The organism is Promicromonospora thailandica (assembly GCF_024171955.1).
In the GTDB taxonomy this organism is placed as follows: Bacteria; Actinomycetota; Actinomycetes; order Actinomycetales; family Cellulomonadaceae; genus Promicromonospora; species Promicromonospora thailandica.
Genome location: NZ_JAMTCS010000012.1, coordinates 56,219 through 230,172, shown reverse-complemented (window position 1 = coordinate 230,172; position 173,954 = coordinate 56,219). Strand labels below are relative to the sequence as shown.

General features: G+C 73.5%; 176 protein-coding genes, 2 tRNA genes, 1 other RNA gene and 1 riboswitch (1 of these 180 cut by a window edge). Of the genes, 62 read left to right on the top strand and 117 right to left on the bottom strand.

Annotated features, from left to right (window positions below):
• On the top strand, positions 1 to 633 hold a 633-nt coding region (locus APR03_RS19525), incomplete at its 5' end, for an ABC transporter ATP-binding protein (RefSeq protein WP_253838374.1).
• 194 nt (positions 634 to 827) lie between these two features.
• On the top strand, positions 828 to 2,129 hold the full coding sequence (locus APR03_RS19520) for a DUF4032 domain-containing protein (RefSeq protein ID WP_253838373.1): 1,302 nt from the start codon (positions 828 to 830) through the stop codon (positions 2,127 to 2,129).
• On the opposite strand, the gene rlmB is transcribed toward APR03_RS19520, so the two are convergent.
• From rlmB to APR03_RS19500, 4 genes are read right to left on the bottom strand one after another with little or no spacing between them, the layout of a single operon-like run.
• Positions 2,126 to 3,115, bottom strand: a complete 990-nt coding sequence (gene rlmB, locus APR03_RS19515) for a 23S rRNA (guanosine(2251)-2'-O)-methyltransferase RlmB (protein WP_253838371.1) — start codon at positions 3,113 to 3,115, stop codon at positions 2,126 to 2,128. The genes APR03_RS19520 and rlmB overlap by 4 nt on opposite strands.
• 46 nt (positions 3,116 to 3,161) lie before the next feature.
• Positions 3,162 to 4,586 (bottom strand): cysteine--tRNA ligase, encoded by a 1,425-nt coding sequence (gene cysS / locus APR03_RS19510; protein ID WP_253838370.1) that lies wholly within the window; start codon positions 4,584 to 4,586, stop codon positions 3,162 to 3,164.
• Positions 4,587 to 4,605: 19 nt separating this feature from the next.
• Positions 4,606 to 5,862 carry a low temperature requirement protein A gene (locus tag APR03_RS19505; RefSeq protein WP_253838368.1) on the bottom strand — a complete coding sequence of 419 codons (1,257 nt, stop codon included), beginning with the start codon at positions 5,860 to 5,862 and terminating at the stop codon, positions 4,606 to 4,608.
• A gap of 36 nt (positions 5,863 to 5,898) precedes the next feature.
• The gene (locus tag APR03_RS19500; protein ID WP_253838366.1) at positions 5,899 to 7,116 is read right to left on the bottom strand and encodes a type III PLP-dependent enzyme domain-containing protein; all 1,218 of its coding nucleotides are present in this window, start codon (positions 7,114 to 7,116) and stop codon (positions 5,899 to 5,901) included.
• 46 nt (positions 7,117 to 7,162) lie between these two features.
• Between APR03_RS19500 and APR03_RS19495 the strand changes: the two genes are divergently transcribed.
• Positions 7,163 to 8,503, top strand: coding sequence for a D-arabinono-1,4-lactone oxidase (locus APR03_RS19495; RefSeq protein ID WP_253838364.1), 1,341 nt, complete (start codon positions 7,163 to 7,165; stop codon positions 8,501 to 8,503).
• 7 nt (positions 8,504 to 8,510) lie between these two features.
• Here APR03_RS19495 and APR03_RS19490 read toward each other — a convergent pair whose 3' ends face one another.
• From APR03_RS19490 to APR03_RS19475, 4 genes are all read right to left on the bottom strand, one after another.
• On the bottom strand, positions 8,511 to 9,113 hold the full coding sequence (locus APR03_RS19490; protein ID WP_253838361.1) for a TetR/AcrR family transcriptional regulator: 603 nt from the start codon (positions 9,111 to 9,113) through the stop codon (positions 8,511 to 8,513).
• On the bottom strand, positions 9,110 to 9,685 hold the full coding sequence (gene ispF, locus APR03_RS19485; protein ID WP_253838359.1) for a 2-C-methyl-D-erythritol 2,4-cyclodiphosphate synthase: 576 nt from the start codon (positions 9,683 to 9,685) through the stop codon (positions 9,110 to 9,112). Before ispF ends, APR03_RS19490 begins: the two co-directional genes overlap by 4 nt.
• Positions 9,682 to 10,398, bottom strand: coding sequence for a 2-C-methyl-D-erythritol 4-phosphate cytidylyltransferase (ispD, locus tag APR03_RS19480; RefSeq protein ID WP_253838353.1), 717 nt, complete (start codon positions 10,396 to 10,398; stop codon positions 9,682 to 9,684). The genes ispF and ispD overlap by 4 nt, the downstream gene beginning before the upstream one ends.
• 100 nt (positions 10,399 to 10,498) lie before the next feature.
• Positions 10,499 to 10,981, bottom strand: a complete 483-nt coding sequence (locus APR03_RS19475; protein ID WP_020017968.1) for a CarD family transcriptional regulator — start codon at positions 10,979 to 10,981, stop codon at positions 10,499 to 10,501.
• Between the two features lie 338 nt (positions 10,982 to 11,319).
• Between APR03_RS19475 and APR03_RS19470 the strand changes: the two genes are divergently transcribed.
• A complete protein-coding gene (locus APR03_RS19470) occupies positions 11,320 to 11,844 on the top strand; it encodes a hypothetical protein (RefSeq protein WP_253838351.1) in 525 nt (174 codons plus the stop codon).
• A 51-nt stretch (positions 11,845 to 11,895) separates the two neighbouring features.
• On the opposite strand, the gene pstB is transcribed toward APR03_RS19470, so the two are convergent.
• The 6 genes from pstB to APR03_RS19440 all read right to left on the bottom strand — a co-directional run bounded on the left by pstB (position 11,896) and on the right by APR03_RS19440 (position 17,999).
• Entirely contained in the window at positions 11,896 to 12,675 is a 780-nt protein-coding gene (gene pstB, locus APR03_RS19465) for a phosphate ABC transporter ATP-binding protein PstB (protein WP_253838342.1), read from the bottom strand.
• 45 nt (positions 12,676 to 12,720) lie between these two features.
• Complete coding sequence (gene pstA / locus APR03_RS19460; protein ID WP_253838336.1) at positions 12,721 to 13,683, bottom strand: phosphate ABC transporter permease PstA; 963 nt, start codon at positions 13,681 to 13,683, stop codon at positions 12,721 to 12,723.
• The gene (pstC, locus tag APR03_RS19455) at positions 13,683 to 14,690 is read right to left on the bottom strand and encodes a phosphate ABC transporter permease subunit PstC (RefSeq protein ID WP_253838335.1); all 1,008 of its coding nucleotides are present in this window, start codon (positions 14,688 to 14,690) and stop codon (positions 13,683 to 13,685) included. Before pstC ends, pstA begins: the two co-directional genes overlap by 1 nt.
• A 118-nt stretch (positions 14,691 to 14,808) precedes the next feature.
• On the bottom strand, positions 14,809 to 15,927 hold the full coding sequence (pstS, locus tag APR03_RS19450) for a phosphate ABC transporter substrate-binding protein PstS (RefSeq protein ID WP_372494957.1): 1,119 nt from the start codon (positions 15,925 to 15,927) through the stop codon (positions 14,809 to 14,811).
• Between the two features lie 165 nt (positions 15,928 to 16,092).
• A complete protein-coding gene (locus tag APR03_RS19445) occupies positions 16,093 to 16,791 on the bottom strand; it encodes a response regulator transcription factor (RefSeq protein ID WP_253838332.1) in 699 nt (232 codons plus the stop codon).
• Complete coding sequence (locus tag APR03_RS19440; protein WP_253838330.1) at positions 16,788 to 17,999, bottom strand: sensor histidine kinase; 1,212 nt, start codon at positions 17,997 to 17,999, stop codon at positions 16,788 to 16,790. Before APR03_RS19440 ends, APR03_RS19445 begins: the two co-directional genes overlap by 4 nt.
• Before the next feature lie 174 nt (positions 18,000 to 18,173).
• On the opposite strand from APR03_RS19440, the gene phoU reads away from it, so the two are divergent.
• Positions 18,174 to 18,821: a phosphate signaling complex protein PhoU gene (gene phoU, locus APR03_RS19435; RefSeq protein WP_253838328.1), complete on the top strand. Its 648-nt coding sequence runs from the start codon at positions 18,174 to 18,176 to the stop codon at positions 18,819 to 18,821.
• A gap of 128 nt (positions 18,822 to 18,949) precedes the next feature.
• Here the strand turns inward: phoU and APR03_RS19430 are convergent, their stop codons facing one another.
• From APR03_RS19430 to APR03_RS19390, 9 genes are all read right to left on the bottom strand, one after another.
• The gene (locus tag APR03_RS19430) at positions 18,950 to 19,690 is read right to left on the bottom strand and encodes a phosphoglyceromutase (RefSeq protein ID WP_253838327.1); all 741 of its coding nucleotides are present in this window, start codon (positions 19,688 to 19,690) and stop codon (positions 18,950 to 18,952) included.
• Positions 19,691 to 19,744: 54 nt separating this feature from the next.
• Complete coding sequence (gene mshA, locus APR03_RS19425) at positions 19,745 to 21,034, bottom strand: D-inositol-3-phosphate glycosyltransferase (RefSeq protein WP_253838324.1); 1,290 nt, start codon at positions 21,032 to 21,034, stop codon at positions 19,745 to 19,747.
• A complete protein-coding gene (locus tag APR03_RS19420; protein WP_253838323.1) occupies positions 21,034 to 22,092 on the bottom strand; it encodes a lactonase family protein in 1,059 nt (352 codons plus the stop codon). Before APR03_RS19420 ends, mshA begins: the two co-directional genes overlap by 1 nt.
• A gap of 103 nt (positions 22,093 to 22,195) precedes the next feature.
• On the bottom strand, positions 22,196 to 22,528 hold the full coding sequence (locus tag APR03_RS19415; protein WP_253838320.1) for a histone-like nucleoid-structuring protein Lsr2: 333 nt from the start codon (positions 22,526 to 22,528) through the stop codon (positions 22,196 to 22,198).
• 174 nt (positions 22,529 to 22,702) lie between these two features.
• Positions 22,703 to 22,882 (bottom strand): hypothetical protein, encoded by a 180-nt coding sequence (locus tag APR03_RS19410; RefSeq protein WP_253838317.1) that lies wholly within the window; start codon positions 22,880 to 22,882, stop codon positions 22,703 to 22,705.
• Positions 22,883 to 22,919: 37 nt separating this feature from the next.
• Complete coding sequence (lysS, locus tag APR03_RS19405) at positions 22,920 to 24,446, bottom strand: lysine--tRNA ligase (protein WP_253838315.1); 1,527 nt, start codon at positions 24,444 to 24,446, stop codon at positions 22,920 to 22,922.
• Positions 24,447 to 24,466: 20 nt separating this feature from the next.
• Positions 24,467 to 25,408, bottom strand: a complete 942-nt coding sequence (gene nadC / locus APR03_RS19400; RefSeq protein WP_253838307.1) for a carboxylating nicotinate-nucleotide diphosphorylase — start codon at positions 25,406 to 25,408, stop codon at positions 24,467 to 24,469.
• On the bottom strand, positions 25,405 to 26,073 hold the full coding sequence (locus tag APR03_RS19395) for a GntR family transcriptional regulator (RefSeq protein ID WP_253838305.1): 669 nt from the start codon (positions 26,071 to 26,073) through the stop codon (positions 25,405 to 25,407). Before APR03_RS19395 ends, nadC begins: the two co-directional genes overlap by 4 nt.
• Before the next feature lie 83 nt (positions 26,074 to 26,156).
• On the bottom strand, positions 26,157 to 27,698 hold the full coding sequence (locus APR03_RS19390) for a PA0049 C-terminal domain-containing protein (protein ID WP_253838303.1): 1,542 nt from the start codon (positions 27,696 to 27,698) through the stop codon (positions 26,157 to 26,159).
• Positions 27,699 to 27,912: 214 nt separating this feature from the next.
• Here APR03_RS19390 and APR03_RS19385 point away from each other — a divergent pair, with 214 nt between their 5' ends.
• From APR03_RS19385 to APR03_RS19370, 4 genes are read left to right on the top strand one after another with little or no spacing between them, the layout of a single operon-like run.
• The gene (locus APR03_RS19385; RefSeq protein ID WP_253838301.1) at positions 27,913 to 29,190 is read left to right on the top strand and encodes an NRAMP family divalent metal transporter; all 1,278 of its coding nucleotides are present in this window, start codon (positions 27,913 to 27,915) and stop codon (positions 29,188 to 29,190) included.
• 27 nt (positions 29,191 to 29,217) lie between these two features.
• Complete coding sequence (locus APR03_RS19380) at positions 29,218 to 30,000, top strand: LamB/YcsF family protein (RefSeq protein WP_253838299.1); 783 nt, start codon at positions 29,218 to 29,220, stop codon at positions 29,998 to 30,000.
• Positions 30,000 to 31,655: a 5-oxoprolinase subunit B/C family protein gene (locus APR03_RS19375; protein ID WP_253838403.1), complete on the top strand. Its 1,656-nt coding sequence runs from the start codon at positions 30,000 to 30,002 to the stop codon at positions 31,653 to 31,655. Before APR03_RS19380 ends, APR03_RS19375 begins: the two co-directional genes overlap by 1 nt.
• Positions 31,652 to 33,421 (top strand): ATP-binding protein, encoded by a 1,770-nt coding sequence (locus APR03_RS19370; protein WP_253838297.1) that lies wholly within the window; start codon positions 31,652 to 31,654, stop codon positions 33,419 to 33,421. Before APR03_RS19375 ends, APR03_RS19370 begins: the two co-directional genes overlap by 4 nt.
• Before the next feature lie 91 nt (positions 33,422 to 33,512).
• On the opposite strand, the gene APR03_RS19365 is transcribed toward APR03_RS19370, so the two are convergent.
• From APR03_RS19365 to dacB, 15 genes are all read right to left on the bottom strand, one after another.
• Positions 33,513 to 35,186 carry an L-aspartate oxidase gene (locus APR03_RS19365; RefSeq protein WP_253838295.1) on the bottom strand — a complete coding sequence of 558 codons (1,674 nt, stop codon included), beginning with the start codon at positions 35,184 to 35,186 and terminating at the stop codon, positions 33,513 to 33,515.
• Positions 35,183 to 35,689 (bottom strand): aspartate 1-decarboxylase, encoded by a 507-nt coding sequence (panD, locus tag APR03_RS19360; RefSeq protein WP_253838293.1) that lies wholly within the window; start codon positions 35,687 to 35,689, stop codon positions 35,183 to 35,185. The genes APR03_RS19365 and panD overlap by 4 nt, the downstream gene beginning before the upstream one ends.
• 4 nt (positions 35,690 to 35,693) lie before the next feature.
• The gene (gene panC, locus APR03_RS19355; RefSeq protein WP_253838401.1) at positions 35,694 to 36,545 is read right to left on the bottom strand and encodes a pantoate--beta-alanine ligase; all 852 of its coding nucleotides are present in this window, start codon (positions 36,543 to 36,545) and stop codon (positions 35,694 to 35,696) included.
• Between the two features lie 77 nt (positions 36,546 to 36,622).
• Positions 36,623 to 37,594: a Rossmann-like and DUF2520 domain-containing protein gene (locus APR03_RS19350; RefSeq protein WP_253838291.1), complete on the bottom strand. Its 972-nt coding sequence runs from the start codon at positions 37,592 to 37,594 to the stop codon at positions 36,623 to 36,625.
• 3 nt (positions 37,595 to 37,597) lie between these two features.
• The gene (locus APR03_RS19345) at positions 37,598 to 39,148 is read right to left on the bottom strand and encodes a PH domain-containing protein (RefSeq protein WP_253838289.1); all 1,551 of its coding nucleotides are present in this window, start codon (positions 39,146 to 39,148) and stop codon (positions 37,598 to 37,600) included.
• Positions 39,145 to 39,627, bottom strand: coding sequence for a PH domain-containing protein (locus APR03_RS19340; RefSeq protein WP_253838287.1), 483 nt, complete (start codon positions 39,625 to 39,627; stop codon positions 39,145 to 39,147). The genes APR03_RS19345 and APR03_RS19340 overlap by 4 nt, the downstream gene beginning before the upstream one ends.
• 55 nt (positions 39,628 to 39,682) lie before the next feature.
• Positions 39,683 to 40,168 carry a DUF3180 domain-containing protein gene (locus APR03_RS19335; RefSeq protein WP_253838282.1) on the bottom strand — a complete coding sequence of 162 codons (486 nt, stop codon included), beginning with the start codon at positions 40,166 to 40,168 and terminating at the stop codon, positions 39,683 to 39,685.
• A 1-nt stretch (position 40,169) separates the two neighbouring features.
• Entirely contained in the window at positions 40,170 to 42,860 is a 2,691-nt protein-coding gene (folK, locus tag APR03_RS19330; protein ID WP_253838280.1) for a 2-amino-4-hydroxy-6-hydroxymethyldihydropteridine diphosphokinase, read from the bottom strand.
• On the bottom strand, positions 42,857 to 43,816 hold the full coding sequence (gene folP / locus APR03_RS19325) for a dihydropteroate synthase (RefSeq protein ID WP_253838397.1): 960 nt from the start codon (positions 43,814 to 43,816) through the stop codon (positions 42,857 to 42,859). Before folP ends, folK begins: the two co-directional genes overlap by 4 nt.
• Positions 43,817 to 43,902: 86 nt before the next feature.
• Positions 43,903 to 44,526, bottom strand: a complete 624-nt coding sequence (folE, locus tag APR03_RS19320; protein WP_253838279.1) for a GTP cyclohydrolase I FolE — start codon at positions 44,524 to 44,526, stop codon at positions 43,903 to 43,905.
• A 40-nt stretch (positions 44,527 to 44,566) separates the two neighbouring features.
• Entirely contained in the window at positions 44,567 to 46,603 is a 2,037-nt protein-coding gene (gene ftsH / locus APR03_RS19315) for an ATP-dependent zinc metalloprotease FtsH (protein WP_253838277.1), read from the bottom strand.
• Between the two features lie 194 nt (positions 46,604 to 46,797).
• The gene (hpt, locus tag APR03_RS19310; protein WP_253838275.1) at positions 46,798 to 47,352 is read right to left on the bottom strand and encodes a hypoxanthine phosphoribosyltransferase; all 555 of its coding nucleotides are present in this window, start codon (positions 47,350 to 47,352) and stop codon (positions 46,798 to 46,800) included.
• Between the two features lie 3 nt (positions 47,353 to 47,355).
• The gene (locus APR03_RS19305) at positions 47,356 to 48,573 is read right to left on the bottom strand and encodes a tRNA lysidine(34) synthetase (RefSeq protein WP_253838273.1); all 1,218 of its coding nucleotides are present in this window, start codon (positions 48,571 to 48,573) and stop codon (positions 47,356 to 47,358) included.
• 39 nt (positions 48,574 to 48,612) lie between these two features.
• Positions 48,613 to 49,692 carry an Rv3626c family coenzyme F420 biosynthesis-associated protein gene (locus APR03_RS19300; RefSeq protein WP_253838271.1) on the bottom strand — a complete coding sequence of 360 codons (1,080 nt, stop codon included), beginning with the start codon at positions 49,690 to 49,692 and terminating at the stop codon, positions 48,613 to 48,615.
• Between the two features lie 33 nt (positions 49,693 to 49,725).
• Positions 49,726 to 51,189 (bottom strand): D-alanyl-D-alanine carboxypeptidase/D-alanyl-D-alanine endopeptidase, encoded by a 1,464-nt coding sequence (gene dacB, locus APR03_RS19295; RefSeq protein ID WP_253838265.1) that lies wholly within the window; start codon positions 51,187 to 51,189, stop codon positions 49,726 to 49,728.
• Between the two features lie 255 nt (positions 51,190 to 51,444).
• Between dacB and APR03_RS19290 the strand changes: the two genes are divergently transcribed.
• Positions 51,445 to 51,945 carry an inorganic diphosphatase gene (locus tag APR03_RS19290; RefSeq protein ID WP_182619532.1) on the top strand — a complete coding sequence of 167 codons (501 nt, stop codon included), beginning with the start codon at positions 51,445 to 51,447 and terminating at the stop codon, positions 51,943 to 51,945.
• A 69-nt stretch (positions 51,946 to 52,014) separates the two neighbouring features.
• On the opposite strand, the gene APR03_RS19285 is transcribed toward APR03_RS19290, so the two are convergent.
• A complete protein-coding gene (locus APR03_RS19285; protein ID WP_253838258.1) occupies positions 52,015 to 53,487 on the bottom strand; it encodes a C40 family peptidase in 1,473 nt (490 codons plus the stop codon).
• A 457-nt stretch (positions 53,488 to 53,944) separates the two neighbouring features.
• Here APR03_RS19285 and APR03_RS19280 point away from each other — a divergent pair, with 457 nt between their 5' ends.
• The 5 genes from APR03_RS19280 to APR03_RS19260 all read left to right on the top strand — a co-directional run bounded on the left by APR03_RS19280 (position 53,945) and on the right by APR03_RS19260 (position 59,414).
• Positions 53,945 to 55,282 carry a bifunctional o-acetylhomoserine/o-acetylserine sulfhydrylase gene (locus APR03_RS19280; protein ID WP_253838257.1) on the top strand — a complete coding sequence of 446 codons (1,338 nt, stop codon included), beginning with the start codon at positions 53,945 to 53,947 and terminating at the stop codon, positions 55,280 to 55,282.
• A 152-nt stretch (positions 55,283 to 55,434) separates the two neighbouring features.
• Positions 55,435 to 56,655, top strand: coding sequence for a homoserine O-acetyltransferase MetX (gene metX / locus APR03_RS19275; RefSeq protein ID WP_253838254.1), 1,221 nt, complete (start codon positions 55,435 to 55,437; stop codon positions 56,653 to 56,655).
• A gap of 40 nt (positions 56,656 to 56,695) precedes the next feature.
• The gene (locus APR03_RS19270) at positions 56,696 to 57,136 is read left to right on the top strand and encodes a VOC family protein (protein WP_253838252.1); all 441 of its coding nucleotides are present in this window, start codon (positions 56,696 to 56,698) and stop codon (positions 57,134 to 57,136) included.
• Between the two features lie 79 nt (positions 57,137 to 57,215).
• Positions 57,216 to 58,445 (top strand): YncE family protein, encoded by a 1,230-nt coding sequence (locus tag APR03_RS19265; RefSeq protein WP_253838250.1) that lies wholly within the window; start codon positions 57,216 to 57,218, stop codon positions 58,443 to 58,445.
• A gap of 9 nt (positions 58,446 to 58,454) precedes the next feature.
• On the top strand, positions 58,455 to 59,414 hold the full coding sequence (locus tag APR03_RS19260) for a zinc-binding dehydrogenase (protein WP_253838248.1): 960 nt from the start codon (positions 58,455 to 58,457) through the stop codon (positions 59,412 to 59,414).
• Positions 59,415 to 59,424: 10 nt separating this feature from the next.
• Here APR03_RS19260 and APR03_RS19255 read toward each other — a convergent pair whose 3' ends face one another.
• Together APR03_RS19255 and APR03_RS19250 are read right to left on the bottom strand one after the other, a co-directional pair.
• Positions 59,425 to 61,500, bottom strand: coding sequence for a restriction system modified-DNA reader domain-containing protein (locus APR03_RS19255; RefSeq protein ID WP_253838246.1), 2,076 nt, complete (start codon positions 61,498 to 61,500; stop codon positions 59,425 to 59,427).
• Between the two features lie 109 nt (positions 61,501 to 61,609).
• Positions 61,610 to 61,933 carry a thiamine-binding protein gene (locus APR03_RS19250; RefSeq protein WP_253838245.1) on the bottom strand — a complete coding sequence of 108 codons (324 nt, stop codon included), beginning with the start codon at positions 61,931 to 61,933 and terminating at the stop codon, positions 61,610 to 61,612.
• A gap of 83 nt (positions 61,934 to 62,016) precedes the next feature.
• Between APR03_RS19250 and cofD the strand changes: the two genes are divergently transcribed.
• From cofD to APR03_RS19235, 3 genes are read left to right on the top strand one after another with little or no spacing between them, the layout of a single operon-like run.
• Positions 62,017 to 62,952, top strand: a complete 936-nt coding sequence (gene cofD, locus APR03_RS19245; protein WP_253838244.1) for a 2-phospho-L-lactate transferase — start codon at positions 62,017 to 62,019, stop codon at positions 62,950 to 62,952.
• Positions 62,949 to 63,626 carry a 2-phospho-L-lactate guanylyltransferase gene (gene cofC, locus APR03_RS19240; RefSeq protein ID WP_253838242.1) on the top strand — a complete coding sequence of 226 codons (678 nt, stop codon included), beginning with the start codon at positions 62,949 to 62,951 and terminating at the stop codon, positions 63,624 to 63,626. Before cofD ends, cofC begins: the two co-directional genes overlap by 4 nt.
• Before the next feature lie 43 nt (positions 63,627 to 63,669).
• Positions 63,670 to 64,812 carry an FAD-dependent monooxygenase gene (locus APR03_RS19235; RefSeq protein ID WP_253838240.1) on the top strand — a complete coding sequence of 381 codons (1,143 nt, stop codon included), beginning with the start codon at positions 63,670 to 63,672 and terminating at the stop codon, positions 64,810 to 64,812.
• Positions 64,813 to 64,822: 10 nt separating this feature from the next.
• On the opposite strand, the gene pdxR is transcribed toward APR03_RS19235, so the two are convergent.
• Complete coding sequence (pdxR, locus tag APR03_RS19230) at positions 64,823 to 66,286, bottom strand: MocR-like pyridoxine biosynthesis transcription factor PdxR (RefSeq protein WP_275977751.1); 1,464 nt, start codon at positions 66,284 to 66,286, stop codon at positions 64,823 to 64,825.
• Between the two features lie 91 nt (positions 66,287 to 66,377).
• On the opposite strand from pdxR, the gene APR03_RS19225 reads away from it, so the two are divergent.
• Positions 66,378 to 67,361, top strand: coding sequence for an aldo/keto reductase (locus APR03_RS19225; RefSeq protein ID WP_253838238.1), 984 nt, complete (start codon positions 66,378 to 66,380; stop codon positions 67,359 to 67,361).
• Positions 67,362 to 67,365: 4 nt separating this feature from the next.
• On the opposite strand, the gene APR03_RS19220 is transcribed toward APR03_RS19225, so the two are convergent.
• Positions 67,366 to 67,971: a nitroreductase family protein gene (locus tag APR03_RS19220; protein ID WP_253838237.1), complete on the bottom strand. Its 606-nt coding sequence runs from the start codon at positions 67,969 to 67,971 to the stop codon at positions 67,366 to 67,368.
• A 79-nt stretch (positions 67,972 to 68,050) separates the two neighbouring features.
• Between APR03_RS19220 and APR03_RS19215 the strand changes: the two genes are divergently transcribed.
• The gene (locus tag APR03_RS19215; protein WP_253838236.1) at positions 68,051 to 68,251 is read left to right on the top strand and encodes a hypothetical protein; all 201 of its coding nucleotides are present in this window, start codon (positions 68,051 to 68,053) and stop codon (positions 68,249 to 68,251) included.
• 9 nt (positions 68,252 to 68,260) lie between these two features.
• Here APR03_RS19215 and APR03_RS19210 read toward each other — a convergent pair whose 3' ends face one another.
• From APR03_RS19210 to APR03_RS19185, 6 genes are all read right to left on the bottom strand, one after another.
• Positions 68,261 to 69,574 (bottom strand): serine hydrolase domain-containing protein, encoded by a 1,314-nt coding sequence (locus APR03_RS19210; protein WP_253838235.1) that lies wholly within the window; start codon positions 69,572 to 69,574, stop codon positions 68,261 to 68,263.
• 120 nt (positions 69,575 to 69,694) lie between these two features.
• Positions 69,695 to 72,805, bottom strand: coding sequence for an FAD-binding and (Fe-S)-binding domain-containing protein (locus APR03_RS19205; RefSeq protein ID WP_253838395.1), 3,111 nt, complete (start codon positions 72,803 to 72,805; stop codon positions 69,695 to 69,697).
• Between the two features lie 225 nt (positions 72,806 to 73,030).
• The gene (locus APR03_RS19200) at positions 73,031 to 73,474 is read right to left on the bottom strand and encodes an OsmC family peroxiredoxin (protein WP_253838234.1); all 444 of its coding nucleotides are present in this window, start codon (positions 73,472 to 73,474) and stop codon (positions 73,031 to 73,033) included.
• An 88-nt stretch (positions 73,475 to 73,562) separates the two neighbouring features.
• On the bottom strand, positions 73,563 to 74,408 hold the full coding sequence (locus tag APR03_RS19195) for a hypothetical protein (RefSeq protein WP_253838233.1): 846 nt from the start codon (positions 74,406 to 74,408) through the stop codon (positions 73,563 to 73,565).
• 52 nt (positions 74,409 to 74,460) lie between these two features.
• Positions 74,461 to 74,988, bottom strand: coding sequence for an RNA polymerase sigma factor (locus tag APR03_RS19190; RefSeq protein ID WP_253838231.1), 528 nt, complete (start codon positions 74,986 to 74,988; stop codon positions 74,461 to 74,463).
• A gap of 101 nt (positions 74,989 to 75,089) precedes the next feature.
• Positions 75,090 to 76,712: a glycosyl hydrolase family 18 protein gene (locus APR03_RS19185; protein ID WP_253838230.1), complete on the bottom strand. Its 1,623-nt coding sequence runs from the start codon at positions 76,710 to 76,712 to the stop codon at positions 75,090 to 75,092.
• A gap of 509 nt (positions 76,713 to 77,221) precedes the next feature.
• On the opposite strand from APR03_RS19185, the gene APR03_RS25330 reads away from it, so the two are divergent.
• Positions 77,222 to 79,306 carry a helix-turn-helix transcriptional regulator gene (locus APR03_RS25330; RefSeq protein ID WP_253838229.1) on the top strand — a complete coding sequence of 695 codons (2,085 nt, stop codon included), beginning with the start codon at positions 77,222 to 77,224 and terminating at the stop codon, positions 79,304 to 79,306.
• 4 nt (positions 79,307 to 79,310) lie between these two features.
• On the opposite strand, the gene dtd is transcribed toward APR03_RS25330, so the two are convergent.
• From dtd to APR03_RS19140, 8 genes are all read right to left on the bottom strand, one after another.
• Entirely contained in the window at positions 79,311 to 79,736 is a 426-nt protein-coding gene (dtd, locus tag APR03_RS19175; protein ID WP_253838228.1) for a D-aminoacyl-tRNA deacylase, read from the bottom strand.
• Positions 79,733 to 80,818 carry an asparaginase gene (locus tag APR03_RS19170; protein WP_253838227.1) on the bottom strand — a complete coding sequence of 362 codons (1,086 nt, stop codon included), beginning with the start codon at positions 80,816 to 80,818 and terminating at the stop codon, positions 79,733 to 79,735. Before APR03_RS19170 ends, dtd begins: the two co-directional genes overlap by 4 nt.
• Positions 80,812 to 81,147 carry a DUF2516 family protein gene (locus APR03_RS19165; protein ID WP_253838226.1) on the bottom strand — a complete coding sequence of 112 codons (336 nt, stop codon included), beginning with the start codon at positions 81,145 to 81,147 and terminating at the stop codon, positions 80,812 to 80,814. Before APR03_RS19165 ends, APR03_RS19170 begins: the two co-directional genes overlap by 7 nt.
• Before the next feature lie 9 nt (positions 81,148 to 81,156).
• Positions 81,157 to 82,116, bottom strand: a complete 960-nt coding sequence (locus APR03_RS19160; protein WP_253838225.1) for a permease prefix domain 1-containing protein — start codon at positions 82,114 to 82,116, stop codon at positions 81,157 to 81,159.
• Positions 82,113 to 82,490 (bottom strand): PadR family transcriptional regulator, encoded by a 378-nt coding sequence (locus APR03_RS19155; protein ID WP_253838387.1) that lies wholly within the window; start codon positions 82,488 to 82,490, stop codon positions 82,113 to 82,115. Before APR03_RS19155 ends, APR03_RS19160 begins: the two co-directional genes overlap by 4 nt.
• A 344-nt stretch (positions 82,491 to 82,834) precedes the next feature.
• Positions 82,835 to 83,950 carry an FUSC family protein gene (locus tag APR03_RS19150; protein ID WP_308216522.1) on the bottom strand — a complete coding sequence of 372 codons (1,116 nt, stop codon included), beginning with the start codon at positions 83,948 to 83,950 and terminating at the stop codon, positions 82,835 to 82,837.
• 42 nt (positions 83,951 to 83,992) lie between these two features.
• Positions 83,993 to 85,144, bottom strand: coding sequence for a CAF17-like 4Fe-4S cluster assembly/insertion protein YgfZ (gene ygfZ / locus APR03_RS19145; protein WP_253838224.1), 1,152 nt, complete (start codon positions 85,142 to 85,144; stop codon positions 83,993 to 83,995).
• 52 nt (positions 85,145 to 85,196) lie between these two features.
• Positions 85,197 to 85,808 carry a heme-binding beta-barrel domain-containing protein gene (locus tag APR03_RS19140; protein WP_253838223.1) on the bottom strand — a complete coding sequence of 204 codons (612 nt, stop codon included), beginning with the start codon at positions 85,806 to 85,808 and terminating at the stop codon, positions 85,197 to 85,199.
• A 152-nt stretch (positions 85,809 to 85,960) separates the two neighbouring features.
• On the opposite strand from APR03_RS19140, the gene APR03_RS19135 reads away from it, so the two are divergent.
• Positions 85,961 to 86,320 carry a DsrE family protein gene (locus APR03_RS19135; RefSeq protein ID WP_253838221.1) on the top strand — a complete coding sequence of 120 codons (360 nt, stop codon included), beginning with the start codon at positions 85,961 to 85,963 and terminating at the stop codon, positions 86,318 to 86,320.
• 6 nt (positions 86,321 to 86,326) lie between these two features.
• Here APR03_RS19135 and APR03_RS19130 read toward each other — a convergent pair whose 3' ends face one another.
• Both APR03_RS19130 and APR03_RS19125 read right to left on the bottom strand, forming a co-directional pair.
• Positions 86,327 to 86,764, bottom strand: a complete 438-nt coding sequence (locus APR03_RS19130; protein ID WP_253838219.1) for a DUF4395 domain-containing protein — start codon at positions 86,762 to 86,764, stop codon at positions 86,327 to 86,329.
• Positions 86,761 to 87,198, bottom strand: coding sequence for a thioredoxin family protein (locus APR03_RS19125; RefSeq protein ID WP_253838217.1), 438 nt, complete (start codon positions 87,196 to 87,198; stop codon positions 86,761 to 86,763). Before APR03_RS19125 ends, APR03_RS19130 begins: the two co-directional genes overlap by 4 nt.
• Positions 87,199 to 87,441: 243 nt before the next feature.
• Here APR03_RS19125 and APR03_RS19120 point away from each other — a divergent pair, with 243 nt between their 5' ends.
• Positions 87,442 to 88,098: a YceI family protein gene (locus tag APR03_RS19120; RefSeq protein WP_253838215.1), complete on the top strand. Its 657-nt coding sequence runs from the start codon at positions 87,442 to 87,444 to the stop codon at positions 88,096 to 88,098.
• A gap of 16 nt (positions 88,099 to 88,114) precedes the next feature.
• Here the strand turns inward: APR03_RS19120 and APR03_RS19115 are convergent, their stop codons facing one another.
• Positions 88,115 to 88,855, bottom strand: coding sequence for a hypothetical protein (locus APR03_RS19115; RefSeq protein WP_253838213.1), 741 nt, complete (start codon positions 88,853 to 88,855; stop codon positions 88,115 to 88,117).
• A gap of 255 nt (positions 88,856 to 89,110) precedes the next feature.
• On the opposite strand from APR03_RS19115, the gene APR03_RS19110 reads away from it, so the two are divergent.
• Complete coding sequence (locus APR03_RS19110) at positions 89,111 to 89,935, top strand: winged helix-turn-helix transcriptional regulator (protein WP_253838211.1); 825 nt, start codon at positions 89,111 to 89,113, stop codon at positions 89,933 to 89,935.
• 61 nt (positions 89,936 to 89,996) lie between these two features.
• A complete protein-coding gene (locus APR03_RS19105; protein ID WP_253838209.1) occupies positions 89,997 to 90,956 on the top strand; it encodes an alpha/beta fold hydrolase in 960 nt (319 codons plus the stop codon).
• On the opposite strand, the gene nth is transcribed toward APR03_RS19105, so the two are convergent.
• Positions 90,937 to 91,722 (bottom strand): endonuclease III, encoded by a 786-nt coding sequence (nth, locus tag APR03_RS19100; protein ID WP_253838206.1) that lies wholly within the window; start codon positions 91,720 to 91,722, stop codon positions 90,937 to 90,939. The two genes, APR03_RS19105 and nth, sit on opposite strands and share 20 nt — an antisense overlap.
• Positions 91,723 to 91,853: 131 nt before the next feature.
• On the opposite strand from nth, the gene APR03_RS19095 reads away from it, so the two are divergent.
• The 4 genes from APR03_RS19095 (at position 91,854) to APR03_RS19080 (ending at position 96,370) form a co-directional block, all read left to right on the top strand.
• Positions 91,854 to 93,404 carry an MmgE/PrpD family protein gene (locus tag APR03_RS19095; protein WP_253838204.1) on the top strand — a complete coding sequence of 517 codons (1,551 nt, stop codon included), beginning with the start codon at positions 91,854 to 91,856 and terminating at the stop codon, positions 93,402 to 93,404.
• Positions 93,404 to 94,309 carry a methylisocitrate lyase gene (gene prpB, locus APR03_RS19090; RefSeq protein ID WP_253838202.1) on the top strand — a complete coding sequence of 302 codons (906 nt, stop codon included), beginning with the start codon at positions 93,404 to 93,406 and terminating at the stop codon, positions 94,307 to 94,309. Before APR03_RS19095 ends, prpB begins: the two co-directional genes overlap by 1 nt.
• A 26-nt stretch (positions 94,310 to 94,335) precedes the next feature.
• Entirely contained in the window at positions 94,336 to 95,451 is a 1,116-nt protein-coding gene (locus tag APR03_RS19085) for a bifunctional 2-methylcitrate synthase/citrate synthase (RefSeq protein ID WP_253838200.1), read from the top strand.
• Positions 95,452 to 95,692: 241 nt separating this feature from the next.
• The gene (locus APR03_RS19080) at positions 95,693 to 96,370 is read left to right on the top strand and encodes a Crp/Fnr family transcriptional regulator (protein ID WP_116677089.1); all 678 of its coding nucleotides are present in this window, start codon (positions 95,693 to 95,695) and stop codon (positions 96,368 to 96,370) included.
• 418 nt (positions 96,371 to 96,788) lie between these two features.
• Here the strand turns inward: APR03_RS19080 and APR03_RS19075 are convergent, their stop codons facing one another.
• Genes APR03_RS19075 through APR03_RS19065 form a run of 3 tightly spaced genes read right to left on the bottom strand, consistent with a single transcriptional unit; the run spans position 96,789 to position 100,589 of the window.
• Positions 96,789 to 97,295, bottom strand: coding sequence for a hypothetical protein (locus APR03_RS19075; protein WP_253838190.1), 507 nt, complete (start codon positions 97,293 to 97,295; stop codon positions 96,789 to 96,791).
• A 4-nt stretch (positions 97,296 to 97,299) separates the two neighbouring features.
• The gene (locus APR03_RS19070) at positions 97,300 to 98,238 is read right to left on the bottom strand and encodes a metallophosphoesterase (protein ID WP_253838188.1); all 939 of its coding nucleotides are present in this window, start codon (positions 98,236 to 98,238) and stop codon (positions 97,300 to 97,302) included.
• Positions 98,239 to 98,243: 5 nt separating this feature from the next.
• Positions 98,244 to 100,589 carry a transglycosylase domain-containing protein gene (locus APR03_RS19065; protein WP_253838186.1) on the bottom strand — a complete coding sequence of 782 codons (2,346 nt, stop codon included), beginning with the start codon at positions 100,587 to 100,589 and terminating at the stop codon, positions 98,244 to 98,246.
• Positions 100,590 to 100,698: 109 nt separating this feature from the next.
• On the opposite strand from APR03_RS19065, the gene sp36 reads away from it, so the two are divergent.
• The 3 genes from sp36 (at position 100,699) to APR03_RS19050 (ending at position 101,539) form a co-directional block, all read left to right on the top strand.
• Positions 100,699 to 100,866 (top strand): Sp36 family protein, encoded by a 168-nt coding sequence (gene sp36, locus APR03_RS19060; protein ID WP_020017885.1) that lies wholly within the window; start codon positions 100,699 to 100,701, stop codon positions 100,864 to 100,866.
• Positions 100,863 to 101,330 carry a RidA family protein gene (locus tag APR03_RS19055; protein ID WP_253838184.1) on the top strand — a complete coding sequence of 156 codons (468 nt, stop codon included), beginning with the start codon at positions 100,863 to 100,865 and terminating at the stop codon, positions 101,328 to 101,330. The genes sp36 and APR03_RS19055 overlap by 4 nt, the downstream gene beginning before the upstream one ends.
• 132 nt (positions 101,331 to 101,462) lie before the next feature.
• Positions 101,463 to 101,539 (top strand) — tRNA-Pro (locus APR03_RS19050).
• A gap of 99 nt (positions 101,540 to 101,638) precedes the next feature.
• On the opposite strand, the gene APR03_RS19045 is transcribed toward APR03_RS19050, so the two are convergent.
• The 11 genes from APR03_RS19045 to APR03_RS18995 form a co-directional block, all read right to left on the bottom strand.
• The gene (locus APR03_RS19045; RefSeq protein WP_253838182.1) at positions 101,639 to 102,856 is read right to left on the bottom strand and encodes a site-specific integrase; all 1,218 of its coding nucleotides are present in this window, start codon (positions 102,854 to 102,856) and stop codon (positions 101,639 to 101,641) included.
• The gene (locus tag APR03_RS19040; RefSeq protein WP_253838180.1) at positions 102,853 to 103,083 is read right to left on the bottom strand and encodes a helix-turn-helix domain-containing protein; all 231 of its coding nucleotides are present in this window, start codon (positions 103,081 to 103,083) and stop codon (positions 102,853 to 102,855) included. The genes APR03_RS19045 and APR03_RS19040 overlap by 4 nt, the downstream gene beginning before the upstream one ends.
• Before the next feature lie 180 nt (positions 103,084 to 103,263).
• Positions 103,264 to 104,538 carry a hypothetical protein gene (locus tag APR03_RS19035; protein WP_253838178.1) on the bottom strand — a complete coding sequence of 425 codons (1,275 nt, stop codon included), beginning with the start codon at positions 104,536 to 104,538 and terminating at the stop codon, positions 103,264 to 103,266.
• On the bottom strand, positions 104,535 to 104,825 hold the full coding sequence (locus APR03_RS19030) for a hypothetical protein (RefSeq protein ID WP_253838176.1): 291 nt from the start codon (positions 104,823 to 104,825) through the stop codon (positions 104,535 to 104,537). Before APR03_RS19030 ends, APR03_RS19035 begins: the two co-directional genes overlap by 4 nt.
• Positions 104,822 to 105,793 carry a bifunctional DNA primase/polymerase gene (locus APR03_RS19025; protein WP_253838174.1) on the bottom strand — a complete coding sequence of 324 codons (972 nt, stop codon included), beginning with the start codon at positions 105,791 to 105,793 and terminating at the stop codon, positions 104,822 to 104,824. The genes APR03_RS19030 and APR03_RS19025 overlap by 4 nt, the downstream gene beginning before the upstream one ends.
• A gap of 152 nt (positions 105,794 to 105,945) precedes the next feature.
• Positions 105,946 to 106,329, bottom strand: a complete 384-nt coding sequence (locus APR03_RS19020) for a hypothetical protein (protein WP_253838173.1) — start codon at positions 106,327 to 106,329, stop codon at positions 105,946 to 105,948.
• 16 nt (positions 106,330 to 106,345) lie between these two features.
• Positions 106,346 to 107,431 (bottom strand): hypothetical protein, encoded by a 1,086-nt coding sequence (locus tag APR03_RS19015; RefSeq protein WP_253838172.1) that lies wholly within the window; start codon positions 107,429 to 107,431, stop codon positions 106,346 to 106,348.
• Positions 107,432 to 107,433: 2 nt separating this feature from the next.
• Entirely contained in the window at positions 107,434 to 109,662 is a 2,229-nt protein-coding gene (locus tag APR03_RS19010; RefSeq protein ID WP_253838171.1) for an FtsK/SpoIIIE domain-containing protein, read from the bottom strand.
• 2 nt (positions 109,663 to 109,664) lie between these two features.
• Positions 109,665 to 109,871, bottom strand: a complete 207-nt coding sequence (locus tag APR03_RS19005; protein WP_253838170.1) for a hypothetical protein — start codon at positions 109,869 to 109,871, stop codon at positions 109,665 to 109,667.
• A gap of 15 nt (positions 109,872 to 109,886) precedes the next feature.
• Positions 109,887 to 110,204 carry a DUF6284 family protein gene (locus APR03_RS19000; RefSeq protein WP_253838169.1) on the bottom strand — a complete coding sequence of 106 codons (318 nt, stop codon included), beginning with the start codon at positions 110,202 to 110,204 and terminating at the stop codon, positions 109,887 to 109,889.
• Complete coding sequence (locus tag APR03_RS18995) at positions 110,201 to 110,431, bottom strand: hypothetical protein (RefSeq protein ID WP_253838168.1); 231 nt, start codon at positions 110,429 to 110,431, stop codon at positions 110,201 to 110,203. Before APR03_RS18995 ends, APR03_RS19000 begins: the two co-directional genes overlap by 4 nt.
• A gap of 222 nt (positions 110,432 to 110,653) precedes the next feature.
• Between APR03_RS18995 and APR03_RS18990 the strand changes: the two genes are divergently transcribed.
• Genes APR03_RS18990 through APR03_RS18975 form a run of 4 tightly spaced genes read left to right on the top strand, consistent with a single transcriptional unit; the run spans position 110,654 to position 112,598 of the window.
• Positions 110,654 to 111,502, top strand: coding sequence for a GntR family transcriptional regulator (locus tag APR03_RS18990; RefSeq protein ID WP_253838166.1), 849 nt, complete (start codon positions 110,654 to 110,656; stop codon positions 111,500 to 111,502).
• Positions 111,499 to 112,092: a nucleoside/nucleotide kinase family protein gene (locus tag APR03_RS18985; RefSeq protein ID WP_253838164.1), complete on the top strand. Its 594-nt coding sequence runs from the start codon at positions 111,499 to 111,501 to the stop codon at positions 112,090 to 112,092. Before APR03_RS18990 ends, APR03_RS18985 begins: the two co-directional genes overlap by 4 nt.
• A 3-nt stretch (positions 112,093 to 112,095) precedes the next feature.
• Positions 112,096 to 112,332, top strand: a complete 237-nt coding sequence (locus tag APR03_RS18980) for a hypothetical protein (RefSeq protein ID WP_253838162.1) — start codon at positions 112,096 to 112,098, stop codon at positions 112,330 to 112,332.
• Positions 112,333 to 112,337: 5 nt separating this feature from the next.
• Entirely contained in the window at positions 112,338 to 112,598 is a 261-nt protein-coding gene (locus APR03_RS18975; protein ID WP_253838160.1) for a hypothetical protein, read from the top strand.
• Between the two features lie 232 nt (positions 112,599 to 112,830).
• On the opposite strand, the gene APR03_RS18970 is transcribed toward APR03_RS18975, so the two are convergent.
• A complete protein-coding gene (locus APR03_RS18970) occupies positions 112,831 to 114,018 on the bottom strand; it encodes an MFS transporter (RefSeq protein ID WP_253838158.1) in 1,188 nt (395 codons plus the stop codon).
• Between the two features lie 107 nt (positions 114,019 to 114,125).
• Here APR03_RS18970 and APR03_RS18965 point away from each other — a divergent pair, with 107 nt between their 5' ends.
• On the top strand, positions 114,126 to 115,361 hold the full coding sequence (locus APR03_RS18965) for an NAD(P)/FAD-dependent oxidoreductase (RefSeq protein ID WP_253838156.1): 1,236 nt from the start codon (positions 114,126 to 114,128) through the stop codon (positions 115,359 to 115,361).
• Positions 115,362 to 115,391: 30 nt separating this feature from the next.
• Here the strand turns inward: APR03_RS18965 and APR03_RS18960 are convergent, their stop codons facing one another.
• From APR03_RS18960 to APR03_RS18895, 14 genes are all read right to left on the bottom strand, one after another.
• Positions 115,392 to 116,036, bottom strand: coding sequence for a hypothetical protein (locus APR03_RS18960; RefSeq protein WP_253838154.1), 645 nt, complete (start codon positions 116,034 to 116,036; stop codon positions 115,392 to 115,394).
• Positions 116,037 to 116,072: 36 nt separating this feature from the next.
• A complete protein-coding gene (locus APR03_RS18955) occupies positions 116,073 to 117,182 on the bottom strand; it encodes a 3-deoxy-7-phosphoheptulonate synthase (protein ID WP_253838152.1) in 1,110 nt (369 codons plus the stop codon).
• A gap of 291 nt (positions 117,183 to 117,473) precedes the next feature.
• Positions 117,474 to 118,205 (bottom strand): glutamine amidotransferase, encoded by a 732-nt coding sequence (locus tag APR03_RS18950; protein ID WP_253838150.1) that lies wholly within the window; start codon positions 118,203 to 118,205, stop codon positions 117,474 to 117,476.
• A 19-nt stretch (positions 118,206 to 118,224) separates the two neighbouring features.
• Positions 118,225 to 119,172, bottom strand: coding sequence for a bile acid:sodium symporter family protein (locus APR03_RS18945; RefSeq protein WP_308216521.1), 948 nt, complete (start codon positions 119,170 to 119,172; stop codon positions 118,225 to 118,227).
• Positions 119,173 to 119,249: 77 nt separating this feature from the next.
• Positions 119,250 to 120,059, bottom strand: a complete 810-nt coding sequence (locus tag APR03_RS18940; RefSeq protein WP_253838148.1) for an ABC transporter permease — start codon at positions 120,057 to 120,059, stop codon at positions 119,250 to 119,252.
• Positions 120,056 to 121,039 carry an ABC transporter ATP-binding protein gene (locus APR03_RS18935; RefSeq protein ID WP_253838146.1) on the bottom strand — a complete coding sequence of 328 codons (984 nt, stop codon included), beginning with the start codon at positions 121,037 to 121,039 and terminating at the stop codon, positions 120,056 to 120,058. The genes APR03_RS18940 and APR03_RS18935 overlap by 4 nt, the downstream gene beginning before the upstream one ends.
• A gap of 48 nt (positions 121,040 to 121,087) precedes the next feature.
• Positions 121,088 to 121,897 (bottom strand): hypothetical protein, encoded by an 810-nt coding sequence (locus tag APR03_RS18930; protein ID WP_253838144.1) that lies wholly within the window; start codon positions 121,895 to 121,897, stop codon positions 121,088 to 121,090.
• A gap of 10 nt (positions 121,898 to 121,907) precedes the next feature.
• Positions 121,908 to 122,702 (bottom strand): hypothetical protein, encoded by a 795-nt coding sequence (locus APR03_RS18925; RefSeq protein WP_253838142.1) that lies wholly within the window; start codon positions 122,700 to 122,702, stop codon positions 121,908 to 121,910.
• Positions 122,699 to 123,646, bottom strand: coding sequence for an ATP-binding cassette domain-containing protein (locus APR03_RS18920; RefSeq protein WP_253838140.1), 948 nt, complete (start codon positions 123,644 to 123,646; stop codon positions 122,699 to 122,701). The genes APR03_RS18925 and APR03_RS18920 overlap by 4 nt, the downstream gene beginning before the upstream one ends.
• Positions 123,643 to 124,023 (bottom strand): GntR family transcriptional regulator, encoded by a 381-nt coding sequence (locus APR03_RS18915; protein ID WP_253838138.1) that lies wholly within the window; start codon positions 124,021 to 124,023, stop codon positions 123,643 to 123,645. The genes APR03_RS18920 and APR03_RS18915 overlap by 4 nt, the downstream gene beginning before the upstream one ends.
• Positions 124,024 to 124,150: 127 nt before the next feature.
• Positions 124,151 to 125,257, bottom strand: a complete 1,107-nt coding sequence (locus APR03_RS18910) for an aspartate-semialdehyde dehydrogenase (protein WP_253838136.1) — start codon at positions 125,255 to 125,257, stop codon at positions 124,151 to 124,153.
• A gap of 1 nt (position 125,258) precedes the next feature.
• Positions 125,259 to 126,536: an aspartate kinase gene (locus APR03_RS18905; protein ID WP_253838128.1), complete on the bottom strand. Its 1,278-nt coding sequence runs from the start codon at positions 126,534 to 126,536 to the stop codon at positions 125,259 to 125,261.
• Between the two features lie 127 nt (positions 126,537 to 126,663).
• A complete protein-coding gene (locus tag APR03_RS18900) occupies positions 126,664 to 127,437 on the bottom strand; it encodes a TSUP family transporter (protein ID WP_253838126.1) in 774 nt (257 codons plus the stop codon).
• A 66-nt stretch (positions 127,438 to 127,503) separates the two neighbouring features.
• A complete protein-coding gene (locus tag APR03_RS18895) occupies positions 127,504 to 128,250 on the bottom strand; it encodes a YqjF family protein (protein WP_253838124.1) in 747 nt (248 codons plus the stop codon).
• Positions 128,251 to 128,306: 56 nt separating this feature from the next.
• Between APR03_RS18895 and recR the strand changes: the two genes are divergently transcribed.
• Positions 128,307 to 128,912 carry a recombination mediator RecR gene (recR, locus tag APR03_RS18890; protein WP_253838121.1) on the top strand — a complete coding sequence of 202 codons (606 nt, stop codon included), beginning with the start codon at positions 128,307 to 128,309 and terminating at the stop codon, positions 128,910 to 128,912.
• Between the two features lie 12 nt (positions 128,913 to 128,924).
• Positions 128,925 to 129,494, top strand: coding sequence for a DUF5063 domain-containing protein (locus APR03_RS18885; RefSeq protein WP_253838118.1), 570 nt, complete (start codon positions 128,925 to 128,927; stop codon positions 129,492 to 129,494).
• Between the two features lie 2 nt (positions 129,495 to 129,496).
• Here APR03_RS18885 and APR03_RS18880 read toward each other — a convergent pair whose 3' ends face one another.
• The 7 genes from APR03_RS18880 to APR03_RS18850 all read right to left on the bottom strand — a co-directional run bounded on the left by APR03_RS18880 (position 129,497) and on the right by APR03_RS18850 (position 135,513).
• On the bottom strand, positions 129,497 to 130,630 hold the full coding sequence (locus APR03_RS18880) for an ABC transporter permease (protein WP_253838117.1): 1,134 nt from the start codon (positions 130,628 to 130,630) through the stop codon (positions 129,497 to 129,499).
• The gene (locus tag APR03_RS18875) at positions 130,627 to 131,547 is read right to left on the bottom strand and encodes an ABC transporter ATP-binding protein (RefSeq protein ID WP_253838115.1); all 921 of its coding nucleotides are present in this window, start codon (positions 131,545 to 131,547) and stop codon (positions 130,627 to 130,629) included. Before APR03_RS18875 ends, APR03_RS18880 begins: the two co-directional genes overlap by 4 nt.
• Positions 131,548 to 131,630: 83 nt before the next feature.
• Entirely contained in the window at positions 131,631 to 133,061 is a 1,431-nt protein-coding gene (locus APR03_RS18870; RefSeq protein ID WP_253838113.1) for a serine hydrolase domain-containing protein, read from the bottom strand.
• A 95-nt stretch (positions 133,062 to 133,156) separates the two neighbouring features.
• Positions 133,157 to 133,969 carry a nucleotidyltransferase domain-containing protein gene (locus tag APR03_RS18865; RefSeq protein ID WP_253838112.1) on the bottom strand — a complete coding sequence of 271 codons (813 nt, stop codon included), beginning with the start codon at positions 133,967 to 133,969 and terminating at the stop codon, positions 133,157 to 133,159.
• Between the two features lie 38 nt (positions 133,970 to 134,007).
• A complete protein-coding gene (ybiA, locus tag APR03_RS18860) occupies positions 134,008 to 134,598 on the bottom strand; it encodes a riboflavin biosynthesis intermediates N-glycosidase (protein WP_253838111.1) in 591 nt (196 codons plus the stop codon).
• 52 nt (positions 134,599 to 134,650) lie between these two features.
• Positions 134,651 to 135,040 carry a VOC family protein gene (locus APR03_RS18855; RefSeq protein ID WP_253838110.1) on the bottom strand — a complete coding sequence of 130 codons (390 nt, stop codon included), beginning with the start codon at positions 135,038 to 135,040 and terminating at the stop codon, positions 134,651 to 134,653.
• Positions 135,037 to 135,513 (bottom strand): MarR family winged helix-turn-helix transcriptional regulator, encoded by a 477-nt coding sequence (locus tag APR03_RS18850; RefSeq protein ID WP_253838109.1) that lies wholly within the window; start codon positions 135,511 to 135,513, stop codon positions 135,037 to 135,039. The genes APR03_RS18855 and APR03_RS18850 overlap by 4 nt, the downstream gene beginning before the upstream one ends.
• Positions 135,514 to 135,590: 77 nt before the next feature.
• Between APR03_RS18850 and APR03_RS18845 the strand changes: the two genes are divergently transcribed.
• Positions 135,591 to 135,767, top strand: a complete 177-nt coding sequence (locus tag APR03_RS18845; protein WP_253838108.1) for a hypothetical protein — start codon at positions 135,591 to 135,593, stop codon at positions 135,765 to 135,767.
• Positions 135,768 to 135,786: 19 nt separating this feature from the next.
• Here the strand turns inward: APR03_RS18845 and APR03_RS18840 are convergent, their stop codons facing one another.
• Both APR03_RS18840 and APR03_RS18835 read right to left on the bottom strand, forming a co-directional pair.
• On the bottom strand, positions 135,787 to 136,212 hold the full coding sequence (locus tag APR03_RS18840; protein WP_253838106.1) for an NUDIX hydrolase: 426 nt from the start codon (positions 136,210 to 136,212) through the stop codon (positions 135,787 to 135,789).
• Positions 136,209 to 139,028: a DNA polymerase III subunit gamma and tau gene (locus APR03_RS18835; RefSeq protein ID WP_253838104.1), complete on the bottom strand. Its 2,820-nt coding sequence runs from the start codon at positions 139,026 to 139,028 to the stop codon at positions 136,209 to 136,211. Before APR03_RS18835 ends, APR03_RS18840 begins: the two co-directional genes overlap by 4 nt.
• 161 nt (positions 139,029 to 139,189) lie before the next feature.
• On the opposite strand from APR03_RS18835, the gene APR03_RS18830 reads away from it, so the two are divergent.
• The gene (locus tag APR03_RS18830; RefSeq protein WP_253838102.1) at positions 139,190 to 140,743 is read left to right on the top strand and encodes an HNH endonuclease; all 1,554 of its coding nucleotides are present in this window, start codon (positions 139,190 to 139,192) and stop codon (positions 140,741 to 140,743) included.
• 65 nt (positions 140,744 to 140,808) lie between these two features.
• Here APR03_RS18830 and APR03_RS18825 read toward each other — a convergent pair whose 3' ends face one another.
• From APR03_RS18825 to ffs, 4 genes are all read right to left on the bottom strand, one after another.
• A complete protein-coding gene (locus tag APR03_RS18825) occupies positions 140,809 to 141,471 on the bottom strand; it encodes a methionine ABC transporter permease (protein ID WP_253838100.1) in 663 nt (220 codons plus the stop codon).
• Positions 141,468 to 142,520, bottom strand: coding sequence for a methionine ABC transporter ATP-binding protein (locus tag APR03_RS18820; RefSeq protein WP_253838097.1), 1,053 nt, complete (start codon positions 142,518 to 142,520; stop codon positions 141,468 to 141,470). Before APR03_RS18820 ends, APR03_RS18825 begins: the two co-directional genes overlap by 4 nt.
• Complete coding sequence (locus APR03_RS18815) at positions 142,520 to 143,407, bottom strand: MetQ/NlpA family ABC transporter substrate-binding protein (protein WP_253838094.1); 888 nt, start codon at positions 143,405 to 143,407, stop codon at positions 142,520 to 142,522. Before APR03_RS18815 ends, APR03_RS18820 begins: the two co-directional genes overlap by 1 nt.
• A 376-nt stretch (positions 143,408 to 143,783) precedes the next feature.
• An RNA gene (gene ffs, locus APR03_RS18810) (signal recognition particle sRNA small type) lies at positions 143,784 to 143,880 on the bottom strand.
• Between the two features lie 174 nt (positions 143,881 to 144,054).
• Here ffs and APR03_RS18805 point away from each other — a divergent pair.
• Both APR03_RS18805 and APR03_RS18800 read left to right on the top strand, forming a co-directional pair.
• Positions 144,055 to 144,139: transfer RNA gene (locus tag APR03_RS18805), tRNA-Ser, on the top strand.
• A 134-nt stretch (positions 144,140 to 144,273) separates the two neighbouring features.
• On the top strand, positions 144,274 to 145,212 hold the full coding sequence (locus APR03_RS18800; RefSeq protein WP_253838092.1) for an endonuclease/exonuclease/phosphatase family protein: 939 nt from the start codon (positions 144,274 to 144,276) through the stop codon (positions 145,210 to 145,212).
• A gap of 63 nt (positions 145,213 to 145,275) precedes the next feature.
• Here APR03_RS18800 and APR03_RS18795 read toward each other — a convergent pair whose 3' ends face one another.
• From APR03_RS18795 to APR03_RS18765, 7 genes are all read right to left on the bottom strand, one after another.
• Entirely contained in the window at positions 145,276 to 145,986 is a 711-nt protein-coding gene (locus tag APR03_RS18795) for a YcnI family copper-binding membrane protein (RefSeq protein ID WP_253838090.1), read from the bottom strand.
• Positions 145,987 to 146,052: 66 nt separating this feature from the next.
• Entirely contained in the window at positions 146,053 to 146,673 is a 621-nt protein-coding gene (locus APR03_RS18790; RefSeq protein WP_253838088.1) for a hypothetical protein, read from the bottom strand.
• Positions 146,674 to 146,693: 20 nt separating this feature from the next.
• A complete protein-coding gene (locus APR03_RS18785; RefSeq protein ID WP_253838086.1) occupies positions 146,694 to 147,365 on the bottom strand; it encodes a LytR C-terminal domain-containing protein in 672 nt (223 codons plus the stop codon).
• 19 nt (positions 147,366 to 147,384) lie between these two features.
• Positions 147,385 to 147,681: a type II toxin-antitoxin system VapB family antitoxin gene (locus APR03_RS18780; RefSeq protein ID WP_253838083.1), complete on the bottom strand. Its 297-nt coding sequence runs from the start codon at positions 147,679 to 147,681 to the stop codon at positions 147,385 to 147,387.
• A 183-nt stretch (positions 147,682 to 147,864) separates the two neighbouring features.
• Positions 147,865 to 149,475 carry an ABC transporter permease gene (locus APR03_RS18775; protein WP_253838081.1) on the bottom strand — a complete coding sequence of 537 codons (1,611 nt, stop codon included), beginning with the start codon at positions 149,473 to 149,475 and terminating at the stop codon, positions 147,865 to 147,867.
• Complete coding sequence (locus tag APR03_RS18770) at positions 149,472 to 150,413, bottom strand: ABC transporter ATP-binding protein (protein ID WP_253838079.1); 942 nt, start codon at positions 150,411 to 150,413, stop codon at positions 149,472 to 149,474. The genes APR03_RS18775 and APR03_RS18770 overlap by 4 nt, the downstream gene beginning before the upstream one ends.
• A gap of 2 nt (positions 150,414 to 150,415) precedes the next feature.
• Positions 150,416 to 151,078: a TetR/AcrR family transcriptional regulator gene (locus APR03_RS18765; RefSeq protein WP_253838077.1), complete on the bottom strand. Its 663-nt coding sequence runs from the start codon at positions 151,076 to 151,078 to the stop codon at positions 150,416 to 150,418.
• A gap of 135 nt (positions 151,079 to 151,213) precedes the next feature.
• On the opposite strand from APR03_RS18765, the gene APR03_RS18760 reads away from it, so the two are divergent.
• On the top strand, positions 151,214 to 151,771 hold the full coding sequence (locus APR03_RS18760) for a hypothetical protein (protein ID WP_253838071.1): 558 nt from the start codon (positions 151,214 to 151,216) through the stop codon (positions 151,769 to 151,771).
• A gap of 57 nt (positions 151,772 to 151,828) precedes the next feature.
• Here the strand turns inward: APR03_RS18760 and APR03_RS18755 are convergent, their stop codons facing one another.
• The 4 genes from APR03_RS18755 to APR03_RS18740 all read right to left on the bottom strand — a co-directional run bounded on the left by APR03_RS18755 (position 151,829) and on the right by APR03_RS18740 (position 155,724).
• A complete protein-coding gene (locus tag APR03_RS18755) occupies positions 151,829 to 153,118 on the bottom strand; it encodes a uracil-xanthine permease family protein (RefSeq protein ID WP_253838069.1) in 1,290 nt (429 codons plus the stop codon).
• 77 nt (positions 153,119 to 153,195) lie between these two features.
• Positions 153,196 to 154,059 (bottom strand): poly(ethylene terephthalate) hydrolase family protein, encoded by an 864-nt coding sequence (locus tag APR03_RS18750; RefSeq protein WP_253838067.1) that lies wholly within the window; start codon positions 154,057 to 154,059, stop codon positions 153,196 to 153,198.
• A gap of 107 nt (positions 154,060 to 154,166) precedes the next feature.
• Positions 154,167 to 155,093: an LLM class F420-dependent oxidoreductase gene (locus APR03_RS18745; RefSeq protein WP_253838065.1), complete on the bottom strand. Its 927-nt coding sequence runs from the start codon at positions 155,091 to 155,093 to the stop codon at positions 154,167 to 154,169.
• A gap of 13 nt (positions 155,094 to 155,106) precedes the next feature.
• A complete protein-coding gene (locus APR03_RS18740) occupies positions 155,107 to 155,724 on the bottom strand; it encodes a mycothiol-dependent nitroreductase Rv2466c family protein (RefSeq protein WP_308216520.1) in 618 nt (205 codons plus the stop codon).
• A gap of 24 nt (positions 155,725 to 155,748) precedes the next feature.
• On the opposite strand from APR03_RS18740, the gene APR03_RS18735 reads away from it, so the two are divergent.
• The 10 genes from APR03_RS18735 (at position 155,749) to APR03_RS18690 (ending at position 164,604) form a co-directional block, all read left to right on the top strand.
• On the top strand, positions 155,749 to 155,943 hold the full coding sequence (locus tag APR03_RS18735) for a hypothetical protein (protein ID WP_253838062.1): 195 nt from the start codon (positions 155,749 to 155,751) through the stop codon (positions 155,941 to 155,943).
• 70 nt (positions 155,944 to 156,013) lie between these two features.
• Positions 156,014 to 156,763, top strand: a complete 750-nt coding sequence (locus tag APR03_RS18730; protein WP_253838060.1) for a TetR/AcrR family transcriptional regulator — start codon at positions 156,014 to 156,016, stop codon at positions 156,761 to 156,763.
• Positions 156,764 to 156,832: 69 nt separating this feature from the next.
• A riboswitch (FMN riboswitch) is annotated at positions 156,833 to 156,969 on the top strand.
• Positions 156,970 to 157,067: 98 nt separating this feature from the next.
• Positions 157,068 to 157,754 (top strand): nicotinamide riboside transporter PnuC, encoded by a 687-nt coding sequence (pnuC, locus tag APR03_RS18725; protein ID WP_253838058.1) that lies wholly within the window; start codon positions 157,068 to 157,070, stop codon positions 157,752 to 157,754.
• A 19-nt stretch (positions 157,755 to 157,773) separates the two neighbouring features.
• The gene (locus APR03_RS18720; protein ID WP_253838056.1) at positions 157,774 to 158,904 is read left to right on the top strand and encodes a Gfo/Idh/MocA family protein; all 1,131 of its coding nucleotides are present in this window, start codon (positions 157,774 to 157,776) and stop codon (positions 158,902 to 158,904) included.
• Positions 158,905 to 158,954: 50 nt separating this feature from the next.
• Positions 158,955 to 160,175 (top strand): acyl-CoA dehydrogenase family protein, encoded by a 1,221-nt coding sequence (locus APR03_RS18715; RefSeq protein ID WP_253838054.1) that lies wholly within the window; start codon positions 158,955 to 158,957, stop codon positions 160,173 to 160,175.
• 71 nt (positions 160,176 to 160,246) lie between these two features.
• Positions 160,247 to 161,638: a sensor histidine kinase gene (locus APR03_RS18710; RefSeq protein WP_253838052.1), complete on the top strand. Its 1,392-nt coding sequence runs from the start codon at positions 160,247 to 160,249 to the stop codon at positions 161,636 to 161,638.
• Positions 161,626 to 162,285 (top strand): response regulator transcription factor, encoded by a 660-nt coding sequence (locus APR03_RS18705; protein WP_253838050.1) that lies wholly within the window; start codon positions 161,626 to 161,628, stop codon positions 162,283 to 162,285. The genes APR03_RS18710 and APR03_RS18705 overlap by 13 nt, the downstream gene beginning before the upstream one ends.
• Positions 162,285 to 163,205, top strand: coding sequence for a DUF4097 family beta strand repeat-containing protein (locus APR03_RS18700; protein WP_253838049.1), 921 nt, complete (start codon positions 162,285 to 162,287; stop codon positions 163,203 to 163,205). The genes APR03_RS18705 and APR03_RS18700 overlap by 1 nt, the downstream gene beginning before the upstream one ends.
• A 77-nt stretch (positions 163,206 to 163,282) precedes the next feature.
• Positions 163,283 to 164,146, top strand: coding sequence for an MBL fold metallo-hydrolase (locus tag APR03_RS18695; RefSeq protein WP_253838048.1), 864 nt, complete (start codon positions 163,283 to 163,285; stop codon positions 164,144 to 164,146).
• A complete protein-coding gene (locus tag APR03_RS18690; RefSeq protein ID WP_253838047.1) occupies positions 164,143 to 164,604 on the top strand; it encodes an Rrf2 family transcriptional regulator in 462 nt (153 codons plus the stop codon). Before APR03_RS18695 ends, APR03_RS18690 begins: the two co-directional genes overlap by 4 nt.
• On the opposite strand, the gene APR03_RS18685 is transcribed toward APR03_RS18690, so the two are convergent.
• Positions 164,594 to 165,823 (bottom strand): Nramp family divalent metal transporter, encoded by a 1,230-nt coding sequence (locus APR03_RS18685; protein ID WP_253838045.1) that lies wholly within the window; start codon positions 165,821 to 165,823, stop codon positions 164,594 to 164,596. The genes APR03_RS18690 and APR03_RS18685 overlap by 11 nt on opposite strands.
• Before the next feature lie 100 nt (positions 165,824 to 165,923).
• Here APR03_RS18685 and APR03_RS18680 point away from each other — a divergent pair, with 100 nt between their 5' ends.
• The 4 genes from APR03_RS18680 (at position 165,924) to APR03_RS18665 (ending at position 170,576) form a co-directional block, all read left to right on the top strand.
• Positions 165,924 to 167,240 (top strand): hypothetical protein, encoded by a 1,317-nt coding sequence (locus tag APR03_RS18680; RefSeq protein ID WP_253838040.1) that lies wholly within the window; start codon positions 165,924 to 165,926, stop codon positions 167,238 to 167,240.
• 127 nt (positions 167,241 to 167,367) lie between these two features.
• Complete coding sequence (locus APR03_RS18675; RefSeq protein ID WP_253838038.1) at positions 167,368 to 168,513, top strand: glycosyltransferase family 4 protein; 1,146 nt, start codon at positions 167,368 to 167,370, stop codon at positions 168,511 to 168,513.
• 1 nt (position 168,514) lies between these two features.
• Positions 168,515 to 169,726: a glycosyltransferase gene (locus APR03_RS18670; protein ID WP_275977750.1), complete on the top strand. Its 1,212-nt coding sequence runs from the start codon at positions 168,515 to 168,517 to the stop codon at positions 169,724 to 169,726.
• Between the two features lies 1 nt (position 169,727).
• Positions 169,728 to 170,576: a GDSL-type esterase/lipase family protein gene (locus APR03_RS18665; protein ID WP_253838036.1), complete on the top strand. Its 849-nt coding sequence runs from the start codon at positions 169,728 to 169,730 to the stop codon at positions 170,574 to 170,576.
• A gap of 50 nt (positions 170,577 to 170,626) precedes the next feature.
• Here the strand turns inward: APR03_RS18665 and APR03_RS18660 are convergent, their stop codons facing one another.
• Complete coding sequence (locus tag APR03_RS18660) at positions 170,627 to 171,034, bottom strand: carboxymuconolactone decarboxylase family protein (protein WP_253838028.1); 408 nt, start codon at positions 171,032 to 171,034, stop codon at positions 170,627 to 170,629.
• A 198-nt stretch (positions 171,035 to 171,232) separates the two neighbouring features.
• On the opposite strand from APR03_RS18660, the gene APR03_RS18655 reads away from it, so the two are divergent.
• Together APR03_RS18655 and APR03_RS18650 are read left to right on the top strand one after the other, a co-directional pair.
• Positions 171,233 to 171,769: an AAA family ATPase gene (locus tag APR03_RS18655; RefSeq protein ID WP_253838026.1), complete on the top strand. Its 537-nt coding sequence runs from the start codon at positions 171,233 to 171,235 to the stop codon at positions 171,767 to 171,769.
• Positions 171,759 to 172,643: a phosphotransferase family protein gene (locus tag APR03_RS18650; RefSeq protein WP_253838024.1), complete on the top strand. Its 885-nt coding sequence runs from the start codon at positions 171,759 to 171,761 to the stop codon at positions 172,641 to 172,643. The genes APR03_RS18655 and APR03_RS18650 overlap by 11 nt, the downstream gene beginning before the upstream one ends.
• On the opposite strand, the gene APR03_RS18645 is transcribed toward APR03_RS18650, so the two are convergent.
• Positions 172,630 to 173,106, bottom strand: a complete 477-nt coding sequence (locus tag APR03_RS18645) for a nuclear transport factor 2 family protein (protein WP_253838022.1) — start codon at positions 173,104 to 173,106, stop codon at positions 172,630 to 172,632. The genes APR03_RS18650 and APR03_RS18645 overlap by 14 nt on opposite strands.
• 89 nt (positions 173,107 to 173,195) lie before the next feature.
• On the opposite strand from APR03_RS18645, the gene APR03_RS18640 reads away from it, so the two are divergent.
• On the top strand, positions 173,196 to 173,774 hold the full coding sequence (locus tag APR03_RS18640) for a TetR/AcrR family transcriptional regulator (RefSeq protein WP_253838021.1): 579 nt from the start codon (positions 173,196 to 173,198) through the stop codon (positions 173,772 to 173,774).
• 143 nt (positions 173,775 to 173,917) lie between these two features.
• Positions 173,918 to 173,954 carry the start of a hypothetical protein gene (locus APR03_RS18635; RefSeq protein ID WP_253838019.1) on the top strand. 440 nt of this gene lie beyond the right edge of the window, so only the first 37 of its 477 coding nucleotides appear in the window; its start codon is at positions 173,918 to 173,920; its stop codon lies off the right edge, out of view.

Here is a 173,954-nt window from a genome sequence, read left to right as displayed (position 1 = left end):
CTGTCCAACCTGGACGCCAAGCTGCGCGTGCAGACCCGCACCCAGATCGCCTCCCTGCAGCGCCGCCTGGGCGTGACCACGGTCTACGTGACCCACGACCAGACCGAGGCCCTCACGATGGGTGACCGGATCGCGGTCCTCAACGGCGGCATCCTGCAGCAGGTCGGCACCCCCCGGGAGATGTACGACCGGCCGGCCAACGTGTTCGTGGCCGGGTTCATCGGCTCCCCCGCGATGAACATCGGCACCTTCGACGTCAAGGACGGCTCGGTCAAGGTCGGCTCGGCCAGCGTCCCGCTGGAGCGCTCCATCGCCTCCGCGATCCCCGACGGCGACAACGGCAAGGTCACCCTCGGGTTCCGGCCCGAGTCCCTGGACGTGGTCTCTTCCGGCACCCCCGGATCCTTCGAGGTCGAGGTCAACCTCGTCGAGGAGCTCGGCTCGGACGCGTTCGTCTACGGCTCCCTCAAGGGCGACGCCGCCGACGTGGACCTCTCGGCCGGCGACACCAACCAGGTCATCGTCCGCATCGACCCCCGCGGCGTGCCGGACAAGGGCGACGTCATCTCCGTGTCGATCCAGGCCGGACACTCCCACGTCTTCTCCGCCACGTCGGGCGAGCGCCTGGGCTGACCCACCCCCCTTCGCCGAGATAGAACCGTGGCGAAGTAGAACCGTGGCGAAGTAGAACCGTGGCGAAGTAGAACCGTGGCGAGATAGAACGCTAGCAAGAGCCGGCGTTCTATCTCGCCACAGTTCTATCTCGCCACAGTTCTATCTCGCGCCAGCGAACCGCACCGGCGGTCCCGTCGTTCAGAATGGTGCCCATGCCCCAGCACAACCTCCAGATCACCGCGGTCGCACCCGACCCCGCGCTGCTGGACCTCCCGTGGGACGTACCGCTGATCGACTGGCCGGACGAGGTCCTGGCGGCGCTGCCCCAGGGCATCTCGCGGCACATCGTCCGCTTCGTGAACCACGGCGGGCGCGTCATCGCCATCAAGGAGATCGGCGAGACCGTCGCCTACCGCGAGTACGAGCTGCTGCGCCAGCTCCACCGCATCGAGGTGCCCTCGGTGGTGCCCGTGGGCGTCATCACCGGCCGCCGGGCGCCCGACGGCGAGCGGCTGGAGGCCGTGCTCGTCACCGAGCACCTGTCGTTCTCGCTGCCCTACCGCGCCCTGTTCAGCCAGGACCTGCGCCCCGACACCGCCACGCGCCTCATCGACGCCCTCGCGGTGCTGCTGGTGCGCCTGCACCTCGTGGGCTTCTACTGGGGCGACGTGTCGCTCTCCAACACCCTCTTCCGGCGCGACGCCGAGACGTTCGCCGCCTACCTGGTGGACGCCGAGACCGGCGACATGCACCGCCGCCTCACCGACGGCCAGCGGAACTACGACGTCGACCTGGCGCGCACCAACATCATCGGCGAGCTCATGGACCTCGCGGCGGGCGAGCTGCTCGACGAGGAGGTCGACGAGGTCGCCATCGGCGACGCCCTCGTGGAGCGCTACAACGAGCTCTGGAACGCGCTCACGGGGTCGGAGGCGTTCGGCGCCGACGAGCGCTGGCGGGTGGCCGCCCGGATCGAGCGGCTCAACGACCTCGGCTTCGACGTGGGCGAGCTCGAGATCACCACGGACATCGACGGCACCACCGTGCGCATCCAGCCCAAGGTGGTCGACGCCGGACACCACTCCCGCCGGCTGCTGCGCCTGACCGGGCTCGACGTCCAGGAGAACCAGGCGCGCCGCCTGCTCAACGACCTCGACAGCTACCGCGCCGCGACCGACCGGCAGAACGACTCGGAGCAGATCGTCGCCCACGCCTGGGTGCGCCAGGTGTTCCGCCCCACCATCGACGCCGTGCCACGCGAGATGCGCCGCAAGCTGGAGCCCGCCCAGCTCTTCCACGAGATCCTCGACCACCGCTGGTTCATCTCCCAGCAGGCGCAGCGCGACATCCCGCTGCCGGAGGCCGCGCGGTCGTACGTCGAGAACGTGCTGCGCCACCGCCCGGACGAGGACGCCGTGCTCGGCCTCACCCCGGGCGAGGCCGAGCCGGGGCCGGCCGAGCTGGGAACGGCCGAGCCCGGGCCGGCCGAGCTGGGAACGGCGCCCGAGCCCTAGCTCGCGGCCGACCGCTGCCGGGCCACCTCGTACAGGGTGATGCCCGCGGCCACGGCGGCGTTCAGCGACTCCGTGGTCGCCGCGATCGGGATGGACACGATCGCGTCGCACGCCTCGCGCACCAGGCGGGACAGGCCCTTGCCCTCGGACCCGACGACCAGCACCAGCGGGTCGGTCGCGTACGCGAGCTCACCCACCGGCATGTCGCCGCCCGCGTCGAGCCCCACCACGAAGCAGCCGGCCTTCTTGAGCTCGGCGAGCTCGCGGGCCAGGTTCGTGGCACGCGCCACGGGCACGCGCGCCGCGGCGCCCGCCGACACCTTCCAGGCCGACGCCGTGACGCCTGCCGCCCGCCGCTCGGGCACGAGCACACCGTGCGCCCCGAACGCCCCTCCGGACCGCAGCACGGCGCCGAGGTTGCGCGGGTCGGTGACGTTGTCGAGGGCCACGATCAGCGGCGGCTCGCCGGCCGCGGCGGCGACGTCGAGCAGGTCCTCGGTGTCCCGGTAGTCGTACGGCGGCACCTTCATCGCCACGCCCTGGTGCACGGCGCCGTCGGTGATCCGGTCCAGGTCGAGGCGGGACGCCTCGAACATGGGGAGGCTGCGCTCGTGCGCGATCTCCAGGATCTCCTGCGTGCGGTCGTCGGACTCCAGGCGCGAGGCCAGGTAGATGCCCTCGGCGGGCATCTCGGCGCGCAGCGCCTCCAGCACGGAGTTGCGCCCGGCCACGACCTCGGCCGCGCCGGCCCCCTTGCGGCCCGCACCGCGCCCGCCCGGGGCGCCGGGGCGCCGCTGGGCGGTCGCGGCCCGCTTCTCGGCCGCGATCTTGCGCTGGTGCGCCGGGTGGTAGGTACGGTCCTCCGCCTTCGGCGTGGGGCCCTTGCCCCGCAGCGCCTTGCGGCTGTGCCCGCCGGTGCCGACCTGGGCACCCTTCTTGGAGCCGGCCTTGCGCACCGCTCCGGCGCGCTTCGAGTTGCCTGCCATCGTGTCTCTCGTCTCTCAGCCGGTCGGCGACCGGCCGGTCGTCAGATCAGGACAGCGCCCAGCGGGCGCCGTCGGCGGAGTCCTGGACCTCGATGCCGGCCGCCGCCAGGCGGTCCCGGATCGCGTCGGAGGTGGCCCAGTCCTTCGCGGCGCGTGCCTGCGCACGCGCCTCCAGCTCCGCCGCGACGAGCCCGTCGAGGGCCGTCGCGTACCGGTCGTCGCCCGACGTCGACCACTGCGGGTCGGCCGGGTCCAGGCCCAGCACGTCGAGCATCGCGCGCAGCGTCACGAGCTCCTCGCGGACCTCGGCGTCGGTCCCGGAGGCCAGGGCCGTGTTGCCGGCCCGCAGGTGCTCGTGGACGACGGCGAGCGCCTGGGGCACGTTCAGGTCGTCGTCCATCGCCGCCGCGAACACCTCGGGGACCTCCGCCTTGGCGACCTCGTCGGCCGGCACGCCACCCACGCGCTCCGAGGCGCGCGTGACGAAGCCCGACAGGCGCTCCCACGTGGTGCGGGCCTCGTCCAGCGTGTCGGGCGCCCACTCGAGCATGGACCGGTACTGCACGGCGGCCAGGGCGTAGCGCACGACCGGGGCGGGTGCCTGCTTCAGCAGCTCGCTGACGAGCAGCCCGTTGCCGAGCGACTTCGACATCTTCACGCCCGCCTGGGTGACCCAGGCGACGTGCATCCAGCGCTGGGCGAACCCGTAGCCGGCCGCATGCGACTGCGCCTGCTCGTTCTCGTGGTGCGGGAACCGCAGGTCGAGGCCGCCGCCGTGGATGTCGAACGTCTCGCCCAGGTACCGGCGGGCCATGGCGGAGCACTCCAGGTGCCAGCCGGGCCGGCCGCGCCCGTACGGGGTGTCCCAGGACGCCGACTCGGGCTCGCCCGGCTTGGGGGCCTTCCAGAGCGCGAAGTCGTGCGGGTTCCTCTTGTCCGCGGCGGCGCCGCCCGTCGCCTCGGCACCCTCCTCGGGGCTCAGGTCCTCGACCTTCTGCCGCGTGAGCTCGCCGTAGGCGGGCCACGAGTGCACGTCGAACCAGACGTTGCCCTCGCCGGTGGTGTAGGCGTGCCCCTTCTCGACCAGCCGCTCCATGAGCGCGACCATCTCGGGCACGCTGCCCGTGGCGCGCGGCTCGTAGGTGGGCGGGATGACGCCGAGCGCGTCGTACGCCTGGGTGAACACACGCTCGTACAGCGCGGCGTGCGCCCACCACTCCCGGCCGGCGGCGGCCGACTTGGCCAGCACCTTGTCGTCGATGTCGGTGACGTTGCGGATCAGGGTGACCTTCAGGCCGCGCCGCGTGAGCCAGCGGCGCAGCACGTCGAACGCGATGACCGGACGGAGGTGGCCCACATGGGGTGGTGCCTGCACGGTGGCGCCACACAGGTAGATGCCGACCTCGCCCGGGGTGAGGGGGGTGAAGTCGCGCACCTCGCGCGCAGCGGTGTCATACAGGCGAATAGTCACCTGTCAAGGGTACCGGCGCTCAGGCCCCCTTTTCCTGCCCGAGCAGGCGTGCCATGTGCTCGTGTCCCCGTAGCTCGTACCCGACCACCGAGACGACGGGCGCGAGCATCACCAGGAGCAGCGCCCACGGCATGGGCAGCCCCGCCGCCGCGGTGGCGACGGAGGCGGCGAGCACCGTCGCCGTGCCCAGCACCAGGTACAGGTGCAGGGGCACCACGGTGCGGGTCAGGATCCAGAGCTGCAGGTAGTCGGCCACGACGAAGACGAGCACCGGCACCGCGAGCGCCAGCACGGTGCCGACGGCGCCGACGTGCGACTCCTCCTCCAGGTAGAAGGCCGCGACGTGCAGCCCGGCCCCGACGCCGGCCAGCGCCGCGAACACCACGATCTGCCCGTAGCCCCAGGCGAAGGACCGGTCCCGGTGCCGGTGCAGCATCTCGGCGTCGGGCGTGAGGTAGTACGTCCACCACAGGCCGAAGGTGAGGCCGGTGCCCGCGAGCGCCACGAGTGCGGCGTCGAGCGTCCACCCGGACTCGTGCACGACGGCGGACAGCGACGCCACGGTGCCGATCACGCCCTCGCCGAGCGTGATGATGGCGAGCAGCCCGTACCGCTCGGCGATGTGGTGGGGGTGCCAGGGGGTGGGCAGCCCGCCCGGCCGGTCGGTGCGGCGGCGTTCGGCCAGCCAGGGTCCGGTCATCTCGGCGACGCCGAGCAGCACGCCGGCCACGAGGAAGACGGTGACGCTGACCGGCGCGACGGCCAGGATCAGCCACCCCACCTGGGTGACGACGAGGGTGCGGGCGTACGCGAGGCACGTGGCGCGGTACTCGGGCGCCTGCCGGGCCGCGCGCAGCCACTGCACGAGCATGGCCAGCCGCATCACGACGTACCCGGCGACCATGACCTCGTTGTGCACGCGCTCGCCCTCGTCGAGGGACCCGAACAGCGCGGGCAGGCCGAGGGCGAGCACGACGACGCCCGTCATCTGGACCATCGTGGTGACGCGGTAGAACCAGTCGTCGGTGTCGAACGCCGAGGCGAACCACGTGAAGTTGATCCAGGCCCAGCAGATCGCGAACATCGAGAACGCGAAACCGATCACGCCGGCCGCGACGTGCCCCTCGGCCAGGAGGTGGGCGCCCTGCTCCCCCGCCACGCCGAACCCGACCACGAACGCGAGGTCGAACAGCAGCTCAAGCGGGGTGGCGGTGCGCGCCGGCTCGTGCGGGTCGCGGCCCGTCATGGGCCGGTTGCGGTGGTGCAGCGTGGGCATGGGTCAGTTCTACCCGACATCGGCTACTTGACGTGGCTACCCGAAGTTCTTGGCCTCGCCGCGGTAGGTCGGCACGGTCTCGACCACGTCGGCGCCGCGCACCAGGTGCACCTGGTCGAACCGCTCCATCATCTCGCCGGCCTTCGCGTGCCTCAGCCACACGCGGTCGCCCGTGCGCAGGCGGCCGTCGGGTCCGGTGCCGCGGCTTGCGCGCAGCGGGGTCTGCACCTCGCCGGCACCCTCGGTGCCGCTCAGCGCGTAGCCGGGGGTGAACAGCCGCGGCAGCCGGGAGGCCCCGGCCTTGCCGGACGCCGCGTAGCCGCCGGAGAACGCCGTGACCCAGCCGGGTGCGGGCTCGCGCACGACGTCGAGGCCGAAGAACGCGGACGGCCGCGCCTCGAAGGAGCGGTAGTCGTCGAACAGCCCGGGGCAGAACAGGCCCGAGCCGGAGGTCACCTCGGTGACGCCGGGGGCGGAGCCGCTCACCTCGATCGACCCCGTGCCGCCCGCGTTGACCAGCTCGACGTCGTGCCCGACGGCGTCCCGCACCGCGGCGAGGATGCGGACGCGGCGCTCGTTGACCGCGCGCATGGACAGCCGCTTGACCAGGCGGACGGCGGGGCTCGTGTCCGGCAGCCCGGCCACCTGCGCCTCGTAGAACATGAGGCCGCGCACCGCCAGGCCGTGCGCCTGCGCCACGGTCGCGAGGGCCGCGACGTCGGCGGGCTCGCGCAGCGGCGACCGGCGGACGCCGAGGTGCGCGGTCAGCGGCCCGGCCCCGACCCGCAGCGAGCAGTCGACGTCCAGGCAGACCCGGACGGGCTGCGGCTCGGCCCCGCCGTCCGCCCCGCGGACCCGCTCCTGCGCGGCGGCCACCAGGGCGAGGTGGGCGGCGTCGTCGACCATCAGGGTGATCTCGGCGCGCGCCACCGGGTCGGCGGCCAGGGTGGCCAGCGCCTGCGCGTCCACGGTCGGGTAGCCCACCAGGACGTCGTGCACGCCCTCACCGACCAGCCACAGGGCCTCGCGCAGCGAGTACGCCATCACGCCGGCGAACCCGTGTCCCAGGGCGCGGTCGACGAGCGCGCGCACCCGGACCGACTTGGACGCGACGCGGACGGGGACGCCGTCGGCCCGCTTGAGCAGGTCGAGCGCGTTCGCGTCGAACAGGTCGAGGTCCACGACGGCGACGGGCGCGGGCAGGCCGGAGGTGGCGGCGGTCAGCCGTGCGGCGGTCCCAGCGGCGGAAGTCATGCCCGAACGCTACTCCTTGCATACCGAACCGTGGCATAGTGCGTCGATGATCTGGACGAACTGGGCGCGCACCGCCTCCGCCACCCCCGTGCGCCAGGTGCGCCCGGCCACCGAGGAGGAGCTGTCGGACGCCGTGCGCCAGGCGGTGCGGGACGGCCTCACCGTCCGCCCCGTCGGGGCGGGGCACTCCTTCTCTGCGGCGGCCGCGACGGACGGCGTGCAGGTCGACCTGGAGCGGCTCACGGCCCTGCACCGCGTCGAGCGCGACCCCGCGACGGGCAACGCGCTCGTCACGGTCGGCGCCGGGATCCGGCTGCACCAGCTCAACCGGCTGCTCGCCGAGCGCGGCCTGGCCATGCAGAACCTCGGCGACATCGACCGGCAGAGCATCGCCGGCGCCGTCTCGACGGGCACGCACGGCACGGGCGCCCGGTTCGGCGGCCTCGCCACCCGGGTGCGCGCCCTCACCGTCGTGGGCGCCGACGGCGAGGTCAGGCACTGCAGCCCCACCGAGAACGCCGACCTGTTCGAGGCCTCCCGGCTCGGCCTCGGCACGACAGGCGTGCTGAGCACCGTGACGGTCGAGGCCGTCCCGGCCTTCGACCTGCGGGCGACCGAGGACGTGCAGCCGCTGGACCACGTGCTGGGGCACCTCGACCAGCTGGTGGACGAGGCCGACCACTTCGAGTTCTTCTGGTTCCCGACCGCACGCCGCGTGCAGACGCTGACCAACACGCGCGTCGCCCCGCGGGCCGAGCACGGCCGGCCGGCCCGCGCGGGGCGCCGCGTGCTCGGCGCGGCCGGCGCCGTCCGCACGTTCGTCCACGAGGAGGTGCTGTCGAACGCCGGGCTGGAGCTGGTCAACCGCACCGCCACGGCCTTCCCGGCCACGACCCCCACCCTCAACCGCTTCGCCGCCCAGGCGCTGCGCCCGCGCACCTACACGGCCCCCTCGCACGAGGTGCTGTGCAACCCGCGGCGGGTGCGGTTCCGCGAGACGGAGTACGCCGTGCCGCGCGCGGTCGTGGTCGACGTGCTGCGCGAGCTCGACGGGTGGCTGCGCCGCACGGGCGAGAACGTGCCGTTCCCGCTCGAGATCCGGTTCGCCCCGGCCGAGGACGTGTGGCTGTCCACGGCCCACGGCCGCGAGACCGCGTACGTGGCGGTGCAGCAGTACTGGCGCCTGCCGTACGGGCGCTACTTCGACGCCGCCGAGCAGATCTTCGGGGCCGTGGGCGGGCGCCCGCACTGGGGCAAGATGCACACCCGCGACGCCGGCTACCTCGCCGGGCAGTACCCCCGCTTCGAGGACTTCCGGCGCACGCGGGACGCCGCGGACCCGGACCGGGTGTTCTCGAACGCCTACACCCGGCGCGTCCTGGGCTGACGCGCCGCTACTGCTCGGGCCGCATCTCGTCGAACACGTCGCGCGCCAGGACCGCGAACCCCTCGCGCGCCGCCTCGTCGTCCTGGTCCACCATCCAGGCGAGCTCGATGCCGTCGATGCGCAGCGCCGTCATCCGCGCGAGGTCGCCGATGTCGGTGGCCCAGGTGACGCCGGCGACGTCGGCCAGCCGCTGCAGGTACTCGCGCGTCATCGCGATGCTCTGCTTGAGGTGCGCCTGCGCCACCTCGCGCAGCACGGGGGTGCGCGCGCCGGACACGGCGAACTCGAAGGTCAGCAGGCGCATGTGCTGGTGCTCCTTGAGGCCCACCAGGAGCGCGTCGACCGTGGCCGACGCGAGCGCCTTGCGGTCCGGGCCCACTTCGAGCGCGGCGATCACCGGCTCCGACGCCCGCATCGCGATGCTGCGGCCCATGGCCCGCAGCATGGCGTCCTTGTCGTCGAAGCAGTAGTGCACGGTGCCCAGCGAGATGCCGGCCTCCTGCGCTACCCGGCGCACGGTCACCGACTCGACCCCCTCGCGCAGCGCGACGCTCAGGCCCGCCTCGACGATCTCGGCCCGGCGCTGGTCGAGCGGCTTGCGCTTGTTCATGCCCTGCCCTCGCGGACCTCGCGGACCCCGCCGGCCCCGCCGGACCCACCCGTCCCGCCGTGGGGCACGACGAGCGCCGTCGCGACGGCCGCGATGCCCTCGCCGCGACCCGTGAGGCCGAGCGCGTCGGTCGTGGTCGCGGTCAGCGAGACGGGCGCGCCCGCGGCCGCGGACAGCGCCGCCTGAGCCTCGTCGCGCCGGGTACCGACCCGTGGATGATTTCCGATCACCTGGACTGCCACGTTACCGATGATGTACCCCGCAGCCCGGACGCGCCTCGCGGCCTCCGCGAGCAGGGTGCTCCCGGACGCGCCGGCCCACTCCGGGCGGCCGGTGCCGAAGTGCGACCCGAGGTCGCCCAGACCCGACGCGGAGAACAGCGCGTCGGCGGCCGCGTGCGCGGCGACGTCGGCGTCGGAGTGGCCGGCCAGGCCGCGCTCCCCCGGCCAGTGCAGGCCGCCGAGCCAGAGCTCGCGGTCCGAGCCGTCCGGCGCGAACGCGTGCACGTCGACGCCGATGCCGGTGCGCGGCAGGGGGTACGGGGTCTCCGGCGTGCCCGGCGCGTCGGTCATGCGATGGTCTCCTGCAGCACGAGGGACGCGAGCCACAGGTCGCGTTCGGTGGTGATCTTGAAGGCGGCCGCGTCCCCGGCGACCATGTGCACGGGCTCGCCCAGGGCCTCCACGAGACCCGCGTCGTCCGTGGCCGCCAGGTGCTCGGCGGCCGCCCGCGCGGCGCCCGACCGGTGCGCGCGCACCAGCAGGTCGCGCGCGAAGCCCTGGGGCGTCTGCACGGCGCGCAGCGACGCGCGGTCAGGGGTGCCCGTGACCAGCTCGGCGTCGCCGTCGGGGCAGACCTGCTTGACGGTGTCGGTGACCGGCAGCCCGGGTACGACGGCGCCGTGCCCGCCGCGGACGGCGCCCACCACCCGCTGGACGAGGTCCGCGGGGACGAGGGGCCGTGCGGCGTCGTGCACCACGACGACGTCGTCGCCGGGGTCGGCCAGCGCCAGGCCGGCCGAGACCGAGGCCTGACGCGTGGGACCGCCGTCCGTCACCCGGACCGGGACGAGCACGTGGGGGTCGCCGGCGAGGAGCTCGGTCATGACACCCACCAGGCCGTCGGGTGCGGTGACGACCAGGGAGTCGACGACGCCCGACGCGGAGAGGCGTCGGGCGGCGTGCAGCACGAGCGGGAAGCCGTCCAGCTCCACCAGAGCCTTGGGCAGGTCACGCCCCAGTCGGGATCCTGAGCCGGCGGCCGTCAGGATTGCAAGGGTCGTCATCTCGTCGAAGGTCCCCACAGGATCTTGGTTGAGCGAAGGATCCCGTGGGGCGCGAGGTCCGGACGAGTTCGTCAGACGTGCGGGGGACCCTGTGGGTCGGTCAGGAGGCGAGGACCTCGTCGAGGATCGCTTCCGCCTTCTCCTCCTCGGTGTGCTCGGCCAGCGCGAGCTCCGAGACGAGGATCTGCCGGGCCTTGGCCAGCATGCGCTTCTCGCCCGCGGAGAGACCGCGGTCGGCGTCCCGGCGGGACAGGTCGCGGACGACCTCGGCCACCTTGATCACGTCGCCGGAGGCGAGCTTCTCGAGGTTCGCCTTGTACCGGCGCGACCAGTTGGTCGGCTCCTCGGTGTACGGGGCGCGCAGCACCTCGAACACGCGGTCGAGGCCCTCCTGGCCCACGACGTCGCGCACCCCCACGAGGTCGACGTTCTCCGCCGGGACCTCGATGGTGAGGTCGCCCTGGGCAACCTTGAGCTTCAGGTACATCTTCTCTTCGCCGCGAATCTTGCGGGTCTTGATCTCTTCGATCAGCGCCGCGCCGTGGTGCGGGTAGACAACCGTCTCGCCTACTGTGAACGTCATCTGCAGATGTCCCCTTTCCCTGACACCAGGTTACCACGGCGTGATCTGCAGAACTTGCGCCCTTGGCGCGGTACGGGCATGATTTGCGGCTGCGTTTGCCCAGGTCAGCAGCGTGGTACAGGGGCGGGGAGCACGGGTCGGACACCCGGCGGGCTCGATCGGATCGTTCCGGAGCCGTGACCGTCGCCACGCTCTGACCGGGCGTTTCGCCGCCGCCGTGAGGCGCGGGCACCCCCTGTCGGCCACTAGGATGTGGCGGGGATCCGCCCGTCCGGGCCGGACCGGACACCACGCCGGATCTCACGCCGAAGACTTCGCCGAAGACCAGGGAGTTCACCGTGTCCCGTCGCGCCACCGCCGCCCGAGGCGCCCGCACCATCGCCCTCGCGGCGGTCTCCGCCACGGGGGCCCTCCTCCTGGCGGCCTGCTCGCCGACCACGACGGCGCTGAACTACGACCCGTCGGACGGCACCGGTGTCTCAGTGCTCGGTGAGGACGACCGCGACCTGCGGGGCATCAACCTGATGGTGGTCTCCGCGGGCGAGGGCGAGCCCGGGAACCTGCTGGGCGCGCTCGCCAACGAGACGGCGCAGGACGCGTCGTTCACCCTCGAGGCGCCAGGCTCCGCGCCGGTCACGCTGGACGTGCCGGCCGGCGGCACCGTCTACCTGGGTACCGAGACGGGCGAGACCGTGACGCTCGACGCCGTGGGCGCCGCCCCGGGCGACTACCTCGACGCGGTGCTCTCCGTGGGCGCGGACAGCGCCGAGTTCCCGCTCCCGGTGCTCGACGGCACCCTGCCGGAGTACGCCGACCAGCTGCCGGCGGCGCAGCCGTCGCCGTCGGCCTCCCCCACGCAGTGACCGACCCCTGCCGAGGCGGTCGTCCGACGACCACCTCGGCAGGCGGCCGGCTCAGCCGAAGCGGCCCGAGACGTAGTCCTCGGTGGCCTTCTCGGCGGGCGACGAGAAGATCGTCGCGGTGTCGTTCATCTCGATGAGCCGGCCCGGCTTGCCGGTGCCCGCGATGTTGAAGAACGCCGTCCGGTCGCTCACGCGCGCGGCCTGCTGCATGTTGTGCGTGACGATGACGATCGTGTAGTCCTTCTTGAGCTCCTGGATCAGGTCCTCGATCGCCAGGGTGGAGATCGGGTCCAGGGCGGAGCACGGCTCGTCCATGAGCACCACCTGCGGCTTCACCGCGATGGCGCGGGCGATGCAGAGGCGCTGCTGCTGGCCGCCCGACAGGCCCGAGCCGGGCTTCTCCAGGCGGTCCTTGACCTCGTTCCACAGGTTGGCGCCGCGCAGGGACGACTCGACGAGGTCGTCGGCGTCCGACTTCGAGATGCGCTTGTTGTTGAGCTTCACGCCCGCGAGCACGTTGTCCCGGATGGACATCGTGGGGAACGGGTTGGGGCGCTGGAACACCATGCCGACGGTGCGGCGCACGGCCACCGGGTCGACGTCGTCGCCGTAGAGGTCGACGCCCTCCAGCTCCACCGAGCCGTCGACGCGGGCACCCGGGATCACCTCGTGCATGCGGTTCAGGGTGCGCAGGAAGGTCGACTTGCCACAGCCCGACGGGCCGATGAAGGCCGTCACGGACCGGGGGTCGATGGTCATGGAGACACCCTCCACGGCGAGGAAGTCGCCGTAGTAGATGTTCAGGTCCTTCACGTCGATGCGCTGTGCCATCGGATCATTCCTTCGTTCGAGCTGCGGCGGGGTCGGGTCTGCGCGTCAGCGCAGCTTCGGGGAGAACCACCGGGTCACGAGGCGCCCGATGAGGTTGAGGAGCATGACGATGACGATCAGCAGGAGCGCGGCGGCCCAGGCCCGGTCGAAGTTGATGTCGACCAGGCAGTCGAGCGCACCCTCCTGGCAGGGCACCGGGCCCTGCCGGTACTGGCTGAAGATGTAGACCGGCAGCGTCATCATGCGGCCGTCGAACGGGTTGAAGTTGATCGAGTCCGAGACGCCGGCGGTGATGAGGATCGGCGCGGTCTCGCCGATCACGCGCGCGACTGCGAGCAGCACGCCCGTCGTGATGCCGGCCACCGAGGTGCGGAGCACGACCCGGACGATCGTGAGCCACTTGGGCACGCCCAGCGCGTAGGACGCCTCGCGCAGCTCGTTCGGGACGAGCTTGAGCATCTCCTCGCAGGAGCGCACGACGACGGGGATCATGAGCACGCTCAGCGCGACGGCCGCGATGATGCCCAGCTTGGCGCCCGGCCCCAGGAAGATCGAGAACAGCGCGAACGCGAACAGGCCCGCGACGATCGACGGGATGCCGGTCATCACGTCCACGAAGAACGTCGTGGCGCGGGCCAGCGCGCCCCGGCCGTACTCGACCAGGTAGATCGCCACGAGCAGGCCGATCGGCACGGAGATCACCGTGGCGGTCAGCGTGATCATCAGGGTGCCGACGGCTGCGTGGTACGCGCCACCCATGTCCATGCCGCCGAAGACGCCGCGCATCGACGTCAGCAGGAAGTCGGCGTCGAACCGCTCGGCACCGCGCAGCACCACGGTCCACAGCAGCGACACCAGCGGGACGACGGCCAGCGCGAAGGCGCCGTAGATCAGCACCGTCATCGCGCGGTCGGCCCGCCGTCGCCCGGGGTCGGCGGCGGTCAGCAGGGCGCGCGTGCGCTCGGCGGTCTCGGTGGTGGTGGCCGCGGTCGGCGACGTGGCGCTCATCAGTTCGCTCCCGAGAATTCCTTGCGGCGCGCGACGATCGCGCGCGCGGCCATGTTGACCACCATGGTGATGACGAACAGCGCGAGACCGGTGGCGATCAGCACGTTCACCGCGAGCCCGCTGGCCTCCGCGAACCGGGACGCGATGAAGGCCGCGATGGTCTGCTGCTGGCCCGAGTCGAAGATCTGGAAGGAGTAGAGGATTCCCGGCGACAGGATCATGAGCACGGCCATGGTCTCGCCCAGCGCGCGGCCGAGGCCGAGCATCGCGGCGGAGATCACGCCCGAGCGGCCGAACGGCAGCACGGCCGTGCGGATCATCTCCCAGCGGGTGGCGCCCAGGGCGAGCGCCGCCTCCTCGTGCAGCGTGGGGGTCTGCAGGAAGACCTCGCGCGAGACGGCGGTGATGATCGGCAGGATCATGACCGCGAGCACCACGGACGCCGTCGCGAGCGACCGGCCCGTGTTCGTCACCTCGACCGTCCAGAACGGCAGGACGTCCAGGACGCCCGCGACCCACACCCACACGTCGCTGATGACCGGGGCGAGCGTGCGCCCGCCCCACAGGCCGAACACCACGGACGGGATCGCGGCCAGGAGGTCGATCACGTAGCCGATCACCGACGCCGCACGACGCGGTGCGTAGTGCGAGATGAACAGCGCGATGCCGATGGCCACCGGGGTCGCGAGCAGCAGCGCCATGGCCGCGGCCAGGAGCGTGCCGAACACGAGCGGGCCCACGAGGTCCCACAGCGAGTCCATCCCGGTCGGGAGACCGCCCCGGTCACTGAGCTCGTCCGGCGAGGCGGTCAGCGCGGGCAGGCCCCGCGCGACGAGGAACACCGCGACCGCGGCGAGGACGAGCAGCAGGAACGCGCCCGACCCGGTGGCGACCCACCGGAACACCCTGCTGAAGCCGCGCTCGGTGTCGCCGGTGCGACGGCGTCGCCGCGCGGGCGCGCGCGCCGGGCCGGGCCGGGCGTCCGGCGGACTGTCGGTGGTGGTCACAAGAGCTCCTCGATGCTCGTCGGGGGGAGGCGGTGCCGACACGGCTCAGCCGGTGGCCGGGCCGCCGGCGCCTGGGGCGCCGGTCTGCCCGGCCACCGGCCGGAGATCGCGTGGTGGGTCAGCCGACCGTGATGGAGTCGATGGCGGCGGCGACCTGCTCGGCGGTCTCCGCCGAGATGGGCGAGCTGCCCGCGGCCTCGGCGGCGGCCTGCTGGCCCTCCTCCGACGCCTGGTAGCCGAGGAACGCCTTGACGAAGCTGCCCTGCGCCTCGTCCGAGTAGCTCGTGCAGGCGATGGCGTACGACACGAGCACCAGCGGGTACGTGCTCGGGTCGGTCAGCGTGCGGTCGACCTCGATCGCGAAGTCGTGCTCGGCGCGGCCCTCGACCCGCGGGGACGCGTCCACCGTGGCGGCGGCGGCCTCGGCCGAGAACGGCACGAACTCCTCGCCGACCTTGATCGACGCGGTGCCGAGCGTGCCGACCTTGGAGGCGTCCGCGTAGGTGACGGCGCCCTCGGTGTCGGTGACGACGCCGATCACGCCGGAGGTGCCCTCGGCGGAGTCGCCGCCCTCGAGCGGCCAGACGCCGTCGGGCTCCTCGGTCCAGGCGTCGGGAGCCGTCGCGGACAGGTACTCGGTGAAGTTCTCGGTGGTGCCCGAGTCGTCCAGGCGGTGCACCGGCGTGATGTCCAGGTCCGGGAGGTCGGCGTCGGGGTTGTCGGCGGCGATCGCCTCGTCGTCCCACTTCTTGATCTCGCCGGTGAAGATGTCGGCGATGACCTCGGAGGAGAGGTTCAGCGAGTCGACGCCCGGCAGGTTGAAGGCCACGGCGATCGGGCTCACGTAGATCGGCAGGTCGATGGCGCCGTCGGGGCCGCAGACCTCGGTGGACGCCTCGAGCTCCTCGTCGTCCAGGGCGGAGTCGGAACCGGCCCACTGCACGCCGCCGGCGAGGAACTGCTCGCGGCCCGCGCCCGAGCCGGCCGGGTCGTAGTTGATCGTGGCGTCGGGGTTGGCGGCCTGGAACCCGGCCACCCAGGCCTCCATCGCGGACTCCTGGGAGGAGGCGCCGGCGCCGGCGAAGTCACCGGAGACGGCCTCGGCGCCCCCGGTCTCGGCACCGGTGGCGCCCGTCTCGGGGTCGCTCCCGCAAGCAGCGAGGCTCAGCGCGAGCGCGCCCACCATGACAGCGGAGCCAACGCGGGGGAATCGGCTGATCTTCACGTGTCGATCCATCCTGTTCAGGTCTGTACGCGCGGCGATCGCCGCAGCGTCACTCGGGACGCTAAGGAGCGGGGATGACCTGATCCCCAGGTCCGGGTGAACGGACGGTGAACAAGCCGTCACGGAGGGGGTGATCCCCGCCACGTCCGGTGCCGGAACAGGAAGGAGCCGGGCGGTTCAGCCCTCGTCGTCGGCCAGCTTGTAACCCAGGCCGCGCACGGTGAGGAGGTACTTCGGCGTGCCCGGGTCCGGCTCGATCTTCGAGCGGATCCGCTTCACGTGGACGTCGAGCGTCTTGGTGTCGCCCACGTAGTCGGCGCCCCAGACCCGGTCGATGAGCTGGCCACGGGTCAGCACCCGCCCGGCGTTGCGCATCAGGAGCTCGAGCAGGTCGAACTCCTTGAGCGGCAGGGCCACGCTCCGGCCGGACACCACGACGGTGTGCCGGTCGACGTCCATCCGCACGGGGCCCACCTCCAGCACGCCGTCCTCGTCGTGCCCCGCGGACTCGCTCGGCTGGCGGCGGCGCAGCACCGCCCGCACGCGGGCGAGCAGCTCGCGGTACGAGTAGGGCTTGGTCACGTAGTCGTCGGCGCCGAGCTCGAGGCCCACCACCTTGTCGATCTCGGAGTCCTTCGCGGTCAGCATGATGACCGGCACGTCGCCGCGCGCCCGCAGCTCGCGGCAGACCTCGGTGCCCGACAGCCCGGGCAGCATGAGGTCGAGCAGCACCAGGTCCGCCCCCTCCGCGTCGTACGCGGCCAGCGCGGCGTTGCCGTCGGCCGCCTCGACCACCTCGAAACCCTCGCGGGTGAGCTGGTACGTCAGCGGGTCCCGGTAGGACTCCTCGTCCTCCACCACCAGGATGCGCGTCACGCACCCACCTCCTCGTTCGTCGTCGCGTTCGTCGTGGCGTGCGTCGTCGCGCTCGTCATGTCCTCGGCGGCCGGCCGCCGGTCGGCGGACGGGATGCGCAGCGTGAAGGTCGATCCCCGGCCGGGTTCCGACCACATGGTCACGTCGCCCCCGTGGTCGGCGGCGACGTGCTTGACGATGCTGAGCCCGAGACCGGTGCCCCCGGTGTCGCGCGACCGCGCGGGGTCCACGCGGTAGAACCGCTCGAAGACGCGGTCCTGCGCGTCCTCCGCGATGCCGACGCCCTGGTCCACCACGGCGATCTCGACCAGCCCGCCCCGCTCGTTCACGCCGACACCCACGCGGCTGGCGGGCCCGGAGTACGCGACGGCGTTGTCGACGAGGTTGCGCACGGCGGTCACCAGCAGGTTGTGGTCGCCGTAGACCTCGGTGTCGAGGTCGCCGCCCATCGTGATCGCGATGTTCTTGGCCTGCGCCGTGGTGCGCGCCCGGTCGACGGCCTCCTCGACGACGTCGCGGATCGGCACCGGCGTGAGCTTCGGCACCGCGCCGGCCCCCTGCAGACGGGACAGCTCGATGATCTCCTGCACCAGCGCGGACAGGCGCACGGCCTCGCGCTGCATGCGGCCCGTGAAGCGGCGGACGGCGACGGGGTCGTCGGCGGCGTCCGCCACGGTCTCGGCGAGCAGGGCCAGGGCGCCCACCGGGGTCTTGAGCTCGTGGGACACGTTGACCACGAAGTCGCGGCGGATCGCCTCGACACGGCGGGCCTCGGTGCGGTCCTCCGCGAGCACCAGCACGCGGTCGAGGCCCAGGGGCGCCACCCGCACCTGGAGCAGCACCGTGCCCTGGCCCACCGGGCCGCGCGGCAGCTCCAGCTCCTGCTCGCGGATGACGCCGTCGCGCCGCACGAGCGCCACCAGGTCCGTGATGGCGGCGTGCACGAGCGCGTCGTTGCGCACCACCCCGAGCGCGTAGGCAGGCGGCGAGGCCCGCACCACCTCGTCGTCGCCGTCCAGCACGACGGCGGCCGACCGCAGCACCGACAGCACCCGCACCAGGCCTGCGTCGAGCTGGTCGGGCGGGGCCTGGGGCAGGGCGTGCTGCTGCCGCTCGGAGACGCGGAACGCCACGGTGGCGAGCACGCCGACGATCACGCCGAAGATCCCGGCGGCCAGCACCGGTACCCCGGAGATGATTCCGTCCACACGACCAGGGTAGGTCGATGTCCGCACCCCTGATCGACAGGAGCGGACCGTCGGACGATCGCGTCGCCTACTGTTCATGTCAGGGTGGAGGACCGTTAACCTCCCGGTACGACGCTCCGCCGACCCTGGACGGGGGCGTGCGGTCACGCGCGCCCGGAGTGCGAGAGGAAACCGATGCGACAGATCTTCGAGGCCGAGCTCCAGCAGGTCGGCGACGACCTGACCGAGATGAGCAGGCTCGTCGAGTCCGCCGTGACGCGCGCCGGGACGGCGCTGCTGGAGGCCGACCTGCAGCTCGCGCAGGAGGTGATCGCCTCCGACAAGACCATCGACGCCCTCGAGGCCTCCCTCGACGAGCGGTGCGTGCACCTGCTGGCGCAGCAGGCGCCGGTCGCGACCGACCTGCGCGTGGTGGTGAGCGCGCTGCGGATGAGCGCGTCGCTGGAGCGCATGGGCGACCTCGCCCGGCACGTGGCCCAGGTCGCGCGGGGCCGCTACCCCGCGCAGGCGATCGTCCCCGAGGCGCACGACACCTTCGCGGCCATGCACGACGCCGCCGTGCGGGTGGCGCAGCGCACCACGCGGCTGCTCGCGACGCGCGACCTGGAGGTGGCGGAGGCGATCGAGCGCGACGACGACATCATCGACGAGCTGCACCAGCAGACCTTCACCACGCTGCTGTCACCGCAGTGGCGCGGCACGGTCCAGGAGGCGGTCGACGTGACGCTCGTGGGCCGCTACTACGAGCGGTTCGGCGACCACGGCGTCTCGGTGGCCCGCCGCGTCACGTTCCTGGTGACGGGCGACTTCCCGGAGGAGTAACCCCCGCCCGCGCCGAAGTAGAACTGTGGCGAGATAGAACCGGGGCGGAGGTGCTGGTCAGCACCTCCGCCCCGGTTCTATCTCGCCACAGTTCTACTTCGCCACAGTTCTACTTCGGCGCAGCCGGGTCAGCGGCCCTGGTTGGCCACCGCGGCGATCGCGTCCTTCGCGGCCTCCGGGTCGAGGTACGTGCCGCCCGGCTTCACGGGCGCCAGGGTCTCCTCGTCGAGCTCGTAGACCAGCGGGATGCCCGTCGGGATGTTCAGCCCGGCGATCGCCTCGTCGCTGATGCCGTCGAGGTGCTTCACGAGCGCGCGCAGCGAGTTGCCGTGCGCGGCCACCAGCACCGTCTTGCCGGCCTTGAGGTCCGGCACGATCTCGCTCTCCCAGTACGGCAGGGCGCGGTCCAGCACGAGCTTGAGGGCCTCCGTGCGGACGACGGGGGCGTCGGCATAGCGCGGGTCGGCGTCCTGGCTGAACTCCGAGCCCAGCTCGATCTCGGGCGGCGGCACGTCGTAGGACCGGCGCCAGAGCATGAACTGCTCCTCGCCGAACTCCTCCAGCGTCTGCTTCTTGTCCTTGCCCTGCAGCGCGCCGTAGTGGCGCTCGTTGAGGCGCCAGCTGCGCTTGACCGGGATCCAGTGCCGGTCCGCGACGTCGAGCGCGAGGTTCGCCGTCATGATCGCGCGCCGCAGCAGCGACGTGTGCAGGACGTCCGGGGTCACCCCGGCCTCCTTGAGGAGCGCGCCGCCGCGCTTGGCCTCCTCGATGCCCTTCTCGGAGAGGGCGACGTCCACCCAGCCGGTGAACAGGTTCTTCGCGTTCCACTCGCTCTCGCCGTGGCGGAGCAGCACGAGGGTGTAGGTCATACCCCCATCCTGCCCCAGTTTCCGGAACGGGCCGACGGCGGTCCGCCGTGCGGGCTACCGGGCGGCGTGGCGCTTGCGGGCCCGCTCGTACACGTCCAGCATCTCCTCCGCGGTGCGGTCCCACCCGAAGCGGGCGGCCGACGCGCGGGCGCCCTCCGCCAGGCGACCGCGCACGACGTCGTCGTCGAGCAGAGTCTTGAGGGCGAGCGCCCAGCTCGCGGGCTCGTGGTCGGGCACGAGGACGCCGGAGACGCCGTCCTGGACCACCGTGCGCAGCCCGCCGACCGCCGCGGCCACCACGGGCGTGCCGGACGCCTGAGCCTCGGCCGCCACCAGCCCGAACGACTCGTTGTGCGACGGCACCGCCACGAGGTCCACCGCGCGGAAGTAGTCGGCGAGGGTGCCCTGCGGCACGGGCGGCCGCACCAGCAGGTGGCGGCCCACACCCTCCTGGTAGGCGAGCGCCTCCAGCTCACGGACGGCGGTCGGGCGCCCGGAGGCACCGCCGAGCACCACCAGCAGCGGCGGGCGCCAGTCCCAGACCCGCTCCCCGAGGGCCCGCACGAGCACGTCCGGACCCTTGAGGAGCTGCACCCGGCCCGCGAACAGCACGATCTTCCGGTCCGCGGGCAGGTCGAGCCGCTCGCGCAGGGCCGCGGCGTCGGCGGCGCCGTCGGGCGGGCAGAACACCCCGAGGTCCACGCCCGGCTGCACCACGTGCACGCGGGCGGGGTCGGCGCGGTAGTCCCGCACGAGGTCGGCCGCCTCCTCGTCGGTGTTCGCCACCAGGGCGTCCGCCTCGGCCACCACCTGCTCCTCGCCGATCACCCGGCTCTGCGGCTCGGGCGAGTCCCCCGGCGCGAGCGCGGCGTTCTTCACGCGCGCCATGGTGTGCATGGTGTGCACCAGCGGCACGTCCCAGCGCTCGGCCGCGAGCCAGCCCACCTGCCCCGAGAGCCAGTAGTGGGTGTGCAGCACGTCGTACCAGCCCTGCGGGCGGTGCGCCTCGGCGCGCAGCACGCCCGCCGCGAAGGCGCAGAGCTGGCCGGGCAGGTCGTTCTTGTCCAGCCCCTCGTACGGACCGGCGGGCACGTGCACCACGCAGATCCCGGGCGCCACGGCGGCCACCTTCGGCTGGGCCGACGACGTGGCCCGCGTGTAGATCTCCACCTGCGCCCCACGTCGGGCGAGCGCGCGGGAGAGCTCGAGCACGTACACGTTCATGCCGCCCGCGTCGCCCGTGCCCGGCTGCTCCAGCGGCGAGGTGTGCACGGACACCATCGCGATGCGCAGCGGGCGCGTCTCGTCCGGCGCGGCGAGATCGGGCGGCAGGCTGTCGCGCATCAAGCCTCCAGCACGCACGCGGGCGCGGGGAGGGCCAGCCGGTCCGTCACCTCGCCCACGCCCGACGCGAGGTCGAGCCGCACCGCGACCAGCGCGTCGGCACCCTGCGCGGCCACGACCACGGTCTCACCGCCGCCCAGGACGGCGTGGTGGCGCGGCCAGGCGCCGGAGCCCAGGTCGACGTCGGCCACGTTCTCGATCCGCAGGCCCCGGGCGTCCTCGACCCGCAGCACGGCCAGCACGTCCGGACCGCGCACGCCCACGTGCACCAGGTCGCCCGCCACCGTGACGTGCGACGGGTAGCCCGCCGAGCCGTCCGGCAGCGTGCGGGCGGTGATCGCCACGGAGCCGACGTGCTCCAGGCGGCCGGGGCCGGCGGGGACCAGCACGTGCAGGCGGCAGTCGAGCTCGCCCGCCACGAGGACCGTGCCGTCCGCGAGCTCGACCAGGTGGCGCGGGCCGGTGCCGGGCGGCAGCACCGCCGCGACGGCGCCGCTGCCCGACCCGTCCAGCGGGTAGGTGCGCAGCTCGTCGGTACCGAGGTCGGACACGAGCACCCGGTCGCCCCACGGGTGCACGAAGTGGGCGTGCGGCCCCTGCTGGCGGTCGGTGACCGGGCCAGACCCCGCGTGCGGGTAGGTCAGCGCCTCCCCGAGCGCGCCGTCGGCCCCGAGCGTGGCCACGGCGGCCACGCCGTCGCCGTAGTTCGCCACCCAGGCCGCGGTGCCGGTCGTGCTGCCGGGCGTGGTGCCGGCCGCCACCACGTGGCACGGGCTCGTCCCGCCCGAGGCGACGCTCGCGGCGAGGGCGAGCGCGCCGTCGTCGGACACGCGGAACGAGCTGAGGGTGCCGGGCTCCGTCTCGGTGACCGCCAGGAGCGTGCGGCCTGCGGGGTCCAGCGCAAGGAAGGACGGCGCGGCGACGCGCACCGCGAGCTCGGCGCCCGCGAACCGGCCGTCGGCGCCCAGGCCGACGCTCCAGACGCCCTCCCCGGTGCCCGGGGCCGTACCCGTCGCGGGGTAGGTGCCGATCCACAGGGCAGCGGTAGGGATGCTCATGCCGTCAGCCTAGTTCCGCGCACCCGGTGCTCCGGCCCGGCACGCACGACGCCCCGGCCCCCTGGGAGGGAGCCGGGGCGCGACATACCGTGCGCGCGGTGCGTCAGCCGTTGGCCTTCGCGTAGGCCTCCTGGACCTCGGCCGCGATGCGGCCGCGGTCGCTCACGGTGTAACCGTTCGCCTTGGCCCACTCCCGGACCGCCGCGGTGTCGCTGCCGGAGCGCGACCGGCGCGTGGTGGTGGTACCGCGGGCGACGGGCGCCTTCACCTTGCGCGCGTGGCCGACCCACGAAGCGAGCGCGTCACGCAGCTGGGCCGCGTGCTCGGCATTGAGGTCGATCTCGTAGGAGACGCCGTCAAGGCCGAAGTTCACGGTCTCGTGCGCGGCACCACCATCGATGTCGTCTTCGAGAACGAGCTGAACCTTCTGAACCATACGGGTACTTCCCTTCCGCGCCACAAATTCGGGGTTAGTTCGTGAGCATGCCTCACCCAATATTGACATGTCAATAATGGGTGTGTGACACCGATCACCAAAACTTCACCCGGCGCGGTGAACGTCGCGGGATTTGATCCGCAACGCCACCAGGGATAACGTCTGGCGCACAGATCAGTGCGAAGGGGAATTCCCCGTCTTTTCTGCTGCCACCATGCCCTCACGGTCCATTCGGTCGAGGGCCTCACGCTCGTGCCGGTCGGCGCGGACGATCTTGCGCATGGCAAACCAGAACAGCAGACCGACGCCGACCGAGGGCGTGAGCCCGGCAAGCACCGCAAGCGTCGTATCCATCACAAGATCCTCACATGCTCGACAGCGTGGTTCATTTTCAGCCCTGCGGCTTCACCAGCGGGAAAAGGATGGTCTCGCGGATGCCCTGACCCGTCAGGGCCATCAGCAGACGGTCGATGCCCATGCCCATTCCGCCCGAAGGGGGCATCGCGAATTCCATCGCGGTCAGGAAATCCTCGTCGAGCAGCATCGCCTCGGCGTCGCCCGCCGCGGCCATCCGGGCCTGCGCCTCGAAGCGTTCGCGCTGGATGACGGGGTCGACCAGCTCCGAATAGCCCGTGGCCAGCTCGAACCCGCGCACGTACAGGTCCCACTTCTCGACCTGACCCTTTTCCGTGCGGTGGTCGCGCGTGAGCGGCGACGTCTCGACCGGAAAGTCCCGCACGAACGTCGGTGCGGTCAGGTGGTCGCCCACCCGGTGCTCCCAGAGCGTCTCGACGAGCTTTCCGTGATTGAGGATCTTCTTGTTCCCGACCTCGACGTCGAGACGCGCGGCGATCTTCTCGAGCTCCTCGACGGAGGTGTCGGCGGTGATCTCCTCACCCAGGCTTTCCGAGAGCGAGCCGTACATCGGCAGCTTTGCCCATTCGCCGCCCAGGTCGTACTCCGAACCGTCCGCGAGCGTCACGAGCGTCGTGCCGAGAACGTCCTGCGCGGCCGTCTGCACCAGGTCCTGGGTGAGCGCGCCGATGGTGTCGTAATCGCCGTAGGCCTCGTACGCCTCGAGCATCGCGAACTCCGGCGAGTGGGACGAGTCCGCACCCTCGTTCCGGAAGTTCCGGTTGATCTCGAAGACCTTCTCGACGCCGCCGACGACGGCCTTCTTGAGGAAGATCTCGGGCGCGATGCGCAGGAACAGCTCCAGGTCGTACGCATTCATGTGCGTCGAGAAAGGCCGCGCCGCCGCACCCGAGGGAATGGTCTGCAGCATCGGGGTCTCGACCTCGAGAAAGCTGCGGCGGTGGAAGTTCTCGCGCAGCGAGCGCACCACGCCGGCGCGCAGGCGCACCATGTCACGCGCCGCGGGGCGCGCGATGAGGTCCACGTACCGCTGCCGGACGCGGGCCTCCTCGGACAGGTCCTTGTGCAGCACGGGCAGCGGCCGCAGCGCCTTGGCGGCCATGCGCCACTCGTCGGCGAAGATGCTGAGCTCGCCACGCCGCGACGAGCCCACGCGGCCGTGCAGGAACAGGTGGTCGCCCAGGTCGACGTCGGTCTTGAAGGCGGCGAGCGCCTCCTCGCCGACCTCGGCCAGGCTCAGCATGCCCTGGAGGCGGTTGCCCTCGCCGTCCTGCAGCGTGACGAAGCACAGCTTGCCGCCGATGCGGATGAACACGACCCGGCCGGCGACGCCCACGACGTCGTCGGTCTCCTGGCCGGACTCGAGGTGGCCGTACGCCTCGCGGACCTCGGCGATCGTGCGGGTGACCGGGACGGAGACGGGGTAGGCCTCGGTGCCCTGGTCCAGCAGCCGCTCGCGCTTCTCACGCCGGACCCGCAGCTGCTCGGGCAGGTCGTCGGTCGGCGGGGCAGCGGGGTTCTCGGCTGCGGGGTTCTGGGTCACGAGGCCGATTCTATCGAGGCCTACGACCCGTTCTCCCCAGGGCGCAGGTCGAGCGCGAGGTCCAGGATGGGGGCGCTGTGGGTCAGGGCGCCCACGGAGAGGTAGTCCACGCCGGTGGCGGCGACCGCGCGCGCGACGGGGAGGGTCAGGTTGCCCGTCGCCTCCAGCTCGACGTGCGCGGGGACGCCGTCGCGCCCCTCGCGGGCGCGGACGGCCGCGACGGTCTCGGCCAGCACCGCGGGTGGCATGTTGTCGAGCAGGAGGAAGTCGGCGCCCGCCGCGACCGCCTCCAGCGCCTGCGCCGTGGTGTCGGCCTCGACCTGCACGGGCACGTCGGGGAACATCGCGCGGACGGCGCGCACGGCCGCGGCGACCGACCCGGCGGCGACCACGTGGTTGTCCTTGACCATGGCCACGTCGTACAGGCCCATGCGCTTGTTGGTGCCGCCGCCCGCGCGCACGGCGTACTTCTGCAGCGCGCGCAGGCCGGGCGTGGTCTTGCGGGTGTCGAGCACCCGCGCGCCCGTGCCCTCGAGCTCGCGGGCGAACGCGCGGGTCGCCGTCGCGACGCCGGAGGCCCGGCTGGCCAGGTTGAGCAGGGTGCGCTCGGCCACGAGCAGCACCTGGGTGCGGCCGTCGAGCGCGGCGAGCACCTGCCCGGCGGTGACGGTGTCGCCGTCCTGCGCGTGGAAGGTGACGGCCGGGGCGGGCAGGCCGAGGCGGGCCGCCACCTGGTCCAGGACCTCGGGCACCACCACGAGGCCGGCGACGACGCCGTCCTCGCGCGCCACCAGGTCCGCCGTCCCGGTGGCCGACGGCGGGATGGTCGCCTGGGAGGTCACGTCGCGGCCGGGCGCGGGGCCGAGGTCCTCGTCGAGGGCCACCTCGACGGTGCGGGCGACCCAGGCGGCGTCGAGGCCGGGCGTGATCGTGGAGGGCGTGTCGTGGACGGGGGTGCTCACGGGCTCACCGTATCCGGCGTGCCGGCGGTGCCCGCACGGTCCACCATCTGCTGGAGCATGCGCTCGGAGTCGGTGAGGTAGCGGTTCAGGTCGGCCGCGGCGCCGTCGGCGTCCCCTGCGAGGAACCGGCGCAGGAGGCCGGCGTTGCGGTCCACGAAGCCGTCGAAGAAGTCGCCGTCGTCGCCGAGCAGGCCGAACGAGAGGCGCAGCTCGGCGGAGAGGTTGGCGTGCACGCGCTCGAGGCGGGGGCTGCCCGCGAGCGCCACGATGCCGGAGTGGAAGCGCATGTTGGCGGCGGCGATGTCGCGCCAGTCGCCGCCGAGGCGGGCCGCGAGGGCGGCGTCGACGGCGTCGCGCATCATGCGGGCGCCGGGGTGGGCGGGGTCGCCGGCGGCGAGCACGGGCACCTCGATGAGGCGGCGCACGCGGTAGATGTCGACGATGTCGGCGAGCGTGGGCCGGGCCACGGCGACGCCGGCGTTGGGCCGCCGGACCAGCAGGCCCTCGTGCACGAGGATGCGGAAGGCCTCGCGCAGGGTGTTGCGGGAGACGTCGAGCGACTCGCTCACGGTCTGCTCGGAGAGCCGCTGGCCGGGCACGAGCCGCCCGGTGACGATGAGCTCGCGGATGGCGCCCGCACTCCGCTCGGCCCGATCGACTGTCACTCCCCCATCCTACGGATCGCTGAGTGCTGGATATCCGCCCTCTGCCGTGTGCCAGAAGGGCGAATATCCAGCACTCGACGGGGTCAGTCGGTCGTGTCGACGACCGCGTGGACCAGGTTGCGGGCCTGGGCGGCGATCGACGTGCGCCAGGCGTCGAACGTCGGGTCGGTCACGCCGAAGGTCGTCTCGAAGTGCTGCATGTCGGGGGTGTGGATGTGCCCGGCGGGGATGTCGAGCCCCGCGCGGTCGCGCAGCAGCGTGTTGCGGTAGGCGCTCTCGTTCGACAGGTAGTTGCCGCCGCCCCCGCTGTACGAGCAGGATCCCGCGGCGGGCGGCACGGGCGGCGTGGCCGGCGGGTAGGTGACGGGCGGCGGGCTGTTGAACGTGGTCAGCACGGGCGAGGCGCAGTCGGTGAACTGCGTGTAGCTCGTGTTCCACACCACGCCGAACGCGACGTCCGGGTCGGGCCAGGTGTCGCCCGGCGGCCGGGGCACGTCGGCGCCCGTGTCGGCCGCGATCATCTCGGCGACCGGCAGGCTCGCCGTGGTCCACTGCGGCGGGTCGGTGAGCCCGTCGCCGCCGCCCCAGCGGTCCACGACCTGGATGGTGCAGGCCGGGTTGTCGAGCGCGAGCTGCGGCACCCCGCCGACGCGCGCGCACGGCGCGAGGCCGTCGTTGCCGGGTGAGACGCCGTGGTAGCGCGCGTTCCACTGCTCCAGGTTGAACTGCGAACCGCCGGCCTGGCTCACGGTGAGGGACGCGTCGACCTGGCGCGGGCCGGGCTTCATGAACGGGCCCACGGTGTCCTCGAGGTAGCCCTCGGCGAACTCGCGGTAGCTCACGGGCAGCGTGTAGGCCTCGATGTGGGCGGTCCGGCCGTCGTCCGTCCGGTAGGTGGTGCCGTCCAGGGAGAGCGCCGTGGCGCCCGACGGGTTGCCGTGGCGGATGTTGTTGCCCACGGTGCCCGGCGCGGGGCCGGTGGTGCCGCCGTCGAGCGTGTAGACGTCGAACCCGCTCACGATCACGCGGACGACGTCGCGGCCGCGCGGCAGGTCGATGTCGAACATGCCCCGGGACGCCTTGTCGAAGGTCGTGACCAGCTCGGTGCGCTGGGCGTCGGTGAGGCCGCCGCGCGGGTCCCACTGGCGCAGCACCGCCATGGCCTCGACGCGGGTCCAGTACAGCGGGCGGTCGTCGCTCGCGGGCAGGTCGCCGCGCACGGCGTCGTCGTCGGACTGCGCCCGGCGGACCGCCGCGTCCCACAGGGCCTCGCCCGAGCGCTCCGCGAGCGCCGTGGCGCCCGCGAGGGTGCGGGTGCGGCAGAGCTGCGCGGTGAAGGCGGCCGTGTACCCGCCGAAGCCGCCGCCCTCGATGACCGTGCGGGCGTAGGTGCGCGGGGCGGGGACGGTCGGGTCGGCAGCGTCGGGCAGGCGGGCGGTCAGGCGGCGCTCCTCGACCGAGAGCGGGACGTCCGGGTCGAGGCACCCGGCGGGTGCCGCGACGTGCGCTCCCGCGGTGGTGGCGGTGTCGGCGGCGGACGCCGGGACCGCCAGGGCGGTGGTGGCGCAGAGCGCGAGGACGACGGCGCCCGCCCGCATCCTGACCACCGGTCGTGGTGTCGGCATGGTCTCTCCCCTCAGAGATGGCTTCGCACCGACCGTAGAGGTTCGTTGAACAATCCGACAGAGCCCGATTCGTAAACTTCTCGTGTCCCGGGCTGTTCATCGGCGTCGCAGCCGTGCCATGATCGGAAAGGTCCCGCAATGCGGCGGTAACAACCGGGCGGGACGATCCTGACTGTTGAACAATCCGGCTCATCCCAACGACCAGGAGGACAGCATGTCCGACACGAGCCACGAGCCTGCGACGGCGCAGGCCGACACGACGCCGGGTGGCCCGCCCGGCGGCCTCCGACGGTTCGCCACCGCGCGCAGCCGGTCCCTGCTGGGCGCGCTCTTCCTCATGGCGACCTCCGCCATCGGCCCCGGCTTCATCACCCAGACCGCCACCTTCACGCAGGAGCTCGGCGCCGCCTTCGCGTTCGGCATCCTCGTCTCGATCCTCCTGGACCTCGCCGTCCAGATGAACGTGTGGCGCATGATCACGCTGACCGGCAAGCGCGCGAGCGTGCTGGCCAACGAGGCCCTGCGGGGCAGCGGCTACGTGCTGGCCGTGCTCATTGTCTTCGGCGGCCTCATCTTCAACATCGGCAACACCGCGGGTGCCGGGCTGGGCCTCAACGCGCTGTTCGGCCTCGACCCGCGGCTGGGTGGCGCGATCAGCGCGGCCATCGCCATCGCGATCTTCCTCGCCAAGCGCGCCGGCGCCGTCGTCGACCGCGTCGTCATCGTGGCGGGCCTGGTGATGATCGTGCTCACCGTCATCGTCGCGATCCTGTCCGGCCCGCCCGTGGGCGAGGCCCTGCGGCAGACCGTGCTGCCCGACACCGTCGACTTCGCCACGATCACCACGATCGTGGGCGGCACGGTCGGCGGGTACATCACCTACGCCGGGGCGCACAAGCTCCTCGACTCCGGCACCGCCGGGCCCGAGCACATCCGCGAGGTGGACCGGGCGGCCGTCAGCGGCATCCTCGTCACCGGCGTCATGCGGTACGTGCTGTTCCTGGCCATCCTCGGCGTTGTCGCCTCCGGCGTCGTGCTGGACGTGACCGGCAACCCGGCCGGCGACGCGTTCGGGGCCGCCGCGGGCGAGGCCGGCCTGCGCATCTTCGGCGCCGTGTTCTGGATCGCCGCGATCACGAGCGTCATCGGCTCTGCGTACACGTCGGTGTCGTTCCTGCCCGTGTTCTCGGCGCGCATCACCGGGCGCACCGCCGACCTGTGGACGGTCGGGTTCATCCTGGTCTCGCTGGCCGTCTACCTGCTGATCGGGACGGCCCCCGCCACGCTGCTGGTGTTCGTCGGCGGGGTGAACGGGCTCATCCTGCCCATCGGTCTGACCCTGTTCATGTACATCGGCTGGTTCCGGGGGTCCCTGCTGGGCAGCGTCCGGTACCCGCGGTGGCTCCTGGTGGTCGGCACCCTGGCCACCGTGGTCACCTGGTACATGGCGGTCAACGCGGTGGGCCCGATCTTCGACCTGCTGTCCGCCTGACCGCCCGCACACGAAGGAGAGAGCACCATGAGCGCCGTCGACCTGAACAGCGACCTCGGCGAGGGCTTCGGCCGCTGGAGCCTCGGCGACGACGAGCAGATGCTCGGGATCGTCTCCAGCGCCAACGTCGCGTGCGGCTTCCACGCCGGGGACCCGGCGTCGATCCGCCGCACCGTCCGGGCGGCCGTCGAGCGCGGCGTCACCATCGGCGCGCACGTCGGCTACCGCGACCTGGCCGGGTTCGGCCGGCGGAACATGGACGTGCCCGACGACGAGCTCGAGGCCGACGTCGCCTACCAGATCGGCGCCCTCCGCGGCCTGGCGGACGCCGAGGGCGGCGTGGTCACGTACGTCAAGCCGCACGGCGCGCTCTACAACACCGCGGCGGTCGACGAGCGCGTGGCGGCGGCGGTCGCCCGCGCCGTCGCCGCCGTCGACCCGGGGCTCGTGCTGCTGGGGCTGCCCGGCAGCACGGCCCTGGCCGCGGCGGCCGCGGCCGGGCTCGCGACCGCCGCCGAGGCGTTCGCCGACCGCGCGTACACGCCCGAGGGCCGCCTGGTCTCGCGGCGCGAGCCCGGCGCGGTGCTGCACGACGCCGACGACGTGGCGCGCCGCATGCTCCGCCTCGTGACCGAGGGCGTGGTGACGGCGGTGGACGGGTCCGACGTGCCGGTGCGCGCCGACTCGGTGTGCGTGCACGGCGACTCCCCCGGCGCCGTCGCGATGGCCCGGCGCATCCGCGAGGTGTTCGACGCCGAGGGCGTGCACCTGCGGGCGTTCGCCCCGGAGACGGGCGGCGCCGCGGCGTGATGCGGGTACTGACCGCCCGCGACGACGCCCTCCTGGTCGAGCTGGACGACCTGGACCAGGCCGTCGCGCTGTACGAGTCCCTCCTGGCTGACCCCGTGCGCGGCGTCGGCGTCCCCGTGCCGGGTGCCCGGACGCTGCTCGTGCCCTACCGGCCGTCCGCGATCCGCGCGCCCGAGCTCGCCGCCGAGCTCCGGTCCCGGCCGCTGGTCCGGCGCCCGGCCGCCGAGGCCCGCACGGTGGAGATCCCCGTGCGGTACGACGGCGAGGACCTGGCCGAGGCGGCCGCGCTCCTGGGGTGGAGCCCGGAGGAGCTGGTGCGCCGGCACACCGCCGCGGCGTGGACCGTCGGCTTCGTCGGGTTCGCGCCCGGCTTCGCCTACCTGACCGGCGACGACCCCGAGCTCGTGGTGCCCCGCCGGTCCAGCCCACGCACCCGGGTGCCGGCCGGGTCGGTGGCGCTCGCCGGGCCGTACAGCGGCGTGTACCCGCGCGAGAGCCCGGGCGGCTGGCAGCTCGTGGGCCGCACGGACGCCCCGGTGTGGGACGTGACCCGCGAGCGCCCGGCCCTGATGCTCCCGGGCGACCGCGTCCGCTTCGTGGCGGTGACCTCTGCTGCCGAGAGCCGGTCCGCCGTCGAGAACGACCTGCGGGACGGATCCGGGGCCGAAGACGACCCGCAGGTCGTTCTCGAAGAGAATCGCAACGCAGCCGGGGTGCAGGTGGTTGCCAGCGGGGTGGTCGCGGTGGTGCAGGATCTCGGGCGGGCCGGGTCCGAGGGTGCCGGGGTCTCGGCGTCCGGGGCCCTGGACCGGCCGAGCCTGCGCGCGGCCAACCGGGCGGTGGGCAACCCGGTGGACGCCGCGGTGGTCGAGGCGGTCGGCGGGCTGCGGCTCCGCGCGCGCGGCCCGCAGGTGCTCGCCGTGACCGGGGCGGTCGGCGAGATCGTGGTGCGGCCGGGGGCGCCCCGTCCGCGGCCCGGTGAACCGTTCGCGCTGGACGACGGCGACGAGCTGCGGTTCGCCGCACCGGCCCGCGGGGTGCGCGCCTACGTCGCCGTCCGCGGCGGCATCAGCGTGCCGCCCGTGCTCGGCAGCCGGGCCACGGACGTGCTCGCCGGGCTGGGCCCCGACCCCCTCCGGCCCGGGGACCTGCTCCCGGTCGGCGTCCCGGAGCGGGGCCTGCCCGCCGTCGGCCCGCGTGCGGTGCCTGCCCCCGCCGTGCCCGCCCCGCCCGGGACTGGCCTGCCCGCACCCGGCGAGACCACCGTGCTCGACATCGTGCTCGGGCCGCGCGACGACTGGTTCGACGCAGCCGGGATCGACCTGCTGACGGGGCAGGACTGGCTGGTCACGCCGCGGTCCAACCGCATCGGCCTGCGCCTGGACGGCACTCCCCTGCCCCGCACGCCCGACCGGGTCGGCGCCGAGCTGCCCAGCGAGGGCTGCGTCACCGGCGCGATCCAGGTGCCGCCCGACGGCCTGCCCGTGCTCTTCCTGGCCGACCATCCCCTGACCGGCGGCTACCCCGTGATCGGGGCGGTCGTGGCCGGTCACGTCCCCCTCGCGGGCCAGCTCCCCGCGGGCGCCCGCATCCGTTTCCACGTCCGGGACGTTCCCCGCCCGGACGGCACCACCCCCGCAGGAGGCACCCCATGATCCGCACCGTCCTCGTCGCGAACCGGGGCGAGATAGCGGTGCGCGTGATCCGCGCGTGCGCCGACCTCGGGATCCGCTCGGTCGCCGTGTACGCCGACGGCGACGCCGACGCGCTGCACGTCCGCCTGGCCGACGAGGCCTGGGCCCTCGACGGACGCACGGCCGCCGAGACCTACCTGTCCGTCGAGAAGATCCTGGACGTGTCCCGCCGCTCCGGCGCCGACGCCGTGCACCCCGGCTACGGGTTCCTGTCCGAGCGGGCCGCCGCCGCGCGCGCCGTCGAGGACGCCGGGCTGGTGTGGGTGGGGCCGACGTCGGCCACGATCGAGCTGCTGGGCGACAAGATCGCCGCACGCGAGCTGGCCCGGAAGGTCGGCGCGCCCCTCGTGCCGGGCTCCGACGGCCCCGTGCCCGACGCCGCCGCCGCGCTCGCCTTCGCCGAGGAGCACGGGCTGCCGCTCGCGATCAAGGCCGCGCACGGCGGGGGCGGGCGCGGCATGCGCGTAGCGCGCACGCTCGAGGAGGTGCCCGAGCTGTTCGAGGCCGCACGCCGCGAGGCCGAGGCGGCGTTCGGGCGCGGCGAGTGCTTCGTCGAGCGGTTCCTGGAGCGGCCCCGGCACGTCGAGGCGCAGGTGATCGCGGACGACCACGGGAACGTGGTCGTGGCGGGCACGCGCGACTGCTCGCTGCAGCGGCGCAACCAGAAGCTGGTCGAGGAGGCCCCGGCCCCGTTCCTCGACGACGCCGTGCGCGCCCGCGTGCACCAGGCCGCCCGGGACCTGTGCGCCGCCGCCGGCTACCGCGGCGCGGGCACGGTGGAGTTCCTGCTCGGCGCGGACGGCACGCTGTCGTTCCTCGAGGTGAACACGCGGCTCCAGGTGGAGCACCCCGTCACCGAGGAGACCACCGGGCTCGACCTCGTGGCGGAGCAGCTCCGTGTGGCGGGCGGCCTGCCGCTGTCCGTGACGCGCGACCCCGAGCCGCGCGGGCACGCGATCGAGCTGCGGCTCAACGCCGAGGACCCCGCGCGCGGGTTCTTGCCCGGCCCGGGCCGTATCGACCGGTTCGACCCGCCCGGCGGACCCGGCGTGCGCGTCGACACGGGCGTGGGGTCCGGCTCCACGGTGCCCGGCGAGTTCGACTCGCTGTTCGCCAAGGTGGTCGTCTGGGGTCCCTCGCGCGAGGTCGCGCTCGCCCGGGCACGGCGGGCCGCGGCCGAGACCGTGGTCGAGGGCGTGCCCACCGTGCTGCCGTTCCACCGCGCCGTGCTCGCCGACCCCGCGTTCACCGGCCCCGCGTTCGCCGTCCACACCCAGTGGATAGAGACCGAGATGCTGCCCGCGGTCGACCCGCAGGCGCTGGCCGCGCCCGTGACCGAGCCGGGGGTCGTGGAGACCTGGGTGGAGATCGACGGCCGGCGGCACCGGGTGCGCACGCCGGGCGGCATCGGATTCGGGGGCGGTCTGCCGGGCGGTACCCCGTCGTCGGCCCCGGAGGACCAGGGCGGCGAGGCCGACGACGGCGTCCCGGTCCGCGCGGCCATGCCCGGAACCCTCGTGCGCTGGCTCGTGGCCGACGGCGAGACCGTCGCCGACGGTCAGCCCGTCGCCGTCGTCGAAGCGATGAAGATGGAGTCCCGGCTCGTCGCCGAGGCCGCCGGAACGCTTGCGCACGCCGCCGCGGAGGGCGCCCAGCTCACGCCGGAGAACCCGGTCGCGTGGGTGTCTCCCCCGACCGCCGGCGCGCCCGGCACGCCCGGCACGTGAGGTCGGTCGGTTGCCCCGAGATCGGTCAATCGGCGGACCGATCTCGGGGCAACCGACCGACCTCACGTGAGATCTGGACACCGGGCGGGGGTCAGCCGGCGTGCAGCTCGCCGTCGGTGTCCAGGCGCACGAGCACGCGGCGGCGCCAGGCGTCGTCCGGGCGGGGGAAGTCCGTGCGGTAGTGGCCCCCGCGGGTCTCCTCGCGCACCCAGGCCGCACGGGTCAGCGCCCGGGCCACGAGGTGCACGTTGGTGGTCTCCCACTCGGCGGCCTGGGGCTCGGCCACGACGTCGGCCGCCAGGTGGGCGTCGGAGCGGACGGCACCCAGGCGCTCGTCCACCTCGGCCAGCGACCGGGCCGACCGGATCACGCCCGCGCCGCCCGAGGTCACCTTCTGGACGCGCGACCGCGCGGCCGCCGCGACGAGCGCGGACCCGCCCGGGCGCTCGGCCGGCTCGCCCTGCGGCAGCTTCCCCGCGTCGAACCGCTCCACGACGTCCCGCGCGGCCCGCGAGGCGAACACGATGCCCTCCAGCAGCGAGTTCGACGCCAGCCGGTTGGCCCCGTGCACGCCCGTGCAGGCCACCTCGCCCACGGCGTACAGGCCGTCCACGGACGACCGGCCGTCGAGGTCGGTCACCACGCCGCCCGAGTGGTAGTGCTGGGCGGGCGCCACGGGCACGGGCTCCTCGGACCAGTCGATGCCGGCCTCCAGCAGCCGCGCGTTGATGGTGGGGAACCGCGTGCGCAGGAAGTCCCGGCCCAGGTGGCGGGTGTCGAGCAGCACGTTGTCGGCGCCCGTGGCGGCCATCTGCCGCACGATCGCGTGCGCGACGACGTCCCGCGGCGCCAGCTCGGCCATCTCGTGCACGCGCGGCATGAACCGGTGGCCGTTGACGTCCAGCAGCAGCGCGCCCTCGCCCCGCACCGCCTCCGAGACGAGCGGCAGCTGACCCTTGGCGCCCGACCCCAGCCAGAGCACCGTGGGGTGGAACTGCACGAACTCCAGGTCGCCCAGCACCGCACCGGCCCGCAGCGCGGCGGCGATGCCGTCGCCCGTGGCGCCGGCCGGGTTGGTCGAGGACCGGAACACCTGCCCGATCCCGCCCGTCGCCAGGATCACCGCGGGCGCGAGGACCGCGCCGACGCCGTCGCGCGAACCCGTGCCGCGCACGTGGAGCGTCACGCCGCACGCGCGCCCGTCCGCCGTCGTCAGCACGTCCAGGACCAGGGCGTTCTCGACGACCTCGATGCCGGGGTCGTGCCGCACGGCCTCGATCTGCGCCACGAGCGCGCGGGAGATCTCGGCACCCGTCGCGTCGCCGCCGGCGTGCGCGATGCGGTCGGCGTGGTGGCCGCCCTCCCGGGTGAGCGCGATGTCGCCGTCGGCGGCCTTGTCGAAGACGGCGCCGCGCGCCACGAGCTCGCGGACGCGCTCCGGACCCTCGGTGACCAGCACCTGCACGGCCTCCGGGTCGGACAGCCCGCCGCCCGCGGCGAGCGTGTCGGCGAGGTGCGCCTCGGGCGAGTCGGACGGGTCCAGGGCCGCCGCGATGCCGCCCTGCGCCCACACCGTCGAGCCGGACGACAGGCGCCCCTTGGTCACGAGCAGCACGCGCGGCACGCGTGTGCGCAGCTCCAGCGCCGCCGTGAGCCCGGCGATGCCGGAGCCGACGACTATCGCGTCGGCCTCGGCGGTCCAGCCGGGCGCGGGAGCGGCGAGGGAGCGGGCGAGGCGGGGTCCGGGTCCGGGCGTGGCGCTCACGCGCGGCCCGACGCCGTCCGCACCAGGCCGGCGTGCTGGAACGGCTCGATCGGCAGGCCGCTCTCCTCCAGGCCGTACCCGTCCGGGACGTGCCCGGGCTCGTCGTTGATCTCGACGATGCGGTTCTTCTCGTCCACGAACACGACGTGCGGCAGGAAGGTGCGGGCGTCGTGGTCGGACAGCATGCCGTAGGCGATGAGGATGACGACGTCGCCCGGGCTCACCAGGTGCGCGGCCGCCCCGTTGATGCAGATCTGGCCCGACCCGGGCTCGCCGGGGATCACGTAGGTGGTCAGCCGGGCACCGTTGGTCACGTCGACGACGTCGACCTGCTGGCCGGGCACGAGGTCGGCGGCGTCGAGGAGGTCGGCGTCCACCGTGATGGAGCCGACGTAGTGGAGGTCCGCCTGCGTCACCGTGGCGCGGTGGATCTTCGCGATCATCATGGGCCGCTGCAGCGATGCGGGGCGGCCGACGGGCGGGCGGTGCTCGGTGGAGCTCATGACGTCACCTCTGGGGCAGGACCTCGACGGCCTGGTTGTCGATCAGGCGGGTGGAACCCACCCGTGCGGCCACGAGCAGCAGCGCGGGGCCGGAGAAGTCGTCCGCGACCGGTGCGACGGTCAGCGGATCGACGAGCGCCAGGTAGTCGACCACGACGCCGTCGGCCCCGTCCAGCACTTCGCGCGCGTCGTTGATCACACCCGGGGCGCCCCGGTCCGCCGCGGCCGCGCCCGCCCGCAGCGCGCGGGACAGGGCCAGGGCGCGCTCCCGCTCGTCGTCCGACAGGTAGGCGTTGCGGGAGGACAGCGCGAGCCCGTCGGTCTCCCGCACGGTCGGCACGCCGACCACCTCGACCGGCACCTCCAGGTCGCGCACCATGCGGCGCACGGCCAGGAGCTGCTGGGCGTCCTTCTCGCCGAACAGCGCGACGTCCGGCCGCACCAGGTGCATCAGCTTGAGCACCACGGTGAGCACGCCGTCCAGGTGCCCGGGCCGGGACTCGCCCTCCAGCACCTCGCCGATCCGCCCTGCCGAGACCCGCACCACGGGGTCGCCGTCCGGGTAGACGACGTCGGGCGTGGGCGCGAACACGACGTCCGCCCCGACGCCGGCGAGCTTGGCGACGTCGCCGTCCAGGTCGCGCGGGTAGGTGTCGAGGTCCTCGCCCGCACCGAACTGGAGCGGGTTGACGAAGATCGTGACGACCACCTGCCCGCTGCTCCCGGCCTCGGCGCGCGCCCGGCGCACGAGCTCCAGGTGCCCGTCGTGCAGCGCGCCCATCGTCATGACGACGGCGCGGCGGCCGGGGCCGTCGTCCGGCCCGCTCTCCACGGGTCCGGCGAGCGCCCAGCGCATCTGCGCGTCGCGCAGCTCGTCGCGCGTGCGGACCACGAGCGGCGTGCGGGTGTCCTGCGTGTCGGCAGCCTGCGAGGTCACGGGGTCTTCCTTCCTGCGCGCGACGAGCCGGTCGCGCCGTCCAGGGCGTCGAGCAGGGCCTGCGCCGCGGTGTCGTCGATGCGGTGGCTCGCGAGCGCGCGGCGCGTGGCGCCGCGGGCGAGCTCGGTGTAGCTGTCGGGCACGTCGGTGGCGCCGCTCGCGGCGGCCAGCGCGCTGAGGTCGGTGAGGTGGCGGCGCACGGTGCCGACGTCACCCCGCGAGACGGGTCCGGTGAGCGCCGCGATGGCGCCGGGCCCGACGCCGTCGCGCACGTCCGCGGACCGTGTCGCCGACTCCAGCGCGGCGTCGAGCAGCGGGGCGAGCACCCGGCCCGGGGACGCGATCCCCGCCGCCTCCAGGGCCTGGGCCGCCTGCGCCACGAGCACGACGAGGTGGTTCGCGCCGTGCGCGAGGGCCGCGTGGTACAGGCCGCGGGACTCCTCGTCGACGACGACGGGCTCGCCGCCGATCTCGACCACGAGCGCCTGCCCGATGGGCAGCACGGGGGCCGGCCCGGTCACCGCGAACGTGCAGCCCTCCAGGCGCGCCAGGTCGAGCGAGGTGCCGGAGAACGTCATCGCCGGGTGGATGGCGAGCGGGATCGCGCCCCCGAGCCGGGCGGGCTCCAGCACGGCCGTGCCGAACCGGCCCGACGTGTGGATCGCGAGCTGCCCGGGCTGCCAGGCCCCGGTGTCGGCGAGTCCGGAGACCAGGGGGCCGAGGGCGTCGTCCGGCACGGCGAGCAGCACGAGCTCCGCGCGCTCGACCACGTCGGGCACCTCCAGGTTGGGCACGCCGGGCAGGAGCGTCTCGATGCGCTCCCGCGAGTCCTCGGAGATGCCGCTGGCGCCGACGACGGCGTGGCCCGCGGCGCGCAGGGCGTTGCCGAGCACCGCACCCACCCGTCCCGCGCCGACCACTCCCACACCCAGCCGGCCGGGCCGACGGCCCGCCTCGGGGTCACTCACCGGTCACTCTCCCTGTCGTTCCATCCAGCGTTCGGGTCCTGCCGCCGCGCGGGCGGTGCGCGCGCGGCGCGCCTGCTCGGCCATGAGCCGGGCGGCGTCGTCGGCGTCGAGGTGCGGGGCCTCCGGGTGCACCGGCCCCTCGGTCGAGTGCACCTGGAACGAGGCGACGCCGAGCCGGCGCTGCCACGGGCCCTGGCTCAGGCCCAGCGACTGCGTCCGCTCGTGCGGCACCACGTCGAGGATCTTCACCATGCGCCCCCGGCGCAGCAGCAGCGCGCGGCCGGTCACGGTGAACCCGTTGCGGCGCCACGCCACAGGATCCAGTATGCGCGTCCGCCGCGGTGCCGTGACGTACGCGCTCGGGGTGCGGGAGTCGCCGTCCAGGCCCGCGTCCAGGACGCGGCGCGGCTCGTCGACGCCGAGGTCGGGCAGCACGAGGGAGAGCACGGTGAGCGCCTCGTCCCGCGTCCCGACCGGCAGCAGCACGCTGTTCTTGTCCTCGTTGTCGCCGCCGTAGCCGGCCACGTTCACCTGGACGCGCCACCAGTCCCGGCCGCGCCAGAGCACGCTCTGCACCAGCCGCACCGCCTGCACGCGGCCGGGCGGGATGGTCTGGGAGCGCGTCTCGAGCAGGCCGTGCCGCAGCCGGACGCCGTCGGGCGAGATGGCCACGCGGAAGTCGAACTCGCCGGTGATGCGGTTGAACAGGTAGCCGCCGGCGCCGAGCACGGCGGGCAGCGACGCCGACATGACGGCGAACTCGCCCGTGCCGATGACGACGCCCAGCACGGCGAGGGCCCACACGAGCAGCGTGATCATCGCGCCGGACCGCACCACCGAGGCGATCATGCGCCCGAGCGGCACCGTGAGGACGGGCACCTGGGGCGCCTCGAGGCTGACGGGCGCCGGGGTCCCGGCCACCGGGTGCGGCACCGCGTCCGCCGCGGGGACGGCGTCCTGCGTGCCCTCGGGCAGCGGGCCGGGCTCGGCGGGTACCGCGCCCGCGCCCACCTGGCCGGACGCGGGCCGGGCCACCTTGAGGCCCGCGGCGCGGGCGAGCAGCTCGGCACGCAGCTCGTCGGCGTCGGAGCCCTTGAGGAAGCCGATCGCGATGCCGGAGTCGGTGCCGCCCGCGGTCTCCAGCGTGAGCTCGCACAGGCCGAAGAACCGGGCCACGAGCGGCTGCCGGATGTCCACGGACTGCAGCCGGTCCAGGCGCGCGTGCCGCTGCTGACGGAACAGGATGCCGCGCCGCAGGTGCACGGTCTCCTCGCCGATGGCGTAGGTGGTCATGCGCCAGGCCAGCACGGAGTAGCCCCAGCCCACGAGCGCGACGGCGGCGAGCGCGACCAGCAGCGTCCACCAGTACTCGCCGGTCAGCAGCGTGAGGAGGCCGCCGCGGGGGCCGCCCTCCAGACTCTGCTGGCCGAGGATGAGCAGCGCCGCGCCGACCACGGCCCAGCCGCGCACCAGCGGGGTCACCGGGTGCACGCGCCGCCACTCGAGGTCGTCGGCGGCAGGTTCGGGCGGGGTGCCCTGGTCCGGCGTGCTCACAGGCCCGCCAGCCGGGCCTCACCGCGGGAGGCGAGCCGGTCGCGCAGCCGCGCCGCCTCGTCCGGCGGCAGACCGGGGATCTGGGCGTCCGTGCCCACCGACGCCGTGTGCAGCTGCACCTTGGCCAGCCCGAGCCGGCGGTCCAGCGGTCCGGCCTCGACGTCCACGTACTGCATGCGGCCGTAGGGCACCACGACCAGCGAGCGGAACATGACCCCCTTGCGGATGAGGAGGTCGTCGTCGCGCTCGGCGTACCCGATCGCCCGGACCTGGCGCGGCACCAGCAGCACCGTCCACAGGAGCAGCACGGCCGGGACGCCGGCGAGGAACCAGAACCAGGGGCTGACGGTCAGGGACAGCACGACGCCCACGACGGCGGGGACACCGAGCCAGACGGCGGCCGGTACCAGCATGGCCGTCACGAGGCGCGGGGACACCCGGTTCCAGGTCACGTCGTGCGGTTCGAAGGGGCTGGTCATGGAGCCATTGTTCCGCAGTGCGCAAGTGGGCGGGCACCCGCCGCGCGGCGAGGCCTCAGGCGGGGGCCGGGGACTCGCCCTCGTCCGAGCTCGCGCGGTCCTCGTCCGACGGCGGCAGCTCGCAGAACTTCTCCACGACGAGACCCACCACCGCGAGCACCACGGAGCACAGCACCGCGATCCCCGCCGCCACCGCGCGGTCCCGCCGGGGCTCGATCGAGAGGTCGCCGAGCACGAGCAGCACCTGTGCGAGGTACCAGCCGCCGAGCAGCGCGCCCGTCAGCGCGGCCGCCTTGGCCAGCACGAGCGTGCGGGCCGCGCGGATGCCGTCGAGCGTGGGCCGCTTGCCCTTCTGGTAGGCCCGCACGGCCCAGCCCGCCCAGAAGATCGCACCGGCCAGCGCGATGATCGCGACGTCGACCAGCCAGGGCACGACCGGCAGGTACACCCCGCGCCCCTCGAGGGCGCGCAGCACGAGCCAGCCGACCAGCGCGACGGCCACGAGAACCGCGACCAGAGATCCGACCGGCGTTCTGCGCATGTCAGGCGTCGCGCCCCCGCTCGTCCCGGACCGGCGCCCACGAGGGCACGGAGTCGATCGGGCCGTCCGCCGGCGCCACGGACCGCTGCTCACCGACGAAGCCCGGCACGCGGATCACGGTGTGGTCGCTGTCGTAGGCGGTCGGATGCCCGTTCTGGCCGTTCTGGCCGTGCTGCTGTCCGTTCTGGTGGCCGTGCGGGGCGCCGCCCGCCGGGCCGGCGTCGGGCAGGCCGTTCGGCGGCGTGCCCACCGGGGCGAACACCGGTGCGGCCTGCTCCTGGGCCGCGCCGTTGCCGGCCGGGGGGAACCCGCTGCCCGGCTGGCGCGACGGGTTGACCGGGGCGAACACCGGCTTGGCCTGCTGTGGCAACGGCTCGTGCTCGGGTGCCTCGTGGGCCGTGTCGCGCACCGCACGGGGTGCCAGCGGCGCCGGGGCGGGCACGAGCGCCTCCTCCGGCGGCGGGACGGCGGAGCCCGGCATGCCGGCCGGTGCCGCGGTCCGCGGGGCAGCGGCCTGCTGCGGCGGGATCGGCACGGACCCGCCCGGGCCCGGCGTCGGACCGCTCGGGTAGGCCTGCGGCTGGGAGCCGCCGCCCGGCACCTCGACCACGGGGCCGCCGGGCGAGACCGGGGGGCGGCCGCTCGGGGGAACCGACGGTGGGAGGGCGGGGGGCAGCTCGGCCGCGGGCGCGTCCTGGACGGTGCGGCCGCCGTCGTCCGCCGGTTCCGCGGCGGCGGCACCCTGCTCGGGCTCCGGGTCGGTCAGCCAGTCCAGCGCGAGCCAGCGGATGCCGGTGCGGTCGGGGGCCGTGGCCGCGAGCTGGGCCACGGGTCCGCCGCCCAGGCCGGGCAGCACCGCGTCGGGCGCGATCTGCGACCAGGGCTCCAGCACGAACGCGCGCTCGTGGGCTCGCGGGTGCGGCACCTCGATGTCGTCGGCGGAGTCCGTCAGCGTGCCGTAGGTGATGAGGTCGACGTCCAGCGTGCGGGGACCCCAGCGCTCCTCGCGCGTGCGGCCGTGCACGTTCTCGATCTCCTGGCACGCGTGCAGCAGGCCGCGGGCCGACAGCGTGGTGCGGGCCAGCAGCACGGCGTTGAGGTAGTCGGGCTGCTCCTCCGGACCGCCGACGGCGGCCGTGCGGGCCAGCGGCGACACGTCGGTGATCTGCAGGCCGGGCACGCGGTCCAGCTCGGCGACCGCCGAGCGCATGGTCGCCTGCGGGTCGCCCAGGTTGGCGCCGATGGCGATGACCACGTCCACGTACCCGGCGGGCACCTCGTCGAACCGGTCGCGCGGCTCCTCGCGGTACTCCTCGGCCGGGGCCTGCGCGGGCTGGAACTGCTCGGCGGCCGGGTACTGCTCAGGCTGGCCGACGGCGGAGTCGGGCACGGCCGCGGCCACGCGGGTGCGCTCCATGTCGGACTGGTCGTACTGCTGGTCGAAGAGCTGGTCGTAGTGGTTCGCCTGCGGGTCGGTCTGCCGGGGCGGCTGCTCGTATCCGCCCTGCTCGAACGCGGCCTGCTCGAACTGCTGCGGCTGCTCGAACTGCTGGGCCTGCTGGGGTTGCTGCGGCTGCTCGAACTGCTGGCTCTGGTCGAACTGCTGGTTCTGCTCGAACTGCTGGCTCTGCTCGAACTGCTGAGCCTGGTCGAACGACTGGTTCTGCTCGAACTGCTGGGCCTGGTCGAACTGCTGGCCCTGATCGAACTGCTGGCTCTGCTCGAACTGCTGGCCCTGGTCGAACTGCGCCTGCGGCTCGAACGGCTGGCCCTGCTGCGGTTCCGGCTGCTGCGCGAACTGGTCGTACTGCTGCTCGAAGGCCGGCTGCTCCTGCCGCGGCTCGCGGCTCGGAAGCTGGCCCTGGTGCTGGTCCTGATGCTGGTCGGGGCGCTGGTCCAGGCCCTGCAGCGACTCGTACTGCTGCACCGGCTCGGACCGGAGCTCCTCCGCCGGGAACACCGGTTCCTTGGGCAGGTCGCGCTGCTCGGCCGGCGCGGGCTCCGACTGCAGGTCCCACGCGGCGGGCACCACCTGGACGGGCTCGGGGGCGATCAGCTCGGGCACGGGCATCGGCTCCGGCGCCTCGGGCTGCGCGGCGGCCTCGAACACGTCGGCGCGGCGGGCGGGCTCCGCGGGCTCGAGCTCCTGCGGGGCGAGATCGCCCACGTACGGCTCGTAGGACAGCGGCTCGGCGGCCGCCTCGGTCCGGAAGTCCTGCGCCTCGGCCTGAGCGACCACGGGCTCGACGGCGCTGGCGGTCGCGGGAGCGGCCACGACGGGCACGTGCGTGCGGTCTCGGCGGATCGCCACCTCGACGTCCGTGAACGGCACCGGGATCGGCGCCTGCGGCTTGTGCACGCGCACGTCGACGGCCTCGATCTGCGGCCGTGCCAGCACCGCAGCGGCGATGCGCTCGGCGACCGTCTCGACGAGGTCCGCCGCCTCACCCGCGAGGACGTCGTGCACGTCACGCGCCACGTCGGCGTAGCTCACCGTGCGCGCCAGGTCGTCGCCGGCGGCCGCAGGACGGGTGTCCAGGTACAGCACGACGTCGGCCTGGAAGTCCTGGCCCGTCCGGCGCTCCGACGGCAGCACGCCGTGGTAGCCCCGCGCGTTCACACCGGTCAGCCGGACCTGGTCCAGCGACCGGCCGTCCGGGCCCGTGACGCCCGTTCCGAACGCTGTGGTCACCGTGGTCCCCCTCCGTCGTCATTGCGTGCACCGGAATCCTGCCAGGTCGGCAGGTCCTGTTCCCCGGCCGTCCACGATTCTGTGGTCAAGGCCACGGTGGAAGTCAATGCCTCCGGTGTCGTAGGGGGAGAGGTACCCGGCGACCCTACCCGCGCGGGGCCGCTCGCGGCGGTCCAGGCGGCGGCGACGCGGACGGCGTCGGCGCTCGCCCGGACGGTGTGCACGCGCACGCACCAGGCGCCCGCGGCGGCCGACAGCGCCGAGATGGCCGCCGTCGCGTCGTCCCGGGCGCGCGGCGGCGCCGGGTGGCCCGCCGTGTCGGCGAGGAGATGGCCCAGGAACCGCTTGCGGGACGCGCCCACGAGCACCGGGCGGCCGAGCCCGTGCAGCGCGTCGAGGTGGGCCAGCAGGGGCCAGTTCAGCGCGCCGGCCTTGGCGAAGCCGAGCCCCGGGTCGAGGATGATCTGCTCGGGCCGCACGCCGTCGTCCTGCAGCGCGGCCATGCGGGCGGCGAGCTCGTCGCGCACGTCCGCCACGACGTCGTCGTACTGCTGCAGGCCGTCCATGACGTCCGCGTGCCCGCGCCAGTGCATGGCCACGTACGCGGCGCCCGTCTCGGCCACGGCCCGGCCCATGTCGGGGTCGGCGAGGCCGCCCGAGACGTCGTTCACGAGGCGCGCGCCCGCGGCCACCGCGCGCTCGGCGACGGCGGCGCGCGTGGTGTCCACGCTCACCGTGGCGCCGTGCGCCGCCAGGCGTTCGATGACCGGCAGCACGCGGGCCAGCTCCTGGTCCTGCGGCACCCGCACCGAGCCGGGCCGGGTGGACTCGCCGCCCACGTCGAGGATGTCGGCGCCCTCGCCGAGCAGCTCCAGCCCGTGCGCGACGGCGGCCGACGGCTCGAACCACTCCCCGCCGTCGGAGAACGAGTCCGGGGTCACGTTCACGACGCCCATCACCAGCGTGCGGCCCACCCCGGACAGCTCGGGCAGGCCGAGCACCCGGGCGTCCCGGGCGGGATGGCCGGCGGTGGGGGGCACCGTCACTTCCCGGCGATGAGGCTCATCGCCTCGGCTCGCGTCGCGGCGTCGCGCATCACGCCGCGCACGGCGGACGTGATGGTCCGCGAGCCGGGCTTGCGCACGCCGCGCATCGACATGCACAGGTGCTCGCACTCGACCACCACGAGCACGCCGCGCGGCTCGAGGATCTCCACGAGGGAGTCCGCGATCTGCGTGGTCATCCGCTCCTGCACCTGGGGCCTGCGGGCGTACACCTCGACCAGGCGGGCCAGCTTGCTCAGGCCGGTGATGCGCCCGTCCGCGCTCGGGATGTACCCCACGTGCGCCACGCCGTGGAACGGCACCAGGTGGTGCTCGCAGGTGGAGTACACCTCGATGTTCTTGACCAGCACCATCTCCTCGTGCCCGAGGTCGAAGGTGGTGGTCAGCACGTCGCCGGCCTCCTGCCGCAGGCCCGCGAAGATCTCCTGGTAGGCCCGCGCCACGCGGGCCGGCGTCTCCCGCAGGCCCTCCCGGTCCGGGTCCTCGCCGACGGCGAGCAGGAACTCACGGACCGCGGCCTCGGCCCGCGCGGCGTCGTACGGCGGGATGTCCGCCGCCCGTCGCGCGGGCGTCGTCACGGGCGTGGCCGACCTGTCGGTCATGGTGGTGCTCCGGTCCAGGCTGATCGAGGGTGGGGGTCGCTCAGTTCGGCGAGTCCGTCGGCGCGGCGTCCGTCGGAGGTGCCACGTCCAGCACCGCCTCGTCCTGCGGGACGACGGAGTGCCCGTTCTGCGCGGCGAGCTCCTTCGGCGTGAGCACCGGGCCGCGCGTGTGCACGGTCCGCTGCTCGCTGGACAGCCAGACGTCGCGGGCCGGGCGCTTCTGGACGGGCCGGAAGACCTCCTCCAGCTCCTTCTGGTTCAGCGTCTCCTTGTCGAGCAGGCGCAGCACCAGGTCGTCGAGCACGTCACGGTGCTGGGTGAGCACCTCCCACGCCTCGTCGTGCGCGGCCTCGACGAGCTTGCGCACCTCGGCGTCGATCGTGCCGGCGACGGCCTCGGAGTAGTCCCGCTCGTGGCCGTAGTCGCGGCCCAGGAACGGCTCTCCGCCGCTCGTGCCGAGCTTGATGGCGCCGACCTTCTCGCTCATGCCGTACTCGGTGACCATCTTGCGGGCGATCGCCGAGGCCTTCTCGATGTCGTTCGACGCGCCCGTGGTCGGGTCGTGGAACACGATCTCCTCGGCCACGCGGCCGCCCATCGCGTAGGCGAGCTGGTCGAGCAGCTCGTTGCGCGTGGTCGAGTACTTGTCCTCGAGCGGCATCACCATGGTGTAGCCGAGGGCCCGACCGCGGGGCAGGATCGTCACCTTGGTCACGGGGTCGGTGTAGCGCATCGCCGCGGCGACCAGGGCGTGCCCGCCCTCGTGGTACGCCGTGATCTTCTGCTCCTTGACGTTCATGACCCGGGTCCGCTTCTGCGGCCCGGCCACGACGCGGTCGATCGCCTCGTCCAGCGCACGGTCGTCGATGAGCTGCGCCCCGCTGCGGGCGGTGAGCAGCGCCGCCTCGTTGAGCACGTTGGCCAGGTCGGCGCCGGTGAAGCCCGGTGTCCGGCGGGCCACGGCCGCGAGGTCGACCGTCTCGACCATCGGCTTGCCCTGGGCGTGCACGTGCAGGATCGCCTCGCGGCCCTTGAGGTCCGGCGCCTCGACGGCGACCTGGCGGTCGAAGCGGCCCGGCCGCAGCAGGGCCGGGTCGAGGATGTCGGGGCGGTTCGTCGCCGCGATGAGGATGACGTTCGTCTTGACGTCGAAGCCGTCCATCTCGACGAGCATCTGGTTCAGCGTCTGCTCGCGCTCGTCGTGCCCGCCGCCCATGCCGGCGCCGCGGTGGCGGCCGACGGCGTCGATCTCGTCCACGAAGATGATCGCCGGCGAGTTCTGCTTGGCCTGCTCGAACAGGTCGCGCACGCGGCTCGCGCCCACACCGACGAACATCTCGACGAAGTCCGAGCCGGAGATCGAGTAGAACGGGACCCCGGCCTCGCCCGCGACGGCGCGTGCGATGAGCGTCTTGCCCGTACCGGGCGGGCCGTAGAGCAGCACGCCCTTCGGGATCTTCGCGCCCACGGCCTGGAACTTGGCGGGCTCCTGGAGGAACTCCTTGATCTCCTGGAGCTCCTCGACGGCCTCGTCCACGCCCGCGACGTCGGCGAAGGTGACCTGCGGCGTGTCCTTGCTGGCCAGCTTGGCCTTGGACTTGCCGAAGCCCATGACCCGGTTGCCGCCGCCCTGGGCCCGCGAGAGCAGGAACCAGAACACGACGCCGATCAGCAGGAACGGGATCAGCACCGACAGCATGGAGGACCAGAAGCTCGGCTGCGGGACCTCCGAGTCGAACCCGTCCGCCGGGTCGGCCTTCACGATCGCGTCCTCGACGCGATCGCCCTGGGGCAGTGTGTAGAAGAACTCGACCGTGGTGCCGTGGTCGACCTCCTCGGCGGCGTCGCCCTCACCCTCGGTGGACTTGTAGGCCTTGGAGAGCTCGAGCTCGACCCGCTGCTCGCCGTCGACCATGAGGGCGTGCTCGACCGTGCCGCCCTCGAGCAGCTCGATTCCCTGGGACGTCTCGATGCGGGAGACGTTGGGCTGGTTCAGTGCCGAGATGGCCAGCGTCACCACGACCAGGGCGACGAGGATCCAGATGACCGGCCCGCTCAGTAGCTTCTTGATGTTCATCGGCGACGGGGACCGAGCCCCGTTTCCCTCCGCTCGCGCAGTATGTGTCCGTCGAAACTACATGGTCTCCCTGAGAGGAGCCCCGAGTGTTCGCCCAGAGCATGCGATGTCTGGGCGGCACCTCGCCCAGACGTGACGAACCGCCCGGGACGGGCACTCGCGGCGTCGGGGCGAGGCTGGGCAGGGCGGGCCTGTCAGCCCCCGTAGACGTGCGGTGCCAAGGTGGCAACGAACGGCAGGTTCCGATAGTTCTCCGCGTAGTCGAGGCCGTAGCCGACCACGAACTCGTTCGGGATGTCGTACCCGAGGTACTTCACGTCGACGTCGGCCTGCGCCGCGTCGGGCTTGCGCAGCATCGAGGCGATCTCCACGGACTCCGGGCCCCGCGAGCGCAGGTTCGAGACCAGCCACGACAGCGTGAGGCCCGAGTCGATGATGTCCTCGACGATGAGGACGTTGCGCCCGGTGAGGTCGGAGCGGAGGTCCATCAGGATGCGCACGACGCCGGACGACTTGGTGCCCGAGCCGTAGGACGACACCGCCATCCAGTCCATCTGGACCGGGTGGTGCAGGCGCCGCGACAGGTCCGCCATGACCATGACCGCACCCTTGAGGACACCCACCAGGAGCAGGTCCTTGCCCGCGTAGTCGGCGTCGATCTGCGCCGCCATCTCGTCCAGCTTCTTGGTGAGCTGCTCCTCGGTGAGCAGGACCTCTGCGAGGTCGGGGCCGACGTCGGACTGGTCCACGGGTCACTCCTGAGTTGTGCTGGGGGGACGGACGCCGCCCGGGCCGTCCGGGGTTCCGGTCGGCGCGGCGCGCAGGAAAAGCCTGCCACACGCGCGACGGGCTCGTGCGCCGCCGGGCAGGTGCACGGGGCCCTGACCGGCCCACGCCACGACGAGCGCGTCCAGCGCCTCGACGTGCCGTGCGGTGGTGTCCGTGGGCGGGCAGCCGGCCGCGAGCGCCGCGAGCCGCAGCGCCCGCCGGCGCACCGCGCGATGGGCGTCCTCGAGGACGGCGACGTCCAGGTCGAGGCCGGGTTCCGGGGTGTCCGGCTCCCGGCGTGCCCGTGCCAGGAGGTCGGACGCCAGGGTGTCCAGCAGGTCGGCGTCGTCGCGCAGCTGGTCGGCGGTGCGCCCGAGGGCCTCGGCCACGCCGGGACCCAGGGTGTCCTCGAGCGCGGGGAGCACGTGGGCGCGGACGCGGGATCGCAGTGGGACGAACGCCACACCCGCCGCGCCCTCCTCCGGGCGGGGTCCGGCGGGCGGCGCGAGGTTGGTGGGGTCGGTCCAGAACTCCAGGCCCAGTGCCGCGCACACGGCCTCGGTCTGCGCGCGCCGGAGGCCGAGGAACGGGCGGCGGAAGATGCCGCGCTCGCGGGGCATGCCGGCCAGCGACCGGGCGCCGGCGCCGCGGGCGAGCCCGAGCAGCACCTGTTCGGCCTGGTCGTCGAGGGTGTGCCCGAGCAGCACGAGCCGCGCCCCGCTCTCCTGAGCACTCTCTGTGATCGCCCGATACCGAGCCTCCCGCGCGGCCCCCTCCGGCCCGGCGGCGCCGAACGTAGGGTTCATCGCCGCATCAGCGCCCAGAGACCGACGATCCCTACGTTCGCCGGCGGCGGAGCCGGAGGCGGAGCCGGCGGAGGCGCCGGCGGGCCAGGCGGCTCGGCGGATCAGCACCGGCGCCAGGCCCAGGGCCTCGCAGCGGGCTGCCGCGCGGGCGGCGACCTCGGCGGAGCCTGGCTGCAGGCCGTGGTCCACGATCACCGCGCCGGCCCGCACGGCGTACCCGCGGGACCGGACGGACCGGCCGACCCGCCCGGCCTCGTACGCCGTGGCCGCGGCGAGCGCCAGGCTGTCCGCGCCGCCGGAGCAGGCCACCAGCACGAGGTCGTCCGGTCCCAGCTCCGCGAGCACCGCCCGCACGGCGTTGCGGGCCGCGGCGACGGCGGGGTCGACCCGGGCCACGTCAGCGCGCCCCGCGCACCGGGACCGCCACCGCCGTGCTCATCCGTGCACCCGGCGCACCCAGGCGCGGGCGTCGGCGATCTCGCGCGCGTTCGGCAGGTTCTCGGGGGCGGCCCACACCGCGTTCAGGCCGTCGCGGCCGACCGCCCGCTCCACGGACCGCACGAACGCGGCCCCGTCCCGGTACTGCGCGAGCTTGGCGTCCATGCCGAGCAGCTTCTGCACCACGACGTCGAAGGTGGCCCGCCCCTCGCCGTCGCGCCGCCGCTCGAACCGGGCGCGGATGCGCCGCACCGACGGCACCACGCGCGGGCCGACGGCGTCCATCATCACGTCGGCGTGCCCCTCCAGCAGGGCCATGACGGCGGTGATGTCGGCGAGCTCCGCCTTCTGCTCGTGCGTGAGCATCCCGTCCACGAGGGTTCCGCCCTGGCCCCGCAGGGCGTCGCGCACCGACCGTCCGATCGCCACGAGCTTCTTGTCGAACCGCGCCCTGGCCAGCTCGGCGGACGTGCGCGCCATGCCCGCCACGAGGTGCCGGGTGCGCCCGCTGAGGTGCTCCGAGAGCCAGGGTGCGGCCGCGAACTGCAGGGCGTGCGTCTGCTCGTGCAGGCACACCCAGAGCCGGAAGTCGCGCGCGGGAACACGCATCGCGCGCTCCGCCTGCAGCACGTTGGGCGCCACCAGGAGCAGCCGCCCGGGCCCGGAGTAGGGGTCGTACTGGCCCAGGACGCGACCGCTGAGCAGCGCGAGCACCGCACCGATCTCGGCCGCGCCGGCGAGCTGCGCGGCGGTGGACGTGGCGCTGCGCGAGACCTCCGCGACGATCGCCCCGAGGCCCTCGGTCATCACGGCCATGGACTGCGTGTTGGCGCGGGCCCAGCTCGCGCGGTCCACCACGGCGACGGGGCTCAGTGCGTCGCCCGCACCGCCGGGGGGCAGCATGCGGGTGGTCTCCAGCACGTGGCCGACGGCGTCCCCCGCCGCGTCGCGCAGCCCGCTCACCAGGGCGGCGAGCTCCTCGCGCGGCGCCTGCGGCCCGGGCGGCGCGAGCCGGCCCGCGATCTGGGCTGCCGCCGTCCAGTCGACGACCTGCGGGGCGAGGGAGGCCTGGGTCACCGGACCACGGTAACGGTCCCGGCCGGTGCCGCGTCAGCCGTCCTGGGCGGGGGCCGACCCGTAGGCCGCGAGCCGGCCCACGAAGTCGTCGTAGATCCAGGTGGCGCCGACGGTCCGGTCGGCCGGGATCGCGTCGGCCAGGATCGAGAAGACCAGGAGCCGGTCGTCGGCGGTGACCACCGTCCCGGCGAGCGCCCGCACCTTGGGCAGGCTGCCCGTCTTGGCGCGGGCCAGGCCGCGTGCTTCGTTGTCGCCCGTGAACCGGCCGTGGGCGCTGTCGAGCGTGCCGGACAGGCCGGCGACCGGCATGCCGACCGCCTCGCTGCGCAGCTCCGGGTGCGCCGGGTCGACCATGACCTCGAGCAGGTCCGTCAGCTGCTGCGCACTGAGGTACGAGCCGTCGCCGAGCCCCGAGCAGTCCCGCAGCCGGGCCCCGGTCATGTCGACGCCGAGCCGCTTCGCGCTCGCGATCACGGCCTGCGTGGCGCCGTCGTTCGACCCGGGCAGGCCGGCCTCGACGGCGACGAGGCGGCCGAGCACCTCGGTGATCGTGTTGTCCGAGTACTGCATCGCGAACCCGACCACCTCGGCGAGCGGTGCCGAGCTGACCTCGCCGAGCACCCGCGCGTCGTCCGGCGCGGTCTCGTCCACCACGGCGTCCGCCGTCGTGAGCCCCTCGTTCTCCAGGGCCGCCGCGAAGGCCTCCGCCGCGTACCGGCCGGGGTCGGACGCGCGCGGGCCGTTGTCGCCGTACTCGTCGGAGAGCAGACCCACGTTGATGCCGAGCGAGGAGACGGGCGCGATGTAGCCGGCCGCGATGTCCGGGCTCGCCACGGTCGGGGCGATCTGGTCACCCGTGAAGAGGGTGTCGTCGAGCGCGACCCGCACCTCGGTGGTGCCGGCGACCTTGAGCTTGGCGGCGACCTGCTGCGCGAGGTCGGCGAGGCCGGCCCGGCCGTTGACCGCGTCGGGGTCGCCGTGCCCTGCGGCGAGCATCATGTCGCCGCCGCCCACCAGCACCACCGTGTCGTCGTCGACGAGGACGGCCCGCGTGTCCAGCGTGGTGTCCGCCGGGGTCGACGCGAGCGACGCGACGCCGGTGAACAGCTTCTGCGTGGAGGCGGGGGTCATCAGCTTGTCCGGGCTGGCGGAGCCGAGCACCTCGCCCGTCGCCGCGTCGGCCACCATGACGCCGACACGGGAGCCGAGCCGCTTGTCGTCGGCGAGGCCGGACACGAGGCGCTGCATCTCCACGCTGTCCGGCACCGGGGCGTCGGCGGGCAAGCCGCTCAGGAGCGCCGCGGGGGCGGGGCCCTCGACGGCGCCGGGCGCCGTCGGGAAGGGCGCCGGCTCGGGCCACGGCTCCGCCGTGGTGAGCATGCCGGGGATCATGTCGAACGCGTCGGCGACCAGGTACCCACCGAACACTGCGACGACCGCGGCGACGGCAGCGCCGGAGCGCAACCCCCACTCCATGGGCATCCTCTCGATCGTCACGTAAGAGCCATCGCCAACTCTAGTCGCGGCAAACCCGGCGACGGTACGGCGACGACGGTGCACGGGAAATTTCACCCGCTCGCGCGCGACGACGCGCGCGAGACGCCCGCTGCGAATTATGCCGAACACACCGGAGTGGTCCTGACCACAGCCACCGGTCAGAGCACACCTCGCATGGCACACTGGACGGGCGCACGGCCGCCGCCGCGGTAAGACACTTCGGCGTCCTCATCACCAGAACTGGAGCACATCGGCGTGGAGTTCGACGTCACGATCGAGATCCCCAAGGGTCAGCGGAACAAGTACGAGGTGGATCACGAGACCGGACGCATCCGCCTCGACCGCATGCTCTTCACCTCGACGCGCTACCCCGACGACTACGGCTTCATCGAGGACACCCTCGGCGAGGACGGCGACCCGCTGGACGCCCTGGTCCTGCTGGAGGAGCCCACGTTCCCCGGCTGCCTGATCCGGTGCCGCGCCCTGGGCATGTTCCGCATGCGCGACGAGGCCGGCGGCGACGACAAGGTGCTGTGCGTGCCGACGGGTGACCAGCGCGCGGCGTGGCGCCAGGACATCGACGACGTCTCGGACTTCCACCGCCTGGAGATCCAGCACTTCTTCGAGGTCTACAAGGACCTGGAGCCCGGCAAGTCCGTCGAGGGCGCCCACTGGGTGGGCCGCGCGGACGCCGAGGCGGAGATCGTCCGCTCGATCCAGCGCGCCAAGGACACGGGCTACTACGACAAGCACTGAACGCCCCACCCCTGACGTGTCAGACGCACGGGCCGCTCCTGCGACCTGTGCGTCTGCCACGTTCCGGGGTCACGGGCGGCCCGCGTAGGGCATCGCGTGCGTGAGCCGCAGCGGGTTCTCCGCGAGCGGCTGACCGGGCAGCGTCGCCTCGACCATCGTGCCGCCGCCCGCGTACATGGCCACGTGGTAGATCGACGACGGGTCCGCCGGGTCCGTCCCGTAGAAGATGAGGTCACCCGCCCGGAGGGCGCCGTAGCCCACCTTGCCGACGGCCAGGTACTGCGACCGCGACGTCCGCGTGATGTCCACGCCCTGGCTCGCCCACGACATCATGGTCAGCCCCGAGCAGTCGTAGTGGGTCGGACCCGCCGCGCCGAGCCGGTAGGGCGACCCGATCCGGGCGCGCGCCCACGTGACGGCGCCCAGGCCGCGCTCCGCCGAGCCGCTGCTGACCCCGGAGGTCGGCGGGACGACGACGGCGGGCGGCGCCGGCCGCTCCTGCGCCGGCCGATCCTGGACCGGCCGCTCCTGGACCGGCCGGTCTCGCGCGGGCTCGACGGAGCCCCCGGCCCCGTCCGACGCGCCGGACGTGTCCGCACCACCGCCGTCCGGCTCCCGAGCCGTCTCGGCCGCGGCCGCCTCGCGCGCCCGCTCCTGCCGCTCGAGCTCCGCCTGGGCCGCCGCCTCCCGGGCGGCCGCCTCGGCCGCGGCACGGGCCTCCTCGCGCTGCCGCTCGATCTCCACGCTGGTCCGCCGCAGCACCGCGAGCCGTTCGACGAGGGCCTGCCGCTGCACCTCGGCGGCCCGGGTCCGCTCCGCCAGCTCGGTGGCGGCGGCCTCCGCGGCGGCGTACGCCGTCCGAGCCTGCGCCACGGCGACGTCGCGGCGCTCCTTGGCCGCGGTCCACCGGGCGTCGGCGGACTCCGACGCCGCGCGCGCCTCCTGGTACTCCGCCAGCGCCCCGCCGAGCTTGCGCTGCACGGCACGCTCGGCCGCACTGCGCCCCACCATGTCCGGGACCGAGCCGGCCTCCAGGGCCACGCCGAGCGGGCCCAGTCCGTCGTCGTGCGCCGAGGCGCGGTACACCTGGGCCAGGCTCGCGCGGGCCGCCTCCTCGCCGGCGCGCGCCTCGTCGGCCGCGGCCCGGGCGGCGGCCACCTCGCGCCGCGCCTCCTCGACCGCCTGCTGCGCCTCCGCGTGGTCGGCCGCGGCGACCTGCACCCGCACCCGCACCTCGTCGAGCGCCGCACGGAGCGCGAGGAGCGCCGCCTCGGCCTGCCGGACGTCGAGGGTGCCCGCGGCGACGGCGTCCCGCGCCGCCCGCGCCTGCTCGTCCGACGGGGCGGACGACGCCGACGAGCCCCCCGCCGGGTCACCGGGCGGTGCGGCCTTGGCGACGGGACCCCAGGGGATCACCAGCCCGAGCGCGAGCAGCGCCGCGGCGAACGCACGGAGCACGAGCACGGTCCCGTGCCCGTGCCCGTCCGACTGCCCGCCTGACTGCCCGTGGCCGTACCCCCGGCCGTGCCGTACCTGTCCCATGATCCCCCTTCCGATCGACGCGTCGTCGGCGTGTCGCCTTGCGTAGATCCTGTGAATCACTCCGGTGTCACCGGCACCACTGTGACCCGGGTCGTGGAATCGCGCGACCGGAAGGCAAACGGCCCGCCAAGGACTCACCAGGGCACCGCGATGCCCGTCCTGTCTCATTTCCGCATCTCAAAATACAAGACACGGGTTTCGGGGCCGCCCGGGGCCGTCTACGGTCTCACCCATGACTCGTCGAATGTGTTGTTGCTGAACCAGCGCACGTTCGCCTGCCCTCGGCCACCTCGGCCGGACATCCGCGTGCGCACCGTCCCCCGCCGCGGACCCACCTCCTGATGCGCAGGCCCCATGAGGGCACGCCGCGGCACGTCTCTGCCCGTTCGCCAGATGCAGTCCGCCAGATGCCAGTCCGCTTGACGCCAGGCACCACCCCACAGGAAGCAGGAGAGCCATGACGCAGCCGCAGTGGTCGTTCGAGACCCGCCAGATCCACGCGGGCCAGGAGCCCGACCCCGCCACGGGCGCCCGCGCCCTGCCGATCTACCAGACCACCTCGTTCGTGTTCCCCGACGCCGGAGTCGCGGCCGACCGGTTCGCGCTGAAGGACCTCGGCCCCATCTACACCCGCATCGGCAACCCCACGCAGCAGGTGGTGGAGGACCGGATCGCCAGCCTCGAGGGCGGCGTCGGCGCGCTGCTGGTGGCCTCGGGCCAGGCCGCGGAGTCGCTCGCGATCCTGAACCTCGCGCAGGCCGGCGACCACGTCGTGGCGTCCGCCAGCCTGTACGGCGGCACCTACAACCTGCTGCACCACACGCTGCCGAAGTTCGGCATCGAGACCACGTTCGTCGACGACCCGCACGACCTCGACGCCTGGCGCGCCGCGGTCCGCCCGAACACCAAGGCGTTCTTCGGCGAGACCATCCCGAACCCGCGCTCCGACGTGCTCGACATCGAGGGCGTCGCGGCCGCGGCGCACGAGGCGGGCGTGCCGCTCATCGTCGACAACACGGTGGCCACGCCGTACCTGATCCGCCCGTTCGAGCACGGCGCCGACATCGTGGTCCACTCCGCGACCAAGTATCTGGGCGGGCACGGCAGCGCGATCGGCGGTGTGATCGTCGACGGCGGTCGCTTCGACTTCGGCGCCGACCCGGAGAAGTTCCCCGGCTTCAACACCCCGGACCCGAGCTACAACGGCCTGGTGTTCGCCCGCGACCTCGGCGTCGACGGCGCCCTGGGCGCCAACCTGGCGTTCGTGCTCAAGGCGCGCGTCCAGCTCCTGCGCGACCTGGGCGCGGCGATCTCGCCGTTCAACGCGTTCCTGCTGGCCCAGGGCCTGGAGACGCTGTCGCTGCGGATCGAGCGGCACGTCGCCAACGCCCAGCACGTCGCCCAGTGGCTCGAGGCGCGCGACGACGTCCGCGGCGTCCACTACGCGGGGCTACCGAGCTCGCCGTGGTACGGCAACGCACAGAAGTACGCGCCCCGGGGCGCCGGTGCGGTGCTGGCGTTCGAGCTCGACGGCGGCGCCGAGGCGGGGCAGGCGTTCGTCTCCGCGCTGCAGCTGCACTCGAACGTGGCCAACATCGGCGACGTCCGCTCGCTCGTGATCCACCCGGCCTCCACCACGCACTCCCAGCTGACCCCCGAGGAGCAGGCGCTGTCGGGCGTGACGCCCGGCCTGGTCCGCCTCGCGGTGGGTCTGGAGAACGTGGAGGACGTCCTCGCGGACCTGGAGCTCGGTTTCACCGCCGCCAAGAACCTCCTCGGCGACCAGGCGAGCTGATCGAACCCTCGACGCCCGGGGCGGGCACCGGAGGATCCTCCGGTGCCCGCCCCGGGCGTGTCCCGCGCGCACGACCCCGGCACCCGGCACCGGCTCCCCACCCCGAGCCCGCCGCACCGAGCCGCCCACCAGACCGAGCCGCAGGAGGAGCCATGGCCGTCACCACCCCGCAGGCCGAGCACCGTCCCCTTGACCCGAGCCCCGCACCCGCCGCGCCGGGCGAGACCTCCCGGTCCCGGAGCAAGCCACCGGTGCCGGCCAGCGGCGCCTGGCGCGAGGGCGACGACGCCGGGCACCGGCAGTTCGCCGACGTCGGCGCGTTCGAGCTGGAGGCCGGCGGCCGGCTGCCCGCCGTCCGCGTCGCGTACGAGACGTGGGGCACCCTGGCCCCCGACGGCTCGAACGCGGTGCTCGTGCTGCACGCCCTCACCGGTGACTCGCACGTCACGGGCGACGCCGGCCCGGGGCACGTGACGGCGGGCTGGTGGTCGCAGATGGTCGGCCCGGGCCGGCCCATCGACACCGACCGGTACTTCGTGGTGGCGCCCAACGTGCTGGGCGGCTGCCAGGGCACGACGGGCCCGTCGTCGACGGCGCAGGACGGGCGCCCGTGGGGCGGCCGCTTCCCCTACGTGACCACCCGCGACCAGGTGGCCGTGGAGATCGCGCTGACCCGGGCGCTCGGGATCCGCTCGTGGGAGCTCGTGATCGGTGCCTCGATGGGCGGGCTGCGCGTGCTGGAGTGGGCGCTGCTCGGGCCGGAGGCGGGCATCGGCGTGCGCAACCTCGCCGCGATCGCGACGACCGCCCAGATGGCGGGCGACCAGATCGCGTGGGCGCACCCCCAGCTCGCCGCGATCCGCGTGGATCCCCGGTTCCGCGGCGGCGACTACTACGACGCGGCGGACGACGACGGCCCGCACACCGGGCTGGGCATCGCGCGGCAGATCGCCCACACCACCTACCGCACGGGCTACGAGCTCGACCGGCGGTTCGGGCGCCTGCCGCAGGGCGGCGAGGACCCGTTCGCGGGCGGCCGCTTCGCCGTGCAGTCCTATCTGGACCACCACGGCGACAAGCTGGCCCGCCGGTTCGACGCCAACTCCTACCTGGTGCTCACCGAGTCGATGCTGTCCCACGACCTGGGCCGCGACCGCGGCGGCGTGGAGGCCGCGCTCAGCCAGGTGACGGCGCGCACGCTCGTGGTCGCCGTGGACAGCGACCGCCTCTTCCCGCCGCAGCAGTCCGCGCGGCTCGCGCAGTGGATCCCGAACGCGGAGCCGCTGCGCATCGTCACGAGCGACGTGGGCCACGACGGGTTCCTGGTCGAGGCCGACCAGATCGGCCCGATGGTCAGCGAGTTCCTCGGGTAACCGTCGCGCGCGCCGCCGGGCCCGGGCTTAGCGTGGCCGTATGGCAAAGCTCAACCCGTACCTCAGCTTCAGGTCGGAGGCCAAGGACGCCCTCGCCTTCTACCGGTCCGTGCTCGGCGGCGAGCTCGACATCAGCACGTTCGGCGGGGTCCCCATGGAGGGGATGCCCACACCCGACGAGGACCGGGACCTCGTCATGCACGGCCAGCTCGACACCCCGGGCGGCCTCACCATCATGGCGGCCGACACCCCGTCCTTCATGGCCTACGTCGCGCCCACCGCGGGGGTGACGGTCGCCCTCACCGGCGGCCCGGAGGACCACGACTACATCAGGGGCGCCTACGAGAAGCTGTCCGACGGCGCGACCCCGAGCCAGCCGCTCGAGCTCGCACCGTGGGGCGACTACTACGGGGCGCTCACGGACAAGTTCGGTATCGCGTGGATGTTCGACATCGGCACGGAAGAGAGCACCGCCGGGTGAACTTCCGTTACTGAACCCGACTCCAGTAATCTTCGTCGGGCCGGTCACCGCCGACCGGCCCGACGAAGAGGAGCGTCCAGTGACACAGCGCCGTGCACTCTCCACCGCACTCTCGATCGCCACCACCCTCGCGCTCACCGCCGCCGCGGCGACCGCGCCCGCGCACGCCGACCCGCCGCCGCGCGAGGTCCTGTTCGTCGCCGACAACTGGGACGGCACGGCCTCCGTGGTGTCCTCGGGCCCCGACCTGACCCCCGTGGGCCGGGTCGACGTGGTGCCGGACCGCGACGCGCGGCTGCGTGAGATCTACCGCGACCCGATCCGGCTCGCGGCGTTCCTGGTGGTCCGCGAGACGGTCGGCGAGGGCCACGACCAGCTCGTCGACGACCTGTACACCACGCCCGACGGCACCTCGCTCGTGGTCTCGCGGCCCAGCTTCGCCGACGTCGTCTCGATCAGCCTGCTGACCGGCGAGGTCGAGTGGCGGTTCCGGGTGTCCGGCTTCCGGGCCGACCACATGGCCGTCTCGCCCGACGGCACGCAGGTGGCCGTCTCGGCGTCGACCGGCAACCGCGTGCACGTGCTCGACATCGAGACGGGGGCCGAGCTCGGCTCCTTCCCCACGGGCGACAAGCCGCACGAGAACGTCTACACGGCTGACGGGCTCCTCTGGAACATGTCGATCGGTGAGGTGAACAACGACCTCGACGACCCGGCCCTGGACTTCCTCAAGGGCGACCGCGTCATCACCGTGGCCGACGCCGAGACGTTCGAGGTGGTCCGCGAGATCGACATGCGCGACCGGCTCGACGCCGCGGGACTGGAGCACCTGTCCGACGCCGTGCGCCCCGCCGCGTTCAGCCCCGACGGGTCGCGGCTCTACTTCCAGGTCTCGTTCTTCGGCGGGTTCCTCGAGTACGACGTCGCCACCGACCGGATCACGCGCGTCGCGACGCTGCCGCGCGTGTTCGACGGCCGCCGCACCGACATGGTCAACGACTCGCGGCACCACGGACTGACGGTGCAGCCGACCGGCGAGCACCTGTGCGTCGCGGGGACCATGGACGACTACGCCGTGGTCGTGGACCGGGCCACGCTCGCCGAGGGGCCGCTCGTCGACGTCGACAAGCCGTACTGGGCCACCGTGACCGGTGACGGCACCGCGTGCGTGGTCTCCGAGTCGGGGGCGGACCAGGTGACGTCGATCGACTTCGCGACCGGCGAGAAGATCACGTCGACGCCGGTCGGCGACCACCCGCAGCGCGTGCGGCTGGGCACCGTCCCGGCCGGCTGGTCGGGCGTCGGTTAGGGTCACCGCATGCGTGCCGCCTACGTCGCCCGGTTCTCGCCCGACAGCCCGCTGGACGGACTGGAGGTGGGAGACCGGCCGGAACCCGCGCCCCCGGAGCACTGGACCACCGTGGACGTGCGGGCGGCGAGCCTCAACCACCACGACCTGTGGTCGCTGCGCGGCGTCGGCCTGCGCGAGGAGCAGCTCCCGATGATCCTCGGCACCGACGCCGCCGGCGTGACCCCCGACGGCACCGAGGTGATCGTGCACGGCGTGATCGGGGCCGACGGCCACGGCGTCGGGCCGAGGGAGCACCGGTCGCTGCTGTCCGAGCGCTACCCCGGGACCCTCGCCGAGCGGGTCGCCGTACCCACGGCCAACCTCGTGCCGAAGCCGGACGGGCTGTCGTTCGAGGAGGCCGCCTGCCTGCCCACGGCGTGGCTCACCGCGTACTCGATGCTGTTCACGAAGGGCGGCCTGGCGCCCGGCGACCGCGTGCTCGTGCAGGGTGCCGGCGGCGGGCTCGCCACGGCGGCCGTGCTCCTGGGCGCCGCGGCGGGCCTGGAGGTCTGGGTGACGTCCCGCTCCGCGGAGAAGCGGGAGCGCGCCCTGGCGCTGGGCGCGGCGGGCGCCGTGGAGACCGGCGCGCGGCTGCCCGCGCGCGTGGACGCCGTGCTGGAGTCGGTGGGCCAGGCCACGTGGGCGCACTCGATCCGCTCGGTGCGCCCCGGCGGCACGGTGCTGGTGTGCGGCGCGACGTCGGGCGACGCTCCCCCGGCCGAGCTGACCCGCGTGTTCTTCCAGGAGCTCCGGGTGCAGGGCGTGACCATGGGCTCCCGCGAGGACCTCGGCGCGCTCGCCCGGTTCTGCGCCCGCACCGGGGTGCGGCCCGTCATCGACGTCGAGGTGCCGCTCGCGCGGGCCGCCGACGGCCTGGCCCGGCTGGCCGAGGGCGGCCAGTTCGGCAAGGTGGTCGTGCGGCCGTGACCGCCCGAACTCAGGCGAACCGGCGGGAGAACTCCTCGACCAGCGTCGGGCCGGTGTCGCCGATGCGCCAGACGTTCCAGCCGTCGGCCGTGTACGAGCCGGACGCCGCCGTGGCGGCCGAGTCCGGGTGCCGGTAGCGCGCGCCGTTGGTCAGCTCGATGGCGCCGTCGGGCAGGAGCATCGCCTCGAAGTGCTGGTTGCGGCGCGGCCGCGACCAGACGATGCGCGTGGGCGTGCCGATGCTGCGGGCGAGCGCCTCCAGGTCCGGGTCGTCCTCCTCCTCGAACAGCATGGGGGTGCTGGCCCGGATGCTCTCGTTCGGCGGCACGGGCCGGGCGGGTGCCTCGGGGGCGCTCGTCGGGAACGGGTCGGCGTCGAACGTCGGCTGGCCGTAGCCGTCGGCGGGCCCGGACAGGTAGCCGCCGGACTCCCACGACGCCTGGTCCGGCGCCGCCGGGGCGGCGGGGGCCGCGCCGTCGACGAAGGACGAGCCGTACGCCGACTGCTCGCCGTACCCGTACCCGCCCTGGTCGTACGCGGGTGCGTCGGCCGTGTAACCGTACGCCGACGGCGCCGGGGCGGGCGCGAAGCTCGACCCCGACTGGTAGGCCGGCTCGCGCGTGTAGCGCGGCTGCGTGATGTCGAGGTCGGCGGGCTCCTCGGCGGCACCGCCGTAGGCCGGCGCGCCGTCGTAGGGCGCCGGCTGCCAGAGGTCCTCGTCCGGCTCCGGCTGCGGGGCCGGGGCGGGCTGGTAGGTGGGTCCGGCCGACGGCGTGGGGGCGGACGGCGGGTAGGGCGACGTCGGCTCGTCGGGCTGGGACGACGCCGCGAACCGGTCGGTGCGCGACCGGCGGCGCACCGCCGGAGCGGGCTCGGCCGGGGTCGCGGGGCGGGACTGCTGCGCCGGCGGAGCGGGCGGTGCCGGGGGCGCGGCCTGGTCGCCGAGCGACGAGCGGCTCGTCGCGAGACGCGGCGGCGTGGTCGGCGTCGGCCGGGACTCGGCGCCGGGCCGGACCGGTGAGACGGGGGCACCCGAGCCCGGGGTCGGCGGGGCGGGGACCGGCGCCGCCTCGGCCGACTGGGCCCTGCGGCCGGCGCGTGTGCCGGCGGCACGCTCGGGCGCACCGCCGCGGGCGCCGCCCGTGCGCAGGCTCGACCGCAGGCCGGTCGCGGCGTTGGTGGGACCGGCCTGCGGGTTGTCCGCGAGCGGTGCGGGCGCGCCCGTCTGGTGGGAGCGTTCGGCCTGCTTGGCCGCCCGCTCGGACCGGGACTGCAGCGCGTGCGGCTCGCGGTCGCCGCGGGCCTGCGGCGCCTGGGCCACGACCGGCATCTTGCCCGTGAGGGCGTACCCGACCTTGACGCCCTCCTCGAAGGCGTCCTTCGGTGCGGACCCGCCGCCCGCGACGCCGCCGGTCACGCCGGCGCCCATCGAGGAGCTGACGGACCCGCCCATCGAGGCGGTGATCGTGCCGCCGATCGGAGCCGACTTGGGCGCGGGCAGGCCCGGGGGCAGGTGCACGACGAGCGGCGAGACGTCGAGGAACTTACGGCCGTCGTCGGAGTTGACGACGCCCATCTTCAGCACCTCGACCGGCATCGACGGCTGCCGCAGGAAGTCCACGGCGTTGAGGATCTCGTCGGGCGCGTTCTGGCAGATGATGATGAGCCGCGCGCCCGAGCCGCCGTTCTTGCCGGCCTGGGTGCGGGTGATCGGAACGCTGTCGTAGAAGGCCGCGACGTCGTGCTGGAACGAGCTGGCGCCGCCGCTGTAGCGCGCCGCCAGGTCCGCACGTGTGAGGCGGCCGGCCGCACCCGCGTGGTCCAGGGCCTTGGCCAGGTTCTCCCGGTCGAGGTCGGCCACGAGCTCCACCACCACGGGCGAGCCGGACGCGTCGAGCGCGAGCAGGTGGGGCTCGTCCGGGCCGGAACCCTGCGCGATGGGGAAGACCTCTTCACCGAGCAGACCGTCGATGTGGGAGTCGACCACCTGGTTCGCCGTCGTCTTCAGGCCCGGCTCGGTTCCCCTCGCGCCGCCCGCGGACGTGACCAGCAGGGGCCGCTGGGTATCGACCTCGAACAGTGGCATCTCGTGATCTCCCCGGGTCCTGCGACATTGGTCCGCCTTAGCCTAAAGGCCGGACGCACGGTACTGGAAACACGCGGGTGAAGGTGTGGTGAGACTTGGGCGGGCGCGGTCAGGAGTGACCGGTCTCGGCCTCGTCGGCGGCCAGCCGCTCCTCCACCCGGGCGATCTTGGAGTCGATCTGCCCGGGGGCCGCACCCGGCCGGATGTCGGCCTTGATCACGAGCGACACCCGGTGCCCGCCGCGCGCGACGGCGTCGGTCGCGCGCTGGATCACCGGCATCACCTCGTCCCAGGACCCCTCGATCTCGGTGAACATCGAGGTGGTCCGGTTCGGCAGCCCGGACTCCCGGACGATCCGGACGGCCTCGGCGACCTGCTCGGCGACGGACTCGCCCGCGGTCATGGGGGCGACGGAGAACGCGAAGACAGCCATGCCCCTAGTGTGCCTGGTGGTGTGGCGTACCTCGCCTCCACGGTGGCCTCCACACGGCCCCGGCGCGCACGTAGGCTCGTCGCGTGAACGTCACCCTCCTCGCCGGCGGTGTCGGCGGTGCGCGCCTCGCGCACGGGCTCGATCTCGCGCTCGGCGCGACGTCCGGCGGCACGCCCGGGCTCACCGTCGTCGTGAACGTCGGCGACGACGTCGAGCTCCACGGCCTGGCCATCTCCCCCGACATCGACACCGTCCTCTACACCCTCGCCGGGCTGAACGACGAGGACCGCGGCTGGGGGCTGCGCGGCGAGTCGTACGCGACGCTCGCCGCGCTGAAGGACCTCGGCGAGGACACCTGGTTCACGCTCGGCGACCGCGACCTGGCCACGCACATCGTGCGCACGGCCCGGCTGCGCCGGGGCGAGCCGCTGTCCGCCGTGACCGCACACCTCGCCCGCGCGGCGGGCGTGCGGCCGCGCGTCCTGCCCGTGACCGACGACCGGCTGGCCACCCTCGTGGACACCCCGTCGGGCCGGCTCGGGTTCCAGGAGTACTTCGTGGGACGGCAGCACGCGGACGCCGTCCTGGGCCTGCACTTCGACGGCGCCGACGCCGCCCGCCCCGCCCCCGGCGTGCTCGACGCGCTGGCGGCCGACCTGGTGGTGCTCGCGCCGTCCAACCCGTTCCTGTCGATCGAGCCGCTGCTCGCGGTGCCGGGCGTGCGCGCGGCGCTGGCCGGTGCCCGCGGCCGCCGCGTGGCCGTCAGCCCCATCGTGGGCGGCCAGGCGATCAAGGGTCCGGCCGCACAGATCCTGGAGTCGCTGGGGCACGAGGTGTCGGCCCTGGGCGTCGCCCGGATCTACGCCGACCTGGTCGACGTGATGGTGATCGACGAGCGCGATGCCGCTCTCGCGGGCCCCGTGGCCGACCTCGGCCTCACGGTGCGCGTCACCGACACGATCATGGGCGGCCCGCCGGGCCGCGAGCGCCTGGCCCGCGAGCTGCTGGCCCTCGCGTGACCCGGCCCGGCGGCGCGACGGCGGTGGTGCCGCTGCGGGACGGCGTCTCCGGCAAGTCGCGGCTGGCCGCGGTGCTGGATCCCGGCGCGCGGCGCCGCCTGGTGCGGGTGCTGGCCCGGCACGTGGTCGGGACGCTGCTCGCCTCGGACGGCGTGGACGGGGTGGTCGTGGTGACGGCCGACCCGGCGTTCACGCGCGAGTCGCTGGCGGGGCTGGACGTCGAGGTGCTGGAGCAGCCGGTGGCACGGCCGGGCCTGAACGCCGCCCTGGAGCACGCGCGCGAGGTGCTCGCGGCGCGGGCGCCGTCGTCGGCCCGCCTGCTGGTGGCGCACGCCGACCTGCCCGCCCTGACCCGGGCGGACGTCATGGCGCTCCTGGCCGAGCCCGCCCCGGTGGTGATCGCGACGGACCGCAACCGCTCCGGCACCAACCTCCTCCTGGTCCCGCCCCCCTCGCCCGCCGGTCTCCCCTTCGAGACCGAGGTCGGGTTCCGGTTCCGGTTCGGCGTGGGATCGCTCGCGGCGCACCTCGTCGAGGCCGCGGCGGCCGGGCTGGACGCCTCCGTCGTGCACCGGCCCGGTACCGCCGTCGACCTCGACACGGCCGACGACTGGGCGGAGCTGCCTGCCGCGGTCCGGGCCGCCGTCGGCCGGGAAGTGCCCGGTCTGATGTAGTTTGCACGGTGTTGCGAGGTTCGTCTGCCCCCAGGGAGTCACCGTGAGCGCTGTGCAGGACGTCGGGATCGTCGGAGCGGGGGCCTCCGGGCTCGCCACCGCCATCCTGCTGGCCGAGGCCGGCACCACCGTGGTCGTGTACGAGGCCCAGCCCGACCTCGCCGCCCTGGGGTCCGGGATCACGCTGCAGGGCAACGCGCTGCGCGCGCTCGACCGGCTCGGGGTCTGGGAGCAGGTGCGCGGCCGGTCCTTCTCGTTCGACGTGACCGGCATCCGCGCGCCGGGGCCCGAGGCGCCCCTGGTCGCCGAGATGCCCGACAACGCGATGGGCGGCCCGGACTATCCCGCGACGGCGGGCATGTACCGCCCGGACCTGGCCGAGATCCTGCTGGCCCGCGCGCGCTCCGCGGGCGCGACGGTCCGGTTCGGCACCCGGGTCACGGCGCTGACCCAGGCCGACGACGCCGTCACGCTCACCCTCGCGACCGCCGGCGGCGCCGAGCAGGTGACCCACGGCCTCGTCGTCGGCGCGGACGGGCTCGGATCCACCGTGCGGGAGCTGATCGGCATCGGTACCCGGCCGGAGCCGAACGGCATGGGGATCTTCCGGGCGTTCGTGCGGCGCCCGGCGGGCGCCGACCACACGGAGCTCGTGTTCGGCGGGCCCTCGTACATCGCGGGCTTCTGCCCCACCGGCCCGGACACGATGTACGCCTACCTGGTCGAGGACAAGCAGGACCGGCAGGGCCTCACCGCCGCCGAGGGGTCCCGGATCATGGCCGAGAAGGCGCGTCCGTACGGCGCGCACTGGAACGACATCCGCGCCCAGCTCGAGCAGGGTGTCCAGCACGTGCACTACACGTGGTTCACGAGCCACCTGGTGCCCGCGCCGTGGAACCGGGGGCGCGTGGTGGTGATCGGCGACGCCGCCCACTCCTGCCCGCCCACCGTGGCGCAGGGCGCGGCCCAGGCGCTGGAGGACGCCGTGGTCCTGGGTGACGTGCTGACCCGGTACGACGCCCTCACCGACGACCTGTGGGCGGAGTTCCACGAGCGCCGGGTCCCGCGTGCGACCGCCGTCGTCGAGGCGTCGGACCAGATCGCGTCCTGGCTGCTCGCGCACGAGCGCGGCGACGTGCAGGGCCTGCACCGGACCATCTCGGACCTGGTCTCCCAGGAGCCGTGACGCCGCGGCGTCAGCGCGCCGCGAGGACCGCGGCCCGCAGGCCGCGCACCGCGGCCCCGACACGCGCGTCCGCCAGGTTCCCGTAGCCGACGACGAGCGTCGTCGACCGGGCCGGCGGCACCGCCTGGTACCGGCGGAGGTCGGCCACGGCGACCTCCCGCGCGGCCGCCTCCCGCACGACGGCGGCGGCGTCCGGCGGGTGCCCGCCGTCGAGCCGCACCCCGGCGAGGTCCACGGTCACGTGCATGCCCGCCGCGATGCCGCCCACCCGCGCGCCGGGCAGCGCCTCGTCGAGCGCGGCCAGCAGCGCGGCCCGGCGCCGGGAGTAGCGGGTGCGGGCCGCACGCAGGTGGCGCGCGTACGAGCCGTCGCCGAGGAACCGCGCGAGCGCGAGCTGGTCCACGGTCGCGGGCCCCGGGGAAGGGCCCCGACGCACGGACGCCTCCAGGACGGCGGCCCGCCACCGCTCGGGCACGGCCATCCAGCCGATGCCGAACGCGGGCGCCAGCGTCTTGCTCGTCGAGCCGAGCAGCAGCACCCGGTCCGGGTCCAGACCCTGCAGCGCGGGCACGGGCCGGCGGTCGTAGCGGAACTCGGCGTCGTAGTCGTCCTCGACCACCAGGCCGTCCACCTCCCGCGCCCAGTCGACGACGGCGGCACGGCGGTCGTCGGACAGCACCGCGCCCAGCGGGAACTGGTGCGCCGGCGTGAGCAGCACGGCGCGGGCGCCCGTCCGGGCGGCCGCGGCACGCAGCCGGTCGGCGGACACGCCGTCGTCGTCCACGGGGACGGGCACGGGGACCAGGCCGGCCGCGGCCGCGACGTCGCGCAGGGGCGCCCAGCTCGGGTCCTCGACGAGCAGGTGGGTGTGCCCGGCCGCGGCGAGCGCGACGGCGACGCGGGACATGCCGTCCGTCGCGCCGCGGGTCAGCACCACGGCGGCGTCGCCCCCGGCCACCACGCGCGCCCGGCGCAGGTGGGTCGCCACCGCCGTACGCGCCGCCGGGTGCCCGGCGGGCGGCTGACCGCCCAGGTCCTGGTTGGTGGCCCCCGCGAGCGCGTCGCGGACGGCGCGCACCCACGCCTCGCGGGGCACGTGCCGCAGGTCGGGCACGCCGGGTGCGAGGTCGTGCTCCGCCCGCCGGGGCGCCCGCTCGGGCCGGGGCGTCTCGGCGCGCCGGACGTCGGCGGCCGCACCGGCCCGGGCGGTGGCCGACACCCGCGTGGCCGCGCCCGTCCGGGCCTCGAGGATCCCCTTGCCCACGAGGTGCCCGTAGGTCTCGGTGACCACCCAGCGCGAGATGCCGAGGGCGTCCGCGAGCGCCCGGCTGGGCGGCAGCGCGGTGCCCGGCGCGAGGCGCCCGGAGACGATGCCCTCCAGCAGGGCGTCCTCCAGGCGGCGGCGCAGCGTGCCCAGCCCGGGCGCGAGGGCGACCAGCACGTCGGCGGCGGAATTGGTCTGGTCTGGCCCCATGCCATTGGACCGTAGCACCAGACCGATCTCGTCCTAGCGTGGTGCGGGCCGGGAGCGGGAGACACCCGCCGCACCGGCAGGAGGAGTGACCATGCAGTACCGCACGCTGGACAACGGGCACACGTCGTTCGAGGTGTCCGCCCTGTGCCTCGGCACCATGTACATGGGGACCCGCACCGACGAGGAGACGTCGTTCGCGATCCTCGACCGCTTCGTCGAGGCCGGGGGCACGTTCCTCGACACGGCGAACAACTACAACGCCTGGGTCGGAGGCTACGGCCGCGACTCGGAGGACGTCATCGGCCGCTGGCTCGCCGCGCGGGGCAACCGCGACGAGCTGCGGATCGCGACCAAGCTCGGCGCGGCGAAGAAGGACCCGGACCTGCCGCTGTCGACCACCCCACCCACCAACTACCAGGGCCTCGCGGCGTCGACCGTGGACGCCGAGGCGCGCGAGAGCCTGCGCCACCTGGGCACCGACCACGTCGACGTGCTCTACGGGCACGTCGACGACCGCGAGACGCCGCTCGAGGAGACGGTCGGCGCGTTCGGCAAGCTCGTCGACGAGGGCCTGGTGGGCATCCCGGGCATCTCCAACGTGGCCCTGTGGCGGCTCGTGGAGGCGCGGGAGACGGCGGCCCGGCTGGGCGTCGCCCCCTACGGCGCGGTGCAGCAGTGCCACAGCTACGTCTACCCGCGCCCGCAGCCGGTCCGCACCAGCTGGGCCACGCCGGAGCTGCTCGACTACGCGGCCTCGACCGGCACGGACGGGCGTCCCGGCCTCACCGTGCTGGCCTACTCGCCGCTGCACCAGGGGGTGTTCGTCCGGGACGACAAGCCGTTCTACGACGGCGCGGACCACGCCGGGTCGCGCGCCCGGGTCGCGGCGCTGCGCGCGGTGGCGGCCGAGCTGGGTGCCACGCCGAACCAGGTCGCGCTGGCGTGGCTCCTGGGCGGCGAGCACCCCGTGGTGCCCGTGTTCGGGGCGAGCAGCGTGGCGCAGCTCGACGAGGCGCTGGGCGCTCTCGACCTCGTGCTGGACGACGACGTGCGCGCCCGCCTCGACGCGGTGTGAGGGCTCACCACCCGCCGCGGCGCACGACCTCCTCGAGGGGCTTGCGCCGGCGGCGGGTGGGCGAGCCCTTCGCGCCGCCCTCCGCCGGGTGCCCGACGGCGACGACGCCCGTGATCTCGAACTCGTCCGGGATGCCGAGCTCGGCCCGCACGGCCGGCACCTGCGGCGGGGCCACACCGAAGAAGCACGCCCCCAGGCCCTCGTCGACGGCGGTCTGCAGCATGAGCAGCGACGCCATGCCGACGTCGACGTGCCAGAACGGGACCGGCCAGCGGGCCTCGTCGAGGTCCTCCCAGCCCTTGTCCTTCTCGGCGTACCGCCGCAGGTAGGCCGCCTTGGACGCCAGCGCCAGCACGAGCACCGGTGCCGTCCGCATCCCGTCGAGCCACGCCGCCATGTCGCGCTGCGAGGTGTCCGGCGTGGACGCCGCCCAGAACCGGTCCCGGTCCGCGGCGTCCTCCAGCACGACGAACGCCCAGCCCTGGCTGAACCCGGCGCTGGGCGCCCGCACGGCGTTGCGGGTGATCCGGTCGACGGCCTCCGCCGGTACGGGCTCGCCCGTGAACCGCCGGTGCATCCGCCGCCTGCGCACGACCTCCTGAAACTCCATGCGCACATTCTGCCCGCCACCCACCACCCACCCCCGCCGCCGGCCGCCGAACGTAGGGTTCGTCGGCTCATGGCGGGGCATGCGCCGACGAACCCTACGTTCGGCGTGGCACGAACGAAGTTGTGGCGGCGTCGCGGGTGAGGAGCTCGAGGCCGTCGGCGGGCAGATCCTCGTGGTCGAGGCGATGGTGCCCCACAAGTTCCGCACCCTCGGCGCGGACCTCTACGAGGCCGTCCACATCCACGCGAACGACCGGTTCGAGACCGAGTGGCTGGAGTGAGGTGGCCCGTCAGCAGGTCTCCTGCATGAGGAGCACCATCAGGTTCGTCGGGTCGTAGAGCGGCTCGTCGGTGTAGTACGGGTAGGCCAGGTCGCGGCCCGTGATGCCGATGGTGAGCTGCCGCTCGCCGTCGGGCGAGGCCAGGTTGATCGACTGCGTGCCGTACGAGGCGCCGTCGTGCCCGTAGAGCCACTCCCCGGGCAGGCAGGGGTCCGGCACGCGGTAGACGCCCAGGCCGTAGTCCGGGAACAGCTCCTGGTCCACCGTGCGCGGCTCGACCATGTCCGCGACCGTCTCCGCCGCCACGAGGCGTCCGGTCAGGAGCGCCTGGTTGAAGTCCGCGAGGTCCTCCGTGGTGCTGGTGACGGCTCCGGCGGAGGCGAACAGGCTCGGGTCCCAGTGGTCCAGGTCGTACCAGCCGGCGCCCTCGGGTCCCGTGTACGCCGCCTCGTGCAGGAACGGCCCCCACGCCCCCGGGTCGTCCGGGTAGGCGCTCTGCCGCATGCCCGCCGGGCCGAACACGCGGTGCCGCAGCAGGCTCTCGACGCTGCGTCCGGTGACCTCCTCCAGCATCATGCCGAGCACCACGTAGCCCGCGTTGGAGTAGGAGAAGCCCGCGCCCGGCTCGTTCGTCCACGGCGCCGACTGCAGCGCCTCGACGTGGTCGGCGTCGGTGACCTCCTGGCCCATCACTGCGAACACCTCGTCGAACGAGCTCGGGTCGGTGACCCGCGAGGCGAGGATCCAGTCCGTGGCGGTCGGGGCGCCCGAGCGGTGGCTCAGCAGCTGCTCGATGGTCACCCCCTCGGGCATGACCCCCGGCAGCACGTCGTCGACCGGGGTGTCGAGCGTCCAGGTGCCCTTCTCGACCTCCTGCATGACGAGCGTGGCCACCATCGGCTTGGTGTTGCTCGCCACCCGGAACCGGTCGTGCGTGCGCGCCGGCGCGCGCCCCTCGCGCTCCCGGGTCCCGGCGGCGCCGCTCCACGTGCCGGACGCCGTCTCCACGCGCGCCGTCACCGCGATCGCTCCGTCCGCCACCAGGTCCTCGAGGGCCGCGTCGAGCTCGGGACCGCCCGGCCTGCCGGGATGACCCGGACGGCCCGGCCCCTGCGCCAGGGTCCGGGCCTGGGCGAGGTCGCGCTGGGCCGTGCGGGCGGCGTCGGCCACCGTCGCGGACAGGGTCGCGTCCGGGGCGGTGACGGCCGCCGGGTCGGCGACGTCCGCCGCCTGGGCGGTGCCGGCCAGCGTCAGCGGGGCCGCCAGCGCCAGCGTCGTCCCCAGGGCGATCGTCGCCCGGCGCGTCGTGCGCGTGCGTTGCATGGGAGTCTCCTTCGTCTCGGCTGTGCTCCCATCCTGCTCGGCACGCCGGGCGAGCGGATCACCCGGCCGGCGGAACCGCCTCCCCCTGCCGGACGACAGTCCTCCGCCGCAGGTCGGGGGCTACAGCCGGTCCGCGATGACCTCCAGCAGCGACGTGCCCTCCACGCCCATCAGGTCGAGCGCCTGGGTGCGGCACGAGAAGCCGTCGGCCAGGTAGGTGGTGCCCGGCCCGGCCGCGCGGAGCGCGGGCAGCAGGGCGTTCTCCGCCACCGCCACCGACGTCTCGTAGTGCCCCTTCTGCATGCCGAAGTTGCCCGCCAGACCGCAGCAGCCCGCCAGCACCTCGATCTGCGCGCCGCCCTTCTCGAGCAGCGCCTGGTCGGCCTCGTAGCCCATCACCGAGTGCTGGTGGCAGTGCGGCTGCACCACCGCCGACACGTCGGCGAGCGAGGGCATCTCCCAGTCGGCGGGCACGTCGTCCGAGGTGAGCAGCTCCGCCGCCGTCCGCGTCATGCGCGCCACGGCCTGCGCCCGCGGGTCGTCCGGGAACAGGTCGAGCAGGTCCGAGCGCAGCACCGCGGTGCAGGACGGCTCCAGCCCCATGATCGGGATGCCGTTCACCGCGTACGGGCCGAGCACCTCCAGGAGCTTGAGGAGCCGCCGCCGCGCGCCGTCGAGCTGCCCGGTCGAGATCCAGGTGAGGCCGCAGCACGCCTGCTCGTCGGGCACGATCACGTCGAACCCGGCCGAGCTCAGCACCTTGAGCGCGGCCTGCGGCACGGTCGGCGACAGGGCGTCGCTGAACGAGTCCGTCCACAGGACCACCTTGGGCTTGGTCGCGAGCCGCGCGGCGGTCGCGCCCTCGCGCCCGGGGACGCCCAGCCCCTCCTCGGTCGTGACGGGCAGGCCGGGCACGCCGTGCGTCGCGCCGCCGCGCGCCCACCACTGCCGGAACGGCACCTCGGCGAACCGCGGCATCGAGCGCCGCGTGTCCATGCCCCCGGCCCACAGCACGGCCTTGCCGATCCACTTCACGCCCAGCAGGCCGTTGACCAGCTCGGGGACGGCGCCGGCGAGGCGCGCCCAGCGCGGCAGCCAGCCCAGGGCGTAGTGGTCGACGGGCCGCAGCTTGCCGCGGTAGGTGCGGTACAGCACCTCCGACTTGTACTGCGCCATGTCCACGCCGGCCGGGCAGTCGCTGGAGCACGCCTTGCACGACAGGCACAGGTCGAGCGACTCGCGCACCTCGGGCGCGGACAGCCCGCCGACGAGGGTGCCGTTGACCGCCTCCTGCAGCACGCGGGCGCGCCCGCGCGTCACATCCTTCTCGTCCTTGGTGGCCTGGTAGCTCGGGCACATGAAGCCGCCCGACGCCGACGTGTCGGCCCGGCACTTGCCCACGCCCACGCAGCGGTGCACCGCCGTGGTGAGGTCGTTGTGGTCGTGCGCGAAGGAGAAGCCCTCGTACCCGGCCTTGCGCCGCACACCGTGCCCGGTGCCCTTGCCCACCAGGGGCAGCTTCGTGCGCACGGGGGCCGCGGCGGGCCGGCGCAGGTCCGCGTCCACGGCGTTCGGCCGCACGACGACGCCCGGGTTGAGCAGGTCCTTCGGGTCGAACAGGGCCTTGAACCGCTCCATCAGCGCGATGGCCTCGGGCGAGTAGATCAGCGGCAGCAGCTCCGAGCGGGCGCGCCCGTCGCCGTGCTCGCCGGACAGCGACCCGCCGTAGCTCGCCACGAGCTCGGCCGCCTCGATCATGAAGGTGCGCAGCACCGAGCCCGACGCCTCCAGCGGGATGTCGATCCGCAGGTGCACGCAGCCGTCGCCGAAGTGCCCGTAGGGCAGGCCGTCCACGCCGTACCGGTCCATGAGGGCCTGGAGGTCGCGCAGGTACGGGCCCAGCTTCTCGGGCGGCACCGCCGAGTCCTCCCAGCCGGGCCACGCCTGCTCGCCCGCGGGCGTGCGGCCGGCGAGGCCCGCGCCGTCGGCCCGGATCTGCCACATCTTGGTGGCGTCGGGACCGGCGGGCAGCACCATCGAGTCGAGCGCGGTGGCCGCGGCGACGATCGCGTCCGCGCGGCCCAGGGCCTCGGCCTGCGACGAGCCGCCCACCTCGATCATGAGCCAGCCGGTGACGCCCGGGTCGTCCGCGCCGGGCAGCGGCGGCACCGAGGTCGCCCCCTTGGCCCGCCGCACGACGTCGACGAGCCGCGCGTCGAGCCCCTCGATCGCGAGCGGCTTGTGGTCCAGCAGGCGGGGGACGTCGTCCGCGGCCGTGGCCATGTCGGGGTAGCCGAGCACGACGAGCGTGGGCGCGCCGGGCGTCTCGACCAGGTCGAGCTCCGCCTCCAGGACGGTGACGAGCGTGCCCTCGGTGCCCACCAGGGCGCGGGCGAGGTGGGACCCGTTCTCGGGCAGCAGGTGCTCCAGCGAGTAGCCCGAGACCTGGCGCCCGAACCGCCCGAACTCCGTGCGGATCAGCGCGAGGTTCTCCCGGACCAGCTCCTTGAGGCCAGGCACGGCCGCGAAGTCCGGGTCGCCCGAGGCCGCGGTGAACCGCCGTCCGGTGCCGTCGACCACGTCGAGCGACACCACGTTGTCCGCCGTCCGTCCGTAGGCGACCGCGTGCGGGCCGCACGCGTTGTTGCCGATCATGCCGCCGAGGGTCGCGCGGTTCTGCGTGCTCGGGTCGGGTCCGAAGCGCAGGCCGTGCGGCTTCGCCGCGACCTGGAGGGTGGACATGACCGTGCCCGGCTGGACGCGGGCCGTGCCTCGCTCCGGGTCGACGTCCAGCACGCGGTTCAGGTGCCGGCCCAGGTCGAGCACGACACCGGGCCCCACGGAGTTGCCCGCCACCGACGTCCCCGCGCCCCGGGCCGTGACCGGCACGCCGAGTTCGCGCAGCACGCCGAGGGCCGCGACGACGTCGTCGGTGCTCTCCGGGAAGACGACAGCCTCGGGGACCACGCGGTAGTTGGACGCGTCCGTGGAGTACTCGGCGCGCCGGCGGGTGGTCGTGTCGACCGCGCCGTGCACCACCGTGCGCAGCGCGTCGGCGACGGCGTCGCGCGCGGCCGCGGCGGCGCTGTCGGCCTCCCGCAGCGCGGCCTTGCGCCGCTCCTCGCTCTCGGCCCGGCGGCGTTCGGCCTCCTGGGCCGCGCGGGCCTCCGCCTGCTCGCGGGCGGCGCGGGCCGCCTCCGCCGCGTCAGCGGTGTGGCCCTTGTCGTTCATGCCGTTCAGGGGTCGGGCGTCGTCGTGGGTCTGCGATGGCACTCCGCGATTCTCGCACCACGGGCCCGCAGATCGCGTCAGATCCCACTCCCCGGTCCTGCCGAAGTAGAACTGCAGCGAAGTAGAACCGCAGCGAGATAGAACCTGGGCAGGTGCTGTGGTTCTACTTCGCTGTGGTTCTACTTCGCTGTGGTTCTACTTCGCTGCGGTTCTACTTCGGCGGGGTCAGCCCTCGAAGGTGACGTCCAGCGTGATCTGTCCCACGCCCGTCAGCGCCTTCGAGATGGGGCAGCCGACCTTGGCGGCCTCGGCGGCGGCCTTGAAGCCCGCCTCGTCGATGCCGGACGCGTAGCCGCGCACCGTCAGCGCGCTCTTGCTGATGTAGAGGCCACCGGCCGGGTCCGGGCCGAGGGTCACCTCGGCGGTGACCTCGATCTGCTCGGGCGTGGCGCCCGCGGTGCCCAGCTCGTTGGTGAACGCCATCGTGAAGCACGACGAGTGCGACGCGGCGAGCAGCTCCTCCGGGCTGGTGACGCCGTTCGCCTCCTCGGCGGCCCGCGCCGGGAAGGACACGTCGTACGTGCCGACGCCCGACGACGACAGCTCGACCTGGCCCGACCCCTCCTTGAAGGTGCCGTTCCAGGCGGTACGAGCGGTACGTGCTGGCATGGTGAGCTCCTTGAATCGCGATGTGACCTCGATGAGTCCCTGCTCGCCCGACCCTACGACGCCCGCAGGGCGGTCGCGTCACGGTCGCTCACGGCGCGAAGTCGAGCAGCTCCTCGTCCACGGCGATCACGGTCCAGGCGCTGCCCTCGGCGTCGGCGAGGCGGTACGCGGGCACCACCAGCACGGTGCCGTCGGGCAGGGTGTGGCGCGCCTCGGTGCGGGTCGCCGAGACGACTGTCACGTCCTGCACCGGCCACGCGATCGCCCCGCCCGGCACGGGCGCGCCGCCGGACGACGCCCCGTCGTCGGGCCGCGGGCCCAGCACCGACCCGGCGAACCGCGGGTCGCCCAGGCGTTCGACTGCCGCGACCTCGCTGATCACCGGGTAGCTGCCGAGGCTCTCGGACGTGCCGTCGACGCGCACCTCGCCCGTGCCCGGCGTGTCCGACAGCCCGACGCCCGCGTGGAACACGACGCCGGTCGGCTCCGGCAGGTCGCCGGCCGCGCCGCGCGGCCCCACGTCGCTCTCGGGCGCGCCGAGCACGGACGGCTGGTCGGCCGTGTCCTCGCTGCCCGTGTCGCCGACGCTCTCGGACGCGGGCGCCGCACCCGAGTCCGCGGCGGACGGGCCCAGGCCCGCCTCGCCGGCCAGGTACCCGCCGCCGCCCACGACGACCACGCCCGCCACGGCCGCGGCGACGAGCCACGACGAACGACGCCGGTGCCGCCGCACGGCCAGCTCGTCCCGTGCCGGACGGTCCGCGGGGCCCGGCGTCGTGCGCGGTGCCGGCTCCGGGCGGTCCTCCGCCCGCGCGATCAGCGCGTCCACCTTGGCCCGGAGGACGCCCTCGACCGGTTCCGGCGCCTGCCGCGCCGGGTCCGCCGCCGCCAGGCGGTCGAACGCCGGGTCCCCCGGCCGCTCGTGCTCGTTCATCGCCGTCCCTCCGTGCTGGTCCCGCTCCCGCTGCCCCACCCCGTACATGTGCTCATGCGTCCACCGCTTGCTCGTGGGCGTCCCAGGCGTCGCGCAGCCGGGCGCGCGCCCGGGACAGCGCGGCGTCGGCCCCGCCGCGGGAGACGCCGAGCACCTCGGCGAGGTCGTCGCCCGACAGCCCGTCCCAGGCGACCAGCAGCAGGATGCGCCGGTCGCGCGCGGACAGGCGGGCGAGCACGCTGCGGACGGCGTCGTCCGTGGTGGCGAGCAGCGCGGGGTCGACGTCGTCCGGCTCGTCCGGGACGACGGCCACCGGCAGCGCCCGCATCTTGCGCCGGTGGTTGGCGAGCACGTACCCGGCGGTGCGGTACAGCCAGGGCAGCTCGGCGCCGTCCGGGACGTCGTCCCTGCGGCGCCACGCGGTGGCGAGCACCTCGGCGGCGAGGTCCTCGGCGTCGGAGGCGCGGCCGCCGTCGGGCAGCCGCCGCACGAAGTAGGCGTAGAGGGCGCGCGAGTGCGCGTCGAAGAGCGCGCTGAACCACTCCTCGTCGTGCGAGGCGGCGCCGGGGCTGAGGTCCACGCCCTTACTCTGTCGCGATCCGGCCCGCCCTTGCACGACGACGCCGAGGTAGTCGTCCTCGCCGGACGACTACCTCGGCGTTCACCTCGGCGGTGCGGGGGTCAGCAGGCTCCCAGGTCCTGCCAGACGCCCCACTCACCCGTGGTGCCGGGGGTCTCGCCCTGCGTCCACCACTTGGCGCGCCACTCGTGGCCGCCGTGCGAGACGGTGTTGCCGCCCACGTAGATCGCCGTCGCGCTCCACGCGGCCGAGGCGCACTGCTCGTCCGGCGGGTCGGTCGGGTCGGTCGGGTCGGTCGGGTCGGTCGGGTCCGTGGGGTCGGTCGGGTCCGTCGGGTCGCCGCCCTCCACCGGGCCCGGCGTCCCGGAGCCGAGCACGTTCCAGAGCGCGCCGGTCAGCGCACCGGACCGGTCACCCGACAGGTCCCACCACATGGCCCCGCCGAGGCCCTGCGACCGGATGTACTCGGCCTTCTTGGTGACCGACTGGTTGTTGTCGTACGACCACCAGGTGTTCCCGTCGTGGCGCCACGCCGCGCCCAGGTTCGCGTCGTAGTACCCGGTGCCGACGTTCTTGATGACGTCGTAGTCGTTGATGCCCGCCTCCCACTGGCCGGGCGCGGCCCCGGTCGCGGTGCCCCAAGCGGACGACGACGGCGCCCCGGACCAGCCACGCCCGTACATCGCGAGGCCGAGCCCGAGCTGTGCGGGGTCGATCCCGGCGTCGACGTACTCCTGGACCGCGAGGTCCACGCTGAACTGCCGCGCGGCCTCCCGCGGGTCGGCGGGGTCGTGGTACAGGTTGCCCTGGTGGCCCGTGAGGGCCGCGTCCCAGGCGCCGTGCAGGTCGTAGCCCTGCACGTTGCCGAAGTCGAGCGACTCGAAGATCTCCGGGTCGTTCCAGCCGCCGTCCTCGATGTCGGCGGGGTTGGCGGGCAGGAAGGCCGACAGCTCGTAGTGCTTGCCGGTCTCACGGCCGACGGCGTCGAGCTGCTCGCGGAACTCGGCGAGCAGGAGCTTGAAGTTGCGCGCGTCGTTCGCCTCGTCGACGTGGTTGCCCTCGTTGCCGTTCTGCGAGCCGGGCCACTCCCAGTCGATGTCGAAGCCGTCGAAGACGCCGGCCGCCGAGCCGGGGCCCCCGCGGCCGTCGATCACGGGCAGGTTGCCCTTGATGAACATGTTCACGCAGCTCGACACGAACTTCTCGCGCGAGGCGTCGGTGGCTGCGGCGAGCGAGAAGTTCTTGGACCAGGTCCAGCCGCCGATCGACATCATGACCTTGAGGTCGGGGTGCTTGGCCTTGAGCTGCTTGAGCTGGTTGAAGGAGCCGGCCAGGGGCTGGTCCCAGGTGTCGGCGGCGCCGGAGACCGAGTTGGCCGCCGTGTAGCCCATGCCGTAGTCGGCCCAGGCGTCGCCCGCGCCGTCCGAGCCGTTGGGGCCTGGGCTCTGCGCCTTGTTGGCCTCGAAGCACTCGAGGTTCTGGTGGTGGATGTTCGCGAAGGCGTAGTTGATGTGGGTCAGCTCGTCGGCGACGCCGGACGTGTCGATCTGCTTGACCTGGTAGCCGCGCCCGTACACGCCCCACTGGGCGAAGTAGCCGACGCTGCGGAAACCGTTGATGGCGGAGGTGCTCACGCCGGCCGAGGTCTCGGCCTCCGCCGCGTTGGCGGCGAGCAGGCCGGCGCCGGCCACGGCGGTGGAGGCCGCCACGGCGAACGCGGCCACGCCCGCGAGGATTCGTCGGCCCGTTCTGCTGATTCCTGACGGCGGTTCGTACGTCGAGTCCATCGTCTTCCCTCTCTGATCCGGCACCGGACCGGTCTCCGGCGCCGGTGGGTCACCTTCCGTTAAAAGTAAGGAAACCTGCGTTAACGGGAAATAAGGGGATTCCACACGGTGGGACTACGTAGTGGAACCCTGGGAAGTGCGCGGTCTTGTTTCGGACTGAAACCTTCACCACCGAAACAACCTCGTGCGGTATCACGTACCTCGCGCGACGCGGCGGGGCAGGATCGCACGTCAGGCGCCCCATCGCACCAAAAGTCGTGCCCTCAGGTTGATGCGGGTGAAACGTCTGGAGGTCATACTTGCGAGCACCGTGAACGAATCCGGGAGGCTCGACGATGACCGCGCTGCCGCAGCAAGTCGCTTTTCCGCTCGCACTCGGTGACCGCACCGTGGCGCCCCACGTCGCGTGCGAGCTCAGCCGGGTGGTGGGTGACGAACCTGGATGTGTGGACCAGACGGCACGGATGCTCGACGACGAGCACCTGCTCGGGACGGCGCTGATGCCGGACCCGCTCCCCGCCGCGCGCGCCGTCCGCGAGGCGGTCGGCCCGCTGGGTCTCGACGACGAGGCCCGGCGGGTGCTGCTCGTCGCGGCGGTGGCCGTGGTGGACCGCACCGATGTCCTGCTCGCCGCGTCGGGCACCGACATCGACACCCTGATGGCCGGGCCGGCCGGCCGGCACCTGCACCTGGTGGGTGGCCGCTTCCGCTTCCACCATCCGCGCATCCGCTCGGTGGTCCACGAGGACGCCGACCTCGCCACCCGCACCGCGGCGCACGTAGCGCTCGCCGACGTGCACCGCAAGGCCGACGAACCGCTCGTCGCCATGTGGCACACCGCCCTCAGCACGCTCGCCGGCGACCCGCTCCTCGCCGACGGCCTGGTCGAGCTGGCCGAGCAGCACCTCGCCCGCGGTGACGTGCACCGCGCGCACGAGGTGGCCCGCGAGGCCGCGAGCCACGGCACCGGCCGCGTGCGCGCCCGCGCCTTCGCCGTGGCGGGGCGGGCCGCCCTGTGGGCAGGGCACGTGCACGACGCCGTCGCGCACCTCCGCCGAGCCACCCACCCGTCCGACCCGATGTCCGACAGTGAGACGGGCGGCGCCGGCGCGCCCGACGCCGCCCGCCCCCTGGGCATCGCTCTCGCGCTCCTGGAGGGGCGGCCCGACGCCGTGCTGCCCGACGACGCGAGCGGGCCCGACCGGGCGGCGATCACCGCGGCCCGCCGCACGATCCGGCTGCTCGACGGCGCGCCCGCCGACGCCGCCGCGCTCCTGTCCGAGGTGGCCGAGCTGGCCCCCGCCCGCCCGGCCGGCCGCTGGTTCGACGGCCCCGACGAGGCGATGACGCCCCTGGCGGAGGCCCACCTGCGCGTCGCGCAGTCGTACCTCGCGCTGCGCCTCGGCGACATCACCGGAGCCGCGTCCGTGCTCGACGACGCCGTCGAGCGGCTGCCGGTCGCCCTCGCGTTCGGGGGGCTCGGCATCGCGCTGGCCCGCCGCCTGGACCTGGTGCGGGACGGGCACCTGACCCGCGCGACCGCCGCGCTGGAGGCCTCCGTACCGGGTCAGGTCTCGCCCGTCGTCCGGGCGGCGACGCTCGGCGACCGCGCCCAGAGCGCCGTCTTCGCCGGGCGCTGGGTCGAGGCCGCCACCCTGCTCGGCCTGGCCGCCGAGCGCGGCGGCGACGAGCTGCGCCGCCTCTGGCTGCCCACGCCCGACCCGGTGGAGCTGCTCGTGCTCGCCGGGCAGGACCGGGCGGCCCGGCGCTCCCACGACCGGCTGCGCCTGCGGGTGCTGCCGTCCGTGGCGCCCGACCAGGGCGCTGCCCACCCCGTCGTCACCGCGGGGACGGCGCCGACCGCGAGCGGCAGCCTGCCCGGGGGCGCGGGGCTCGCGGGCGGGCCGATCCGCCGGCGCCGGCTCGACCTGGCGCGCGCCGAGCTCGCCCTGGCCGACGCGTCCGGCGTCAACCGGGCTCGCGAGCGCGCGGTGGAGGCCTCGCTCCGGGTGGGCTCGACGTTCGAACGGGGCCTCACCGAGCTGGTCGCCGCGCGGGCCTTCGCCCGGCTCGGCCTGCCGGGCGACGCCGCGGCGCACCTGCTGGGCGCGCACGAGCTGTTCCAGGAGTCGGGCGCGAAGGCCTGGGAGCACGTCGCGGAGCAGGCGCTCAAGGCCCCGGGCCTCGCACCGGCACCCCGGGGCCCCGCGAGCGCACCGGTGCGGCCCGGTCCCGCCGGCGCGGCGGGGGCCCCGGTGGACGCGCGCCCCACTGGCCCGGGTCCGGCGGACATCCCGGGCGAGACGTCGCCCGGCGTCGGGCAGGAGGAGCTGTGCGGGCAGTGGGACGGCCTGCTCACCGAGCGCGAGCTCGACGTGGCCCGGCTGGTGGTGCAGGGACGCACCAACCGGCAGGTGGCCGCGAGCCTCTACGTGTCCGTGCGCACCGTCGAGGTGCACCTGGGGCGCGTGTTCCGCAAACTCGGGGTGCGCTCGCGCACGGAGCTGGCGGTGCTGGCGCTGCGGGGGTAGGCCCTCAGGCCTCGAGCAGGATGGTCACCGGACCGTCGCCCGTCAGCTCCACCTGCATGTCGGCGCCGAACCGCCCGGTCTCGACCGTCAGGCCGCGCTCGCGCAGCGCGGCGACGACGGCGTCGACCAGTGGTTCGGCGACCGGCCCGGGAGCCGCCTGGTTCCAGGTGGGCCGGCGGCCCTTACGGGCATCGCCGTAGAGCGTGAACTGGCTGACGACGAGCACGGGCGCGCCGACGTCGGCCACCGACCGCTCGTCGTGCAGGATGCGCAGCTCGGCGATCTTGCGGGCGATGGTCTCGACCTGGGCGGGCCCGTCGTCGTGCGTGACGCCCACGAGGGCCAGGATGCCGGGCTTGTCGATCGCGCCGACCACCTCGCCGTCGACCACCACCGACGCCCGGGTGACCCGCTGCAGCACGGCCCTCATCGGCGACCCTCGGCGTACGCGTCGGCGAAGACGGCCCGCACCTCGCCCACCGGGCGGCCACCGCCGAGCACGGGCACCCGGCCCAGGCCGTCCAGCCCGCCCGGGTACACGCCCGGCAGGCCGGCCGCACCGGCCGCGCGCAGCGCCGCGGCCAGGATGGCCGGACGCGCGCGGGCGGACCCGTCGAGCACCTTGAACGCGAGGGCGGAGCCGTCGGGCAGACCGGCGGCGTAGACGCCCTCCGCGCCGTCCTTCGCGATCAGCCCGGGCACGGCCTGCATGGCGAGCGTGACGTCGCGGCCCGTGCCGCCCACCATCTCCGGGTGCGCGGAGACCGCCCGGGCGACGCGCGCCTCGTGCGAGCGGACGTCGACGGTCGGCGCGGCGCCCAGCGTCGAGAAGGCGCGCGCCAACCCCAGCAGGGTCGTGGAGAACAGGGGCGCGCCGCAGCCGTCGACGGTGGTGTGCATGACCACCTCGGCGTCGCCCGTCATCTCGAGCACCGCGCCGCGGACCGCCCGCTGCAGCGGGTGCTCGGGCGACAGGTAGGTCTCGATGTCCCAGCCCTGCACCAGGCAGGTCGCAAGCATCGCGGCGTGCTTGCCCGAGCAGTTCTGCGTGAGCGACGACGGGCCCGGGCCGCCCACGAGCGGCGCCACGTGCCAGTCGAGCGCGGCCGGCGGGTGCAGCGGCAGGTCGGGCGTGTTCTGCAGCGCCTCGACACCCAGCCCCACCGACGCCAAGATCTGCAGCACGCCCTCGAGGTGGAACCGTTCGCCGTTGTGGCTCGCGGACGCGAGCGCCAGCAGACGGTCCGGCAGCTCGAGGCCCGCCCGCAGCATCGCGAGGAGCTGCACCGGCTTGAGGGACGAGCGAGGCCAGATCGGGGTGGTCGGGTTGCCCACCTGGAGCACGGGCCGGCCCGCCGGGTCGAGCACCACGAGGTGCCCCAGGTGCACGGACTCGACGAGGTCGCCGCGGATCACCTCGGCCAGGGGCGCGGCGTCGTGGAGCACGCTGCCCGACGCCGTGCTGCCGCCGCGCACCGCCCGGCCGGCGGCGGCCGCGTCCGCGGTCACCATCCGCCCTGCGGGCCGCGCGGCTTCTTGCGCGTGCCGTACGACTGCAGGCGGGGCCGCAGGTTGACCCAGTAGATGATGGCGGGAGCGACCGCGATGATGTTCAGGAAGGACCCGAACATGAACCCGCCCTGGAGCCAGCCCTGCGGGAGCCCGAGGAAGCCGAGGGCCGCCGCGACCCCCAGGATCGCCAGCCACCCGGCCTTCGGAACGCGCCCCTCGGCCCGGTAGCCGCTGTCCGGCCGGCGCGCGGCGTCGACCAGTGCGACCACCTGCACCACGAAGACCACGAGCGCGAGCGCGGCCATGACGAACCACTGCAAGATTCCCACGGCGCGAGCCTACGGCACGGGTCGGACGCGCTGCTCACCGCCGTGGACCGGCCTGCCGAACAGCATCCTGGCCAGCACGAGCATGAAGGTCGCGACGCCGAGCAGCACCGGGAGCAGGGCCCAGAGCCAGCCCACCGTGGAGCCGACGGCGAGGAACGCCGCGGCCGTGACGCCCCAGATGACGACCGTGTAGATGCCGAACCGGGCGGCCGTCTCGGGCTCCCGCTCGAAGCGGTCGGCGGCCCGGGCGTGCTCCCGCTCGAGCTCGAGCAGCCACGGCTTGCGGCGGTTGGTCTGGGTGGCGAGCAGGTAGGCGAGCCAGGCGCCGCCGGCGACGAGGAGGGGCACACCCACGGCGAGCGCGCTGAACGGGCGTCCGATCAGCAGGCCGGCCTCCACCCCGGCGACGACCCCGGTGACCAGCACCGCCGTCGCCGCGCCGTATGCGAGCGCCCGGCGTCGGGGCATGCCGTACCGCGCCGGGGTCTCGCGCTCGAGCGACGCCCCGACGATCCAGCCGACCGCCGGACCGGCCAGGAAGAGCGCTGCCGCCGCAGGGAGGTACAGCGCGTCGGCCTCCCCCGCCAGCAGCGCGATCACCGACACGATCGGCAGCACCGCGAGCAGCAGCACCACCACGGCCGCGATCATCCCCAGCATGTACCGGCGCTGCACCGGTACACGCTGTCCGGCGGCCGCGGCGGCGGCGTTCGACACCGCGGCCGTCGGCGTCGCCGGTGCCAGGGTCCCGCCGTCCGCCGTCGCGTCCGTGACCAGCGCCCGCACGTCGCCGAGCTCGTCGACGGCCCGCTGGGCGGCGTCGTCCGGCGCCACGCCGGCCGCCGTCAGCTCGGCCACCCGGTCGAGGAGGTTGGCGCGGATCTCCTCCTTGAGGTCCTGCACGTCGGGCGTGACCGCGATGCCGGCGAAGGCGTCGTCGAGCAGCCGGTGCACCGAGATGTTCGTCATCGTGAGCCTTTCAGGTCGAGGAGGGAGTCGATCGTGCTCCGCGTGACCACCCACGCGTCCACGTTGCGCCGGTAGACGGCCCGGCCCGCGTCGGTGATGCGGTAGTACTTGCGGCGCCCGCCCTGGGACTCGTCGCCCCAGTAGGCCTCGACCAGGCCGTCCTTCACGAGCCGCCGGTAGGCCGCGTAGAGCGTGGCCTCCTTGATCTCGTAGTCGCCGCCGGTCGCGTCGCGGATCGCCTTGTAGATCTCGAACCCGTAGCGGTCCCGCGCACGCAGCACGCCGAGCACGATCGTGTCGGTGTGGCCGCGCAGCAGGTCGGCGGCGAAGGCGTCCGCCCCGCCGGCCGACGCCGGTTCGCTCGCTCGTTGCATCACGACAGGTACTGTATCTGATCAACTACTAGACGACAACAGCCCGTTGTCTCGTGCTGCTGACGCCCCCGCCGACTGCAGACTTCCTGACATCGAGCCCGCCGACTGCAGACTTTGCCTCGGCAGACAGCCCGGCATCCGCAAGGAACACTGCAGTCGACCGTCCGACGTCAGGAAGTCTGCAGTCGACCACGGCCAGCGGCGGCGCAGCTGACGTCGACGGCGCTCGGCAGCGGTCGGCGGCAGTCGACTGCAGACTTTGCCTCGGCCGACACCCCGGCACCCGCAAGGAACTCTGCAGTCGACCGCCCGACGTCAGGAAGTCTGCAGTCGACCGCCCGCGGTCAGAGCTCCGGGAGGGCCTCCCGGGCCTCGCCCGGGGTCGCGCCCGCCGCCTCCAGCGTGTCCACCACCGGCGACCGCAGCAGCATGACCAGCGACTGCACCTGCCAGTCACCCTCCCCCACGGTCCGGGGGTCGATCCGGGCGGCCACCGCGGACAGCACCTCGCGGCTGCGGGCGCCGTCGCCACCGGAGCCGACGGCGGACGCCAGCTCGTGCACCCCCGCCGCGAAACCCTCGACCAGCTCGGCCACGGGGTCGACGTCGTGCCCCCGCTCGATCACGGGCGCCGCGCGGCGGATCAGCACGCGGATCGAGCGCATCGTGCGGTCCACGAGCACCGCCTGGCTCTCCAGCCGGGCCAGCTCGGCGCGGTACACCCGGCCCACCGAGATCTGCGCGAGCTCGCGCGCGCCGCGGGCGGCCTCCTGCCACTCGGCGAGCACCGGCTCGGAGGCCCGGCCCCGCACGAGGGCGGCACCGACGTCGTCCCGGTCGCGCGAGCGCAGGCCGCGGGCGAGCGTCTCCAGGGTCTCGGCGAGCTCGGTCACCGAGCGTTCGGCGAGCGCCCGCGGACGACGGCGCGTGTCGCCGGGCGTGAGCAGCACGACGAGCAGGGCCACGGCGCCGCCGGTCAGGGCGTCCGTCCACCGGCCGAGGGGTCCACCGGACACGGACGGCAGGCCCACCACGATGATCGCCTGCACCCCGGCCTGCGTGACCAGGAGCGCGCCCCGGTCGATGAACCGCGCGGCGACGGCGGAGATGAACAGCACCAGGCTCAGCTGCCACCAGCCGGAGCCGATCAGGTGCACGATCAGGTCGCCCATCGCGACGCCGACGGCCACGCCCACGGCCATCTCGGAGACGCGCCGGACGTCCCGCTGCGCGGTGAACCCGAGCAGCACCCAGGCCGCGACGGGTGCGAAGAACGGCTGCTCGTGCCCGAGCACGTACCGCGCGACCAGGTAGGCGACGCCCGCGGCCGCCGAGGCCTGCGCGATGGGGATCAGGCTCGACCGCGACCGGGTCCAGCCCTGCCGCAGCCGGGTACGCAGCATGAGCGTGCGCCTGGCCTTGTGCCACATCTCGTCGGCCGCCCCGGGCAATGAGCTCACGGGGGCATCCTCCCATCCCGCCCGGGGAACGGCCGGGAGCGGTCAGATCAGGCTGGCGGGGCCACGCAGGCCCGGGGTGAGCGGGCCGTGGGACTCCGGGCGGTCCACCGACATGCCGTCGCCCGGCACCACGATCTCCTGCGCCGCGGTCACCTCGAGGGGCTGCCCGGACACCTCGCCCGCGACCACGAGCTCCGTGTCCTCCGGGACGTTGCGCTTGAGCACCGCCAGCCCGATGGGGCCCAGCTCGTGGTGCCGCGCCACGGACGTGAGGGTGCCGACGACCTTGCCCGCGCCGCCGCCCGCCGCCGGGAGGCGCACCTCGGCACCCTCCTCGGGGAGCAGGTGCTGCGAGCCGTCGAGGTGCAGCATGACGAGGCGGCGCGGCGGCCGCCCGAGGTTGTGCACGCGCGCGACGGTCTCCTGGCCGCGGTAGCAGCCCTTGTTGATGTGCACGGCGGTGCGCAGCCAGTCGAGCTCGTGCGGGATGGTGCGGTTGTCGACCTCGCGTGCCAGGCGCGGGCGCCACGCCTCGACGCGCAGCGCCTCGGTGGCCCAGGTGCCGACGAGCGGCCAGCCCGCGGCCTCGCGCGCCGCGACCTCCGACTCCAGGTCGGCCCGCGGTACGAGCACGAGGCGCCACGGGCGGGCGGCGCCCGGGTGCTCGGACTCCGCCGGGCCGTAGCGCGTGCCGCCGCCGGTGACGTTCGGCCAGGCGTCGTGCCAGGTGACCGGCTCGCCCTCCGCGCCCTCGGCGGCCACGGGCTCACCGATCGCGGCCCACTCGTCGGTGGCGTCCGTGATCTCGACGCGCAGCATGAACTTCATGCGGTCGAGCCAGGCGGCCAGGGCCGGGGCCGAGGCCCGCTCGGTGACCAGCCAGGTGGCCTCGCCGTCGTCGACCACGCCGGCCGCGTGCTCGACGTGACCCTGCGGCGAGAGGACGAACAGCTCCGTGCTCCGGCGCGGCGCCAGGTCGTCGAGGTACTGCGACGTGATCGAGTGCAGCCAGCTCAGCCGGTCGGGGCCGGCGACCCGCACGATCCCGAGGTGCGACTGGTCGACGACGGCGCCGCCGCGCGACAGCGCACGCTGCTCGGCCGTCGGGTCGCCGTAGTGCCAGGCGACCCCGGCGTCGGGTCCGGCGGCGGCGACCGCGCCGCGCCGGCTCAGCAGGGGGCTCTCGTAATCCATGCTCACCTCAGGTGCAGCGTCCTCGGCCGGCGGGACATTCCCGCCGGGTCGCTCACTGCCGGTCCAGCTCCGCCGACGCGTAGGAGCGCAGCGGCTCGCCGAACGCGGCGAGCTCCTCGACCCACAGCAGCCGGCCCTGGACCAGCCCGTACAGCCGCTTCGACGCGCGCACCTCGGACGACGTCGACGTCCGTGCGATCGCGTCCGACGCCAGGTCGATGCGCCCGTTGCCCGCGGCGCCGACGTAGACCGTGATGCGGCCCGAGGCGTCGGCCACGAGCACCTCGAGCGCGTGCTTCTCGTCCTCCAGGCCCTCGGGCCGGTCGGTCGAGACGCGCCAGTAGCCGGTCTCCGTGGACCAGACCGTGCCGGCGTCCGCGACGTCGGTGCCGTCGGTCGGCTCGGCGGCCTCGGTCGGGTCCGGCACGGGTGCCGGCCACTCGCCGTCGGCGGGCAGCTTGTCCGGCACGGCGCCGTCGAGCACGCGCAGCGTGGACTCGAACCGCAGGTACGGGCCGCCGTCGTGGTCGAACACGAGGTCCTGCACGAACGTCTTCTTGCCGAGGGTCGGGTACTCGATCACACCCTCGCCGCGCCACCGGCCGACGAGCCAGGCGAGCGGGTAGACCTCGGGCGAGAGACCGTCGGGGAACGTGAACGTCATCAGCGCTGGCCGGTGTACAGCTTGTAGACGACGTAACCGGCGAACCAGGCGACCGCCACGGCGACCGCCACGATGAGGCCGGTGAAGATGAGCTCGAGGGCATGGATCGACATGGTCCCGATCCTAACGGTCCACGGCTTACAGTCCTTGGCATGCGTCAGCTCGTGATCAAGACCACTGCCGGCCTGGACCGGCCCGAGGCCACCAACCAGGCGTTCACCGTCGCCGCCGCGGCGGTGGCGTCCGGCGCGGAGGTGAGCCTCTGGCTCACCGGGGAGTCGGCCTGGTTCGCCCTGCCGGGACGCGCGGCGGACCTCGCGCTCGAGCACGCGACGCCGCTGCCCGACCTGCTGGACGCCGTCCTGGCCGCGGGCACCGTGACGCTGTGCACGCAGTGCGCGGCACGGCGCGGCATCACGGAGGCCGACGTGCTGCCCGGCGTGCGCATCGCGGGGTCGGCGCTGTTCACGGAGGAGATCCTCCGCGACGGCGCACAGGCGCTGGTGTACTGACGGGCCTCAGGCCCGGACCAGGCCCGTCCGCCGCATCAGCAGGTACAGCTCGCACCCGAGGCACAGGCCGATGACCGCGTTCAGCGCCGCGGCGACGAAGGCGACGGCGGCCGCGATCGGCACGGCGACGAGCACGCCGAAGGCGCCGAGCACCACGCCCACGGCGGTGACGAAGAGGCCGATGCCCTGCGCGAACCGCGGCGGGCGCCGGTCCTCCATCTCCGCGGGCGGGCCCAGGCGCGGGCGCACGAGCTTCTTGAAGAGGAACCCCTGCCAGGTGCCCTCGGCGCCGCGCAGCGTGCCGAGCAGGAAGCTCAGCAGGATGAACGTCAGCAGCCAGAGCCCCGCGGTGCTCGCGCCGAGCAGCACCACCGCCGCCAGCAGCACCGCGGTGATGCTGGCCCCCACGCGCGGTCCGCGCGGGTCGATCATCCCGTTGCTCATGCCTGCCCCTCTCGGTCGGGTCCGGCCACGGCGGCCGAGATCCGGGTCAGCGCCTGGCGCGCCTGCGTGTCGGAGACGACGCCGCTCATGCGGGCCACCTCCCGGCCACCGCCGTCGACCACGAGCACCGTCGGGGTGCGCAGCACGCCCAGGCTCCGCACGAGGTCGAGGTGGTCGTCCACCAGCACCTCCCGGTGGCCGACGCCGGAACCCGCCCCGGTGAGACCGCCCAGCACGCGTGCCGTCGACCGGCACGCGGCACAGACCTCTGCCGAGAACTGCACGAAGGTCACGCGGTCCTCCAGCGCGATCCCGGAGGCCGCCCAGTCGATCCCGGCCGGCGTCTCCCGCGGCGCGCGCACGGCACCCTGCCGGGCCGACCACCACACTCCGAGCGCAGCGGTGCCCAGCACGAGCACGACCAGCGCAATCACCTGTCCCAGCATTCCGCCCACGATGCCTTGTCCGGCGTGTCCGGACAACCCGGTGTCCGCGATAAGGACGGAATGAGGACGGTCACACTCCGGGTGAAGCACCCCCCCGGTGACCCGGGCGCGTGATTTCCTTGACCGGAACCCCTACCACCCCTGGCCTCCGTGCGCCGCGGACCCGGCAGCCGGTCCGGACCGCGGTGGTAGCGTGCATGCATTCGCATATATCTGGGAGAAATCGCTGGAATGGACGTTTTGCCAACCCGAACCTGGAACGGTCTGACCATTCCGGCGGCCGGGACGTACGCGCTCGACCAGAACCACAAGCGGCTCGGCTTCCTCGCCATGCACATGATGGTCAGCCCGGTGCGGGGCGAGTTCGCCGAGGGTGAGGCCACCGTCGTCGTCGCCGACGACCCGCTCGCGTCGCAGGTGTCCTGCACCATCCGGGCGGAGTCGATCGACACGCACGTGCCCGACCGCGACACGCACCTCAAGAGCCCCGACTTCCTGGACGTCGAGAACCACCCGACCATCGAGTTCCGCAGCACCGGCCTGCGCATGCAGGCCGAGGTCGACCCGATCTTCTCGTGGGCGCGCCTCAAGGCCGGCACGGGCGGCCGGCTCCCGCACGACCCGCAGGCCGACGGCGCCTTCACCAGGTTCCTCATGGACGGCCTGCTCACGGTGCGCGGCGTCACGCGGCCGGTGACGCTCGAGTGCGAGTTCGGCGGCGTGGGCCACGACCCCTACGGGCAGGACATCTTCGGCTTCCACGGCAGCTGCGAGATCGAGCGCGAGGACTGGGGCCTGCTCTGGAACGTCGCGCTCGAGGCGGGCGGCGTCCTGGTCGCCAAGAAGGTACGCATCGAGATCGCCGGCGAGATGATCCGGCAGGCCTGAGGCGCACGCCCGGGGCTCACAGGATGACCATGCGCCCCACGACGAACACGAGGATGCCGCACACCGCCACAGGCAGCGTGCTCGCCGAGAGGCCGGCCAGCCGCGCGCCGCGCGTCGGCAGGCGCTCCAGCAGCAGGTGCAGCGCGCCGACGACGAGCCCCGCGACCAGCCCGGACCACAGGCCGCTCACGGTGTCGATGTTCGGCAGGAGCGTCCCCGCACCGCCGCCCACCACGACCGCGGCGGCGGCGGAGACCCCGAGCGCGACCCACCCGCGCAGAGGCAGCGCGGACACCGCCGCGGCGACGGCCAGCGCCACGGCGCTCGTCACCACCAGCGCGGCCCCGGCGTCCGACCGCGCGGCCGCGATCCAGCCCGAGGCGGCGACGGCGGAGACGACCCCGGCCACCGTTCCCGAGACGGACTCGGTGAGCTGCGGCCTGCCGTCCCGGCGCAGCATCTGCGCCACGAACGCGAGCACGACCGCGCCCGCCAGCACGATCGGCAGGTGCCGCAGCACCGGCTCGCCGGGGGTGAGGTAGGTGACGGCCGCTCCCCCGACGCCGCACAGGGCCACGACCAGGCGCGTGCTGCCCGGTGCGGGCAGCCGCAGCAGCGACGGCCAGCCGAGCGCGACGAGGACCACCAGGACCACGACGGCCGCAGCGAGCGGGAGCGGCCGGGGCTGGACGTAGGACGCGGCGGCGACAACGGCCGCGAGCGCGGCGGTGGTCACGGCGCGGGTGGAGACGGACACGACCCAGAGTTTTCCAGAGTCTGTCCCGGTTCCCTCAATCGGGGCTTCCTGACCGCCGGGCAACAGCAGCGTCATGCGACCGTCACGGGCGCTGACCAGCATGGTGGTGACCAGGAAAAGGACGTGTAACATGCACGCAACAAGCAACAGGGCAGACTTCCGCACAGCCAGTTGGACGCGACGGGACGTCTCGCCACCCGCGGGACCCGAGCCAGGGACGGTTGCAAGACGCCGGTTCCGAGAGGAGGTGCGTCGATGGCAGAGCTGTTGATCCTCACACCCGTCACCGGCGGGTCGGCCGAGGTGCTTCCCGCGCTGGGGCTGCTGTCGCACCGGGTGCGGGTGCTCCCCATGGAGCCCTCGGCGCTGGTCGACGCCCCCGACGCGGACGTCGTGCTGCTCGACGCCCGCCGTGACCTCGTCGCCGCGCGGACGACGTGCCGCCTGCTGCACGCCACGGGCCTCACGGTGCCGCTCGTGCTCATCCTCACCGAGGGCGGTCTGACGGTCGTGACCCACGAGTGGGGTGCCGACGACCTGCTCCTGGAGTCCGCGTCGCCCGCCGAGGTGGAGGCGCGCCTGCGCCTGGTCGTGGAGCGCTCGGCGCGCGGCCCGGCCGAGGAGTCGCAGCAGGAGATCTCCGCGGGCGAGCTCGCGATCGACGCCGGCGGGTACACCGCCCGGCTCCGCGGCCGCCCGATCGACCTGACCTACAAGGAGTTCGAGCTCCTCAAGTACCTGGTGCAGCACCCGGGCCGTGTGTTCACCCGCGCCCAGCTGCTGCAGGAGGTCTGGGGCTACGACTACTACGGCGGTACCCGCACGGTGGACGTCCACGTGCGGCGCCTGCGCGCCAAGCTCGGGCCGGAGCACGAGCAGCTCATCGGCACGGTGCGCAACGTCGGCTACCGCTTCGACCCGCCCAAGGAGCAGCGCCCCGCCGAGGACCTCGCGCCCGCGGCCGACGACGCGCGCGGGACCGGCGCGAACGGGGCGCAGACGCCGGCGCCCGGTGCGAAGCCCACCGACGACCCCGGTGCGGGGACGACGGGGCAGCGGGTCGCGCAGACCGGCCACTGAGACGGGTTCGAGGACGGCCGGTACCGCGCGGACCCGGGACCGAGCGCGTAGGTTCTTACCCGTGACCGCACTCTCGGCCCGACCGGCCGTACGCACGGCAGCCACCACCGACTACACGTGCGCCCTGGTCGACGGCCCGTGGCAGCACGAGTTCGTGTCGTCGGGCGGCTCCCGGTTCCACGTGGTGGTCGCCGGCCCGGAGCACCGTTCGGCGCCCCTGGTGGTGCTGCTGCACGGCTACCCCCAGTTCTGGTGGGCGTGGCGCGCACAGATCCCCGCGCTGGCCGACGCCGGGTACCGCGTCGCCGCCATGGACGTGCGGGGTGCGGGCGGGTCGGACAAGCCGCCGTCGGGGTACGGGGTGCCGGCCCGCGCCGCCGACGTCGCGGGCGTGGTGCGCTCGCTCGGGCGCGAGCGCGCGGTGGTCGTGGGCCACGGGACGGGCGGCACGCTGGCCTGGGCGGTCGCGGCGCTGCATCCCGGCACGACGTCGGCGGTCGCCGTCCTGTCGAGCCCGCACCCCGCGCGGGTGCGGCTGGGCGGCCGGGCCGCGTTCACGCCGGCGGCGCTGCGCGAGCTGGCCTACCTGCAGATGCCCACGCTGCCCGAGCGCGCGCTGACCCAGGGCGACCTCGTGGCGCGCACCCTGGCCCTGGGCGCCGCGGCCCCGTTCCCGGACGACGCGGTGGAGCTCTACCGCAGCGCCATGCGCATCCCGTTCGCGGCACACTCGGCCGCGGAGGCGCTGCGGTGGGCCGTGCGGTCCACGCCGCGGATGGACGGCCGCCGGTTCGGGGCCGCCCTCCGCCGTCCGATCGACGTGCCCGCGCTGCAGCTCCAGGGCGGACGGGACGGCTTCGTCCGCGCAGATCGCGCCGACCTCGACGCCGTCGTCGTCGCGCGGGACCTGAGGTACGAGCTGATCCCGGACGCCGGGCACTTCCTGCCCGAGGAGGCGCCGGACCGCGTCAGCACGATCCTGCTGGACTGGCTGGCCCGCGTCAGCCCTGTGCCGAGGTAGCGCCCGGGGCGCGGCGGGGTGCCACCACGAGCGGCAGACCCGCCGAGGCCGGGCGGTCCGGCGCCCGGCGCACGAGCTTGGCCGCCTTGTCGGGGTCGGTCTCGCCGGCGCCGTACGACGGGCACAGGTGCGCGATGCTGCACGCCCCGCACGCCGGGGTGCGCGCGAGGCACACGCGCCGCCCGTGCCACACGAGGTGGTGGCTGAGCATGGTCCAGTCCTTCTTCGGGAACAGCTCCCCCACCTCGGCCTCGACCTTGACCGGGTCCTCCTGGGTGGTGAACGCGAGCCGCCGGGCGACGCGCCCGAAGTGCGTGTCCACGGTGATGCCGGGGACGCCGAACGCGTTGCCGAGCACCACGTTCGCCGTCTTGCGCCCCACCCCGGGCAGCGTCACCAGGTCCTTCAGGCGGCCCGGCACCTCGCCGTCGAACCGCTCGACGAGCGCGGCGCCCAGGCCGATCACCGCCCGCGCCTTGGCCCGGAAGAAGCCGAGCGGCCGCAGGATCTCCTCGAGCTCCTCCGGGTTCGCCTCCGCGTACGCGCGCGCGTCCGGGTAGCTGGCGAACAGCTCGGGCGTGGTCTGGTTGACGCGGACGTCGGTGGTCTGCGCGCTGAGCACCGTGGCGACCAGCAGCTCCAGGGGCGTGGTGAAGTCCAGCTCCGCGCGCGCGTCCGGGTAGGTCTCGGCGAGCGTACGGTTGACGCGCCGCGCCCGGCGCACGAGCGACAGCCGGCTCTCGGGGGCCTTCGGTGTCGTGGTCACCCCGCCACACTAGCGACCGCCACCGACACCGCCCGGGGCGGACGGTGACGTGTACCTAGGACGCGGAGTATGAGAAGGTCAAGGGCGCCCCGGACCCCACGACGGTCCCTGTGAATCGAGGAAGAGTCACCATGCCGTATACGCACCACCTCCGCGTCTACCCCTCCGCGGAACCGCTCGAGCGCACCGACCAGCTCGCGTGGAAGCTCGCGGAGCTCGCCACCGACACCGTCGAGCCGACGGCCGAGGTCACCGACATGGTGATCAACCGCGTCATCGACAACGCCGCCGTCGCCGCGGCCAGCCTCACGCGCGGTCCCGCCGTCGCCGCCCGGTCGCAGGCCCAGGCGCACCCCTACACGCCGGGGTCCACCGTGTTCGGCCTGGCCCCCGAGGCCACGAGCAGCCCCGAGTGGGCCGCCTGGGCGAACGGCGTCGCCGTCCGGGAGCTCGACTTCCACGACACCTTCCTCGCCGCCGAGTACTCCCACCCGGGCGACAACATCCCGCCGATCCTGGCCGTCGCGCAGCACGCGGGCCGCGCCGGCGCCGAGCTGGTCCGGGGCATCGTGACCGGCTACGAGATCCAGGTGGACCTGGTCCGCGCGATCAGCCTGCACAAGCACAAGATCGACCACGTGGCGCACCTCGGCCCGTCCGCGGCTGCGGGCATCGGCACGCTGCTCGGGCTCGACACCGAGACCGTGTTCCAGGCGATCGGCCAGGCCCTGCACACCACCACCGCCACGCGACAGAGCCGCAAGGGCCAGATCTCGACGTGGAAGGCCCACGCCCCCGCGTTCGCGGGCAAGCTCGCCGTCGAGGCCGTGGACCGCGCCATGCGCGGCCAGACCTCCCCCGAGCCGATCTACGAGGGCGAGGACGGCGTCGTCGCGTGGCTGCTGGACGGGCCGGACGCCGCCTACGACGTGGTGCTGCCCGGCCTCGGCGAGCCGCGCACCGGCATCCTCGACACCTACACCAAGGAGCACTCCGCGGAGTACCAGGCGCAGGCGATCATCGACATGGCCCGGGCGCTCGGCACCGAGCGCCCCGAGCTGCGGGATCCCGCGAACGTCGCCTCGATCGTGCTGCACACCAGCCACCACACGCACTACGTCATCGGCTCGGGCGCGAACGACCCGCAGAAGTACGACCCGACGGCGTCGCGCGAGACCCTCGACCACTCGGTGCCGTACATCTTCACGGTCGCGCTGCAGGACGGCGGCTGGCACCACGTGGACTCCTACGCGCCCCAGCGCGCGCAGCGCCACGACACGGTCGAGCTGTGGCGCAAGGTCACCACCGCCGAGGACGCGGAGTGGACGCGCCGCTACCACTCGACGGACCCGGCGGAGAAGGCGTTCGGCGGCCGCGTCGAGATCACGCTCACCTCGGGCGAGGTCGTGACGCGCGAGATCGCCGTCGCCGACGCGCACCCGCTCGGCGCCCGGCCGTTCGCCCGCGCGAACTACGTCGCGAAGTTCCGCACCCTCGCCGCGGGCGTGCTCGCCGAGGACGAGATCGAGCGCTTCCTCGGCCTGGCCGAGCGGCTGCCCGAGCTCACGCCCGCCGAGGTCCGCGAGCTCACGATCGTCGCGGCGCCGGGGGTCGTGGAGTCCGTCCAGGCACCCACCGGCCTGTTCGAGCTGGGCGCGCCCGTCGAGGCGGGGGCCCGCTGATGCTCTACTCCCGGCTCACTCCCGCCGCCAAGCGCCGGGCGTTCCGCGAGGCCCTCGCCGGACCGGACCTGCTGCGCCTGCCGGGCGCGTTCAACCCGCTGAGCGCGACGCTCATCCAGGACAAGGGGTTCGACGGCGTCTACGTCTCCGGCGCGGTGCTGTCCGCCGACCTGGGCCTGCCCGACATCGGTCTCACCACCCTCACCGAGGTGGCCGGCCGGTCCGCGCAGATCGCCCGGGTCACCGACCTGCCCGTCCTGGCCGACGCCGACACCGGGTTCGGCGAGCCGATGAACGTGGCCCGCACCGTCCAGACCATGGAGGACGCCGGCGTGGCCGGCATCCACATCGAGGACCAGGTCAACCCCAAGCGCTGCGGCCACCTCGACGGCAAGGAGGTCGTCGGGCTGGACGACGCCGCGCGCCGCGTCCGGGCCGCCGTCGACGGGCGCCGCGACCCCGACTTCCTGGTCATGGCCCGCACCGACGTGCGGGGCACCGAACCCGGCGAGCGTGGTCTCCGGCTCGCGATCGACCGCGCCAAGGCGCTCGTCGACGCCGGGGCGGACGCCATCTTCCCCGAGGCCATGGCGGACCTGTCGGAGTTCGAGGCCGTGGCCTCGGCGCTCGACGTTCCGGTGCTGGCCAACATGACGGAGTTCGGCAAGTCCGAGCTCTTCACGGCCGAGCAGCTGCACACCGCCGGCGTCAGCCTCGTCATCTACCCCGTCACCCTGCTGCGCATCGCGATGGGCGCCGCCGAGCGCGCGCTCGACCACATCGCCGCGGCGGGCACGCAGGCCGACCTGGTGCCCGAGATGCAGACCCGCGCCCGGCTCTACGAGCTGAACGACTACGCGGCCTACAACCACTTCGACTCCAACGTCTTCACCTACAAGCCCTGACTGAGTCTCGACACGAAGGAGTGCGCATGACCGAGACCACCGAGATCCGGAAGGGTCTGGCCGGTGTGGTCGCCGACACGTCGGCGATCTCGAAGGTCAACCCGCAGACCAACTCGCTGCTGTACCGGGGCTACCCGGTGCAGGAGCTGGCCGCCCGGAAGTCCTTCGAGGAGGTCGCCTACCTGCTGTGGCACGGCGAGCTCCCCACGCCCGCGCAGCTCGCCGAGCAGACCGCCGCCGAACGCGTGCACCGCGAGCTGCCGGACAACATCCGGGACGCGATCCTGGAGCTGCCCACCGACTGCCACCCCATGGACGTGTGCCGCACCGCGGTGTCGATCCTGGGTGCGCACGACCCGCAGGCCGAGGACTCCTCGCCCGAGGCGGAGCTCGCCAAGGCGCTGCGCCTGTGGGCGGTCCTGCCGGCCGTCGTCGCGCTGGACCAGCGCCGCCGGCGCGGCCAGGAGCTCGTGCCCCCGCGCGAGGACCTGGGCTACTCGGCCAACTTCCTGTGGATGACGTTCGGCGAGGAGGCGGAGCCGGCCGTCGTGCAGGCCTTCGAGGCCTCGATGGTGCTGTACGCCGAGCACTCGTTCAACGCGTCCACGTTCACCGCGCGCGTCATCACCTCGACGCTCGCCGACCTGCACTCGGCCGTCACGGGCGCCATCGGCGCCCTCAAGGGCCCGCTGCACGGCGGCGCGAACGAGGCCGTGCAGGCCACGTTCGAGGAGATCGGCTCGGCGGACAAGGCCGAGGCGTGGCTCGACGACGCCCTGGCGAGCAAGAAGAAGATCATGGGCTTCGGCCACCGGGTCTACAAGAACGGCGACTCGCGCGTGCCGACCATGCGCGCGGTGCTCGGCGACCTCGCGGAGCACTACGGCAAGACCGAGGTGCTCGACCTGTACGAGACCCTCGAGAACGCCATGGCGAGCCGCAAGAACATCAAGCCCAACCTGGACTACCCGGCCGGGCCGGCGTACCACCTGATCGGTTTCGACACGAACATCTTCACGCCGCTGTTCGTGGCCTCCCGCGTCACCGGGTGGACGGCGCACGTGATGGAGCAGCGGGCCGCCAACTCGCTGATCCGGCCCGTCTGCGAGTACGTCGGACCGGAGCAGCGCGAGGTCCCCTGACCGAGGTAGGCGGACGCCCGTTCCGAACTCCCAGGTCGCACCCCTAGGATTTATGGACGGGCGTCCTACTTCGCACTCGGCAAAGCCGACATCCCGCACGAGGCGGACGAACGCGTCGGGCTGCACGCCACGCGGACGCCACGAGAGACACCGATGACCCGGCAATCTCGTGACATTGAGGCAGACTGAGAGGTGGAAAAGACTGATGGACGAAAGTCCCCGACACGTGAGGACACCCCTGGTGGACGACGAAGTCGTACTCTCTGCCCCCCTCTTCGCGGACATGGAAGGCGAGGAGACCCGCGCGCTCTTCGAGTCCATGGTGCCCGTGGAGCTGGTGCGGGGTGACGTGCTGTTCCGCGAGGGCGAGCCGGGCGACCGGCTCTACGTCATCGCTCAGGGCAAGATCAAGCTGGGACGGCGGTCGAGCGACGGCCGCGAGAACCTGCTCTCGATCCTCGGCCCGGGCGAGATGTTCGGCGAGCTCTCCCTGTTCGACCCGGGTCCCCGCACGGCGTCGGCCTCCTCGGTGTCCGACTCGGTGGTCTACGAGCTGCGCCACGAGTCCCTCGTGCGCTGGATCGCGGACCACCCGGGTGTCGCCACGCAGCTGCTGGGTGCGCTCGCGCGCCGCCTGCGCCGCACCAACGAGACGCTCGCGGACCTCGTGTTCTCCGACGTCCCGGGCCGCGTGGCCAAGGCGCTGCTGGACCTGTCGACCCGCTTCGGCGAGCCCAACGACGACGGCATCCGCGTGGCGCACGACCTCACGCAGGAGGAGCTGGCACAGCTCGTCGGTGCCTCGCGCGAGACCGTGAACAAGGCGCTGGCCGACTTCGCGACCCGCGGCTGGGTGCGACGCGAGGGGCGCGCGGTGGTGCTGCTGGATCTTGACCGGCTGGAGCGCCGCGCGCGCTGAGCAGTGACCCTGGATGGCCTGGGCCGAGAGGCCCAGGCCATCTGACGTGACCGACGTGGCGATCAACCCGCACCCGGCTACGGGGTCGGAGCAAAAAAGACGAGGATCCCTAGAACAAACAGTCCCACGGATCCGTAGCCCCATGACGAGGACCACTTCCACCCAGCATGTCCCGCCGCCACCGGGACGCTGGCCAGGATGAGCGCCGAGAGAAAGAACTTGGCGCTGACCCACCAGGGCGAGGCAGAGGAACAGGTTCCGAAGAACATCGGACCGCAATCACTCGCCGAAGCAAACGCTACCGCTAGGGTGAACACGAACGGCACCGCCACTATGACGATCGCGCCGACGACGATTGCGATCGTCAACGGAAGGCGCCGGTCCCGACCCGCCCGCACCGGATTCATATCCTCATCCGTCATGGAAGCTGAAGCCGATCGCAGGCCTGGGGGCCACGCTCGAACATGCCGTTGGGTGCTGCAGCACAGGCATCGGTTCCCAGATCGTTCGGGTGCGCAGATGGCATGGGGCCAAAAGTATCCCTCGACGAGCGCACCGTGAACACCGATACGACGTCGTTGTGTCGCGCGGACGACCAGGAGGGCGCGGCGAGCACGACCAGCCCGAGGACGAGCAGGCCCAGGGCCAGGCCGGCCCGCGACCAGGAGCTCCGCCACACCGCCAGGGCCGCGACCGGGGGCACCGCCAGCAGGAGTGCGGCGGCAAGGAAGTAGACGGCGCTGACCCACCAGGGCGACGGCGCCCCGCAGGCGTCGAACAGCACCGGTCCGCACCGGGGTGTTGTCAGTCCGAGCAGCACCGCCACCGAGAAGGGCGTCATGACCGTCAGGGCCGCGCCGCCCGCCACCGCGGTAGTCGCCAGCACCCGGCCTGACAGACGGGTCCGGATCCGCGTACCCGTCACGCTGTCAGCGCACCCGCGCCGTCAGCGTCATCAGCGTCGCCTCCGGGCGGCACGCGAAGCGCACCTGCGCGTACGGCGACGTACCGGCCCCCGCCGAGACGTGCAGCCACGTCGAGTCCTCCCCGCCCTCGCGGTCCGGGCGTGGCCCGGGCCAGCCGTGCAGGCCGGAGGCCCGGCCCCGGTCCAGGTCGCAGTTGGTCACCAGCGCGCCGTACCACGGCAGGCAGAGCTGCCCGCCGTGCGTGTGGCCCGCGATGATGGCGTCCACACCGTCGTCCTTGAGCTGGTTCAGCACGCGCCGGTAGGGCGCGTGCACGACGCCGAGGCGCAGCACCGCGTCCTCCTCGCCCGGCACGCGGCCCGGCTCCGGCATGACGTCGCGGTCCAGGTGCGGATCGTCCATCCCCACGAGACCCACGGTGCGCCCGTCGCGCAGTTCGACCAGGCCGCGGCTGTTGTCGAGATCGACCCAGCCGGCGGCCGTGAACGACTTGGCGAGCGACTCCGACGGCAGCGCCACCTTGTCGTCGCGGTCCACGCGGGCGTCCTTGAGCAGGTACCGCGCGGGGTTCTTGAACGACGGCGCGTAGTAGTCGTTCGACCCCATGACGAAGGCGCCCGGGACGTCCATCAGCCGGCCCAGCACGTCGAGCAGCGGGTCCAGGGCCTGGACGTGCCCGAAGTTGTCGCCCGTGTTGATCACGAGGTCGGGCTCGAGGTCGGCCAGGGACCGCACCCACGCCTGCTTGGTGCGCTGGCTGGGCGTGAGGTGCAGGTCGGAGACCTGGAGCACGCGGATCGGTCGCTCCCCCGCGGGCAGCAGCGGCACGGTGACCCGGCGCACCCGGAAGAGCTTGGTCTCCAGGTGCGCGTAGGCCAGTCCGGCGACGGCAAGGCCCCCGGCGATCCCGAGCGCCTTGCCGACGTCACCCAGCGTGGCCATCCGGATCAGTCGTCCCCGCCACGGCCGCCGCCCGGGCCGCCGCCGCCCGGGCCGCCGCCCTCGCCGCCGCCATCGCCCGAGTCGCCGCCGCCGTCGTTGTCGCCGCTGTCCGGCTTCTCGACCTTCGGCGGGGCCGGCTTCTTGCCCACGAGGTTCGGGTCGGGAGCAGGGAACGCGGTCTCTGGCAGGCCGACCATGGCCTGGTCCATGTAGCGGCGCCAGGTCGGAGCCGCAGCGGTACCGCCGAACAATGGCCCGACCTTGGGCGATGCGTTGTACCAACCGGTGGACGGAAGGATGACGTTCATGTGGTTGGTCTCACCGCTGGCCTCGCCGACCCAGACCGATGTGGACAGCTCCGGTGTGTACCCGGTGAACCAGCTCTGCGTCGCGCCGTTCGTGGTGCCGGTCTTGCCAGCCACCGGGCGGCCGTCGGCCAGGCCGGGGGCGATCGACCAGGCCGTGCCCCATGGGCTCGTGCTGAAGACCTTGGTCATCGCGAAGGCCACGGTGTTCGCGACGTTGGGCTCGAGGGTCTGCTTGCAGTTCGCCCCGGGCACCTTCATCTTCTTGCCCTCGTGATCCTTGACCTCGAGGATCGCGACGGGCTCGCAGTAGGTGCCGCCCGAGGCGAAGGTCGCGTAGGCCGCCGCCTGGTTGAGCGGCGTCGACGCCTGGGTGCCGAGCGTCATCGAGGCGACCACGTCGATGTCCTTCTGCTGCGGCTCGTCGATCGTCCGGAACGTGCGCTCGGCCTCGTAGGTCATGGCCGAGGTCATCGGACGGAAGCCGACGTCCCATGCGGTCTTCTGGAGGTTGCAGAGGTCGATCTGCTGCGACATGCGCGCGTAGACCGTGTTCAGCGACTGGAACGTGCCCTGGAGCACACTGACGTTCCCCGACGTGGACCCTTCGACGTTGCGCACCGGCCACGGCTGGTGAGTGAAGGCATGCACGCATCCGTTGGCCGTGAACTCGGTCTCGTACGGCGCGTAGGAGCCGGCACTCACCGAGTCGTAGAGCTGGTGCCCGCTGCGCAGCCACTCGGCCAGCACGTACGGCTTGAAGTTCGACCCCACCTGGAAACCACGCGAGTTGCCGTGGTTGTAGTCGGCCGAGTAGTTCTGCGCCGTCGTGCCCGCCGCGGGGTTCGACGTCGCGTCGTACGGCCGGTTCTGGGCCATCGCCCGGATCTCGCCGGTGCCCGGGACCACCGACGTCACCGCGGCCTCCAGGCCGTAGGGGTTGTCGCTGGGCACACCCTCGGCCACGGTCTTCTCGGCGGCGCGCTGCATCTTCATGTCGAGCGTCGTCACGATCCGCAGGCCACCGCGGTAGAGCAGGTCGTAGCGGTCGTCACGAGTCTTCCCGAACTCGGGGCTCGCCATGACCTCCTTGATGACGTAGTCGCAGAAGAAGGCTGCGCCCTTGGCCGCGTCGCACCCGACCTCGAGCGGCTGCACGTTCAGCGTGTCCGCGAGCTTCGTCGCCATCGCCTCGTCCCGCTCGGCGGTCGTGATGTAGCCGAGCTGCCACATCTTGCCGATCACGAGGTTGCGCCGGACCTCGGCCTCCTCGGGGTTGGCGACCGGGTCGAAGGCGCTCGGCGACTTCGTGATGCCCGCGATGGTGGCCGCCTCGACGACCGACAGCTTGCTCGACGACTTGTTGAAGTAGTACCTGGCGGCCGTCTCGACGCCGTACACGGAGCGGCCGAACTGCGCGATGTTCAGGTAGCCCTGCAGGATCTCGTCCTTGGACATCTCCTTCTCGAGCGCGATGGCCAGCTTCGCCTCGCGGAGCTTGCGCGTGAGCGAGCTCTCGGCTGCCTCGAGGGCACCGAAGGTGTCGTCGCTCCGCACGGCCTCCTCGATGAGCACGTTCTTCACGTACTGCTGCGTGAGGGTCGAGGCGCCCTGCATGTCGCCGCCACCGAAGTTCTTGACGGCGGCGCGCGAGATGCCCTCGGGGTCGACGCCACCGTGCGCGTAGAACCGCTCGTCCTCGATCGCGATGACCGCGTGCTTCATGGTGTCCGCGACCTTGTCGAGCGGCACCACGATGCGGTTCTGCGCGTAGAACGTGGCCAGCTTCGTCTTGTTGTCGCTCGCGTAGATCACCGACTGCTCGGACAGCGGTCCGGGGACCAGCTCGTCCGGCACCTCGTTGAACACCTCGACACCGGTGTCCACCGCCGTGTCCACACCGGACGCCAGCGGGATCACCAGACCGGCCGCGATGACGCCGCCGGCACCGGCGGTGAGGACGAAAGCGAGGAGGAGTCCGATGAGCTGGGCCGCTGGGATGGTCCGAGTGATCCGGCGCGGCTCGCGAGGGTTAGCCATGGCCATGGGCCCAGATTACGGGGTGTCCAGGACGGAGCACCCCGAAACCGACGTCCGCCAGTGTGCAGGTCTCGTGCGGAATCGCACGAGGCGCGAGCGGGCTAGCATCGCCTGCATGGCAACGAAGTGGGAGTACGCGACGATCCCCCTCCTCATTCACAACACCAAGGCGATCCTCGACCAGTGGGGCTCGGACGGCTGGGAGCTCGTGCAGGTGGTCCCCGGCCCCGACGGCACCGGGCTGGTCGCCTACCTGAAGCGCCCCACGGGCGGTGACGCATGAGCCACGAGCAGCGCCTCGCCGAGCTGGGCATCACGCTTCCCGAGGTCGCGGCACCGGTCGCGGCCTACGTCCCGGCCGTGCAGACGGGCCGCTACGTCTACACCTCCGGCCAGCTCCCCTTCACGGCCGGCACCCTGGCCGCCACCGGCAAGGTGGGCGAGGGCGAGGGCCTGGTCTCGCCGGACGACGCCGCGGGCTACGCCCGCATCTGCGCCCTCAACGCGCTGGCCGCCGTCCGGTCGGTCACCGGGTCGCTCGACGCCGTCTCTCGGATCGTCAAGGTGGTGGGCTTCGTCGCGAGCGACCCGGCCTTCACCGGGCAGCCCGGCGTGATCAACGGCGCCTCGACGGTGCTCGGTGAGATCTTCGGCGACGCCGGCCTGCACGCACGTTCCGCCGTCGGCGTGGCCGTCCTCCCACTGGACGCGCCGGTCGAGGTGGAGCTCGTCGTCGAGCTCGCGTAACCCCTCCGAGCAGGCCCGGGACGGGAGTGACGGGACCCACCCCGCATTCGGTTTCCGTTCCGGGCCATGCGTCGGCTATTCTGAGCAGGCTTCCGCGGAAGGGCTTCGTGCCTGACGTGCGGTGAGCTCCATCGGGGTGTGGCGCAGCTTGGTAGCGCGCTTCGTTCGGGACGAAGAGGTCGCAGGTTCAAATCCTGTCACCCCGACCATGGAAAAGGCCCTCTGACCAGCATAAACGCTGGCACAGAGGGCCTTCTCATTTCTCTAGAGTTTGCCGCCGTCAGGCCGCCGGGGGACTAACTGAGGGACTAGGCACCCTTCGGCCCCTCGGCGTCCTGCACCCCGAACAGCGGTTGCATGTGCCAGCCCGGGCCGACGTCTTGGACCGTGAAGACTCGATCCATGACGGTCGCGCCGGTCTCGATCACAGGCCGCAGCTCGTGACGGTAGACCTTCTCCGTGACCGCCGTTCCGGAGTGCCCGAGCACGCGGGCGATCTCTTCCAGGGGCACCTTCTCTTCCGACATGATCGAGGTGAACGAGTGCCGCAGTTCGCGCGGCGCCCAATCGCCGGGGACGATGCCGGGGACCAGCCGTAGCGCGCTACGCAGAGCCCGGCGGACATTGGCGGCGTCGAGGCCGGTACCCGCCTTCGTGGTGAACACCAGGCCGGTCTCTGTCCAGGCCGCGCCAGCGTCGGCACGCAGTCGTTCCTGTGCGTCTCGGTGCCTCCGGAGCACGTCCACCACTAGTTCGCCGATCGCGAGGCCCCGGCGGGACTTCTGTGTCTTGGTGTCGCCAGTCTTCCGCACCGAACGGAGGACAGTGATGGTCGCGGGCGTGCTGTCCAGGTCCACGTCCTCCCAGAGCAGGGCGCGCGTTTCCTCGGTGCGCACGCCGGTGAGCAGTGACACGACGATGTACGGGTAGATCCAGTGCGCCTTGGTGAGCGTCACTACGCCTATCGCCTGTTCCTTCGTGAGCGACTTGGAGGGGCGCCCGGGCAGGCCGCGCGGCACCTCGGCCAGATCGACCACGTTCCGGTCGATCAGGTCCCGCGCCATCGCTCGCCTGACAGCGATGTTGAGGCACCACTTGATGTCGCGGATCGTCCGGGTCGCGTGGGTCGGCGCGAGAGTCTTGAGGAACGCCTCGACCTCTCGCGTCCTAAGGTCTCGCAGTTTGCGAGCCCCGAGGGCCTTGACGACGTGCTGGGAGAGGTAGTCGTGTCGCTTGAACGTGTCCACGTCCACGTCGCCGTGGCCGTACTCCAGCCAGTCGGAGATGGCGTTAGCCACGGTGTACTTCTCGGCGTTGGGGCCAAGGCCCTTCTTGTAGTCGTCGATCCGCTCTTTGAGGGCCGCGAGGGCGGCGGACTTGCTGGTCCCAGAGCCCTTACGCCGGATCCGCTTTCCGGACCCGCTGTAGCCGACCGTGGCCTCTGCGATCCACCTGTTGCGGCTCTCGTCGAACCAGACGCTTCGCTCTCCGCGCGAGCGGCGCGGCTTCGTCGTTTCCTCGGTCATGCGGCTACCTCCAGGGTGTTGACGTACTCGGTGCAGGCGGTGACCGGCACGCGGCGGCGGCCACCGATCTTGACGGTGCGCAGGGCACCGGAGCGGATCAGTTCGTAGACCTGCGAGCGGGAGAGCCGGAGCGCTTCGGCGGCTTCCTCGACGCGGTACAGCAGGGGCACGACGGCGGTGATCGTGGGCTCAGTCGCGGTGTAGACCGGCGGTGTCGCGGTGGCCATGACGGGGTCTCCCTGGTGTGTTGAGCGGGTGTGGTGGGTCGTGGTCGGCGGGGGCTCAGCCCTGGCATGTGCCAGGGCTGCCAGGGCTGACGTGCCAGGGCTGGTTTTTGGCCTCTGACCTGGTGTTTCAGTCATGGCATTTCCAGCCCTGGCAGCCCTGGCACATGCCAGGGCTGAGCGTCAGGCCCGCAAGCGGAGCAGGACGCGGGGGCGGCCCTGGTATTCGTCGTCGAGGCGCTCGACCAGGCCGCGACGGATGAGGCTGTCTACGGCGGCCTCGATGTACTCGCGGAGGTTCTTGCCCAGGGCGGACCGGACCACGCTTGCCGGGGTCGGGTCGGTGGAGAGCCGGGCGAGGATCTTGTCGGCGGTGCGGTGTACGGCGGCGTCGTCCTGGTGCTCGTCGAACGCGGCGCGGGCCTCGGCCCGGTCGCGGGCGGCCTTGGCGGCGTCGGCGCGTAGCGCGTCGTACATCCGCGTCCGGGTGCGGTCGGAGACGCCCATGATGTAGTCCGCGAGCTGCCAGTCACTCTCGGTGACGTCGAGGCGCCGGGAGAGCAGCGCGAGCAGGGCGGCGACCTTCAGTCGCACAAGGGACTGTTGGCCGTTGTCGTCGGTCAGTTCCTCGCGCAGCCGCGCGAGCCGTTCGGCCCGCAGAACGGTCTTGATCGACGCGGCCACGTTCAGCGGCGTGCGGCGGTGCTCGGTGGCCAGCACGGGGCTGGACCAGGCCAGCGGCGCGGGGGCGTCAGGTGCGACGTCCGGCGCGCCGGGGTCGGTGGCGGGCAGCCACAGGAACCGCTGAGGCGTACCGCCCGCCGCGTCGTCGAGCAGTGGTCCAGCCTTGCTCGGCTGGACACCCGCCACGATGGCGGCCCGGTAGGAGTGGCTGGGCACGATCTTGCGGCGGGTCGGGTCGGAGTTCTGGAAGCCCAGTCCCTCCCCCGAGAACATCTTGCGGACCTCAGACGCCAGGGTCGATGCCTTGCGACCGATGAGCGCGGTGAGGGTGTCAATCTCCGGGACGTCGAACCACACGGAGTGGATAGCGGGGGTCTCCTCGCCCTCGCTGTCGGTGTGGATAAACATGTGGGAGATGCCCTCACCGGACCCGAGGGGCACCTCGACGATCAGGCGACCGGCCCCGGGCTGAATGTCGAGGAAGTCCTCGGCGGCGCGGGTCGCGACACCCTTGCCGACGCCAGACGGTCCGACCAAGCCCACGAACACGTTCAGTGACGCCACGGCGGAGCGGTCGTTGCCCAGGGGCGGGATGACGACCGAGGGCGGCACGGAGAGCGCCACACGGGCCAGCACGCAGCCCAGGACGGCCCAGGGAGAGGCCAGGGCAGCACGCGCGGTCTGGCGCACGGCGGCGAGTTCCGGTCGGGCCTCCCAGAACACCGACTCGACGTCGAGGTCACCCGCGTAGGTGTCGGGGGTGGTGGCGGTCATCGATTCGCCTCCTCGTCGGCGCGCAGGTGGTCGTTCAGGTCGTCGAGGCACGTGGAGCCCTGCCACGGGTTGTCGTCCCACGGCTCGACCTCGTCGTCCCACGGGCCTCGGTTCCACAGGTCGTGGCATCCGGCGCACACGTGGTCGCCCGGGTGTCCGGTGGTCAGGTGGCAGATGTGCGGGCCGTTGACCGCGTCGCACTTCCATGCGGTCCCGTAGTCGGTGCTGGTGAGGTTGGTGTCCATGACGGCCTCTCCCTCGGTGGTGGTCGGGTGGTGGTGGCTCATGCGGCGGTGCGGGGCTTGGCGGCCCCGCGACGGAAGCCAGAGCGGATCGTCTGCCACGCCTCGGCCTCGGTGAACGCGCCGTTGGCGATGTGGCCGGCGCACGCGTCCAGCAGCACCCCGGCGGCCTCGGACTCGGTCAGCGAGCCGCCCGCGATCAGTTCTCCGAGGCAGCACGCGGCGGCGAACAGGCCGTGGTTCCGGCCGCCCTCGGTGGCCTCGCGGACGTGCTGTGCCTCCTTGGCGAGCACGGCTCGCAGGTAGGCGGAGTGGTGCGTCACGGGGCGCAGCTCGTGAACGCGGGTCGGTGCGGCTGGGCGCGTGGTCAGGTGCTGGACCAGCCAGGCGGGCAGCGGGGCGGCCTCGGCGTCGGCCGTCACCTCGTACCGCCCGGCGTCGGTCACGGTCGGCGGTGCGACCACGTACCCGCCCATGCCCCGGGTGTCGATCAGGGCGCCGAGACGACCGGCCGTGTTCCCGAGGGTCGTGGTCAGGTGGCCGGTGCTGTAGTACCGGTGCACACCGCCCGAGGGCGTGGTCACGGTCCACGTGGCAGGCAGCCCCTCGGCGCCGCCGTGGTCGGCGGCGAGGGCGGCCAGCGTGCCCTCACCCGACGTCGAGACCGTGCTACCGGGCTTGGGGGTGTCGGTGTCGATCACCAGCAGCCCCGAGGGACCGCACGCGATGCCGACGCCGTACGCTTGGGCGGTCCACGCCCGGGTGATCCGAGTGGTGTCGGTGGTGGCGCGCTGCTCCCACCCCGTGTGCCCGTTCCGGCACCACGGGTCCGACCCGTCGCAGTCGGTGACGGCGTGACGCGGCGTCGCGGGGCGCTTGCCGCCCGGGGTCAGGGGGAAGACGTGCCAGCCCCGGTTCGCATACTCCAGGGCTGTAGCCAGCAGGACGCCACGGCGCCGTTCGGCGGTCGTGCTGCCCGCGTGCGTGCTGGTCCAGCGCGTTGCTGTGCTCATCTCGGGCGTTCCTCTCCGGTGGTGGCCACGTGCGCGGCCTGTTTTTGGCATGGGTGGGGTAGGGGCACGGCGGGTAGCGGTAGCGGCCCGCCGTGCCCTTGGCGGTGCGTGTGGAGGGGTTTTGGGGTGCGCCGTCAGGGGGCGCTACCCCGCTACTTCGGCGGAATCACGCCGTTTTCGGCGGTAGCGGCGCCGCTACCGGTAGCAGGGCTTCCGCTACCGATCTGGGGCACCGCGACGGCGCCCGAGGGGGCGGCGGGACCTACCTCGGCGGGCATGGGTCCCAGGGCGATGCGAGCCATGAGCATGACCAGGGCGGCGGTGAACGCGATCACGGCGACCACGGCGGCGACCTCGCCGACCACGGGCAGCCCGAGGGCGGTCGCGGCGATCGTCAGGCCCATCGTCACGACGAACACGGCACCCGTGCGGCGCGTGGCGCGCTCGACGGCGGCGACCAGTTCGCGGCCCTCGCGGACCAGTTCGGCGTACTCGGCAGGGCTCATGCCCTCGGTGCTCGTGTCGTTGCGGTTCATGGCGGGCTCCTCTCGGTCAGGCAGCGGCGACGGTGGCGACGTCGGCGGGGCGAGCGTCGGCCAGCAGGCGGCGCGCGGTCCGGTCGGTGACGTGGTGGCCCTCGGCCGCCAGGGCGGACAGGGCGTCGCTTGCGGTGGCGTCCGGGTTGGTGGACAGCAGCCCGGACACGATGTCGAGGCGGACAGCCCGGTCACCGGCTGACGCGGTAGGGCGGACCGTCCGGGGCTTGGACGGGCGGACAGCGGCCCGGACGGTAGATCGGACAGCGGTGGTGTCCTGACCGGCCGCCGGGGTGGCAGACAGCCGGTCAGCCTCTGTGACGATGTCCGCCAGTTCAGCCCGGACAGCGTCGGCGGCACGGTCCTCGTAGTCCGGCCCGGACATGACCGGGGCGGACACGAAACCGGCGACGCGGTTGTTGGCCTCGACGTGCAGGCGGGCGACGTCGGTCACGGCGTCCGCGACGGCGGACAGCGAGTCCAGCCACTCCACGGTCCGGGTGCGCATCTCGGCGGGCGGCACGGTCCGCAGGGCGACCGCGCGGGCGGCCCGGCGGCGGGCCTCGGCCCGGACAATGGCGCGGCGGGCGGCGGGGGTGCCGTCGTCGGCGGCGTGCGCCCGGACAGCGTCCTCTGTGGTGAGGAACAGGGCGTGCATCCGAGCGGACTGCCGCATGCTCGACCAGGACGCGCCGGACGCGAGGTGGCGGTCACCGATCAGGGCGAGGTGCCACATCAGGGCGGCCAGAAGCGGCACGACGAACCGGAACAGGACCGCCCCGGCGGGGTGCCCGAGGTAGACCTCGTGGACGGCGGCGAACACGCCCGAGGCGGACGACAGCGCCCACGTGAGCGTGAGCAGGGTGCCGCCGGGGCGGTTGTCCCGAGCGGCCTCACGAGCCAGCAGAGCGACCGTCACGAGCGACAGCTCGAAGACACCGGCCGTGGTGTACGCGGTGGCGGCGTCCATGCCCAGGACGTCGCGCCCGAACCCCACCATGGCGAGGTAGGCGGACACGGTGGAGATGAGCGCGACAGAGACGGCGCCTCCGAGGACCAGGCGACGGGAGCCGCCGCGCGGGGTGGTGTCGTTGGTGCTCATGGTCAGTCCTCCTTCTGGTCGGTGAGAGCGGTGAAGTCGGGCAGGTCGGCGGCGTCACCGAGTTCGGTGACGACGTCGGCGCGGGACAGCCCGCGCTTGTTGGTGCCGTCGTGCTTGACCTGGACAGTGCGGATGCCGTGGGGCTTGACGGCGGCGTTGACCTGGGCGCCGGTCCACCCCTCGTACAGCGAGGGCAGGTGCTCCCCGAGGCGGGCCGCCAGGTCGTCGGACCAGACCTTGCCGTTCGGCCATGCCGGGTCCTCGGCAGGCCAGACGGCCAACAGGTGGTCCAGCACCGTGCCCGTGTCGGTGTCGGCCTCGACGTCCCCGGCGGCAAGCCCCGTGAGGCGTCCCTGGGCCTTGCGGACGGCGTGGGCGCGGTCGGTGATCGTGTCGGCCGCCGGACCGTCCACGTAGGAGGTGCGGACGATGACGGGGTCGTCGCCCTCACCGGCGAGGTAGGCGATGCCCAGGTCCCGGGAACCGAACATGGTCGCCCGGATGCCGTTCTTGTACATCGAGGTCCCGAGCACCATGTCGTTCTCGACCTGGCCCATGACGCGCAGGCACAGCCGCTTGGTCGCGTTGGCGCTGATCGACGTAGGGATCGACTTGGCGTCGGGGCGCTGGGTGGCGAGCCACACCATGATCCCGACCGCCGGGCCGCGCCTGACGAGGTCCTCCACGATGGAGCGGGCCTCGGCGCCGTACTGGTCGTGCTCGAACATGATCTGCGTCTCGTCGAACGCGACGAAGATCGGGTGCAGCCCCAGATCCTTGCGGGAGGCCAGTTCGTCGGTGACCTTGCCCTCAGGCACCACGTCACGCGGCAGCGAGCGGAGCACCTTGGAGCGGCGGCGGAACTCCTTGACCAGAGCGCGCAGGTCGGCCAGCAGGGCAGCCATGTCCTCCGGGTCGTCACCGGAGCGGTAGGCGTGCGCGATCTTCGCCAGCGGGTCCAGGTCGGCCCCGCCCTTGAAGTCGTACGCGTGGATCTCCACCCGAGGGTCGAGAGCAGCCGCGAGCAGCAGAAGGCGGAGCGTGAACGTCTTGCCCATGCGCGGGACGGCCCCGATGATCCCGGAGGCGTACATGAGGGTGACGTCCACACGGCGGCCGCGCTGGTCCACCCCGAGCGGGATGGGCTCGAAGATGTTCGCGCCGCCTTTCTTCGCCAGCGGCCACGACGCGGCCCCGGACTGGGCCAGGGAGCGGTCGCCCACGTACAGGACCAGGCGGCCCTCATGGACCTCGGGGTCGCCCTCGGGCCACACGCACCCGATCGGACGGCGCAGGCCGGAGGCCAACTTGGACCGCTTGTCCATCACCTCCGACGCGGTCGCGCCCGGCGGGAGGTCGATGTCAGCGCGGAACCCTGCGCCGTCCCGGGCGATGGCCAGGAACCGGACCGCGTCACGGTCGTTCTTCACCGCGCCCATGGACCCCAGCCCGAGAGACAGCAGGGCGTCACGGATCAGGTCAGCGGTCAGCGGCGGCACCTTGGCCGACGCCATCGCCTCCCCGGTGATCTTGGCGTCACGCTTGCGCCCGACGACGCCAAGCACGCCCAGGGCTACGGCAGCGGTGGCGGCCTGCCACACCGGGTCGGCCATGGTCGCCACACCCGCCGCGACACCCGAGGCGCCCGCCAGGCCGAACACGGCCAGAGCACCACGGCGCTGGGCCTGGCCGCGAGTCTCCTTCCGGACCCGCAGGAACGCGTTCGGGTCCGACTTCGTCGAGGCCAGCAGCGCGCGCCGGACCTCGGTGTTCTCCGTGTCGGCAGCCCACCGCCACACAGCCGCGGTGATCCGGCCCGCACCGATCGGGGCACGCCCCGCGAGGCGCAGCGCGTACAGGGGCAGACGAACCGCGTGGTACGCGCAGACGTGCGAGCCGTAGCCCACGGCCCAGCGCGCCGAGGCGACGAACGCCTCACGCGAACGGAGCCAGTCCGGCAGCACCTGGCGGCGGTCGGCCGTCGGGCGGTGCTGGATCACCTGAGGCGCCCGAGGGGCCGCCTCCGGCTCCCGAGCGGGCTCAGGGTCGATCACCTCGCCCGAGAGAGCGTTGTCCTCGTCGTCGGTGCCGTCCGGCTGGACCAGAGCTGCACCCTGGTCCAGCCCGTACGCCTCGACCTCGGTCGAGCCGTACACCATGGCGGTCAACTCGTCGTCGTTCGGCAGCCCGTCGTCCGGGGTACCGGGCATGTGCTCGTTGGGGGTCGTCATGGTCAGCCCTCAACCATGTTGTTGGCGCCCGTGAACAGGTTGTTGAGCAGCGCGTTCAGGGCGTCGAGGCCCCAGGCACCGAACGACGTGTTAGCCAGCGCCAGGCCCAGGCACACGCCCAGGAGCATGGTCGCGACCTTGGCCTTGCCGTACTGGACCGCGATCCACGCGGCGATGAGCAGAACGACCAGCAGCGAAACGGAAATCATGGCGGGCTCCTCGTGTCAGGCGGTGCGGGTGGCGGGACGGATAACGACCCGACGGGCCGTGGTGAGGGGGCTAGCCGGTGCGTACACCGGGGCCGTGGACGTGGCGCGGTTCGTGCTGGTCTCGACCGCCGTCCGCAGGACGACGTTCAGGGCGGCCACGGCGCGGCGGTGAGCCTTGACCGCGACCTCGTCGGGCGACATCGCGAGGCGGCATTCCGCGTCCACCACGGCAACCTCAGCCGAGATGACGGGCTCCTCCGCGACGATCGCCGCGAGGTCGGTGAACGTGGGCTCGTCGTCGTCGAACGCGGCGAGTGCGGTGTAGGTGCTCATCGGTTCTCCCCCATTGCGGTGTCGTCGCCCTCGACGGCGAGAGCGGCGTTGTGGACCTTGCGAACTCGCTGGCGCATCACGCCAACCTCGGCGTGCATCCGCTTCACGGCCCGACCCTCGTCGGCCAGGCCAGCCGCGAACAGCAGCCGACCGGCCTTGGCCAGCCCTTCCGACAACGCGAGCAGCAACCGCCTCGCGGCTGCCAGATCCTGAGTCCTCTTCGACATTGCTCGACTCCTCGGTGCCTCAGTCCCGGGCCGCCCATCGGCCCGGGGTGTGCGCCCCGTCACAGGGCGACTGGGGACTACCTAACAATCGATCTGGTCCCCGTGTCAACCGTTATGCCAAAACTGGCGGAACTTGGCAGATCCGTGGGGAGCAGGGATGATCGCCTACTAGGCGGTTGTTAGGCCGCAGCAGTCCAACCGAGATGCAAGGCAAGGAGCCGAATGCCAAGCCAGGAAGCGAACGCTGTAGGCGGGACCCTGCAAGAGCGCGTAGTCCGGACCATCCGCAACGACATAGAGGCAGGCAGGCTCGTGGACGGCGAGGCTCTGCCCTCGACGCGAGACCTTGCCAAGCAGATGGAAGTCAGCGTGTTCACGATCAATGAAGCGATGAAGTCGCTGGCCAGCGAGGGACTGATCGAGAACCGGCCAGGGTCGCGCCGAATCGTCCGGAGCAGCCGCCCGGTGACGCCTCCGGATCGCGCAGGACGCCCCCCGCACACCTACTTCGTCGGCGGGTACGCGGGTAGCGGCAAGAGCGAGTTTGGGCGCGTCCTGGCACGCCTGACCGGCGCCGCCGTCATCGACAAGGACACGATCACCAGGGCCGTCGTCGAGTCACATCTCGAAGATCTGGGGCGGTCGCCGCATGATCGCGAGTCCGAGACCTACCTCGATCGCGTGCGCCCTCGTGAGTATGAGAACTTGCTCGCGACGGTGCTCGAAAATGCGGAACTCGGCGTGGGCGTGATCGCAACGGCGCCGTTCGTGCAGGAGTTCAGCAGCAGAGCGTGGATCGATCGGACCAGGGCGCAGCTCGACGCCCACGGCGTCGGCCTGACGCTCGTCTGGGTGACCACCGATGTCGAGACCATGCACATCTACCTCCGCCGACGTGGCGCGGCGCGGGACAGCGTGAAACTCGCCAACTGGGACGACTACGTCGCGACCCGGATTGACACCGACTTCCGCCCGGCCGGCGCACATGTTGTCATCGAGAACTCGGCCGACAGCGAGCCGCTACAGAGCCAGGCGGCACGGATGCTCGCTGAGGTGGCAGCGAGCCGATGAGCACCGCCGGAGTCATCCTGTACGGTCCGCCAGCGGCCGGAAAAGACACCGTGACGCACGCCCTGGCCGACCTCTCGCCCGCATACCTGCACTACCAGCGGATCAAGGTCGGGACTGGCCGCAGAAAGGGCTACAGGTTCGTCACGGCGACCACGCTTGACCAGATGCGGGGCGACGGTCAGGTCATCTGGGAGAACCGCGCCTACGGCGCCGTGTACGCGATCGACGCGCCCTCGATCGCGTCGGCCTTGGAATCGGGAATCCCCATCGTCCACGTTGGACAGCCGGGCGCGGTCACAGCGCTCACACACGCCACACCGGGCGCAAGGTGGGTCTCCGTGGATCTCTGGTGCCCTCGGGAAACGGCGGCAGAGCGCCTGGTTGGCAGGGGGAGCACCGACATCGCAGACCGGCTCGCCGTGTGGGACTCGACGCCGCACCTGGCGGAAGCCACCATCGCGATCGACACCGCCACCACTGGTCCAGCGGAGGCGGCGCAGATCATCCATGAGGCGGTGCAAATGCGGTCACAGGCGCCCATCAAGCGTCAATCATGTGTTGACGGGAGCACATCGTCAACGTACCCTTGACGCGTGGACGTTCTCCCGAGTGCCCGTAAGCATGGGTTCACCGACGCGGACATACGGCACGCCTGGGAGAACGCCCTGCGATACGTGGAGTACGAGTACGACGGCGAGGAACGGCTGCTCGTCATCGGCCCCGACACCCACGGAACGATGCTCGAACTCGTGGCAGTCCCGGTCGATGCACCGACCCGGATCATCCACGCGGACCGACTCCGACCCAGCCGATACGACTACCTGAGGTGATGAACATGGCGAAGACGATCGACATCGACGCCGAGGTGCGGGCTCTTGACGCCGTCACCCCGGAGACTCACCCTGCTCGCGACGCGGTCCACTTCCGGGCCATCATTGCGGCAGCCCGCGAGGCGGAAGAGGCGGACCAGCGACTGCTCATGAGCGTCGCCGAGGCGCGCGCCGCTGGCGACTCGTGGACCACGATCGGGGCCGCGCTCGGCGTCACGAAGCAGGCCGCGCAACAGCGATTTGCGCCCCGCCTGACCCGCATCTGACCGCACCCCGGGGGACAAACTGGGGGACTACGGGATGAGCCTCACCAGGACGCCGCCGGACGAACTGGGACGGTTTCTCACCGCCTGACGGACCAACCACACAGCCCTGATTGCCTTCGGGACGAAGAGGTCGCAGGTTCAAATCCTGTCACCCCGACCATGTGAAAGGCCCTCTGACCAGCGGAAATGCTGAGTCGGAGGGCCTTTTTGGCGCCCGGGGTCGGGCACACGATCAGCCCACGTCGTCCCGCGTGGCACGGCGGGCGGCGAGCGCCAGCAGCGGCACCAGCGCCGCCGCGATCATGACCGTGCCGACGAGTGCGGGTCCGGTGAGCCCCAGCGTCGAGTCGAGCGCCAGCCCGCCCACCAGCGAACCCCCGGCGATGCCCACGTTCAGCGCCGACGTGGCGAGCGCGTACGCCAGCGTCGGGGCGCCCGGCGCGAAGCGCACGGCCAGTGCCGTGGACACGGGCGGGACCGACTGTCCGGCGACGCCCATGAGCACCAGGAGCGCGACCGCGGCGACGCCCGAGGTGGACAGCGGGGTCTGCAGGAGCACGAGGGCCAGGCCGGCAACGGCGATCGCGCCGGCCTGGGTGGCCAGCGGGCGGGCGTCGCCGAGGCGGCCGCCGACCCAGGTGCCCGCGAGCGCCCCGATGCCGTAGCCCACGAGGACGAGCGAGATGGCGCCGACGGGCACCCCGGCCCGGTCGGTGAGCAGCGGCACCACGTAGGAGTAGGCGGCCAGCACCCCGCCGAACAGGAGCGTCGAGGTGGCGAGCGTGAGCCACAGTCGGCCGACGCGCAGCGCCGAGATCTCCGAGCGCACGTCTGCGGTGGCGCCGTCGCGGGGTGCGGCCGGGACGAACCGGCCGATCACCAGGGCGGTGAGACCCGCGAGCGCCGCCAGCCCCCAGAACGCGCCGCGCCAGCCGACCTGGCCGCCGACGAGGGCGCCGAGCGGTACGCCGAGCACCGTGGCCAGGCCGACGCCGCTGATGATCATGGCGGAGGCGCGCGCACGCGCCGTCGGCGGCACGGCGGAGACCGCGACGGCGCCGGCCACGGCCCAGAAGGTGCCCGTGGCGAGTGCTGTGACCACCCGGGCGCCGAGCACGACGGCGAACGAGGAGCTCGCGGCGGCCAGCGCGTGCCCGAGGGCGAACACCACGAGCGCCAGCACGAGGGCGGACCTGCGCGGCAGCCGGAGCGTGACGATCGACAGGATCGGGGGCCCGACGATCAGGCCCGCGGCGAAGACGGTGATGAGGAGCCCGCCCTGAGCGATGCCGACGCCGAGGTCGGCGGAGAGCTGCGGCAGGATCCCGGCGACGATGTACTCGCTGGTGCCCATGAGGAAGGTGCCGAGCGTCAGCAGCCAGACGACGAACGGCAGCCGGGCGGTGGTGGGGCGTGTCATGGCGTCAGCATATCTGGACCGATTGATCTGTAAATAGGACAGAACCGGTCCGTGCCCCGTGCGCGCCGGTGCGAGACTGGACACCTATCCGATCCGGGAGGCACCTGATGGATCCGTTCGTTCTGGTCGGCGGTGGCCTGACCACCGCCCGCGCCGCCAAGGCGCTGCGCACCGAGGGGTACGACGGCGACCTGGTGGTCGTCACGTCCGAGCCCCACCGCCCGTACGAACGGCCGCCGTTGAGCAAGGACTACCTGCGCGGCGAGGCCGAGCGTGACGCGGTCTTCCCGCTGGACGAGGCCTGGTACACCGAGCACGACGTGGCCGTCCGCACGGGCGAGACCGTCGTCGGTCTCGACGTCGCGGACCACGCGCTCACCCTGTCCGACGGCGCCGCCCTCACCTACGCGAAGCTCCTGCTGGCCCCGGGCTCCACGCCGCGCACGCTCGCCGTGCCCGGCAGCGACCTCGGGGGCGTGCACTACCTGCGCACCATCGATGACGCCGACCGCATCTCGGCGCGGCTGCTCGAGGCGTCGCTGGAGGGCGTGGGCCGGCTCGTCGTCATCGGTGACGGGTGGATCGGCCTGGAGGTGGCCGCGTCGGCACGGACCCTCGGCCTCGACGTGACGGTGGTGGGTCGCGGCGCGCACCCGCTCGGCCGGGTGCTGGGGCCCGAGATGAGCGACTTCTATGCGAGCGTGCACACGGAGCACGAGGTCCGGCTGGTCCGGGGCGCCACGGTGACGGCCCTGGAGGGGGCCGACGGGCGCGTGACCGCCGTCGTCCTCTCGGACGGCACCCGCCTGGGCGCCGACGTCGTCGTGGCCGGGATCGGCGCGGCCCCCAACATCGGGCTGGCCGAGGCCGCCGGCCTGGACCTGCGGGACGCCGCCCTGGGCGGCGGCGTCGTCGTGGACGGCACCCTCGCCACGTCCCACCCCGACGTGTTCGCGGGCGGCGACATCGCGAGCATCCCCTCGCCGCACTACGGCCGCCCGCTGCGCGTCGAGCACTGGGCCATCGCGCAGGAGACCGGCAAGCACGCGGGCCGCGCGATGCTCGGCGCCGCCGACCCCTACGACAAGCTGCCGTACTTCTACAGCGACCAGTACGACGTCGGCATGGAGTACACCGGCTGGGTCGACGTCCAGGCCGGGTACGACGACGTCGTGGTCTCCGGCGACACCGCCGAGCGGGAGTTCGTGGCGTTCTGGCGCGTGGACGGCCGGGTCGTGGCCGGCATGGCCGTCAACGTCTGGGAGCAGATGGGCCGGGTCGAGGAGCTGATCCGATCCGGCCGGCAGGTGCCGACGGCGGAGCTGGAGGCCTTCACGGGCTGACGACGTGACCGCGGGCTGGGCCGGACCCGCTCAGCCCGCGCAGGCACCCTCCAGGGCCTCGCTCAGCACCGCGCTGTCCTGCGAGCCGCCCACCTGCAGCACGCCCGCGGAGAACGGCACCCAGACCTCGCGCTCGATGCCGAGGGCACGGACGGTCAGGCTGACACCGTCGTACGTGTACCAGATCGAGCCGGGAGGCACGCCGCGCTGGGGGTTGTGGATCCACAGGGTGGCCTCCTGACCCCCGGGCACGACGACGGACTCCCGGGCCGCGTCCGGCACGCCGCCCGAGGCACTGGTGATCGAGCCCTGCTCGTCCTGGTCGTCGCTCCTCGGTTCGAGCAGGTAGGCCTCGGAGTCACCGGTCGACACCGTGACCGGCCAGGGCGACGGGTTCCGGATCGTCTGTGCCGCCAGGACCTCCTCGTCGTCGTCGAACGCCGCCCACAGGTTCCCGGACGGCACGCAGTCCGGCAGCGCGAGGCCGCCGCTGACCTGCGCCACCCCGCCCGGCTCGACCCGTGACGTCCGGGCCGCGGCCTGCCAGGCGGCGACCAGCAGCAGGCCGAGCACGACGACGGCCGCGACCCAGCGCCCTCGTCGTGTGCGCCGGGCCGCGGCCGGTGCGTCCTGCGTGTCGTCAGCGGTGGTCTCGTCAGCCCGCACGTCGGTCATGGGCCCGAGCGTAGGGGCCGGCGAGACGAGCGGTGCTCAGCCGCGCCGCTCCCGCACGGCCTTCGCCAGGTCGCGGAGCAGGTCCTCCGTGGTGTCCCAGTCCATGCACGCGTCGGTGACCGACTGGCCGTAGGTGAGCTCGGGCAGCGGGGCCGGCTTCTGCGCCCCGGCCACGAGGAAGCTCTCCATCATGAGCCCGGTGATGCCGTGCTCGCCGTCCGCGATGCGGTTCGCGATCTCGTGCACGACGGCGGCCTGGCGCACGTGGTCCTTGCCGGAGTTGCCGTGGCTGGCGTCCACGATGACACCGTTCGCCGCGGCGCCCTCGAGGCCCGAGGTGCGGGCGACGCGCAGGGCCGCCGCGACGTCCTCCTGGCTGTAGTTGGGGCCGGAACGGCCGCCGCGCAGGATGACGTGGCAGTCCGGGTTGCCTGTGGTCTCGACGGCGGCGGCCCGGCCCTCGCCGTCGGCCCCGAAGAACGTGTGCTCGCTCGCGGCGGTGATGCAGCCGTCCACCGCGATCTGCACGTCACCGTCGGTCGCGTTCTTGAACCCGACCGGCATCGACAGGCCCGAGGCGAGCTGGCGGTGCACCTGCGACTCGGCGTTGCGCGCCCCGATGGCGCCCCAGGTCACGGCGTCCGCGATGTACTGCGGGCTGGTGGGCTCCAGGAACTCGGCGGCGGCGGGGACGCCGGCGTCCAGCACGCCGAGCAGCACCTCACGGGCCAGGCTCAGGCCGCGGGTCACGTCGTGCGAGCCGTCCAGGTGCGGGTCGTTGATGAGACCCTTCCAGCCCACCGTGGTGCGTGGCTTCTCGAAGTACACCCGCATGACCACGACCAGGTCGTCGGACAGCTCGCGCCGGAGCGTGGCGAGCCGGGAGGCGTAGTCGAGCGCGGCGACCGGGTCGTGCACCGAGCACGGGCCGACGATCGTCAGCAGGCGGTCGTCCTCACCGGTCAGCACGTCGCGCACCTCGCGGCGCGACGTCGTCACGAGGTCGCTGCGCGCGGTGCCGAGCGGCATCGACGCCAGCAGGGCGTTCGGCGCGGGCAGCGGGTCGAGCGCGCGGATGCGCAGGTCGGAGGTGCGGGTTCCGAGGTCGGTCGCCTCGGTGCTGGGTTCCGCGGGGGTGATGCTCATCGGGATCGGGACTCCTGGTCGGCGGGGTTCGGTGCTATCTGGTTCGAGGAACCGGACGGCCCGCCACCGACTCCTGGTCCGGAGCGGCCCGTCTGGTAAAGACGAAGGGCCTGGACGCGATCGGCGTCCCAGGCCCTGGCTCCGGGTGGAAAGTTGGTCAGGCGCGCGCCCGCCGGGCTCCACCAGGAGCCGACGTAAAGCGCCAATACCAACGGATGTCCACGGCCAAAACGGTAGCCCCACCCCCGGCGGCTGTCCACCGGTTCCCACGATGCGGTCGGTCACAGCCCGTCACCGGGCGTACCGCTCCACGAAGGCGCGCATGATGCGCATCGGCTCGGTCACCTCGACCGCCGTGCACCGCTCGATCACCTGGTCCGCCTCCTCGGGCGGGAAGTAGCCGTAGTCCCGGTAGATCTCGACGCGCTGGGCGATCCCGGCAGCGTCCAGCTCGGGGTGGAACTGCGTGGCGTACAGGTTGCGGCCCACCCGGAACATCTGCACGGGGCAGCCGGCCGACGACGCGAGCAGCACCGCGCTGTCCGGCAGCTTCCGCACGGCCTCCTTGTGGCCCACGTATGCGGAGAAGCTCTGCGGCAGGCCGGCCAGCAGCGGGTCGGCCGCCGCGTCCGGCGTCAGCTCGACCGCGACCGGGCCCACGGGCTCGGCGTAGGTCGAGTCGATCACCGCGCCCTGGTGCGCGCCCAGCGTGCCGACGCCGTAGCAGGCGCCGAGGAACGGGAAGTCGCGCGCGACGATCTCGTCGAGCAGGGCCTTCAGCTCCGCCTCGACGCGCCGCTGGGCCGGGCCCTTCGCCTCCTCGGGGTCCGAGGAGTTGAACGGGCCGCCGCCCACGAGCACGCCGGAGTAGTCGTCCAGGTCGACGGCGGGCAGCGGGTCGCGCTCGAGGCGCACGCGGTGCAGCTGCTCCGGCTCGAGCCCGCCGTAGCGGCAGAACGCCTCGTACTCACCGTCCGCGGCGAGGTCCTCCGCACGCGTCGCGAGCAGCAGAAACGGCTTCATGACATGAGGGTAGAGGCAATCATCGCGTCGTGGCGGAGCCCGTTGTGGAGCGCCGTGCCCACCACGTCGCGAGGGCGGCTCCGGAGAGGTTGTGCCACACCGAGAACAGCGCGGCCGGAAGGGCCGCCGCGGGTGTGAAGTGCGTGGCCGCGAGGCTCGCGGCGAGGCCCGAGTTCTGCATGCCGACCTCGATGCTCACGGCCCGGCGCGCGGCCCGGTCGAGCCGGGCCGCCCTGGCCGTGCCGTAGCCGAGCAGCAGGCCGAGCAGGTTGTGCGTGACCACCGCGAGCGCCAGCAGCAGCCCGGTGGAGAGCACGGTGGCGGCGTTGGCGGCGACGACGCCGAGCACGACCAGGACGATGCCGCCCACGGAGACGAGGGGCAGGTACGGCAGGACGCGCTCGACGTACCGCCCCGCGAGGGCGCGGATCACGAGGCCCGCGACGACGGGTACGAGCACCACCTGGACGATGGAGCCGAACAGGTCGGCGAACCCGACGTCGAGGGTCTCGTCGGCGAGCCAGAGGATGAGCAGCGGCGTGAGGAAGGGGGCGAGCAGGGTCGAGATGGCGGTCATGGTCACGGAGAGGGCGGTGTCACCCTTGCCGAGGTAGACGATGACGTTCGAGGCGGTGCCGCCGGGGGCGGCGCCGACGAGGATCATCCCGAGCAGCGCCATGCCGGTGAGGCCGTACAGCCCGCCGACGGCCCAGGCGAGCAGCGGCATGATGACGAACTGCGCGGTGACGCCGATGAGCACGGCCCAGGGGCGCCGGGCGACCAGCGCGAAGTCGCCGCCGCGCAGCGTGAGCCCCATGCCGAACATGACGACGCCGAGGAAGAGCGGGATGTGGGCCGCGAGCGGCGCGAGCTGGTCGGGCGCGACGAGGCCCGCGATCCCGCCGAGCAGTACCAGGACGGCGAACCAGCGTCCGGCCAGCTCGGCGATCTTCCGCAACGTTCCCACTGTCGTCCCCCTCGCTCGTGTGCGGGGACACCGTAGACCCGGCCCGGGTGAAAACCTGGGCCGGGTCCGTCAGGTGGTCAGCTCCAGCGGAAGAGCCGCACCCCGAGCGGGAAGAGCACGAGGGTCCAGGCGGCGAGCACGAGCACCTGGGCGAGCGGGAAGCCGTCGGTGCCGAACCAGCCGACCGTCAGGCCCTGGGCCGCGGCGCCGAGCGGCAGGTACAGCCCGATGGTCTGCATCCAGTCCGGCATGACGGACAGGGGCACCCACACGCCGGAGAACATGAGGGACGGGAAGTAGATGAGCATCCCGAGCCCGGAGGCGGTGGTGCCCTTCTCGGCGCGGGCGGCGACGAGCAGCCCGAGCGAGAACATCGCGGTGGTGGACAGCACGAGCACGAGGAGCACCGTGAACGGGTCGGCGGCCATCGGGACGCCGAGCACCGTCAGGGCGCCGACCACGGACGCGCCGGCGGAGACGATCAGCGCGAGCACGTTGATCACCATGTGCGCGCCGATGAGGTTCTGCGGCGGCATGGGCGTGGTCGACAGCCGCTTGAGCACGCCCTTCTCGCGGAACGTGGCGAACTGCACCGGCATGGTGGTCAGCGCGATGGTGCCCACCGCGAGGGCGATGATGGTCGGCAGGTAGCTGGTGATCCCGGGGGCGGTGTTCCACGGCGGCGGCGCCTCGACCATCGGGTCGGAGAACGCGGGCACCGCGAGGCCGAGGCCGAGCAGGAGCGCCGTGGGGAAGACGAGCGCGAAGAAGACGGCGGTCGGGTCCCGCAGCCAGACCTTGAGCTCGGTGGCGAGCAGGGTGCCGAAGCCCCGCACCCGCCGCGCGCGGACGGCGCCTGGGGCGCGCACGGTCTCGACGGCACTCATACCGTCACCTCCTCGTTCTCCTCTGCCCGGTACTCCCGGCCGGTCACCTGCACGAACACGTCCTCCAGCGTGCGTTCGACGGTCCGCACGTCGTCGGGGACGACGGCGGCGGCCGCGAGCGCCTGCACCACGGCGAAGAGCACGGTGCGGGTGCCCGTCACCTCGATCTCGTCGCCGGCGGTGGTGGCGGCGGCCACGTCGTCGTCCTGCTCGGCGAGGGCCGTGAGGAGCGCGAGCGCCCGGCCGCGGGCCGCGCCGTCCGCGAACCGGAGGCGCACCCCGCGGTGGCCCTCGAGGCCCTCGATGAGGGACGCGGGGGTGCCCTGGGCGACGACGCGGCCGCCGTCGATCACGACGAGCCGGTCGCAGAGCCGCTCGGCCTCCTCCATGAAGTGGGTGACGAGCAGCACGGTCACGCCGGAGTCGCGGACACGTTCGACGAGGTCCCAGGTGGCACGCCGGGCGGCCGGGTCGAGCCCGGTGGTCAGCTCGTCGAGGATGGCGACCTGCGGCTTGCCGACCAGCGCGAGGGCGATGGACAGCCGCTGCTTCTGGCCGCCCGAGAGCTTGCCGAACTGCTGGTCGCGGTGCGCGGTGAGGTCGAGCAGGTCCAGGAGCTCGGCGGGGTCGGCCTGCTCCGCGTAGAACGAGCCGAAGACGTCGAGCGCCTCGCCGACGGTGATCTTGTCGTGCAGCGCGGCCTCCTGGAGCTGGATGCCGACGTGCTCGCGGACGGACATGGGGTCCGCCTGCGGGTCGCGCCCGAGGAGGCGCACCGTGCCGCCGTCCGCGCGGCGCAGGCCGGCGACGCACTCGACCGTGGTGGTCTTGCCCGCGCCGTTGGGGCCGAGGATGCCGAAGATCTCGCCGCGGGCGACCTCGAGGCTGACGTCGGCGACCGCGGTGCGGGGTGGTGCCCCGCGGCCGGCGCCGGGATAGGACTTGCGCAGGTGGCTGACTTCGACGACTGGGGACGTCATGGTCGCTCCTTCGGGTCTGGGGTGGTCCGGGTCGGGTCTGGTGGGTGGTCAGCGCGGCCGCACCGGCGCCGTGCGCAGCAGGGCGTGCAGGGCGGCGGCCGCGAGCAGCGCGGCGAGGGCGGCCCCGCCGACGCCGAGCAGCGTGGTGTCCAGGCCGTCGGCGGCCAGGACCACGGCGTGGTCGAGGTCGGGCCGCAGCTCGACGTTGGCGACGGTGCCGACCACGCCGGTGCGGGTGGCGAGGTCGACGAGGGCGGCGGGCACCAGGAGCGGGATCATCAGGAGCGTGCCCCAGGCCCTGGCCCGCATGAAGCCGGCGCCCACGGACGCGCCGACCAGGATGTAGGTCGTGACGACGAGGGCCTCGGCCACCGCGGTGCCGAGCACCGCGAGGGGCTCGTCGAACGGCAGCGCGCCGAGCCGGCTCCAGGTCATCCCGAGCGACGTGCTCAGCAGCCGCTCGCCCAGGAGGGCCAGCACGACGAGCACCCCGTACGCCCCGCCGACCAGCAGGGCGCCGCGGACCACTCCCGCGGCCAGCGAGCGGCGGTCGCCGCCCGCCGCCACGTGGACGGGCAGCAGCGCCGTGGCGGCGACCACGCCGATCCAGACGACGGCCCAGCGCTGCGCGCCGAGCGTGACGTCGAGCGCGCTGGTCTCCAGGTCGTTGCCCGCGAGGACGTTCCCCAGGATGAGCGCGACGGCGTACACCGCGTAGAACCCCCAGAACCAGACGCCGGCGACGAGCGCTCCCCGGCGCATCCAGCCCGTGACGGCGGCGGCGCCGCGGCGGCGCGCCGCCGCGGTCAGGGCGGTCCGGGTCGTGGCGGCGGTCCCCGGGACGGTCGGTGCGGACATGGGAGCCTCCTCAGGCGGCCGGCCGCACCGCGACGGCCAGCAGCGGTAGACGGAACAGCCAGGTGGCCAGGGCGACGGCGACGACCGGACCGGCCAGGGCGAGCAGCACGCCGCCCGCTCCCCCGGGCAGGTTCCCGGGGCCGACGACGATCGCCGTGGCCCCGGTGTGCGTCGCGAGGTCGACCACCGCCCCCGGGACGAGGGCCACGACCGCGTACAGGGTGCCGAGCACCACGCCGTAGCAGCGGTACCCGGCCGCGATCGTCGCGCCCACGAGGTAGTAGGTGCCGACGACGCCGGCCTCGGTCAGCACCGTCAGGGCGATGCCGGCCCAGCCGTCCAGCGGCGGCCCGAACTCGCGCGTCCACGTCTGGCCCATGGCACCGAGCAGCAGGCGCTCGCCCGTCAGGTAGACCGCGGTGAACCCGCCGAGCACCAGCCCGCCCAGGAGCCCGCCCCGGACCGTGCCGGCGACGAGTGCCCTGCGGGTGCCGCCCGCGGCGAGGTGCAGCCGCAGGTAGGTGGCCGGGACGATGATCCCGAGCACCAGCACCACCCAGCGCGACGAGCCACCCATCTGGCTGTCGAGCACCGCGCCGTCCAGACCGTCGCCGTACCGGGTCATCAGCACGCTGATCAGCACCGCGACGACCGAGAAGATCAGCCAGTACCAGCCGCCGATGGTGCGGATGACGCGCACGGCGCCGCCGGACGCGACCCGGGCGGCACGCCGGTCGGCGGCGTGCGCCGCCGCGTCCCGGTCTCCCGCCGCGGTGGCGGTGTCCCTCGTGCGGGTCGCCGTCATGACGTCACGCTCCTCGGGTCGGTCAGGCGCACGAAGAGGTCCTGCACCGGCACGGTGCCGACCTCGACGCCCGCCCGGCGGGCAGCGGCCCGCTCGTCGTCGTCGAGCGCGCCCTCGAGCGTGACCTGCACGGTCGAGCCGAGCTGCTGGCGGTGCAGCACACGCCGCCCACCGGTCAGCCGCTCGACGGCGTCCCGGCTGCCCGTGAGGCTGAAGCCGCGCGCCCGCATCTGCTCGGCGCTCTCCGCCAGGAGCACGCGCCCGCGGTCGACCACCACGACGTCCTCGAACAGCCGCTCGACCTCCTCGACCAGGTGGCTGGACAGCAGGATGGTGCGCGGGTGCTCGGCGTAGTCGGCCAGGAGCTCGTCGTAGAACGCGTACCGCGTGGGGGCGTCCATGCCGAGGTAGACCTCGTCGAAGATCGTGAGCGGGGCGCGCGAGGCCAGGCCGATGGTGGCGCCGACCGCGGACCGCTTGCCGCGGGACAGGGCCGACGGGTTCTTGCGGACGTCCACCTCGAACAGGTCCAGGAGCCGCTCGGCGGTCTCGGCGCTCCAGTCCGGCCGGACGTCGGCGTAGTACCGGAGGGAGGTGCGCACCTTCTCCTCGTTCAGCAGGTCGCCGCTCTCCCGGACGAGCTGCGTGCCCGAGGTGATCCACGGGTTCTCCCACGGGTCCTCCTGCGCGCCCTCCGGGCCCACGACCACGGTGCCGCTCGTCGGCCGGGTGAACGCCGCCAGCAGCGAGAGCAGGGTCGTCTTGCCCGCGCCGTTGCGGCCGAGCACACCGGTGATGGTGCCGGGCCGGATCGTCAGCGAGGCGCCGTCCAGGCCGGTCCCGCCCTCGTCCCGGGCCAGGAGACCGTTCGGCAGCATGCGGTGGCTCGCGCCGAAGCGGACGACGACGTCGTCCAGCCGGGCGCCGAAAGGTGCGGTCGTCATGACTCCTCCGTCGTGGTTCGGCTGCCGCCGGCGCCCAGCACGTAGGCGACGACGTCGTCCGTCGAGATGCCGAGGATCTCCGCCTGCTGCAGGGCAGGCCCCAGGACGTCCTCGAAGTAGCTCTTGCGGTGCTCCTCCAGCAGGCGCTCGCGAGCTCCTGGCGCGACGAACATCCCCAGGCCGCGGCGCTTGTAGAGCACGCCCTCGTCGACCAGGCCGGCGAACGCCTTCTGGGCCGTGGCCGGGTTGATGCGGAACGTCGTCGCGAACTGTGTGGTGGACATGACCTGCTCCTCCTCCTTCAGCTCACCGGCGAGTACCTGCGCGCGGATCATCTGGGCGATCTGGACGTAGATCGGCTCGGGCCCGTCGAACACCGGCTCACCCCCTCCATTGGTTCATTGCTTGACTAATGAACCACAGGTGCGGGGGTGCGCGCAAGAGAAAAGCCGGGACAGAGCGCGTGCGCTCTGTCCCGGCTTCCGTCCGTGCGGGGCTACCCGGTCACGTGTCGGCAGCCTCCACGGCGTCCAGGACGTGCAGCTCGGCCAGGTCGGCCGCGATCAGCTCCGCGATCTGGATCGCGTTCAGCGCGGCCCCCTTGCGGAGGTTGTCGGCGCTGACGAACAGCACCAGACCGCGACCGTCCGGCACCGACTGGTCGGTACGGATGCGCCCCACGAGCGAGGGGTCCGCCCCGGCCGCGGCGAGCGGCGTCGGGACGTCGGCCAGCCGCACGCCCGGCGCGTCGGCGAGCAGCTTGCGAGCCTCGTCGGGCGTGATCGGCTCGGCGAACTCGGCGTGGATCGACAGCGAGTGGCCCGTGAACACCGGCACGCGCACGCACGTGCCCGCGACGGCGAGGTCCGGCAGGCCCAGGATCTTGCGGGACTCGTGGCGCAGCTTCTGCTCCTCGTCGGTCTCGCCCGAGCCGTCGTCGACCAGGTTGCCCGCCAGCGGCAGCACGTTGAACGCGATCGGCCCGGCGTAGACCGCCGGGTCGGGCAGGTCGACCGACCCGCCGTCGTGCGTCAGCCCCTCGATCTCCTGGCCGACGGCGGCACGCACCTGACCGGCCAGCTCGGCCACGCCGGCGAGGCCCGAACCCGAGACGGCCTGGTAGGTCGCCACGCGCAGGCGTTCGAGGCCCGCCGCCTGCGTCAGCGGTGCGAGCACCGGCATGGCGGCCATCGTGGTGCAGTTCGGGTTGGCGACGATGCCCTTGACGGCGTCGGCGATCGCCTCCGGGTTCACCTCGGAGACGACGAGCGGCACCTCGGGATCGCGCCGCCAGGCCGACGAGTTGTCGACGACGACGGCGCCCGCCTCCGCGAACCGCGGGGCGTGCTCCCGGGAGGTGCCGCCCCCGGCGGAGAAGAGCGCGATGTCGATGTCGGCGAGGTCCTCGGTGGCCGTCGCCGCGACGTCCTCCACCGGCACGTCCACGCCCGCGAACGGGAGCGTGGTGCCCGCGGAGCGCGCGGAGGCGAAGAACCGCAGCGAGGCGACGGGGAACTCCCGCTCCTCCAGCAGGCGGCGCATGACCGCGCCCACCTGACCCGTGGCGCCGACGACGGCGACGTTCACACCCTGGTCGGAGATCTCGGCCATGTCAGCGCCCCGTCCCCGCGTAGACGACCGCCTCGCCGTCGACGCCGTCGAGCTCGAACGCGGTGTGCACGGCGCGCACGGCGTCGTCCAGCGAGTCCGCGCGGGTGACCACCGAGATGCGGATCTCGGAGGTGGAGATCATCTCGATGTTGATGCCCGCGTCGCGCAGCGCGCCGAACAGCCGCGCCGAGACGCCGGGGTGCGACTTCATGCCGGCACCCACGAGGGACAGCTTGCCGATCTGGTCGTCGAACTGGAGGGAGTCGAAGGCCAGCTCACCCTGCACCGCGGTGAGCGCCGCCATGGTGGCGGGGCCGTCGCCGTCGGGCAGCGTGAACGAGATGTCGGTGAGGCCCGTGGCCGCGGCGGACACGTTCTGCACGATCATGTCGATGTTCGCGCCCGCTCCCGCCACGACCTCGAAGATGCGCGCGGCCATGCCCGGCACGTCCGGCACGCCGATCACGGTGATCTTGGACTCGGACCGGTCGTGCGCGACGCCGGAGATGATCGGGGCTTCCATGGCGTTCTCCTTCGACTTCTCTTCGGCCGCGAGCACGCGCGTGCCGTCGTGGGCGCTGAACGAGCTGCGGACGTGCACGGGCACGCCGTACCGGCGCGCGTACTCGACGCTGCGCAGCGCCAGCACCTTGGCGCCGCAGGCCGCGAGCTCCAGCATCTCCTCGTAGGAGACCCGGTCGATCTTGCGGGCCGCGGGGACGATGCGCGGGTCGGCGGTGAACACGCCGTCGACGTCGGTGTAGATCTCGCAGACGTCGGCGCCGAGGCCGGCCGCGAGCGCCACCGCGGTGGTGTCGGACCCGCCGCGCCCGAGGGTGGTGACGTCGTTGGTGCCCTGCGTGACGCCCTGGAAGCCGGCCACGATGGCGACCTGGCCCTTGTTCAGCGTCTCGCGGATGCGGTGGGGCACCACGTCGACGATCCGCGCCCGGCCGTGCACGGCGTCGGTGATGACGCCGGCCTGCTGGCCCGTGTACGACTTGGCCTTCACGCCCAGGTTGGTGATGGCCATGGCCAGGAGCGACATGGAGATGCGCTCGCCGGCGGTAAGGAGGATGTCGAGCTCCCGCTGCGGCGGGAGGGGGGTGATCTGCTGGGCGAGGTCGAGGAGCTCGTCCGTGGTGTCGCCCATGGCGCTCACCACCACGACGACGTCGTTGCCCGCTCGCTTGGCCTCGGCGATCCGCTTCGCGACCCGCTTCACGCTGCGCGCGTCGCCGACCGAGGATCCGCCGTACTTCTGCACGACAAGTGCCATGCGCCTGCCTTCCGTTGCCGGCCTCCGTCTGTCTCAACGGCCCGCCGGGTGGTTGGGTTTGCGGATCGATGGTACTGCGACGGGCGTCCCGGGCGGTGTGCCGTTCACGGTGCGGGACGGCGTGGTCCTACCCGGCGAAGACGTCCCAGGCGAGGCGCGCGATGAGGGCACCCACCACCACGACGAACACGATGCGGACGAACTTCGACCCCTTGGCCACGGCCATCCGGGCGCCGATGTAGGCGCCGACGAGGTTGGCGGCCCCGAGGCCCAGGCCGAGGCTCCAGATGACGGCGCCGCCCGGCACGAAGAAGAGGAGCGCGCCGAGGTTGGTGGCGAAGTTCACGATCTTGGCGATCGCGGAGGCGGGCAGGAACGAGTACCCGAGGGCGCTGACGAGGCTGATCACGAGGAACGTGCCGGTGCCGGGCCCGAGCAGTCCGTCGTAGGCACCGATGAGCAGGCCGATCAGGGCGGCGATCCGCTTGTGCCCGTTGCCGACCCAGCGCAGGTCGTCGTGCGTGCCGACGTTCGGCTTGAGCAGCGTCCAGGCGAGGACGCCGACGAGCACGACCAGGATGATCGGCTTGAAGAGCTGGTCGGGGATGTGCGACGCCCCGATCGCGCCGCCGAAGGCCCCGGCCAGGGCGGCGAGCGCCATCGGCCCGGCGGTGCGCAGGTCGGGCTGGACGCGTCGGTAGTACGTGATCGCGCTGGTGGAGGTGCCCATGATGCTGCCGAGCTTGTTGGTCGCCAGGGCCTGGACGGGGCTGATGCCGGGCACGAGCAGCAGTGCGGGGAGCTGGATCAGCCCGCCCCCGCCGACCACGGCGTCCACCCAGCCGGCCGAGAGCCCGGCGAGCAGCAGGAGGCAGATGGTGAGCAGATCGAGTTCGGGCACCCCCGCATTGTGCAGCGGTCCCGCGGGATCTGGACTCCGCGTCCAGATCTGGTGGCCCGGCGCGGCCTACAGGTGGGTGGGGCGGCGGACCGTGACCGCCGAGCCGTCCGCCACGAACGCCGACACGGGACGGGCCGCCAGCGCCTCGGTGAACCGGGGGCCGTAGACGTGCGCGACGTCACACTCGAGGGCCGCGTCGCGGGCCTGCCAGACCTGCCAGCTCGGGTGCTCGACGCGGTACTCCAGGGTGCCGCCGCCGCGCTGGGCCGCGTACCCCCAGTAGTGCTCGGTGACGAACTGCTCGTGCGAGCCCTCCGTGAGGGGCCGGGGGCTGCCCTCCGTGGTGGCGCGCACGTGGTTCCAGGTGCCGGCGTCGCGCCACGAGTACTCGACGAGGCCGCCGGGCACGGGTTCGCCGTCGTGCAGGTCGGCGCGGTTGCGCATGGGGCGCGCCACGTAGTTCTCGCCGTACGCGAGGCGGGCGACGACGGCCAGGGCCGGGCGGGGCACGATCTCCTGGACGAAGACGACGCCGCGGCGCCACCCCTCGGGACCCTTGCGGCGCACGTAGAACCGCAGGTTGATCTCGTCGAAGTCGCGGTGCAGCGGCACGGGCACGCCGAGCAGGCGGGTGTCGAGGAACCGGAACCCGACCACGCTCACGAGGTGCCGGCCGTCGTCCCCGGTGTCGAGCTCGACGCCGTGCGGCACCAGAGGCCGCAGCACGTCCGGGTCCACCTCATGGCTGACCATCAGGAGCCGGCGCCACCGCGCCGTCAGGAACGTTCCGGTCCGCCGCTCGGGTCCAGTCACGCCGGGAACGTATCAGGCGGGCCCCGTGTCGGTGTCGCCCCGTAGGCTGACCTCTTGTGTACGAAGGCGCGGTCCAAGACCTGATCGACGAGCTCGGCCGGCTGCCCGGCGTCGGGCCCAAGAGCGCGCAGCGCATCGCGTTCCACCTGCTGGCGACGGACGACCAGGAGGTCAAGCGGCTGGTCGACGCGCTCACCGAGGTGAAGCTGCGCGTCCAGTTCTGCGAGCTGTGCGGCAACGTGGCCGAGGCCGAGCGCTGCCGCATCTGCCTCGACCCGCGGCGCAGCGACGAGGTCATCTGCGTCGTGGAGGAGCCCAAGGACGTGGTGGCCATCGAGCGCACCCGCGAGTTCCGGGGCCGCTACCACGTGCTCGGCGGCGCCATCAATCCCATCGAGAACGTCGGCCCCGACGACCTGCGGATCAGCGAGCTGCTGGCCCGCCTCGCGGACGGGACGGTGCAGGAGGTCATCCTCGCCACCGACCCGAACGTCGAGGGCGAGGCCACGGCGACCTATCTTTCCCGACTCATGGGTCACATGGGAATCACAGTCTCGCGGCTGGCCTCGGGTCTGCCCGTGGGTGGAGACTTGGAGTACGCGGACGAGGTGACGCTCGGGCGCGCGTTCGAAGGCCGCCGCGTCATCGGCAACGACAGGTAGGTGGGGTTCAGGATGAGCGAGATCACGCCCGGTTCGGACCTCCGGGAGGTCGCCGACCAGGTGTCCGCGCAGGCACGCACGTTCCTGTCGACGGTCACGCAGGTGGCGTCCGGCGGGATGCCCGGAGCCGAGCTGTCGCTGCTCGTGCTCGCCGCGTCCGACCTGCTGGCGGCCGGAGCGCGGCTCGCCGCCATCGTGGACGTGGTGCCGAAGGAGCGCTACGAGCCCGACACCGGCCCCGACACGGACCTCGACCCGCTGCGCGAGGCGCTGTCCAAGATGTTCGACGGGTTCGACGACTACACCGAGGTCGTCGACCCGGTGCTCGGCGAGGAGGTCGGGGCGGCGTCGCTGTCCGGCGACCTCGCGTGCGTCGCCGAGGCCCTGGCCAAGGGCCTGCAGCACTTCGACAGCGGCCACGAGCTCGAGGCCCTGTGGTGGTGGCAGTTCTCGTACTTCTCGCTGTGGGGCGAGCGTGCGGCGTCCGCCCTGCGGGTGCTGCAGGTGCTGCTCGCGCACGTGCGCCTGGACGTGGAGGACGACGTCGCCGCCGAGGCGGAGTACGACGCCCTCCACTCCTGACGTCAGGCGACGCGGGTGCCCTGCGGCAGGTGCGTCGTCGGCACGCGCAGCCGGTTGACCGCGACGACGACGCCGCCGGCGCCGAGGAGCAGGTCGAACCCGAGCCCCCACGGCCACACGAGCTGGTCGGTGACGACGACTGGCTCGACCGGCGAGTCGGTCCCCGAGCCGACCATGTAGCTGCACCAGTCCTGCTCCCCGTTGTCGCCCGTGCGGGCGTAGCGGACGCCGTACTGCAGCAGCGCGAGCATGTTGCCGTCGTCCGCGAGCGTCTCCGGGTCACCGCCCAGCGGCTGTGCGTCGGCGACCACGACGAACGGGTTCGGCGCCAGCAGCCACCAGGTGCGCTCGCTGTGCCACACGTCGGCCTCGTGCGTCTGCCACTCGCACTCGGGAGCCGTGGTCTCCTCCCAGGTGTACCCCGGCTCGACGTCCCACACCCGGACCTCCTCCGTCGAGGTGGTGACGGGCACGAGCAGGCCGAACACGATCGGCAGCACCGCGGTGAGGCCACCGATCGTCAGGTAGGTCAGCACGGCCGAGCCGGACGTCTTGCCGACCAGGGCGGAGAAGCCGAGGCCGATGGCGCACACGACGCCGAGCACGACCGCGAGCATCAGCACCGTGGTGAGCAGCGCGAGCCAGGACACCCCGCCGCCGGCCAGCGCCCACGCGAGGAAGGGGATGCTCGCCACGAGGAACGCGAGGGCCGCGATCCAGGCCGCGGCGAGCTTGCCGAGCACGATCTCGGCCGGGGTCAGCAGCGTCACCTGGAGGGTCGCGAGCGTGCCCGCGTTGCGGTCGCCGTTGATCGCGCCCGAGGAGAGCGTGGGCGCCACCAGCAGCCCGAGGAACAGCACGAAGCCGACGACGATGCTGTAGACGATGCCGCCGAACGGCTCGTCGGCCATCCCGTCCCCGGAGAGGATCGCGAACGCGCCGGTGGTCAGCAGGGTGATGAGGCCCACCACGAGGAACCAGACGACGAGCGCCGTCTTCCACCGGGTCGACCGGACGCGCTGGCGCAGCTCCAGCACCGTGACGGTGCGTAGGCCGTGCCAGGACAGCGACCAGGTGCCGCGGCCCGCGGGGGCGGCGGACGGCGCGGGCGGGCTCGTCTGTACGTCGACGCTCATCGTCGCTCCTCCTCCAGGGCCAGGTAGGCCTGCTCCAGCACCCCGCCCGCGGGGGCGAGGCTCGACACGTCCACCCCGGCGCCGACCGCGGACCGCAGCAGGGCGGCCGCCGCGGCCTCGCCCGGCAGCTCGACGAGCACGCCGGTGCCGTCGCTCTCCGTGCGGTAGGCCCGGCCGGTCTCGTCCAGCCAGCGCGTGAGCGCCTCAGGGTCGAGCGCGGTCAGGCGCCACTCGCGCGGGACGTCGCCGTCCGCCACGGAGCGGGTGGCGACGGTGCGCCCGCCGGAGATGAACACGGCGTCGTCGGCCATCTCGTCGAGCTCGGTGAGCACGTGCGAGGAGACCAGGACGGTCTTGCCCGCGGCGGCGAGGCGGCGCAGCAGGACGCGCAGGTCGACGCGCGAGCGAGGGTCGAGGCCCGAGGCGGGCTCGTCGAGGAGCAGGACGTCGGGGTCGTGCACCAGGGCCCGGGCCAGGCCGAGCCGCTGCTTCTGGCCGCGCGACAGGACGTGCGCGGGCTGGTCGGCGAGCTCGGACAGGTGCACGAGCTCCAGGAGCTCGCCGGCCCGGGCCCGGGCGCGCGCCGCGTCGATCCGGTAGGCCGCGGCGACCGTGGTCAGCACCTCGCGGGCGGTCAGGGAGTCCCACGTGCCGAACACGTCAGGCATCCAGCCGGTCCGCGAGCGCGCCACGTAGTTCTCGGTCACCGGGTCGGCCCCGGCGACGCTGATCGTCCCGGCGTCGGGGGTCAGGAGCCCGGCGAGCATGAGCAGGAGGGTCGTCTTGCCCGACCCGTTGGGACCGATGAGCGCGGTGACGCGGCCTGGTGCCGCGACCAGGTCGACGTCGGCCACGGCGTGGACCGGCCCGAAGGAACGCCGCACGCCCCGCGCGCGGATACCACCGTCTGGTGTCATGCCGGGACACTAGCGCGGCGGGCGGCGGCGGGCCGTCAGGCCGGGGACGGACCCGCCGTACGACCTCGGGATGACGCCGCAGGTCACCCCCGCCGGGCGGTGCCCGTCGCGTGCAGCAGGCCACGCTTCCCGAAGGAGACGTTCCGGTCGATCGTGACGGTCACACCGTCGCCGGCGAACCGCAGCTCCAGGTGCCACTCGAACGGCGTGCCGACGAAGATCATCCGGCCGCGCAGGGTCGACTCGTCGGCCCAGGCGGCGGACGTGGCGACGTCGGCCGGGGCGCCCTGCAGCGTGCAGGTCCCGGAGCTCCACGCGTCGTGCCCGAACCGGACGAAGTGGTCCAGGCCGCCGATGGTGACCGTGAGCTCCAGGCGGCCGTCGTCGGCGCGGCCCAGGGCGAGGGCGCTGACGTCGCGCTCGTTCGCCGCCAGGTCGAAGGTCACGCCGGCCACTGTCGACTCGACGGGGCTCTCCGCCGCCCCGGCAGGCGGGCGGAGGGCGAGCTCGAACGGTCCGGGTTCGGGTTCGACGCCGGGCTCCTCGGCGGTCCAGGCGTCATCGGGCAGCAGCGTCTCCCACACCGCGTCGAGCACGGACTGGAGGTCCGTCAGGCCCGACGTCATGGTGATGACCAGGTCCTTCTCCGGCCAGACGACGATGTACTGACCGAACGCACCGTCCGCCCGGTACGCGCCGTACCGGCACTGCCAGAACTGGTAGCCGTAGCCCTGGTTCCACTCCGGCCAGTCGTGCGGGCCGTTCGGCACCTGGGCGGCGGTGGCCGCGGCCACCCACTGGGCGGGCACGAGCTGCTCTCCTGCCCAGCGGCCGCCCTGCAGGTAGAGCTGGCCGAACGCCGCCATCTCCTCCGTGGTGATCGACAGGCCGAAGCCACCCGTGTCGATGCCGTCCGGGTCCTGCTCCCACTCCGCGTGCGTGATGCCGAGCGGCGCGAGCAGGCGTGGCGTCAGGTAGTCGAGCAGCCGCTCGCCGGTGAGGCGGTGCAGGATCGCCGACAGCAGGTAGGTCGCGCCGGTGTTGTAGACGAAGTGCGTACCCGGCTCGTGGTCCACCGGCTGCGCCAGGATCGACCGTGCCCAGCGCGCGCCGGGCAGCGAGATCGTGCGGTCGATGCCCTCCATCGTGGAGGCGCTGTGGCCGGTGGTCATGGTCAGCAGGTGCCGCACGCGCATGGCCCGCAGGTGCTCACCCGGGTCGGCGGGCACGTCGTCCGGCAGGAGGTCGACGACGCGGTCGTCCAGGCTGAGCAGGCCCTCGTCGACCGCGAGGCCCACCGCCGTGGACGTGAAGCTCTTGCTCACCGAGAACATGGTGTGCGGGCGGTCCGCCGTGTGCGGGTGCCACCACCCCTCGGCGATCACGTTCCCGTGGCGCACGACGAGCAGGCTGTGCACGTCCTCGAGACCGTCGAGACGGTCGACGAGCCGCCGTACCGCCGCGGGATCGACCCCCTCGGCGCGCGGGGTGGACCGGGGCAGGATCCGCGACATGCTGGAGCACGTCCTTTCGCTCGGCGACGCGGCCATTCTTGCCCAGGGCACCGGGCGCGGGAAGGCGGGGACCGGGATACGGACCCCCGGCCCGGTCAGCGCGCGAGCGACCCGCGCACGAGGCTTCGGAACGCGCCCTCGGCGAGCGCCCAGGCCTGGTCGCGACCCGGGTCGGCCGCGTCCGGCGCCGACGCGGCCTCCGCCCGGCGCAGCTCCGCGTCGACGAAGCCGGGCAGCACCTCGGGCAGCACGAGCGAGTCCAGCTCTCGGCTCCGCGCCTTGCGGCGGACCAGGTCGTCGACGGCGGTGCGGACGTCGTCGGGCAGAGCGGCGCCCGCCGCGAGCGTGGGTAGGTCCATCGGCGGCGTCGCGTCGCCCTCGTTCAGGCGCATCCAGCGGAGGGTGACCACGGGGCGCAGCGCGTACAGGAACTTCTTCGCCACCCCGGTGGAGGCGAACAGGGCCAGGCTCTTGGTGCCGACGTGCAGGTAGTGGTGGAACAGCGCACGGCGGTCGGTGACGGCGCCGGCGAGGGCGAGCAGGTCGTCACGGACGTCGATGTCACCCCGGTAGACGATCGGGGACCGCAGCCACTCACCGACGGTCGCGTTGCCCTTGACCATCAGCCCGATCGCCTTGCGGACGTCCCATCCGTTGACGTCGAAGACCTTGTCCAGCGGCGTCTCGATGACGTCGCGCCGGGGGCGGAGGGACACGTATTCGTCGGCAGGCCGCACGTACAGGAACCGGCAGTCGTAGTCCGAGTCCGGCGACGGGAAGCCCCACGCGCGGCTGCCGCTCTCGATGGCCCAGAGGATCCGGACGCCGTGCTCCTGCTCGACGCGGTCCAGGCGTGCGTCGACCGCCCGGACGACGTCCGGGTCCATCGAGTCGGGGATGGTGCGCATGCCGGCACGGTAGCGACTGCGGCGTGCGGCGGTCTCGCTCATTCGGTACCCATGGCGCGCAGCCGTTCCCGGGCCTCCATCAGGGCGAAGCCCAGCAGGTTGAGGCCGCGCCAGTCGGCGGGCCGGTCCGCGGCCTCGTTCCGGGCGCCCATGCCGATACCCCACACGCGGTCGCGCGGGCTGGCTTCCACGAGCACGCGGGTACCGGTACCCAGGAGGTACTCGCGCAGGTCATCCCGGGACGCGAACTTGTGCACGGTGCCGCGCACCACGATCTCGAACCGCTCGCGCACCCACACCGCGTCGTCGAAGTCGCGGACGGTCCGCCCCGCGGCCTTCGCGAGGGCCGGGTTCGGCGCGTCGAGGGCCGCGCGCTCGGCGTCCAGGTCACCGAACAGCCGCGCCTTCTCCGCCATCATCCAGTGCTCCGCGGTGGCGTAGCGGACGCCGTCGACCACGAACGGCGCGTCGTACCACTGGCTCAGGCTGCCGCGGCCGACGCTTCCGTCCGCCTCGGGCCGGTGCCCCCAGAAGTGCAGGTAGCGGGGCGTCGCCCCGGCGTCGACCAGTGTGCGGAGCTCCTCCACGGAGCGGGCGTCGGCCGGGCGGAGCGTGGTGTCGTCGGGCATGACCGGAAGTGTGCCAGGGGTCACTGACACGGCTCGCGCGACCCGGTCAGCCTCAGCCCGCGACGACCTCGGCCTCGAAGCCGTCCTCGTTCTCCAGGTAGGCGGCGTAGTGGTCGGGCCCGCCCGCGTGCGGGTGCCGGTCGGGGAAGAGCAGGGTCCAGCCGTGGGCGGGCGCCTCGTCGACGAGCCGGTCCACCTCCGCACGGCTGCCGCCGTGCAGGGCCAGGTGGTTGAGGCCCGGTGCCAGCCGGTCGTGCACCTCAGCGGCGAGCGCGGGGCTCTGCTCGACGACGACGTAGGTGCCGTCCAGGATCCAGCTCACCCCGGCGGACCAGCGCTGGTGCTCGGTGAAGCCGAGCGTCGTCAGCAGCCAGCCCCAGGACCGTTCGGCGCGCGCGAGGGACGGCACCCAGAGCTCGACGTGGTGCAGGCCGCGCGTCACGGTGCCGCCGCCGCGATCACACGCGTGAGGCTGCGGTGGAGCAGCCCCAGCTCCTCGGCGGACATGCCCAGCCGCTCCATGATCGCCGGCGGCACCCGCACCGCCTGCTCGCGCAGGGCGCGCCCCTGGGGGGTGAGCTCCACGGCGAGCGCCCGCTCGTCGCGCGGGTCGCGTCCGCGGGTCACGTAGCCGATCGCCTCGAGCCGCTTGAGCAGCGGCGACAGCGTGCCGGGGTCCAGCTGGAGCAGGCCGCTGAGCTGCTTGACCGAGAGCGGCGACCGCTCCCACAGCGCGAGCATCACGAGGTACTGCGGGTGGGTGATGCCCATGGGTTCGAGGTGCGGGCGGTAGAGCGCGATGACGCTGCGCGAGGCGACGGCGAGCGCGAAGCACACCTGGCGGTCGAGGGCGAGCAGGTCCTCGCCCCCGGCCGGGCTCTCCGGGGCGGACGGCGTCGTGGGCGTGGCGGTCATGTGGCTCCTCTCGAATGTTGACCAGGCTATCAGTTGGTGTGCAAACTATTGGTACACCAACTATGCGGAGGTACGGCATGCGCAACCCCGACGGGCTGACCCTGGGCTACCGGATCAGGTGGCGGCTGCTCTGGCTGCTGCTCCACGTGGCCGGGCCGGCCCAGCAGCCGGAGGAGACCGACCCACGCCGCCGGATGGAGCGCGAACGTGCCGCGCTCGTCGCACGCAACCGGGCCGAGCAGACCGATCTCTGACATCCTCCGCTCGTTCGGCTCAGTGCCCGGCCGCGACGAGCAGGTCCCGGGACAGCGGCGCGATCGGATAGCGCGTCACCGGGTCCGCGGGATCGATCCACACCAGCTCCTCCAGCTCGGCCCGGACCACGATCTCCACGTCGGGACGCAGCCGCACGCGGTACGCGTACGCGTCGACCACGTGGTCCGGCTCGTTGGCGGCGGGCGCACCGAACCGGCCGAGACTCTCCACGTCCGCCGGATCGAGCTGCAGGCCGACCTCCTCCTCGACCTCCCGCAGGAGCGCCGCCAGCGGCTCCTCACCCGGTTCGATCTTGCCGCCCACCTGCATGAACGATTGCGTGCCCCGCTTCCGGACCAGCAGGTGGCGCCCGTCCGCACGCTCGACCACGACGGCGACGATGCGCAGCGTGGTGACCGGGCCCGCGGCACCGTCTCCGCTCACGCCTGCTCCACGATCTCGTCGATCACCGTGCCGCCCAGCACCTGGACGACCAGCGGGACCCCCACCAGCCCGGTCGACGTGATGTCAGGGTCGTCGGCGGAGGGCTCGTCGTAGAAGTCGGGCCCGTCGGCCCCGGCCGCTGTCGGGCTCGGGGTCGAACGTGCCTCGGGGCCACCGTTCGCGGCGCGTGCCCGGCGCTCGTTCGCCTGGCGCAGCGCCTCGCGTGCACTGACCGCACCCGACATCGCGGGACGCGCGGGCGGTGTTGTCGTGGACGGGGTTGTCGTGGACGCGGGCGGGGCCGACTGGGCGGGGCGTGCGGGCCGCGACGGGGCCGGCTCGTCGTACACCGGCTCGGGTTCCGGCATGTCGTAGTCCGCGGGTGGCTCCGTCGCGGCGGCACCCGCGAGCCAGGCCTCGTCGGCCGCGCTGGACGCACTGGTCACCGACGGCGGGCGAGCCCCGGGTCGAGCGGGCGTGGGCCGTCCGGACTCCGGCCCGGACGGCTCGGGCCGGGAGGGCTCGGGCCGTTCGGCGACCGCGACACCGGTCGCGGCCGACGCCGTCGCGCGGACGGCGTGCGCACCGCCGGCGGCGTCTGGACCGGAAGCGCCGGTGCCGGGTGCGCTGGAGCCGGGTGCGCTGGAACCGGGCCTGCTCGTCCCGGTGCCGCCCCCGGCCGCCGCGCCACCGACGGCCACGGTCCCGACGGCGGCCCCCGCCGTCGTGCCGGTCGCGGCGGCAGCCGCCGCGCCGCCACCCGGTGCGGGCACGTCCGGCCAGTCCGAAGCCGCTGCGACCGGTGCCGCGCGCCGGACCTCGGCCGACGGACCAGCCTGCGCCACGGGTCCGGCACCGGAACCACCGGGCGAGGCCTGGCCTGCCGAGCCGCCGGACGGGCCACCCGGTCCGCCGCCCGCGGCACCGCCACCCGATCCCCCGCCACCGGACGGCCCCTCGTCAAGGGTCGCCTCGACTCGCACGCGGATGCCCAGCGTCTGGTAGACCGCCTCTTCCACGGCGCTCGTGTGCCGGGCGTTGGAGAACGTGCGGGCGAGCCCGGGCGCCGCGAAGCCGAGCTTCAGCGTCCCGCCCTCCAACGACGCGACCTGTGCGTTCGGGCCCACGAGGGACCAGGTCACGCGCGCGACCGCGAGCGCACCGAGCACCTCGGGCCAGCGACGGCGGACGGTCTCGGTCGTGACCTCGGGCTCGACTCCCTGAGCCGGAGCTGCCACCGGCGCGGCGGCACGGGGCTCGGGCGTCACGTCCGGCTCGGTCTCTGCCGGGCGTGCCCCTGCGTCGGACTCCGACACTGCCGGCTGCGGGGCAGCCGAGCCCGAACCCGCCGCGTCCGACGAACCGGCGGCGGGGGCGGGCGTCTCAGCGGCGGGCGCGGAGCTCTCGGGCGTCGGCGCGTCCTCGGCGGCGGGCGCGGAGGCTTCGGCCCCGGCCGGCGCGGCCGACGGTGTGGAGACAGGTGCGGGCGAGGGCGCGGCGGGTACCTGGGGAGCGGCCTCCGCCGTCGGCCCCGGTTCGCTGCGCTTCCGGCGGGCGTCGAGCACCGCACGAGCGGCCGCGGGCCCGGTCAGCCCGCTCGCGGGTGCCTGGTCCGCAGGGGTGGCGGCACCGGCACCCGCTGCGACGATCCCGCCTCGCTCCAGACGGTCGATGCGCGCGGCGAGCCCCGCGGCGCCGTCGTCGGCCCCCGGCAGGAGCAGACGGGCGCACAGGAGCTCGAGGTGCAGTCGCGGGGACGTCGCTCCGGTCATCTCGGTCAGTGCTGCGTTCACCAGGTCGGCGGCGCGCGACAGCTCGGCCACGCCGAGCCGTCCGGCCTGCGCCCGCATGCGGTCGAGCTGGTCGCTCGGGATACCGCGCAGCACGGCACTGGCGGCGTCGCCCGAGACGCCGATGACGATGAGGTCGCGCAGACGTTCCAGGACGTCCTCGACGAACCGACGAGGCTCGTGCCCCGTGGCGATCACCTGGTCCACGACCCGGAAGATGGAGCTGCCGTCGCGGGCCGCGAGCGCATCCACGACGTCGTCCAGGAGGCTCGTGTGGGTGAAGCCCAGCAGGCCGACGGCGAGGTCGTAGTCGACGACGCCGCCCGTCGCCCCGGCGATGAGCTGGTCCATGACGGACAAGGAGTCTCGTACCGAACCGCCGCCGGCGCGCGTGACCAGCGGGAGCACGCCGCTGGTCACCTCGATGCCCTCGGCCGCGCAGAGCTGCTCGAGGTACGGCGACAGCACGTCCGGCGGCACGAGCCGGAACGGGTAGTGGTGCGTGCGCGACCGGATGGTGCCGATGACCTTGTCCGGTTCCGTGGTCGCGAAGATGAACTTGATGTGGGGCGGCGGCTCCTCGACGATCTTGAGCAGCGCGTTGAAGCCTTGCGGCGTCACCATGTGCGCCTCGTCGAGGATGAAGATCTTGTAGCGGTCGCGAGCCGGGGCGAACGTGGCGCGCTCGCGCAGGTCACGCGCGTCGTCGACACCGTTGTGCGACGCCGCGTCGATCTCCACGACGTCGAGCGACCCGGGGCCGCCGCGCGCCAGCTCGACGCACGACGGGCACTCCCCGCAGGGCGTGTCGATCGGCGACTCCGGAGTGTTCTTCGCGCAGTTCAGCGTGCGCGCCAGGATGCGGGCGGACGTCGTCTTGCCGCAGCCGCGCGGACCGCTGAACAGGTAGGCGTGGTTCACCCGCCCGCTACGCAGGGCCTGCATGAGGGGACCCGTGACGTGGTCCTGGCCGATCACCTCGGCGAACGTCTCGGGCCGGTAGCGGCGGTAGAGGGCGGTGCTCACCCCCGCAACGATAGACGCCCCCACCGACACTCGTGAGTCAGCCGTCCACAGCCTTGTCGGCCGGGCGGTCGCGGTTGTCCACAGATCTGCCGCCCGTCCAGCAGATCGAACGAATGTGCCATACGGTGGTGACAGGTACATGCGACGGAGGGAGGTTGAGGATGACGCATCAGCATGACGGCCGGCCCGTCGACGTCGGTGCCGCCCGGCTCGCAGCTCTGCACGCCTGGCTCCTGACGGCGCCGAAGCCGGGAGCCGACGCGGCACGGATCGACACCCTGCGCGCACTGGAAGAGCTCAAGGCGGCCTGCGTCGCAGTCCAGGCGCAGGTCCTGGTCGAGCTGCACGACGACGCCCTGTCGGCGGCCCGCGAGCACGCTGCCGACCCGGCAGGTCATCACGACCGGGCGGGCCGGCAGATCCCGGTCACGGTGCGGTCGGCCGAACGGGACGCGACCGCGAGCACGGTCCAGCAGGCGGCCCGGGCGCTCCGGGTCTCACCGCACCGCGCCAGGACCCTGCTCGGCGCGGCTCGCGTCTGGCACGAGGAGATGCCGCACACCCTCACCTCGCTGCGTGCGGGTCTGCTCTCCGAGGAGCGCGCCCTGATCCTGGTCAAGGAGACGGCGTGCCTCTCCACGGAGGACCGCTCGCGGATCGACGCCGACCTGTGTGCCGACCCGGCGACCCTGCACGGCGTGGGAACACGTCGCCTGGTCGGCCTGATCCGGGTCCGCGCCAACCAGCTCGCCCCGGCCGCCCTGGCCGAGCGAGCTGAGCGGGCAGCGGCCGGGCGGTGCGTCACGATCCGTCCGGCGCCTGAGGCGATGTCCTACGTGACGGCGCTCCTGCCCGTGGCCCAGGGGGTCCAGGTCTATGCCGCCCTGCGCCAGGTGGCCGAGTCCGCTCGCGGGACGCGTGGCGACGAGCGCTCGCGCGGCCAGATCATGGCGGACACCCTCGTCGAGCGCGCCACGGGGCAGGAGCACGCGACGGACGTCCCCGTGGCGGTAAACCTCGTCGTGTCGGACGCAGCGCTGCTGGCCGGCGGCGAGGAACCGGCGGTCGTCCTGGACGACGACGGCGCGGGGCACGGCACCGTCCCGGCGGCCGTCGCGCGCCACTTCGTGGCCGGCGGCCTGGACCTCGACGCCGCCTGGATCCGCACGGTCTACGCCACGGCGGACGGCGACCTGGTCGGCACCACGAGCAAGCGGCGGTTCTTCGCCGGTGGGCTCGCGGACCTGCTCCGTGTGCGCGACCAGGGCACGTGCCGCACACCGTGGTGCGACGCACCCGTGCGGCACCTCGACCACGTCAGCCCGGTGGCGGTCGGCGGCGCCACGGAGCTCCGGAACGGCCAGGGCCTGTGTGCGGCGTGCAACCTGGCCAAGGAGGCGCCCGGCTGGCGGTCCACGGCCGGCCCCGACCCGGAGAGCGGCCGCCACGCCGTGGTCGCCACGACTCCGACCGGGCACCGGTACCGTTCGGTCGCCCCGCCACCGCCGCGGCCGGCCGATCGGGCACCGGCTCGACCTCGGACGACCGAACGGACAGCACCCCGGTCCAGCCCGAGCGGTGCGATCCCCCGGCCGCGGACGCCCGCCGCAGCCGGAAGGGCAGCCGACCTCAGTGGGCCGGCACATCCGTCCAGTACAGCGACGGCCGGCAGCCGATCTCACCGGGCTCGAGCGAGACACGCAGGAAGTCGGTGAACCGGACCGGAGCACGGTCGCCCGCACGGACGACCGTCGCCGAATGTCGCCGAAAGCCCCCGGCGCTACCGCCGCAGGGCCCGCCGCGCGAGGGTGTTGCCGAGCCACTGCACCACCTGGACGATCACCACGATGATGACCACCACCACGGCGGTCACCGCCCAGTCGTACTGCCGGTAACCCTGGACGATCGCGAAGTCGCCCAGTCCGCCGGCACCCAGGTAGCCGCCGATCGCGGACATGTCGAGCACGCCGACGAACAGGAAGGTGTAGCCGAGGATCAGGGGGGCGAGCGCCTCGGGCACCAGCACGGTCCGCACGATCCGCAGCGGCGACGCGCCCATGGCCCGCGCCGCCTCCACCACACCGGGGTCGATCGAGACGAGGTTCTGCTCCACGAGCCGGGCGAAGACGAACGTGGCCATGAAGGACATCGCGAACGTGAACGCCTCGATGCCGATCGTCGAGCCGATGACCGCGCGCGTCAGCGGCCCGAGAGCCACCAGGAAGATGATGAACGGCACGGGGCGCACCACGTTCACCGCGAGGTTCAGCACGGCGAACACGGCGCGGTTCTGCAGCAGGTTGCCCGGCCGGGTCAGGTACAGCCCGAGCCCGAGCGCCAGGCCCAGGAAGCCACCGATCAGCAGCGTGATCAGCACCATGTAGGCCGTCTGGCCCGCGGCCTCCCAGAGCAGCGGCGTGAGCCGCTCCCAGTCCTCGGTCATGCGTCAGCCCTCCCGTGGTCGTCCACCCAGGTCACGGCACGGAGCGCCGCGACGGCGGCCTCCACGGAGCCGCCGTCGCCGACCAGCTCCACGGTCAGCGACCCGTACGGCCGCTCGGCGACCTCCGTGATGCCGCCGTACACGACGGTGCCGTCCACGCCGTGCTCGCGCAGCGTGCGCGTGAGCACGGCGGACGAGCCGGCCACCTCGTCCACGCCGACCGTCACGATGTGCCCGGTGTGCCGGGTCCGCAGCCGGGCCAGCACCTCGGGCGACGGCCGGTCGCGCAGCGCGGTGGCGACGAACCGGCGGGTCGTGTCGTGCCGGGGCGCGCTGAACACCTGGTAGGCCTCGCCCACCTCGACCACGCGCCCGCGCTCCATCACCGCCACGCGGTGGCAGATCGAGCGCACCACGTCCATCTCGTGCGTGATCACGACCACGGTGATGCCGAGCTCACGGTTGACGCGCTGGAGCAGGTCCAGCACGTCGCGCGTGGTCTCGGGGTCCAGGGCCGACGTCGCCTCGTCGGCGAGCAGGATGCGCGGGTTGGTCGCGAGCGCGCGGGCGATGCCCACGCGCTGCTTCTGCCCGCCCGACAGCGTGGACGGGTAGACCCGCGCCTTGTCCGCCAGGCCGACGAACTCCAGCAGCTCGGCGACCCGTGCCTCCCGCCGGGCGCGCGGCCAGCCGGCGACCTCGAGCGCGTAGGCGACGTTCCCCGCGACCGTACGGGAGGCCAGCAGGTTGAACTGCTGGAAGACCATCCCGATCCCGGCCCGGACCGGCCGCAGGCGCGACTCGTTCAGGGCGGCGAGCGAGACGCCGTCGACCACGACGTCGCCGCTCGTGGTGCGTTCGAGGGCGTTGATCAGGCGCACCAGGGTCGACTTGCCCGCCCCCGACTGCCCGATGACGCCGAAGATCTCCCCCTCGTGGATGTCGAGGGTGACACCGTCGACGGCACGCACCTCCGCGCCGCTCCCCCGGCCCGGGAACACCTTGGCGGCGTCCTGGAACCGGATGATGCTGCTGGTCGCCGCAGGCATCAGGAGGCGTCCTCCTGGATGCCGGCCAGGATCTCCTGCAGCTCCGAGGCCGGGTTGTCCTTGATGACGCCGGTGCCGCCCGAGGCCTCGATCACACCGTCGGTGACCTCCGGCGAGTGGTAGATCTCGACGAGCTGCTGGAACACCTCGTTGTCGGCGTCGGCCCCGCGGGCCACCCACACGTTGATGTACGGCTCGGCGGCGGACGAGTCGGGGTCGTCCGAGAAGATGGCGTCCTCGGCGGTCAGGTCGGCGTCGCCCACGAAGTCGTTGTTGATGATGGAGGCGTCGACGTCCTGCAGGGCGAGCGCCGTCTGCGCGGCGTCCACGGGCGTCACGGTCACGCGGGACTCGTCCTCGAGCACGTCGGCAGGGGTGGAGAACGCGGTCCCGCCGTCGCGCAGGGCGAGCAGGCCGGCCTCCTGGAGCACGAGCAGGGCGCGCGCCTGGTTGGTGTCGTCGTTCGGGATGGCGATCTCGCCGCCGTCGGGGATGTCCTCCACGCTGTCGTGCTTCAGCGAGTAGAGGCCCAGCGGGTAGACGGCGGTGGCCGCGATCGGCGTCAGGTCCGAACCCGTGGCGGTGTTGTAGTTGGCGAGGAACTGCAGGTGCTGGAACTGGTTGAGGTCCAGGTCTCCGTCGGTCAGCCCCTGGTTGGGGAGCTGGTAGTCGCTGAAGTTCACCAGCTCGACGCTGATGCCCTCCTCCTGGGCCAGGTCGGTGAAGGTGGTCCAGTAGTCGTCGCCGGAGTTGACGACGCCGATGCGGACCGGGTCGTCGGCCGAACCCGTGGCGGGGGCGGCCTCGTCGGAGCCGGCGCACGCGCTCAGCGCGAGGGCGGTCGTGACGGCGAGGCCTGCGGACAGGACAGCGGTGAAGCGAGACATGGGTGGTCCTCTCGGAGCGCACGGACGCGGGTGTGCCTGTGCTCAGGATGCGGGGGTCCGGCTGCGTGCGCAGGCCGGGATGCGTCGGCGGGCCACGGCCATCAGCAACGTGGCGAGCTCAAGAACGGTGCGGGTGCGACCCTCGACGGGCCGCGGGAGGGTGCTGCGCGCTCAGCGCTCGCACATTCGCCCGCCGCGCACGCGGCCACGACACAGGACGTCGCGGCAGGTGCGCGACGTCGTGGCGGCGGTCCGGGTGCGGGTCATGCGGACATCGTGCGTCACTGCAGGGCGCCGGAGCCAGTTCCGCTCGGAAAATCCCATGATGCGGACGAAAATCCGTCCACATGGTGGCGGAGCCGCGGAATTCCGGGAAAAGAAGGACCCCTCGCACACCCACCAGAGCTCACTTACCCTTGCTGCCTTCCGGCCCTGGGGGAGTTCGGCGAGATGGTGCCGCACGAGGGGTCTGCCCCCAGCCTAACCGATCCGGGACGCCCGGCCGAACCGGCCGCGACGCCGCCTGTCCGCCACCTCACAGCCGGTCCGCCGGTTCCGATTCGTTGTCCGAGCGAGGTGTCCGGTATCCTCGTCAGGCCGCGCCAGACTTCGGTCCAGTGGTCGCGCTCGCTCTCAGCGAGGCGCGAGGAGGATTCGCCTAGTGGCCTATGGCGCACGCTTGGAAAGCGTGTTGGGTTAACGCCCTCGGGGGTTCGAATCCCCCATCCTCCGCAGTGTGATGACGCGGGACATCGACGATGTCCCGCGTCATCGTCGTTTCGCCTCCAGGTCACACGCCGTTGTGGACACGCTCACCTCGGTCTGGTCGGGTGGTCGGGCACAGTTCCCCGACCTCGAGGAGAACCATGTCCGCAACCACCGGGATCTCGCGCCGCACGATGCTCGCCGCGGCCGGGGCCGTCGGCGCCCTGGGCGCCTCCACCGCACTCTCCGGACCGGCCGTCGCCCGGACGGCACCGGGCGCCAGGCCGGTCATCGGCCCCGCGCGGGGCGACGCGCTGCACGTCATGAGCTTCAACGTGCGCTACGACCGCGAGGGTCAGACCCGGCCGGGCGAGCCCGACCACTGGCCCGAGCGCGCGCCGCTGACCACGGCGTTCCTGCGGCTCGAGCAGCCCACGGTCCTGGGCGTCCAGGAGGTCGAGTTCAACCAGCTCACGGCGGTCGAGGACGGGCTCGGCCGCGGCTACGCGATGGTCGGGTTCGGACGCGACGGCGGGGCCGCCGGCGAGTACTCCGCGATCTTCTACGACGCGCGCCGCCTGACGCTGACCTGGTGGGACCAGTTCTGGCTGTCCGACACCCCGGCCGTCATCGGCTCGGCGACCTGGGGCAACACCGTGACCCGGATCGTCACGTGGGCCCGGTTCCACGACACCGTCACCGGCCGCGACTTCGTGCACATCAACTCGCACTTCGACCACCAGGTGGAGAACGCGCGGGTCCGGAGCGCGCAGGTGGTCCGCGACCAGGTGGCCGATTCCGGCCTGCCCGTCGTGTTCACCGCGGACTGCAACGCCGCCGCGGGCGCCTCCGCGCCCTACGACGTGCTCGTGACCGACGGCGGTCTCCAGGACACCTGGCTCGCCGCCGACCGGCGGCTCACGCCGCAGGTCGGCACGTTCCCGAACTACGGCGCCCCCGTTCCCGACGGCGAGCGCATCGACTGGATCCTCGTCACGCCCGGGGTCGACGTGCGCGCGGCCGCCATCAACACCTGGACCCGGGGCGGCCGCTACCCCAGCGACCACACCCCGGTGCAGGCGCTCCTGCGCCTCGGCTGACGTGCGCCCGGCCGCGCCGTCCGGACCTCGGACGGCGCGGCTGGGGCAGCCCGAACCGGCCCGTCAGGCGCGACGGCGCCCGGCCAGTGCCATGGCGACCGCCGCGACCCCGAGCACGAGCCCCGTCCCACCGAGCCAGCGGCCCAGCGGGTCGACCGCCGGTGCGTCATCCGAGGCGGCCGGGCCGTCCGCACCGTCCGAAGCGGCCGAGCCGGCAGCATCGGCGGAGGCCGACGCCGTCGTCGTGAACACCGGCGCCGGCGCCTCCGGCTCGGTGCCCTCCTCGGCCACGTCGTCCCAGTCCACGACGCTGCCGTCGGTGTACGTCTGGTGCGCCGGGAGCACGACCGTGGTGCCCTCCGCGGGCAGCGCACCGACCCGGACGGCGAACTCCTGGTACTCGTGCGGCGGCACCTCGTGCCCCTCCTGCGCGGTCCAGGTCACACGCACGGGCGCCTCGTCGACGGTGGCGCCCTCGACCTCGAGCGGCTCGTCGAGCCTCCCGGTCTCCACCTCGACGTCCCAGCCGGGCAGGCTGCGGGGCGTGACGCTGAGGAAGGCGGTGTCGGTCGGCAGGTCCACGACGAGCTTCTCGGTCGACGCGGTGTCCGACTCGGTGGGCACGCGGAACGTGAGGCTCGCGTAGCTCTCGGCGGCGGTCGTGTCGGGGCTGACCGTGACGTGCGCGTACGCCACGGTGGGCACCAGCACCAGGAGGGCGGTGGCGGGGACGGCCGCGAGGGCGCGGCGGGTGGGCATGCTGAAGCGAGTCATGTGCTCGGTCCTTCGGTCCGGTGGGGTGGGGAGGGCGTGCGGCGACGCGCCTCCCGCCCGGTTCGTTCAGGCCGCGAGGTGCATCACCAGGGCCGACGACGGCGGTCCGCGCTCCGGCGCCACGTGCAGGTCGACCGAGCGCGACGGCGCCGCCGGACCAGCCGCCACCGGGAGCCGCCGCACCACGGGCAGCCGGGACGGCACCACCGCGAGCGGCCGGACCAGCCAGGTCGCGAGCAGCCAGATGCCGCGCTCGACGCCCACGAGCAGCGCGACCGAGACGACCGTCGCCACGCCGTGCCACGCCAGCATGCCCGGGTCGGTCGCCGTCGGCTCCGATCCGCCCACGCAGCGCCCGGACAGCCCCGCGAGGGCACCGGCCGCATGGGTGTGCGGTCCGGCGTCGAGCAGCGGCGACGGCACGCACGCGCCGCCGAGGTAGGTGAACGCGCGGTGCAGGGCGTACTGGCCGAGACCGGCGAGCGCCAGGCCGCCCGGCCACCGCACCTGTCGGCGCACGGTGAGCGCCGTGACCGCGAGCAGCAGGGCCCCGAGCAGGGCGACGGCCTCCGCGGGCGGCAGGTGACCGCCCGCCTCGAGGTGGGCGGTCAGGGCGAGCGCCAGCACGACCGCGGCCCACAGGAGCGCGCGGCCGAGGCCCAGCGCACCTGCGGACGGGTCCGGCACAGCACGAACCCTAGACCCGGTCAGCCGGCGGGCTGGACCTCGTCCTCGGCCTGCTCCGGCGTGGCCGGCAGCACGCGCGCCTCGGGCGTGATCGTGTCGGCGGGCACGCAGTCCTCGGCGTTGCGCAGCGGCTGGTCGGCGGCCACGTCGACGTCCTTCACGTCGAGGGGCGCGTCATAGTCCTCGCCGATGACGAGGTCGACCGCCGGGCCCTCGCGGTCGTCGAGCACGAGGCGCATCTTCGGGAACTGTGCGGCCAGCTCGTACGCCTGCACGATCCCGTTGACCCCGAACCGGACCTCCGACTCGGTGAGCGGGTCGGGGAAGTTGCCCAGCTCGATGACCTCGAACCCGCGGTCGGTCAGCACGGACTCGTGCGCGCGGCCGAGGCCGGACTCCTGCGTCGAGTTGAGCAGGCGCACCTTGATCTCGGAGTAGGCCACCGGGAGGGCGCCGTCGGGCTGGCCCTCGACCGTCGGGAGGCAGGCCACGGGGTAGGTCTTCTGCTCCGACGCGCCCACCGTGGTGAACGGCCGGTCGAACGGGGAGCTGATGGCGCCGGAGTACACGGCGAGCGCGAAGATGCCGCACACCGCCAGGAACGCGATGAGCACGCCGAAGACCACGGCCTGGCGCTCGTGCTCGCGGCGCCGGCGCTCCACGCGCGCCTGGTCGTACCCGGGGTTAGTCACTCTTGGAACCTACCTGAGGTCAGCGGATGGTGAGGACACGAGCGTGCAGCACGGGACGCTGCTGCAGGGCGGCTCGCAGGGCACGGTGCAGACCGTCCTCGAGGTAGAGCGTGCCCTGGTACTCGACGACGTGCGCGAACAGGTCGCCGTAGAACGTGGAGTCCTCGGACAGCAGGGTATCGAGGTCGAGCGTCCGCTTGGTGGTGACGAGCTCGTCGAGCCGGACCTGGCGCGGGGGCACGTCCACCCAGTCGCGCGTGCGCGACCGCCCGTGCTCGGGGTACGGGCGGCCGTCTCCTACGGCCTTGAAGATCATCGGTCCGTCCTCACTGGACTCGGCGGGGCACGGTCCGGGAGCGGCGGCGCGACCAGCCTGCTGGGCACCGGACGGGCTCCCGCACACTACCGGACGGTACCCGACGGCGACGGCGGGAGGGCACCGGATCGGCGTCGTGCCGGTGATCCCGCCCGGATCGTTGTCGGAACGTCACCGACACCCTCACAGGGTCGGCACGTCCCGTCGGCGGAAGCCGGCGAACGCCAGCAGGAGCAGCACGACGGCGACGCCGGCGAGGCCCCACAGCCGGGCCGGCTCGACGTCGCCCAGGGCGGGGCTGCCCACCCACCAGAAGGGCGAGATGCGCCGGGACCACGCGGGCAGGTCGAACAGGTCGGCGAACATGCCCACCACGAAGACGTAGCCGACCATCGCCCAGGCGAGACCCGTCGCCCGCGGGACCCAGGCGTGGAGCGCGGCCGCCAGCGCCACGAGCACGGCGAGCGCCGGCAGGTAGACGAGCCCCAGCTCCAGGTACTCGCCGAGGGCGAGCTCGTCGTACCCCGTCGACACCGCGCCGAGCCACAGGGCGAGGGCACCGGTGACCTGCACGGTCGCGGTGCCCAGCAGCGCGATCGTGAGCGGGCCGGCGAGCCAGCGGCCTCGGGAGACCGGCGCAGCCAGCGCGAGCTCCGTGCGTCCGGTCTCCTCCTCGCCCTTGGCCCGGAGCACCGCCGCGACCCCGTACGCCGCGGCACCGGCCGCGATGTAGAGCCCGAAGATCCCGAGGAAGGTCCGGATCATCTGCTCCTCGCCGCCGAGGCCCCCCTCGCTGCCGAGCAGGGCGTCGTAGACGGGGTTGCCGGCCACGGCGTCGAGCGCCCTCGGCACCTCGCGGATGATCGTCCCGGAGCCGAGCCACAGCACGCCGAGGCCGAGCACCGTCCACAGCAGGGCACCCCGCTGCTGCACCCAGGCCAGGGGCAGGGGGCCGGTCAGCGCAGGCCTCGCGTCCGCGCGTCCGGGGCGGACGGCGACCAGGCCGGCCGCGTGGTCCCGGCGCGACCCGAGGAACGCCGCGAGGGCGAGCAGCCCGACGATCGCGACGACGCAGAGGACGAGCGGCCACCACCGCAGGTCGACGAACACCCGGGTCTGCTGGACCCAGGCGATCGGGGACACCCACGACAGCGGGCTGCCGTGCCGCTCCCGCACGTCGCCCACCGCGCGCAGCAGGAACGCGGCACCGAGCACCGCGAGCGAGGCGCCCGCGGCACCCCGGCCGTGCTCGTACACCTGCGCCGCGACCAGGGCCACGGCCCCCAGGACGAGCGCCCCGAGCGCCGTCGCGAAGGTCATCGCGAACGACTGCGCCGCATCCAGCCCCTGTGCCGCCACCACGGCGCCGCTCGTGAGGGCGACGACCGTGTTCATGACCACGACCAGCAGCAGGGCGGCCACGGACGGCGCGTGCCGCCCCACGGCCCCCGCGCGCACGAGCTCCGACCGGCCGCTCTCCTCCTCCGCCCGGGTGTGCCGCACCACCTGCAGGATGCTCATGACGCTCAGGGCGAGCAGCACCCAGAGCACGAGCTCGTTCGCCACGGCGGCGCCGGGCGTGTAGTCGTCGAGGCCATAGCCGGGCCCGGACATCGAGACCATCGCGGGCGACGAGAGCAGCAGCGACCGGGCCGCCCGGGCCTCCGGGTCGTCGAGGAGCAGGTACTCGCCGAGCCCGCCCGCGTAGAGCGCCGCGATGCCGAGGGTCCACCACAGGATCCGCATCCGGTCCCGGCGGAGCATGAACCGCAGCAGCGTGCCGGTGCCGGTCATCGCGTGCCCGTCGCCGCGGCACCGGGCACGTCGCCGTAGTGCCGCATGAAGAGGTCCTCCAGCGAGGGCGGTGTCGCGGTGAGGCCGCGGACGCCGAGCGTGCTGACGGCGCCCAGGACGGCGCCGACCCGCGCGTCGTCCACGTCGAAGGCGATGCGCGTGCCGCCGTCCGAGGGCGTGGTGACCAGGTCGTGCACCCCGGGCAGACCGGCGACGGCGGCCGGGTCGCCGTCCACCACCGCCGTGACGCTGGTGCGTGTCAGGTGGCGCAGCTCGGCCAAGGTGCCCGACTCGACGGCGGTGCCGTTGCGGATGATCGTGACCGTGTCGCAGAGCTTCTCGACCTCGGACAGGATGTGGCTGCTCAGGAGCACGGCGCGACCCTCGTCCCGGGCCTCCCGCACGTACCGGGTGAACACGGCCTCCATCAGGGGGTCGAGCCCCGAGGTGGGCTCGTCGAGCACGTACAGCTCCGGTTCGGTGAGGAAGGCCGCGACCAGCGCCACCTTCTGCCGGTTGCCCTTGGAGTACGTACGGGCCTTCTTGCGCGGGTCCAGCTCGAAGCTCTCCAGCAGCTCGGCCTTGCGTGCCCTCAGCCGTGCGCGGTCGCCCCGGCCGCTGATCCGGGCGAGGTAGTCGATGCACTCGCCCCCGGTGAGGGTGGGCCACAGGCTCACGTCGCCGGGCACGTACGCCAGCCGGCGGTGCAGCGCGACGGCGTCGCGCCACGCGTCGCCGCCGAACAGGCGCGCCGTGCCGGAGTCCGCGCGCAGCAGGCCCAGCAGCACGCGGATGGTGGTGGACTTGCCGGCCCCGTTGGGTCCCAGGAAGCCCCGGACCTCGCCGGGGCCGACGGACAGGTCGAGGCCGGCGAGCGCCTGGACGTCGCCGAACGACTTGCGCAGGTCGTGGATCTCGATGGCCGGTGCTGCGGTCATGGTCAGCTGCCTTCCGTGTCGGGCAGGTGCAGGAGGTACTCGTCGAGAACCCGGCGAGAGGTGAGGTATCCCTCGGTGAACAGCTCCAGCATGGGCAGGTAGCTGGTGGCCAGGTAGCGGCGCACGATCCCGGCGAGGTCGCGGGGGTCGGACGGCGGGTCCAGCGTCATCTCGAGCAGCAGCGCGCCGAGCGACGAGAGGGTGAGGTAGCGGGCGCGGGCCGCCTCGTCGCGGCTGGGCACCAGCGCCCCGGCGGCGACGCCCTCGCGCGCGTAGCCGACCGCGTCGTCGACCATGTGGGCGATGAACTCGCGGGCGAGCGGGCCGCCGTCCTGCATGGAACGCAGCACGTAGCCGAGCACCGGGGCGTTCTCCTCGGCGGACGCGAAGCGCTGGAAGAACGTCTGCCCGGCGGCCGCGATCCGGACGTTCTCGCGCTTGAGGCGGCGGATCGTGGCCAGCAGGTACTGGTCGCACTCGGCCCGGAGGCCGTCCTTCGAGCGGAAGTGGTGCATCACGAGCCCGGGGCTGACCCCGGCGTCGGCCGCGATGGTCCGGACCGAGGTACCGAAGCCCTCCACCGCGAACCGGTCGATCGCCGCGTCCCGGATCCGGGCGCGGGCGGTGCGGTCGGCGGCCTGGGCCTCCGGTTCGACTGAACGCATGTTCAGCAGACTACACACGTGTTCAGCGAAAAAACCACAATTCACCCGGTAATACCGGGATTTAGGTGTCGAACCGCTCCGCGGTACCGAAATAATCCGGGACGAGACATCTCGCCCCAGACAGGAGAACCAATGATGAGAAGGCTCCACCGGGTCGCTGCCGCCGTGGCCGCCCTCGGGATCGCCACCGCCCTCGCGGCGGTCGCCCCGGCCCAGGCCGACGACTCCGCCGAGCTCACGGCCGTCCCGGCGTCCTCCTCCCCGCGCCTGGCGTCCACCGGCGCGGCGCCGAACGCGGAGGTGTACTACCGGGCCTGCAAGCCGGGCGTCGGCCAGCCCGCGCAGGTGCGCAGCTGCATGTACCTGTACAAGGACGGCCCGCGCTTCTTCGGCGAGGCGATGGTCACGGACATGGAGGGCGGCAAGAACTACAGCGTCCTGGCCGTCGACCTGCGGATCCAGGCCTACGCGGACGGCAAGTGGCAGCAGCTGCGCGGCACGTGGAAGACGGACGCCGACGGGTGGTTCGACTACCGCGACCGCGCCTACCACACCAACTGGATGACGTGCTCGGGCGCGGGGCAGACGCTGCCGCTGCGCGCCGCCGCGACCATCCGCTACAAGCTGGCGGACGGTACGCAGCGCACGACGGTCACGCGGTACTCGCCGTCGGCCCGTACCTGGTGCCCGTGACCTGCTGAGGGTCCTGCCGGCCGGTCACGCGAGCTCGCGCGGCCGGCCGGTCCGCGTTCAGCCCTGGACGGTGCCGCGCCAGCGGCCGACGACACGCATGACGTGGTAGATGACCAGGGCCGCCGCGGTGCCGAGCGCGATGCCCCCGAACTGGAGGTCGCCGGCCGCCCACGTGAAGTTCGCGATCCCGATGATCAGCGGGACGGCCGCCGTCGTGAGGTTCACCGGGTCGGAGAAGTCGACCCGCGCCTGGACCCAGATGCGCGCGCCGAGGATGCCGATCATCCCGTAGAGCATGGTGGTGACACCGCCGAGCACGCCCTGCGGCACGGAGTTGATCAGCGCGCCGAACTTCGGCGAGAGGCTGAGCACCAGCGCGCCGACCGCCGCCACCCAGTACGCCGCCGTGGAGTACACGCGGGAGGCGGCCATGACGCCGATGTTCTCCGCGTACGTCGTCGTGCCGGAACCGCCGCCGACGCCCGCCAGGGTGGTCGCGAGGCCGTCGGCCAGGAGCGCGCGGCCCGTGAGGTGGTCGTAGTCCCGCCCCGTCATCGCGGCCACCGACTTGACGTGGCCAACGTTCTCCGCGACGAGCACGAGGACCACGGGCAGGAACAGGCCGAGCACGCCCGGGTCGAACGCCGGGGCGGTGAAGTGCGGCAGCCCGACCCAGGCGGCCTTGTTCACCGCGGCGAGGTCGACCTCGCCGCGCAGGCTCGCGAACACGTACCCGATCACCACGCCGAGCAGGATCGCGAGCCGCCCGACCAGGCCCCGGAACAGCACCTGGATCAGGATGATCGACGCGAGCGTCACCGTCGCGGTCAGCGGCGCGGCCTGGAAGCCGGTGCACGCGCCGTCCTCGCCGCACGCACCCCACGCCACCGGCGCCAGGTTGAGGCCGATGAGCGCCACGATCACGCCCGTGACCACCGGCGGCATGACGATCTGGATCCACCGCGCCCCCGCGACGTGCACCACCACGCCGACGAGCGCCAGGAGCACGCCCGTCGCGAGGATGCCGCCGAGCGCCACGGCCTGGCCGCCCGACGCCGTGGCCGCGGTGATCGGCGCGATGAACGCGAAGCTCGACCCGAGGTAGCTGGGCAGCTTGTTCCCGGTGATCAGCAGGAACGCGATGGTGCCGAGCGCCGAGAAGAAGAGCGTGGTGGCCGGGTCGAACCCGGTGAGCACCGGCACCAGGAACGTGGCGCCGAACATCGCGACCACGTGCTGCAGGCCGATGCCGATGGTGCGCGGCCAGCTCAGCCGCTCGTCCGGGGCCACCACCTCGCCGGGGGCGATGCGGGCGCCGTCTCCGTGCAGCTTCCAGCCGAGTCGCATGGTCTGTCCTCGATCTCGCAGGCGATGTGTCGCGCGGATCTTATCGGCAGGTCAAGACCGGCCGACCGGAGGGTCCGTCAGCAGGTGCTGCTGCGGTACTCGCTGATCCGCTCGTCCGCCGCGGGCGGCGGGCAGAGGAAGCGGGCGTAGCGCTCGTCGTCGTCCACGTGGCGCTTGAGCCACGCGATGCCGTACCGGGCGACGGTCGTGTCCGGCACGGTCGGTGCCGAGTGGTTCGCGTCGCGCAGCTCCAGGTAGGCCCGGTCGCCGTCGGCCGGGAGCGTCTCGTAGAACCGCTCCGCGTGCCGGCGCACGGGCGCGATGACGTCGTCCTCGGCGCCGATGATCAGCGTGGGCGAGGTGACCTCGGGAAAGGTCTTGTCGGCGTTCCAGGGCGTCAGCGGGATCACGGCCCGCAGACCCGGGTCGTCCTTGGCGGCCTCCAGGCTGCCGCCGCCACCCATCGAGTGGCCCATCACGGCGAGCCGCGTCGGGTCGACGCTGTCCGCCGCGGCGGTGTCCTGGAGCTGCGCGAGCGCCGCCCGCAGCTGGTCGCCGCGCCGCGCGGGCGCGTCCGCGGTGCTCAGCGTGTCGATGGTGATGACGACGAAGCCCTGGGAGGCCAGCCGCGGGCCGAGCCAGGCGATCGCGGCCTGCGAGGAGCGGTACCCGGGCGCGACGGCGACGGCGCCGAACCTGCCCTCGGACGTGTCCGTGGGGTAGTAGACCGTGCCGCCACCGAAGCCCTCGGCATCGGCCCGGGTCACGACGGACGTCTCGACGTCGAACGGGCCGAGCGGCGCCTCGATGCTCTGCTCGGTCGGGTCGGGCCCGCGCCGGTGGTCGTTCGTGACGGCACCGGCGGGACCCGCCGCGAGGGTCCCGGCGGCGAGGAGCGCCGCCGCGGACATGGCGCGCACGGCTCGGGACAAGCGCTGCATGGGCCCTCCGGTTCGTCGTCGGGGCAGGCGCCCCGACGACGACCCTAGGAAGGTTTGCCCGGCCCGGCGCGGCACGCGACCGGGTCGCACCGAATGACCGGAACGCGTCAGCCGAGCTGCGCGCGCACCTCACGGGCGAACAGGTCGAGGTGGTCCAGGTCGGCCAGGTCGAGCACCTGGAGGTAGACCCGCTGCACGCCCTCGGCCTCCAGCGCCTTGAGCCGGTCCACGGCCTCGGCGACGGTGCCGGCGATGCCGTGCTCGCGCAGCTCCCCGGGCTCGCGCCCGATCGCGGCGGCGCGGCGCGTGAACTCCGCCTCGTCCTGCCCGACGGCGGCGACGAGCGCCACCGACTGGACCATCGACCCGGGCTCGCGCCCGGCGTCGGCCAGCGCCTGCTCGATGACCTTGATCCGCGGGCCGATGTCGCTGATGGCCGGGAAGGACTGGTTGTACTCGTCGCCGTAGCGCGCCGCGAGGGCGGGCGTGCGCCGCGGCCCGCCGCCGCCGACGACCAGCGGGATGTGCTGCTGCGCCGGCTTGGGCAGGGCCGGGGAGTCGACGAGCTGGTAGTGCTCGCCCGAGAACGAGAACGTCTCGCCGACGGGCGTGCCCCACAGGCCGGTGACGACGGCGAGCTGCTCCTCGAGGATGCCGAACCGCTTGTCCGGGAACGGGATGCCGTAGGCCGCGTGCTCGGCGGCGTACCAGCCGGTGCCGAGCCCGAGCTCCACGCGCCCGCCTGACATCTGGTCCACCTGGGCCACCTGGATGGCGAGCACGCCGGGGAGGCGGAACGTGGCCGAGGAGACGAGGGTGCCGAGCCGCACCGTCGAGGTCTCGCGCGCGATGCCGGCGAGCGTGAGCCACGAGTCCGTGGGGCCGGGCAGCCCCTCCCGGCCCATCGCGAGGTAGTGGTCGGAGCGGAAGAACGCGCTGAAGCCCAGCCGTTCGGTGGCCTGGGCCACGGCGAGCTGGTCGTCGTACGTGGCGCCCTGCTGGGGCTCGATGAAGATGCGCAGGTCGAGAGTCATGGTTCCTCTGGTGCTAGTCGAACTGGGGCGTGGTGGTCCGCGACCGCTTGAGCTCGTAGAAGTACGGGTAGCGCGCCAGCGCCACGGCGGCGTCGAACAGCGCACCCGCCTCCTCGCCCCGCGGGATGCGGGTGAGCACGGGGCCGAAGAAGGCGACCCCGTCGACGTGCAGGGTGGGCGTGCCGACGTCGTCGCCCACGGGCTTCATGCCGGCCTCGTGGGAGGCCGCGAGCGCCGCGTCGTACCGCTCGGACGTGGCCGCCTCGGCGAGCGCGGCGGGCAGGCCGGCCTCGGCGAGCGCCGCGCCGGCCACGGCGTCGAAGTCCTTGTCCTGCTGGTTGTGGATGCGCGTGCCCGCGGCGGTGTAGAACGCGGCGAAGGCCTCGGGTCCGTGGTCGGTCTGGACGGCCGCGGCGATGCGGCCGATGCCGCGGGAGCGCTCGATGCGCGCCCGGTAGTCGGCGTCGATGTCCCGGTCCTTGTTGAGCAGGTAGAGGCTCATGAGCCGGAAGCCGAGCTGGACGTCGCGGACGCGGGCCACCTCGAGGGCCCATCGTGACGTGATCCAGGCGTAGGGGCACATCGGGTCGACGTAGACGTCCACGACGGGACGGGCGGGGGTCTCGGTCACGCCCTGCAGACTACGCTCACCGTCGTGACCGGTATCCGTTGGGGCAGCCTGGCCACCGTCGTGGGCGGCGGGGCGGTGTTCCTGGTGTGCCTGGTAGGGGTGATCCTGGGTCATCCGTGGGCCGCGGTGCCCGGGTTGATCGGCCTTCTGACGGCCGTGCGCGAGGTGCGCTACCTGCGCAGACTCCGCTCCGGCAGGATCGGGCCGCGGGAAAATTAGGATCGTGGATGTCACGGTTCGCTCAAGGAGTCTTCCCGGGGGCCGGGGGGCACGCGGTAGCCTGCCTGGCATGACCGCCGTCCGTACCCACACGCACGCTCAGGCTGTCGACGCTGCGGTGGACCTGTTCACTCGGCAGGGGTACGAGGGGACCACCGTCGAGGAGATCGCCGACGCCGCGAAGGTCAGCCGCGCCACCTTCTTCCGCCGTTTCCGCTCCAAGGAGGACGTGGTCTTCGCCGACCACGAGCTGCTGCTCGAGGAGGTGGTGGTCATGCTGGCCGCCACCCGCCCCGACGCCCGCGCGAGCGAGGAGGCGGGGCACGACCTGGGCCGCGCCTGGGACCCCGACGTCGACCCGTACCTCGAGGTGTGCCGGGCCGCGCGCATGGTGTTCGACCACCACGTGGGCCAGCGCGAGACGTCGCTCGCCCGGTACGCGCTGCTGCAGCAGGTGCCGGCGCTGCGCGACCGCGAGCTCATCACGACGCACCGCTACGAGCGGGCGTTCACGCACTACCTGCGCGACACCCTGCCGCCGGAGCGCTCGACGTCCACGGCGTCGATAGCGTTCGCGGCGTCCGTGGTCGCCGTGCACAACGCGATCCTGCGGCGCTGGCTGCGCACGCCGTCGCTCGACCTGCGGCCCGAGCTGGAGGAGGCGTTCGCCGACCTGCGGCGGGCGGCCGTGCTGGGCAGCTCGAGCAGCCCGCTGCCGGGCGAGCCGGCCCCCGTCGCGCGGCGCGTGGTCGTCACCGTGGTCGACGGCAAGGCCGGGCCCGACGAGGTCGCCCGCGCCGTGCGCGACGCCCTGGTCTAGGGACCGGCCGGGCCGGGAATGCGGCCGTGGCATTTTGTGTTCCGCTAGACATCGTGCAGCAGCAGTTGCACACGTGCTCCGGGGTCGGTGAAATTCCGAGCCGGCGGTGACAGTCCGCGACCCGGGTCTCCTCGGCAGAGGAACCTGGTTGACCTGGTGGAACTCCAGGACCGACGGTGAAAGTCCGGATGGGAGGAAGCACGTGCGGCGCGCGCCGGGATCGGCCGCGTGCCGTCGTCGGCGCCGTCGTGGCGCGCCGACCTCACCCCGGAGTCCCCGTGTGCGGACTTCGGAGGGATGAGAGATGGACTGGTTCCGCGCCGCCTACGACGCGACGTTCCTGGTCGGCGACCAGCAGATCTACTGGCGTGAGGTCGTCGGCAACCTGTTCGGCCTGGCCTCGGCGCTCGGCGGGCTCCGTCGCAAGGTGTGGGCCTGGCCGGTGGGCATCGTCGGCAACATCGTGCTGTTCACCGTGTTCATGGGCTCCTGGTTCGGCGAGACCGGCCGGGCCGACATGCTGGGCCAGGCCGCCCGGCAGATCATGTTCATCGCGGTCTCCGTCTACGGCTGGTACCGCTGGCGGCAGACCCAGCGCGTCGGCGGCGTCGGCACCGTCGCCGTGCACCCGGTCTGGGCCTCGTGGCGTGCCCGGGTGGGCCTGGTGACCGGCATGCTCGCCGGCACGCTGCTGCTCACCCCGCTCTTCCGGGCGCTGGGCTCCTACGAGCCGGTCTGGGCCGACGCCTGGATCTTCGTGGGCTCCGTGCTCGCCACCTACGGCATGGCCAAGGGCTGGGTCGAGTTCTGGCTGATCTGGGTGGCCGTCGACCTGGTGGGCGTGCCGCTCCTGTTCTCCGCCGGGTACTGGGCGACCGCGCTGATGTACGTCATCTACGGGGCGTTTACGCTGGTCGGCTTCGTCACGTGGTGGCGCATCAGCCGCCGCGAGGCCGTCGCGGCCGGACGGGTGAGCCCGGCCACGGCGTGATCGCGTAGCGTCGGCGCTCGTGGACGCACTGGAGCGCAGGGCACGGGTCGGGATCGTCGGGTCGGGCTTTCGCGCCCGCACCGTGCTGCGGGTGCTGCATGCTCTGCCCGACCGCTTCGAGGTGGCGGGGGTCGCCACCCGCAACGCGGCCGACCGGGCGGAGCTCGCCGCCCGGGGGCTGCCGGCGGCGGGCCTGCCCGGCCTCCCGGCGCCGGCCTACGCCTCGGTGCCCGAGCTGCTCGACGGCGGGCATCCCGACCTCGTGGTGCTGACGCTGCCGGCCGGCGCCGCCCAGCCCGTGATCCGAGACCTGGCCGCTGCGGGCGTCCCCGTGCTGACGGAGACGCCCGCGGCCGGCACGGTCGAGGAGCTGGCCGCGCTCCAGCGGCTCGTGGACGACGGCGCGTGCGTGCACGTCGCCGAGCAGTACCACCTGGAGCCGCTGGTCGAGGCGCAGCTCGCGGTCGCGGCGTCCGGCCTGCTCGGCCCGGTGACGGACGCGCACGTCGCCGTCGCGCACGACTACCACGGGCTCAGCGTGCTGCGCCGGGCCCTCGGCATCACGTTCGAGGACGCCGAGATCACGGCCCGCCGGGACGTGCGCCGCGTGCTGCCGAGCCCGAGCCGCTCGGGCGACCCGGAGGACCTCGCCCTCGTCGACACGGTGCACGCCACCGCGTGGCTCGACCTCGGCGGCCGCCTCGGCACCTACGAGTTCGACGACGTCCAGTACCGCTCCTGGGTGCGTTCCCCAGCGCTGCTGGTGCGCGGCGAGCGCGGCGAGCTGCGGGACGACGTCGTCCGGTACGTCGGCGCGGACGGGCAGCCGCGGCGCTCCGTGCTGGAACGGGTGGCCGCGGGCGGGGCGGGCAGCCACGAGGGGATGTTCCTGCGCGGCTACACGCTCGACGGGCAGTGGCTGTACCGCAACGCCTTCCGCCCGGCCCGCCTGCCGGACGACGAGCTGTCGATCGCGCGCATCGTCGCCGACATGGCCGACCACGTGCTGCACGGCGCGACGCCGCCGTACTCCGTGGCCGAGGCGGCGCAGGACCAGTACCTCCAGCTCGAGGTGCGACGCGCCGCGGCGTCGGGCGAGCGGGTGCGCACCAGCCCCCAGCCCTGGGCCCACGGCCGAACCTGCGCGTGAGACGGGGTATCGCTTGACCTGAGATCCGGTACCGGAGCACCATGGGAGGCATGACTCAGACCCCCGGGGTGACGGCGCCCGCCTACGACGTCTCGCAACCGCTCGACATCGACTTCGCCGGCGCCTTCGCCGACGTCACGGAGGAGGAGCGGGCCTGGCAGCTCGCCGTCCGCAGCTTCGTGCAGGACGAGGTCCTGCCGGTCATCGACGGCTACTGGGAGCGCTACGAGGTCCCGATGGACCTGGTCAAGCGCATGGCCGAGCTGGACTTCCTGCGCGACGGCGTCGACGTGCCGGGATTCCCGAAGATCTCCAAGATGGCCGAGGGGCTCGCCGCCATGGAGATGTCACGCGGCGACGGCTCGGTGACGACCATCTGCGGCGTCCAGGGCGGTCTCGCACTGCGCTCGATCGTCATGCTCGGCTCGGACGAGCAGATCGAGAAGTACGCGGGCCCCATGGCCCGCGGCGAGATCCTCGGCGCGTTCGCGCTCACCGAGCCCACGCACGGCTCGGACTCCGTCGGCCTGGAGACCTCCGCGGTCAAGGAGACCCGCGACGGCGTCGAGGGCTACGTCATCAACGGCGAGAAGAAGTGGATCGGCTTCGGCTCGATCGGTGACATCTCCGTGGTGTGGGCCCGTGGCGAGGACGGCCAGGTGCACGGTTTCATCGTGCCGCAGGACTCGCCCGGCTACGAGGCCACGACGATCCAGGGCAAGGTGTCCCTGCGCGCGATCCACCAGGCGCACATCGTGCTGAACGACGTGTTCGTGCCGGCCGAGAACCTGCTGCCGCGGTCGCGGTCCTTCAAGGACACCGGCCGCGTGCTGTTCGCGACCCGGCTCGGGGTCGCGTGGGGCGCCGTCGGGCAGGCGATCGCGTGCTACGAGGCCGCCGTGGCCTACTCGAAGCAGCGCGTGCAGTTCGGCCGCCCGCTCGCCGCGAGCCAGATGGTCCAGGAGCGCCTGACGAAGATGCTCTCGATCATCACGCAGATGCAGCTGCTCGTGAAGCAGATGACGCGCCTCGACGAGGCCGAGCAGCTCAGCGGCCCGCAGGCGTCGCTCGCCAAGTACACGTGCACGCGCGGCGCCCGCGAGGTCGCGGCCATCGCCCGCGACCTGCTCGGCGGCAACGGCATCCTGCTGGAGAACCGCGTGGCCCGGCACTTCGCCGACATCGAGGCCCTGCACACCTACGAGGGCACCGAGAGCATGCAGGCCCTCATCATCGGGCGCGAGATCACGGGCACCAGCGCGTTCGCGTAGGGGTAACCCCACCCCCACCCCGTGGGGCACCAGCATGTGCCGGGGCCGCCCGTCCGCCTAGGGTCAGATCCATGACCAGCGCAGACGGCGCGGCCCCCGCGCCGCTCAGCCTCGAGGACCGGACGGCGCCCGCGCTCGTGTCGGGCGCCGCGTTCCTCAGGGCCCCGTTCGACCCGGCGACGGCGCGCGCCGTCGCCGCTCTCGCCGTGGGCTGGCTCTGGTCCCTGACGGCCGGACTCGTCCTGTGGATCCTCGTGGTCGTCGCGGCCGCGCTCGTGCCCGTGCTCGGCCTGGGCCTCCCCCTCCTGGCGCTGCTCCTCGTGGCGGCCCGTGCCTTCGCCGCGGCCGAGCGGGAACGCATCCTGACGCAGGTCGGCGTGCTGGTGCCCGCACCGGCGGCACCCGTGGACCGCGGCGGACGGTGGGGCCGCCTGTGGGGGCCGATCCGGGACGGCCGGGCCTGGGCCGCGGCCCTGTACGCCCTGGTCCTGCTGCTCGTCTGCACCCTCTTCTTCGCCGTGGTCGCCGCCCTCGCGTCGGCCGCGGTCGCCGCGGTCGCCTTCGCGGTCGTCGGCCGGGACAGCGTGGTCGCGGGCTGGACCGGGCTGGCCTGGCCCGCGACGGTCACCCTGGCACTGGCCGGCGCTCTCGTGGCCCTGTGGTCGGCTGCCGCCGTCGCGCAGTACGGCTCCTTCCTCGTGGTGCGCACGGCGCACGCGCTCCTGGGCCCCTCCGTCGCGCAGGAGGCCGAGGCCCGCGCGCTCGCCGCGGAGCAGGAGGCGCGGGTGGCCGAGGCCGCCGCGCACACCGCCCGGGAGCGCGCGGTCGTGCTCACCGAGTCACGGACCGCCGCCGTCTCGGCCGCCGACACGGAGCGGCGCCGCATCGAGCGCGACCTGCACGACGGCGCCCAGCAGCGCCTCGTGGCCCTCGGCGTCGAGCTGGGCGTGGCCCGGCGTCTGGCCGACAAGGACCCGGAGCACGCCGTCGCGGCCCTCGAGCTCGCGCACCGCGAGATCAAGGAGACCCTCGGGGAGCTGCGTGACCTGGTGCGCGGCATCCATCCCGCGGTGCTGGCCGACCGCGGCCTGGATGCGGCCCTCTCGGCCCTCGCCGGGCGCAGCCCCGTGCCGGTCGAGGTGGAGGTCGAGGGCGACCTCACCCCCGCCGGCTCGGCCGCGCAGGCCGCCGCGTACTTCGTCGTCGCCGAGGCCCTGACGAACGTCGCCAAGCACGCGGGCGCGGGCACGGCCCGCGTGCGGGCCGCGATCGTGCCCGACGCCGACCCGCCCCGCCTGCGCGTCACGGTGTCCGACGACGGCAGGGGCGGCGCCGCGGCGTCCCCCGGCAGCGGGCTCGAGGGCCTGCGCGGCCGCGTCGCCGCCCTCGACGGGACGTTCGAGCTCGACAGCCCGCCCGGCGCGGGCACCCGCCTGACCGTGGAGGTGCCGTGCGCATCGTGATCGCGGAGGACTCCGTCCTCCTCCTGGACGGCCTCACCCGGCTCCTGACCGCCGAGGGGCACGAGGTGACGGGCCACGTCACCGCCGACAGCATGGTCACGGCGCTCGGCCGGGCCGACGCCGTGCTGCCCGACCTGCTCGTCACCGACGTCCGGATGCCGCCGTCGCACACGGACGAGGGCCTGCGCGCCGCGGTGCACCTGCGCAGCCTGCACCCCGACCTGCCCGTGCTCGTGCTGTCGCAGTACGTGGAGCAGAGCTACGCGTCCGAGCTGTTCGCGCGCGGCGCGCGCGGGCTGGGCTACGTGCTCAAGGACCGCGTGGCCGACGTCGACGAGTTCCTCGACGCCGTGGCGCGGGTGTCCGCGGGAGGCACGGTCGTGGACCCGGAGGTCGTCACGCAGATCATCGCCCGGCACCCCGGCTCCGACCTCGACGTGCTGACCCGCCGTGAGCGCGAGGTGCTCGCGCTCATGGCCGAGGGCCGGTCCAACGCCGCCATCGCCGACCGCCTCGTGGTGGGCCTGCCCGCCGTCGAGAAGCACGTCACCAACCTGTTCATGAAGCTCGGCCTGCCGCCGGCCGCCGACGACCACCGCCGGGTGCTCGCCGTGCTGCGCTGGCTCGACCAGAACGGAACCCGCTGATGACCCAGCCCATCGTCCCGGAACCTGCCACCCCCGCCGTGCAGGACGCCGGCTACGGCTCGCCACGACGCGGCGCGACCGCCCGGGTGCTGACGACGCTCGGCGTGCTGCTCGGCGTCGTCGCCGTCGGGTTCGGCGCGCTGTTCCTCGTGGACCTGGCCATGTCGGAGACCACGACGTCGCACCACACCTATGACGCCGTCGGCACCGTGGAGCTGGTGACCGACGGCGACGTGACCGTGACGGCCGCCGAGGGCGACGTCGAGGTCGATGCCGTCGCGCACAGCGGCCTGCGCGAGCCCCGGTACTCCGCCGAGGAGTCGGGCGACCGGCTCGAGGTCACGCACCGGTGCGGGTGGTCGGTCTTCCTGCCCCGCTGCTCCGGAGACCTCGACGTGACCCTGCCCGCGGGCACGGAGGTCGTGGTGCGCACCGAGAACGGCGACGTCGTGGCCGGCGGCCTGGCCGGCGAGGTCACGCTCCACACGAGCAACGGCGAGGTCGAGGCCACGGACGTGGCGGGCTCGCTGTTCGCCCGGTCCAGCAACGGCGACGTCACCGTGACGGGCGCGGGGTCGGACGTCGAGGTCTCGAGCTCGAACGGCGACCTCACCGTGCGCGACGTCGACGGCACCGTCACCGGCGGCACCAGCAACGGCCGGGTCACGGTCGAGGAGGTGACCGGCGACGCGTCGGTCCGCAGCAGCAACGGCTCGGTGGAGGTCTCCGGGGTGGGCGGCGACGTCGACGCGCAGACCAGCAACGGCGACGTCACCGTGACGGGTGACGACGAGCCGGTGGCGCTGACGATCGAGACGTCGAACGGCCGGGAGACCATCGACGGCCCCACCGACCCGGACGCCGACCGGACCGTCCGGATCCGCAGCTCGAACGGGGACGTCACGTACCTGGTGCCGTGAGCAGCAGCACAAGGTGACCAGGTTGCCCGGTGTAATCATTTTGGTTACGTTGGAGGTGCACGAGAGGAGTCGGCACCATGTCGAACGAGCTGCACTACGAGGTCATGACCGAACGCCGCGAGGGGGTCACCCGCGACCTGCCGGAGGGTGGCGGCGACCTGCGCTGGGTGGCGAACAGCGCCACGCTGATCTGGGGTGAGCGCGACGCCGTCCTGGTCGACACGTTCACCACCACCGAGCAGAACGACCGCCTGATCGAGTGGGTCCGCGCGCACGACAGGACGCTCGCCGCGGTGTACGTGACGCACGGCCACGGCGACCACGCGTTCGGGATCGGACAGCTCCGGGCCGCATTCCCGGAAGCCCGGTTCCTGGCCACGAAGGGCACGCTCGCCGGGCTGCGCGCCCAGGCCGACCCGGCCTACCTCGACGGGTTCTGGGAGAAGCTCTTCCCCGGGCAGATCCCGCCCGTGGAGCTCCCGGAGGTCCTCGACGGCGACCGTTTCGAGCTCGAGGGCAACGAGCTGCGCGCGATCGAGGTGGGTCACACCGACACCGAGGGGAGCACGGTCCTGTGGGTCCCAGCCCTGGGCCTGCTCGTGGGCGGCGACGTGGTCTACAACGCCACCTACCCCTACCTCACCGAGACGACACCAGCGAGCCGCCTGAACTGGATCGATGCCCTGGAACGGCTGCGGAGTCTCCACCCCGCCCACGTGGTCAGCGGGCACAAGCAGCCGCAGAACGACAACTCGCCTGCCGACCTCGACGCGACCATCCGGTACCTGCGCGACGTGGACGAGACGGCGGCGACCTCCGTCGACGCGTTCGACTTCTACCGGCAGCTGCTCGAGAAGCAGCCGGGCCGCACCAACGTCGGGTCGGCCTGGGCGACCGCCAAGCTCATCAAGGGCGCGCCGGTCCCCGAGGCGAGCGCGTGAGCGCGAACTCCCGCCTGACGCTCGCCGTCCACGCGCTGGAGTGGGTCGAGCTGCACGCACGTCGGGGCAACGGTCCGGCGACCTCCGACGGTGTCGCGGGCAGCGTCCGGACCAACCCGGTGGTCATCCGCCGGCTCCTGGGTCGCCTCAAGGAGGCCGGCCTGGTGACGTCGCGGCGCGGGACGAACGCGGGCTGGGCACTCGCCCGGCCCGCCGACGAGATCACCCTGGCCGACGTGCGGCACGCCCTGGACGACGGCCCGCTGTTCGGCCTGCACACCTCGCCGCCGTCCCCGGACTGCCCGATCGGCCGCAGCATCGGGTCCACCCTCGGCGAGGTCTACCGCGACGCGGAGCGCGCGGCCGAGGAGCGGCTGGCCGGCGTCACCATCGCGGCGTCCCTGGCCGCGACGCTCGCGGCGTCCGGCGAGGTGGTGCCGGAGCCGCTCAGCCCGTGAACGTGAGCCAGAGCAGCGTGACGTTGAGCGCGACGATGACGCCCGCGATCACCCAGGCCAGCGCCTGGGTGATCGCGCCGTTGCGGTGCTCGCCCAGCAGCCCCCTGTCCCGGGTGACCCGGACGAGCGGGATCATCGCGAACGGGATGCCGAAGCTCAGCACCACTTGGCTCACCACGAGCAGCCAGGTGGGCGATATGCCGGTCATCAGCAGCAGGATGGCGGGCAGCAGGGTGACCAGCCGGCGGGTCAGCAGGGGCACCCGCACCTTGAGCAGGCCGGACATGATCTCGGCGCCCGCGTAGGCGCCCACCGACGTCGACGCGAGCCCGGAGGCCAGCAGCCCGACCGCGAACAGCACGCCCACCACCGGCCCCAGGGTGCCCGCGATGGCGGCGTGGGCCCCCTCGATGGTGTCGGTACCCGCACGGCCCTCCAGGTTCGCGGCGGCGAGCAGGAGCATCGCGATGTTCACGCTGCCCGCCAGCACGAGCGCCAGCACCACGTCGACCCGGGTGGCACGCAGCACGCGGGACACCGAGGTGCCCGGCGCGTGCAGGTGGTCGCGGGCGAGCGAGGAGTGCAGGTAGATGGCGTGCGGCATCACGGTGGCGCCGAGCATCGAGGCGGCCAGCAGCACGGAGTCGGCGCCCGCCAGGCGCGGCACGAGGCCCGCCAGCATCCCCGCCGGGTCCGGCGGGGAGAAGAAGAGGCCCGCGCAGAAGCCGACCGTCAGCACCGCGAGCAGCGTGGTCACCACGGCCTCGAACGCGCGCTGCCCTCTGCGCTGCTGCACCGCCAGCACGAGCAGCGACACCACGCCGGTGATGACGCCGCCCAGCACGAGCGGCACACCGAACAGCAGGTACAGGGCGATGGCGCCGCCGATCACCTCGGCCAGGTCGGTCGCCGCGGCGACCACCTCCGCCTGCGCCCAGTACGCGAGCCGTGCCCGGCGGGGCAGCCGGTCCCCCAGCACCTCCGGCAACGAGCGCCCGGTCACCACGCCGAGCTTGGCGGAGAGGTACTGGACCAGCACCGCCATGGCGTTGGCCGCGACGAGCACCCAGACGAGCAGGTAGCCGAAGCGCGCGCCCGCCGTGAGGTTCGCGGCGACGTTGCCGGGGTCCACGTAGGCGATGGCCGCGACGAACGCGGGTCCGAGCAGGGCGATCAGACGGGCGCGGCCGGCACGAGGCTCGGCGACGGTGCGAGACATGTGGGCTCCAGAAGTTCGGGTGTCCGAACTCTATAACGCGAACAGCCGAACTTGAAGACCTCGTGGCCGGCCGCCGACGCCGCCGTCGATCAGTGCAAGGATGTGGCCCGTGCCGAGCCCGTCTGACATGTCGACAACGCCCCGGACCGGGCGCAGGGACGTCCTGCGGTCCACCGTCCGCGTGCTCTCCTCGTGGCCCGCCCTGTGGGTCGGCTTCGCCGTCGTCCACGCCTGGATCATCCTGCAGGCCTGGGTCTTCGGGGGGCAGATCCTCGGCGACGTGGGCCTGTACGAGTGGTGGGTCCGCACCGGCATGGGCCAGGGGTGGTGGCCGGTCTTCGGCTACGACTGGGTGTACCCGCTGGGCGCCCTGGGGCCCATGCTGGTTCCCGCCCTGCTCACCGGGTCCACCGACGCCTACTCCTGGGTGTGGATGGGCCTGGTCACGATCGCCAACGGCGTCGCGGTGGCCGTGCTCGGCCGGGCGCGCCCCCACGGGTCCGCGGGCGTGTGGTTCTGGCTCGCCTTCCTCGCCGCGCTCGGCCCCATCTGGATCGGCCGGCTCGACGGTCTGCTCGCGCCGATCATCCTGGTGGCGCTGCTCGTCGCCGTCCGCCGCCCCGCGCTCGCGATGACGCTGGCCACGGTGGGCGCGTGGATCAAGATCGCCCCGGGCGCGGTGGCCCTCGTGCTCGCCGCGACGGCGTCGAACCTCAAGGAGCTGTTGCGGAACGTGGTGCTGCCGGGCGCGGCGGTGACCGCCGTCGTCGTCGGCGTCGCGATCGCGGGCGGCGGGCAGGACAACGTGCTCGACGTGTTCGGCGAGCAGGGCGACCGGCAGCTCCAGGTCGAGGCCGTCGCCGCCACGCCGTTCACGGTGGCCCGCCTGTGGGACCCCACCATCCAGGTCGAGTACGACGACGTCATCTACACGTACGAGGTGCTGGGCGCCGGGCCGGACGCCGTCGCCCAGGCGCTCGACGTCGCCCTCCCCGTGGCCGCGCTGCTGCTCGCGGCGCTCGTCTGGTTCACGGCGCGACGCCGGCCCGACCGCGTCGGCGACATCCTGCTGCTGGGCGCCACCGCGGAGCTGCTCGCCCTGATCGTCTTCAACAAGGTGGGGTCGCCGCAGTTCGTCGCCTGGATCGGCCCGCCGCTGGCGGCCGCCATCGCGCTGGGCAGCCGCAGCCAGGGCACCCGGCGCACGTGGTTCCTGCCGGCGCTCGGCACGCTGATCGTCGCGCGCCTGACCATGGAGGTCTACCCGATCCGGTACGGCGAGTTCCTCGGCGGCTGGCCGTTGGCCACGACCGTCGGCGCCGTGCGCAACGCCCTGCTCGTGGCGCTGCTGGTGGGTGCCGTCGTGCGGCTGGTCCAGCTCGCACGCACCCGCCGGACGGTGTCGCGACCGCGTTGACGCCCGGTCTCCGCTACGGTCGGGATCGTGACATCCTGTGCAGCGGTTACCGACTTGACGCCGCCCGTTCCCCGGATCGCCGCATGGAATCCGCTGACCGGCCACCGACGACCGGCAGGTTCGTGACGTGCGCGTAGCCATCGTCGCGGAAAGCTTCCTGCCGCAGGTCAACGGAGTCACCAACTCCGTCCTGCGCGTTCTCGAGCACCTGCAGGAGCGCGGGGACCAGGCCATGGTCCTCGCGCCCGACGCCGACGCGTCCGTCGGGCACGTCCCGCCCTTCGTCAGCGGCGCACCGGTGGTCGAGCTGGGCTCCATCGGCTTCCCCGGGTACCCCGACGTGCGGCTCGTCGTGGGCAAGAAGTGGCGCACCGAGCGCACGCTGGCGACGTTCGCGCCCGACGTGATCCACCTGGCGTCGCCGTTCATCCTCGGCTGGCGCGGCATCCTGGCCGCCGAACGGCTCCGGCTGCCGAGCGTCGCCGTCTACCAGACCGAGGTGCCCGGCTACGCGGCGCGCTACGGCCTGGGCGGCTTCGAGCCGCTCCTGTGGAAGCGGGTCAAGGACATCCACGAGCGCGCGACGATGACGCTCGCCCCGTCCACCGCGACCATGCGGCAGCTCCAGGAGCACGGCATCCCGAACCTGCGGCTGTGGGGCCGCGGCGTGGACACGGAGGCGTTCCACCCGCAGTTCCGGGACGAGGCCTGGCGGCGCGCCGTCGGCGCGGGCCGCGAGATCCTCGTGGGCTACGTGGGCCGGCTGGCCGCGGAGAAGCAGGTCGAGGCGCTGCGCGTGGTGCAGGACCTGCCGGGCGTGCGCCTGGTCGTCGTGGGCGACGGGCCGGAGCGGGAGGACCTGGAGCGGGTGCTCCCGCAGGCGCACTTCACCGGCCTGCTGCGGGGCGCCGAGCTGTCCCGGGCCATGGCGAGCCTCGACGTGTTCGTGCACCCGGGCGAGCTGGAGACCTTCGGCCAGACGCTGCAGGAGGCGCACGCGAGCGGCGTCCCCGTCGTGGCCCCCGCCGCGGGCGGCCCGCTGGACATCGTCCGGCACTCGCACGACGGCTGGCTGTACCCTCCAGGTGACCACGAGGCGCTCCGCGCCCGCGTCGTCGACCTGGTGGGCGACGAGCGCAAGCGGCGCGCCTTCGGCGCCTCGGCCCGCGACCGTGCCGAGCGCCGTACCTGGCACGACATCTGCTCCGAGCTCATGGTGCACTACGAGGACGCGGTCCGGGTGCACGCGAGAGCCGGATCGGCGGAGGTATGAGTTGAGGATCGTCCACGTAGCGAACTTCTACAGCCCCCGGTCCGGAGGCATCCGGACCGCCATGCACGCCATGGCCGGGCAGTACCTCGCCCGGGGGCACGAACCCGTGCTCGTGGTGCCGGGGCGCCGGGACGCGGTCTCGCTCGTGGACGGGGTGCGCGTGGTGAGCCTCGCCGCGCCGCGCGTGCCGTTCTCCGGCGGCTACCGCGCCGTGGTGCAGCCCGGCAAGATGCGCGGGCTGCTCGAGACGATCGCCCCCGACCGGCTCGAGGTGAGCGACCGCACCACGCTCGCCGGCCTCGGCGACTGGGCCCGCGAGGCGGGTGTGCCGTCGCTCATGATGCTGCACGAGCGGGTCGACGGCGTGCTGCGCTCCTGGATCCCCGGCGCCGCCGACGGCCGGCCCGCCGCCGGGGCGGGCGCCGCCGTCACGCCGCGGCTCGCCGACTGGTACAACGGCCTCACCCTGCCCCGCTTCGACCGGCTGGTCGCCACCACGCAGTTCGCCGCGGGCGAGGTGGAACGCCTCGCGGCCCGGTCCCGCGGCGTCGCCCTCCCCCCGCTCTACCGGGTGCCGCTGGGGGTGGACCTCGAACGGTTCCGGCCCGACCGCTGGTCCGCACAGGCCCGCGCCGAGTACGCGCCGCCCGGCACGGCCCTCGTCGTGCTCGCCAGCAGGCAGTCCACGGAGAAGCGGCCCGACCTCGCGATCGACGCCGCGGCCCAGCTCGTGCGCGACGGCCGCCCGGTGCGGCTCGTCGTCGCCGGCGCGGGACCGCTGCTGCCGGCGATGCGCCGCCGGGCCGAGGCCGCGGGCGTCCCGCACCGCTTCCTCTCGTTCGTCCGGGACCGCGACAGGCTCGCGACCCTGCTGGCCGCCGCGGACGTGGTCGTCGCGCCCGGCCCCATCGAGACCTTCGGGCTCGCCGCGCTGGAGGCGCTGGCCTCCGGGACCCCGGTCGTGTGCAGCTCGACCAGCGCGCTGCCCGAGGTGGTCGGCACCGCCGGGGCCGCCGCCGCGCCCGACCCGGCCGCCCTCGCCCTCGCCCTGCACGAGGTGCTCGACCGCGACGTCGACGAGCGGCGCAAGGCCGCCCGGGCCCGGGCCGAGCTCTTCCCCTGGAGCGCCACCGGCGACGCCATGATGGAGCTGCACTCCCGCCGGGCCTACGACCTGCGGCCCGACGCGGGGCTGGACGTGGGACGCCGGTGAGATGACGGCGGCGGGACGCGACCGGCTGGTGGCCCTCGGTGACTCGATCACCGTGGGCGTGGGTGACACGGTCGGTCCGGACGCCGCGCACGGCCCGGGCTGGGCCGCGCACCTCGCCGCTGTGCTCGGCGTGGACACGTTCACGAACCTCGCCACCAACGGCGCCCGCTCCCGCGACGTCGCGGACGTCCAGCTCTCCGCCGCGCTCGCGCTGCGGCCCGGGCTCGCGACCCTGCTGGTGGGCGGCAACGACGTGCTGCGCAGCGACTTCGACGCGCGGCTCACCCTCCTCGACCTGCGGCGGTGCGTCGACGAGCTGCGGCGCGCGGGCGCCGACGTGGTGCTCGTGCGGCTGCCGGTGATCGGCCTGTTCGAGCTCGCGCCGCGCCTGGTGCGGCGCGTGATGCGGCGGCGGGTGGCAGCGATCAACGCGGCGGTGGACAGGGTGGCGGAGGAGGTGGCCGGGCGCGTGGTCGTGGTCGACGCCGCCGCGGCGATCGCGCCCGCCGGGGCCAGGGCCTGGCACGTGGACCGGGTGCACCCGTCACCGGCCGGGCACCGCCGTCTGGCACTGGCCGTGGGTGCCGCGCTGGCGGCCCTCGATGCCGGCTACGCGCCGGACGGTGTCCTGCCCGCGGCGCCCGACCCGCCGGGACCGGGGCAGCGCCTGACCTGGCTGGTGCGGGCCGGGCTGCCGTGGTGCGTCCGGCGGGGGCGGGACTTCCTGCCGGGGCTGCTCCGCGCCGTCGTGCACGACCTGCGGGCCGAACGCGTACTGGGGCCGGGCGCGACCGTCGCGAGCCTCGCCGACTCCGGCCTGGACCCGCGCCGGCGCATCGGCCGGGGCTGAGCCCTCAGCCGTAGCCGACGGCGCCGGCGCGGCGCCGTCGGCGGGACCGTTCAGTCCAGCGGCAGCAGACCGCGCTCGGCGAACACCTTGCGTGCGGCGGCGACCGCGTTGAGGGCGCGCGGGAAGCCGCAGTACACGGCGCTCTGCAGGAAGACCTCGATGATCTGCTGCGGGGTGAGGCCCACGTTGAGCGAGGCACCGATGTGCACCTCGAGCTGCGCGTCGCTGCCGCCCATCCCCGTGAGGATGCCGAGCGTGACGAGCTGGCGCTGCTGGGGCTCGAGGCCGGGCCGGGAGAGGATGTCCCCGTAGCCCCACGCGACGATCTGATGCCCGAGCTCCGGCGCGATGTCCGCCAGGGACTCGATGACGCCGTGCCCGGCGTCGTCGTGGATGGAGTCGAGGGCCGCCATGCCTGACGCGAATCTCTCCGCGCGCGTCGCCGCGTTGTTGGGCATCGTTTTCTCCTTCAGAGCTGCCGTCATGGGTGTTGTGGGCTCGATCGGTGACACAGAGAGCGCACGCCGGTGGGCGCGGCACCAGTCCAGCCCATCCCCGGGGGCAAGCGCAAGACAACTGTGCAGGTCAACCTCGATTTCTTCGGATGGAATCTGGACCGGCCGCCCCGTGTCGGAGGCTTCCGCTACCGTGGCGCGGTGCGCAGGGTGTCGGTGGTCGGAGCGTCGGGGTCGGGCAAGTCCACGTTCGCGCGCCGGCTGGCGCAGCGCCTCGGGGCGCCGTACGTGGAGCTCGACGCGCTGCACTGGGGCCCGGGGTGGAGGCCGCGCGCGGACTTCGCGCGCGACGCGGGGCGGGCGGTCGCCACGGACCTCTGGGTCGTGGACGGCAACTACTCCGTGGTGCGGGACGCGGTCTGGGCACGTGCCGACACCGTCGTCTGGATCGACCCGCCGGCGCCGACGGTGCTCGCGCAGGTGTACGGGCGGTCCTTCCGGCTGGCGCTGAGCCAGGAGGAGCTCTGGCCCGGTACCGGGAACCGCCAGCCCTGGCGCGAGGTGCTCGTGCCGTGGGCGGCGGGCTCGATCCTCCGGTGGTCGTGGGCGGAGCTCCGGAAGCACCCGGCGCGGTACGGGGCGGCCATGGCCGACCCGGCCAACGCCCACCTGACGTTCCACCGGCTGCGCACCCGGCGGGCGGCGGACGAGTTCCTGGCCCGCGCGGATGCCCGCTGACCTGCTCGGCGCGGCGCTGACGGCGTTCGGCGTCACCCCCACCGGCGCACCGGCGTCCGCCGAGGCGCGGTCCGGGGCGGGCGTCCACCAGGTGCGGACGGCCGCGGGAGCGCCCGCATACCTCAAGGTCACGCCCGTCGCTCTGGGGGCGTGGGCCGTCGCGGCGGCGGAGCGCGAGCTGCGCTTCTACCGCGCTGTCGCACCCACCCTCCCCGTACCGACGCCCGCGCTGCTCGACGCGGCGGCCCTCCCGGCGGGCCTCGCGCTCCTCCTGTCGGACGCCGGGGCGGCCCGGCCCGCGTCGGCGTGGACCGACCGGGACTGGGCGGAGCTGGGCGGACAGCTCGCCGTCCTGCACTCGTCGCCGCTCCCGGAGGGCTCGTGGGACCGGCGCGACCCGCTGCGCGAACCTCTGCCGGACGCCGGGCTGGTCCGGGCGTTCTGGGCGTCGGACCTGCCTGACGTTCTGCCCGAGCACCGCGCCCGGATCGTGGAGCGGCTCGACGCCCGGCCGACGGTGTTCGTCCACGGGGACTGCCACGCGGCGAACGTGCTGCACTCCGGGCGCGGGCTCGCGCTCTGCGACTGGCAGTCGGCGGGGTTCGGGCGGGCCTCGGCGGACCTGGCGTTCCTCAGCGTCCGCGCCGCACCCGCGGGCGTGCGGATCCCGCCGACCCTCCTGGCGGGGTACCTGGCCCGCTCCCCGGCCGACGCCGACGCGCTGCGGCGGGCGGTCCTGCTGGAGGAGCTGGCGACCTACGTCTTCGAGTGGCCCGCGTACGCCGGCTACAACGACGCGGCGGGGATCGCGCGGGTGCGGCGTCGGACGCGAGCCTTGGCCGACCGCCTGCGCGACGCGCTCACGGAGCCGTAACGTCGGCCGCGCCCGGCAGTGCCGCCTGGAAGATGCCGAAGTTCCCGGTCATCCACAGGGGTGTGAGCTTCAGGGCGCAGATGCGCCACCCGTCCGCCGTCCGCTCGAACTGGTTCGTGTAGGAGCCGTACACGGTCTGGTCGCTGTCGCCGGTGCTGGTCGGCAGGTGATGGCTGGCCCGGACGTAGGCGACGCCCGTGGCGCGGTCCTCGCCGTCGAAGGTGACCACCTGGTTGGTGATCTGGTGCTGCGTCGCCGTGAAGGACTCCATCCGCGGTGCGGTCATGGCGACCCAGTCGTCCGCCTGGAGGCGGGCGGCCGGCTGGCCGAAGCCCGCGCTGAAGTCGACCTCGACCACGTCCGTGAAGCAGGTCCGGAAGAGCGCCCAGTCCCGGGAGTCGGTGCCGGTGGCGTAGCGGATCTGGACGTCGGCGATCTCGGCACGGTCGAGGAGCCGTCGCATACTCGTCGTGAGTTCGTTCATTTCATCTGACGCTGTCATACGAACCACTGTCACCCCGTTCATGTGACGCTGTCAAGTACCCTGGTCCGGTGGTGACACGCACCGAGACCGCCGCCGCGACCCGGCGGGCCCTGCTCCGCGCGGCGGCCGAGCTGCTCGACACCGGCGGCCCCGACGCCGTGACCCTGCGGGAGGTGGGCGCCCGCGCGGGCGTCTCCCGGGGCGCGCCCTACGGGCACTTCCGCAACAAGGAGCACCTGCTGACGCGGCTCGCCATCGACGCCTGGGACGCCCTCGCGGACACGGTGCAGGAGCTGCGGAACGACGACGCCGCCCCCACCGCACGCCTGGAGCGCGCCCTGCTCGCCCTCATCGACGTCGCACGCCGACGGCCGCACCGCTACGCGCTGATGTTCAGCACGCCGGCGGACGACCCCGACTCGGCAGCGGCGGCGACCCGCCTGGAGCAGCAGTTCCTCGCGATCGTCGCCGACGTCGTCGGCCAGCAGGACGCCCTGCGCCACGGCGCCCTGCTGATGTCGAGCGCCCACGGCATCGCGGGGTTGGAGCTCAGCGGGCACCTGGCCCGGGAGAAGTGGGGCGTGGACGGCGAGCACCTGGTCCACATGCTGGTCGGCGCCATCGCGCCGCCGGCCGCGGCGGGGTGATGCGCGCCTGCGGGTGAGGCCTTTGGAGACCGCGAGGTCGGTTCGTTGTGGCGAGGTCGGTCCAGGCCTGTGCCGACCTCGCCACAACGAACCGACCTCGACGGCTCCGACGTCTCCACCGGGCAGTCGCTACGCTTCACCCCGTGGAGATATCGGATGGTTTGGGCGTCTTAGCGGCGA

Bases quoted from the DNA above. Each gene is read 5' to 3' on its own strand.
- APR03_RS19520 (WP_253838373.1), top strand. From the start codon at position 828: ATGCCCCAGCACAACCTCCAGATCACCGCGGTCGCACCCGACCCCGCG.
- rlmB (WP_253838371.1), bottom strand. From the start codon at position 3,115: ATGGCAGGCAACTCGAAGCGCGCCGGAGCGGTGCGCAAGGCCGGCTCC.
- APR03_RS19505 (WP_253838368.1), bottom strand. From the start codon at position 5,862: ATGCCCACGCTGCACCACCGCAACCGGCCCATGACGGGCCGCGACCCG.
- APR03_RS19500 (WP_253838366.1), bottom strand. From the start codon at position 7,116: ATGACTTCCGCCGCTGGGACCGCCGCACGGCTGACCGCCGCCACCTCC.
- APR03_RS19495 (WP_253838364.1), top strand. From the start codon at position 7,163: ATGATCTGGACGAACTGGGCGCGCACCGCCTCCGCCACCCCCGTGCGC.
- APR03_RS19490 (WP_253838361.1), bottom strand. From the start codon at position 9,113: ATGAACAAGCGCAAGCCGCTCGACCAGCGCCGGGCCGAGATCGTCGAG.
- ispF (WP_253838359.1), bottom strand. From the start codon at position 9,685: ATGACCGACGCGCCGGGCACGCCGGAGACCCCGTACCCCCTGCCGCGC.
- ispD (WP_253838353.1), bottom strand. From the start codon at position 10,398: ATGACGACCCTTGCAATCCTGACGGCCGCCGGCTCAGGATCCCGACTG.
- APR03_RS19475 (WP_020017968.1), bottom strand. From the start codon at position 10,981: ATGACGTTCACAGTAGGCGAGACGGTTGTCTACCCGCACCACGGCGCG.
- pstB (WP_253838342.1), bottom strand. From the start codon at position 12,675: ATGGCACAGCGCATCGACGTGAAGGACCTGAACATCTACTACGGCGAC.
- pstA (WP_253838336.1), bottom strand. From the start codon at position 13,683: ATGAGCGCCACGTCGCCGACCGCGGCCACCACCACCGAGACCGCCGAG.
- pstS (WP_372494957.1), bottom strand. From the start codon at position 15,927: ATGGATCGACACGTGAAGATCAGCCGATTCCCCCGCGTTGGCTCCGCT.
- phoU (WP_253838328.1), top strand. From the start codon at position 18,174: ATGCGACAGATCTTCGAGGCCGAGCTCCAGCAGGTCGGCGACGACCTG.
- APR03_RS19430 (WP_253838327.1), bottom strand. From the start codon at position 19,690: ATGACCTACACCCTCGTGCTGCTCCGCCACGGCGAGAGCGAGTGGAAC.
- mshA (WP_253838324.1), bottom strand. From the start codon at position 21,034: ATGCGCGACAGCCTGCCGCCCGATCTCGCCGCGCCGGACGAGACGCGC.
- APR03_RS19420 (WP_253838323.1), bottom strand. From the start codon at position 22,092: ATGAGCATCCCTACCGCTGCCCTGTGGATCGGCACCTACCCCGCGACG.
- APR03_RS19415 (WP_253838320.1), bottom strand. From the start codon at position 22,528: ATGGTTCAGAAGGTTCAGCTCGTTCTCGAAGACGACATCGATGGTGGT.
- APR03_RS19410 (WP_253838317.1), bottom strand. From the start codon at position 22,882: ATGGATACGACGCTTGCGGTGCTTGCCGGGCTCACGCCCTCGGTCGGC.
- APR03_RS19390 (WP_253838303.1), bottom strand. From the start codon at position 27,698: ATGCCGACACCACGACCGGTGGTCAGGATGCGGGCGGGCGCCGTCGTC.
- APR03_RS19385 (WP_253838301.1), top strand. From the start codon at position 27,913: ATGTCCGACACGAGCCACGAGCCTGCGACGGCGCAGGCCGACACGACG.
- APR03_RS19380 (WP_253838299.1), top strand. From the start codon at position 29,218: ATGAGCGCCGTCGACCTGAACAGCGACCTCGGCGAGGGCTTCGGCCGC.
- APR03_RS19375 (WP_253838403.1), top strand. From the start codon at position 30,000: ATGCGGGTACTGACCGCCCGCGACGACGCCCTCCTGGTCGAGCTGGAC.
- APR03_RS19370 (WP_253838297.1), top strand. From the start codon at position 31,652: ATGATCCGCACCGTCCTCGTCGCGAACCGGGGCGAGATAGCGGTGCGC.
- panD (WP_253838293.1), bottom strand. From the start codon at position 35,689: ATGAGCTCCACCGAGCACCGCCCGCCCGTCGGCCGCCCCGCATCGCTG.
- panC (WP_253838401.1), bottom strand. From the start codon at position 36,545: ATGCGCTGGGCGCTCGCCGGACCCGTGGAGAGCGGGCCGGACGACGGC.
- APR03_RS19340 (WP_253838287.1), bottom strand. From the start codon at position 39,627: ATGACCAGCCCCTTCGAACCGCACGACGTGACCTGGAACCGGGTGTCC.
- APR03_RS19335 (WP_253838282.1), bottom strand. From the start codon at position 40,168: ATGCGCAGAACGCCGGTCGGATCTCTGGTCGCGGTTCTCGTGGCCGTC.
- folP (WP_253838397.1), bottom strand. From the start codon at position 43,816: ATGGGCGTCGTGAACGTGACCCCGGACTCGTTCTCCGACGGCGGGGAG.
- folE (WP_253838279.1), bottom strand. From the start codon at position 44,526: ATGACCGACAGGTCGGCCACGCCCGTGACGACGCCCGCGCGACGGGCG.
- ftsH (WP_253838277.1), bottom strand. From the start codon at position 46,603: ATGAACATCAAGAAGCTACTGAGCGGGCCGGTCATCTGGATCCTCGTC.
- APR03_RS19285 (WP_253838258.1), bottom strand. From the start codon at position 53,487: ATGGGACAGGTACGGCACGGCCGGGGGTACGGCCACGGGCAGTCAGGC.
- APR03_RS19280 (WP_253838257.1), top strand. From the start codon at position 53,945: ATGACGCAGCCGCAGTGGTCGTTCGAGACCCGCCAGATCCACGCGGGC.
- metX (WP_253838254.1), top strand. From the start codon at position 55,435: ATGGCCGTCACCACCCCGCAGGCCGAGCACCGTCCCCTTGACCCGAGC.
- APR03_RS19270 (WP_253838252.1), top strand. From the start codon at position 56,696: ATGGCAAAGCTCAACCCGTACCTCAGCTTCAGGTCGGAGGCCAAGGAC.
- APR03_RS19260 (WP_253838248.1), top strand. From the start codon at position 58,455: ATGCGTGCCGCCTACGTCGCCCGGTTCTCGCCCGACAGCCCGCTGGAC.
- APR03_RS19255 (WP_253838246.1), bottom strand. From the start codon at position 61,500: ATGCCACTGTTCGAGGTCGATACCCAGCGGCCCCTGCTGGTCACGTCC.
- APR03_RS19250 (WP_253838245.1), bottom strand. From the start codon at position 61,933: ATGGCTGTCTTCGCGTTCTCCGTCGCCCCCATGACCGCGGGCGAGTCC.
- pdxR (WP_275977751.1), bottom strand. From the start codon at position 66,286: ATGGGGCCAGACCAGACCAATTCCGCCGCCGACGTGCTGGTCGCCCTC.
- APR03_RS19225 (WP_253838238.1), top strand. From the start codon at position 66,378: ATGCAGTACCGCACGCTGGACAACGGGCACACGTCGTTCGAGGTGTCC.
- APR03_RS19220 (WP_253838237.1), bottom strand. From the start codon at position 67,971: ATGGAGTTTCAGGAGGTCGTGCGCAGGCGGCGGATGCACCGGCGGTTC.
- APR03_RS19215 (WP_253838236.1), top strand. From the start codon at position 68,051: ATGCGCCGACGAACCCTACGTTCGGCGTGGCACGAACGAAGTTGTGGC.
- APR03_RS19210 (WP_253838235.1), bottom strand. From the start codon at position 69,574: ATGCAACGCACGCGCACGACGCGCCGGGCGACGATCGCCCTGGGGACG.
- APR03_RS19205 (WP_253838395.1), bottom strand. From the start codon at position 72,805: ATGAACGACAAGGGCCACACCGCTGACGCGGCGGAGGCGGCCCGCGCC.
- APR03_RS19200 (WP_253838234.1), bottom strand. From the start codon at position 73,474: ATGCCAGCACGTACCGCTCGTACCGCCTGGAACGGCACCTTCAAGGAG.
- APR03_RS19195 (WP_253838233.1), bottom strand. From the start codon at position 74,408: ATGAACGAGCACGAGCGGCCGGGGGACCCGGCGTTCGACCGCCTGGCG.
- dtd (WP_253838228.1), bottom strand. From the start codon at position 79,736: ATGAGGGCCGTGCTGCAGCGGGTCACCCGGGCGTCGGTGGTGGTCGAC.
- APR03_RS19170 (WP_253838227.1), bottom strand. From the start codon at position 80,818: ATGGTGACCGCGGACGCGGCCGCCGCCGGCCGGGCGGTGCGCGGCGGC.
- APR03_RS19160 (WP_253838225.1), bottom strand. From the start codon at position 82,116: ATGACGAACATCTCGGTGCACCGGCTGCTCGACGACGCCTTCGCCGGC.
- APR03_RS19155 (WP_253838387.1), bottom strand. From the start codon at position 82,490: ATGCAACGAGCGAGCGAACCGGCGTCGGCCGGCGGGGCGGACGCCTTC.
- ygfZ (WP_253838224.1), bottom strand. From the start codon at position 85,144: ATGGATTACGAGAGCCCCCTGCTGAGCCGGCGCGGCGCGGTCGCCGCC.
- APR03_RS19140 (WP_253838223.1), bottom strand. From the start codon at position 85,808: ATGACGTTCACGTTCCCCGACGGTCTCTCGCCCGAGGTCTACCCGCTC.
- APR03_RS19135 (WP_253838221.1), top strand. From the start codon at position 85,961: ATGCGTCAGCTCGTGATCAAGACCACTGCCGGCCTGGACCGGCCCGAG.
- APR03_RS19130 (WP_253838219.1), bottom strand. From the start codon at position 86,764: ATGAGCAACGGGATGATCGACCCGCGCGGACCGCGCGTGGGGGCCAGC.
- APR03_RS19120 (WP_253838215.1), top strand. From the start codon at position 87,442: ATGGACGTTTTGCCAACCCGAACCTGGAACGGTCTGACCATTCCGGCG.
- APR03_RS19110 (WP_253838211.1), top strand. From the start codon at position 89,111: ATGGCAGAGCTGTTGATCCTCACACCCGTCACCGGCGGGTCGGCCGAG.
- APR03_RS19095 (WP_253838204.1), top strand. From the start codon at position 91,854: ATGCCGTATACGCACCACCTCCGCGTCTACCCCTCCGCGGAACCGCTC.
- prpB (WP_253838202.1), top strand. From the start codon at position 93,404: ATGCTCTACTCCCGGCTCACTCCCGCCGCCAAGCGCCGGGCGTTCCGC.
- APR03_RS19085 (WP_253838200.1), top strand. From the start codon at position 94,336: ATGACCGAGACCACCGAGATCCGGAAGGGTCTGGCCGGTGTGGTCGCC.
- APR03_RS19070 (WP_253838188.1), bottom strand. From the start codon at position 98,238: ATGGCCACGCTGGGTGACGTCGGCAAGGCGCTCGGGATCGCCGGGGGC.
- APR03_RS19065 (WP_253838186.1), bottom strand. From the start codon at position 100,589: ATGGCCATGGCTAACCCTCGCGAGCCGCGCCGGATCACTCGGACCATC.
- sp36 (WP_020017885.1), top strand. From the start codon at position 100,699: ATGGCAACGAAGTGGGAGTACGCGACGATCCCCCTCCTCATTCACAAC.
- APR03_RS19055 (WP_253838184.1), top strand. From the start codon at position 100,863: ATGAGCCACGAGCAGCGCCTCGCCGAGCTGGGCATCACGCTTCCCGAG.
- APR03_RS19045 (WP_253838182.1), bottom strand. From the start codon at position 102,856: ATGACCGAGGAAACGACGAAGCCGCGCCGCTCGCGCGGAGAGCGAAGC.
- APR03_RS19040 (WP_253838180.1), bottom strand. From the start codon at position 103,083: ATGGCCACCGCGACACCGCCGGTCTACACCGCGACTGAGCCCACGATC.
- APR03_RS19035 (WP_253838178.1), bottom strand. From the start codon at position 104,538: ATGACCGCCACCACCCCCGACACCTACGCGGGTGACCTCGACGTCGAG.
- APR03_RS19030 (WP_253838176.1), bottom strand. From the start codon at position 104,825: ATGAGCCACCACCACCCGACCACCACCGAGGGAGAGGCCGTCATGGAC.
- APR03_RS19025 (WP_253838174.1), bottom strand. From the start codon at position 105,793: ATGAGCACAGCAACGCGCTGGACCAGCACGCACGCGGGCAGCACGACC.
- APR03_RS19020 (WP_253838173.1), bottom strand. From the start codon at position 106,329: ATGAACCGCAACGACACGAGCACCGAGGGCATGAGCCCTGCCGAGTAC.
- APR03_RS19015 (WP_253838172.1), bottom strand. From the start codon at position 107,431: ATGAGCACCAACGACACCACCCCGCGCGGCGGCTCCCGTCGCCTGGTC.
- APR03_RS19010 (WP_253838171.1), bottom strand. From the start codon at position 109,662: ATGACGACCCCCAACGAGCACATGCCCGGTACCCCGGACGACGGGCTG.
- APR03_RS19005 (WP_253838170.1), bottom strand. From the start codon at position 109,871: ATGATTTCCGTTTCGCTGCTGGTCGTTCTGCTCATCGCCGCGTGGATC.
- APR03_RS19000 (WP_253838169.1), bottom strand. From the start codon at position 110,204: ATGAGCACCTACACCGCACTCGCCGCGTTCGACGACGACGAGCCCACG.
- APR03_RS18995 (WP_253838168.1), bottom strand. From the start codon at position 110,431: ATGTCGAAGAGGACTCAGGATCTGGCAGCCGCGAGGCGGTTGCTGCTC.
- APR03_RS18990 (WP_253838166.1), top strand. From the start codon at position 110,654: ATGCCAAGCCAGGAAGCGAACGCTGTAGGCGGGACCCTGCAAGAGCGC.
- APR03_RS18985 (WP_253838164.1), top strand. From the start codon at position 111,499: ATGAGCACCGCCGGAGTCATCCTGTACGGTCCGCCAGCGGCCGGAAAA.
- APR03_RS18975 (WP_253838160.1), top strand. From the start codon at position 112,338: ATGGCGAAGACGATCGACATCGACGCCGAGGTGCGGGCTCTTGACGCC.
- APR03_RS18970 (WP_253838158.1), bottom strand. From the start codon at position 114,018: ATGACACGCCCCACCACCGCCCGGCTGCCGTTCGTCGTCTGGCTGCTG.
- APR03_RS18965 (WP_253838156.1), top strand. From the start codon at position 114,126: ATGGATCCGTTCGTTCTGGTCGGCGGTGGCCTGACCACCGCCCGCGCC.
- APR03_RS18960 (WP_253838154.1), bottom strand. From the start codon at position 116,036: ATGACCGACGTGCGGGCTGACGAGACCACCGCTGACGACACGCAGGAC.
- APR03_RS18955 (WP_253838152.1), bottom strand. From the start codon at position 117,182: ATGAGCATCACCCCCGCGGAACCCAGCACCGAGGCGACCGACCTCGGA.
- APR03_RS18950 (WP_253838150.1), bottom strand. From the start codon at position 118,205: ATGAAGCCGTTTCTGCTGCTCGCGACGCGTGCGGAGGACCTCGCCGCG.
- APR03_RS18940 (WP_253838148.1), bottom strand. From the start codon at position 120,059: ATGAGTGCCGTCGAGACCGTGCGCGCCCCAGGCGCCGTCCGCGCGCGG.
- APR03_RS18935 (WP_253838146.1), bottom strand. From the start codon at position 121,039: ATGACGTCCCCAGTCGTCGAAGTCAGCCACCTGCGCAAGTCCTATCCC.
- APR03_RS18930 (WP_253838144.1), bottom strand. From the start codon at position 121,897: ATGTCCGCACCGACCGTCCCGGGGACCGCCGCCACGACCCGGACCGCC.
- APR03_RS18925 (WP_253838142.1), bottom strand. From the start codon at position 122,702: ATGACGGCGACCCGCACGAGGGACACCGCCACCGCGGCGGGAGACCGG.
- APR03_RS18920 (WP_253838140.1), bottom strand. From the start codon at position 123,646: ATGACGACCGCACCTTTCGGCGCCCGGCTGGACGACGTCGTCGTCCGC.
- APR03_RS18910 (WP_253838136.1), bottom strand. From the start codon at position 125,257: ATGGCCGAGATCTCCGACCAGGGTGTGAACGTCGCCGTCGTCGGCGCC.
- APR03_RS18905 (WP_253838128.1), bottom strand. From the start codon at position 126,536: ATGGCACTTGTCGTGCAGAAGTACGGCGGATCCTCGGTCGGCGACGCG.
- APR03_RS18885 (WP_253838118.1), top strand. From the start codon at position 128,925: ATGAGCGAGATCACGCCCGGTTCGGACCTCCGGGAGGTCGCCGACCAG.
- APR03_RS18880 (WP_253838117.1), bottom strand. From the start codon at position 130,630: ATGAGCGTCGACGTACAGACGAGCCCGCCCGCGCCGTCCGCCGCCCCC.
- APR03_RS18875 (WP_253838115.1), bottom strand. From the start codon at position 131,547: ATGACACCAGACGGTGGTATCCGCGCGCGGGGCGTGCGGCGTTCCTTC.
- APR03_RS18870 (WP_253838113.1), bottom strand. From the start codon at position 133,061: ATGTCGCGGATCCTGCCCCGGTCCACCCCGCGCGCCGAGGGGGTCGAT.
- APR03_RS18865 (WP_253838112.1), bottom strand. From the start codon at position 133,969: ATGCGCACCATCCCCGACTCGATGGACCCGGACGTCGTCCGGGCGGTC.
- ybiA (WP_253838111.1), bottom strand. From the start codon at position 134,598: ATGCCCGACGACACCACGCTCCGCCCGGCCGACGCCCGCTCCGTGGAG.
- APR03_RS18850 (WP_253838109.1), bottom strand. From the start codon at position 135,513: ATGACCGCCACGCCCACGACGCCGTCCGCCCCGGAGAGCCCGGCCGGG.
- APR03_RS18845 (WP_253838108.1), top strand. From the start codon at position 135,591: ATGCGCAACCCCGACGGGCTGACCCTGGGCTACCGGATCAGGTGGCGG.
- APR03_RS18830 (WP_253838102.1), top strand. From the start codon at position 139,190: ATGACGCATCAGCATGACGGCCGGCCCGTCGACGTCGGTGCCGCCCGG.
- APR03_RS18825 (WP_253838100.1), bottom strand. From the start codon at position 141,471: ATGACCGAGGACTGGGAGCGGCTCACGCCGCTGCTCTGGGAGGCCGCG.
- APR03_RS18820 (WP_253838097.1), bottom strand. From the start codon at position 142,520: ATGCCTGCGGCGACCAGCAGCATCATCCGGTTCCAGGACGCCGCCAAG.
- APR03_RS18815 (WP_253838094.1), bottom strand. From the start codon at position 143,407: ATGTCTCGCTTCACCGCTGTCCTGTCCGCAGGCCTCGCCGTCACGACC.
- APR03_RS18800 (WP_253838092.1), top strand. From the start codon at position 144,274: ATGTCCGCAACCACCGGGATCTCGCGCCGCACGATGCTCGCCGCGGCC.
- APR03_RS18795 (WP_253838090.1), bottom strand. From the start codon at position 145,986: ATGACTCGCTTCAGCATGCCCACCCGCCGCGCCCTCGCGGCCGTCCCC.
- APR03_RS18780 (WP_253838083.1), bottom strand. From the start codon at position 147,681: ATGATCTTCAAGGCCGTAGGAGACGGCCGCCCGTACCCCGAGCACGGG.
- APR03_RS18775 (WP_253838081.1), bottom strand. From the start codon at position 149,475: ATGACCGGCACCGGCACGCTGCTGCGGTTCATGCTCCGCCGGGACCGG.
- APR03_RS18770 (WP_253838079.1), bottom strand. From the start codon at position 150,413: ATGACCGCAGCACCGGCCATCGAGATCCACGACCTGCGCAAGTCGTTC.
- APR03_RS18765 (WP_253838077.1), bottom strand. From the start codon at position 151,078: ATGCGTTCAGTCGAACCGGAGGCCCAGGCCGCCGACCGCACCGCCCGC.
- APR03_RS18760 (WP_253838071.1), top strand. From the start codon at position 151,214: ATGAGAAGGCTCCACCGGGTCGCTGCCGCCGTGGCCGCCCTCGGGATC.
- APR03_RS18755 (WP_253838069.1), bottom strand. From the start codon at position 153,118: ATGCGACTCGGCTGGAAGCTGCACGGAGACGGCGCCCGCATCGCCCCC.
- APR03_RS18750 (WP_253838067.1), bottom strand. From the start codon at position 154,059: ATGCAGCGCTTGTCCCGAGCCGTGCGCGCCATGTCCGCGGCGGCGCTC.
- APR03_RS18745 (WP_253838065.1), bottom strand. From the start codon at position 155,093: ATGACTCTCGACCTGCGCATCTTCATCGAGCCCCAGCAGGGCGCCACG.
- APR03_RS18730 (WP_253838060.1), top strand. From the start codon at position 156,014: ATGACCGCCGTCCGTACCCACACGCACGCTCAGGCTGTCGACGCTGCG.
- pnuC (WP_253838058.1), top strand. From the start codon at position 157,068: ATGGACTGGTTCCGCGCCGCCTACGACGCGACGTTCCTGGTCGGCGAC.
- APR03_RS18715 (WP_253838054.1), top strand. From the start codon at position 158,955: ATGACTCAGACCCCCGGGGTGACGGCGCCCGCCTACGACGTCTCGCAA.
- APR03_RS18710 (WP_253838052.1), top strand. From the start codon at position 160,247: ATGACCAGCGCAGACGGCGCGGCCCCCGCGCCGCTCAGCCTCGAGGAC.
- APR03_RS18700 (WP_253838049.1), top strand. From the start codon at position 162,285: ATGACCCAGCCCATCGTCCCGGAACCTGCCACCCCCGCCGTGCAGGAC.
- APR03_RS18695 (WP_253838048.1), top strand. From the start codon at position 163,283: ATGTCGAACGAGCTGCACTACGAGGTCATGACCGAACGCCGCGAGGGG.
- APR03_RS18685 (WP_253838045.1), bottom strand. From the start codon at position 165,823: ATGTCTCGCACCGTCGCCGAGCCTCGTGCCGGCCGCGCCCGTCTGATC.
- APR03_RS18680 (WP_253838040.1), top strand. From the start codon at position 165,924: ATGTGGCCCGTGCCGAGCCCGTCTGACATGTCGACAACGCCCCGGACC.
- APR03_RS18665 (WP_253838036.1), top strand. From the start codon at position 169,728: ATGACGGCGGCGGGACGCGACCGGCTGGTGGCCCTCGGTGACTCGATC.
- APR03_RS18660 (WP_253838028.1), bottom strand. From the start codon at position 171,034: ATGCCCAACAACGCGGCGACGCGCGCGGAGAGATTCGCGTCAGGCATG.
- APR03_RS18650 (WP_253838024.1), top strand. From the start codon at position 171,759: ATGCCCGCTGACCTGCTCGGCGCGGCGCTGACGGCGTTCGGCGTCACC.
- APR03_RS18645 (WP_253838022.1), bottom strand. From the start codon at position 173,106: ATGCGACGGCTCCTCGACCGTGCCGAGATCGCCGACGTCCAGATCCGC.